The organism is Mycobacterium sp. IDUB_9 (assembly GCF_055419505.1).
Map to the genome: position 1 here is coordinate 1080734 of NZ_JBVAXU010000001.1, position 227835 is coordinate 1308568.

At 66.8% G+C, this 227835-nt stretch carries 219 protein-coding genes and 3 pseudogenes (2 of these 222 only partly in view); 110 read left to right on the forward strand and 112 right to left on the reverse strand.

The window, feature by feature from the left end; translation table 11 throughout:
• From ACZY08_RS05245 to ACZY08_RS05295, 11 genes and pseudogenes are all read left to right on the forward strand, one after another.
• Positions 1 to 830, forward strand: the 3' portion of a protein-coding gene (locus tag ACZY08_RS05245; protein ID WP_463743502.1) for a DUF58 domain-containing protein. The gene continues 37 nt to the left of window position 1, outside the view; only the last 830 of its 867 coding nucleotides appear in the window; its start codon lies beyond the left edge, outside the window; its stop codon occupies positions 828 to 830.
• Entirely contained in the window at positions 820 to 1293 is a 474-nt protein-coding gene (locus ACZY08_RS05250) for a hypothetical protein (RefSeq protein WP_463743503.1), read from the forward strand. The genes ACZY08_RS05245 and ACZY08_RS05250 overlap by 11 nt, the downstream gene beginning before the upstream one ends.
• A complete protein-coding gene (locus tag ACZY08_RS05255; RefSeq protein ID WP_463743504.1) occupies positions 1284 to 2246 on the forward strand; it encodes a hypothetical protein in 963 nt (320 codons plus the stop codon). Before ACZY08_RS05250 ends, ACZY08_RS05255 begins: the two co-directional genes overlap by 10 nt.
• Positions 2243 to 3160: a VWA domain-containing protein gene (locus tag ACZY08_RS05260; RefSeq protein WP_463743505.1), complete on the forward strand. Its 918-nt coding sequence runs from the start codon at positions 2243 to 2245 to the stop codon at positions 3158 to 3160. The genes ACZY08_RS05255 and ACZY08_RS05260 overlap by 4 nt, the downstream gene beginning before the upstream one ends.
• A complete protein-coding gene (locus ACZY08_RS05265) occupies positions 3157 to 3843 on the forward strand; it encodes a hypothetical protein (RefSeq protein WP_463743506.1) in 687 nt (228 codons plus the stop codon). Before ACZY08_RS05260 ends, ACZY08_RS05265 begins: the two co-directional genes overlap by 4 nt.
• A gap of 48 nt (positions 3844 to 3891) precedes the next feature.
• A complete protein-coding gene (locus tag ACZY08_RS05270; RefSeq protein ID WP_463743507.1) occupies positions 3892 to 4491 on the forward strand; it encodes a TetR/AcrR family transcriptional regulator in 600 nt (199 codons plus the stop codon).
• A 192-nt stretch (positions 4492 to 4683) separates the two neighbouring features.
• Positions 4684 to 5403, forward strand: a complete 720-nt coding sequence (locus ACZY08_RS05275) for a hypothetical protein (RefSeq protein WP_463743508.1) — start codon at positions 4684 to 4686, stop codon at positions 5401 to 5403.
• A 97-nt stretch (positions 5404 to 5500) separates the two neighbouring features.
• Complete coding sequence (locus ACZY08_RS05280) at positions 5501 to 5842, forward strand: hypothetical protein (protein WP_463744157.1); 342 nt, start codon at positions 5501 to 5503, stop codon at positions 5840 to 5842.
• A pseudogene (locus ACZY08_RS05285) lies at positions 5843 to 7104 on the forward strand (cytochrome P450).
• Between the two features lie 40 nt (positions 7105 to 7144).
• Positions 7145 to 7684: a hypothetical protein gene (locus tag ACZY08_RS05290; protein ID WP_463743509.1), complete on the forward strand. Its 540-nt coding sequence runs from the start codon at positions 7145 to 7147 to the stop codon at positions 7682 to 7684.
• 66 nt (positions 7685 to 7750) lie between these two features.
• A complete protein-coding gene (locus ACZY08_RS05295) occupies positions 7751 to 8194 on the forward strand; it encodes a hypothetical protein (RefSeq protein WP_463743510.1) in 444 nt (147 codons plus the stop codon).
• Here the strand turns inward: ACZY08_RS05295 and ACZY08_RS05300 are convergent.
• Complete coding sequence (locus ACZY08_RS05300; RefSeq protein ID WP_463743511.1) at positions 8173 to 8811, reverse strand: TetR/AcrR family transcriptional regulator; 639 nt, start codon at positions 8809 to 8811, stop codon at positions 8173 to 8175. The genes ACZY08_RS05295 and ACZY08_RS05300 overlap by 22 nt on opposite strands.
• A gap of 106 nt (positions 8812 to 8917) precedes the next feature.
• On the opposite strand from ACZY08_RS05300, the gene ACZY08_RS05305 reads away from it, so the two are divergent.
• Both ACZY08_RS05305 and ACZY08_RS05310 read left to right on the forward strand, forming a co-directional pair.
• Entirely contained in the window at positions 8918 to 9823 is a 906-nt protein-coding gene (locus ACZY08_RS05305) for an alpha/beta hydrolase (RefSeq protein ID WP_463743512.1), read from the forward strand.
• A 78-nt stretch (positions 9824 to 9901) separates the two neighbouring features.
• Complete coding sequence (locus ACZY08_RS05310) at positions 9902 to 11263, forward strand: FAD-dependent oxidoreductase (protein ID WP_463743513.1); 1362 nt, start codon at positions 9902 to 9904, stop codon at positions 11261 to 11263.
• Between the two features lie 21 nt (positions 11264 to 11284).
• Here the strand turns inward: ACZY08_RS05310 and ACZY08_RS05315 are convergent, their stop codons facing one another.
• Together ACZY08_RS05315 and ACZY08_RS05320 are read right to left on the reverse strand one after the other, a co-directional pair.
• Positions 11285 to 11737, reverse strand: coding sequence for a 6,7-dimethyl-8-ribityllumazine synthase (locus ACZY08_RS05315; protein ID WP_463743514.1), 453 nt, complete (start codon positions 11735 to 11737; stop codon positions 11285 to 11287).
• 9 nt (positions 11738 to 11746) lie between these two features.
• Positions 11747 to 12508, reverse strand: a complete 762-nt coding sequence (locus ACZY08_RS05320) for an alpha/beta hydrolase family protein (RefSeq protein ID WP_463743515.1) — start codon at positions 12506 to 12508, stop codon at positions 11747 to 11749.
• Positions 12509 to 12650: 142 nt separating this feature from the next.
• Here ACZY08_RS05320 and ACZY08_RS05325 point away from each other — a divergent pair, with 142 nt between their 5' ends.
• On the forward strand, positions 12651 to 13562 hold the full coding sequence (locus ACZY08_RS05325) for a mycobacterial-type methylenetetrahydrofolate reductase (protein ID WP_463743516.1): 912 nt from the start codon (positions 12651 to 12653) through the stop codon (positions 13560 to 13562).
• Between the two features lie 34 nt (positions 13563 to 13596).
• Positions 13597 to 15117, forward strand: a pseudogene (locus ACZY08_RS05330) (HNH endonuclease signature motif containing protein); the annotation flags it as partial.
• A gap of 516 nt (positions 15118 to 15633) precedes the next feature.
• Here the strand turns inward: ACZY08_RS05330 and ACZY08_RS05335 are convergent.
• The 6 genes from ACZY08_RS05335 to ACZY08_RS05360 are packed head-to-tail and all read right to left on the reverse strand — an operon-like array spanning position 15634 to position 19058.
• Positions 15634 to 16071, reverse strand: coding sequence for an SRPBCC family protein (locus ACZY08_RS05335; protein ID WP_463743517.1), 438 nt, complete (start codon positions 16069 to 16071; stop codon positions 15634 to 15636).
• A 50-nt stretch (positions 16072 to 16121) separates the two neighbouring features.
• A complete protein-coding gene (locus ACZY08_RS05340; RefSeq protein WP_463743518.1) occupies positions 16122 to 16379 on the reverse strand; it encodes a hypothetical protein in 258 nt (85 codons plus the stop codon).
• A gap of 58 nt (positions 16380 to 16437) precedes the next feature.
• Positions 16438 to 16773, reverse strand: coding sequence for a barstar family protein (locus tag ACZY08_RS05345; protein ID WP_463743519.1), 336 nt, complete (start codon positions 16771 to 16773; stop codon positions 16438 to 16440).
• A gap of 7 nt (positions 16774 to 16780) precedes the next feature.
• On the reverse strand, positions 16781 to 17599 hold the full coding sequence (locus ACZY08_RS05350) for an SDR family NAD(P)-dependent oxidoreductase (protein ID WP_463743520.1): 819 nt from the start codon (positions 17597 to 17599) through the stop codon (positions 16781 to 16783).
• A 5-nt stretch (positions 17600 to 17604) separates the two neighbouring features.
• Positions 17605 to 18009, reverse strand: a complete 405-nt coding sequence (locus ACZY08_RS05355) for a nuclear transport factor 2 family protein (RefSeq protein WP_463743521.1) — start codon at positions 18007 to 18009, stop codon at positions 17605 to 17607.
• Complete coding sequence (locus tag ACZY08_RS05360; RefSeq protein ID WP_463743522.1) at positions 18006 to 19058, reverse strand: alcohol dehydrogenase catalytic domain-containing protein; 1053 nt, start codon at positions 19056 to 19058, stop codon at positions 18006 to 18008. Before ACZY08_RS05360 ends, ACZY08_RS05355 begins: the two co-directional genes overlap by 4 nt.
• 116 nt (positions 19059 to 19174) lie before the next feature.
• Between ACZY08_RS05360 and ACZY08_RS05365 the strand changes: the two genes are divergently transcribed.
• Positions 19175 to 20005 carry an IclR family transcriptional regulator gene (locus tag ACZY08_RS05365; protein WP_463744158.1) on the forward strand — a complete coding sequence of 277 codons (831 nt, stop codon included), beginning with the start codon at positions 19175 to 19177 and terminating at the stop codon, positions 20003 to 20005.
• On the opposite strand, the gene ACZY08_RS05370 is transcribed toward ACZY08_RS05365, so the two are convergent.
• Positions 19971 to 20681, reverse strand: coding sequence for a fumarylacetoacetate hydrolase family protein (locus ACZY08_RS05370; RefSeq protein ID WP_463743523.1), 711 nt, complete (start codon positions 20679 to 20681; stop codon positions 19971 to 19973). The genes ACZY08_RS05365 and ACZY08_RS05370 overlap by 35 nt on opposite strands.
• 23 nt (positions 20682 to 20704) lie before the next feature.
• Positions 20705 to 20929, reverse strand: coding sequence for an acyl-CoA dehydrogenase C-terminal domain-containing protein (locus tag ACZY08_RS05375; RefSeq protein ID WP_463743524.1), 225 nt, complete (start codon positions 20927 to 20929; stop codon positions 20705 to 20707).
• 24 nt (positions 20930 to 20953) lie between these two features.
• Here ACZY08_RS05375 and hrpA point away from each other — a divergent pair, with 24 nt between their 5' ends.
• Positions 20954 to 24895 (forward strand): ATP-dependent RNA helicase HrpA, encoded by a 3942-nt coding sequence (gene hrpA, locus ACZY08_RS05380; RefSeq protein ID WP_463743525.1) that lies wholly within the window; start codon positions 20954 to 20956, stop codon positions 24893 to 24895.
• Here hrpA and ACZY08_RS05385 read toward each other — a convergent pair whose 3' ends face one another.
• The 4 genes from ACZY08_RS05385 to ACZY08_RS05400 are packed head-to-tail and all read right to left on the reverse strand — an operon-like array spanning position 24896 to position 29044.
• Entirely contained in the window at positions 24896 to 25801 is a 906-nt protein-coding gene (locus ACZY08_RS05385) for a fumarylacetoacetate hydrolase family protein (RefSeq protein ID WP_463743526.1), read from the reverse strand.
• The gene (locus ACZY08_RS05390; RefSeq protein ID WP_463743527.1) at positions 25798 to 26640 is read right to left on the reverse strand and encodes an alpha/beta fold hydrolase; all 843 of its coding nucleotides are present in this window, start codon (positions 26638 to 26640) and stop codon (positions 25798 to 25800) included. The genes ACZY08_RS05385 and ACZY08_RS05390 overlap by 4 nt, the downstream gene beginning before the upstream one ends.
• Positions 26641 to 26688: 48 nt before the next feature.
• The gene (locus tag ACZY08_RS05395; protein WP_463743528.1) at positions 26689 to 27849 is read right to left on the reverse strand and encodes an acyl-CoA dehydrogenase family protein; all 1161 of its coding nucleotides are present in this window, start codon (positions 27847 to 27849) and stop codon (positions 26689 to 26691) included.
• Positions 27842 to 29044 carry an acyl-CoA dehydrogenase family protein gene (locus ACZY08_RS05400; protein ID WP_463743529.1) on the reverse strand — a complete coding sequence of 401 codons (1203 nt, stop codon included), beginning with the start codon at positions 29042 to 29044 and terminating at the stop codon, positions 27842 to 27844. The genes ACZY08_RS05395 and ACZY08_RS05400 overlap by 8 nt, the downstream gene beginning before the upstream one ends.
• Before the next feature lie 59 nt (positions 29045 to 29103).
• On the opposite strand from ACZY08_RS05400, the gene ACZY08_RS05405 reads away from it, so the two are divergent.
• The gene (locus tag ACZY08_RS05405) at positions 29104 to 30240 is read left to right on the forward strand and encodes an FAD-dependent oxidoreductase (RefSeq protein WP_463743530.1); all 1137 of its coding nucleotides are present in this window, start codon (positions 29104 to 29106) and stop codon (positions 30238 to 30240) included.
• Here ACZY08_RS05405 and ACZY08_RS05410 read toward each other — a convergent pair.
• The 3 genes from ACZY08_RS05410 to ACZY08_RS05420 form a co-directional block, all read right to left on the reverse strand.
• Positions 30216 to 30629, reverse strand: a complete 414-nt coding sequence (locus tag ACZY08_RS05410) for a cupin domain-containing protein (RefSeq protein ID WP_463743531.1) — start codon at positions 30627 to 30629, stop codon at positions 30216 to 30218. The two genes, ACZY08_RS05405 and ACZY08_RS05410, sit on opposite strands and share 25 nt — an antisense overlap.
• A gap of 97 nt (positions 30630 to 30726) precedes the next feature.
• Positions 30727 to 31986: an esterase family protein gene (locus ACZY08_RS05415; RefSeq protein WP_463744159.1), complete on the reverse strand. Its 1260-nt coding sequence runs from the start codon at positions 31984 to 31986 to the stop codon at positions 30727 to 30729.
• Positions 31987 to 32075: 89 nt separating this feature from the next.
• Entirely contained in the window at positions 32076 to 32954 is an 879-nt protein-coding gene (locus tag ACZY08_RS05420) for a helix-turn-helix transcriptional regulator (RefSeq protein WP_463743532.1), read from the reverse strand.
• Positions 32955 to 33028: 74 nt separating this feature from the next.
• Between ACZY08_RS05420 and ACZY08_RS05425 the strand changes: the two genes are divergently transcribed.
• Complete coding sequence (locus ACZY08_RS05425) at positions 33029 to 33622, forward strand: class I SAM-dependent methyltransferase (RefSeq protein WP_463743533.1); 594 nt, start codon at positions 33029 to 33031, stop codon at positions 33620 to 33622.
• On the opposite strand, the gene ACZY08_RS05430 is transcribed toward ACZY08_RS05425, so the two are convergent.
• The 4 genes from ACZY08_RS05430 to ACZY08_RS05445 form a co-directional block, all read right to left on the reverse strand.
• Positions 33591 to 35540, reverse strand: a complete 1950-nt coding sequence (locus tag ACZY08_RS05430) for a CocE/NonD family hydrolase (RefSeq protein WP_463743534.1) — start codon at positions 35538 to 35540, stop codon at positions 33591 to 33593. The genes ACZY08_RS05425 and ACZY08_RS05430 overlap by 32 nt on opposite strands.
• 45 nt (positions 35541 to 35585) lie before the next feature.
• Positions 35586 to 35984 (reverse strand): heme-binding protein, encoded by a 399-nt coding sequence (locus ACZY08_RS05435; RefSeq protein WP_463743535.1) that lies wholly within the window; start codon positions 35982 to 35984, stop codon positions 35586 to 35588.
• 303 nt (positions 35985 to 36287) lie between these two features.
• Entirely contained in the window at positions 36288 to 36725 is a 438-nt protein-coding gene (locus ACZY08_RS05440; RefSeq protein ID WP_463743536.1) for a DUF4383 domain-containing protein, read from the reverse strand.
• A 39-nt stretch (positions 36726 to 36764) separates the two neighbouring features.
• On the reverse strand, positions 36765 to 38312 hold the full coding sequence (locus ACZY08_RS05445) for an acyl-CoA carboxylase subunit beta (RefSeq protein WP_463743537.1): 1548 nt from the start codon (positions 38310 to 38312) through the stop codon (positions 36765 to 36767).
• A 49-nt stretch (positions 38313 to 38361) separates the two neighbouring features.
• On the opposite strand from ACZY08_RS05445, the gene ACZY08_RS05450 reads away from it, so the two are divergent.
• Positions 38362 to 38808: a PPOX class F420-dependent oxidoreductase gene (locus tag ACZY08_RS05450; protein ID WP_463743538.1), complete on the forward strand. Its 447-nt coding sequence runs from the start codon at positions 38362 to 38364 to the stop codon at positions 38806 to 38808.
• A 6-nt stretch (positions 38809 to 38814) separates the two neighbouring features.
• On the opposite strand, the gene lipE is transcribed toward ACZY08_RS05450, so the two are convergent.
• Genes lipE through ACZY08_RS05475 form a run of 5 tightly spaced genes read right to left on the reverse strand, consistent with a single transcriptional unit; the run spans position 38815 to position 42249 of the window.
• Positions 38815 to 40050, reverse strand: coding sequence for a lipase LipE (lipE, locus tag ACZY08_RS05455; protein WP_463743539.1), 1236 nt, complete (start codon positions 40048 to 40050; stop codon positions 38815 to 38817).
• Entirely contained in the window at positions 40047 to 40532 is a 486-nt protein-coding gene (locus tag ACZY08_RS05460; protein ID WP_463743540.1) for a peroxynitrite isomerase, read from the reverse strand. Before ACZY08_RS05460 ends, lipE begins: the two co-directional genes overlap by 4 nt.
• A 57-nt stretch (positions 40533 to 40589) precedes the next feature.
• Complete coding sequence (locus ACZY08_RS05465) at positions 40590 to 41225, reverse strand: SRPBCC domain-containing protein (RefSeq protein ID WP_463743541.1); 636 nt, start codon at positions 41223 to 41225, stop codon at positions 40590 to 40592.
• Positions 41222 to 41575, reverse strand: a complete 354-nt coding sequence (locus tag ACZY08_RS05470; protein ID WP_463743542.1) for an ArsR/SmtB family transcription factor — start codon at positions 41573 to 41575, stop codon at positions 41222 to 41224. Before ACZY08_RS05470 ends, ACZY08_RS05465 begins: the two co-directional genes overlap by 4 nt.
• Positions 41576 to 41607: 32 nt before the next feature.
• Entirely contained in the window at positions 41608 to 42249 is a 642-nt protein-coding gene (locus ACZY08_RS05475) for a class I SAM-dependent methyltransferase (RefSeq protein WP_463743543.1), read from the reverse strand.
• A gap of 62 nt (positions 42250 to 42311) precedes the next feature.
• On the opposite strand from ACZY08_RS05475, the gene ACZY08_RS05480 reads away from it, so the two are divergent.
• Positions 42312 to 42854 carry a hypothetical protein gene (locus ACZY08_RS05480; RefSeq protein ID WP_463743544.1) on the forward strand — a complete coding sequence of 181 codons (543 nt, stop codon included), beginning with the start codon at positions 42312 to 42314 and terminating at the stop codon, positions 42852 to 42854.
• A gap of 107 nt (positions 42855 to 42961) precedes the next feature.
• A complete protein-coding gene (locus ACZY08_RS05485; protein WP_463743545.1) occupies positions 42962 to 44368 on the forward strand; it encodes a PepSY-associated TM helix domain-containing protein in 1407 nt (468 codons plus the stop codon).
• A gap of 2 nt (positions 44369 to 44370) precedes the next feature.
• On the opposite strand, the gene ACZY08_RS05490 is transcribed toward ACZY08_RS05485, so the two are convergent.
• The gene (locus tag ACZY08_RS05490; protein ID WP_463743546.1) at positions 44371 to 45471 is read right to left on the reverse strand and encodes a helix-turn-helix transcriptional regulator; all 1101 of its coding nucleotides are present in this window, start codon (positions 45469 to 45471) and stop codon (positions 44371 to 44373) included.
• Positions 45472 to 45701: 230 nt separating this feature from the next.
• Between ACZY08_RS05490 and ACZY08_RS05495 the strand changes: the two genes are divergently transcribed.
• Both ACZY08_RS05495 and ACZY08_RS05500 read left to right on the forward strand, forming a co-directional pair.
• Positions 45702 to 45860 (forward strand): hypothetical protein, encoded by a 159-nt coding sequence (locus tag ACZY08_RS05495; RefSeq protein WP_463743547.1) that lies wholly within the window; start codon positions 45702 to 45704, stop codon positions 45858 to 45860.
• Between the two features lie 50 nt (positions 45861 to 45910).
• Positions 45911 to 46579: a GNAT family N-acetyltransferase gene (locus ACZY08_RS05500; RefSeq protein WP_463743548.1), complete on the forward strand. Its 669-nt coding sequence runs from the start codon at positions 45911 to 45913 to the stop codon at positions 46577 to 46579.
• 9 nt (positions 46580 to 46588) lie between these two features.
• Here the strand turns inward: ACZY08_RS05500 and ACZY08_RS05505 are convergent, their stop codons facing one another.
• Positions 46589 to 47203 (reverse strand): TetR/AcrR family transcriptional regulator, encoded by a 615-nt coding sequence (locus ACZY08_RS05505; protein WP_463743549.1) that lies wholly within the window; start codon positions 47201 to 47203, stop codon positions 46589 to 46591.
• A 110-nt stretch (positions 47204 to 47313) separates the two neighbouring features.
• Here ACZY08_RS05505 and ACZY08_RS05510 point away from each other — a divergent pair, with 110 nt between their 5' ends.
• The 5 genes from ACZY08_RS05510 to ACZY08_RS05530 all read left to right on the forward strand — a co-directional run bounded on the left by ACZY08_RS05510 (position 47314) and on the right by ACZY08_RS05530 (position 52541).
• Positions 47314 to 48306, forward strand: coding sequence for an NAD-dependent epimerase/dehydratase family protein (locus ACZY08_RS05510; RefSeq protein ID WP_463743550.1), 993 nt, complete (start codon positions 47314 to 47316; stop codon positions 48304 to 48306).
• Positions 48307 to 48311: 5 nt separating this feature from the next.
• Positions 48312 to 50531 carry an acyl-CoA dehydrogenase family protein gene (locus ACZY08_RS05515; protein ID WP_463744160.1) on the forward strand — a complete coding sequence of 740 codons (2220 nt, stop codon included), beginning with the start codon at positions 48312 to 48314 and terminating at the stop codon, positions 50529 to 50531.
• A 79-nt stretch (positions 50532 to 50610) separates the two neighbouring features.
• Positions 50611 to 51762: a thiolase family protein gene (locus ACZY08_RS05520; RefSeq protein ID WP_463744161.1), complete on the forward strand. Its 1152-nt coding sequence runs from the start codon at positions 50611 to 50613 to the stop codon at positions 51760 to 51762.
• A gap of 5 nt (positions 51763 to 51767) precedes the next feature.
• Positions 51768 to 52178 carry a Zn-ribbon domain-containing OB-fold protein gene (locus ACZY08_RS05525; protein WP_463743551.1) on the forward strand — a complete coding sequence of 137 codons (411 nt, stop codon included), beginning with the start codon at positions 51768 to 51770 and terminating at the stop codon, positions 52176 to 52178.
• Positions 52179 to 52256: 78 nt separating this feature from the next.
• Positions 52257 to 52541, forward strand: a complete 285-nt coding sequence (locus ACZY08_RS05530) for a hypothetical protein (protein ID WP_463743552.1) — start codon at positions 52257 to 52259, stop codon at positions 52539 to 52541.
• Here ACZY08_RS05530 and mhpA read toward each other — a convergent pair.
• From mhpA to ACZY08_RS05545, 3 genes are read right to left on the reverse strand one after another with little or no spacing between them, the layout of a single operon-like run.
• Complete coding sequence (gene mhpA / locus ACZY08_RS05535) at positions 52492 to 54033, reverse strand: bifunctional 3-(3-hydroxy-phenyl)propionate/3-hydroxycinnamic acid hydroxylase MhpA (protein WP_463743553.1); 1542 nt, start codon at positions 54031 to 54033, stop codon at positions 52492 to 52494. The two genes, ACZY08_RS05530 and mhpA, sit on opposite strands and share 50 nt — an antisense overlap.
• On the reverse strand, positions 54003 to 54941 hold the full coding sequence (locus ACZY08_RS05540; RefSeq protein WP_463743554.1) for a fumarylacetoacetate hydrolase family protein: 939 nt from the start codon (positions 54939 to 54941) through the stop codon (positions 54003 to 54005). The genes mhpA and ACZY08_RS05540 overlap by 31 nt, the downstream gene beginning before the upstream one ends.
• Entirely contained in the window at positions 54938 to 56014 is a 1077-nt protein-coding gene (locus ACZY08_RS05545; protein ID WP_463743555.1) for a VOC family protein, read from the reverse strand. Before ACZY08_RS05545 ends, ACZY08_RS05540 begins: the two co-directional genes overlap by 4 nt.
• Before the next feature lie 100 nt (positions 56015 to 56114).
• On the opposite strand from ACZY08_RS05545, the gene ACZY08_RS05550 reads away from it, so the two are divergent.
• Together ACZY08_RS05550 and ACZY08_RS05555 are read left to right on the forward strand one after the other, a co-directional pair.
• Positions 56115 to 56771 carry a TetR/AcrR family transcriptional regulator gene (locus tag ACZY08_RS05550; RefSeq protein ID WP_463743556.1) on the forward strand — a complete coding sequence of 219 codons (657 nt, stop codon included), beginning with the start codon at positions 56115 to 56117 and terminating at the stop codon, positions 56769 to 56771.
• Positions 56768 to 57670 carry an SDR family NAD(P)-dependent oxidoreductase gene (locus ACZY08_RS05555; protein ID WP_463743557.1) on the forward strand — a complete coding sequence of 301 codons (903 nt, stop codon included), beginning with the start codon at positions 56768 to 56770 and terminating at the stop codon, positions 57668 to 57670. Before ACZY08_RS05550 ends, ACZY08_RS05555 begins: the two co-directional genes overlap by 4 nt.
• On the opposite strand, the gene ACZY08_RS05560 is transcribed toward ACZY08_RS05555, so the two are convergent.
• Both ACZY08_RS05560 and ACZY08_RS05565 read right to left on the reverse strand, forming a co-directional pair.
• A complete protein-coding gene (locus tag ACZY08_RS05560; RefSeq protein ID WP_463743558.1) occupies positions 57667 to 58332 on the reverse strand; it encodes an enoyl-CoA hydratase-related protein in 666 nt (221 codons plus the stop codon). The two genes, ACZY08_RS05555 and ACZY08_RS05560, sit on opposite strands and share 4 nt — an antisense overlap.
• Entirely contained in the window at positions 58329 to 58961 is a 633-nt protein-coding gene (locus ACZY08_RS05565) for a TetR/AcrR family transcriptional regulator (protein ID WP_463743559.1), read from the reverse strand. Before ACZY08_RS05565 ends, ACZY08_RS05560 begins: the two co-directional genes overlap by 4 nt.
• Before the next feature lie 102 nt (positions 58962 to 59063).
• Between ACZY08_RS05565 and ACZY08_RS05570 the strand changes: the two genes are divergently transcribed.
• The 6 genes from ACZY08_RS05570 (at position 59064) to ACZY08_RS05595 (ending at position 67402) form a co-directional block, all read left to right on the forward strand.
• Positions 59064 to 59777, forward strand: coding sequence for a TetR/AcrR family transcriptional regulator (locus ACZY08_RS05570; RefSeq protein ID WP_463743560.1), 714 nt, complete (start codon positions 59064 to 59066; stop codon positions 59775 to 59777).
• On the forward strand, positions 59777 to 62350 hold the full coding sequence (locus ACZY08_RS05575; RefSeq protein ID WP_463743561.1) for an ABC transporter ATP-binding protein/permease: 2574 nt from the start codon (positions 59777 to 59779) through the stop codon (positions 62348 to 62350). Before ACZY08_RS05570 ends, ACZY08_RS05575 begins: the two co-directional genes overlap by 1 nt.
• The gene (locus ACZY08_RS05580) at positions 62347 to 64092 is read left to right on the forward strand and encodes an ABC transporter ATP-binding protein (protein ID WP_463743562.1); all 1746 of its coding nucleotides are present in this window, start codon (positions 62347 to 62349) and stop codon (positions 64090 to 64092) included. The genes ACZY08_RS05575 and ACZY08_RS05580 overlap by 4 nt, the downstream gene beginning before the upstream one ends.
• 101 nt (positions 64093 to 64193) lie before the next feature.
• Positions 64194 to 65576, forward strand: coding sequence for a hypothetical protein (locus tag ACZY08_RS05585; RefSeq protein ID WP_463743563.1), 1383 nt, complete (start codon positions 64194 to 64196; stop codon positions 65574 to 65576).
• Positions 65577 to 65705: 129 nt separating this feature from the next.
• Entirely contained in the window at positions 65706 to 66914 is a 1209-nt protein-coding gene (locus ACZY08_RS05590) for a cytochrome P450 (protein ID WP_463743564.1), read from the forward strand.
• A gap of 65 nt (positions 66915 to 66979) precedes the next feature.
• Entirely contained in the window at positions 66980 to 67402 is a 423-nt protein-coding gene (locus ACZY08_RS05595; RefSeq protein WP_463743565.1) for a hypothetical protein, read from the forward strand.
• 38 nt (positions 67403 to 67440) lie between these two features.
• Here the strand turns inward: ACZY08_RS05595 and ACZY08_RS05600 are convergent, their stop codons facing one another.
• Positions 67441 to 68703, reverse strand: a complete 1263-nt coding sequence (locus tag ACZY08_RS05600) for an amidohydrolase family protein (RefSeq protein ID WP_463744162.1) — start codon at positions 68701 to 68703, stop codon at positions 67441 to 67443.
• A gap of 25 nt (positions 68704 to 68728) precedes the next feature.
• On the opposite strand from ACZY08_RS05600, the gene ACZY08_RS05605 reads away from it, so the two are divergent.
• Positions 68729 to 69601, forward strand: coding sequence for an AraC family transcriptional regulator (locus tag ACZY08_RS05605; protein WP_463743566.1), 873 nt, complete (start codon positions 68729 to 68731; stop codon positions 69599 to 69601).
• Here the strand turns inward: ACZY08_RS05605 and ACZY08_RS05610 are convergent.
• Both ACZY08_RS05610 and ACZY08_RS05615 read right to left on the reverse strand, forming a co-directional pair.
• Positions 69510 to 70328, reverse strand: a complete 819-nt coding sequence (locus ACZY08_RS05610) for a DUF2127 domain-containing protein (RefSeq protein WP_463743567.1) — start codon at positions 70326 to 70328, stop codon at positions 69510 to 69512. The two genes, ACZY08_RS05605 and ACZY08_RS05610, sit on opposite strands and share 92 nt — an antisense overlap.
• Positions 70329 to 70355: 27 nt before the next feature.
• Entirely contained in the window at positions 70356 to 70937 is a 582-nt protein-coding gene (locus tag ACZY08_RS05615) for an O-methyltransferase (RefSeq protein WP_463744163.1), read from the reverse strand.
• A gap of 107 nt (positions 70938 to 71044) precedes the next feature.
• Here ACZY08_RS05615 and ACZY08_RS05620 point away from each other — a divergent pair, with 107 nt between their 5' ends.
• From ACZY08_RS05620 to ACZY08_RS05630, 3 genes are all read left to right on the forward strand, one after another.
• Positions 71045 to 71752 (forward strand): histidine phosphatase family protein, encoded by a 708-nt coding sequence (locus ACZY08_RS05620; RefSeq protein WP_463743568.1) that lies wholly within the window; start codon positions 71045 to 71047, stop codon positions 71750 to 71752.
• A 129-nt stretch (positions 71753 to 71881) separates the two neighbouring features.
• Positions 71882 to 72190, forward strand: a complete 309-nt coding sequence (locus tag ACZY08_RS05625; protein ID WP_463743569.1) for a hypothetical protein — start codon at positions 71882 to 71884, stop codon at positions 72188 to 72190.
• 113 nt (positions 72191 to 72303) lie between these two features.
• The gene (locus ACZY08_RS05630) at positions 72304 to 73230 is read left to right on the forward strand and encodes a DMT family transporter (protein ID WP_463743570.1); all 927 of its coding nucleotides are present in this window, start codon (positions 72304 to 72306) and stop codon (positions 73228 to 73230) included.
• Here ACZY08_RS05630 and ACZY08_RS05635 read toward each other — a convergent pair.
• Positions 73227 to 73877 (reverse strand): winged helix-turn-helix transcriptional regulator, encoded by a 651-nt coding sequence (locus tag ACZY08_RS05635; protein WP_463743571.1) that lies wholly within the window; start codon positions 73875 to 73877, stop codon positions 73227 to 73229. The two genes, ACZY08_RS05630 and ACZY08_RS05635, sit on opposite strands and share 4 nt — an antisense overlap.
• 76 nt (positions 73878 to 73953) lie before the next feature.
• Here ACZY08_RS05635 and ACZY08_RS05640 point away from each other — a divergent pair, with 76 nt between their 5' ends.
• Positions 73954 to 74358, forward strand: coding sequence for a DUF1761 domain-containing protein (locus ACZY08_RS05640; RefSeq protein WP_463743572.1), 405 nt, complete (start codon positions 73954 to 73956; stop codon positions 74356 to 74358).
• A gap of 6 nt (positions 74359 to 74364) precedes the next feature.
• Here the strand turns inward: ACZY08_RS05640 and ACZY08_RS05645 are convergent, their stop codons facing one another.
• The 3 genes from ACZY08_RS05645 to ACZY08_RS05655 form a co-directional block, all read right to left on the reverse strand.
• On the reverse strand, positions 74365 to 75516 hold the full coding sequence (locus tag ACZY08_RS05645; protein ID WP_463744164.1) for an MCE family protein: 1152 nt from the start codon (positions 75514 to 75516) through the stop codon (positions 74365 to 74367).
• 240 nt (positions 75517 to 75756) lie between these two features.
• Entirely contained in the window at positions 75757 to 76473 is a 717-nt protein-coding gene (locus ACZY08_RS05650) for an SDR family NAD(P)-dependent oxidoreductase (RefSeq protein ID WP_463743573.1), read from the reverse strand.
• Between the two features lie 42 nt (positions 76474 to 76515).
• Positions 76516 to 77094, reverse strand: a complete 579-nt coding sequence (locus tag ACZY08_RS05655; RefSeq protein WP_463743574.1) for a TetR/AcrR family transcriptional regulator — start codon at positions 77092 to 77094, stop codon at positions 76516 to 76518.
• 88 nt (positions 77095 to 77182) lie between these two features.
• On the opposite strand from ACZY08_RS05655, the gene ACZY08_RS05660 reads away from it, so the two are divergent.
• On the forward strand, positions 77183 to 77743 hold the full coding sequence (locus ACZY08_RS05660; RefSeq protein ID WP_463743575.1) for a carboxymuconolactone decarboxylase family protein: 561 nt from the start codon (positions 77183 to 77185) through the stop codon (positions 77741 to 77743).
• Positions 77744 to 77750: 7 nt separating this feature from the next.
• Here the strand turns inward: ACZY08_RS05660 and ACZY08_RS05665 are convergent, their stop codons facing one another.
• On the reverse strand, positions 77751 to 79913 hold the full coding sequence (locus ACZY08_RS05665) for an elongation factor G-like protein EF-G2 (protein WP_463743576.1): 2163 nt from the start codon (positions 79911 to 79913) through the stop codon (positions 77751 to 77753).
• 118 nt (positions 79914 to 80031) lie between these two features.
• On the opposite strand from ACZY08_RS05665, the gene ACZY08_RS05670 reads away from it, so the two are divergent.
• The gene (locus tag ACZY08_RS05670; protein WP_463743577.1) at positions 80032 to 80853 is read left to right on the forward strand and encodes a hypothetical protein; all 822 of its coding nucleotides are present in this window, start codon (positions 80032 to 80034) and stop codon (positions 80851 to 80853) included.
• On the opposite strand, the gene ACZY08_RS05675 is transcribed toward ACZY08_RS05670, so the two are convergent.
• The 6 genes from ACZY08_RS05675 to ACZY08_RS05700 all read right to left on the reverse strand — a co-directional run bounded on the left by ACZY08_RS05675 (position 80833) and on the right by ACZY08_RS05700 (position 85499).
• Positions 80833 to 82176 (reverse strand): hypothetical protein, encoded by a 1344-nt coding sequence (locus tag ACZY08_RS05675; RefSeq protein ID WP_463743578.1) that lies wholly within the window; start codon positions 82174 to 82176, stop codon positions 80833 to 80835. The genes ACZY08_RS05670 and ACZY08_RS05675 overlap by 21 nt on opposite strands.
• Positions 82177 to 82190: 14 nt before the next feature.
• Complete coding sequence (locus ACZY08_RS05680) at positions 82191 to 82940, reverse strand: hypothetical protein (protein WP_463743579.1); 750 nt, start codon at positions 82938 to 82940, stop codon at positions 82191 to 82193.
• Positions 82937 to 84124 (reverse strand): hypothetical protein, encoded by a 1188-nt coding sequence (locus tag ACZY08_RS05685; protein ID WP_463743580.1) that lies wholly within the window; start codon positions 84122 to 84124, stop codon positions 82937 to 82939. Before ACZY08_RS05685 ends, ACZY08_RS05680 begins: the two co-directional genes overlap by 4 nt.
• Positions 84125 to 84226: 102 nt before the next feature.
• Positions 84227 to 84511 (reverse strand): WXG100 family type VII secretion target, encoded by a 285-nt coding sequence (locus tag ACZY08_RS05690; RefSeq protein WP_463743581.1) that lies wholly within the window; start codon positions 84509 to 84511, stop codon positions 84227 to 84229.
• A gap of 96 nt (positions 84512 to 84607) precedes the next feature.
• Positions 84608 to 85051 (reverse strand): TIGR03668 family PPOX class F420-dependent oxidoreductase, encoded by a 444-nt coding sequence (locus ACZY08_RS05695; RefSeq protein WP_463743582.1) that lies wholly within the window; start codon positions 85049 to 85051, stop codon positions 84608 to 84610.
• A gap of 34 nt (positions 85052 to 85085) precedes the next feature.
• The gene (locus ACZY08_RS05700; RefSeq protein WP_463743583.1) at positions 85086 to 85499 is read right to left on the reverse strand and encodes a hypothetical protein; all 414 of its coding nucleotides are present in this window, start codon (positions 85497 to 85499) and stop codon (positions 85086 to 85088) included.
• Between the two features lie 151 nt (positions 85500 to 85650).
• Here ACZY08_RS05700 and ACZY08_RS05705 point away from each other — a divergent pair, with 151 nt between their 5' ends.
• Genes ACZY08_RS05705 through ACZY08_RS05720 form a run of 4 tightly spaced genes read left to right on the forward strand, consistent with a single transcriptional unit; the run spans position 85651 to position 89479 of the window.
• Positions 85651 to 86790: an ABC transporter substrate-binding protein gene (locus tag ACZY08_RS05705; RefSeq protein WP_463743584.1), complete on the forward strand. Its 1140-nt coding sequence runs from the start codon at positions 85651 to 85653 to the stop codon at positions 86788 to 86790.
• Between the two features lie 9 nt (positions 86791 to 86799).
• Positions 86800 to 87672 carry an ABC transporter permease gene (locus ACZY08_RS05710; protein ID WP_463743585.1) on the forward strand — a complete coding sequence of 291 codons (873 nt, stop codon included), beginning with the start codon at positions 86800 to 86802 and terminating at the stop codon, positions 87670 to 87672.
• Entirely contained in the window at positions 87669 to 88442 is a 774-nt protein-coding gene (locus ACZY08_RS05715; protein ID WP_463743586.1) for an ABC transporter permease, read from the forward strand. Before ACZY08_RS05710 ends, ACZY08_RS05715 begins: the two co-directional genes overlap by 4 nt.
• Positions 88439 to 89479 (forward strand): ABC transporter ATP-binding protein, encoded by a 1041-nt coding sequence (locus ACZY08_RS05720; RefSeq protein ID WP_463743587.1) that lies wholly within the window; start codon positions 88439 to 88441, stop codon positions 89477 to 89479. Before ACZY08_RS05715 ends, ACZY08_RS05720 begins: the two co-directional genes overlap by 4 nt.
• A 14-nt stretch (positions 89480 to 89493) precedes the next feature.
• Here the strand turns inward: ACZY08_RS05720 and pyrE are convergent, their stop codons facing one another.
• From pyrE to ACZY08_RS05735, 3 genes are read right to left on the reverse strand one after another with little or no spacing between them, the layout of a single operon-like run.
• On the reverse strand, positions 89494 to 90063 hold the full coding sequence (gene pyrE / locus ACZY08_RS05725) for an orotate phosphoribosyltransferase (RefSeq protein WP_463743588.1): 570 nt from the start codon (positions 90061 to 90063) through the stop codon (positions 89494 to 89496).
• Between the two features lie 60 nt (positions 90064 to 90123).
• Positions 90124 to 90918 (reverse strand): HugZ family pyridoxamine 5'-phosphate oxidase, encoded by a 795-nt coding sequence (locus ACZY08_RS05730; RefSeq protein WP_463743589.1) that lies wholly within the window; start codon positions 90916 to 90918, stop codon positions 90124 to 90126.
• A 21-nt stretch (positions 90919 to 90939) separates the two neighbouring features.
• Positions 90940 to 91329, reverse strand: a complete 390-nt coding sequence (locus tag ACZY08_RS05735; protein WP_463744165.1) for a hypothetical protein — start codon at positions 91327 to 91329, stop codon at positions 90940 to 90942.
• 294 nt (positions 91330 to 91623) lie between these two features.
• Here ACZY08_RS05735 and treS point away from each other — a divergent pair, with 294 nt between their 5' ends.
• From treS to ACZY08_RS05750, 3 genes are read left to right on the forward strand one after another with little or no spacing between them, the layout of a single operon-like run.
• On the forward strand, positions 91624 to 93372 hold the full coding sequence (treS, locus tag ACZY08_RS05740) for a maltose alpha-D-glucosyltransferase (RefSeq protein WP_463743590.1): 1749 nt from the start codon (positions 91624 to 91626) through the stop codon (positions 93370 to 93372).
• Positions 93369 to 94691 (forward strand): maltokinase N-terminal cap-like domain-containing protein, encoded by a 1323-nt coding sequence (locus ACZY08_RS05745; RefSeq protein WP_463743591.1) that lies wholly within the window; start codon positions 93369 to 93371, stop codon positions 94689 to 94691. The genes treS and ACZY08_RS05745 overlap by 4 nt, the downstream gene beginning before the upstream one ends.
• A gap of 13 nt (positions 94692 to 94704) precedes the next feature.
• Positions 94705 to 96159 carry an MFS transporter gene (locus ACZY08_RS05750; protein WP_463743592.1) on the forward strand — a complete coding sequence of 485 codons (1455 nt, stop codon included), beginning with the start codon at positions 94705 to 94707 and terminating at the stop codon, positions 96157 to 96159.
• Here the strand turns inward: ACZY08_RS05750 and ACZY08_RS05755 are convergent.
• The 6 genes from ACZY08_RS05755 to glgX form a co-directional block, all read right to left on the reverse strand.
• Positions 96109 to 97209, reverse strand: a complete 1101-nt coding sequence (locus tag ACZY08_RS05755; RefSeq protein ID WP_463743593.1) for an acyl-CoA dehydrogenase family protein — start codon at positions 97207 to 97209, stop codon at positions 96109 to 96111. The genes ACZY08_RS05750 and ACZY08_RS05755 overlap by 51 nt on opposite strands.
• Before the next feature lie 8 nt (positions 97210 to 97217).
• Positions 97218 to 98375: an acyl-CoA dehydrogenase family protein gene (locus ACZY08_RS05760; protein WP_463743594.1), complete on the reverse strand. Its 1158-nt coding sequence runs from the start codon at positions 98373 to 98375 to the stop codon at positions 97218 to 97220.
• A gap of 71 nt (positions 98376 to 98446) precedes the next feature.
• Positions 98447 to 99199 (reverse strand): ABC transporter permease, encoded by a 753-nt coding sequence (locus ACZY08_RS05765; RefSeq protein WP_463744166.1) that lies wholly within the window; start codon positions 99197 to 99199, stop codon positions 98447 to 98449.
• A gap of 43 nt (positions 99200 to 99242) precedes the next feature.
• The gene (locus ACZY08_RS05770) at positions 99243 to 100070 is read right to left on the reverse strand and encodes an ATP-binding cassette domain-containing protein (RefSeq protein WP_463743595.1); all 828 of its coding nucleotides are present in this window, start codon (positions 100068 to 100070) and stop codon (positions 99243 to 99245) included.
• The gene (locus ACZY08_RS05775) at positions 100067 to 100519 is read right to left on the reverse strand and encodes a MarR family winged helix-turn-helix transcriptional regulator (RefSeq protein ID WP_463743596.1); all 453 of its coding nucleotides are present in this window, start codon (positions 100517 to 100519) and stop codon (positions 100067 to 100069) included. The genes ACZY08_RS05770 and ACZY08_RS05775 overlap by 4 nt, the downstream gene beginning before the upstream one ends.
• A gap of 298 nt (positions 100520 to 100817) precedes the next feature.
• Positions 100818 to 102941, reverse strand: a complete 2124-nt coding sequence (glgX, locus tag ACZY08_RS05780) for a glycogen debranching protein GlgX (RefSeq protein ID WP_463743597.1) — start codon at positions 102939 to 102941, stop codon at positions 100818 to 100820.
• Positions 102942 to 103003: 62 nt separating this feature from the next.
• On the opposite strand from glgX, the gene ACZY08_RS05785 reads away from it, so the two are divergent.
• Positions 103004 to 103819 carry an enoyl-CoA hydratase/isomerase family protein gene (locus ACZY08_RS05785; protein WP_463743598.1) on the forward strand — a complete coding sequence of 272 codons (816 nt, stop codon included), beginning with the start codon at positions 103004 to 103006 and terminating at the stop codon, positions 103817 to 103819.
• Here the strand turns inward: ACZY08_RS05785 and ACZY08_RS05790 are convergent.
• The 7 genes from ACZY08_RS05790 to ACZY08_RS05820 all read right to left on the reverse strand — a co-directional run bounded on the left by ACZY08_RS05790 (position 103812) and on the right by ACZY08_RS05820 (position 109315).
• Positions 103812 to 104363: an isochorismatase family protein gene (locus ACZY08_RS05790; protein WP_463744167.1), complete on the reverse strand. Its 552-nt coding sequence runs from the start codon at positions 104361 to 104363 to the stop codon at positions 103812 to 103814. The two genes, ACZY08_RS05785 and ACZY08_RS05790, sit on opposite strands and share 8 nt — an antisense overlap.
• Positions 104364 to 104388: 25 nt before the next feature.
• Positions 104389 to 105672 carry a hypothetical protein gene (locus ACZY08_RS05795; protein ID WP_463743599.1) on the reverse strand — a complete coding sequence of 428 codons (1284 nt, stop codon included), beginning with the start codon at positions 105670 to 105672 and terminating at the stop codon, positions 104389 to 104391.
• Positions 105669 to 106094, reverse strand: a complete 426-nt coding sequence (locus ACZY08_RS05800) for a hypothetical protein (RefSeq protein ID WP_463743600.1) — start codon at positions 106092 to 106094, stop codon at positions 105669 to 105671. The genes ACZY08_RS05795 and ACZY08_RS05800 overlap by 4 nt, the downstream gene beginning before the upstream one ends.
• Positions 106091 to 106282 carry a hypothetical protein gene (locus ACZY08_RS05805; protein WP_463743601.1) on the reverse strand — a complete coding sequence of 64 codons (192 nt, stop codon included), beginning with the start codon at positions 106280 to 106282 and terminating at the stop codon, positions 106091 to 106093. The genes ACZY08_RS05800 and ACZY08_RS05805 overlap by 4 nt, the downstream gene beginning before the upstream one ends.
• Positions 106279 to 108105 carry a hypothetical protein gene (locus ACZY08_RS05810; protein ID WP_463743602.1) on the reverse strand — a complete coding sequence of 609 codons (1827 nt, stop codon included), beginning with the start codon at positions 108103 to 108105 and terminating at the stop codon, positions 106279 to 106281. The genes ACZY08_RS05805 and ACZY08_RS05810 overlap by 4 nt, the downstream gene beginning before the upstream one ends.
• Positions 108106 to 108181: 76 nt before the next feature.
• Positions 108182 to 108985 (reverse strand): DUF427 domain-containing protein, encoded by an 804-nt coding sequence (locus ACZY08_RS05815; RefSeq protein ID WP_463743603.1) that lies wholly within the window; start codon positions 108983 to 108985, stop codon positions 108182 to 108184.
• Positions 108986 to 109021: 36 nt separating this feature from the next.
• Complete coding sequence (locus tag ACZY08_RS05820; RefSeq protein WP_463743604.1) at positions 109022 to 109315, reverse strand: hypothetical protein; 294 nt, start codon at positions 109313 to 109315, stop codon at positions 109022 to 109024.
• A 123-nt stretch (positions 109316 to 109438) separates the two neighbouring features.
• Between ACZY08_RS05820 and ACZY08_RS05825 the strand changes: the two genes are divergently transcribed.
• The 5 genes from ACZY08_RS05825 to ACZY08_RS05845 all read left to right on the forward strand — a co-directional run bounded on the left by ACZY08_RS05825 (position 109439) and on the right by ACZY08_RS05845 (position 113609).
• On the forward strand, positions 109439 to 109996 hold the full coding sequence (locus ACZY08_RS05825; protein WP_463743605.1) for a cysteine peptidase family C39 domain-containing protein: 558 nt from the start codon (positions 109439 to 109441) through the stop codon (positions 109994 to 109996).
• Positions 109971 to 110426, forward strand: a complete 456-nt coding sequence (locus ACZY08_RS05830) for a PPOX class F420-dependent oxidoreductase (protein ID WP_463743606.1) — start codon at positions 109971 to 109973, stop codon at positions 110424 to 110426. Before ACZY08_RS05825 ends, ACZY08_RS05830 begins: the two co-directional genes overlap by 26 nt.
• A 130-nt stretch (positions 110427 to 110556) precedes the next feature.
• Positions 110557 to 111804, forward strand: a complete 1248-nt coding sequence (locus ACZY08_RS05835; RefSeq protein ID WP_463743607.1) for a glycosyltransferase family 4 protein — start codon at positions 110557 to 110559, stop codon at positions 111802 to 111804.
• Entirely contained in the window at positions 111798 to 112520 is a 723-nt protein-coding gene (locus ACZY08_RS05840; RefSeq protein WP_463743608.1) for a class I SAM-dependent methyltransferase, read from the forward strand. Before ACZY08_RS05835 ends, ACZY08_RS05840 begins: the two co-directional genes overlap by 7 nt.
• Before the next feature lie 9 nt (positions 112521 to 112529).
• Entirely contained in the window at positions 112530 to 113609 is a 1080-nt protein-coding gene (locus ACZY08_RS05845) for a prenyltransferase (protein ID WP_463743609.1), read from the forward strand.
• On the opposite strand, the gene ACZY08_RS05850 is transcribed toward ACZY08_RS05845, so the two are convergent.
• The gene (locus ACZY08_RS05850; RefSeq protein WP_463743610.1) at positions 113606 to 114277 is read right to left on the reverse strand and encodes a class I SAM-dependent methyltransferase; all 672 of its coding nucleotides are present in this window, start codon (positions 114275 to 114277) and stop codon (positions 113606 to 113608) included. The genes ACZY08_RS05845 and ACZY08_RS05850 overlap by 4 nt on opposite strands.
• A gap of 54 nt (positions 114278 to 114331) precedes the next feature.
• Between ACZY08_RS05850 and ACZY08_RS05855 the strand changes: the two genes are divergently transcribed.
• Positions 114332 to 114901 (forward strand): TetR/AcrR family transcriptional regulator, encoded by a 570-nt coding sequence (locus tag ACZY08_RS05855; protein ID WP_463743611.1) that lies wholly within the window; start codon positions 114332 to 114334, stop codon positions 114899 to 114901.
• Here the strand turns inward: ACZY08_RS05855 and ACZY08_RS05860 are convergent.
• Positions 114878 to 115462: a TetR/AcrR family transcriptional regulator gene (locus tag ACZY08_RS05860; RefSeq protein ID WP_463743612.1), complete on the reverse strand. Its 585-nt coding sequence runs from the start codon at positions 115460 to 115462 to the stop codon at positions 114878 to 114880. The genes ACZY08_RS05855 and ACZY08_RS05860 overlap by 24 nt on opposite strands.
• A gap of 79 nt (positions 115463 to 115541) precedes the next feature.
• Here ACZY08_RS05860 and ACZY08_RS05865 point away from each other — a divergent pair, with 79 nt between their 5' ends.
• Entirely contained in the window at positions 115542 to 116918 is a 1377-nt protein-coding gene (locus tag ACZY08_RS05865) for a cytochrome P450 (protein ID WP_463744168.1), read from the forward strand.
• 4 nt (positions 116919 to 116922) lie between these two features.
• On the opposite strand, the gene msrA is transcribed toward ACZY08_RS05865, so the two are convergent.
• Positions 116923 to 117435, reverse strand: coding sequence for a peptide-methionine (S)-S-oxide reductase MsrA (gene msrA / locus ACZY08_RS05870; protein ID WP_463743613.1), 513 nt, complete (start codon positions 117433 to 117435; stop codon positions 116923 to 116925).
• On the opposite strand from msrA, the gene ACZY08_RS05875 reads away from it, so the two are divergent.
• The 4 genes from ACZY08_RS05875 (at position 117434) to ACZY08_RS05890 (ending at position 120221) form a co-directional block, all read left to right on the forward strand.
• Entirely contained in the window at positions 117434 to 117766 is a 333-nt protein-coding gene (locus tag ACZY08_RS05875; RefSeq protein WP_463743614.1) for a hypothetical protein, read from the forward strand. The two genes, msrA and ACZY08_RS05875, sit on opposite strands and share 2 nt — an antisense overlap.
• Before the next feature lie 42 nt (positions 117767 to 117808).
• The gene (locus ACZY08_RS05880) at positions 117809 to 118315 is read left to right on the forward strand and encodes a nuclear transport factor 2-like protein (protein ID WP_463743615.1); all 507 of its coding nucleotides are present in this window, start codon (positions 117809 to 117811) and stop codon (positions 118313 to 118315) included.
• Positions 118312 to 119340, forward strand: coding sequence for an NAD-dependent epimerase/dehydratase family protein (locus ACZY08_RS05885; protein ID WP_463743616.1), 1029 nt, complete (start codon positions 118312 to 118314; stop codon positions 119338 to 119340). Before ACZY08_RS05880 ends, ACZY08_RS05885 begins: the two co-directional genes overlap by 4 nt.
• Before the next feature lie 62 nt (positions 119341 to 119402).
• Positions 119403 to 120221 (forward strand): class I SAM-dependent methyltransferase, encoded by an 819-nt coding sequence (locus ACZY08_RS05890; RefSeq protein WP_463743617.1) that lies wholly within the window; start codon positions 119403 to 119405, stop codon positions 120219 to 120221.
• A gap of 9 nt (positions 120222 to 120230) precedes the next feature.
• On the opposite strand, the gene ACZY08_RS05895 is transcribed toward ACZY08_RS05890, so the two are convergent.
• The gene (locus ACZY08_RS05895; protein WP_463743618.1) at positions 120231 to 120452 is read right to left on the reverse strand and encodes a hypothetical protein; all 222 of its coding nucleotides are present in this window, start codon (positions 120450 to 120452) and stop codon (positions 120231 to 120233) included.
• Positions 120453 to 120587: 135 nt separating this feature from the next.
• Here ACZY08_RS05895 and ACZY08_RS05900 point away from each other — a divergent pair, with 135 nt between their 5' ends.
• The gene (locus tag ACZY08_RS05900; RefSeq protein ID WP_463743619.1) at positions 120588 to 121961 is read left to right on the forward strand and encodes an NAD(P)/FAD-dependent oxidoreductase; all 1374 of its coding nucleotides are present in this window, start codon (positions 120588 to 120590) and stop codon (positions 121959 to 121961) included.
• A gap of 131 nt (positions 121962 to 122092) precedes the next feature.
• Positions 122093 to 123598, forward strand: a complete 1506-nt coding sequence (locus tag ACZY08_RS05905; protein ID WP_463743620.1) for an HNH endonuclease signature motif containing protein — start codon at positions 122093 to 122095, stop codon at positions 123596 to 123598.
• Positions 123599 to 123611: 13 nt separating this feature from the next.
• On the opposite strand, the gene ACZY08_RS05910 is transcribed toward ACZY08_RS05905, so the two are convergent.
• Positions 123612 to 124067: an SRPBCC family protein gene (locus ACZY08_RS05910; RefSeq protein WP_463743621.1), complete on the reverse strand. Its 456-nt coding sequence runs from the start codon at positions 124065 to 124067 to the stop codon at positions 123612 to 123614.
• Between the two features lie 21 nt (positions 124068 to 124088).
• Positions 124089 to 125060: an aldo/keto reductase gene (locus tag ACZY08_RS05915; RefSeq protein ID WP_463744169.1), complete on the reverse strand. Its 972-nt coding sequence runs from the start codon at positions 125058 to 125060 to the stop codon at positions 124089 to 124091.
• Positions 125061 to 125121: 61 nt separating this feature from the next.
• Between ACZY08_RS05915 and ACZY08_RS05920 the strand changes: the two genes are divergently transcribed.
• From ACZY08_RS05920 to ACZY08_RS05935, 4 genes are all read left to right on the forward strand, one after another.
• Positions 125122 to 125481, forward strand: coding sequence for a DUF427 domain-containing protein (locus ACZY08_RS05920; RefSeq protein ID WP_463743622.1), 360 nt, complete (start codon positions 125122 to 125124; stop codon positions 125479 to 125481).
• 9 nt (positions 125482 to 125490) lie between these two features.
• On the forward strand, positions 125491 to 126390 hold the full coding sequence (locus ACZY08_RS05925) for a DNA-3-methyladenine glycosylase family protein (protein WP_463743623.1): 900 nt from the start codon (positions 125491 to 125493) through the stop codon (positions 126388 to 126390).
• A 71-nt stretch (positions 126391 to 126461) separates the two neighbouring features.
• A complete protein-coding gene (locus ACZY08_RS05930) occupies positions 126462 to 127013 on the forward strand; it encodes a Dps family protein (RefSeq protein ID WP_463743624.1) in 552 nt (183 codons plus the stop codon).
• 33 nt (positions 127014 to 127046) lie between these two features.
• On the forward strand, positions 127047 to 127877 hold the full coding sequence (locus tag ACZY08_RS05935) for an MBL fold metallo-hydrolase (protein WP_463743625.1): 831 nt from the start codon (positions 127047 to 127049) through the stop codon (positions 127875 to 127877).
• A 1-nt stretch (position 127878) separates the two neighbouring features.
• Here the strand turns inward: ACZY08_RS05935 and aqpZ are convergent, their stop codons facing one another.
• The gene (gene aqpZ / locus ACZY08_RS05940; RefSeq protein ID WP_463743626.1) at positions 127879 to 128652 is read right to left on the reverse strand and encodes an aquaporin Z; all 774 of its coding nucleotides are present in this window, start codon (positions 128650 to 128652) and stop codon (positions 127879 to 127881) included.
• 113 nt (positions 128653 to 128765) lie between these two features.
• Complete coding sequence (locus tag ACZY08_RS05945; RefSeq protein WP_463743627.1) at positions 128766 to 129566, reverse strand: PaaI family thioesterase; 801 nt, start codon at positions 129564 to 129566, stop codon at positions 128766 to 128768.
• 62 nt (positions 129567 to 129628) lie between these two features.
• Between ACZY08_RS05945 and ACZY08_RS05950 the strand changes: the two genes are divergently transcribed.
• From ACZY08_RS05950 to ACZY08_RS05965, 4 genes are all read left to right on the forward strand, one after another.
• On the forward strand, positions 129629 to 131686 hold the full coding sequence (locus ACZY08_RS05950) for a heavy metal translocating P-type ATPase (RefSeq protein ID WP_463743628.1): 2058 nt from the start codon (positions 129629 to 129631) through the stop codon (positions 131684 to 131686).
• Between the two features lie 395 nt (positions 131687 to 132081).
• A complete protein-coding gene (gltB, locus tag ACZY08_RS05955) occupies positions 132082 to 136680 on the forward strand; it encodes a glutamate synthase large subunit (RefSeq protein WP_463743629.1) in 4599 nt (1532 codons plus the stop codon).
• Positions 136673 to 138139 (forward strand): glutamate synthase subunit beta, encoded by a 1467-nt coding sequence (locus tag ACZY08_RS05960; RefSeq protein WP_463743630.1) that lies wholly within the window; start codon positions 136673 to 136675, stop codon positions 138137 to 138139. Before gltB ends, ACZY08_RS05960 begins: the two co-directional genes overlap by 8 nt.
• A gap of 2 nt (positions 138140 to 138141) precedes the next feature.
• Entirely contained in the window at positions 138142 to 139452 is a 1311-nt protein-coding gene (locus ACZY08_RS05965) for a glycosyltransferase family 87 protein (protein ID WP_463743631.1), read from the forward strand.
• A 551-nt stretch (positions 139453 to 140003) separates the two neighbouring features.
• Here the strand turns inward: ACZY08_RS05965 and ACZY08_RS05970 are convergent.
• Positions 140004 to 140855 carry an LLM class F420-dependent oxidoreductase gene (locus ACZY08_RS05970; protein WP_463744170.1) on the reverse strand — a complete coding sequence of 284 codons (852 nt, stop codon included), beginning with the start codon at positions 140853 to 140855 and terminating at the stop codon, positions 140004 to 140006.
• A gap of 150 nt (positions 140856 to 141005) precedes the next feature.
• Here ACZY08_RS05970 and ACZY08_RS05975 point away from each other — a divergent pair, with 150 nt between their 5' ends.
• Entirely contained in the window at positions 141006 to 142352 is a 1347-nt protein-coding gene (locus ACZY08_RS05975; RefSeq protein WP_463743632.1) for an NAD-dependent succinate-semialdehyde dehydrogenase, read from the forward strand.
• On the opposite strand, the gene ACZY08_RS05980 is transcribed toward ACZY08_RS05975, so the two are convergent.
• Entirely contained in the window at positions 142345 to 143979 is a 1635-nt protein-coding gene (locus ACZY08_RS05980; RefSeq protein ID WP_463743633.1) for a SulP family inorganic anion transporter, read from the reverse strand. The genes ACZY08_RS05975 and ACZY08_RS05980 overlap by 8 nt on opposite strands.
• A 79-nt stretch (positions 143980 to 144058) precedes the next feature.
• On the opposite strand from ACZY08_RS05980, the gene ACZY08_RS05985 reads away from it, so the two are divergent.
• Positions 144059 to 144436, forward strand: coding sequence for a thiol-disulfide oxidoreductase DCC family protein (locus ACZY08_RS05985; protein ID WP_463743634.1), 378 nt, complete (start codon positions 144059 to 144061; stop codon positions 144434 to 144436).
• Between the two features lie 8 nt (positions 144437 to 144444).
• On the forward strand, positions 144445 to 145452 hold the full coding sequence (locus ACZY08_RS05990) for a PHP domain-containing protein (protein WP_463743635.1): 1008 nt from the start codon (positions 144445 to 144447) through the stop codon (positions 145450 to 145452).
• On the opposite strand, the pseudogene ACZY08_RS05995 reads toward ACZY08_RS05990, so the two are convergent.
• Positions 145441 to 145710, reverse strand: a pseudogene (locus ACZY08_RS05995) (YiaA/YiaB family inner membrane protein); the annotation flags it as partial. The gene ACZY08_RS05990 and the pseudogene ACZY08_RS05995 overlap by 12 nt on opposite strands.
• A 14-nt stretch (positions 145711 to 145724) precedes the next feature.
• On the opposite strand from ACZY08_RS05995, the gene ACZY08_RS06000 reads away from it, so the two are divergent.
• The gene (locus ACZY08_RS06000; protein WP_463743636.1) at positions 145725 to 146156 is read left to right on the forward strand and encodes a hypothetical protein; all 432 of its coding nucleotides are present in this window, start codon (positions 145725 to 145727) and stop codon (positions 146154 to 146156) included.
• A 12-nt stretch (positions 146157 to 146168) separates the two neighbouring features.
• Here ACZY08_RS06000 and dinB read toward each other — a convergent pair whose 3' ends face one another.
• Together dinB and ACZY08_RS06010 are read right to left on the reverse strand one after the other, a co-directional pair.
• On the reverse strand, positions 146169 to 147377 hold the full coding sequence (gene dinB / locus ACZY08_RS06005; RefSeq protein WP_463743637.1) for a DNA polymerase IV: 1209 nt from the start codon (positions 147375 to 147377) through the stop codon (positions 146169 to 146171).
• A 24-nt stretch (positions 147378 to 147401) separates the two neighbouring features.
• Positions 147402 to 148043, reverse strand: a complete 642-nt coding sequence (locus ACZY08_RS06010; RefSeq protein ID WP_463743638.1) for a TetR/AcrR family transcriptional regulator — start codon at positions 148041 to 148043, stop codon at positions 147402 to 147404.
• Between the two features lie 78 nt (positions 148044 to 148121).
• On the opposite strand from ACZY08_RS06010, the gene ACZY08_RS06015 reads away from it, so the two are divergent.
• The gene (locus ACZY08_RS06015; protein ID WP_463743639.1) at positions 148122 to 149591 is read left to right on the forward strand and encodes a flavin-containing monooxygenase; all 1470 of its coding nucleotides are present in this window, start codon (positions 148122 to 148124) and stop codon (positions 149589 to 149591) included.
• Between the two features lie 80 nt (positions 149592 to 149671).
• Here the strand turns inward: ACZY08_RS06015 and rraA are convergent, their stop codons facing one another.
• The 8 genes from rraA to ACZY08_RS06055 form a co-directional block, all read right to left on the reverse strand.
• Positions 149672 to 150151, reverse strand: coding sequence for a ribonuclease E activity regulator RraA (rraA, locus tag ACZY08_RS06020; protein ID WP_463743640.1), 480 nt, complete (start codon positions 150149 to 150151; stop codon positions 149672 to 149674).
• Positions 150152 to 150171: 20 nt separating this feature from the next.
• On the reverse strand, positions 150172 to 150936 hold the full coding sequence (locus ACZY08_RS06025; protein WP_463743641.1) for a MerR family transcriptional regulator: 765 nt from the start codon (positions 150934 to 150936) through the stop codon (positions 150172 to 150174).
• A 44-nt stretch (positions 150937 to 150980) separates the two neighbouring features.
• On the reverse strand, positions 150981 to 151487 hold the full coding sequence (locus tag ACZY08_RS06030; RefSeq protein ID WP_463743642.1) for a hypothetical protein: 507 nt from the start codon (positions 151485 to 151487) through the stop codon (positions 150981 to 150983).
• Positions 151488 to 151573: 86 nt separating this feature from the next.
• On the reverse strand, positions 151574 to 152464 hold the full coding sequence (locus ACZY08_RS06035; protein ID WP_463744171.1) for a CopD family protein: 891 nt from the start codon (positions 152462 to 152464) through the stop codon (positions 151574 to 151576).
• A complete protein-coding gene (locus ACZY08_RS06040; RefSeq protein WP_463743643.1) occupies positions 152404 to 152910 on the reverse strand; it encodes a copper resistance CopC family protein in 507 nt (168 codons plus the stop codon). Before ACZY08_RS06040 ends, ACZY08_RS06035 begins: the two co-directional genes overlap by 61 nt.
• Positions 152907 to 153593 carry a YcnI family copper-binding membrane protein gene (locus ACZY08_RS06045; RefSeq protein WP_463743644.1) on the reverse strand — a complete coding sequence of 229 codons (687 nt, stop codon included), beginning with the start codon at positions 153591 to 153593 and terminating at the stop codon, positions 152907 to 152909. Before ACZY08_RS06045 ends, ACZY08_RS06040 begins: the two co-directional genes overlap by 4 nt.
• A gap of 37 nt (positions 153594 to 153630) precedes the next feature.
• Positions 153631 to 154155, reverse strand: a complete 525-nt coding sequence (locus ACZY08_RS06050) for a hypothetical protein (protein WP_463743645.1) — start codon at positions 154153 to 154155, stop codon at positions 153631 to 153633.
• Positions 154156 to 154164: 9 nt separating this feature from the next.
• Positions 154165 to 154821 (reverse strand): DUF6474 family protein, encoded by a 657-nt coding sequence (locus tag ACZY08_RS06055; protein ID WP_463744172.1) that lies wholly within the window; start codon positions 154819 to 154821, stop codon positions 154165 to 154167.
• 212 nt (positions 154822 to 155033) lie between these two features.
• Here ACZY08_RS06055 and ACZY08_RS06060 point away from each other — a divergent pair, with 212 nt between their 5' ends.
• From ACZY08_RS06060 to ACZY08_RS06070, 3 genes are all read left to right on the forward strand, one after another.
• On the forward strand, positions 155034 to 156227 hold the full coding sequence (locus tag ACZY08_RS06060; RefSeq protein WP_463743646.1) for a hypothetical protein: 1194 nt from the start codon (positions 155034 to 155036) through the stop codon (positions 156225 to 156227).
• Between the two features lie 69 nt (positions 156228 to 156296).
• Positions 156297 to 156788, forward strand: coding sequence for an ImmA/IrrE family metallo-endopeptidase (locus tag ACZY08_RS06065; protein WP_463743647.1), 492 nt, complete (start codon positions 156297 to 156299; stop codon positions 156786 to 156788).
• Complete coding sequence (locus ACZY08_RS06070) at positions 156785 to 157891, forward strand: hypothetical protein (RefSeq protein WP_463743648.1); 1107 nt, start codon at positions 156785 to 156787, stop codon at positions 157889 to 157891. The genes ACZY08_RS06065 and ACZY08_RS06070 overlap by 4 nt, the downstream gene beginning before the upstream one ends.
• Positions 157892 to 157943: 52 nt before the next feature.
• Here the strand turns inward: ACZY08_RS06070 and ACZY08_RS06075 are convergent, their stop codons facing one another.
• The 4 genes from ACZY08_RS06075 to ACZY08_RS06090 all read right to left on the reverse strand — a co-directional run bounded on the left by ACZY08_RS06075 (position 157944) and on the right by ACZY08_RS06090 (position 160926).
• The gene (locus ACZY08_RS06075) at positions 157944 to 158342 is read right to left on the reverse strand and encodes a transcriptional regulator (protein WP_166907040.1); all 399 of its coding nucleotides are present in this window, start codon (positions 158340 to 158342) and stop codon (positions 157944 to 157946) included.
• 891 nt (positions 158343 to 159233) lie between these two features.
• A complete protein-coding gene (locus ACZY08_RS06080) occupies positions 159234 to 159770 on the reverse strand; it encodes a peptidase (protein ID WP_463743649.1) in 537 nt (178 codons plus the stop codon).
• 231 nt (positions 159771 to 160001) lie between these two features.
• Positions 160002 to 160625: a superoxide dismutase gene (locus ACZY08_RS06085; protein ID WP_463743650.1), complete on the reverse strand. Its 624-nt coding sequence runs from the start codon at positions 160623 to 160625 to the stop codon at positions 160002 to 160004.
• A gap of 142 nt (positions 160626 to 160767) precedes the next feature.
• Entirely contained in the window at positions 160768 to 160926 is a 159-nt protein-coding gene (locus ACZY08_RS06090) for a hypothetical protein (protein ID WP_463743651.1), read from the reverse strand.
• Between the two features lie 435 nt (positions 160927 to 161361).
• Between ACZY08_RS06090 and ACZY08_RS06095 the strand changes: the two genes are divergently transcribed.
• The 3 genes from ACZY08_RS06095 (at position 161362) to ACZY08_RS06105 (ending at position 163772) form a co-directional block, all read left to right on the forward strand.
• Positions 161362 to 161703 (forward strand): rhodanese-like domain-containing protein, encoded by a 342-nt coding sequence (locus tag ACZY08_RS06095; RefSeq protein ID WP_463743652.1) that lies wholly within the window; start codon positions 161362 to 161364, stop codon positions 161701 to 161703.
• 126 nt (positions 161704 to 161829) lie between these two features.
• Complete coding sequence (locus tag ACZY08_RS06100; protein ID WP_463743653.1) at positions 161830 to 162873, forward strand: DUF4328 domain-containing protein; 1044 nt, start codon at positions 161830 to 161832, stop codon at positions 162871 to 162873.
• A gap of 5 nt (positions 162874 to 162878) precedes the next feature.
• Positions 162879 to 163772 carry a glycerophosphodiester phosphodiesterase gene (locus tag ACZY08_RS06105; RefSeq protein WP_463743654.1) on the forward strand — a complete coding sequence of 298 codons (894 nt, stop codon included), beginning with the start codon at positions 162879 to 162881 and terminating at the stop codon, positions 163770 to 163772.
• A 28-nt stretch (positions 163773 to 163800) separates the two neighbouring features.
• Here the strand turns inward: ACZY08_RS06105 and ACZY08_RS06110 are convergent, their stop codons facing one another.
• The 4 genes from ACZY08_RS06110 to ACZY08_RS06125 all read right to left on the reverse strand — a co-directional run bounded on the left by ACZY08_RS06110 (position 163801) and on the right by ACZY08_RS06125 (position 167381).
• Positions 163801 to 164349 carry a ferritin gene (locus ACZY08_RS06110; RefSeq protein WP_463743655.1) on the reverse strand — a complete coding sequence of 183 codons (549 nt, stop codon included), beginning with the start codon at positions 164347 to 164349 and terminating at the stop codon, positions 163801 to 163803.
• A 138-nt stretch (positions 164350 to 164487) separates the two neighbouring features.
• Positions 164488 to 165750 carry an LCP family protein gene (locus tag ACZY08_RS06115; RefSeq protein WP_463743656.1) on the reverse strand — a complete coding sequence of 421 codons (1263 nt, stop codon included), beginning with the start codon at positions 165748 to 165750 and terminating at the stop codon, positions 164488 to 164490.
• A gap of 25 nt (positions 165751 to 165775) precedes the next feature.
• Complete coding sequence (locus ACZY08_RS06120) at positions 165776 to 166540, reverse strand: CPBP family intramembrane glutamic endopeptidase (RefSeq protein WP_463743657.1); 765 nt, start codon at positions 166538 to 166540, stop codon at positions 165776 to 165778.
• A gap of 46 nt (positions 166541 to 166586) precedes the next feature.
• Complete coding sequence (locus ACZY08_RS06125) at positions 166587 to 167381, reverse strand: DUF2470 domain-containing protein (RefSeq protein WP_463743658.1); 795 nt, start codon at positions 167379 to 167381, stop codon at positions 166587 to 166589.
• 142 nt (positions 167382 to 167523) lie between these two features.
• Here ACZY08_RS06125 and pheA point away from each other — a divergent pair, with 142 nt between their 5' ends.
• A complete protein-coding gene (gene pheA, locus ACZY08_RS06130) occupies positions 167524 to 168468 on the forward strand; it encodes a prephenate dehydratase (protein ID WP_463743659.1) in 945 nt (314 codons plus the stop codon).
• Complete coding sequence (locus ACZY08_RS06135; RefSeq protein WP_463743660.1) at positions 168465 to 169154, forward strand: histidine phosphatase family protein; 690 nt, start codon at positions 168465 to 168467, stop codon at positions 169152 to 169154. Before pheA ends, ACZY08_RS06135 begins: the two co-directional genes overlap by 4 nt.
• Here ACZY08_RS06135 and ACZY08_RS06140 read toward each other — a convergent pair.
• The 3 genes from ACZY08_RS06140 to ACZY08_RS06150 all read right to left on the reverse strand — a co-directional run bounded on the left by ACZY08_RS06140 (position 169151) and on the right by ACZY08_RS06150 (position 171247).
• On the reverse strand, positions 169151 to 169351 hold the full coding sequence (locus ACZY08_RS06140; RefSeq protein WP_463743661.1) for a hypothetical protein: 201 nt from the start codon (positions 169349 to 169351) through the stop codon (positions 169151 to 169153). The two genes, ACZY08_RS06135 and ACZY08_RS06140, sit on opposite strands and share 4 nt — an antisense overlap.
• A gap of 115 nt (positions 169352 to 169466) precedes the next feature.
• Positions 169467 to 169817: a metallopeptidase family protein gene (locus ACZY08_RS06145; protein WP_463743662.1), complete on the reverse strand. Its 351-nt coding sequence runs from the start codon at positions 169815 to 169817 to the stop codon at positions 169467 to 169469.
• Between the two features lie 2 nt (positions 169818 to 169819).
• Positions 169820 to 171247: a septum formation family protein gene (locus ACZY08_RS06150; RefSeq protein WP_463743663.1), complete on the reverse strand. Its 1428-nt coding sequence runs from the start codon at positions 171245 to 171247 to the stop codon at positions 169820 to 169822.
• A gap of 167 nt (positions 171248 to 171414) precedes the next feature.
• On the opposite strand from ACZY08_RS06150, the gene serS reads away from it, so the two are divergent.
• Together serS and ACZY08_RS06160 are read left to right on the forward strand one after the other, a co-directional pair.
• Positions 171415 to 172674 (forward strand): serine--tRNA ligase, encoded by a 1260-nt coding sequence (gene serS / locus ACZY08_RS06155; protein WP_463743664.1) that lies wholly within the window; start codon positions 171415 to 171417, stop codon positions 172672 to 172674.
• A gap of 24 nt (positions 172675 to 172698) precedes the next feature.
• The gene (locus tag ACZY08_RS06160) at positions 172699 to 176022 is read left to right on the forward strand and encodes a BTAD domain-containing putative transcriptional regulator (RefSeq protein ID WP_463743665.1); all 3324 of its coding nucleotides are present in this window, start codon (positions 172699 to 172701) and stop codon (positions 176020 to 176022) included.
• On the opposite strand, the gene ACZY08_RS06165 is transcribed toward ACZY08_RS06160, so the two are convergent.
• Positions 176012 to 176716 carry a hemerythrin domain-containing protein gene (locus tag ACZY08_RS06165; RefSeq protein ID WP_463743666.1) on the reverse strand — a complete coding sequence of 235 codons (705 nt, stop codon included), beginning with the start codon at positions 176714 to 176716 and terminating at the stop codon, positions 176012 to 176014. The two genes, ACZY08_RS06160 and ACZY08_RS06165, sit on opposite strands and share 11 nt — an antisense overlap.
• 134 nt (positions 176717 to 176850) lie before the next feature.
• Here ACZY08_RS06165 and ACZY08_RS06170 point away from each other — a divergent pair, with 134 nt between their 5' ends.
• Positions 176851 to 177666 (forward strand): DUF5718 family protein, encoded by an 816-nt coding sequence (locus ACZY08_RS06170; RefSeq protein WP_463743667.1) that lies wholly within the window; start codon positions 176851 to 176853, stop codon positions 177664 to 177666.
• Here the strand turns inward: ACZY08_RS06170 and ACZY08_RS06175 are convergent.
• Both ACZY08_RS06175 and ACZY08_RS06180 read right to left on the reverse strand, forming a co-directional pair.
• The gene (locus ACZY08_RS06175; protein WP_463743668.1) at positions 177663 to 177998 is read right to left on the reverse strand and encodes a hypothetical protein; all 336 of its coding nucleotides are present in this window, start codon (positions 177996 to 177998) and stop codon (positions 177663 to 177665) included. The two genes, ACZY08_RS06170 and ACZY08_RS06175, sit on opposite strands and share 4 nt — an antisense overlap.
• Positions 177995 to 179551: a Rieske 2Fe-2S domain-containing protein gene (locus tag ACZY08_RS06180; protein WP_463743669.1), complete on the reverse strand. Its 1557-nt coding sequence runs from the start codon at positions 179549 to 179551 to the stop codon at positions 177995 to 177997. Before ACZY08_RS06180 ends, ACZY08_RS06175 begins: the two co-directional genes overlap by 4 nt.
• Positions 179552 to 179641: 90 nt before the next feature.
• On the opposite strand from ACZY08_RS06180, the gene ACZY08_RS06185 reads away from it, so the two are divergent.
• Genes ACZY08_RS06185 through ACZY08_RS06195 form a run of 3 tightly spaced genes read left to right on the forward strand, consistent with a single transcriptional unit; the run spans position 179642 to position 182026 of the window.
• Positions 179642 to 180433 (forward strand): lysophospholipid acyltransferase family protein, encoded by a 792-nt coding sequence (locus ACZY08_RS06185; RefSeq protein WP_463743670.1) that lies wholly within the window; start codon positions 179642 to 179644, stop codon positions 180431 to 180433.
• Between the two features lie 7 nt (positions 180434 to 180440).
• On the forward strand, positions 180441 to 181202 hold the full coding sequence (locus ACZY08_RS06190; protein ID WP_463743671.1) for a lysophospholipid acyltransferase family protein: 762 nt from the start codon (positions 180441 to 180443) through the stop codon (positions 181200 to 181202).
• Positions 181199 to 182026, forward strand: a complete 828-nt coding sequence (locus ACZY08_RS06195; protein ID WP_463743672.1) for an HAD family hydrolase — start codon at positions 181199 to 181201, stop codon at positions 182024 to 182026. The genes ACZY08_RS06190 and ACZY08_RS06195 overlap by 4 nt, the downstream gene beginning before the upstream one ends.
• Positions 182027 to 182030: 4 nt before the next feature.
• Here ACZY08_RS06195 and ACZY08_RS06200 read toward each other — a convergent pair whose 3' ends face one another.
• Positions 182031 to 183635 carry an N-acetylmuramoyl-L-alanine amidase gene (locus ACZY08_RS06200; protein WP_463743673.1) on the reverse strand — a complete coding sequence of 535 codons (1605 nt, stop codon included), beginning with the start codon at positions 183633 to 183635 and terminating at the stop codon, positions 182031 to 182033.
• A gap of 125 nt (positions 183636 to 183760) precedes the next feature.
• Complete coding sequence (locus ACZY08_RS06205; RefSeq protein ID WP_463743674.1) at positions 183761 to 184708, reverse strand: hypothetical protein; 948 nt, start codon at positions 184706 to 184708, stop codon at positions 183761 to 183763.
• Positions 184709 to 184948: 240 nt separating this feature from the next.
• Between ACZY08_RS06205 and glf the strand changes: the two genes are divergently transcribed.
• From glf to ACZY08_RS06270, 13 genes are all read left to right on the forward strand, one after another.
• The gene (gene glf / locus ACZY08_RS06210) at positions 184949 to 186199 is read left to right on the forward strand and encodes a UDP-galactopyranose mutase (protein WP_463743675.1); all 1251 of its coding nucleotides are present in this window, start codon (positions 184949 to 184951) and stop codon (positions 186197 to 186199) included.
• The gene (locus tag ACZY08_RS06215) at positions 186196 to 188133 is read left to right on the forward strand and encodes a glycosyltransferase (protein WP_463743676.1); all 1938 of its coding nucleotides are present in this window, start codon (positions 186196 to 186198) and stop codon (positions 188131 to 188133) included. Before glf ends, ACZY08_RS06215 begins: the two co-directional genes overlap by 4 nt.
• A gap of 1 nt (position 188134) precedes the next feature.
• A complete protein-coding gene (locus tag ACZY08_RS06220; RefSeq protein ID WP_463743677.1) occupies positions 188135 to 188668 on the forward strand; it encodes a phosphatase PAP2 family protein in 534 nt (177 codons plus the stop codon).
• Positions 188665 to 189606, forward strand: a complete 942-nt coding sequence (locus ACZY08_RS06225) for a decaprenyl-phosphate phosphoribosyltransferase (protein WP_463743678.1) — start codon at positions 188665 to 188667, stop codon at positions 189604 to 189606. The genes ACZY08_RS06220 and ACZY08_RS06225 overlap by 4 nt, the downstream gene beginning before the upstream one ends.
• On the forward strand, positions 189584 to 191626 hold the full coding sequence (zomB, locus tag ACZY08_RS06230; RefSeq protein WP_463743679.1) for a flagellar motor control protein ZomB: 2043 nt from the start codon (positions 189584 to 189586) through the stop codon (positions 191624 to 191626). The genes ACZY08_RS06225 and zomB overlap by 23 nt, the downstream gene beginning before the upstream one ends.
• Before the next feature lie 461 nt (positions 191627 to 192087).
• Positions 192088 to 193083 carry an esterase family protein gene (locus ACZY08_RS06235; RefSeq protein WP_463743680.1) on the forward strand — a complete coding sequence of 332 codons (996 nt, stop codon included), beginning with the start codon at positions 192088 to 192090 and terminating at the stop codon, positions 193081 to 193083.
• A gap of 213 nt (positions 193084 to 193296) precedes the next feature.
• A complete protein-coding gene (locus tag ACZY08_RS06240; RefSeq protein ID WP_463744173.1) occupies positions 193297 to 194208 on the forward strand; it encodes an alpha/beta hydrolase-fold protein in 912 nt (303 codons plus the stop codon).
• Positions 194209 to 194283: 75 nt separating this feature from the next.
• Positions 194284 to 194730 (forward strand): hypothetical protein, encoded by a 447-nt coding sequence (locus ACZY08_RS06245; protein ID WP_463743681.1) that lies wholly within the window; start codon positions 194284 to 194286, stop codon positions 194728 to 194730.
• Between the two features lie 42 nt (positions 194731 to 194772).
• A complete protein-coding gene (gene culp6, locus ACZY08_RS06250) occupies positions 194773 to 195786 on the forward strand; it encodes a carboxylesterase Culp6 (protein WP_463743682.1) in 1014 nt (337 codons plus the stop codon).
• Positions 195787 to 196037: 251 nt separating this feature from the next.
• A complete protein-coding gene (fadD32, locus tag ACZY08_RS06255) occupies positions 196038 to 197927 on the forward strand; it encodes a long-chain-fatty-acid--AMP ligase FadD32 (protein ID WP_463743683.1) in 1890 nt (629 codons plus the stop codon).
• A gap of 61 nt (positions 197928 to 197988) precedes the next feature.
• On the forward strand, positions 197989 to 203391 hold the full coding sequence (gene pks13 / locus ACZY08_RS06260) for a polyketide synthase Pks13 (protein ID WP_463743684.1): 5403 nt from the start codon (positions 197989 to 197991) through the stop codon (positions 203389 to 203391).
• Positions 203388 to 204941 (forward strand): acyl-CoA carboxylase subunit beta, encoded by a 1554-nt coding sequence (locus tag ACZY08_RS06265; protein ID WP_463743685.1) that lies wholly within the window; start codon positions 203388 to 203390, stop codon positions 204939 to 204941. The genes pks13 and ACZY08_RS06265 overlap by 4 nt, the downstream gene beginning before the upstream one ends.
• 10 nt (positions 204942 to 204951) lie before the next feature.
• Positions 204952 to 206367 carry a phytoene desaturase family protein gene (locus tag ACZY08_RS06270; RefSeq protein WP_463743686.1) on the forward strand — a complete coding sequence of 472 codons (1416 nt, stop codon included), beginning with the start codon at positions 204952 to 204954 and terminating at the stop codon, positions 206365 to 206367.
• A gap of 154 nt (positions 206368 to 206521) precedes the next feature.
• On the opposite strand, the gene ACZY08_RS06275 is transcribed toward ACZY08_RS06270, so the two are convergent.
• On the reverse strand, positions 206522 to 207130 hold the full coding sequence (locus ACZY08_RS06275; protein WP_463743687.1) for a TetR/AcrR family transcriptional regulator: 609 nt from the start codon (positions 207128 to 207130) through the stop codon (positions 206522 to 206524).
• A 36-nt stretch (positions 207131 to 207166) separates the two neighbouring features.
• Between ACZY08_RS06275 and ACZY08_RS06280 the strand changes: the two genes are divergently transcribed.
• Positions 207167 to 207619: an SRPBCC family protein gene (locus ACZY08_RS06280; RefSeq protein ID WP_463743688.1), complete on the forward strand. Its 453-nt coding sequence runs from the start codon at positions 207167 to 207169 to the stop codon at positions 207617 to 207619.
• Here ACZY08_RS06280 and ACZY08_RS06285 read toward each other — a convergent pair.
• The 5 genes from ACZY08_RS06285 to ACZY08_RS06305 form a co-directional block, all read right to left on the reverse strand.
• Complete coding sequence (locus ACZY08_RS06285) at positions 207609 to 210809, reverse strand: arabinosyltransferase domain-containing protein (RefSeq protein ID WP_463743689.1); 3201 nt, start codon at positions 210807 to 210809, stop codon at positions 207609 to 207611. The two genes, ACZY08_RS06280 and ACZY08_RS06285, sit on opposite strands and share 11 nt — an antisense overlap.
• Positions 210806 to 214117, reverse strand: a complete 3312-nt coding sequence (locus ACZY08_RS06290; protein ID WP_463743690.1) for an arabinosyltransferase domain-containing protein — start codon at positions 214115 to 214117, stop codon at positions 210806 to 210808. Before ACZY08_RS06290 ends, ACZY08_RS06285 begins: the two co-directional genes overlap by 4 nt.
• Positions 214118 to 214227: 110 nt before the next feature.
• A complete protein-coding gene (locus ACZY08_RS06295; RefSeq protein WP_463743691.1) occupies positions 214228 to 217506 on the reverse strand; it encodes an arabinosyltransferase domain-containing protein in 3279 nt (1092 codons plus the stop codon).
• Positions 217496 to 219394: a galactan 5-O-arabinofuranosyltransferase gene (locus ACZY08_RS06300; RefSeq protein ID WP_463743692.1), complete on the reverse strand. Its 1899-nt coding sequence runs from the start codon at positions 219392 to 219394 to the stop codon at positions 217496 to 217498. The genes ACZY08_RS06295 and ACZY08_RS06300 overlap by 11 nt, the downstream gene beginning before the upstream one ends.
• The gene (locus tag ACZY08_RS06305) at positions 219394 to 220158 is read right to left on the reverse strand and encodes a decaprenylphospho-beta-D-erythro-pentofuranosid-2-ulose 2-reductase (protein WP_463743693.1); all 765 of its coding nucleotides are present in this window, start codon (positions 220156 to 220158) and stop codon (positions 219394 to 219396) included. Before ACZY08_RS06305 ends, ACZY08_RS06300 begins: the two co-directional genes overlap by 1 nt.
• Positions 220159 to 220285: 127 nt before the next feature.
• Between ACZY08_RS06305 and ACZY08_RS06310 the strand changes: the two genes are divergently transcribed.
• From ACZY08_RS06310 to ACZY08_RS06320, 3 genes are read left to right on the forward strand one after another with little or no spacing between them, the layout of a single operon-like run.
• On the forward strand, positions 220286 to 221368 hold the full coding sequence (locus ACZY08_RS06310) for an oxygenase MpaB family protein (protein ID WP_463743694.1): 1083 nt from the start codon (positions 220286 to 220288) through the stop codon (positions 221366 to 221368).
• 3 nt (positions 221369 to 221371) lie between these two features.
• Positions 221372 to 221587 carry a hypothetical protein gene (locus ACZY08_RS06315; protein WP_463743695.1) on the forward strand — a complete coding sequence of 72 codons (216 nt, stop codon included), beginning with the start codon at positions 221372 to 221374 and terminating at the stop codon, positions 221585 to 221587.
• 10 nt (positions 221588 to 221597) lie between these two features.
• Positions 221598 to 222230, forward strand: coding sequence for a TetR/AcrR family transcriptional regulator (locus ACZY08_RS06320; protein ID WP_463743696.1), 633 nt, complete (start codon positions 221598 to 221600; stop codon positions 222228 to 222230).
• Between the two features lie 60 nt (positions 222231 to 222290).
• Here the strand turns inward: ACZY08_RS06320 and katG are convergent, their stop codons facing one another.
• From katG to ACZY08_RS06340, 4 genes are all read right to left on the reverse strand, one after another.
• Positions 222291 to 224498 carry a catalase/peroxidase HPI gene (gene katG, locus ACZY08_RS06325; RefSeq protein WP_463743697.1) on the reverse strand — a complete coding sequence of 736 codons (2208 nt, stop codon included), beginning with the start codon at positions 224496 to 224498 and terminating at the stop codon, positions 222291 to 222293.
• Positions 224499 to 224530: 32 nt separating this feature from the next.
• On the reverse strand, positions 224531 to 224935 hold the full coding sequence (locus tag ACZY08_RS06330) for a Fur family transcriptional regulator (RefSeq protein WP_463744174.1): 405 nt from the start codon (positions 224933 to 224935) through the stop codon (positions 224531 to 224533).
• Positions 224936 to 225037: 102 nt separating this feature from the next.
• Positions 225038 to 226420 carry an FAD-binding oxidoreductase gene (locus tag ACZY08_RS06335; RefSeq protein WP_463743698.1) on the reverse strand — a complete coding sequence of 461 codons (1383 nt, stop codon included), beginning with the start codon at positions 226418 to 226420 and terminating at the stop codon, positions 225038 to 225040.
• A 37-nt stretch (positions 226421 to 226457) separates the two neighbouring features.
• Complete coding sequence (locus ACZY08_RS06340; protein ID WP_463744175.1) at positions 226458 to 226856, reverse strand: GtrA family protein; 399 nt, start codon at positions 226854 to 226856, stop codon at positions 226458 to 226460.
• 48 nt (positions 226857 to 226904) lie between these two features.
• Here ACZY08_RS06340 and ACZY08_RS06345 point away from each other — a divergent pair, with 48 nt between their 5' ends.
• Positions 226905 to 227531: a trimeric intracellular cation channel family protein gene (locus ACZY08_RS06345; RefSeq protein ID WP_463743699.1), complete on the forward strand. Its 627-nt coding sequence runs from the start codon at positions 226905 to 226907 to the stop codon at positions 227529 to 227531.
• On the opposite strand, the gene pdxR is transcribed toward ACZY08_RS06345, so the two are convergent.
• Positions 227528 to 227835, reverse strand: the end of a protein-coding gene (gene pdxR, locus ACZY08_RS06350) for a MocR-like pyridoxine biosynthesis transcription factor PdxR (RefSeq protein ID WP_463743700.1). Its footprint extends 1105 nt past the window's final position; only the last 308 of its 1413 coding nucleotides appear in the window; its start codon lies beyond the right edge, outside the window — the gene reads right to left on this strand; it ends in the stop codon at positions 227528 to 227530. The genes ACZY08_RS06345 and pdxR overlap by 4 nt on opposite strands.

Sequence of the window (227835 nt, forward strand, 5' to 3'; positions counted from 1 at the left end):
GCCGCGACGCCGGCGGTCTGCTCGAAGGTGGCCGCTACGCCCTGGTACACACCCGCAGCCTGGAGTTCGACGAGCTGCGGCCCTACGTTCCCGGTGACGATGTCCGCGACATCGACTGGAAGGCCACGGCGCGCTCCGGGCACACCCTGATCAAACGGTTCGTCTCGGAGAAGCACCACAAGGTGCTCGTGGTCGCCGACGCCGGCCGGAACAGTTGCGCACTGGCCCCGTCCGGCGAGCTGAAAAGAACTGTGGCACTGAACATCATCGGCGGCGTCGGATTGATGACGCTGCCCCGGTCCGACGAGATCGCGATGGTGCTCGGTGACCACCGCGGCACCGTGGACATCCGGCTGCGCCGCGGCGAGACCCATATCGAGAGCATGCTGCACCGCTTCCACCACCACGCCGCAGATCACCCCGGCCCGAGCGACATCCTGGTTCAGCTCGAATGGGTGGCCCGCCACTACCGGCAGCGGCTGTTGATCTTCGTGGTGTCCGACGAACCGGAGGTCACCGACCGACTGGCCGATGTGCTGCGCCCGCTCACCGCCCGACACGACGTGCTGTGGGCACTGGTCGGCGACATGCCCGCGGTGAGCGGGCACCGGGACAACGGCCGCAGTTACGAGATCGCGGACGGCCGCCCGATCCTGGCCGATCTGGACCGCGAGGTCATCGCGGCCTACCTGGACGCCGAAGCACAACGGCGCGAGCAGCTTTCCGAGTTCCTGATCAGGCAGCGGATACCGCACGCCCGGATTCCCGGCAGCCTGCGGATCAGGGCGGCCTTGACGGCGATGACCGGGATGTACGCCCGTGCCGGATGACCTGCTGCGCCATGTGATCGGTCCGACGCCCTACTCGCCGGTGTGGCTGTGGACCGCGATCGGCCTGATCCTGCTGCTCTGCGCCTGGTATGCGGCAGTCTTGGTACTGACATCGCGGCGCCGTGCGGTGCGCGACCTGCCCGTCGTCGGCGCCGCACGGGCGGAACTGCTGCGCCGCCGATCGGTCCGGGCGGTCCGTCGCATCGGGAATCGTTATCGCGCAGGTGATTTGAGCGCAGCGGGCACCGGCGCCGCGCTGAGCCGGGAACTCCGTGCTTTCCTGCGGGCGGCCACCGGCCTGCAGGCCCAGTACATGCAGGTCGATGCCATCGCGGAAAGCTCGGCTGCACCGGCCGCGCCGATTCTGGCCGAGCTCACCGACATTCAGTTCAACCATCGTTCGGCGCTCGATGCCGGTACGGCTAGCGACGCCGCCGAGGAGTTGATCCGCGGATGGACCTGATCTGGTGGGTAGTGGTGATCGCCGGTTGCCTCGCACTCGCCGGGTGCGTGGCCCTGGCCCTGCTGCTGAGACAACCCACGGACCCGGACCGGCTCAGACCACTGGCCAACACCGGGCGGCTCACCCGGCTGCCCTCCTACGTGCGGAGCGCGCGGCTGCGGACCATCGCCGCCGTGGTTGCCATGGTGCTGTTGACGGCCGCTTTCGCAGGTTCTGTTCTGGCTGCCGCGCGTCCCACCGGGCTTCCGTCGTGGCCCCGCACCACCCAGGTGGCGACACCGGAGGACATCATGGTGTGCATCGGCGGCCCGGTGGCCGACCCTGCGGTCACCGCCACATTGAATTACTTCGCCGGTCGGGCCGGCTCCTTCGGGACCGATCGGATCGGGCTGACCTCGGCCAACCGTCGCGTCATCCCGCTCACTCGGGACTATCAGTACGCCGCAGCGCAATTCGCGGAAGTCGGCCGGCAGGAAGGTGCCCGGCCGTTGGTCGCAGCGGTGTCCTATGTCGATTACACCGCCGGCGTCCAGGACGTGCTGGCAATGTGTCTGACCGGCTTCCCGTCCTTCGAGGAGAAGTCCGCACAGCGACGTTCGCTGATCTACGTAGGTCCCGAGTCCCTGCCCGGATCGACCGGATCCGCCCCGCTGTTCACCGAGGACAGGCTCCGTGACCTCGCGGTGACGGCAGGTGTTCAGGTCAACGCGATCACGTCCGGATCCGGCGAGGGGGCGGTAGCGGAGCTGACTCGCAGCACCGGCGGGCGATGGTTTTCTGATTCAGCCGATGCCGCCGCACATCTGACGCAGATCCGGGACCATCCGCCGCAGGCCGGGACGACCGGCGACACCGCGGACGTCATCTCCGCCGAAACCCCGGCGGTGCCCGTGTTGCTGGCATTGCTGGCGTTGGCAGTCCTGTGGTGGTGGCCTGTGGTGGTGCGCCGATGAGCCTTCATCCGGTTCTGCCGGCGTTGCTGTTCGCAGTGCTCGCGGTGGTGCTCGTCGCGGCGCGGGCGATGACCTTCGGGCGGGTCAGGGCGCGAGGTGGTGGCTGGGCGGCGGTGTGGCGCTGGTCGTCGGTGACGGCGGCCGGGGTGCTCCTGATGGTGGCCGCGCTCGGACCCACTGTGGGTGGGAGCCGCGACACCGTGCCTCGGCCGGCCGGTGACCGGGACCCCAACGTCTTTGTGCTCCTGGACCGTTCGCCGGAGATGTCGCAATCTGGTGCCGACGGCCGCTCTCGGATGGCGGCGGCCCGCGACGATGTCGCGGCGCTGATCGAACGGTATCCCGACGCCCGTTTCGCCGTGATCGGGTTCGCCCAACGTCCGTCTGTGGTGTGGCCGCTGTCCGCCGATACCTGGAGCTTGCGGCCCGTGGTGGCCGCCACCGATGTGTACCCGGCGACACCGGATTCCAACGTCGGTGCGGCCGCCAGCGTGCTGCGCTACCAGCTGATCAGTGCGGTGCAGCAGTTCCCGAGAGCCCAGAACCTGGTGTTCTATCTCGGCGCCGGCGCGCCCGAATCACAAGCACCGCAACGGCAATTCGAGCTGCCCGAGGACGCCGTGGACGGCGGCGCGGTCCTGGGTTACGGAAACGCCGGTACCCCGGCGCTGCGGGGCGTCGCAGAACAGATGGGGGTGCCGTTCGTGCCGCGTACCGGCGCGACGCCGCTGGAGGTTGCACTGCCCGCCGACAAGACGCCGAGCCGGAGCCCCGTCGCTGCCCCGGACCGCGCTGCCATCGAGCTGTACTGGGTTTTCGCCGGGTCTGCAGCGCTGCTCATCCTGAGCGAGCTCTATGTGGTCCTGCGGGGATTCCGCCGCATGAAGTCGATCGATCTGGGGTCCGGGCCATGAACCGGTTGCGTCGCAGGCTGCTGCTGTACTCGGCCCCAGTGGTGCTCATAGTCCTGATCGCCGTCGTCAAACTGCTGTCGGTCGTGGTGATCGGCCACTCGGCGGCAGCCGATTTCGCCGACCGCGACACCGAGGCGATGGCAGGCGACGTGGCCAGGCTGCAGGTACTGAACATCGTCGAACCGGGCAAGGCGGACTATGCCGCGGGCGCTCTGGCTGTCCTCGAGAACCGGCTCGATGACGCCGACCGCCATTTCAGCGTGGCGATGGATAGGCATGAGGCCGGTGAAACATGTTCGGCCAGGGTGAACCTCGAACTCGTACGCGAGACTCTCGGTGATCGCGCCATCGCGGCGATGGATCCCGAAGGGGCACTGACCCGCTATCTGGCAGCGCGCGATGTGGTGGAGAAGGCTCCGGTGGGGTGCTTCGCGGGTAACACCGACCCGGACCCGGATCGGCGAACCATCCGCAACGAGGCGCTGGGACGGTTGAACAGCAAGATCGACGCCGCCGCCGCAATCTCGCCGCCACCGGTGTCCTCTCCACCCCCGGCCGCCCAGACACCGCCCCCGGCGATGGGGGGTACGTCCACCACGCAGCCGCGGAATCGGCTCGACCCGACCGTCGGCGATCCGGTGGACCGGCTGCAACAGATCCTGCGCGATGCCGCCACGGGTTAGATTCGGGTGAGTCGGGCTCGTTGAGCCCGGTCGACACGAAGGAATGAAATGGCTGTGGCGGACGGGCTGTCGGCGCGTGAGGCGAAGCGCCTGCAGACGCGTGAGCGGTTGATGGGCGCGGCGATCGCCGAGTTCAAGCGTGCCGGGATGGCGGAAGCGGACGTGGGCACGATCGTGACGGCGGCCGGCGTCGCGCACGGCACGTTCTTCTTCCATTTCCCCACCAAGGAGCATGTGCTGCTGGAACTCGAGCAGCGCGAAGAAGTCCGCATCGCCAAGCAGTACGCCCAGTTCCTCAAGAAACCGCACAGCTTGGAGGATGGGCTGCGCGAGTCGATGCGGCTGGTTGTCGGCCTGGAACGGCGGCTCGGCGGCGTCCTGTTCAAAGACTTTCTCGCCCTGCACTTCTCGCAGACGCGGCCCCCTGCGCCGGACAGTCAGGAGCACCCGGTGATCTCCGGGGTGGCGCGGGAGATCGAGTCGGCCCAGCAACAAGGTGAGGTCGCCGCCGACGTCAACCCGTGGAACAGCGCGGTCTTCTTCCTGCTCGGCTTCTACGCCCTGCTGATCACCACCAACGACTGGCCCACGCGCGATGCCCTGCTGGACGACTATGTGGTCAGGACCATGCGCAGCCTGATGCCTTAGTGGTCCTGGGCGGAATTGTGATGCGACGAGGTCGTTCCCGCCGCGGATTTCCACGTCCGGGTCGCGCCGGCGGCCGATCGGCAACCCAGCTGTAGAAACCGGCGCGAATACGCATACCCCGGGCCCCTGTCGAGCCGGCGAATCGTTGACTATAGCCAGTCAACAGTTCGAGACCGGCCTACAGGAGGACCCTTGAATCTGCCGACGATCAGATCGCGCGGCGCGGCTGCGGCCGGCCCGCGCGAGCAGTCGGTGGCCGACCACGACGAGCAGTCCCGGACTGCACAACGGCAGGCCGACAAGTGGCTGATCGTCGGATCGCTACTGATCGGCAGCGCCGTCCTCGGCATCATCGGGCTTCCTATTTTCCTGCGTGGCGTGTGGTTGCTCCGGCGTGCGCAGCGTGACGGACTCTCGGTGCGGCCGATGATGGTCACCCTGCTCGGCTACCTCGTCATCATCGACGCCGCGATCAATGCGATGGGTTGGTCGCTGGACCTGATCGGGAACCACTCCTTGCTGGCACGAGTGCTTCTGACCGGCTGGGGCAACATGTTTGACGCCGGCTACTTCTGGCACTTCAACGAGCTGTGGGTGGGCGGCGCCGGCGGGCCGGGGGAGAAGGCCTGGGAGGTCGCCCTCATCCTCACCGTCTTCACGATGCGGATTGCTACGGGCATCGGCTTCCTGCAGATGAAGCGCTGGGGGCAGCAGTGGATGATCGTCACCTGCTGGATGGGCGTGGTGATCTGGTGTGTCTATGTCTTCAACATGACGATGTTCGCCGATGTCCGCTATGCCGGGGTGATCTTCCCGGTGATCGGCTGGTGGCTCTACGACATCTTCTACATCACACCATTCCTGGCGATCCCGTACCTGCACACGGTCAACCGCGAAATCTTCACCGACTGAACAACTTCGAATGGAGCGCATTGTGTCGACATCTACCGAGACCGATCAGGACGCGGGCGAGGACCTACCCCCGGGCACCACCCCGTACTACGCGAACATGCACAAATGGATCAAGCGGGCGGTGTTGGTGTGCCTGGTCGCCCTGGTGGTGGAGGGCGCCTTCACGTTGCCGTTCATGGCCGTCTACTACGGCTATCCGACGCTGAGCATGACCCAAATCTGCAGCGAGCTGCTGAAGGTGCGCTACTCCGATGACACGCTGGAGTGCAAGCACCCCTACCCGATGTTCGGACCTCCCGAAGGTGCCGAGGGTAAGGACACCGCCCGCGATGAGTGGGGTGTGCAGCCGACACCGAAGTACGACCGGTTGGGGTTCCGCGAGTTGGTGCGCCGCTACGAGGAACGTCAGGCCCGTCAGGCCCAAGAGCCGGGCAAATAGATGCCCAAATCGCCTGCGTCCAAGTCAACTGAAGAGCACGCCCTCAACTGGGATCTGCGCCACGAGGACTTCAACGATCACGATCTGCTGTACGAAGTGTATTCGGTGATGCGTCAGCGGGCGCCGATCGCGCATACCGAGGCGCCCTTCTTTCCCACCGATGGTGCGTGGGTCGCGCTCGGCTATGACGAGTGCTATCGGATTGCGCAGGATTGGGAGCACTTCTCCAGCAACCCCACACCCGAGGGTGCCCGGCAGGCCGGCGGTGATCTGGTGATCACCCTCGACCCGCCGCGGCAACAAAAGTTCCGCAAGGTACTCAACCCGTATTTCTCCCCGGCGCGGATGAAGGCGCTGACGCCGCAGATCCGGGCCGAAACCGATCTGCTGATCGACGCGTGCATCGAACAGGGGCGGGGGGATCTTGCCAAGATCGCTTGGCAGCAACCCGGCATCGTGTTCTTCAAATATCTGCTCGGCATGCCCGTCGGTGACGTCCCGTTGTGCCTCGAGTTGGTCGACACCGCCCTCAACGGTGCCGTCGAGCAGGACCGGATGCTGGCCTGGGGCCGGCTGTATCAGCATCTGCACGATGCGGTATCGGCCCGCAGCGCCGAACCTCCGCGCGATGACATGATCGACGTGCTGCTGCGCGCCGAGATCGACGGTGAACCGTTGCCGTTCAATGACATTGTCGCCAACGCCATCCTGCTGGTCCAGGCCGGTCTCGAAACAACGGCCGGCGCAATGTCTTTCGCATTCCACTACCTGGCCACCCACCCTGGCGAGCGTGACCGGCTGATCTCCGAACCGGAGATCCTGCCGAAGGCCGTCGAGGAGTTCGTCCGGTTCGCCGGATCGATCCACGGCCTGCCCCGCACGGTGGCGAAGGACGTGGAACTGAGCGGGCAGCGGTTCTGCCCGGGCGAGGCCGTTGTCCTCAACTACGCCGCGGCGAACCGGGACGCCACCCAGTTCCCGAGCCGGACCGCTGCGTGCTGGACCGCTCGGCCAACCGCCACCTCGGTTTCGGGGCCGGAGTGCACCGGTGCCTCGGTTCCAACCTCGCTCGTCTGGAGTTCGCCGTCGGCCTCGAGCAGGTACTGACCCGGATGCCCGATGTCGCCGTGGATCCCAGCGCCACCGTGGTGTTCCACGGTAATTCCGTGACGCGGGGCTACCGTCGGGTCCCGGTCGTGTTCTCCCCGGGAGAACCGGTTGTATTGCGGGGACCTAACGATTCGGCGCTGTCTCGGGGCTGACGCCCCCGTAAGCAGCAAAGCCGTGGTTCAGTGGTAACCGATGTCTGGTGCCTTGTCCCCGCGTCGCTGTCTCACCGCTGCGGTGACGGCGGGTGTCACGTTGCTCGCGGTGGGTAGTCCGTCGGCTTCGGCCGCCCCGGCCAGTGATGGCCGTGGGTATGTCGACTCCACGGCGCGGTGTGCCAGTGCGGAGGCGACCGTGTTGTTCGGCAGCACCGACGCCTCCAGGGTGGCGATCTGTTCGGTGTCGGGCGGCACGTACGAGTACCGCGGTGTCCGACTGCGCGACGGCGCCAAACTGATCGTGCCCGCGAAGCGCAACGACGACGGTGCGTTCCGGGTGGAGAACGCGGGGATCGAATACCTGGTGACGGCGAAGTCGCTGGTGCTCAGTGCGGGGGAAAAAGTGATCCGCGAGGAGGCGATGATCGACTTCCACCGCCCGGGTTCGCCGGCGGCGCAGGATTCGGCGAAGTCTCCCGGTGCGGCGCCCGCTCCGGCAACCGCGTCGCCCACGCCCACGACGCCGTTGCCGCCGCCGCTGGCTGCCGAAGTCGGTGGCGGCAGCACTCGTCGCTGAACCGCTGAGCAGCGCACTTGCCCGCAGAGTTGAGGGCAACTGATGAAAATGATAATCATTAACGGTATGCGTGCGTGTTCGTCGTCCCTACCGCCATCTGATCTGGACCGGCTGCTGGACCAACTCAGGCCGGGAACAATCTGTCTGACCGTCCCGCTCGTCGACGATGTCGTCCAGGTCGGCATCGGCGGTGACTTCGAAACCACTACGGTCGCGGTCACCGTCACGGCCACATCGCTGCGGGTCCGGCGGGTCGACGGCAGGCGCCTGCAGGTACACCTGGTCGAGGGCTGGTCCGAGACGAGCGCACCAGGGGTGGCGGTCCCGGTGTTCGACGAGCCGGTGGACGCCGTCATCCTCGAACGCTGCGACAGACGATGGGCCGCCGGCGCCGGCCTGCGCGCTGTCCGACTCGCCGACCTCGATCGGTTCGTCGGCACGCTGACCCGGTTCGCCCTGGCCAAGCAGTTCCGCGACGGGGGCTTTGATCAGGCGGTAGGTGCGGCGTAGGTCTGCAGGTACTGCGTCAGCGCCCGTTGGCCCTCGGTGAGGATCGCCCGGTCCTTCTCGGGACCGGCGTGAAAAGCCATCTCCAGCAAGCGATCACCCATCTCGACAGCGACCATCGTCACCAGCGGATCGGTGCCCTCGCGCAGCAGCCCCCAATGCAGCAGCCCGGCATGCAGCGCGTTGGCGAACTCGGCCCGGCGCATGCGGGGATCGGCGAGCTGCCCGGTGGCCAGGCTGGTGTAGTGCAGGTTGACCAGATGTGGATGGTTCCGCAGGTGTTCGTAGTGGAACTCGAAGATGCCGTGGGCCACCTCGGCCAGGCTGGTCGGTGCCAGTGCGGCCAGGACCGCTGCGCCTTCGGCGTCGCGCCGGTCGAGGTGGTCGGTGACGATCTCCTGCAGGATCGCGTCGCGATTGGGGAAGAACTGGTACACCGTCGCGACCGGTACGTCGGCGCGATGGGCGATGGCACGGGTGGTGACAGCGTCGACACCCTGGGTCTCGAGCAGCTCGAGCGCTGCGGACCGGATTCGCTCGACGCGTCGTCTGCTGCGCTCCTGTACTGGTTGGCGGCGCCGTAGGGGCTTGTGGGTGACCACCCGCAAATCGTCGCACATGGCTAACGTGATCCCAATTCATGTTGTCTTGTGGTCCAGGGCGGGGGTCGATGCTCGCGCGGGTACGGTCGATGTCGCTTATCGCGACGAGCCCCAGAAGGAAACCGTGTCGATACTGTCCACGCCGATGTTGGCCGATGCTCTTGCCCGGTTGTTCTCCGTGGGGGTGAGACCGGGGCCCATGCGTGGCGTTCGGTTCCCCGACATACCCGGCCGCACAACGCTCATCGAGATCCCGACCCGTCACGGCGACGTTGCCGCCACGGTGTATCACCCGGAGGCCGGCGAGGAGAAGCCCGCGGTGTACGTAAACGTGCATGGCGGTGGATTCGTCGTCGGGCACCGAGAGCAGGACGATCCATGGTGCCGTTTCCTCGCCGCGCACGCGAATGTGATTGTGGTCAACGTCGATTACCTGTTGGCCCCCGGGCATCGGTTCCCGACGCCGGTCGAGCAGATCTATGACGTGCTCACCTGGGCCTCGGAACCCGAGCGGGACTGGGACGGCACCCGGCTGTGCGTCGGAGGCCAGAGCGCGGGCGGCAGCCTGTCCGCTGCTGCCGCGCGGTTGGCGTTGGAGAGTGGCGGGCCGCGGATCGCACTACAGGTCTTGCACTATCCACCGCTGGACCTGGTCACCGCCACCAAGGACAAGCATTCCCCGGCCGGCGCCAAGGCGGTGTTGAAGCCGTGGATGGGGGAGGTGTTCGACACCGCCTACATCCCCGATCGTGCCCGGCGCAGCGACCGCCTGGCGTCCCCGGCCTGGGGCACCAACGCCGACGGACTCGACGGGATCGCTCCGGCGCTGATCGTCACAGCCGAATACGACCGCCTGCGCGACGAGGCGTGGCAGTACGCGCAGAAGCTCGATGCGGTGGGCGCCCTGGCCGAGTATCACGAAGTGCCCGACGTCGATCACGGTTACAACATCATGAGCAATGCGGCCGAGGTCACGAGGAAGGTCTACGAGCGGATCGCCGGGCACGTCCGCCGCGTCACGGCACCGTGACGCGGATCTCGTCGGGGAGCTCTTGCGGGATCTCCGGCTCTATTTAGGCTTGCCTTACCTAAATGTGTAAGGGCGGTCATGAGGAAGATCCAGGTAGCAGTCATCGGCGCGGGCCCGGCGGGCATCTATGCCGCCGACATTCTCACCAAGGAGTACGAGCACGCCCGTGTCGACGTCTTCGACCGGCTCCCAGCGCCGTATGGGCTGGTGCGCTACGGCGTCGCCCCAGATCATCCGCGGATCAAGGAGATCATCAAGGCGCTGCGCCGGGTGCTGTCCCGTGACCAGAACAGCGTGCGATTCATCGGCAATGTCCACTACGGCACGGATCTGAGGCTGGCCGATCTGCGGCGCCACTACGACGCGGTGATCTTCTCCACCGGGGCGCGGGCCGACCGGGCGCTCGACATCCCCGGCATCGACCTGGAGGGAAGCTACGGCGCCGCCGACTTCGTGTCCTGGTACGACGGACATCCCGACGTGCCGCGCACCTGGCCGCTGACCGCCAAGCACGTCGCGGTGCTCGGCGCGGGCAACGTGGCCCTCGATATCGCCCGGATGCTCGCCAAGCCGGCCGACGAGCAGCTCGTCACCGAGATTCCGGGCAACGTCTATCAGGGCCTTGCCGCCAATCGGGCCACCGACGTCCACGTGTTCGCCCGACGCGGGCCCGCGCAGATCAAGTTCAGCCCGATGGAGTTTCGCGAGCTGTCGCATTCGCCGAGCGTGGACGTCATCGTGCATCCCGAGGGGTTCGAGATCGACGAGGCCAGCCAGCACGCCATCAACACGACCAAGTCGACCCGGCTCGTGGTGGACACCATGATGAAGTACCTGCAGCGCGAGCCGACGGGCGCACCGCACCGTATCCACCTTCATCTGTGCCAGGCGCCCGTGGCCGTGCTGGGCACCGACCGGGTCCAAGGCCTGCGCACCGAGCACATGGAACTGTGTGGGGACGGAAATGTCCGTGGGACAGGAGAATTCACCGATTGGCCGGTCGAAGCTGTGTACCGCGCCGTCGGCTACCTGTCCACCCATCTGGCGGATCTACCGTTCGATCATCACGCCGGTGTGGTGCCCAACGATGCAGGCCGGGTGCTGGATATCGACGGTGGGTTGATCGACGCGGCGTACGTGACGGGCTGGGTCAAGCGCGGCCCGATCGGGTTGATCGGGCATACCAAGTCCGACGCGGCCGAAACCGTCACGAGCCTGCTCAACGACCTGTCAGGCCTGCGGGCGCCCGAAACCGGCGATCCCGATGCGATCCTCGAGCATTTGTCGGCCAACGGCGTCGACTACACCACGTGGGCGGAGTGGGAGCGCCTTGATGCCCACGAGATGTCCCTGGGCGAGGTGCAGGGACGCGAACGTGTGAAAGTGGTGGCGCGGCAGGACATGCTGCGGGCCGGACGCGACGCCTTGGTGCGCGACTGAAATGCGATCGTGCCGCGGTCGTCAACCCAGCGAACTGTGCACGGCCAGGGTGGCCGCGACGGCGTTGGCCGCTTCGGCGCCCTTCTTGACGAAGTGCTTCGTGAAGTAATCGATGTGCTCATCGTGCTCGTGGAAATGGTGCGGGGTGAGCACGACAGAGAACACCGGCACGTCGGTGTCGAGTTGCACGCGCATCAGCCCGTCGATCACCGCGGTGGCCACGAAGTCGTGGCGGTAGATTCCGCCGTCGACGACGAGTCCCGCCGCGACGATCGCCCGGTACCGCCCGGTCAGTGCCAGACGCTTTGCGGTGAGCGGAATTTCGAACGCACCGGGCACTTCGAAGAACTCCAGCGCGCCGCCGGCGATCCCGTGGCTGCCGATCTGTTCGGTGAACCCCTCGCGGGCCTTGTCGACGATGTTGCGATGCCAGGTGGCTTGCACGAACGCGATCTGAGTGGCTGCGTCAGACATGTAGTGACGCTATCGCACGTCGAGGTAGGCGTCGGCCCAGGCGCCGATGATTCGTCCGGCGCGTTTGGCCTGCCCGGGTCCGGTCAGAAGGTGTTCGGAACCTTCCAGTGAGACGAAACTGCGCGGGTGGCGCGCGGCCCAGAAGATGTCGCTCGCGTTCTTGATGCCGACGGTGTTGTCGGTCGGGGAGTGCAGGATGAGCAGCGGCATTTTCAGCGCCGTGATCTTGTCGCGTAGGTCGGCGGCCCGGACGTCCTCGACGAATGCGCGCTTGAGGGTCAGGGTCTTCCCGCCGACCATCCACTCACCGCTGCCCTCGGCGCAGACCTGCTCGATCACCGCGTCGTATTGACGTTCCACGTGTGTGGGGTCGAACGGGGCACCTACGGTCACCACGGCCCGCACGCCGGGGGACTGCCGGGCTGCGGCGATCACCGCGGCGCCGCCGAACGAGTGGCCGATCAGAATGTCGGCCGGCGTCCCGCGCTCGGCCATGAAGGTGCAGGCGGCGATCACGTCGTTGACCTTCACGGTGAACGAGCCGTCACCCCAGTCACCCTCGGACGCGCCGAGACCCAGTGCGTCAAAGCGCAGCATGCCGATCCCGTCGCCGGCGAGCTGTTTGCAGATGCGGGACGCGGCCGGGGAGTCCTTGCCCAACGTGAAACCGTGCGAGAAGACGCCCCATCCCCGGATCGGACCCTCGGGCCGGTCGATCACACCCGCCAGCGTCGGGCCGGTCGAACTCGGGAATGTGACGCGCTCAGCCATGACGGTGGTTTACCACGTGACCCGCGACGGGGCGGCGAATAGCCGGAGGTACCTGCGAGGTTGCCGGCCCAGCTCCGTAATGTGGAGATCATGGCTGCTGCTGGTCAGTGTTGCCCGGCAAGCTGCGACTGAATGTATTGAGATGTGGAGCAAGTTCGTGCCCCTGAACACCATCGCGCTGGAACTCGTCCCGCCGACCCTGGAACGCGGCCTGCAGTACCCCGTCGAAGAGGCGCGGAAAGTGCTCGCACTGGCGGCTGAAACCGGCATCGAAGGCCGGATCCGCCACGTCATGATCCCCGGAATGATCGACGAGGACGACGACCGTCCGATCGAGATGAAGCCGCGGATGGATGTCCTGGACTACTGGAACATCCTGCGGCCCGAACTTCCCGAGATGCGGGGTCTGTGCACGCAGGTCACGTCCTTTCTGGGCCAGGAGGCGTTGGGCAAGCGCCTGAACGACCTCAGCGGGGCAGCTTTCGACGGCATCGCGTTCGTCGGCGTGCCCCGGACCATGAAGGACGGCGAGGGTGAGGGCGTCGCCCCCACCGATGCCTTGTCGATCTATGAGGATCTGGTCCCCAACCGCGGTGCCATCCTGATCCCCACCCGCGACGGTGAGCAGGGCCGGTTCAATTTCAAATGTGAGCAGGGCGCGACGTACGGCATGACGCAGCTGCTGTACTCCGACGCCATTGTCGAGTTCCTGACTGAGCTCGCCAAGACCACCGAACACCGGCCCGAGATCCTGCTGTCGTTCGGCTTCGTGCCGAAGATGGAGACCAAGGTCGGCCTGATCAACTGGCTCATCCAAGACCCCGGCAATCCTGCCGTCGCTGCCGAGCAGGAGTTCGTGAGCCACCTTGCCGCGATCGACCCTGCCGAAAAGCGCAAGCTCATGCTCGACCTCTACAAGCGGGTGATCGACGGGGTCGCCGATCTCGGCTTCCCGCTGAGCGTCCACTTCGAGGCGGCCTACGGGGTGTCCAAGCCCGCCTTCGAGACGTTCGCCGAGATGCTGGAGTACTGGGCGCCGGACCGCGCGGGCTAGCCGTTGCCAGGCGGCCGTTCTTGTCGGTGGTCGAATGTATGTTCGAGTCATGCAGGCGGGTGCGGTCCAAGCGGTAGCGGGGTTGCGGGCCGCCTTCGACGCGTTCGCCGCCTGCGACTTCGGATCGTTGTCCCGGCCTGAACTGGTCGCGGTGCTCGACGAGTACGAGACATTGGCGTGTCAGTTGCCCGGCCCGCTGCATCGGTTGCTGGCCCAGCTCCAAGTTGAGGCCGCGCCACGTGAGTTGGGTGCCAAATCGTGGAACGAGGTGCTACGGATCCGGTGGCGGTTGTCGAGCGCTGAGGCCGGCCGCCGCCTGGCCGAGACCGCCGAGTTGGGGCCCCGGCGCACCCTGACCGGGGAACCCTTGCCGCCGGTGCTGCCCGTGGTCACCGCCGCCCAGTCGGCGGGGTTGCTCACCGGTGATCACGTCAAAGTGCTGCGTGAGGCCGTGGGGGATCTGCCCGGCTTCGTCGACCAGACCACCCGCGAACAGTTCGAAGCCGACCTGGTCCGCGTCGCCGTCAGCGTGGGCCCCAAAGAACTCAAAGAAACAGCCGGACTGCGCCTGTTCCTGCTCGATCAGGACGGACCCGAACCCGACGAGACCGAACGGGCCCGCAAGCGCGGGGTCACCATGGCCAAGCAGGGCCGCGATGCGATGACCGCCCTGATGGCCAACCTGAACCCCGAAGCCGCCGCGGTGTTCGAGGTCTTGTTCGCCAAGTTCGCCGTCCCGGGTATGTGCAACCCCGACGATGACCCACCGTGCACCACCGGCACACCCACCCAAGCTCAGATCGACAGCGATCACCGCAGCCTGGCCCAACGCCAACACGACGCGCTGCTGGTCATCGGGCGGATCGCGTTGATGAGCGGGGACCTCGGACAGCTCAACGGGCTACCGGTGTCGGTGATCATCCGCACCACCCTGCAAGACCTCGAATCGCGCGCCGGGATCGGGGTGACCGGAGGCGGCCGCAAAATCCCCATCAAAGACGTCATCCGGATGGGCGCCCATGCCCACCATCACCTGGCGATCTTCGATCAGGCCACCGGCGCGGCGTTGAATTATTTCCGGGCCCGCCGTGTCGCCAGCCCGGCCCAACGCATCATGCTCATCGCCCGCGACGGCGGGTGCACCAAACCGGGCTGCACCGTCGGGGCCTACGGCTGCCAGATCCATCACGCGGTGGCGGATTGGGCGGACGGGGGCAACACCAACGTCGACGACATGACCCTGGCCTGTGGGCCGGACAATCGGATGGTCGGCGCCGGCGGCGGCTACACCACCCTCATCAATCCCGACGGTGAAGTGGAATGGCATCCACCTCCGGGACTGGATCACGGTCAACACCGCATCAACTACCACCACCGCCCCGAACTACTCCTGACCCCACCCGAGGACCAGCACCCCGACCCGCAACCGGGCCCCGTGCCGGAAGCGAAGCCAGAGCCTGCGCCGGAGCCAGACCCCGAACTCAAGGCAAACGCCGCGCCGGCCCCCGAACCAGACCCTGCACCGGAGCCAGCCCCGCCGGCCTGGCAGCTAGCGCCAAACCCCGAGTTGGCCCCGGACCTCACCGCAGATGACCACCCAGGCCTCGAATGGACCGCGCACCGCGATCCCGACCCCGACTGGGCTTTGGTACCCGTCCGTGTACCCGAACCGCACTGCGACGAATGGGACCAGGACTGGAACCCGCAGTGGGACCTACAACGCGACGCAGCTTTCGGCGAGACCACACCGGTCTCGCCCAATGTCGAACACCTCTGCAACCCAGACTCGTCCGACACAGACACGACCACCCCAAAGCCGTTCAACCCAGCCATCCCGCCCGGCTGGGAACTGCTGCCCGACGACGCACCACCAGCCGAATCCCACCACGACACATACACATACGACGACCCCGACCCATGGTCACCCATCGACCACCACGCCCTCAGCAGCAAGCCAGCACGCGGTCCCTAAGCATCCGAGCAAGCCCGGCGCTTGCCCGCGCCATCTCGCCAGTGACTGCCTGCGTTTATCTGCAACCGCGGCCTTTGGGGCGGGATACTAGTCATGGATTCAATCCGTCCGGGGGCATCGGCGGGCCATGCGAACAACGCCCGCGCCAGCCAGACGCATGGCAATCGCGACGAAAATCTGCGTGCCCGGGATGATCGTCCGAAACGTGATTGTCGTCGACATCACGCTGCCGCTTTCCGCGGGCTCGACGGTGATCTGGCCGGTGTAGTCGCGAAAGGGTAGTCCCGACACCAGGCTGTACCGCAGTATTGTCGGCGGCTCGAACCACGTGATTCGTTCGCGGATAACCGGTCCGAACATATGGAGAGCCCGGACCGCGCCCACACCGTTTGGATCGGGGCTGCCGGGATTTTCCAGAACCACCGTGTGAGACGGCGTCCACTCGGACATCCGTTCGTGGTTCGAGATGATATTCCAAACGACTTGTGGGTCTGCGGCGACCCGACGAACATCGGTGTAGCGGTACGACCGTCCCATCAGATCAGACAATCACTGCCGAAGTGTGCTGTCGAGGTCCGTCGCGGTAGTCAGCCGAGCGATTGGACCCGCGCTGCGAGGGTGGCCGTCCACTCCTTCAGGTACTCGTCATCGGTCGAGGGCGTTGTTGAACGACGGAATAGGTTGGAGGAGAAGCGTTCTCCGAGCAGGCTGTTGATTCCGAGTGTTGCCAGAACTCGCGTCTGCTCGGGCGACTTGTTCGGCGCCCAGACGCTGATCCATCCATTCAGTTCTTCGCACAGCCCGTCGACGAGCGCAGCGTACGCGGTATCGAGGCGGTCGGACAATCCCGCGGGCGTGCGGGCGGCGATTTGGGGCGATCGTCTCCCCGTGAGCTGATGAGAATCAACGAGATTCGTTCAGAACCAGCACGATCAGTTCTTCCAGGCTGTTCAGTCGGGCCCTGTGGTTGACTGCCTCGACTGCCGAAATGACAGTGCGCACGACACTTTCCGGGCACGAGGCCAAGTTCTTGACATGAAGCTCGAGGCGATCTTCCGGGTTGTCGAGGACAACGCTGCTCATGCCGTCGTCGGGATACCGCAGGCTCGACCAGCAATCGACCAAGGCCGGGTAGTTGCCGCCGTAGAAATCCTGGAATCCGAACGTCTTCTTCAGAACGGCATGTAGTTGCTCGGTTGTCTTCGTTCCACTCAGGTCAATTGAGATCGTCTTGTCCATAGACGAGTCAGTTTCCCTCGCCCATCGCCGTGCCGACCGCTTGGGCGATGAAGCGCACGGCGTCATTGCGGCTCACCGAGGCCATCAACTGTGCGGCGGCTTGGATCTCTGGGCCCACCAGACAGGTGGGGCCCTCGGTGAGATGGGCGAATGCCGTCGCGACCACGTCATCGACCGCAGCCGCACCCGGCGGGGTTTGATCCGGCGAGTCGATCTGGCCCCGTTCATGTTCGAGTCTGCGCAGCGCGGGAGTGTCGGTCTTGCCGAGGATCAGCCCGAGCACGTCAACGCCCTTGTCGTGCAACTCAGTCCACAACGCTTCGGCGAACACCATGTCGAAGGCCTTGCTCGCACCGTAGGCCACCATGTTCGGACCACCGGCGAATCCGGCACCCGATCCGAAAACGATGATGCCGCCGCGGGCTCGATCCACCATCGGCTGTGCGTAGTGGTGGCACAGCTGCATCGGCACCATGCAGTTGCGCTGCACGAGCGATTCGGCATCCGAGAGCGGCCCTGACAAGAACGGGGTGAACTTCGGATCGGCACCTGCGCAGTACACCAGGAAACCGACGTCCAGATCCGAGGTGGCTGAGATCACCTCGGCAGCGGCCCCGGCCGTGGCCAGGTCGATTGCCAGCGTGCGGGTTTGCACGCCAGTCTGCTGCCGGATCTTCGCGGCGACGTCATCGAGTACCTCTTGGCGCCGGGCCAGCAGCACCACGTTGAGGCCGCGCCGGGCCAGTTCCTCGGCCATGGCCGAGCCGACCCCGTCGGAGGCGCCCGCCACCAGTGCCCACGGCCCGTACTTGTCTGCGAATTCCATTGCCCCTAGACCTCGACCACTCGAATCGGGGTGAAGCGTCGGCGTGCAACGCGCCACCCCTCGTCAGTCCGCACCAGCTCGTCGTCGTAGAAGCCGACGGCGTTGACACCGGAGTTGTTGTCCTGAGCCATGATCAGCGCGTCGACATAGGTGCGTGCCGTCGCGCTGGCGCCATCGCTGGCGATTGCATGGTTGCTCAGTCGATGCATGGTGTGCCCGGCCATCGCATGGGATCGCTCCATGAACTCGGTGACCGCGTCCGCCCCGTTCCATTGCCCGATCTCGCCGTAGTCGAGCACGCAGTCACCGGTGAACACGGTGCGGAACAGCGGCCAGTCCCGCCGGTCGATCCCGGTGGCGTAGCGAACCAGCACATCGACGATGTCCAGGTGGTCTTCGTGGTAGGTCACGCGTGTTCTCCGTTCGGATGCACAATGATTCGGGCCGGTCCCGCCGACCGGCGAGCCAAGTCGAGGGCGTCGGGAACCCCGTCGAGCGGCACCACCATGCCGATACTGGGTGTCGGGTCCAGGTCTCCGGACGCGATCGCGTCCAGCGTCCCGTACCAGTCCTGCGGCCACGGCCCGCCGCCGAACTGCAGGGTCACTCCCTGTCGGGTGGCAGTGGTGATGTCGAGGGTGTCTCCGGTGTACCAGCCGCCGGCGCAGTAGATGCGGGTGCACATATCGGATTCCTCGACGATCTTCTGGATCAGCCCCGACGCGCCGACGCATTCGAACACGACGGCCGGGCCCCACAGGTTGCGTTCGGCGCGCACCTCGCGCCAGACCTCCATCGGTGAGCGCTCAGCCGGGTCGACGGCGATGTGGGCGCCGAACTCCTTGCAGGCCAGCGCCCGTCGATCCGCTTGGTAGTCCGAGACGATGATCGGTTCGACGCCGCGGCGGGCCAGGGCCGCCGCGGCGGACAGCCCGATCGCACCGGCACCGACCACGATGGGGATCTCGCCGGGTTCGAGTCGAGCACTGCGGACGTAGAACTCGCCGACTGCGAAGGCATCCGTCAGCGCGACGGCATCGTCGGAGGCGTCGCCCGTGACGGCACGGGCGATCGCTTCGGTGACCACCACCATCTCGGCGAAACTTCCCTGCGAATCAGGGTGCTGGCCGATGATGTGCCCGCCGTCGGCGCCGCCGTTGATCAGGCGCAGTGGAATCGAGGTGACCCGGGTGCCGACGGGGAACTGATCGGTGCAGCCGGGACCGTGACCGATGACCTCGCCGACGAACTCGTGGCCCAGCACCACATCCTGTCCGGTGTCGTAGAGCGATCGGCCCGTCGGATCGTTGAGTCCGAGTTCCGGGTGGTCCATGAAGTGGACATCGGACGCACAGATCGCGGTACTGAGTACCCGCAACAGAAGCTCACCTGGACCCGGTACGGGATCGGGGATCTCGCGCACACTGAGTGCGCCTTCCCGTAAGACGACTGCGCGCATCGCACCTACCAATTCTCGAATAATCGAGATAGTCTCTCGAATTGACAAGACGACTGTAGGAATCGCCAAGAACGGAGTCAAGGGTGCGTGGTGCGGGCTCGGCGCCGACAGGCCGGGTGCTCGATGTGGTCGAGTTGCTGGCGAGTTCCGGTGACGCGCGGTTGCGGTTCTCCGATGTGGTCAGCGCACTGGACCTGACTCAGGCCACCGCACACGCGATCCTCAAGACCTTGTGCGACCGGGGCTGGCTGATCCGTGATCCCGTGGACAAGACGTTCGCCCTCGGGCCGGGTCTGGCCGTGGTGGCCGCCCGAACCGAGTCGGTGCGTCCGCTGGCACATGCGGCCCGCCTTGCCGCGCAGGAACTTTCACAGCAGCTTGGGTACGCCGCCTCGGTGGTCGAGCGAGCCGCGGAGGAGCTGGTGATCACCGCCTTCGAAGGCGCTGGGCCCCGGCCCGCGGGCACACCGGGCGATCGCATCCGGTACGCACCACCGTTCGGCGTCGCCTTCGCAGCCTGGGACTCGCCTGCGCAGCAGCGGGCCTGGATCGACCGAGCGCCCACGACGGGCGACGCTCTCACCGAAAGGCTCATCGAGGTTCTGGCCCAGACCCGGGAGCGGGGTTTCGACGTCGACTGGACGACACCGGAGCTGACCCGGGCGGCGCAGATGGTCGGCTCGCTACCGAGTGACGGACTGCCCGAGCACGTCCGCGGCATCACCGATCAACTGCTCGCCGAATTCACCACGATCGGCCTGGCCCCGGGCGGCGCCGCGGGAGGCAAATCGCAGCCGGTGGCTACGATCGCCGCACCCGTGTTCGACGCTCACGGCCGGGTCGCGCTGATCCTGTCCGTACACCCGCTGCGGTCCATGACCATCCGCCAGGTGGACACTGCAGGACAGCGGGTCAGGCGGGCGGCCGATCGGCTGCCCCGACCGTAAAGGTGAAGTCCGCGACTCCTCCGACGCCACCGGAGACCACGTCGCCGGGTTGCATCGGACCGACCCCGGCCGGGGTTCCGCTGTAGATCAGGTCGCCGGGTGCGAGGTCCACGGCCGCCGAGATCGCGCCGATGACTTCCGGCACCGACCAGATCAGGTCCTTGAGGTCGCCGTGCTGCTTGAGTTCGCCGTTGACGCGCAGCCAGATCTCGCCGTTGTCCGGGTGACCGACTTCGTCGACCGGATGGATCGGGGTGCATGGGGCGGACGCATCGAAGCCCTTGGCCCAGTCCCAGGGCCGGCTGAGTTTCTTCGCCTCGTCCTGCAGGTCGCGCCGGGTCAGATCGACACCGACGCCGTAGCCCCAGATCAGGTCCAGCGCGTCGTCCGGTGCCACGTCGCGGCCGCCGGCACCCAGCGCCACCACGAGCTCGATCTCGTGGTGAAACGACGAGGTCAGCGACGGATAGGGCACTGTTCCTGCCGCATCGATCACGGCGTCGGCCGGCTTCATGAAGAAGAATGGCGGCTCCCGGTCGGGGTCTTTGCCCATCTCACGCGCATGGGCCGCGTAATTGCGTCCGACGCAGAACACCCGCCGCACCGGAAAGCGGCCGGGCCCGGTACTGACCGGGAGCGACACCTGCGGTGGGGGTGGGATCACGAAGTCGGCCATGGGAACCATCTTCCCCGACCGTGTCAGAACGCGTCGGTATCCAGTGGCATGACGTCGCCGTCGATCGATTCCACAACCTCACGAACCGCCGTCAGCAGCGGCAACATGTTGTGCGCGAAGAACTTCGCCACCGCGATCTTGCCTTCGAAGAATGCCCGGTCGCGGTCGGTGGCCGGCCCGGTCAGACCAGCCAGGGCAGACTGAGCGACCTGCGCACCGACCAGCAGGCGCTGATCTACATCACGCACGGTCCAGCCCCTATCCTTGACCGAGTGTCCGAACCGTCAGTCGCCGAGCTGCGCTCCCGCCTCGACGGGCTGACCATTCGCGACGCAGACCGGTTACGCCGCCGGCTCCGGAATCTCCGAGGCGGTGAGCCCGCCAAGATCGGGCAGCTCGCCGAACAGATCGCCACCGCCGAAGGTCTTGTCCTCACCCGCCAAGCTGCCGTCCCGGCCATCAGCTATCCCGACCTGCCGGTCAGCCAGCACCGCGACGAGCTGGCCAAGGCCATCCGCGAGAACCAGGTGGTGGTGGTCGCCGGCGCGACCGGCTCGGGCAAGACCACGCAGCTGCCCAAGATCTGTCTGGAGTTGGGCCGCGGCATCCGGGGGACCATCGGCCACACCCAGCCCCGCCGGCTGGCCGCACGTACCGTGGCCCAGCGCATCGCCGACGAACTCGGCACCCCACTGGGCGAAGCCGTCGGCTACACCGTACGTTTCACCGACCAGGCCAGCGATTCGACGCTGATCAAACTGATGACCGACGGCATTCTGCTCGCCGAGATTCAAAGGGACCGCCGCTTACTGCGCTACGACACCCTGATCCTCGACGAGGCCCACGAGCGCAGTCTCAACATCGACTTCCTTCTCGGGTATCTGCGCGAGCTGTTGCCGCGCCGCCCTGACCTCAAGGTCATCGTCACGTCGGCCACCATCGAGCCGGAGCGCTTCGCGGCGCACTTCGGCGGTGCCGAAAATGGGCTCAGCGGCGGTGCCGAAAATGGGCTCAGTGGCGGTGCGCCCATCGTCGAGGTATCAGGGCGGACCTACCCTGTCGAGATCCGTTATAGGCCTTTGGAAGTGACTGTCGGCGCCGACGATGACTCCGAGGACCCCGATGATCCCGACCACGAAATCGTGCGCACTGAACTACGCGATCCGACCGAGGCCATCGTCGAGGCGGTCCGCGAGCTGGAAGCCGAACCGCCCGGCGACGTGCTGGTGTTCCTATCGGGCGAACGTGAAATCCGGGACACGGCAGAGGCGTTGAAGGATCTGCGGAACACCGAGGTGCTGCCGCTGTATGCGCGCTTGCCCACCGCCGACCAGCAGAAGGTGTTCCAGCCGAGTCGCACCGGCCGACGAATCGTATTGGCCACCAACGTGGCCGAGACATCGCTCACCGTGCCCGGTATCCGGTATGTCGTCGATCCCGGCACCGCGCGGATCTCCCGCTACAGCCGTCGCACCAAGGTACAGCGGTTGCCGATCGAGCCGATCTCCCAGGCCTCGGCGGCCCAGCGGGCCGGTCGTTCCGGACGTACCGCGCCCGGCGTCTGCATCCGGCTCTACTCGGAGCAGGACTTCGAATCCCGGCCCCGCTACACCGATCCGGAAATCCTGCGGACCAACTTGGCCGCGGTCATCCTGCAGATGGCTGCCCTGCAGCTGGGTGACATCGCGGAGTTCCCGTTTCTCGATCCGCCGGATGCCCGCAGCATCCGCGACGGTGTGCAGTTGCTGCAGGAGCTCGGCGCGTTCGATGCGGCGGGTGCGCTGACCGACGTCGGACGACGGCTGGCCAGGTTGCCGCTCGATCCGCGGGTCGGGCGGATGATCCTGCAGGCCGACACCGAGGGCTGCGTGCGTGAGGTGCTGGTGCTGGCGGCGGCGCTGTCGATCCCCGACCCGCGCGAGCGTCCGTCTGACCGGGAGGAAGCGGCGCGTCAGAAGCACGCCCGGTTTGCTGACGAGCATTCAGACTTCATCTCCTACCTCAACCTGTGGAACTATCTGCGTGAGCAACGAAACGAGCTTTCCGGCAATGCCTTCCGGCGGATGTGCCGCGAGGAATTCCTGCACTACCTGCGGATCCGGGAGTGGCAGGACCTGACCGGACAGTTGCGTAGCATCGCCCGCGACATCGGGATCCGCGAGAGTGATGAGCCCGCCGAGCCGGCCGCCATTCACGCTGCATTGACGGCGGGCCTGCTGTCCCATGTCGGGCTGCGTGAGGGCGAGGGGCGTGACTATCAAGGTGCCCGCAACTCCAGGTTCGTGCTGGCGCCGGGGTCGGTGCTGACCAAGAAGCCCCCACGCTGGATCGTGGTGGCAGATCTGGTCGAGACCAGCCGGCTGTTCGGTCGCGTCGCTGCCAAGGCCGAACCCGAGGCGATCGAGCGCGTGGCGGGACATCTGGTGCATCGCAACTACAGCGAGCCGCACTGGGAGGCCAAGCGCGGCGCGGTGGTGGCGTTCGAGCGGGTCACGCTGTACGGGCTGCCGCTCGTTCCGCGCCGGAAGATCGGGTACACCCAGATCGATCCGGAGCTGTGTCGTGAGTTGTTCATCCGACATGCCTTGGTCGAAGGGGACTGGCAGACCAGGCACCACTTCTTCCGCGACAACGCGCGGTTGCGCGCCGAACTGGAAGAGATCGAGGAACGGGCCCGCCGGCGCGATCTGCTGGTCGGCGACGACGACATCTTCGCGCTTTACGACGCCCGCATCCCGGCCGACGTCGTGTCTGCCCGTCATTTCGACGCCTGGTGGAAGAAGCAGCGACACAAGACGCCTGACCTGCTCACCTTCACCCGTGACGATCTCCTGCGTTCCGAGGACGGTGCGGACAATCCCGATACCTGGCAAGCCGGCGATCTCGAACTGCCGCTGACCTACCGGTTCGAGCCCGGGGCTGCCGACGACGGCGTCACCGTACATGTCCCGGTGGGCGTACTGGCCCGGCTCGGCGGCGACGGCTTCGCTTGGCAGGTACCGGCCTTACGGGAGGAACTGGTCACCGCGCTGATCAAGTCGCTGCCCAAGGACCTGCGACGTAACTTCGTCCCCGCCCCCGACACCGCACGGGCCATCCTCGGCGACATCGATCCGTCCGCCGGGTCACTGCTGGACGAGGTGCAGCGCGAACTACGTAGGCGCAGTGGCATTCTGGTGCCGATCGATGCGTTCGACCTGAGCAAGATCCCCGACCACCTGCGAATGACCTTCGCCGTGGAATCGGCCGAGGGCAAAGAGGTGGCACGGGGTAAGGACATCGACGCACTGCGTGAACAGTTGGCCGTGCCCGTCGCCCAGGCCGTGGCCGCGGCGCTGGGCGGGGACCTGGAACGCGCAGGGCTGCAGGCCTGGCCCGAGGACCTCGACGAGCTGCCGCGCACCGTGGAAAATGTGAGCGGCGGTCACACGGTCCGCGGATATCCGGCCTTCGTGGACACCGGGAAGGCCGTCGACATCAAGGTGTTCGCCAATCCGGCCGACCAGTCCGCGGCCATGCGGCTGGGCCTTCGCCGCCTGCTGCGGCTGACCGCACCGTCACCGGTCAAGGCGATCGAGCGGGGCCTGAGTACCCGCACCCGCCTGGCGCTCAACGCCAACCCCGACGGCACTCTGGCTGCGCTGCTCGACGATTGCGCCGACGCGGCCGCTGATGTGCTGCTTCCCAAGCCGGTGTGGACGAAGGCCGAGTTTGCCGGAGTCCTGGCCCGGGCCGGTAAGGAACTCGGCCCCACCACACAGGCCGGAGTGAATCGGGTGGAGAAGGTTCTGGCCGCCACGCATGACGTGCAGGTCGCGCTACCCGACAAGCCGTCAGCCGCCCAGGCCGATGCCGTTGCCGATATCCGATCTCAACTGGATCGCCTGTTGCCCAAGGGGTTTGTCGCGGCGGCCGGTATCGCGCGCCTGAACGATCTGGCCCGATATGTCACCGCGATCACCCGCCGGTTGGAGCGGATGCCTCAGGCGCTCGGCGCCGATCGGGACCGGATGTCGCGTGTGCACGCCGTCGAGGACGCTTATGACGAACTGATTCAGGCACTTTCTCCGGGCCGTGCGGCGGCCACTGACATCCGTGACATCGCGTGGCAGATCGAGGAGTTGCGCGTCAGCCTGTGGGCCCAGCAGCTCGGCACACCGCGACCGGTCAGCGAGCAGCGCATCTACAAGGCGATCGACGCCGCTGCCCGGTAGTCAGGCGATCCGGTGCTCGATGTGGCCGATGCCGTCCAGGGTCAGCGTGAGGGTGTCCCCGGGTCGCAGCCAATGTCCGGTCTCCATTCCGCTTCCGCCAGGCAGCGTTCCGGTCCCGAAAAGCTCGCCGGGACAAAGTGGTTCGCTGCGTGAGGCGTGCGCCAGCACCTCTCCGAGGCTGTGCTGCATCCCGGCGCTGCTGACCGTGCTGACCACTACCCCGTTGAGCGCGACGGAACCGGTGAGGGAATCGATCCGGGGCAGGATCTCATCGGCGGTGACCGCGGTATCCGACATCGAACTGGCGAAGTGCTTGGACTTCTGCGGTCCGAAACCGCTGAGCATCTCCGGGCGCTGCACGTCACGGGCGCTGAAGTCGTTGAGGACGACGAACGCCCCGATGGCCTTGGCCGCTGCCTCCGGTGTCGCGTTGAACAACGGTGCGGCGAGGACGAATCCGATCTCCAGTTCGAAGTCGAGCGCCTGTGAATAGTCCGGTATCGCCACGGGGGTGCCGGTCGGGACGAAGGTCTGCGCGTTGGACATGTAGTAGATCGGCTGCTGATAGAACAGCGGCTTGGGTTTGAACTGCGGCACCGGCCGGCCGGTCACACGTTCGTACAGGGACGTCACCCGGTACAGACCGGGATGGAAGCGCCGGATAAGCCCGCGGGCGGCGTCGATGTTGTGCTGTTCGTACAGCATGAAGTCGCGGAAGGACACCGGCTGGAACGGCAGCAGGTGATCGCTGTGCTGTAGCTGGCGCTCGGCCGACGCCGCCAACCAGGCGTCGTCGAAGACGCGGCCGCCCAGCGGTGTGAGGTCCGACTGCACAGCCCAATTACCCTCGGAATCAAGCGATTGCACGGCCAGGCCGGTGGCCGTGCGGATGCGGCGCAGCTTCACCGGGCGGCCTTCCCGAGTTGCCGTCGCAGGAACGCGGTGACGTGTCCGGCCACCACATCGGGCTGCTCGAGCCATGGCCAGTGACCCGTTCCGGGCACCGGCTGCACTTCGCAGCTCCGGAATATCCGGCGGTAGTCGTCGGTTTGTGCGAATGGCACGTAGTGGTCATCGGCGCCCCACACCACCAAGACGTCGCCGCCGAACGCTCCGAGCCGATCGATATACGGCGCAAGGGCATTCGGTCCGGTGGACCGGTACAGCTTCAGCACGGCATCGGGCGTTCCACGGGCGAACATATGCTCGGCGATCGATTCCAGTGCGTCGGCCGGAAGGCCTGGGTCTCGCATGGCGAGCACGCGGCGCAGGACCGCCGGGTTGCCGATTCGGGACAGCGCCTCAGCCAGCACAGGTGTGCGCCACAGCTTGGCGGCGAAGTGGTTGATCACCACGGGGGCGTTGATCAGCGTGATGCTGGCGACGGAGTCGAGATGGTCCACCGCCCACGCGAGTGCCCAGGGCCCGCCGAAGTCGTGGGCGACCAGGTGCGCGCGTTCGACACCGAGTTGGTTCAGGATCGCGTCGAGGTGGGCCGCGTAGGCACTCACCGTGTACGGCCACTGGGGTGGCTTGTCTGCCGCGCCGAAGCCGGGCATCTCCGGAGCGATCACCCTGGCGAAACCGGCGACCGGCAGCAGCAATCGATCCCATTTCGCGCCGGCGTTGTTGCCGTGCACGAACACCACTGCCTCGCCGGTGTCCAGCCCGGCCGCCCCGCCGACGAGCACCGGTGACCGCACCCCGTCGACAGCCAGCGTGCGGAGTTCGGCAGCGCTGTCCATCAGCGGGATTTTACGGTCGCGCAACCTTTACCGCGCGCTTTCAGCCGATCATCGGGTGCCCGTCGCCACCCACGGGGCACGCTCGGCCGCCACGTCGTCGAGCACCAGTTCGGCGACCCGCGACCGGTGGGCCTCCGCACTGCCCAGTAGCGCGGCGTCGGTGGTGGCTCGTTTGAAGTAGAGATGGGCCTGGTGCTCCCAGGTGAACCCGATCCCACCGTGCACCTGAATGGCGTCCGCCGCGATCTTGGCAAACGCCGCCGACGCGGTGGCCTGCGCGATGCTGGCTGCCAACGCGGGGTCGTCGGTGCCGTCGGTCAGTGCCCACGCGGCGTGATAGGCCGCCGAGCGGGCATGCTCGAGATCGACCAGACAATCGGCCAACCGGTGCTTGACGGCCTGGAACGAGCCGATCTGCCTGCCGAACTGCAGCCTCGATTTCGCGTACTCCACCGACAGATCCAGCAGATGCTGTGCGGCACCGACCTGTTCGGCGGCCAGCAGCGCCGAGGCCACCTGGAATGCGTGCGTGATGACGCGGTCAGCCTCGTCGGTGCCGGCCACCAATTGCGCGGGGGCAGCGGTCAAGAGGATGTCGGCCTGGGGCCGGGTCAGATCGAGGGTGACCAGAGGAGTGCGTTGCACTCCTGGGCCTGACGCCTCGACGGCGTACAGAGCCACGCCATCGCGCCCCGTCGCGGCGACCAGCAACACGTCACCGGCCGCACCGTCTACGACCCGCTCGACGGTGCCGGTAAGCGTCCCATCTTCGGCGACAGTGACATTCACCGCGGCGGGGTCGAATGCGCCCGCCTCATCCGCGATCGCGAACGCCGCGGTGCGGGCGCCTTCGGTGAGTGCGCTGAGCAGTTCGTCGCGCGCCGGGCCGGCCGAGGCGGCGACGAGCGCCGGGATCGACAGCAACACGGTGCCGAACACCGGACCGCATGCCAGTGCCGCTCCGAGTTCCTCGACCGCGATGGCCTGGTCGACGAGCGTGCCGCCGGCGCCGCCGTCGGCCTCGGGAACCGCCAGGCCGAGCACGCCGAGTTCGGCGCCCAACCGGGCCCACACCGACGGGTCGAACCGAGGCTCGGACTCCATGAGCGTGCGCACCGTCTGCTCGTCGAAGTTCTCGGCACAGAACTTTCGGACCGCCGTCCGCAGCTGAGCCTGTTCTTCGGTGAAGGTGTATTCAGCTTCAGCCACGGGGAACCTCCTTCCACGGCATACCGGCATCAGCCCGCAGATCGCCGGGCAACCCGAGGATCCGTTCGCCGAGAATGTTGCGCATCACCTCTGAGGTACCGCCTTCGATGGTGTTGGCCTTGCTGCGCAGGAAGCGCTGCTGGATGGGGCCGCGCCAGTCCTTGCCGTCCTGGTCGTCGTCCCGGTCCCCGGTACCGTACCCGTGATACAGGATCCCTTCGGGGCCAAGCAGATCCATGCACCACTGATAGATGTGCTGATTGAGTTCGGCGCCGACGAGCTTGCCGATGGACCCTTCCGGACCTGGTCCGCCGACGGTGGCGGCCGCGCGGGAACGTTCGGCGGTCAGCCGTTGACCCTCCGAACGCAGCCAGAGCTGAGTCAGCCGATCGCGCAGCACCGGGGTACGCAGATCGGAGCGAGATGCCCACAGTGCCACGGCATCCGAGATCGTCCCGGCTCCGCGCCGGTTGCCGCTGCCACCGAGCGCGCTGCGCTCGTTCATGAGCGTCGTCATCGCGACGTTCCAGCCGTTGCCCACCGCGCCGAGCCGGTGCGCATCTGGGATACGCGCGTCGGTGATGTAAACCTCGTTGAATTCGGCCTGGCCGGTCATCTGTCGCAGCGGCCTGGTCTCGACGCCCGGACCGTGCATGTCCAGCACGAAGTACGTCAGGCCCTTGTGTTTGGGCACATCGGGATTCGAGCGGGCCAGCAGGAGGCCCCAGCGCGCCCGGTGGGCCAGGCTGGTCCACACCTTCTGCCCGTTCAGCACCCACTCGTCCCCGTCGAGGACCGCGGACGTGGCCAGTCCGGCCAGATCCGATCCGGCGCCCGGCTCGGAGAAGAGCTGGCACCAGATGTGTTCGGTACTGGCCAGCGGCCGCAGCCAGGACTTCTTGAGTTCGTCGGACTGGGCGTGCTCGCGCACCGTCGGCGCGGCCATGCCGTAGCCCATCGGATTGAGGCTCAACGGTATGGGGCCGCCGGCGCCCTGCAGAATGCGGTCGGCGACGGCTTGCAGACCGCGCGACACCCCGAGACCGCCGAGGCCCTCCGGGAAGTGCACCCAGGACAGGCCCGCGTCGTAACAGGCGGCCAGGTACTCGGGGATCGGAACTTTCGTGGGGTCGTGGTCGGCCACGACCCGGCGGGCGAGGTCGGCGACCCGGTCCGCATCAGCGACGCTGCTCATCCAGCCACGATAGGGAAAGGGACCTGATGGCCTGCAGGCGGGCGGTAGCGTCCACGAGCATGGACCGAAAGCGCGTGGTGATCGCTGGACTCGGCGACACCGGCGTGCTCACCGCGATCCGCCTGGCGCGCCGCTTCGACGTGGTCGGCATCTCGGTGAATCCTGGCCTGGTCAGCGGTCAGGAACTGGGCACGCGGCTGGCCCGGCCCGATGCCTGGGCGCGCGACTACTGGATCGGCTTCGACCGGTTTCGCGAACTCGACCGGGTCCGCACCGTGCACGGCACCTTGATCGGGGCCGATCTGTCGGCCCGCACCGTCAGCGTGCGCGATGCCGACGGGAACCCTCGGGTCGAACACTACGACGCACTCGTCATCTCCACCGGTGTGACGAACGGCTTTTGGCGCCAAGCGGTTCTGCAGTCAGCCGGTGATGTCGATGCCGGGCTGCAGACTGCGCACGAGCGGTTGGGGTCGGCCCAGTCAGTGGCCGTCATCGGCGGCGGCGCTGCGGCGGCCAGCAGCGCAGCCAACATCGCCCTTCGGTGGCCGGATATCAGGGTGGGGCTGTACTACCCGGGCGAACGCCCTCTGCCGCAGCATCATTGGCGTGCCCGCCGGCGCGTCGAAAGCAGGCTGACTGAGGCAGGGGTGGCGCTGCACCCCGGGCATCGAGCAGTGGTGCCCGAAGGCTTCGACTGCGCGGCCATCACGTCCGACCCCGTCCGCTGGAGCACCGGCCAGCCGCCCGCGAAGTCCGACGCGGTGTTGTGGGCTGTCGGCCGGGTTCGGCCGAACACGGCCTGGCTGCCGGCAGACGTGCTCGATGAGGATGGTTTCGTGCGGGTGACTCCCGAACTGAGGGTGCCGGGCCTTGACAGCGTGTTCGCCGTCGGCGACGTGGCCGCTACCGACCCGCTGCGCTCCTCGGCGCGCAATCGGGCCGATGGGTTGCTCGCCCGCAATGTCACCGCCTACTTCTCCGGAGGACGGATGCGCAGTTACCGGCCACCGGCCAGCCGTTGGGGATCGGTGCTCGGCGTGCAACCGGACGGGTTGGAAGTCTTCGCGCCCAACGGGTTTGCATTTCGATTTCCAGCCTGGTCCATCGATCGGATTCTGCAGCCGTGGATCGTCCGGCGCGGCATCTACCGTGGCGTGCGGTCCGGGGATCAATACATGGTCACCAACGGTTGATCGACGGGCACCACGTAGGTGGACAACATCAGTGTCCGCACGGTGCCGACGTTGTGGGCGTCGTGGATGACCCCGGCCGGGATGAGGAACGGGTCGCCCGAATGCAGGTGCTGGGTGGGCCGATCGTCGAAGACCATGTCGACGTCGCCCTGGACGATGTAACCCACTTCCGGTCCGGGGTGGCTGTGGCGGCCCGACTCCTTGCCCACCGGGATCTCGAAGCGGGTCTGGATGATCTCGAACCCGGGGGTCGGGGCGGCCGAGCGCTGAAGCTCGGTGCGGGAGACACCCGCTGTCGGGTCGTCGGCGAGAGCCGTGGGAGCGCTGAAGGTCGCGGCTGCCGCGGCGATCGACGCGAATGCGGCCAGGGCGAGACGTGTGCGTGTCATGCCTCCATGACAGTCGCCTCGGCCAATCAAGTCCAACGATGCTTTTAGATGGAAGTCATCTCTGTTGGTGATGCTGCTTTCGCGTTACGCATGTGGCTCACGCCCGCGGCAGTGCTACCGGAACCGTCTGCAGGCCGGGGCTCAGCGGAGCGACCGGAGCGGCCGGAGCGACCGGAGCCATGCCCGGCACCCCGGCTACCCGAGGCGCGGCGGCTAGACCCGGCACCTGGCCGGGCACCTGGCCCGGTATGACCGGTGCAGCGGGTGCTGCCGCGACGCCCGGCACCTGAGCCACTTGACCTGGCACCGGAGCGACCTGACCGGGCACGGCCGGCGCCGGAGCGACCTGACCGGGCACGGCCGGTGCCGGAGCCGCGGGCGGGGGCGCGGCGGCCGCGGCCGCGTTCTGGTCCAGGACCCGCAGCATGTCGGGCTTCATCTGCTGCAGCTGCGATCCCCAGTAGTTCCAGCCGTGGGTGCCGTTCGGCGGGAACTCGAACCGCGCGTTGCGCCCGCCCGCGGCCACATACTTCTGCTGAAAATCCTTGTTGGAGGCGATCGTGATGTTCTCCAGGAACTGTGCGCTGTACATCGTGCCGAAGTTCCCGCCAGGACCGTCGAGTTCGGAGGGAACGCCGTTGCCGCAGTAGACCCATACCGCGGTGTTGTTGGCCACCAGCCGGTTGATGTTCACCGTCGGGTCGTTGCGCCGCCAAGCCGGATCGTTCGTGGTGCCCCACATGTCGCTGGCGTTGTAGCCGCCGGCATCCTTCATCGCGAAACCGATCATGGTTGGCCACAGGCCTTGCGACGGATTCAGGAAGCCGGACAGGGCGCCGGCGAAGATGAACTGGGCGGGGTGCCAGATGGCCAGGTTGAGGGCCGCACCGCCGGACATCGACAGCCCGACAACGGCGTTGCCGGTCGGCGCCACGTCGCGCTTGGCAGCCAGGTAGGCCGGGAGCTCTTGAGTCAGGAACGTCTCCCACTTGTAGGTGGTGGTCCCGGCGCTGCCGGCCGCGGGGCGGTACCAGTCGCTGTAGAAGCTGGATTGCCCACCCACCGGCATGACCACCGATATGCCCGACTTGTAGAACCACTCGAACGCCGCGGTGTTGATGTCCCAACCGTTGTCGTCGTCCTGCGCGCGCAACCCGTCGAGCAGGAACAAAGCGTGCGGGCCGCCGCCCTGGAACTGAACCGTGATGTCGCGGCCCATCGCGGCCGACGGCACTTGTAGGCGTTCCACCGGCAGGCCATCGCGCGAATACGCAGCGGCGGTCGGTGCCGGTCCGGCGATGGCCAGCCACGGCAGCATCAGCCCTGAAATTGCCACTGCCGCCACGCGGCGCGACATCCGACCGAAATTTCTCAGTCTCACACCGGCACGCTAACAACGCCTGAGCTGTGGCTACTGTGGCCGCGCCCGGCGTAACCCCTCTGTTATCAAGGTGATTCGGTTCTGATGCCGGCCGAGTTTGGTCGGCGCCACTCCCGCGGCGACATACCGTGCGTCCGGCGGAACTGGCGGCTGAAGTATCCAGGGTCGGCCAAGCCCACCCGCCTGGCGACCTGGGCGACGGATAGGTCCGTATCGCCGAGCAGTGCCCGCGCCCGACTCATCCTGCGCTCGTTGATCCACTCACCCACGGTGCGTCCGGTCCGCCGGCGCACCAACGTGGTGAGGTGACCCGCTGTCATCCCGATCTCGTCGGCGACGTCGCTCAGCGAGAGGGGATCCGACAACCTACGGTCGATCACCGAGAACACCTCGGCCAGCAACGGCTCGCCGCTACGCCGCAGATCGCTCACCACGTCGTCGGCCAGGCGGGCCAGGTCGATGAGTAGCAGGGTCAGATGGGCCAGCACCGCTTGGCGGTAGCCCTCACACCGGGCGGCGAGCTCCTCCTCGATCGATCGGATGGTGTTGTCCCACAGCGGCTGTCGATAAGCGGGCACGTGCAGTTGCAGCAGTCCGCCCGTCCTGCCGTGGAGGAACGGGAACAGTAGGGGGTGGGCCTGCCAGGTGGGCCAGGGCGACGCCGGGTCGTGCCCCAGCGCGGTGGGGTCGAAGTACACGCCGATCCCATCGGCGTCGGTGGTCAGCGGCCGTGGGTCGATCACCTCGCCTGCTGCCACCACATGGATTACCCCGTCGGTCGGTACGTACCAGAGCACCGGGAAATCATGGATGTGCGGCCGGTGCTCGGGGAGTTCCGCACGCCGGCCCCGGGTCACGGACACCGGCGGCGCGTCACGTTCGGTCCAGTACCGGTAGACCGGTACGCCGTCGCGGTGGCGAACCAAGCGTGACATGTCGGGCACGATGCCAAAGATAATCCTGATATTGCCGATCGTCACCCAACTATCGGGGTATCAGCCGCAGGACCATGGAGGTCATGACCGAACATCGTCCACATCTTCTGACAAACCGGCACGACTACCTGCCCGCCGCGGGCCACGACGTGTTCCTGCCCGGCTACGACCTGCTGACCCGGGTATTGGGGATGAACCCCGCCTATCGCGAGTTGGTCGCGCAGGCCGGACTCTCGGCCGGCCAGCGGGTCATCGAAATAGGTTGTGGAACCGGTAATCTCACCGTCCGGGTCAAGAGGGCCTGTCCGGGTGCCGAGATCATCGGGACCGATCCTGATCTGCGCGCGCTGCACCGGGCGGAGCGAAAAGCGAAGGGCATGACGGGCATCGGGTTCACCCGGGCCTATGCCCAGGAACTCCCGTTCGGCGACGGCGAGTTCGACCGGGCGCTGTCATCGATGATGATGCATCACCTCGACGAGGTGACCAAGGTGGCCGCCGTCGGTGAACTGTTCCGGGTCTTGCGCCCGGGCGGTCGGTTGCACATCGTCGATGTACGTGGCGACGCCTTGCCGCGGATGCTCGAGAGCGCCGGATTCGATTGCGCGGTAGTGGGATCCGGACATATCCGGCTGGCCGGAAGTCTCACGTACCTCCGCGCGACGCGTCCGGTGTGAACGCTGCGGGCGTGGCCAACGGGATGAGCAGACTCGACGGCGAATCCCCGCCCTGACGGATACGGTATGTGCCCGCGTTCAGTGCCGCCCGTGCCGGCGCTGTGGGAACCAGATGCGGAAAGTCGTAGGTGGTCAGGGTCAGCCGTAGCCGGTGGCCCGGTTCGAGCACGGCGGCGGTGGGGAAGATTTCCAGGTCGTATCGGGTCAGTTCACCGCGCACGACCGGTTGGGCCGCGGCGCGGGTACTGAAGTGATGCGGCCGTAGCACTTCTCCTTCTGGCCCGTCCGGCGTAAACCACGTCTTCTCCGGATCCAGGGCCCGGTGCGAACCCAGCAGCGCTCCCTGGGTCAGCGGCCGGCTGGCCCCGTCCGGGGCGACGTCGTCGAGGTGGGCCACCCACAGGGTCTCGGTCGTGTCGGCCGTCGCCTGCACGGTGAGGGTGACCGGGCCTGCGATGAGCCGCGCTTCGGTGAACTCGGCCGTGGTGTAGGTCAGGGCCTCGCGCTGGAGGCGGCGGTTGTCCAGGTCGTAACGGATGCGCCGTCCCGTCTGGGCGGCCATGAAACTGCCCATTCCCAGGGTCCACTGCTCCAGGCTGCGACCCGACACCGGACCGCGCACCGTGTAGCGCAACGTGGCCTCGGTTTGGTCGGCGGCCGGTTGGGAGACAAGGTGCCCGCCCTCGGTCAGGTACATCCGGGTCGGTGTGGGCTCGGGGAACGGATAATCCTGCGCCTGGAACCATGCCGAGCTGCCGATGGCCTGGAAGCGGATGGGCGAGCCGGTCACCCCGGCATCGGTGTCGTCCTTGAGCCAGCGATCGAACCAGCGCAATTGCAGCGCATGCAGATGCAGGCCGTCCAGGTCGGACACGTGGTACCAGGGGCCCATGATCAACTGCACCCGGTCCGTCACCGGTTGGCCGGGCTGCATCGGACTGTTCGGCGGCCGACCGGTGTAGGCGTTCTGCAGTGCGGCGTAGTTCAGCGGTGCACCGCGCTGGAAGGCATCGTGCCAGCCGCCGACCAGGAAGACGGCAACGTTGTTGTCGGCGATCTGAGGCAGCACGTCCGAAGCCCGCATGGTGTCCCAGAACGGCCCGTCGAAAGCGGTGTCGCCGCCGGCGGTCGCGTCCCCGATCATGGTCCGGAAGTACTGGCGCTGGTCACGTCCGCGCCGGCGCACCGCGGCCAGGCCCCCGGCCCGGGGCCGTTCATGAGTGCCGCGTTTGGCGAACTCCAGCACCGGGTTGACCACATTGAGCAGTGAATAGACCGCGCCATAGGCGCGCACGGTGCGCATGTGCGGCACCCCGCCCATGGTGACCACATCGCGGTAGAAGTCATTGGCCGCCATCACCGGAAAAATCGCCTTCAACGGTGAGCCGGGGCCGACGGCCGCGGCAGTGAGAAGTTGGTTGATGGCCAGATAGGAGATGCCGAACATCCCGACCTTGCCATTCGAATTCGGCAGCCGTGCAGCCCAATTCACCAAGTCGACACCGTCATGGGCCTGGACCGCACCCAACATCTCGAACGATCCGCCCGAGGCACCGGTGCCCCGCACATCGGCCATCACCTCGATGTAGCCGCGCCGGATCAGGTACGGGGTGGCCCCGCCACCGATCTGGGCGGCCGGCGGCGGGGCCTTCTTGCCGTAGGGCGTGATGGACAACAGCACCGGGAACGGCCCCGGTGCCGGTGCCCCCGTCTCGGGGACCGTCGGATAGTGGATGTCGGCCCGGAGAACGGTGCCGTCGGAGGCGCGGACGGCCACATTGTGGTGGATCCCGACGCCGTAGCGGGCCGGCTCAGGCGTCCAGGCCGGTTCCAGCGGTGACGGGGTGCGTTTGCGGACGCGGGTGGCCGACTGTCCGGCCACCTTCCTACCTCGGACCATCTGCCACGGGTTCGCCATCCGTCCTCCTTGACGTGTCGGCCTGGCTCCACGGTATCCAGTGGACTACCCGGCCATGAACTCCGAGTAGGCCGAGGCCAGTTCGGGCGACAGTCCCGTGACGTTGCACGTGCGCTGGGTGTCCCCGATCGGGGCCAGGATGCCACGCAGGTCGTTGTACTCCTGCGGGTTGGCGGTGAAGTAACCACGCAGCGTCGCCGCGGCCTGCGGACGCGGCTGGGTGAACGCGGTGCTCACGGCCTGGTTGGCACCCGGGTGACTGTCGAGGTACGCACGTGCGGCGCCGGTGGTGCTGCTGACGGTGCCGGCCACGCCGCTGGCACTGCAGTCGGGTGCGGCGGCTGCGGTCGGTGCGCCGATCATCGTTGCGGCGACCCCGCCGAGCAGGCCCGCAGCACAAGCGCCGGCAATTCCACGACGCGCGGTGATTCCAGTGAATTTCATGATCATTTCCTTCGGGATTCTGGGATTCTCATTGGGTCGCGATCAGTGATCGCTCATGTCCCCGGCCCGAATTCGAAAGTAACCGCAGCGCAGACGAGCAAATCTTCTGCCGCGTGAAACAGCTGTGGCGGGTGTGGTGGTGTTACAGCGGACGCCGTGAACTGCGCCTCAATACCGCCGAAAAGTGGCCGATGATCTTGAAATGTCTCAAAGACCGGAGACCATTCTTAATTGATCGTGATCTGTGCCGCCGGCTGCGGTGACCGAATTGTTATCCGCAGGCCGCTCAGCTAACTGATTTGTTCACCGCTTCAGGGTTAGCCCGGACAGCGAGTTACCTAGACCACCATCGCGGTAGATCTGCACACCCGCCACGGCCAGCATCACCGCGGCGGTTGCCAGGTGCACGACCGCGTCGGTGGTGTTGTTGGGGAAGGCGAATATGTAGGCCACCTGGTTGGAGAAGAACGCCCAGATTCCCGGCAGCGCCCCGGCCACCGCGGCCAGCAGCAGATAGAGCACGGCCCAGGATTTTCTCCAGCACAGCACCAGGCCCGGACCGAACAAAGCCAGGCCGGCCACCGCATGCCAACCGTTGTAATCCATGCCGAGAATCGGGGTCGTCGGCGCGTCCGGGCCGATGGCGAAACTCGGCTCGGCAATGAATCCGATGATTGCCTGCACCACGTGGAACAGCGAGATGATCAGCAGTCCCCATTGAGCGAAACTCCACCGCCGCATGCCCGGACGTTACGTCTACTACAGCGTGTAGTCAACGGTTCACCAGGTGTCGACGAACCTCGCGCGTGGTGCGGGCCGTTCGTGCTGCGCGGCCGCGGCGAGTGTTGCGGCGATCAGCTTCCGGGTCTCCGCCGGGTCGATGACGTCGTCGATCTCGAACAACGATGCGGAGTTGAGCGCCCGCGCGTTTTCTTCGGCGGCTGCCGTGGCAGCCCGAACGGCCTGCTCGCGCTCGTCGTCGTCGGCGATGGCCTCCAGTTCCTTCCGCAGACCGAGTCGGACGGCGCCCTCCAGGCCCATCGGACCCAGGTGGGCGCCCGGCCACGCCACCGTGAGCAGCGGCTCGTGGAGGCTTCCACCGCACATCGCCTGTGCCCCAAGACCGTAACCGCGCCGCAGGATCACCGCCACCAGCGGCACCGTCAGTGCTGCACCGGCCACCAGCATTCGGGACCCGCGGCGCACCAGGGCTTCGGCTTCGGCAGCCGGACCGACCATGAATCCGGGGCAGTCCACCAGCGACACCACCGGCAGACCGAATGCGTTGCACAACTGCAGGAACCGGGCAGCCTTGTCGGATGCCGCGGCGGTGATGGCGCCGGCCATCACCATGGTGTTGTTGGCGATGACACCGACGGGCCTACCGTCGATGTGCGCCAGGGCCGTCACCATCTCCGGGGCGAACTTCTGACGCAAGAAGGTGACCGAGCCGGCATCGGAGAGGGTCTCGATGATCGGTGCCACCGGATAGGCACGCCGCGCCCGTTCGGGAATCATTGTGCGCAGGGCTGTTTGATCGGAAGCTGGGCCTGATTCCGTCGACCCGGTGAAGTACCCCATCAGCTTCCTGGTGGTCGCGACCGCCTCCTGTTCGTCCGCCACGACGATGTCGACGACGCCGTTGGGTGCCTGCACCGAGATCGGGCCGACCTCATCGGGGGCGACCTCGCCGAGGCCACCGCCGGCGATCATCGCCGGTCCGCCCATCCCGATCGAGCTGTCCTCGGTCGCGACGATCAGATCGGCCGCACCGGCGATCACCGCGTTGCCGGCGAAACACCGGCCCTTGACCACGGCAATGCGCGGAACCAGGCCGGACAGCCCGGCCCACAACGCGAATGCCCGGATCTCCAGGGACGACACCGTCGGGATGTCGGTGTCACCCGGGCGGCCACCGCCGCCCTCGGCGAAGAACACCGTCGGCAATTTCAGCCGCTCGATGATCTCGAACAACCGGTCCTTCTTGCGGTGGCCGATGGCGCCCTGGGTTCCGGCCAACACGGTGTAGTCGTACGAGAGCACCGCACACGCGGCGCCGTCGATCCGTGCCGTTCCGGCCAGGAGACCGTCGGTCGGGGTGCGTTCGATCAGGTCGTCGAGGCTGCGACGCTGTCGCTGAGCCGCGATCGCGAACCGCCCGTACTCGACGAACGATCCGTCATCGATCAGGTCGGTGATGTTCTCCCGGGCGGTGCGGCCTCCCGCGGTGTGGCGGCGGGCAACCGCCTCGGGTCTGCCGGCGTCTTCCGTGAGCGCCTTTCGGCGCAGCAGTTCGGCGAGATCCTCGCGGAGGGCATCGTCGGGCATTCGGCAGCTCCTGGAATAGCGGGCGTGCGGTCGGAGGTTGCGCACAGATGTGACCGCCAACACCTCATCTAACCCGCCGTTCGATCCGCGCGATGTACTGGCCGAGGCCCGGTTGGGCGTGCTGGCCACCATCAAGGTCTCCGGCGTCCCGCAACTCTCGCCGGTGACGCCCTATTTCGACCGAGCCGCCGGCGTCATCTACGTGTCGATGACGGAGGGACGCGCGAAGACGGTCAACTTGCGTCGAGATCCGCGTGCCGCGCTCGAAGTGACCAGCACCGACGGCTGGTCCTGGGCCACTGCCGAAGGTGCGGTGGCGCTCACCGGGCCGGGAACCGACCCGTATGGACCCGAGGTCGAGGCGCTGGTCGACTACTACCGCCGCGCGGCCGGGGAGCATCCCGACTGGGATGAGTACCGGTCGGTGATGGTCTCCGATCGCCGGGTACTGATGACCCTGACTGTCGAGCGAGTGTACGGGGAGAAACTGCGCTGACTCGCCTCAGCCGAGCGGAATCTCGGCCGCGATCCGGTCCAGCACAGCGGGATAGCGGTTGGCCTCCCGGTGCGCCCCGGGCTTACCGCTGCTGACGATCGCGGCCGACAAGCTGCGCTGCGGGTCGGCCCAGACCGCGATGTCGACGAGGCCGGTGTGTCCGAACGCCGAGGGCGTGTTGCGGCCGAAGGGTCCGAAGCGTTTTCCGCCGAGCATGTACCCGGTACCCCAGCGCATCGGTTTGAGGCCGGTCGCCACATCCGGACGCATCCGGCGGCACGGCGCGGTCGCGGCCTGAAGCGTCTCGGGCTTCATGATCCGGACCCCGTCGAGTTCACCTCCGCGACGCAGGATCTCGGCGAACCGGGACAGCTCGTCGGCGTTGGACACGGTGGTCGACGAGGGGATGACGCTGGTGAGGAACAACGGCGTATTGCTGAGCGGGATGATCCGGTCCAGTGTCCCGCCCACCGCGGCCCGGAACGCCGCCGCGATCGGAGCCGGCAGCGGCTTGCCGGTCACGTGGCTGGGTGCCACCAGCGGAACCTCTTCTGGGGCAACACCGTAATTCGTCCACCGGAAGCCCAGCGGGTCGAGGATCTCGTCGGCCAGGATGTCGCGGATGTTGCGACCGGTGGCCGCCGAGACGATCTCGCGGATCAGCGGACCCCAGGTCAGGCCGTGGTAGATGTGCACCAGGCCCGGCCGGTACACCGGTTTGAGGAGGGCCAGTTGCTCACGGGTGTACTCGCTGTCGTCGACGCGGGTGACGTCGGGACGTGGTCCGGTATGGATCGGGACTCCGGCACTGTGGGTCACCACATGCCGGATGGTGGTGCGATCCTTGCCGTGGCTGGTGTAGCTGGGCAGGTAGTCGCAGACCCGGTCGTCGAGGGAGAAATGCCCCTGCTCGACGAGCATGTGTACGACGGTCGTGCTGATGGCCTTGGCCGCCGAGTAGACGCAGAACGGGGTCTGGGTCGTGACGGGGACCTTCTCGGCATCCGGCGGGTCAGTGGGGCCGTTGCCCCAGCCGTGGCCGATCGCGCGGTTGAGCACCGTTTTTCCGTTGCGCCGCAAGCACACCTGGATGGCGGGGTGCATACCCGACCCGTACCAGTAGCGGACCGATTCCCAGATGCGTTCGACGGCTCCCGGGTCGATCTCCGAGTGGTCCTCGTCGCCGATGTCGGTGACGGTGTCGAGGTCGGAGGGGAGGGCGATCTTGCCGTCTTGGCTCATGCGGTCTTCCTGGTCAGCGTGGCGGAAAGATGGTGCTGCAGTGGCTTTCCGACCGCGCCCATCTGCAGGGTGTACGTCAGTAGGTCGCCGTCGACATGGACGGAACGTGACAGTGCCGCAACATTTTTGGCCGAGGCGGTCAATCCGATCGTGGTCGCGGACAGCTCCATGTCGATGCGTCCGTCGACGACACGCACGGTGCCTTCCTGGATCTCGGTGATGCCCGTCGGGTGTGCCAGCACCCATTCGACCCGGCCGGGTTCGGGGACCCGGAGGTATCCCGTCTCGGCGTGCAGCGGGCGGCCGTCGTCGGGGGCCGCGGTGCGCTGGCTGTAGGTCAGGAACGGCTTGCCGACGTGACCGAAGGTGATCTCTTCGAGGTACTCGAACGCCTCGATGGTCGGATACTCACCGGCGCCGGGCCCGGACCAGGTGCCGAGCAGGGGAGCCAGCGCGGTCAAGTTCGGGTGGAGGTCAGGCACACCGACAGGGTACGGCCGTGGTCCGGCAGCTCCCTGTCACGGGCGCGTCTGCCCAGGTCAGCCCCCGGTGTATGCCGCTGTGGTGCGATCCGCCGCGGCGCGTGCCTGAGCGGGATCCTCGCCGCCGGCCAACGCGGCCTGGTACCAGAGTTCGCTCGCGGACGTCATGAACTCGCGGCCCTCGTCGCCGGCCGCCCAGGCCGCACCCTCCTCCGGTGTGATGCGATCACCGCTGCCGAGGTATCCGGCGAGACCGAGAAGCCCAGAGTCCCAACCGACTCCGACCGCTCCCGGCCCGAACTGAAGCCAGAACTCGTCGTCGTCCTCGGCGTGCATGATGTGGTCGAGGGTGAAGGTGGCGCGGTTCTCGCCCGCTGCGGTGATGGTGACCTCTACCCAGCTGGTGGCCCCCATGGACTTCCACGTGGTCGTGAAGGAGCGCGGCGGTTCGCAGGTCAGCACCTCACCGGAAGCGTTTCCTTCCAGTTGGAAACGGCCGCCCACCTGTAGATCACCCGTGATCGGCAGGAACCAGCGCGGGATCCGCTCCAGGCTGGTGCAGGCATCCCAGAGATCGGCGGCGTCGGTGTCGTAGGTCTGGCTGACGCTCACGACGCGCGCCGCTCGGGCTTCGAACGTCTGGCGGCCCACACTGCGGCGGACAGCGTTGAGCTGGTGTTGGACGTCGATCACGGGGAAGCCTCCTTGTTCGTGGTTCTTCTTCGTTCACGTTTGCCGCGCGCGATCTCGGTCGCCAACGCATCCAGATGCGGTGTCCAATTACGCCGGAAGCGCTCAAGCCACTGGTCGACCTCGCGTAGCGGCGTGGCGTCGACGCGGTACAACCGCCGCGTGCCCTCCGCCCGCACGCTGGCGAAACCGTTGTCCCGCAACACCTTGAGGTGTTGTGATACCGCGGGCTGGCTGATCTCGAACTCGGCTCGGATCACCTCGGTGATGGCACCGGATGACAGCTCGCCGGCCTGGATGAGCTCCAAGATCCGCCTGCGCACCGGGTCTCCGAGAATGTCGAAGGCGTGCACAGCTTCAGAATAGAAGCAGGGGCTTATATAAGTCAACAGTTATTCGTCTGCGCGATCACCATGGCCTGGGCCGTGGGCTCATCCAGCTGCGCCTGACGGGCGCGCTTGGTTGTCGCGTACACCGTGAATCCCGACGCCTCCAGCGCGTCGCAGACCGCGGCGGTGTCGTGGCGCAGGAACGTCAGTTCCACGTCCCGGCCGAAGGCGTGGTCGTAGACCGCGGGTTCACCGTCGGTTTGGAAACCCAGCAGTACCCATCCGGCGTTGCTCAGGACCCGGCGGTACTCGGTGAACAGTTCCGGCAGAGCCACGGTTGGGGTGTGGATGATCGAGTACCAGGCACATACCGCATCGAAGGTCCCCGCCGTATACGGGAGATCGAACATGTCGGCGGTCTGAAACCGCAGCCGCGGCCACCGCTGGGCGGCCAGAGAAACCATCGCCGCCGAGCCGTCGATGCCTTCGACCCGAAGGCCGCAGTCGGCAAGCTCGGCGGTGGGCTCACCGGGCCCGCAGCCCACGTCGAGGGCGCTCGTGCCGCCGGACCGCACCACCAGGTCGGCGAAGGACCGCAGGACCGCGCGATCGAACGGCCGGTCGTCGAATTCGCCGGCAAAGGCCCGGGCGTACTCGGTGGCGATCAACTCATATTGCTCATAGGCCCCGCCGGTCACGCCGCCAACTCTAGGGCGCGACACGGGGAGCCCAGCTCAGGCTGGACGGTAAGGTTCCGCAGGTGAGCACCCCCGTCAAGCACGCCGCGTACTTGCGCGGTGGCCTGGTCGGTGGGTGCTCGGCGCTCACCGCAGCGGTCGCTCACACCGCGGCCGGCGGCATGGCCCCGACGAGTAGCCCGTTGATCGTGTTGCTGCTGTTGTGTGCCGCCCTCGGTGCCGCCGTCGGCGGGTTGAACACCCAGACCCGATGGGCCAGGACCGGCCTGCTGATCGCCGGCCTCGGCGCCGGACAACTCCTGGGCCACCTGGCACTCGCAATGTCCGGCGGCCACCATCACGCGGCATCGCTGCTCACCACCCCGATGATCGGGATGCATGCCGCTGCGGCGGTCGGCCTCGGCTTGGTGATCGGTATGGCCGAATACCTGTACGTGGTGTGCGCCTCGGTGCTGTCCTGGATGCGGATCTTCGCCGCCGCCCAGATCCACCCGTCGGTGCGCGAGCTCTGGCGGCCTTCGAATATCGTTGTGGCGCGGCCTGTTCTGCTGCGCACCGGCCTCGGAATGCGGGCACCGCCGGCAACGTCCGGCATCGGCTTCTAACCCCGCCTCCTTCATCTGAGCCCGTCGTCAGCGACGGGCTGTTACGCGTTGTGCCCTGTGCGCACCTCTCTGGTTCTCTCAAAATTCTTTTCCGCGAAGGCATTTCCATGACCATCACACCTGACGATCAACTCCGCGAGGAATCCCCTCCGCCCGTCAGCCGCCACTCCCTGCGTCCCCTTCTGGTGCGGCTGCACTTCTATGCCGGCATATTCGTCGGGCCGTTCATCCTGATCGCCGCCGTCACCGGCCTGCTCTATGCGCTGATCCCGCAGATCGACACGTACGTCTACCGGCACGAGCTGACGGTCGACCAGGTGGGCACCGAGCGGCTGCCGCTGGCAGACCAGCTTGCCGCGGCGCGGCACGCTCATCCGGAAGGCGTGGTCGAGAGCATCCGCCCGCCGGCTGCGCCTGACGAGACCACCCAGATCCGCCTGCTGGTGGGACCGGAATTCAAGGACATTCCGCCGGACTACTCGCGCACAGTGTTCGTCGATCCCTACACCGGTGAGGTGCGCGGGGCGCTGACCACCTACGGGCAGTGGATGCCGGTGCGGGCCTGGTTCGACGAGCTGCATCGCAACTTGCACCTCGGCGCGTTCGGACGCAACTACAGCGAGCTGGCGGCCAGTTGGATGTGGGTGATCGCACTGGCCGGGCTGGCCCTGTGGATCATGCGTCGCCGGGAGAACCGCACGATGCGCGACCTTGTCCTGCCGGACCGCACAGCTTCGGGGCGTCGACGCACGCTGTCCTGGCACGGTGCGGTGGGCGTGTGGATAGCGGCGGTCCTGCTCGCGTTGTCGGTCTCGGGTATCACCTGGTCCCGTTATGCGGGCGAGACGGTCAACGGGATCCAGGCACAGCTGAACACCACGGCACCTGCCGTCGACACCTCCCTGTCGGGTGGCCCGGTCGCTGAGGCCGCACACCACGGCCACCACGGCGGCCCGTCCGAGTTGCGCGGCGCCGACACCGTGTTGCGGACGGCTGAGCAGGCCGGGCTCCGCGGCCCGATGTGGATGTATCCGCCGGCTGAAGCCGGTCAAGCCTGGAAAGTGGCTGAACGCAAACGTGATTGGCCCACGCGTGCCGACGAGATCGCGGTCGACGCTGATTCCGGGAAGGTGACCGACCGGGTGAACTTCGCACAGTGGCCCATGCTCGCCAAGCTCACCGACTGGACGATCGATGCCCACATGGGCCTGCTGTTCGGTATTGCCAACCAGGCTGTGCTGGCGCTCACCATGGTCGGATTGATCACCGTCATCGTGCGGGGTTATCGGATGTGGTGGCTGCGCCGGCCCACGCGGGGGTCGGCCTGGGCGGTGGGCCGCCCACCGCTGCGCGGGGCGCTGCGCCAGTTGCCGCCGTGGGGCAGCGTGGCCGTGGTGGTCGTCGTCGCCGTCATCGGATGGTCCTTGCCGTTGTTCGGGTTGAGCCTGCTGGCCTTCCTGATCGTGGATGCGATCATCGCCATGCGGAAGCGCAGTGCCCACGGCCGGGGCTGAACTCAGGCCACCGGATGCAGGGTCAGGAGGAGCCGCACCAGTTCGACCTGGCGGTGGGTGTCGGTCTTGTCGAACACCCGGTGCAGGTGGGTGCGCACGGTGGTGATCGACACCGACAGGTCCTCGGCGATCTGCTTGGGATCAGCGCCGTGCGCCACCCGCAGCGCGATGTCGGCCTCGGTGCGCGTCAGGTGGTACAGGCGTTGCAGGAGGTCCGTGCCGGGTTCGGGATCATGGCCCGGATCGGCCAACACCACCAGCGCCCGCCGGCGGTCGGGCTCGTCAAAGCGGTGGAGCGGCAGCACGTGAATCACGAATGGCCTGGTACCCGAGGGTCTTTGGGCGGTGAACGAGTGACCTCCCCGCACGCTGTCGGAGGTGCCGGTCAGCGCCGAGCGCAGAGCACGGTGCAGGGTCCGATTGGTTGGGGCATTGGCCGCCGTGATGCGCCTGGACACCACCTGAAGACCGTCACCGTCACGCAGGACCTTTTCGGCCGCGGCGTTGAGGTTGAGTACCTGGCCGCCTGCCCCGATCACGACGATGCCGTGATCCACGGAATCCAGGGCGGCCTGCAGGTCTGCGTCCTCGCGGGCGAAGTCGTCGAGTGAGTGTTGCGCGCGTAGGGCCTGTTGCAGGTGCGGAACCAGGCTGCTGAACTGTTTGACCCGGTCTCTGGATCCGAACGACTCGGATGCCAACGGGGCGTGGACCAGGAAGCACGCCGGGCGCGGCCCTTGGGAGAGCCGGGCGAACAGGCCGTCCTCCAGTTCATTGGGGTGCAGCCAGTCGGTGTAGAACTCCGAATTGCGATGGGGGACGACCAGTTCTGTCCCGGTCCGGACGGTCCCCACCGCGCCCTTCTCGACGGTCGCCAGCGGCGCGTCGAGCCGGTGGTAATACTCGGCGTAGCTGGCGGCCGCGCCCGTGGGCAGAATCGAGTTCTGGATCGACCAGATCGACTGGTTGGCGGTGAGCAGCGCTCCGCCGTTGCCGCCGATCGCCCGGTGGATGTCGCGGATCGTGGACTCCCAGTGCTGGGGAGCGATCGCGGCGGCGTAGACGCCGGCTACAAGACGCGAGAATCCTTCGACCGTGAGCATGTCACGCGTCCCGATTCGTTCGTAGGCAGATGCATCGGCAGTTGGTGTGTCGGTACGTAGCTGGTGGACCTCGTTGGTGCCGACCGGTCCAGATGTCCGAGTAAACCACAGTCAATATCAACCGGATAGAGGATGTCCGGCTCCGATCGGGGTGGTTGTCTGCGGTGATGAACGGCGCCGGATGTTGATCACCGGGTCGCCGAGAATGAAGCCAGCAAAGGGGGCTCGGCATGTTTTCGTTCACCTCACCACGACCATCGGAGGTTGCCGGACAATTGTGGCGACGGCCGATCGACGGTCACGACCATGGGCGGCACGCCTACGAGTGCGCCTCGCGGTTGGTCTATTTCGAGTGGTCGGTGATGGCGCGGGAAATGGACCGGTTGTGACCTGACGGCTGCACTCCACAGAGCACAGACCGCTGATCTACGCTCGCGGTATGACCGATCACGACAAAGCCGCGGCGCGGCGCGAAATTGCCGACGCTCTGCTCAATGCCCTGAACCGGCGCCACGAGGTGCTCGACGTGATCGTGGACGCCGACGATCGCGCGGCCGCGGTCGAGGCGGTTGCCCAGCTTCTCGGCACCTCGCACGTGGCGTCGGAGGCCGTGGTGGGGTTGTCGTTCGCACAGATCACAAAGGATTCGCGACGGGCGATCGCGGCCGAACTCGATGACCTGAACAGCCAGCTCAGCTTCACGGTGTCCGAGCGTCCGGCGGCCTCGGGTGAATCGCTCGAGTTGCGGGCGTTCACCGCCGACACCGACCGCGACATCTTCGTCGCCCGCACCACTGATGTGGGTTCTTCCGGCGACGGGTCGGGTGCTCCGGCGGCCGATGTCGACGACGAGATCCGCGCCGCGCTGCGCCGGGTGGACGCCGAAGAGGCTGCCTGGTTCGTGGCGTTGGAGGGCGACCAGAAGGTCGGCATGGTGTTCGGTGAGCTGACCCACGGTGAGGTCAACGTCCGGATCTGGATCCACCCGGACTTCCGTAAACGCGGCTACGGCACCGCCGCGCTGCGCAAATGCCGTTCGGAGATGGCGACGTACTTCCCCGCCGTGCCGATGGTCGTGCGAGCGCCGGGGGCCGAACCCCGCGCGTAGCTGACAGCCTCAGCTGTCAGTCTGGCCCCGCAGGCTCGCGACGATGGTGCGCGCCACGGTTTCGGCTCGCTGCCGGGAGTAACTCTGACCCTCGGACAGCAGCGGGTAGACCACTCCGCCGAGCAGGGCATCGGCGGCCGCCGACGCCAGGTCGGGCTCGATCCGGTCGGCCAGCAGTCGGGTGCGTACCGAGTCGAGGAGTGGCCGGCTGAAGCCTGCCCGCAGCCGCGCTGCGGTGTCCTCGTGTTCCAGTGAGGCGGCGGTCAGGATGCGCAACATGGCGTTGCCGCGCTTGGTGGTCAGGGCTGAGGCGAGCGTGCCTGCCCACGAGACCAGGTCCGCGGTGACGTCGTCGGTGTGGGGCATGGTGGCCAGGATCTTGTCGGCGTCCTCCAGCAGCACGTCGGCGACCAGTGCGGGCCGGCTCGGCCACCACCGGTAGATGGTCTGCTTGCCCACCCCGGCCCGCGTGGCGACCGCCTCGATGCTCAGCCCGTCAAAGCCCCGGTCCAATAGCAGGGCGCGGGTGGCCTCGATGATGGCCACCCGCGATTTCTCGCTGCGCCGCCGGGTCGGCCCTGAGTTTGTCGGCACTGTTGCGTCGCTGGTCGGGGTCGTCGGCATGCCCTTCTCGGTCCTTTGCAGGGATCTTTACACGGAAAGCTACCCACCGTAGTCTCCCACAAGACGAGACGTAGCGTCTCGTAAAACTGGAGAGACGAACGCAAGGGCACATGGCAAAAAAGAAACTGGTCATCGGGGCCAGCGGATTCCTCGGCTCGCATGTTGCCCGACGACTCGTCGAGCGCGGCGAGGATGTTCGCGTGCTCATCCGTAGCACCAGTTCCACCCGCGGTATCGACGATCTCGACGTGGAGCGGGTCTACGGCGACATCTTCGACCTCGAGTCGGTGCGCGCCGCGATGGACGACTGCGACGTGGTGTACTACTGCGTCGTCGACGCCCGCGCCTGGCTGAGTGATCCGGCTCCACTGAGGCGGACCAATGTCGAAGGGCTGCAAGGGGTATTGGACGTCGCGGTGGAAGCGGGCCTACGAAAATTCGTTTTCACCAGCTCGATCGCCACGATCGGTATCGCCGAATCCGGGCCGGCCACCGAGGATCTGGCGCACAACTGGCTCGACATCGGCGGCGACTACGTGCACACCAGGGTGCTCGCCGAACAGATGGTGCTGCGCTACGCCCGCGAGCGCGGCCTGCCCGCCGTCGCGATGTGTGTGTCGAACACCTACGGCCCGGGGGACTGGCTGCCGACGCCGCATGGCGGTCTGGTCGCCGCCGCCGTCCGGGGCAAGATGCCGTTCTACGTCAAGGGCGCCGCGGCCGAGACCGTCGGCATCGCCGATGCGGCCGAGGCGCTGGTCCTGGCCGGTGAACGGGGCCGGGTCGGCGAACGTTACATCGTATCCGAACGATTCCTGAGCGCCCGCGAGATCTACCGAACCGCCTGCGCAGCAGTGGATGTCGAGCCACCACGGCGCGGTGTTCCGATCCGCCTGCTGGCGGGGGTGGGTGCAGTGGTCGATCCGCTGGCGCGACTGCGCAAGAAAGAGAACAAGCTCAGCCCGCTGACCGTGCGACTCATGCACGTGATGTCGCCGATGGATCACGGCAAGGCGGTCCGTGAACTCGGATGGAAGCCCAGGCCGACGACGGAATCCATCGCCGAGGGTGCCCGCTTCTTCGCCGCCAGGAGGCGCTCGTGACCCATGTGTCCATCGCTCTGACCCCGGAGCAGCAACAGCTCAGCGAGGCCGTCGAGCAGTTCGCGGCCCGCCACGCACCGATCGACGCGACCCGGTCCGGGTTGGACGATCTGGCTGCGGGCCGGTTGCCAAGCTGGTGGGACGCACTGGTGGACAACGGCTTCCACGCTGTACATCTACCGGAATCAGTGGGCGGTCAGGGTGGTGGACTGGAAGACATGGCCTGCGTGCTCGAGGCCGCTGGATCGACGCTCCTGCCGGGTCCCCTGCTCACCACGGCGATCACCGGGGCCGCGGCGGCCTCGCAGCCGAGCCCCGCCGCCGATGCGTTGCTCAAGGAGATCGCCGCCGGCACCCCCGCCGTCGTGGTGTCCGGAGACCACTCGGACTTCACGGCCCGGCGCGACGGCGACGAGTGGCGCCTCACCGGTTCAACGGGCCTCACCCTGGGAATGTGCTCGGCCCAGCGCGTCGTGGTGCCGTTCACCGACGAGACGGGCGCCCTGCTCTGGTTGGTGCTGAACCCGGTCGAGGGGCAGGTCGAGCCGCGTCGCGGCACCGACCTGACCACCGATCTGGGAATCCTGCGCCTATGCGATCACGCGGTGCCGGCCGGTGCGGTTCTGACCGGGTTGGACGCCGGCCGGGTCAGCGATCTGACCGTCGCGTTCACCGCCGCGGCGGCGGCCGGCATCACCCAGTGGTGTGTCGACACCGTCACCGAACATCTACGCACCCGTGAGCAATTCGGCAAGCCGATCGGCACATTCCAGGCGTTACAGCACAAGGCGGCAATGCTGCTGGTGAACAGCGCGCTGGCGACAGCAGCGGCCTGGGATGCGGTGCGGGCACTCAATGGGTCCACCGACACCGACCAGCACCGGCTGACCGCCTGCTCGGCCGCGGTGATGGCGGTCATGCCGGTTCCCGGCCTGGTGCTCGAGGCACTCACCATGCTCGGAGCGATCGGGTTCACCTGGGAACACGACCTGCACCTGTACTGGCGGCGGGCCACCAGCCTGGCTGCCTCGATCGGTCCGGTGTCGCGCTGGACCCGTAACCTCGGCGAGTTGTCGGCCAGCGCCACCCGCGATGTCACGGTGAACCTCGGCGAGTCAGATGCCGAATTCCGGGCCCGGGTTGCCGAGGTGCTCGACCGCGCACTCACATTGTCCGACAACGGCTTCGGGCGGCAAGGCGACTACCCGGAGTTCGCGGTGGGGGCACGGCGTGACCTGCTGGCCGACGCGGGGTTGATCGCCCCGCACTGGCCCGCGCCGTGGGGCCGTGACGCCAGCGTGCGCCAGCAGCTCATCGTGGACGAGGAGTTCGGCAAGCGCGCCGACCTGGGGCGACCTTCGGTGGGTATCGCCGAATGGATCCTGCCGAGTGTCATCGCGGCCGGAACTCCTGAATTGCAAGAACGTTTCGTGCCCGCGACGCTGCGCGGCGACCTGTCCTGGTGCCAGCTGTTCAGTGAGCCGGGCGCGGGCTCCGACCTGGCCTCGCTGAACACCCGGGCGGTGCGGGTAGAGGGTGGTTGGCAGATCAACGGGCACAAGATCTGGACCTCACTGGCTCATCGGGCCGATTACGGTGCGCTGCTGGCCCGAACCGATCCCGACGCCCCCAAGCACCGCGGTATCGGCTACTTCATCCTCGACATGCACTCCCCCGGAGTGGAATTCCGTCAGATCACCCAGTCCAGCGGGCGGGCCGAGTTCAACGAGGTGTTCCTGACCGACGTATTCGTGCCCGACGAGATGCTGCTCGGCGACCCGGCTTCGGGCTGGCAGTTGGCCATCAGCACCATGGCCCACGAACGGGTGGCGATCAGCGGCTACGTCAACATCGACCGGATGGGCGCTCTGCGCGAACTTGTCACCGTCAGCATCGATCCCGATCCGGTGCTGCACGCCATCGGTGAGATCGACGCCTACACCAACGCACTCAAGGCGCTGGGGGTGCGTGAGACGTTGCGTCTGCTCGACGGGCAGGCGCCGGGTCCGGCGTCGAGCATCGCGAAGGTGGCCACCAATGTGATGTTGCGCCGCGCAGCCGAACTCACCCTGGGACTGACCGGACCGCTTGCCCTGGAACAGGACAGCCAACCGGCAGTGGTGGCGCCCTACCTGGACCTTCCCGCCGAGCTCATCGGCGGCGGAACCACCGAGATTCAGCTCAACATCATCGCCCAGCTGATCCTGGGTCTACCCCGCAAATAAGGAGACGATATTGGGATCGCGTAGGGGACTACGGTGCGAGGCCGCGATCGTCGGCTACGTCGAGCTTCCGCCCGAGCGGATGGCCAAGGCTGCGCCGGCCCCGTTCACCCTGGAACAGTGGGCGCTGTTGGCGGCCGCGGCTCTGGAGGACGCCGGTCTGTCGGCTGAACAGGTCGACGGCATCGTCACCTCGCACCTGGGTGAGTCGGAGATCTTCGTACCGTCCACGGTGGCCGAATATCTGGGCGTGCGAGCGAACTTCGCGGAGTTGCTGGACCTCGGCGGGGCCAGCGCTGCGGGCATGGTGTGGCGGGCAGCCGCCGCGATCGAACTCGGCCTGTGCGACGTGGTGCTGTGCGCCCTGCCTGCGCGTTACATCACCGCGACCTCCGAGCGGAAACCGAAGGTGCTGACCGACGCGGTGTTCTTCGGTTCGTCCAGCAACCAGTTCGGCTCGCCGCAGGCCGAATTCGACATTCCTTACGGCAACCTCGGCCAGAACGGCCCCTATGGCCAGGTCGCTCAGCGCTATGCCTATGAGTACGGCTATGACGAGCGGGCGATGGCCAAGATCGTGGTGGACCAGCGGGTCAATGCCAACCACACCGACGGCGCCATCTGGAAAGACAAGCCGCTGACCATCGAGGACGTCCTGGCCAGTCCGGTGATCGCCGACCCCCTGCACATGCTGGAGATCGTGATGCCCTGCGTCGGTGGGGCCGCAGTCGTCGTGGCCAGCGCCGAGGTGGCGGCACGCGCCCGCAACCGGCCGGTGTGGGTCAAGGGGTTTGGCGAGCATGTGCCGTTCAAGACACCCACCTACGCGGAGAACCTGCTGGACACCCCGATCCGTAAGGCCGCCGACACCGCGTTCGGGATGACCGGGCTAACGCGCGACCAGATGGACATGGTGTCGATCTACGACTGCTACACCATCACGGTGTTGCTCAGCCTGGAAGACGCGGGGTTCTGTGAGAAGGGCAAGGGCATGTCCTTCGTGTCCGATCACGACCTCACCTTCCGCGGCGATTTCCCACTCAACACCGCCGGCGGCCAACTCGGGTTCGGACAAGCAGGATTGGCCGGCGGTATGCACCACGTGTGTGATGCCACCCGCCAGATCATGGGCCGAGCGGGTGCGGCCCAGGTCGACGATTGCAACCGGGCGTTCGTCTCCGGCAACGGCGGCATCCTGTCTGAGCAAACCACCCTGATCCTGGAAGGCGACTGAGATCGATGACCGGATTCGCCCGGCCCATGCCGGTGAAAACCCCTACCAGCGAACCCTTCTGGGATGCGTTGGCGCAGCATCGCATCGTCATCCAGTATTCACCGTCGACGCAGGCCTGGGTGTTCTACCCCCGGGTGCTGGCACCCCGCACCCTGGCCGATGACCTGCAATGGCAGGAAATATCCGGGATGGGCACGTTGTACTCGTATACGGTGGCGCGCAGGCCCGTCGGGCCGCATTTCGCCGATGCCGTTCCGCAAATTCTGGCGATCGTCGAATGGGACGAAGGGCCGCGGTTCTCCACCGAGCTGGTCGATGTCGCGCCCGAAGATGTCAGCGTCGGGATGCGGGTGCGTCCGGTGTTCTGTGACTACCCGGAGTACGACGTGACAATGCTTCGCTACACACGCGCCTGACCTCTGCGTTTCTCCAAAGATGGTGTCCGCCCTCACAAATTACTTGGCAGCGGGCTCACAGGAGAGGAGTATGGAGTCATGCTAACCATACGAAAACTCATGGGGTCAGTGTTCGTAGCGGGAGCCGCGGTGGCGATTGCAGCAGGACCGACCGCCGCAATGCTTACAGACGCGCCCACTACGACGACAACGATCAGTGCTCAGCCGAGCGGTGGCGGTGACGCCGGTGGCGGCGGTGGCTGCGACAGCGGACCGGGCTGGAACGGCTGCGGCGGCTGGAACCCGGCCCAGGGTGGCTTTGGCCACGGCTGCATCAACGGCGTCTGCGGTGGCTGGGACGGCCAGCGCGGCTGGGGCGGCTGACCAACCCCGCTGACGACGGCACCCACCGGCAGAGCGCTGCGGCATCTGTCCCCGATCGCATCACGGTGCCGTCGGGCCGGATGACCGCGGCCGTGGCTCGGCCGGTGCGTAACCACCGACCCAGACCGCTGTCGGCTCCGACCACGAGGACCGTCGTTCCCCGTGCGGTCAGTGCGTCGTGGGCAGCGGGGGGCACTTGTGTCGTCGAGACGAACGCAAAGCCTTTCGACTGCACTGTGATAGGGCACACCGTGCCCGCGAGCGACCGCTGACACCACGATCGGTGTACGAGCGCGGACCGTCGCAATGGCGGGGTGACTCCATCGAGCAGCCGGAGACGCAGCGCGGGAAGCTGGCTCAGTCCGGGCAGCAGCACGCGGCGCACGGCGTTGCCGAACCCACCGCCGGCGGTCATCGCCCACCCCATGGCCAATGCGAGCCGGATCAGGGCGCGGGCATGGGGCATTCGTTCCTGCGGGTAACTGTCCAGGATGTGCTCGGACAGGTCGCCCGCGATCACCGCAGCCAGTTTCCAGCACAGGTTCACCGCATCCCGCACACCTGCACCCATGCCCTGGCCGATGAACGGCGGTGTGAGATGCGCGGCATCCCCGAGCAGGAACACATTTCCGGCGCGCCAGCGCTCGGCGATCGCCGCCCGGAACGTGTACTCGGCTACCCGTACCAACTCGATGTCGCCGGCGGCACCCACCCATGGCGCTATCAGCGGCCGAAGCGTGTCGAGTGTCGCGTAATCTGCGGTCGATTCGTTCGGCAGGAGCCGGAACTCCCAGCGATAGCGGTCGTCCCCGATTCGCATGTAGGTCGCGGCACGATCCGGGTTGCACACCTGGTGCACCCCGTCCCACTGCCTGAGGTCGACGGTGCTCCGTAGGTCGGCAACCAACCAGCGTTGCTCGAAGTGCATGTCGGTCATCGCCACACCGAGCGTCCGACGGATCACACTGTTGGCCCCGTCGCAGCCGAGCAGGTAGTCGGCCTCGACATGTTCGATGGCCGTGGTGGTGCGGTCGACGAATGTCACCTGAATGCGGTCCTGGCCCAGCCGGGTGAAACCGGTGACCTCGACGTTGCCCCGCAACCGAACCTGGGGATACTGCGCCAGATTCGTGCGAAGCAGGTCCTCGAGCTGGGGTTGGTCGAACATGTTGGCTTGAGGGAAACCGTGCCTGCCGACGGGCTCACGAGTGAATCGGGCCAGCACCTGCAGGTCAGCGTCGAGCAGCTGCAACCCAGCTGCGGGTCGGGAGATCGCCGCGAACTGTTCGGAGAGACCGAGATCAGCCAGGACGCGGTAGATCTCATCGTCGAGGTGTACGGCACGTGGCTGCCGGTAAACCCCGGGCCAGCGATCGAGCACCAGGCAGTCGACTCCGTATCGGGCCAACAGTGTTGCGGCGATGACGCCGGTCGGTCCGGCACCGACGATGACGACCGAGGTCACTCGAACCGCACGGTGTTGCGTTGGCATCCGAGGTCGATCACGCCGTCGTCGGTGGAGATCGAAGCCTCGACCACGTCACCCTGGTGCAGGTAGCGCGGGTTGTTGGCCTGGCGTTTGAAGAATGCCTTCCACTTCACCGCCGGCGGAAGCAGCGCGCCGATCATCTCGATCGGCTTGGGAGGCGCGCTCAACGCCGTGCCCGCCGGGGTGCCGGTGAGGATGAGATCGCCGACGGCCAGGTCCTGGAACCGGGCCAGGGACTGCAATGCCTGCGCGGGTCGGTACAGCATGTCGCCGTCGACCAGCATGTCCTGACGGACTTCACCGTTGACCCGAAGCCGCAGCCTCAGCTCGCCGAACCGGGCGAGCTCGTCGCCGTCGAGCAGGACAAGCGCGGGTCCGGTCGGAGTGAAGCTCGGGTAGGACTTGGCTTCGTAGAACTGTGTCTGCGGCAACTGGACGTCGCGGGCTGACACGTCGTTGGTGACCACCAGCCCGGCGATGTAATCCGCGAGACGGTCTGCGGAAACGACGGTGCCGGCCGGGATCTCCCGCCCGATCACCAGTCCGATCTCCACCTCGTAGTCGAGCAGCCGCACGTGAGCCGGTTTGACGATGTCGCCGTGCGGGCCCGTGATCGAGGCCGACGACTTGCGAAAGAACGTCAGCGGAACGTTGTCCGGGTCCATCCCGGAATCCCGGACATGTGAGGCGTAATTGGTCATCTGAGCCACGACCCGGCAGGGCCTGGTGATCGGAGACACCAGGTCCAACGAGTCCACGGGGACGGTCTCGGTGCCGGACGCCGCCGCGCGCACGGCTTCGCGGTCGGCCAGCAGCCCGGCTGTGGTGGTGGCCGGCGTGGCGATCCTGGCCGCACCCGAAGATGTATGCAGCCACCAGGATTCAGCGGTGCGAAGGACGGAAAGTGTCATGACTGGGCAACTTTCATCAGGCCGAGCAGGCGGTTGAGGTCGAACTCGTTGGCGGAACGCAGCGCGCTGAACATCGAACGCGCTTCGCCGGGAATCGATCTGGGGCCGATACCGAGGAAGTCCCGGGTGACCGGCGGGCCCCACTGGGCCAGCCCGGACGCGGTGAACGGGGTCCATTCGGGTGTTGCCGTGCAATCGAACATGTCGCCGTCCGTGAAGTGTTCGACGAGGAATCCGTCCGGATCGCGCCAGTAGTCGAACAGCTGACTGCCCTGGATGTGGCGACCGATACCCCATGACCGCCGGTAGCCGCGGTCCGTAAGGTGCTGACCGCCCGCGGCGAGTGCGTCGAGGTCGCACACCTGAAAGGCTGAGTGCACGTAGCGGTTTGCGGGTCCGAGCGCGAGCGCCAGGGTGTGATGGTCGGTGGGCGTCGTGCCGCGGTCACAACGGATGAAGCTCATCGTGGGGCCCCGCTCGCGTTGTCCGGGGAAGTACAGGAAATCGCTGACGATCAGTCCGAGATGTTCCAGATACCAGTCAAGAGTTTCGCGGTAGCGCGTGCTCTGGAGTACCAGATGTCCGAGGCGCTGCACTGTGGCGGGGACCCGAGGCGGGCGCTGGGTGGCGTTGATGCGCGGGACGTCGTGACCGAAGTTGAGCGGCAGCGGTTCCTGGGTTCCCAACCGTCCGAGTTGGTGGGTTCCGGTCACCACGCGCACCGGAAGGCCGGTTGGATCGGACAGCTCGACCGCGATGCCGCCGAGCGATTCGGGCAGTGGCCGGACCGGAGCGCCCGTGTGCTGTGCCAGCGTGTGCACGTCGCGTTCGTCGGCCGCGGTGAATGCCACCGCGGTGAAGCGTGAGCGGGAACCCGGCCGAGCAAGAACACAGGGCGGACCCGGGTCGGTGCCGCGCAACTGCAGTTCGGTCGGTGCGCGTGCGGCGATGCCGAACCCGAAGGCACGGGCGAAAGCCTCGGCCTTGACCAGATCGGGCTTCTCGAATTCGAGCCAGGCGAGGTCGTGGACTTTGATCACCGGGTTGGGTGCCCGGCCGGGGTGCTCCTGCATCGCTCTCTCCTTTAGCTGACGAAATCGTCACATACGACGCAACCATCAGTCAATAAGATTTGACGAAACCATCAGAACTGAATGTGGCCTGTTAGCCTGGGTGACCGTGAGTGGCGAGGAACAACCGAGCCGACTTGAGCGGCGCAAGCAGCGCACCCGAGCGGCATTGATCGGCGCCGCGCAGTCGTTCATCGCAGCCGGGAAGCTGAATGCACCGGTGCTGGAGATCACCCAGGCGGCAGATGTCGGAATGGGCTCGTTCTACAACCACTTCGACAGCAAGGAACAGCTGTTCGATGCGGCCGTCGCCGACGTGCTCGATGCCCACGGCGCACTGATGGACCGGCTCACCGAAGAAATCGACGACCCGGCCGAAGTCTTTGCCGGCAGTTTCCGGCTGACCGGACGGATGTTCCGCCGGCGTCCGCAGGAAAGCCAGATCATGCTCGCCAACGGGCTGCAATTGCTGGCATCCGATCGGGGCCTGGCGCCGAGGGCCCGGCGCGACATCGAGGCCGGCGCGCGCGCCGGGCGGTTCGCGGTGGACGACCCCGACCTGGCGCTGGCAGTCGCGGCGGGCGCGCTGATGGGTCTGGGCCGGCTGCTTCGCGATCAACCCGACCGCGACGACGCCGCGGCTGCCGACAAGGTCACCGAGGATGTGCTGCGGATGCTCGGCATGGATGCCTCGGAAGCGAAGGAGATCTGCGGCAGGCCGCTGCCCGATCTCGACGCGTCACTACTGTCACCGATGTGACGACTCAAGGAAACCTCAGGTGGACGCCCAGCCGGCTCGGCGATCTCACCGGCAAACGCATCATCGTGACCGGGGCGACCAACGGTGTCGGCCTCGGTACGGCCAAGGCGCTGGCGCGCGCTGGCGCCCACGTGATCCTTGCTGTACGCAACACCGCGCTGGGCGCGCAACGTTCGGCGGAGATCGGCGGATCCACCGAGGTGATCGAACTCGACCTTGCCGACCTCTCATCGGTGCGCGCCTTTCCGGGGCGGCTGGACGGTGACGTCGACGTCCTGATCAACAACGCCGGCGCGCTCACGCAGCATCGGACCGACACGGTCGACGGTTTCGAGATGACCATCGGCACAAACCTGCTCGGCCCGTTTGCGTTGACGAATCTGTTGTTCGACCGGATTGGCTCGCAGATCATCAACGTCGGCTCGGACGCGCACCGGTCCGCCACACTGCAGCTGGACGATCTGCACCTGCGCCGCAACAAGTGGACGGTGATGGGCGCCTACGCTCGGTCCAAGCTCGCGGTGATGCTGTGGGGACTCGAGCTGGACCGGAGACTGCGAGTAGCCAAGTCGCCCATCATCACTCAACTGACCCACCCGGGTTGGGTTGCTTCCAACCTGCCGAACGTCTCTGACAAGCCACTGATGTCGGTGGTACAGCGCGGGGTCAAGGCGGTGGCCGACGTGTTCGCCAACGACATCGACGCGGGAGCCGCCCCCACGCTGTACTGCCTGAGCGAGCCGATTCCACCCGGCAGCTACGTCGGCGTCGACGGCAGATTCGGATTGCGCGGCGGGCCGGTGCTGATCGGGCGGTCTGCGGTGGCCTGTGACTACGAAATCGCTGCAGGTGTCGTCGAATTCGCCGAGCGGGAGACGGGGACGACGGTCCCCGTCTAGCCCGCGGAGGGGGCGGTCAGGGCCTGCACCGCAGGGCCGAACATGCCCTGCTTGATGGCGCCGAGGGTGCCAGAGTCCTTGCCGCTCAACGGGCGCAGCAGGTCGGTGGCCGCCGTGGTCACCGAACCCTCGGGCGCGGTGGCGTCGACCAGTGCGTAGGCCTTGGCATCGACCCCGCCGAACCGGCGGCCCGTGGTCATGGACGCCATCGCTGCCTGCGGGGTCAGCTTGGCCTGGATCAGCGCGGCCATTCCCGGAGTGAACGGGATCCGGATGTCGACCTCGGGGAAACAGAAGAAGCCGCGGTCGTCACGCATCACCCGGAAGTCGTGGGCGATGGCGAGCATCGCGCCGGCACCGAACGCGTGTCCCACGACCGCGGCAGCCGTCGGGATCGGCAGCGTCAGCATCCGCGCCAACAGGCCTTGCACCCGGCCGACGTACCAATCGCCTTGATCGCTGTGGGCGCCGAGCCAATCCAGATCGAGGCCGTTGGAATAGAACTTGCTGTCGGCGGTGGTGACCAGGCCGTGCGCGCCCTTGGCCAGGACGGCGTCGAGGTGTGCGTCGACCGTATCGAGGAACTCGGGGGAGAACCGGTTCTCGTCGTCGCCCAGGTCGAGGATGGCGATGTCGCCGTCGTAATCCAGGGTGGGGGTCATGAGATTCCTTTCTTGAGGGGCTGTTTCGGGATGTGCTTCGGGGCGGGGCCCACCGCCAGTACGGCCGCCACGGCTGCATTGAGATGGGCCCGGGCGGTCGGGTCGGCGAGGCGGTTGCGGTGCAGCAGGATGGCGGTCGGCAGGTCGACGATGCACGTCGTCACGGTGTCCACCGCGGCCCGGTCACGCCGGTCCCAGGTAGCCATGGCGAGTTCGATCATCAAGTCCACCAACTGTTTTTCCAACTCCTGCGCCTGCTCGGCCAACTCTGCGGGTAGGTCGTCGCCGAGTACCTGCTCGCGTCGGACCTGTAGCAGGAGTCGCGCCGAGGCCGGGTGCCGTTCGGCGAAGATCACCGGTGCGTAGGCGGCGGCAGCGATCGCGTCGGCACCGCGATGCGCCGCCTCGACCAGTTCACGTTGCAGCATCAGGAACCGCCGTCCGGCACGGAGCCAGACCTGGCCGAGCAGGCCGGCCCGCGAGCCGAAGGAGTGGTACAGCGCGCCATTGGACAGCCCGACCGCGTCGCTGATGGCGCGGATGGTCACCGATGCCGGTCCCGAGCGCACCGCGAGGGCTTCGGTGGCATCGAGGACCGCATCTGGGTCGTAGACGCGAGGGCGTGGCACAGCGCAACAATAACAGAGCAGATGCTCTGTTATTGAGCGGGCGGTTGACGATCACTAAGGTGACCCTTAGTTTGTGGGGGTAACTTTCCTGTGGAGGTGGTCGTGGCCGGATCCGGTGTCCCCGCGCGAGTAGGCGGACGTCCGCCGCTCATCGCGGTGCCCGACATCGTCTCCGCGGGCCGCGACCTCGGCATGCGCAACCTGAGCATCAACGCGGTGGCCGCCCGCCTGGGGGTGTCCGCGACCGCGCTGTATCGCCACATCAGCGGCCGCTGGGAGTTGGAACGCCTGGTCGGGGAGAGCCTGCTCGCCGAGCTTGAGCTCGCCGATGATCCAACCCGATCCGCTCAAGACCATCTCCTGGCCTTCGGGGTGAACCTGCACCGCTACGCACTCGGTCACCCCGGCCTGGCTGCTTACATGCAGGTGCTGTTCCCGCGCGGCGAAGCCGGCGCCCGGTTGCTCTCCGACGAGATCGCCGCGTTGGGCCGGCGCGGCTATACCGCCGAGGGCGCAGCGCTGCTGAGCAGTTCGGTGGCCGTGCTGGCCATCGGGCTGGCCGCCCAGCACGAGCTCAAGGCCGAGGCCAGCGGCGGCGACGACGGGTTCGTCCTGGAACGGGACGCCGCCGCCGAGCGGCTGGCAGGCGACGCCGCGCTGGGTCCGGTGCACACCGCGGGCATGCAACTGAGTAGCCCGCAATACCTGGAACTTCTGATGAATGCGCTGATCCGGGGACTGCTGACGTCCGTTGTCCCAGGCAGGCCGATCACCGACATCGTGGCGGAGCTGACCGCCACAGGAGAGGACCGCTGATGGCACGCGGATTTCAAGGAGTGATGATGCGCGGCTTCGGCGCGCGCGATCACCAGGCCACCGTGGTCGAGACCACCTACCTGACGCCGAACTTGCTGCGCCTGCGCATGGTGTCACCGACCGTGTTCGAGGACGCCGTCGCCGAGCCGACGTCGTACCTGAGATTCTGGGTTCCAGACCCTGACGGCTCGAAAACCGAGTTCCAGCGGGGCTACACCATGTCCGAAATGGATCCCGCCACCGGGCATTTCGCGGTCGACGTGGTGCTGCACGAACCGTCTGGCCCGGCGTCGAAGTGGGCCAGGACCGCCAAGCCGGGTGACACCATCCCGGTGATGGCCCTGGGCTCGACGGGATTCACCGTGCCCGAGGATCTGCCTGCCGGATACCTGTTGATCGGTGATGCGGCGGCTACGCCGGCCATCAACGGCATCATCGGCGTTCTGCCGCATGACATTCCGATCGAGGTCTATCTAGAGGAGCACGACGAGAACGACCTGCTCATCCCGATCGCCGAGCATCCGCGACGGCGGGTCCACTGGGTCAAGCGTCACGATACGACGTCACTGGCCGCCGCCATCGAGGCCCGGGACTGGTCGGACTGGTACTGCTGGGTGACGCCGGAAGCCGGCTCGCTCAAGCATCTACGCACCAGGCTGCGGGACGAGTTCGGCTTTCCCAAGTCCGAACTGCATCCCCAGGCCTACTGGACCGAGGGCCGGGCGATGGGCACCGATCGCACCGAAGCCGAGCCCGGCACCGCGACCGATTCCGAAGCCGCGGTGGCCGAGCCCGCCCCCGCGCCCGCAGCGCCCGCACGCGGCACCTGGCGGGCACAGGGCGCCGGGCGCCTGCTGTCCCCGCTGAAAACCCCGTTGATCGTGTCGGGTGTCTTGCAGGCGCTCATCACCCTGATCCAGCTCGCCCCGTTTGTCCTGTTGGTCGAATTGGCTCGGCTGTTACTGGCCGGGGCCGAGGAATCCCGGTTGTGGACACTGGGTTTGACCGCGGTCTGGCTGCTGGGACTGGGCGCGCTGCTGGGTGCCGGCCTGACCCTGTGGCTGCACCGCCTCGACGCCCGGTTCGCCCGTGAACTGCGGACCCGATTGTTGACCAAGATGGCGCGGCTGCCGCTGGGCTGGTTCACTGCGCGCGGGTCGGGTTCCATCAAGCAACTGGTGCAGGACGACACCCTGTCGCTGCACTACCTGGTCACCCACGCCATTCCCGATGCCGTCGCCGCGGTGATCGCGCCGGTGGCCGTGCTGGTGTACCTGTTCACCGTCGACTGGCGGCTGGCGCTGGTGCTGTTCATCCCGGTGCTCACCTATCTGGTGCTGATGTCGGTGATGACCATCCAGTCCGGAGCCAAGATCGGCCAGGCACAACGCTGGGCCGACCGCATGAGCGGCGAGGCCGGCGCCTACCTGGAAGGCCAGCCCGTGGTCCGGGTGTTCGGCGGTGCGGCATCGTCGAGCTTCCGGCGCCGACTGGACGAGTACATCGGCTTCCTGGTCGGCTGGCAGCGTCCCTTCACCGGCAAGAAGTCGTTGATGGACCTGGTGACGCGGCCCAGCACCTTCCTGTGGTTGATCGCCGCCGTTGGCACCCCGATGATCATCGGCGGCTCGATGGACCCCGTCGACCTGCTGCCGTTCCTGTTGCTGGGCACCACATTCGGGGTTCGGCTGCTGGGAGTGGGCTACGGGCTGGGCGGAATCCGCGGCGGCATGCTGGCCGCCCGGCGCATCCAGAACGCGCTCGACGAGGCGGACCTCGCGGTCCAGGAGGACGCAGGTGGGGCAGGTCAGCGGGGCGCCGTGATGTTCGACCGCGTGACCTTCGGCTACCGGCCGAGCGTCCCGGTGATCCAGGACGTGTCGCTGACCTTGCGCCAGGGCACGGTGACCGCACTGGTCGGCCCGTCGGGCTCCGGTAAATCCACCCTCGCCGCTCTGCTGGCCCGCTTCCACGACGTCGACTCGGGTTCGATCATGCTGGACGGCAGGGATATTCGATCATTCGCGGCTGACGAGCTGTACCGGCAGGTCGGATTCGTGCTGCAGGAGACCCAGCTGGTGGCCGGCACCGTCGCCGAGAACATCGCCCTGGCCGACCCCGAAGCCGATCAAGAACGGATCGAACAGGCCGCGCGCGACGCTCAGATCCACGAACGCATACTGCGGTTGCCCGACGGCTACCAGACGGTGCTTGGCGCCGCGTCGGCCTTGTCCGGCGGTGAACGGCAGCGGCTCACCATCGCCAGGGCCATCCTGGCCGACACCCCGGTGCTGATCCTCGACGAGGCCACGGCCTTCGCCGACCCCGAGTCGGAATACCTTGTGCAGCAGGCACTCAACCGGCTCACCAAGGACCGCACGGTCCTGGTGATCGCGCACCGGCTGCACACCATCACCCACGCCGACCAGATCGTGGTGCTCGACGGCGGGCGCATCGCCGAAACCGGGACCCACGGAGAACTGCTGGCCGCCGGTGGGCGCTACCACCAGCTCTGGCAGACCGGCCAGTCGTTGCGCCCCGGCGATGCCGTCACCGCAGGAGAGGCACGATGATCCGCACCCTGATCAACCTCATCCCGACGGACCGCCGGGCCCGAGTAGGCATCTACGCCACGCTCACCCTGGCCTCGGTGGTGATCCGCGCGGCAGGCACGGTCCTGCTGATCCCATTGGTGGCAGCATTGTTCAGCGATGCGCCGCGTGAGGCGTTGCCCTGGCTGGGCTGGCTGACTGCCGCGACCGTCGTCGGCTGGATCATCGACACCGCGACCTCGCGGCTGGGATTCGACCTCGGATTCGCGCTGCTCGACCACACGCAGCACGATGTGGCCGACCGGCTGCCCAGCATTCGGATGGACTGGCTGAGTGGCCAGAGCGCGCAAGGCGGAGCGAACACCGCCAATGCGCGCCAGGCCATCGCGGCCACCGGACCGGAGCTGGTCGGAATGGTGGTCAACCTCCTGACCCCGTTGATCGGGGCGATCCTGCTGCCCGCAGCCATTGCGCTTGCGCTGCTGTTGATCTCGGTCCCGTTGGGACTGGCCGCACTGGCCGGTGTCGTGGTCCTGCTCGGCGCCTTCTGGGCCTCGGGCCGGCTGAGCCGCAAGGCCGATGCGGTGGCCGACGAGACCAACCGGGCGTTCACCGAGCGCATCATCGAATTCGCCCGTACCCAGCAGGCGCTGCGCGCCGCCCGGCGCGTGGAGCCGGCCCGCAGCATGGTCGGCGATGCGCTGGCCGCCCAGCACGGGGCGAGCATGCGGCTGCTGCTGATGCAGGTGCCCGGGCAGCTGCTGTTCAGCCTGGCCAGCCAGCTCGCCCTGCTGATCCTGGCCGGGATGGCCACCGCCCTGACGGTGCGCGGCTCACTCGGCGTGCCCGAGGCGATCGCGATGATCGTCGTCGCCGCCCGCTACCTCGAGCCGTTCACCTCACTGTCGGAGCTCGCCCCGGCGATCGAATCCACCCGGGCCACGCTCGGCCGGATCCGCGCCGTGCTCGACGCCCCGGTGATGGCCACCGGCACCGCCACACTGTCCGGGAACGCCGCGCCCCGCATCGAATTTGACGGCGTCACCTTCGGCTACGGGAGCACCCCGGTGTTGCAGGATGTCAGCTTCGTGCTGGAGCCCGGCGGCACCACCGCGATCGTCGGCCCGTCCGGGTCGGGAAAGAGCACCATCCTGTCCCTCATCGCCGGGCTGCACCACCCGAGCTCGGGACGGGTCTTGATCGACGGTGTCGGCACCGCCCAGATGGATGCCGAAACCCGCAGGGCAGCAACGAGTGTGGTGTTCCAGCATCCCTATCTTTTCGACGGGTCCATCCGGGACAACATCCTGGTCGGTGATCCTGGTGCCGACCCCGTGCAGCTCGCCACCGCGGCACGGTTGGCCCGCGTGGACGAGTTGACGGCGCGGTTGCCAGATGGCGACGACGCCAAGGTCGGTGAAGCCGGAAGTGCACTGTCGGGCGGCGAGCGTCAGCGCGTGAGCATCGCTCGCGCCCTGGTCAAACCGGCGCCGGTGCTGCTGGTGGACGAGGCGACGAGTGCGCTGGACACCGAGAACGAGGCCGCGGTGGTCGACGCTCTGACCGCCGATGAGCGGTCCCGGACCCGGGTGATCGTCGCGCACCGGCTGGCCAGCATCCGGCACGCGGACCGCGTGCTGTTCCTCGACGGCGGAAAGGTTGTCGAGGACGGCAGCATCGACGAACTGCTGGCCGTGCGCGGCCGGTTTGACGAGTTCTGGAATCAGCAGCGCGAGGCTGCCGACTGGCAGCTCACCCACTGACCGAACTGCGCTGTCCCTGAGCTCAAATTGGTGTCCGGGCTGCCCTCCCACCATTGCTAATGTCGCCGTTGTCCGGGCCGACGAAATTTGGGGGGTATCGCGTGCGTGAATCGGAAGCGGAATCCGGTGGGCGCTGCCGGAAGTGGTGGCCCGCGACGTTCGTCGGCATCGCAGGCCTCCTCAGCGGCTGTTGGTTCCCTTTTCCGTCCGCGGTTGAACTCGATCCGGTCACGTACCCCGGCAAGGTCGGTGTGCCAGGCCAGAGGTTGTTGCCCTCGCTGCAATCGGAGCCGGTGCCAGGGTGGCGGGTGGACCTCAACAAGCACCTTTCGGAACCGGTCAGGATGAATGCCGAATACATCGGCAACGACGGCGACCGCGCTTACTTCACTGTGGAGTACCTTGTCCGCACAAAGGGACTGAGGAAAACTGCGGTGCTGGGCATCGATGTCTCCAACGGTACGACGCTCTTTCCTCCGGTGGAGATCCCCGATGCCCGATCAGCGGACTGCTTTCTCAACGGCCCGCGACGGCTCGTGTGTGTGAACGATCAGTTGAGCGATGACCGCGACGATGTGTGGGTGGTCGACAGTGACGCAGGTGCAATCATCGCGCACGTTCCGACCGGACTGCGTTCACCACAGGAAGGCGCGGAAGCGCTCGAAGTCAAGCAGGTGGGCAACTATGCGGTCGCGTTGGAAGGTGGTGTGGGCGCGCACGGTATCGGCGACCAGGGACAGCTGACGTGGTCGGTGGCGGGCGACGGTGACCTGCTGTCCACGTTTGACCAGAGCCGATTCCCCGGCGACCCACCGGCATCGGTCGCGGCGACCATGAACGCTGACGGTCCGGAGACCGTGTTCTCCGTCGCCGACGGGGCGGTGCTGGCCGAAAACGTCGACCGGCACGTCGAACCCGTCATCGGCGGCTTCATGGTGGACGAGCAACGCGGCCGTGGTCCCCAGGTGTTCGGGTTCTACGACGAGCAGGGCACCAAGGTCGGCGAATATCGCCCACCTCAGGGGGCATCAGCTGTGCCCACCGGTGAAGGTGAGTTGCCGGTGTTGGCGATCAATCTCGACGACGCGCAGCTCGTGCTCGACAATCACGGCACCCCGATGTCAGTGGTCAAGACGGAGAATGCCGTAGCGACCCGATTCATCGGCGAACACCTCTTCATCAACCACGATCTCGGGGTCCACGGCAGTGACGTGGTGTGGAAGAAGTTCGACTTGGCGACCGGAGACCAAGTCTCGACGTGTTCCGGGGTACCGCTGGATTCGATGGACTTCGTCGGCTCCGACGGCACGGTGGTGGTCGGGCGTTTCGAACGTGACTGGGCGTTGCTGGCAGTCGACACCAATACCTGCGAGACGCGGTGGCAGATCGCCGATCCGCCCGATATGTGGGCGGCCGGTTCAACGCTTGTGCAGCTGCTGCCGCAGAGCGCCGAGTTCACCGCGCTGGTGCCGCCGACCAGGTGACGACGTCGTACCGGTGTGTGGGGGCATTCCCACGGTAGCCGATCGGATACTTGAACTGAACCTACTGTAACTATTACAGTTGGGCGTCCCGGAATGATGTCGGGTTTATTGCCTATCCGGCGGGAGATCATGTTGACGACGTCGCAGGTGGTGTTCGATCCGTTTTCGGCGGATTTCTTCAACGGCCCGTACGAGACGTATCGGCGCATGCGGGAGGAAGCTCCGGTCTACTACAGCGCCGAGTACGACTTCTACGCGCTGACGAGGCACGTCGATGTGGCGGCGGCGTTCAAGGACTTCGAGACCTACTCGTCGGCGTACGGCGTCGATCTGGCCATGGTCCGGACCGGGCAGAAGGCGCCGGCGAAGATGATCATCTCGCTGGATCCGCCCGAGCACCGGCACATGCGCAGCCTGGTGAACAAGGTCTTCACCCCCAGGGCGATCGGCGCGCTGCAGGACATGGTCGCCCAGCAGATCGACCGCTACCTCGCGGCCGTCGATCCGGTGGAATTCGACGTGGTGTCCGACTTCTCGGCGTACTTCCCGGTCGAGGTGATCACCACGATGCTCGGGGTTCCCGCGGAATCACGCCAACAGGTGCGGCTGTGGATCGATGCTTCGTTGCATCGCGAGCCGGGTCAGATCGAGATGTCGGAATCCGGGATGGAGGCGATGGCTCAATCGTGGCTGTTGTACTACGACCTGATCGGCAAGCGCCAGGCTGAACCGCGCGATGACATGATCAGCCGGCTGATCGCCGCCGAGGTCGAACGCGAGGACGGTGAGGTAACCCGCCTGCGGAATTCCGAAATCGCCGGCTTTGCCACACTTCTCGGTGGTGCCGGCGCGGAGACGGTGACAAAGCTGGTGGGTGCGGCCGTGGTGATGTTCGCCCGCCATCCCGATCAGTGGCAGCGACTCGTCGCGGACCGCAGCAAGATCCCCGCCGCGATCGAGGAACTGCTGCGCTACGAAGCTCCGGCCCAGTACAACGTGCGGCGCTCGCAACGTGAGATCCACCTGCACGGTGTGACGATTCCCGAGGGTAAGCCCGTGTTCCTGGTCGGTGGCTCGGCCAACCGTGACCCCGACGCGTGGACAGACCCCGACGCCTTCGACATCGACCGGGACCGCACCCAGGCCCAGAACCTCGGATTCGGATACGGGATCCACAGTTGCCTCGGCGCCGCGCTGGCCAGACTGGAATGCAACATCGCTCTGGACAAGCTCCTGGACTTCATGCCCCGCTACGAGGTGGCCTGGGACCGCTGCGAGCGAGTGAGTATGCAGAACGTCGCGGGATGGGCCCACGTCCCGGTGCGGGTACTGCGATGAAGGGCGAAAAGCCCTGCGGCACCGTGACTTACCGCATGCATGTGGTGGCTCGAGATGTGGCTGAAATGGCCGTCAATGCCGGCGGACTGATGGTCGACCGGATGATGAGTGGTTGGCGGGTGAGCGTGCAGCTTTCGCACGAAGGCGACGTACGGCCGGTGCAGATCCTCGGCGCGGAGTTGGTCGATGCGGTGACGTCACCGGACCTCGGGGACGAGGAACGGTGTGTCCTGGTCATGGCCGCCGATGCGTATGCCCGCGCGATGTCCGGCGATGATCGACAACTCCCGGCCGGTTGGGTAGAGGCCCTGGTCTGGGGTGAATCCCCCGACCAGGGCCACATATTCGGCCACAACCTGAGTGCAGCCGCGCGGGCGTTCAAGGCCCAGGCGTTTGCCGCCGCTCACCTCGCTGTCGAAGAGGTGGCCGCCGCCGAGGCGTTCACGTCGATGAACGCCGGAGTCAGCGGCGTCACCCTGCGCGCCTGAGTCAACGGCGTCACCCTGCGCGCCTGAGCCAACGGCGGTCAGGCCTTGGAGAGCTGCTTCTGCTCGTAGATGCGTGCCCACTCTGCGCGCGGGCGGATCGAGGTGTCGACATCGGTGGCCTGGGCGCGCAGTGCACCGACGGTCGCCTGATTTCGGGGGGTCAACTTGAACGGGTCCCAGCCGAAGAAGCGCGCCGAGTTCTCCCAGGTGATCTTGTTGATGTCGGAATCGCTTGCGCCGGCGGCATTCAACTCGGCCAGCACCTGCTCCGGAGCATCGGGCCAGAAGCAGTCGCTGTGCGGGTAGTCGCACTCCCAGGCGATGTTGTCGATGCCGATCTCGTGGCGCAGCTTCAGCGAGGTCTTGTCGGTCACGTAGCAGGCCAGTGAATGCTCGCGGAACACATCCGAGGGCAGCTTGTTGCCGAAGTCGCGGCGCAGCCACTTCTGGTTCGTGTAGTGCCGGTCGCTGCGATCGAGATAGAAGGGGATCCAACCGATTCCGCCCTCGGAGAAGGCGAACTTGAGGTCGGGGTAGTTACGCATCGCCGGTCCCCACAGCAGGTCCTGGGCGCACATCGCCGAGACCTGGGTGGCCAGGATGATGAGGTTGTCGATGGGGGCGTTGGGCGCCATGCTGATCGCGCCGAAGCCAGTGCCGATGTGCAGGCACATCACCACGTTCTCCTCCGAGAGCGTCCGGAAGACCGGGCCCCAGTAGTCCTCGTCGTGGTAACTCGGCAGACCCTCGAGGTGTGGCAGTTCGGGCATCGTGACCGCGCGGCAGCCCTTGGCGGCCACGCGGCGGATCTCGGCGCACATCCCGTCGGGAGTCCACGTCGGCAGGATCGCGATGGGGATGAACCGGTCCGGATAGCTGCCCGCCCACTCGTCGATGTGCCAGTCGTTGTAGGCCGACACCATCACGAGTGTGACGTCTTCACGCGTCATGTTGAGGTGCCGGGCGGAGAACCCGGTGAAGGTCGGGAAGCACATCGAGGCCAGGATGCCGTTGCGGTTCATGTCGCGGACCCGCTCATGCACGTCGTACACGCCCGGGCGCATCTCGGCGAATCCCGCCGGATCGCGGCCCCATTCCTCGGCCGGCCAGGACACCACGGCGTTGAGTCCGGACACCCCCTGCGGGCGTCCCTGATACATCCACTGGTCGACGCCCTTGTCATCGGTCACCACGATGGGCGCCTCGGGCTTGAACTTGGCCGGCACGTGGTTGAGGAACATGTCGGGCGGCTCGACGACGTGGTCGTCGATGCTGATGAGGATCAGGTCGTCGGTCTGCATCATTCAACTAGTACTCTCGGACAGCGTGACCGTCTCTGCACTTTCGGACAGAGGTTTAGCCGAATCGGCCAAACCTCGGCATATCGATCTGCGCCGAGGCGGACGAGCAACGGCAGGGAGCTATCTCTACGAGGGCGAAGGGCTCATCACCGGCTGGCACTTCCACGACGTGCATCAGATCGAGTACGCCCTGCACGGGGTGGTCGAGGTGGAAACCGAGACCGCGCACTACCTGCTCCCACCGCAGCAGGCCGCCTGGATCCCGGCCGGACTTCGCCACCAGGCGGTCATGAATCCCGACGTCAAGACCATTGCGGTGATGTTCGACCCCCAACTCCTCCCCGACGGTGGTGACCGGGCACGGATCATCGCGGTGTCTCCGTTGATCCGCGAGATGATGGTCTACGCGCTGCGCTGGTCGATCGAGCGGCCCCCCGGCGACGAGGGCGACGGTCACGTATCCGACACGTTCTTCGGGACCCTTGCCAACCTGGTCGCCGATGCGCTCGATCACGAAGCTCCGCTGAGCCTTCCGACCACCGAGCACCCGATCGTGGCGGCCGCGCTGGCCTACACCAAGGAGCACCTCGCCTCGGTGACAGCAGAGGACGTCAGCCGGGCCGTAGCGGTGTCCGAGCGGACGCTGCGCCGATTGTTCGCCGAGACGATCGGAATCTCTTGGCGCACATACCTTCTACATGCACGGATGCTGCGGGCGATGGCGCTGCTGGCCGGGCCTGACCAGTCGGTCCAGGCGACCGCCACGGCCGTGGGATTCGAGAACCTCAGCTCGTTCACCCGTTGCTTCAGTCAGTTCTGTGGTGAGACTCCGTCGGCGTATCGGTACCGCGCACGTGAGGAGCATCTGGAGCAGCCAGCCCGGCCCGCTCGACACTGAGCAGGCTCTCGGTGTGATGCTCGGCGCGGTAGGCCTCGCCGCCGCCGTTGATTCCGAAAAGCCTTTTGCTCCAGAGCAACCAGATCACCGCGGCCAGGTTGATCGTCAGCGCGCCGACGCGTAGTACGGTCACCTTCTCGGTGAGCTCATAGATTTCCAGCGGCAGGAAGACGCCGGTGGCGATGACCGCGAAGTACTCGCCCCACCGTTTCATGAGCCACAGCCCCACGGCTTCGGTGAACTCGATGAGGGCATAGGCGGCCACCCCGGCGGCGATCCACAGCAGGGTGGTCGACGACAAGGTGAACGCCTCGCCGATGTGCCGCACGATCTTGGAATCGTCTATGTTCCAACCGATTTGATCGGCCAGCGGCCGCATCAGCGGGATGTCCTTCTCGAACGCGTCCTGTAGCTGACTGCGTGACGCACGGACTTTCAGGATGCCCACCGCCAGCAGCACGAAGACGATGCCGCGGACCGCACGCTCGGCGGCGAGCAGTCGCATGATGGTGCGGTCTCGCAGGAGCCGGCCGCGGGGGATCTCCGGTGCGGTGTCGGCAGGCCCGTGACCGCGAGGAGGCCCGACGACAAACGTCTCGCACCGCAGGCAACGCCACGCCTCACCGACGGGGGTGTCTACGCGCAACCGGACGCGCAGTTCCGGTTCATCGGGGGCGAATGTCGCGTGCCCGCGCAGCCCGCACGACCGCAGGGCGAAATCCACCATGCCAGCACCGTAGCGCTGCCGAACCGGCTAGGTGCGGCAGCTGAGCTCCATGCTGTCGCTGTCGCGGGCCAGGAAGTTCACGCTGACATACCCGTTGGCGGGCTCGCGGACATGGTCGAGATAGGGCTCGGTGTCGGCCATCGACGTGTTGTCCGCGACCAGCAGCGCGCCCGTCGTGAGCTGCGGCTCCAGGAGTTCGACCACCGGCAGGTAGAGCTCCTTCCAGCCGTCGAGCAGGACGAAGCCGATGTCGCCCGTCACCGACTTCAGCGTCTCCAACGCATCGCCGTCGAGCACGGTGATCACATCGTCGAGACCGGTTTCGGCGAACGTCTTCTTGGCCGCGGCGATCTTCGTGGCACTCAGTTCGGTGGTGAACACCTGCCCAGATCCGTTGTCGCGCACCGCCGATGCCAGGTGCAGCGCCGAGAGCCCGAACGACATCCCGAACTCGACTACGATCGCGGGCCGGGTGGCCCGAACCAGGGAGTACAACAACCGGCCGGCCTCCCGGGTCACCGGCATGTATATGTCGCTGAGCGCATCCGCACGTTCCTGTGCGCTGGCATTCGACAGATCGGCGAACCGGCGCGACCCGTCCTCGCGCATCTTCTTGAACTGCTCGTCGGCCGCGGCGTACATCCGGTCCAGCGCGCCGGCGACCTTGTCATCGTTGAGGGTAGTCACGCTAACGAAGCTACGCCCGAGGGTGAATTATGGCCGGTGTGCGAAAACTACGAGCACTCCCGCTGTCCGCCGCAATCGTCCTCGTCCTCGCCACACTGGTGGCGCCGGTGGCGGCCGCAGGTGGCTACCGCTCCATCACCCTGACCTTCGTCCGTCACGCCCAGTCCGCGGGCAATGCCTCAGGCCTGATCGACAGCTCCACACCGGGGCCGCCGCTCACCGATCTGGGTCGGCAACAAGCCGTCGCCAGTGCGCAGCGCCTGGCGCCGCACCATTACGACGGAATCTTCGCCTCCACGATGATCCGGACCCAGCAGACCGCCCAGCCCATGGCCGACACGCTTCACGAGCCGGTCACCGTGCTGCCCGGACTCCACGAGATCGAGGCCGGCATCTATGAGGGGCAACCTGAGGCGAGCGCCGTGGAGACCTATTTCGCCGCGCCGGAACAGTGGTTGCGTGGCGACCGGAACGCCCGGATACCCGGATCGACCGACGGCAACGAGTTCGACGCCCGCTTCGACGAGGCGGTGCAACAGATCTACGACAGCGGCGACGACGATCCCGTCGCGTACTCGCACGGTGCCGCGATCATGTTGTGGGTCCAGATGAACGTCCGCAATCCCGATCCTCAACTGCTGATGCAGCACCCGCTCGACAACACCGGCTACGTCGTCATCAAAGGCAACCCGACCGACGGTTGGACGCTGACCGACTGGGACGGGGCCGGAAGCTAGCTGCCGGCCAGGAGCAAAAGTGATCCGCCGGCCATAAACTGGCGGAATGCGGCGCCGGTCACGTCTGGGTGGCACCACGCCCGGGCGCGGATACTGTGAGCCAAGGCAAGCGGAGATGGGAGCGGGGCTATGAGGTTTCGGTTGTTGCCATACGTGACCGTCGAGGTCGACGACCGGGTCCGACTGCGGGCGCGCAGGGCCGGCGAGCGGCTCCGGGTCAACCTCAGGGCCTACCTGCGTAGTGCTGCCGACGAGGTCGAGACTGCCAGCGGCCGGGTCCGCGACCTGTGCGACACCGCGGTTGACCGCGTCGACCACGCGGTGGCCAGCGTCAACGACAAGATCGCCCCCGAACCGCAGTCCGCCCCCGACGCCCCGTTCACCGGATCCGTCGGCACCTCCGACGAGCCCCCGAAACGGCATCTGCAGGTCGTCTAGCTCCCGGTCCAACCCCGGGCGGCGCGACAACCGTCGGCGCTCTACGGTTGGAGGGCACTGGCCTTCTCCCTCTGGAGGGGTCGACACATCGGCCCGGGAGGGGTTGACGAGGCTTGCTCGGCAACAGTCTTGCGGTGCTGTTCGCCCTGTGCGCAGCAGTTTTCGCGGCTGTCGGCATCGTGGTGCGACAGCGCGCCACCATGGACGTTCCGCCAGGGAAGGGCGTCAGCACGGTCATGCTGCGCACCCTGCTGCGCCGCAGGTTGTGGTGGGCGGGAACCGCGTCGGCTGTGGCCGGGTACGTGTTCCAGGCGTTGGCGCTCGGGTTCGGCTCGCTGCTACTCGTCCAGCCGGTGCTCGTGTCGGCGTTGTTGTTCGCGCTCCCCTTGAGCGCCCGACTGGCCCACCGGAAGGTCAGCCGCGCCGAATGGGCCTGGGCCCTGCTACTGACCGGGGCGTTGACCGTGTTCGTCGCGCTGGCCAGGGCCAGCACCGGGACTTATGGGGTATCTGTGGCCACCACGGTCACCGTCGTCATCGTGTGCGCAGCGGCCGTCGGCCTGTGCGTCCTGGCAGCCACGCGGAGCACCAATTGGCGCCGCGCGGTGCTCTTGGCACTTGCGGTGGGCGTGATGTTCGGCGTGGTCGCCGTGCTGACCAAGATCGTGATGCACACGATCGCCGTGGACGGCGTGCTCGCCGTGCTGACCACGCCGGCCCTGTACCTGGTGGTGGCGCTCGGAGTGGTCGCGACGCTGCTTCAGCAGTCGGCATTTCACGCCGGATCGCTGCAGACCTCGGTGCCGACCATGCTGGTGCTCGAGCCCGTGGTGGCAGTCGTGCTCGGCTCAGTCGTCCTGGGCGAGCACCTGTCGATCACGGGCTGGGAACCGGTGGCCCTGTCCGTGGCGGTCGGAGCGATGGCCGCAGCCACCATCGCACTGGGCCGTGACGAGGGCGCCTACGAGGAGAAGCTCGAGGCCGAACTCGAAGGCAAGGCTGCCGTGCCGCGCATCCAGACGGCCGGCGAGGACCGCTAGGTTTTCGGCGCGTTTCGCCGGAACACTTTGCGCAGGTCTGTGGCACGGCCCTGCAGGTGCCCCGTGTTGATCGCCTGATCGACTGTGATTGTGCCGGCTGCGAGAGTGACCACGGTGTCTGCCGATGCGCTCAAGATCGTGTGCGGACGCGGATCGGGTGCGGCGCTGGCGTGAGGACCGGTTTGATCGATGCGGAGATTGATGAGGTAACCATCGACCTCGAGGCCGATGGAAACAGGCGGATTCGCCGTCGCGCCCTGGAGCAGCGCGGGGATCGCGAGGACGAGCCAGCGGGGATGGAAAGAATCGTCGCCGCGGCCTGACGCCACGAGCGGGGCGCCCCACCGGCCCAGTGCCTCCATCGGTTCGCGTAGTTCGGAGCCCCATCGCGTGAGCGCATAGACGACCCCCGACTCTTCCAGGCGGCGTTCAAGAATCCCGTTGCCTTCGAGGCTCCTCAGCCGCTCGGCGAGCAGGTTCGTGGCGATTCCTGCGAGCGAGCTTCTCAGTTCGCCGTATCGCAGGGGGCCGGGCAGCAGTTCTCGCACGATCAGCAGGTTCCAGCGGTCGCCGACGACGTCGAGCGCCCTTGCCAGCGCGCAGAACTGGCCGTAAGAACGTGAAGTAGAACGCTTGACTTCATCCATCGCGATTGATTTTATAAACTACCAGCGTTTCGCCGCAAGGTGTACTTCAGTCAACCGACAGTCAGGATGCCTTGACATGCAAATCAATTGGCTCAGCGTCGTGCTCGCCCTGATGGCGGGCATGGTGGTTGCCGGTGTCTGGTACGGGAAGCTGTTCGTCGAGGTCTGGTGGAATCTGACCGGCATCACCCCGGAGCAGTCCAAGGCGGCAAGCAAGCGGAACATGGTCCAGCTGTTGATTGCCAACGCAGTCACTGCGGTAGGGCTCGCTGCCGCGATCGCGGTGACGGTTTCGGCAACCGGGATCCACTCGGTCTGGCTGGCACTCGTCGTCGGGTTCGCAGCATGGCTGGCGTTCTCGGCGACGACGCTTTTTCAGCACAACGCATTCGAACTCAAGCCGCCGAAGTTGACGGCGATCAATACCGCGTATCAGCTCACGCTCTTTCTCGCGATGAGCTTGGTGATCGGTCTTTTCTAGCGACGGCTAGGGGTTGATCGTGTGCTCGCCGATCTGGCGTCCCCACACGTACTCGGACACCAGCGGCTGGCCGAGTTCGAAGTGGTTGTAGGGCGCGATCGAGGCACCGATGTCCATCACCAGATACGGGGCCGGCCACAGGTCCTTGGTGACCGGCTGCCAGCAGCCGGGCCGGCCTTCGGGCCCACCGGTGGCATTCACCCGCGGCAGGTTGTCCGGATACACCCACGCATTGGGCGCACCGACGAGGAAGTCCTGTAGCTCGAATCCATAGCCGTTTCGGGTCTGCTGGGCGAACTTGGGGGCGGCCAGGGCGTAGTTGTGGATCATGCAATACAGCGCCGGGCTGTTGCGGTCGAGCATCGCACTGACCGGCAGGAGGTCCTGTGCGCCGCGGACCAGGTAGGGGCCGCCGCGCTCGAAGATGTCGCCGCCGGTGTTGCCGAAGCCGACCGCGGCCACGAGGGCCTGGTCGAGGTTGCCGCGCTGCTCGTTGAGGGTGCGGGCGGTGGTGACGGCGTTGGTCAGGCCGTCGAACAGGTCCGGGGCGGCGTTGGCGTAGACCTCGCCCAGATCGGCCAGACCCGAGATGTCGCGCCGGATCTGGGGCATGCGCGGGTTGAGGTCGGACAGGATGTCGTTGCCGTTGACGATCGACTGGCCGAACTTGTCACCCAGACCGTCGAGCGCCTGCGCGGTCGCGGTCAGGGTTTCGTTGAGTTTGATCGGGTCGATCTGCTCGGAGATCGCGGTGATCGTCTCGAACAGTGTGTTGAACTCCGTCGTCACGCCCTCGGCCCGGATCGGCGTGTCCGGGGAAATCCGCTGTGGCGACGGATTGTCGGGCGCGACGAACGAGATGTACTTGTTGCCGAACACCGTGGTGGCCTTGAGTTCGGCGGTCACATTCTCGGGGATCAGCCTGAGGTATTTGGGCTTGACGTCCACGGTCAGTCGGGCCTGCTGGTCGCCGTCGACCTCCGCTACGTCCACGGCGGTCAACCGGCCGATGGGCACCCCGTTGAAGGTGACCTTCGAGCCCGGGTCCATCGACAGGCCAGACCGGTTGGACAACACCGTGAGCTGCGTTTTTTCCTCGAAAACCCCGCGGAACTGCATCCACGTCAGCACCAACACCGCGACCACGAGGATGACCATGCCCGCGCACGCGGACTTATACGGTGGGTCGTACCGCCAGTGCTTGAACCGCTGTTGGAAGCGGTCCCGCACCGTCGCGGTGGATGAGGCCACGGCAAACCTCCGACGTATTGACGCAGCCAGCTAGTAAGTGAGCAAACTTTCGCAAACAACTAGAGACAACTGCAACTACAAGCCGCCCAGTGCGGCGAACATCAAATTGCCAACTCTGGGAGACCCCCGTCACAGCGTAAGCGCTGATCAGGTATTTCTGCCGCCATTCACCCCGACGACCTGGCCGGTGATGTAGCCGGCCTCCTCCGAGATGAGGAATGAACACGTTGCTGCAATGTCCTCCGGTCGCCCTATCCGCCGGACCGGGGTGGCGTCGATGGTGTTCTGGATGTCGCCTAGCTCGCCACGGGATTCGGCGGCGCGCAGCATCGGCGTGTCGATGAAACCCGGCGGGACGGCGTTCACCGTGACCCCGGCCGGACCGAATTCCAGTGCCAGAGACTTGGTCAGCCCGTTGACGGCGGACTTGGCGGCCACATAATCGGACATGTACGGGACACCGGAGTGCGTGCTCGACGAGGAGATGTTGACGATGCGGCCCCAGCCCGCGGCGATCATGTCGGGCAACGCGGCCTGCACGACGTGGAAGACGCCGTTGAGATTGACGTCGACGACCTTCTGCCAACGCTCGAAGGTGAGGTCGGTGAACGGCGTGAAATCGCTGAGACCGGCCGAGTTCACCAGGATCGTGACGGGGCCCAGCTGCTCACGGACCGCCTTGAACACCGCGTCGACCTGGGCCCGGTCGGTGACATCGGCGGCGTAGGAGTGCTCGTCGTCAGTCGAGTTGAGGTCGAGGGTGGCGACCCGGTATCCGTCGGCGGCGAGGCGGTCGGCGATCGCCTTGCCGATTCCGGATGCGCCTCCGGTCACCAGTGCTGTTTTCTGTTGCGGGGTGGTCATGCCTCGTCCTTTCGACAATTCGTTGAATATCAAGCGTTTTCGTCAACGCCGCGGAGTCCGCAGGCCGAGCGTGCGGCGCGCCGCGTCGACCAGGTAGCGCGAGAGGTCCTCATCGGAGGCATCCGCTCCGGCGACGCCGGCCGCCCCGGCGATCCCGGCGAACACCATTGCTGCCTTGACCGTCCCGGCCGGGCCCGGATCGACATCGGCCAGCAGAGCCATCTGCCGGTTGATCACGCCGTCCCATTCCGGTCGGTTCCGCAGCGCCTCGTTCACACTGGGATCGTTGGCCAGAGCGGACACCAGCGCCCGGTTGCGGACCGCCAGTTCGGCGTAGCCGCACACCATCTGATCCGCGCGGGCCGCCGCGCTGCGCTGAAGCTCGGCATCCTCGATCACGGTCAGCATCCGAGCCAGGAATGGCTCGACGACCGCGGTCAACAGCTGTTCGCGGGTGCGGAAGTGGTAGTAGATGGCAGCTTTCGTGAAGTCCAATTCATCGGCGATCATCTGCAGGGACGTGCCGGCGAAGCCGTGTCGGGTGAACAACCGGACGGCAGCCTCGACGAGGCGTTCGCGGGTGGTGTTGGAGCCGGCCGGTTCGGCCGTGCCGGTGTCCATCGGTGCATCCCCTCGTGTGCGCTGCAGCTGAACTTCCTTTACGATCGTAAAGGAAGTTACTAGTCGATCGTAAAGTAGGGCTATTCGCATGTTGACGCCATTGCCGGCCGAGGACTGGGACGATGAGGCACGCGAGGCGTTGGCCTCCACGGTGCCACCGGAGCGCCGCCGCCCGGACAAGGTGGGCAACGCGTTGTCGACGCTGGTTCGCCACCCCGCGCTGGCCGCGACCTTCCTGCCGTTCAGCGCATACCTGCAGAAGGACTCCACGCTGCCCGAGCGCATTCGCGAGTTCGTCATCCTGCGGACCTCTTTCCATCATGGCTGTGCGTACGAGTGGGCACATCACAACGCGATGGCGCGCCAGGTGGGGTTGACCGATTCCGATATCGAAGCAGCTCAAAGTGGTTCGGCGGCGGATGAATTCGACCAGGCCGTGCTGGACGCAGTCGATGAACTGCATTCCGGATCCCGGATATCCGCCGCAGTCTGGGAGCGCCTGGGGCAGCGACTCGACGACCGGCAGCGGATGGACCTGATGTTCACCTTCGGCGGCTACAGCACACTTGCCTTCGCCCTCAACACCTTTGACGTCCAGCCTGAGGAAGGCGCAGGCAGCGAGGAGTTCTACGCCACACAGGCGAACTGAAGAACCGCTATGCCGAGCGGCGCACCCGAGCCGCAGCCGATTCGGGCATCGGCTCGTAGCGGGCGAACTGCCGGGTGAACGCTCCGGACCCGTGCGACAGGGACCGCAGGTCGATCGCGTAACGGGTCAGCTCCACCTCGGGAATTTCCGCCTTCACCACGGTCCGGTCCTCGTCGGCCTTGTCGGTGCCCAGTACGCGGCCGCGCCGGCTGGCCAGATCGCTCATCACCGCACCCACCAGATCGTCGGGAACCACCACGGTCACGTCGTCGATCGGCTCGAGCAGGTTCACACCGGCGGCCGCAGCGGCTTCCCGCAAGGCCAGCCCGCCGGCCATCTGGAAGGCGAAATCCGAAGAGTCGACACTGTGAGCCTTGCCGTCGACCAGCGTGACCCGGATATCGACGACGGGGTAGCCGGCCTCCCCGTGATCGACGGCCATTCCCTTCTCCATCTGGGCCCGCACGCCTTTCTCGACGCTCGGAATGAACTGGCGCGGGACGGATCCGCCGACGACCTTGTCGACGAACTCAAATCCGGTGCCCTCCGGTAGCGGCTCGACCTCGATATCGCAGACCGCGTACTGTCCGTGCCCACCGGACTGTTTGACGTGCCTGCCGTGTCCTTTTGCCTTGCCGCCGAGCGTTTCCCGCAGTGGTACCCGCAGCTCGACGGTGTCCACCGTGACTCCGTAGCGCCGGGACAACGCGTCGAGCACCACCCCGGCGTGCGCCTCACCCATGCACCACAGCACGATCTGGTGGGTTTCGGGATTCTGCTCGATGCGCAGCGTGGGGTCCTCGGCGGCCAGCCGCTGCAACCCGACGGAAAGCTTGTCCTCGTCGGTCTTGGCGCGGGGCTGCACCGCGATCGGCAGCAACGGGTCGGGCATCGTCCACGGGCGCAACACCAGGGGATCGGCCTTGTCGCTGAGGGTGTCGCCGGTCTCGGCCCGGCTGAGCCGCCCGATCGCGCAGATATCGCCCGCCACCACCGACGGTGCGGGGCGCTGCTGCTTACCCAGGGGGAACGACAGAGTGCCGATGCGCTCGTCCTCATCGTGATCGGCATGTCCGTGTGACCCCTTGGCAGCCACAGAGTCGTTGAAGGCAGAAAAATGGCCCGACACATGCACGGTGGCGTCGGGCCTGATGGTGCCGGAGAAAACCCGGACCAGGCTGACCCTGCCGACGTAGGGATCCGACGTCGTCTTCACCACCTCGGCCAGAAGCGGCCCGGACGGATCGCAGGCCATCGGCTTGCGGGAGGCACCGCTGGCGGCGAACACCTCGGGCAGACGGTGCTCGGGCGGTGACGGGAAGCCACGGGTGGCGATCTCGAGCAGTTCGAGCGTGCCGACCCCGGATCCGCTGCACACCGGGATCACCGGGAAGAACGAGCCGCGGGCCACGGCCTTCTCCAGGTCGGCGATCAACACCGCCTCGTCGATCTCCTCGCCGCCGAGGTAGCGCTCCATCAGCGTCTCGTCCTCGGACTCCTCGATGATTCCCTCGATCAGGGAGCCGCGGAGTTCGGCGATCTCGTCGTCATAGGCGCCGTCGGGCGGCTGGGTGGTCCTGGTGCCGCCGCTGTAGCAGTAGTAGGTGCGGGTGAGCAGACCGATCACTCCGTCCTGGGCCGGGAAGTAGAGCGGCGCGACCTTGTCACCGAAAGCCTGCTGGGCGCCGGCCAGCGCATTGGCGTAGTTGGCGCGCGCGTGATCGAGCTTGGTGATCACCACCGCCCGCGGCATGCCCACTGTCGCGCATTCCTGCCACAACGCCTTCGTCGGTTCATCGATGTCCTCGTTCGCCGCGATGACGAACAGCGCGCAATCGGCGGCGCGCAAGCCGGCACGGAGTTCCCCGATGAAATCCGCGTATCCGGGAGTGTCGATGAGATTGACCTTGATCCCGTTGTGCTGCAACGGGGCCAGCGACAGCCCGACCGAGCGCTGCTGACCGATCTCGGCCTCGTCGAAATCGCAGACCGTCGACCCGTCGACCACCGAACCCGCGCGGGTCAGCACACCGGCGGCGACCAGCAGTGCCTCCACGAGGGTGGTCTTGCCCGCACCCGAGGGGCCGACGAGCGCGACGTTGCGAATGGCGGCGGGGCTGTCCGCGGTGGGAACAGCCCCGTTGCCGGCCGAATGGGATTTGTCCGCCATGGCACTCCTCCTGGTGTCCCCGGGGCGCCCCGCTGCGGCCCGCCGGACCTGCTCTCCACAATTCCCCGATGTGACCTGGAGCACAAGATCTGCCCGATCAGGCTGTCAGAATATGTCCATGACGCATGCGCCCAGCCTCGGTACGACAGAGCCTCTGCACGCGGTGGGCGCTGTGGCGGTGGTCGATCTGGAGGCGGCCTGCGAACTGTATGGCCGCGACACACTGCCGTTTCCGTTGGGCCGCAGTCGACCGGTGGGGTCGGTGTGGCTTCTCACCAGACAAGTGGGGCCGATCGAAGATCGCCTCAACGGTGGCGATCTTGCCGGAGTCCGGGCGTGGGTGGAAGCCTTTGTGCGGGCTGATGATTGCGTGGGATGCCGGGTGAGCTTCTCCGATCAGGGCACCCCCGATCTTCGTCTGAACGGCCTGCTGGCGGATGAGTCGGGGTTTGTCGCGGTGCAGCGTACTGACCATGACGGTGTGGACACCGTTGACATCTACGCGGTCGCACCGGGGGACGTGAGCGCGGTGATCGCTGAATCTGTCGGCCTGCTCGGTGCCGGTTCACATGCGCGTATCACGGTTGCAGGCTTGGGCGATCGACTTCCGGCGCCACCACGTGAGGCGGTCGAAATGTATGACGACCTCGGCTTCCCGATCCCCCACGCTGAGCCGGAAGGCCCGCCAGTGCGCGTTGTGGATGGGAGTGAAGTCGTGGCGATCGGGACAGTGCAGTCGATGTCCGGCCCGATTCGGTACTGGGTCAACGTCGACGATGATGGCGACTACCTGTACGCGCCTGATGATGCCGGCTATGCCGAACCGCTTGACGCCGAGACCCTGCGGGCTTGCATCGATGGATCTGTCGCCGACGACGTTGCTGATTTGGGCAGCGAGATATCAGGCGGGTGGGACGAGTCAGCCGGGTGGGACGAGTGACGAAAGCTCGTTGTTGACGCGTAGGACGAGTGACGTGTTCACCCGCCAGATGTCTTTGGCTTCGTCGGTGGTAGCTCCGGGTAGCGTCCACAGGATTTCACACGTATTCAGATCCATGGCCTGAGCCAGAGCCGGCGTCCGACCACCGCTCATCACGACCACGTCGCCGCTGGAACCCAGGTAGGAATACCAGAGCGCTTCGTTGTCGCAGGTTTTGCCTTCTTTGCCGGTCCGCAGGTCGAACTGCCTCCAGACCCTCCGGTCCTCATCAGTCGAGACCAGCAGTGTCGTGCCGGCCAGGCGGGTGTAGGGCATCAGTTTCGGTTGCGGCAGCTCCAGGAGGGGCTTGCCGGCCATGGTGAGGAATCGGTCCGCGGTATCGGTTCGTGCCACCGGAATGACTTCAGAGCCGGAGAGCAGCTTTGCCTCACCGTCGAGTCGGCCCTGTTCGCGGCCGGCTTTGTCGAAGAATGTGATGCCGGCATCTCTGTATCCGCGCTCGCGCTGGTAAGCAAAGCCATTCGGGTAGACGACAGCTCCGCGAGCTTCTTCACCGGCGGGCACCGTCGGTGGGAGCACCTTGCCATCGGCGAGAGAGAACACCGCGTCGGGTTCACGGAGGCGGGACGCCACGGCCAGGGACGGCGCGGGGACATCGCTGGCGTCGTCTTTCGGGAAGTCCACGAACCCGGTGCCGGGCACGTGCCAGGTCAGTTCGGCGTGCGGGCCGACACCGTAGACGCCCCGATTGTCGACGGTGGCCACCAGGTAATCGCCGAGTTGCTGGACGGCCGGATCTTCCTTGCGCATGGACCATTTCAGGTCGGTCGGCCCGTCATACAGCAATCCACCGGTGTCGGTGTCGATGACCCAGGCATGTGCCGGGACACCCGTCCCACCTCGAAGGCACACGACCATCTTCGGGCCATTGCCAAAACAGGCCGAGGCAAGCATGTCTTCGGCGCTTCCGTGACGGCCCAATTTGATTGGCTCGAACAGTTTGTGCCCGTTGCTCACATCGATGCCGGTCACCCACCAGTCCCGAACGGTCATCGCCAGAAAGATCGCCCGGTCCCCGATGTTGCGGATGGGTGAGTAGCGGATATGGGCTTTGGCATCCAACCCGAGAGTGGCTGCGCCGATCCTCCAGCCTCGTACCGGTTGGCGGTGCATCGGCATCGCGAACAGAGATTGCCGGGGTAATCCCAATTCCGTTGCGGTCGGCAGTTCGTCGCGCACCGGCTGCCCGTCGACCACGCACCCGGTGGTCATCAGCAGCACAACCGTGCACAACGCCGCCGCCACTCGAGACTGGATATGCATGCGGTGGTTCCTAGCTAGACAGTGAACTTCTGCTCATCAAGCCGCCGTAGGGCATGACCATCGGTCAGTTCGTCACGGCATTCGGGATGCTGCCAGTAGAACCGCACCCACTCGCGCAGTGCGTCGCTATTGGCGGTGATGGTGCCGGAGCCCAGCTTTGCGCTGCGACCTTTGGGGAGGACGAAGACGATCAGATCGGTGAATGACGTCTTGCCCTTGAGGGGGTGGTCCAGGATCTCTTCGACATTTTCCCACGTTCCACGTGCGAATGAATTCCACTGACTTTCCCACATTTCGAAACCTTGTGGACCCAAGTGCAGATGCTTTCCGTCCCGGTATTTGAAAATTCGATAAAGTACCGGCGCGCCGTAGATGACATAGAAAATGCAACCAGCGGGCATTATCAGCCGGTTGGTGCCGGATGGAATGAAATCGACCATATCGAACTGCGCGAATATGAGAAACGCACCCGCAGACAAGACCCCCAACAAGAGGCCGATGCTGAATATCAGATCGGCATGTCTCTGCGGACGGACTTTGGTGCCTTCGGGACCGCACTCGACCCTCGGATGGGCTGTCCCTGACAGTGGGTAAGCGAGGTGGAACAGCAAGCTGAAGAGCAACAGCGATGCGCCGAGGCAGAGGGCTGCCGTCAAATAACTGCCGCGGGTGAACCAGATGACGGCCCAAGCGGCGACGAAGCCGCCGCCGGCTGTCAATATGCCGAGGATGAATGCCAAACGTAGGTAACCGGAGGTCTTCATCGGGGACAAAAGGTGTTGCCGATCCAGTTGCCGAGGGCTTCGCCGCCCAGGGCCGCGGTCAGACCGATCGGTATGGCGAGCGGGCCTGTCTCTGACGCCGCGATGCCCGCGAGCGTACCGGCGGTAACCGAGGTGACGCCCTCAGCTGTGGCGACGCATTTCTGGAAGCTCGTCTCTGCCACGGCGATGTCCCACAATGAGGTGGCAATACTTACGCCCGGCCCGAAGTATTTGCCGGTAGCGCCCAGCGGGCTCAAAATAGGATGGTCGATGAGGTTGATGGGAACGTCTGCCTGACGACCATCCGGTGTGCGGACGTAGGCGGTTTCCTTGCCATCCGGCCACTTCGTCACCTCGGCGATCGTGCCATTTGCGTATTGGGTCGTGCTGATGGTCTTGCCGGCCATCCCGTACTGAGCCCAATCCGCAAAAGTGACAGTCGTTGTCCTGGAAACCTCGTTCCCGTTTTTATCGATATGCACGTTGGTGGTGAGCGGCCCTCGATCTGAGAAATTCGGTTTGGCATCGACGGTCTCGATGTGCTTGCTGCCGTCCATCATGTATCTGGTCGTGGTTGTCGAGACCGCTTCTCCGGTGGCGGGGTTGTACTGCGTCTCCACTTTTGTTTCCCGGACAGTTTGCGACATGTCAGTGTCGCGCAGCATGCCCTGCTGCAGCATTCCGATCGTTGACAACGGGTTCGGTACCTCGTCGCCGGGCTTCTGGATGCCGGGCAACAGACTGCCCAGGCCGCCTGGGTTGGGCACCTCGAATCCGTGCTGTTGCGCCGCACTCGTCACTTTCCCGGCTGCATCCTCGTCGGCCGCACCCACCTTCGCCAGCAGCAAGTTGACATTGACTTGCTCGGACTGAGCGCGCTTCTCCAGCGCGGCAGCCTGTTCGACGGTCATCTGACCGCCGTGGACCAACACCACCCACTGATCGCTGACATGCAATTGGCCGGTTGCGTCGATCTCATCGGCTTTGTTCAGCAGCGCGGTGCGGGCACTACCGATCGGGCCGGCGGCGCCGCTGAGCGCATCACCCACGGCCGTGGTGTATTTCGAGAATTCATCGGTCTGCTTTTTGGCCCGGTCGAACATGCCCGTCGCGGCGTTGTGCGCATCGCCTGACCATGCCTTGGTCTCCGGCATGGCCTTGAGGTTGCTGTTGATCCGGGACACGGCTTCACCGACGGCCGTACCGGAACTCTTGATGGCTTGTCCAGCGGGCGTCAGCGAGTCTGGATTCCAGCGTTCCAGTCTGGGGCGTGAGGGCAACACCGGTCAGAAGATCCCTTTGAAGCTGCCTGCCAGGTCGGCGTCGCTCACCTCATAAGTGTCGCCCGCACCACGCACCGCGGTACCCATCGCGTTCACACTGGTGGCGATTTTCTCGGCCACCTGTTTGACGTGCGCGCCGACGAGGCGTGCCGCCCATTGCGTGGTCGATCCGTCCAAGCCGTCCGCAGCGGTGGCGACCTTGTTGCCGACATCAGCCTCGCGGATCAGCCCCGACGCGATATCCACCTGACCGGCAAAGGCGCGCAGGACCTCCGGGTCAACCTCCATGACGGCCTCCGTTCAGCTGTTGGCTCGTTGCATCATCAATGATGTTAGGGCAGGTCGGTGGCCCCGCTGATCACCAATTTGGCTGCTCGGAGACGTTCACACCTGCCAGGACGACCAGCGCGTGACCTCGACGGTGACAACGGGGCCGTTGAGCGCAATCCGCTCGTACTGGGGGTATTTCGCGCGCAAAAGTCCATAACCGGTGGCCATCGCATCACCGCTGTGATGGACTGCGGCCCGCCCATCGGCACGTACCCACCACAGGTGCGCCCACTCGCCGGCGTAGTGGTCGACCAGCAGGCTCACCCGGGAATCGCCTTCGATGTTGGCCAGCCTGCGCAACCGCTGGGTGGACTTGGGCTTGGCGTCCACCGCGGTGTAGATGGTGGCCGGTGTGGGTCCGTCACCGGATAGCAACACCGCGAACACCACCGGCACCAGATGCGGTGCCCCGTCGGCACCCAGCGTCGCGAGTACCGCACAGGGTGCCGCGGCGAACCGCGCTGCGGCATCGAGAGCTGCGGCATCGAGATCGGCCATCACTCCAGACTATGTGGATGACGCCGGCAAAGTCTCAGGGCGGCGGTAGGTCGCCGGGCAGCTCACCGTCATCCGGCAGCGGCGGCAGCTTCATCAGCTCGTCGTAGGTCAGGTCGTCGCCCTCACCCGGTGGCGTGGGCCGGCTCGGCATGACGATGGTGGGCCGGTAGTCCTCCGGCGGATTCTCGACGGGCGCGACGCAGCCTACGCCGTAGGTGGTGTTGGCAGGCACTCCGGCGTTGTCGACGCAGCAGGTTGTGGCGACGGCGTCGAAGTTCTGGTCGGGACCGGGTGCCGTCGTAGAGGTACATGCCTCGTATCCCTGCACGTCGAAGGCCGCCGAGGCGGTTGCGATCGTCGATTGACCTGCGGCGCAGACGGCCACGAAGATGGCAGCTGTGGCGAGCGGACGCCGCCGACGTGTGAGGCTGGTGCGGATGGGCGTCATGGGCGCCAACCCTAATCAGCCGGTATCGCCACCGTCCACTGTCGGGCCCGCGGTGCGATTCGGGTCCAGCGGATTTCGATGAGTCTCGCGTTCGGTGACGTCGCGATAGGGTGCCGGTGCGCGCGCTTGGTGACCGACGGAGGGTTTCGTAATGATCACGTCCCGGATCGTGACAGCATCGGCGGCTCTGGCCGCCTCGGCCCTCGTCGCGGCGGGTCTGGCGGCGTGCGCGCCGCCGCAGAAAGGCGCGGCGGGCGGCGATACCGATACCGGCGTCAAGATCGCCGAGGCCACGTCTGCGGCCGACTTCGGGGGGATGGAGAAGCTCGTCGCGGCGGCCAAGGCCGAAGGCGAACTCAATGTGATTGCGCTGCCCCCGGATTGGGCGAACTACGGCGCCATCATCAAGGCCTTCGAGGAGAAGTACGGCATCGAGGTGAACTCGGCGCAGCCCGACGGTTCCAGCCAGGAAGAGATCAACGCGGCCAACCAGCAGAAGGGCAAGAGCACCGCGCCCGACGTGTTCGATCTGGGACAGTCGGTAGCACTCGCGAACACCTCGATGTTCGCTCCGTACAAGGTGGCCACGTTCGACGACATCCAGGAGAACCTCAAGGACCCCGACGGCACCTGGGTCAACGACTACGGCGGCTTCATGTCGATCGGCTTCGATTCGACGAAGGTCCCGCCGATCACCTCTGTCGAAGACCTGCTCAAGCCGGAGTACCACGGCAAGGTTGCGCTCAACGGGGACCCGACCCAAGCCGGCGCAGCCTTCGCCGGGGTGTTGATGGCGGCGGTGGCGCAGGGTGGGTCGGCCGATGACATCGCTCCCGGAGTCACGTTCTTCGAAAAGCTCAACGAGGCAGGCAACTTCCTGCCACTCGACCCGACCCCGGCCACGATCGAATCGGGGCAGACCCCGGTGGTGATCGACTGGAATTACCTCAACGGCACCGAGAGCCAGAAGGTCCCGGGCTGGCAGGTGGTGGTTCCCCACGAGGCCCTGGTCGCGGGGTACTACTACCAGGCGATCAACAAAGACGCACCGCATCCCGCCGCAGCCCGGCTGTGGCAGGAATTCCTGTTCAGCGACGAAGGCCAGAATCTGTATGCCAAGGGTGGGGTTCGCCCGGTGCGCGCGGACAAGATGATCTTGGCGGGCACTGCGGACCGCGCAGCATTCGGTCAGTTGCCACCCATCGACGGTCCGGTGACGGTTGCGACCCAGGCCCAAACCGACACCGCCAACAAGTATCTGGCCGACAACTGGGCCAAGGCGATCGGCTGAGGTACGCCAATGCCGGGTAGTACTGCTCGCCGGGATCTACGCGCGGATATCCGGGACGCGCTGCCGTTGCTGCCGTTCGTCGCGGTGGTGACGGTGTTCCTGATCGTGCCGACGGTGACGGTGATCGTCATGGCGTTCTTCGCCGACGGATCCTTCTCTTTTGACCGCATCGCCGCGCTGTTCTCCGGTACCGCACTGGCCGCGCTCGCCAAAAGTATTGCGCTGTCGGCCAGTACCGCACTGATCGGGGCGGTGCTGGGCGCCGCGCTGGCGTGGTTGATCGTCAGCAGTCCGCCGGCGTCGATGCTTCGCCGCACGGTGCTGGCCCTGTGCAGTGTGCTGGCCCAGTTCGGCGGTGTGGCGCTGGCTTTCGCTTTTCTGGCCACCATCGGGCTCAACGGCGTACTGACGCTGTGGGTTAGAGAGAACCTCGGCTGGGACCTGGCCGGCTCGGGCTGGTTGTACGGGTTGGGCGGGCTGATCCTGGTTTACAGCTACTTCCAGATCCCGTTGATGGTGATCGTCTTCCTGCCCGCCCTCGAGGGGTTGCGTGCGCAGTGGCGCGAGGCCGCGGTGAGCCTCGGCGCGTCACGGTGGCAGTACCTGCGGGAGGTCGCGGTGCCGCTGCTGACCCCGGCGTTCCTGGGATCGGCGTTGTTGTTGTTCGCCAACGCGTTTGCCGCGTATGCCACCGCGGCCGCTCTCGTCAGTCAGGGCAGTCCGATCGTGCCGCTGTTGATCCGGGCCGCCCTCACCAGCGAGGTCGTGCTGGGTCAGTCCGGCTTCGCCTATGCGCTGGCGTGCGAGATGATCGTGGTGGTGGCCGTGGTGATGATCGCCTACAACGCGCTGGTGCGCCGCACGGCGAGGTGGCTCAAATGAACCGGGCTGCCCGCGTGGCGCTCTGGGGGGCGTTCGGCCTGTTCTTCCTGTTTCCCCTGTACGCGATGGCCGACTTCTCCACCCGCAACCTGCTGGCCGGCGGCCGCACCGGTGCGGCATGGCGCAACCTGGTGGCCGATGAGGCGTTGTATCAGGCCATTCTGATCTCGCTGCTGCTTGCGGTGTTCACCGTCATCGCGATGTTGGCGCTGCTGGTGCCGACGATGATCTGGGTGCGCGTGCGGGCCCGCTGGGCCGCACCGATGGTGGAGTTCCTGTGCCTGCTGCCGTTGACCATCCCGGCCCTGGTGATCGTGGTGGGCCTGCGCAATGTGTACCTGTGGGTCACTTACCTTCTCGGCGAATCGGCGCTGACCCTGACTTTCGTCTACGTGGTGCTGGTGCTGCCGTTCGCCTACCGGGCAATCGATTCCGCACTGTCGGCGATCGACCTGCAGACGTTGTCGGAGGCCGCCCGATCGCTGGGGGCCGGTTGGTTGTCGACGATCACCCGGGTGATCGTGCCCAACATCTGGTCCGGGATCCTGTCTGCAGCCTTCATTTCCATTGCCGTGGTGCTCGGTGAATACACGGTCGCTTCGTTGAGCGGTTTCGAGACGCTCCCGGTCCAGATCGTGGCGATCGGTAAGAGCGACGGTGCGACATCGGTGGCGGCTTCGCTGGCCACCCTGCTGCTGGGGTTCGCCCTGTTGTTGGTCTTGGCAGCGCTCACGCGGGGCCGCCGTCGGACGTTGGGAGTTCAGACATGAGTCTCGGGGCCGGTGTGCGCGTTGAACTTCGTGACCTCACCCGCACTTACGGCAACGTCCACGCACTCGACGGGCTGAGCCTGTCCATCGAGCCGGGGGAGTTGGTGGCGCTGCTCGGGCCGTCGGGCTGTGGCAAGACCACTGCGCTGCGAATCCTGGCCGGACTGGAGGAGGCCACCTCCGGAACCGTGCTCGTCGGTGGTCGTGACATCAGCTCGATGCCGGCGAACAAACGAGATATGGGCATGGTGTTCCAGGCCTACAGCCTGTTCCCGCACCTGACCGTGTTGGACAACGTCGCCTTCGGTTTGAAGATGCGCGGAAAGTCCAAGCAGGACAGGCTGTTTCGCGCCGCAGATATGCTCGATCTGGTGGGCCTGGCCGCGCACAAGGGCAAGTATGCCGGCGAGTTGTCCGGCGGCGAACAGCAGCGGGTGGCGCTGGCCCGGGCCCTGGCCATCGAGCCGAGGGTGCTGCTGCTCGACGAGCCGCTGTCGGCGCTCGATGCCAAGGTGCGTTCCCAATTGCGCGACGAGATCCGGCGGGTGCAGCTCGAGGTCGGCACCACGACGTTGTTCGTCACGCACGACCAGGAGGAGGCCCTGGCGGTTGCGGACCGGGTCGGCGTGATGAGTCATGGCAAACTCGAGCAGCTCGACGCTCCGGCCGTGCTCTACGCCCGCCCGTCGACGCCGTTCGTCGCCGAATTCGTCGGCTTGCACAACAAGGTGCGCGCTCGGGTGTCGGGCGGACGGGCCAGACTGCTGGGCGCCGAGTTGCCGACGCTGCCCGGATCGATCAGCTCGGGGGCGGGTACTGCGATGGTGCGGCCGGAGTCGATCCGGGTGCGCGCCGATCCGGACGGGCCGGCGGTGGTGGAATCCGTGGCGTTCCTCGGCCCCACATCGCACGTGTACATGTCACTGCCCGACGGCTCGCTGATTCACGCGCAGCTGCCCAGCTCACGCGCTCGTGCCTTCCGGTCCGGCGTGGTGGTCAGCCTCGCCCTGGAGCGGACGCCGGTGCTGGTGATCTAGCTCAGACGCCTGCCCTAAACATCCTTGACCGGTTCGATTCCCAGATCGCGGTAGGTGACCAGCGCTGCGAACGGCACACCGCGCTTGGCGAACCTTCCGGTGGCCACGTCGCCACGGTCGACCATCGGGATGACGCCGGTGACGACGGCGCCGACAGCGGTGACCCGCTCGTAGGCGATCTCGGTGGACCCGCCGGTGCTGATCACGTCGTCCACCAGAAGCACCCGGGTGCCTTGCTCGAGCCGGGTGCCTTCGATCCACTGCTCGCGACCGCGTGACTTCTGTTCCTTGCGCACCGAGAACCACGCCTTGCCTGTCACCATCGCGACACCGTGGGCCAGCGGGTCGGCGCCCATTGTCAGCCCGCCGACGGCATCGAATTCGATACCGGTCGCGGCCGCGAGATCGGCGACCGCGCGACTGACGATGGCCATCCGCTCGCCGGTGTCGATGGCGAACTTGCCGTCGATGTAGTCGTGGCTCAGCTGTCCGCTCGCCAGCCGGAACGGTTCCTCACGGTGTTCGTAGCCGCGGGTGCGGATCAGATCGAAGGCGGCTTGCCAGGTCTCGGGGCGCTCAGGCATACCCGCGATCGTATTGCACGCCCCCGACGGGTCGCGGGCCCAGCCGGCGCGGTGCGCCGATCAAGCCTGAGCGCGCTGAGCCAACTCGACGGTGGCCGCCCGCAACTCGCCGTACGAGCTGATCGGTGCGGCGTAGCCGACGCGGGTGTAGGCGATCCCGCGCTCGGTGGTGACCCGCAGATCCAGGCCATAGCGATCGGCCCCGGCGCATACCGCCGCGTCGGCGTCGGGATAGCCGCCGAGGGTGCGCGCCATGTCGGCCAGCGAATCGGCGTGATCGGCGTTGAGATGCTCGATCGCGCCGGCGGCGTGCGGTGCGACGGGGTCGGGTTGGGCGGCGGCATAGGCCTCGCCGGTGGTCGAGTCCATCCGGCCGTATCCGCCGACCCAGCGCACGCGCCGTACGCGCAGCACCCAGAGCGAGAAGTCGCTGAAATCGATGTAGTAGCGCGCGGCGGCCACCGCGTCCAGGTGGGCCTGGCGGGCTGCGGCGAGCTCGTCGCCGGTGGGCCGCTCGACGATCCCGGCCAGGGTGATGCGGCTGCCGGCCAACGGATCTGACCCGGTGTCGGGGGCGACGACGGAGATGCTGGCCCGGGGATCACCGATCAGGTTGCGGCCGTGCTCGGCCATGTTGGACACGCACAGCACCGGTGCGCCGGCCAGCAACCCGTAGGTGATGAAGGACGCCCACGGGTCACCGTCGGCGGTGAGCGAGGCCAATGTGCCTGCGTTGGTCGACGCGGCGACCGTGCGGGCTTCCTCGGCCGCAGACGGGCGTGCCCCCTCGATTACCTCCGTAAGCGGGGGAGGAACCGAGGGGGCATCACCGGGGTCACCATGATCTCGAGTCACGCAGCGACCCTATCGGGCGGCTCAGCCGCCGAGTGCGGCGATCAGATCCTTGATCTGAGCGGTTTCGGCTTCGGTCGCGGGCTCCTCGGCCTCGACGGCCTCGATGAGATCCTTGCGCAGTCCGACGCCGTTGGCGGCTTCCGCGGTGGACAGCTTCGCGCGGCCGCGCGCAACGTAGAGACGCTGACCGAGCGTGGCACCGGGGCCCTCCGACGCCGTCGTCATCAACTCGTCGTAACGGTGCCGTACGCCGCTGAGTGCGACGATCACCGACGGGGTGACCCGGCTGCGGCCGGCCGCCTCCGACAGCGACGTCTGCAGCTTGCGCAGACCGCTGAGGACCACGGACGCCCGGTCGGCGTACTCCGGGTCGCCGGTCGGCGGTAGCGCGTCGATCGCGGCGATGTACATGTGCATCGCCGCATCAGACAGACCAACGATTACTGGTGCTTCACCGTCATTTGGTGCGGACTCACCCACAGGCCATCCCTCGTCGAATGTGTTATCGCCGGCCCATAGCCGACGAGGAGATCAAATGCGGGAGAAACGTAACCCGTCGCCGTCTCTTATTCAACCGTTAGTTTTTCCGCAAACACGTCCTTGGCGGTGAATTACGTTGCTGCAGGATCGTTTCGGATCGTCATGCTCCGGGCGAGGTTCCGTGCAGGTGTCGAGGACGGATGAAGTGGGTACGTTGGGAAGCTGATGGACAACGTTCACGATGATCACTGCATGGTCGAGCACCCGACCGCCGAGGACTTCGACCATGCCAGAACGCTGCCCACCGACCGAGACTGGTTCAAGCGGGCGGTGTTCTATGAGGTGCTGGTCCGGGCGTTCTACGACTCGAACGCCGACGGTGTCGGTGATCTGCAGGGTCTGACCCAACAACTCGACTACCTCAAATGGCTGGGTGTGGACTGCCTCTGGCTGCCGCCCTTCTACGATTCGCCGCTGCGTGATGGTGGCTACGACATCCGGGACTTCTACAAGGTGCTGCCCGAGTTCGGCACCGTGGAGGATTTCGTCACGCTGCTCGACGGGGCGCACCGCCGGGGCATCCGCGTCATCACCGACCTCGTGATGAACCACACCTCCGACTCACACGCCTGGTTCCAGGAGTCGCGGCACAACCCCGACGGTCCCTACGGGGACTTCTACGTCTGGAGCGATACCAGCGACCGGTACGCCGATGCGCGCATCATCTTCGTCGACACCGAGGAGTCGAACTGGACCTTCGACCCGGTGCGCCGGCAGTTTTACTGGCATCGGTTCTTCTCGCACCAGCCCGATCTGAACTACGACAATCCGGCCGTGCAGGAGGCGATGATCGACGTCCTGCGGTTCTGGCTGGATCTCGGTATCGACGGCTTCCGGTTGGACGCGGTGCCCTACCTGTTCGAGCGCGAGGGCACCAATTGCGAGAACTTGCCCGAGACGCACGCCTTCCTCAAGCGCTGCCGCAAGGTGGTCGACGACGAGTTCCCCGGCCGGGTGCTGCTGGCCGAGGCCAATCAGTGGCCGGCCGATGTGGTCGAGTACTTCGGCGATCCGGGTACCGGTGGCGACGAATGCCACATGGCCTTCCATTTCCCGTTGATGCCGCGGATCTTCATGGCCGTGCGGCGCGAGTCGAGGTTCCCGATCTCGGAGATCCTGGCCCAGACACCGGAGATCCCGGATACGGCGCACTGGGCGATCTTCCTGCGCAACCACGACGAGCTGACCTTGGAGATGGTCACCGACGACGAGCGCGACTACATGTACGCCGAGTACGCCAAGGATCCGCGGATGAAGGCCAACGTGGGTATCCGCCGCCGGCTGGCTCCGCTGTTGGAGAATGACCGCAACCAGATCGAGCTGTTCACCGCGCTGCTGCTGTCTCTGCCCGGATCCCCGATGCTCTACTACGGTGACGAGATCGGCATGGGCGACATCATCTGGCTCGGCGACCGCGACAGCGTGCGCACCCCGATGCAGTGGACACCGGACCGCAACACCGGGTTTTCCACCGCCAACCCCGGCCGGCTGTACCTGCCGCCGAACCAGGACGCGGTTTACGGGTATCAGTCGGTGAATGTCGAAGCCCAGCGGGACAGTTCGACGTCGCTGCTGAATTGGACCCGCAGCATGCTGGCCGTCCGTGGCCGCCACGACGCGTTCGCACTCGGCACGTTCCGCGAGCTCGGTGGCTCCAATCCGTCGGTGCTGGCCTACGTCCGCCAGATCGAGAGCGACGGCGATGCGGTGCTGTGCGTGAACAACCTGTCGCGGTTTCCACAGCCGATCGAGCTGAATCTGCAGGAGTGGAGCGGATATACGCCCATCGAGATGTCCGGCCAAGTCGAGTTCCCCAGTGTCGGTCAGTTGCCTTACCTGCTGACCCTTCCCGGCCACGGGTTCTACTGGTTTGAGCTTCGCGGGCCCGAGCGAGATCCCGGAGTGCAGCAATGAGCCTCGAATTCGGTGATTGGCTGAGCCAGCAGCGCTGGTACGCCGGCCGTGGCCGCGAGTTGGCCGCCGTCACACCAGGTCTGGTGCTTGAGTTGGCCGACGGTCTCGATCTGGTGCTGCTGCTGGTGTCCTATGCCGACGGCGGCGCCGAGCGCTACCAGGTGCTGGTGAAGTGGGATGCCGACCCGATCGACGAGTACAGCTCCGTGGCCACGATCGGCAGCGACGCCGGGCGGACCGGCTATGACGCCCTCTATGACCAGGACGCCGCGCGATACCTGCTGGAGATGGTCGACCGGTCGGCCACGGTGGGCACGCTGAGGTGCACCAAGGAGCCGGGGGCCACGCTGCCCTTGGATGCGCTGCCCCGGGTTTCGGCGGCCGAGCAGAGCAACACCAGTGTGGTGTTCGGTCAGGATGCGGTGCTCAAGGCGTTCCGCCGGATCACTCCTGGCATCAACCCCGACATCGAACTCAACCGCGTGCTGGCCCGCGTTGGCAATCCGCATGTGGCCAAGTTGCTCGGATCGATCGATATTGACTGGGACGGCGAGTCTTTCGCCTTGGGTATGGTGACCGAGTTCGCCGCCAACTCGGCCGAGGGCTGGGACATGGCCAACGCCAGCACCCGCGACCTGTTCGCCGAGGGCGATCTGTATGCCGACGAGGTCGGCGGTGACTTCGCCGCCGAGTCCTACCGGCTGGGGGAGGCCGTCGCCTCGGTGCACGCCTGCCTGGCCGAAGAGCTCGGCACCGAGTCGGTACCCTTCCCTGCCGAGCTGATGTCCGCGCGCCTGGCCACTGCCGCAGCGGCGGTACCCGAACTGCGCGAACATGTCTCGTTGATCGAGGACCGTTACCGCAAGCTGGCCGACGAGCAGGTGAGTGTGCAACGGGTGCACGGCGACCTGCATCTCGGGCAGGTGCTGCGCACCCCGGAGCGCTGGCTGCTGATCGACTTCGAGGGTGAGCCCGGCCAGCCGTTGCAGCTCAGGCGCAGCCCGGACTCCCCGCTGCGCGACGTCGCGGGGATGTTGAGGTCCTTCGACTACGCGGCGTACGCCCGCCTGGTGGACCTGGCCGGAGACGATGACCGGGCCCGGCAGTTGGCTGCCCGGGCCCGGGAGTGGGCCGACCGCAACAGCACGGCGTTCTGCGACGGCTATGCCGCGGTGGCCGGCGCCGACCCGCGCGAGCACGCCGCGTTGCTGGCGGCCTACGAGCTGGACAAGGCGGTGTATGAGGCCGCCTACGAGGCCCGCTTCCGGCCCAGTTGGCTGCCCGTTCCCCTGGGGTCGGTGGCACGGCTGATCGGCTGATACCTTCCTTAGCGTGCCTAATCAGCCTGTGCGCCGATCGGCGCCCGACGGGCTGCTGATCGCCGTTCTCGCGGCGGCCGGGATCAGCGTCTCGCTGATGCAGACCCTGATCATCCCGTTGATCCCGCAGTTGCCTGCGCTGCTCGACACCACCGGAGCCAACGCATCGTGGGCGATCACCGCGACCCTGCTGACCGGCGCCGTCGCCACCCCGATGTTGGGCCGGCTCGGAGACATGTACGGTCCCAAGTGGATTCTCGTGCTGTGCGCGGCACTGCTGTTCATCGGATCGGTGATCGCGGCCCTGACCACCTCGCTGATCCCTTTGATCATCGGGCGTGGGCTGCAAGGGTTCGGCGTCCCGGTGATCCCGCTCGGCATCAGCGTGCTGCGTGCTGCCCTGCCGCCTGAGCGGGTGGCCTCGGCCATGGGATTGATGAGTGCGTCATTGGGCGTCGGCGGCGCGCTGGGCCTGCCGTTGTCGGCGGTGATCGCCGAACAGTTCAACTGGCATGCACTGTTCTGGTGTGCGGCCGCACTGGGCCTCGGCTCGGGAGTCCTGTTCGTCCTGCTGGTGCCTGACCTCGAACCGGTGTCCGCCGATCACCGCTTCGACCCGATCGGCGCCATCGCGCTGGGCACCGGCCTTGTGTTGCTGCTGCTGCCGATCTCCAAGGGCGGGATGTGGGGCTGGACCAGTACCACCACGGTCGGCATGTTCGCCGCCGCGGTGGTGACCTTCGGGGTCTTCACCTGGTGGCAGTACCGGGTGCCCTCGCCCATCGTGGACATGCGGACCACGTTGAAACGACCTGTGCTGCTGACGAATCTGGCTTCCATTGCGGTGGGCTTCGGCATGTTCGCGCTGTCGCTGGTGGGCCCGCAGTTGCTGGAGATGCCCCGCGAAACCGGATTCGGCCTGGGCCAGAGCATGATCGCCACCGGTCTGTGGATGGCGCCCGGCGGCCTGGCGATGATGGCCGCGGCTCCGGTCGCCGCGCGGGTGGTGTCGTCGCACGGGCCGAAGATCGTGCTGGTGATCGGCAGCACGATCATCGCCACGGGCTACCTGGCCGGCACCCTGATGCTCGGCAGCCCCGTCGGCCTGTTGGTGCTCGGCCTGATCGTCAGCTTCGGCGTCGGGTTCGCCTTCGCCGCACTGCCCGCCTTGATCAACGCCGCGGTGCCGGTGTCGGAAACCGCATCGGCCAACAGCATCAACTCACTGGCCCGTTCGCTGGGTACCTCGACGTCGAGTGCGGTGATGACCGCGGTGCTGGCCCAGATGACCATCAACTTCGCAGGGCACGCGCTGCCCTCGTTGCCGGGATTCCGTGTCGCACTGTTGATTGCCGCGGCTGCGGCCGCCGGTGCCGCCCTGGTCGCGATGGCGATCCCGAAAGCGCCCGAGATTCCCTCAGAGCGTGGCGATCTCGTAGCTGTCGAGCTGACCGACCAGCGTCCGTAGCTGATCGGCGGACGAGCCCAGGGTGTGCTCGATCGCGGTCAGCCGGGCGGCGTAGTGCCCGATCGGGTACTCCGCGGTGACACCGATACCGCCGTGTAACTGGATCGACTCCTGCGAGATGTGCCGTCCCGAGCGGCCGATCTGCAGCTTGGCCCGCGCCGCGATCACCGGGTCGAGTTCGCCGTCGGCAATGGACATCGCGGCGTAGGTGCCCATGCTCCGCGCCAGCTCGAGCGACATGTACATGTCGGCAGCGCGCTGGGTCAGGGTCTGGAACTTGCTCAGCGTGACCCCGAACTGCTTGCGCTGCTTGAGGTAATCGGCGGTCAGGCGCAGCGACTCGTCCATCACTCCGACGGCCTCGGCACACAGTCCGGCCGAGATCCGTACCAGCGCACGGGTGATCGCGGCACCGGCATCGGCGGCCTCGCCCAGCGGCTCGGCGGGCGTGGCATCCAGCGTGACCTGGGCGCCGCGCTGGCCGTCGAACGTGCGGTAGCCCTGACGCGCGACGTCGGCTGCGTCGACCAGGAACAGTCCGGTCCCGCCATCGGGCAGCGCTGCGGTCACGATCAACGTGTCCGCGACGTCGCCGGCCAGCACCGGGTTCTTGGTGCCGCTCAGCGTCCACCCGTCCCCGGTGCGCGTCGCGGTGGTCGTCACACCGGCCGATCCGCGCACGCCCGGTTCGGAGTGGGCGAAGGCCAGAATCCGCTCGCCGGAAGCGACTTCGTCGAGAAGTGCGCGCTGGGCGTCGGTGCCCACCTCGGCGATGATCGCGCCGGGACCGATCGCCCCGTGCAGCACCGGCTCGGGCGCCAACCGGCGCCCGATCTCGCCCAGCACCACCATGATCTCGATCTGGCCACCGGAGTCCTCGTCGAAACCCAGTCCCAGAACGCCGATCTCGGCGAGCTGTCCCCAGACCTGGCGGTCGAATCCGGGCTCGGACTCCACCACCTTGTTGCGCTTTTCGGTGTCGTAACCCGACAGCAGGTCACGGGTGGTGTCGGCCAGCAGGGCCTGTTCATCAGTTAGCTGAAAGTCCATGGCTCAACTCACAATCCGAGAATGGTGGACGCGATGATGGTGCGCTGCACCTCGTTGCTACCGCCGTAGATCGAGGTCTTGCGGTAGTTGAGGTAGTGCGGAGCGGCCTGCTGGGCCCATTCCGGCGAGGCGATGTCGCCGGCCTCATACGGCAGCGCGTCGGCGCCGGCGACCTCGACGAGCAGTTCGGTGGCGGTCTGCTGCAGCTGGCTGCCGCGCAGCTTCAGCACCGAGGACGCCGGGCTGGGCTTGCCGTCGGCCGAATCGGAGGTCACGCGCATCTGGGTGACCTCCAGTGCCAGCACGTCATTTTCAGCCTCGGCCAGGCGCGCGGCGAACAGTGGATCGGCCAGCAGGCCATTGGCCGCGGCGCGTTCCTTCACCTCGGCGAGACGTACCTTGGTCCGGGCCACCTGGGCGATCCCGGTGCGCTCGTTGCCGAGCAGGAACTTCGCGTAGGTCCAGCCCTGGTTCTCCTCGCCGACGAGCTGGTTGGCGGGCACCCGGACGTCCTCGAAGAACACCTCGTTGACCTCGTAGCTGCCGTCGATCAGCTTGATCGGACGCAGCGTCACACCGGGGGTGTCCATTTCGAACAGCAGGAACGAGATACCCGCCTGCTTCTTGGGCGCCTGCGGGTCGGTGCGGACCAGGCAGAAGATCCAGTCGGCGTGCTGACCCAGCGTGGTCCAGGTCTTCTGGCCGTTGACCACGTAGGTGTCCCCGTCGCGGATCGCGGTGGTGCGCAGGGAGGCCAGGTCCGAGCCGGCCTCGGGCTCGGAGAAGCCCTGGCACCACCAGATGTCCAGCGCCGCGGTCGGCGGCAGGAAGCGTTCCTTGACCTCCTGCGAGCCGAACTCGGCGATCACCGGGCCGACCATCCTGGCGTTGAAGGTGAGCGGCTCGGGGACGCTCGCCAACTGCATCTCGTCGAGCCAGATCTGATGCTGGTTGGGCGTCCAGTCCTTGCCGCCCCACTCGACCGGCCAGTTGGGCACGGCGAGGCCGTGCTCGTGCAGGATCTTGTGCGCAGTGACGATGCCCTCTTTGCCGAGGGGTAACCCGAGCCGATTCTGTTCGCGAAGCTCGGCGGGGATTTTCGTCGTATAGAAGGTGCGCAGCTCATCGCGGAAAGCTGCTTCCTCCGGTGTGAGCGCCAGTTGCATGACCGTCTCCCTGTCGGTGGATCTGACTGCACACTAAACCACCCGGTTGGTTGGGGACGCCAGGGTTCGGTCTACCGGACCAGCCGGCGCAACAACAACGAGGCGACGGCGACGCCGAGCACCGCGGCCGCGATCAGCACGCTGATGTCGAGCGCCCAGTTGGTCGGGGTGCCGATCAGCAGCCCGCGCAGCGCGTTGACCTCGTAACTGAGCGGGTTGACCGTGGACAACCAGCGCAGCCAGGTCGGCATGATGTCGACGGGGTAGAGCGCGTTGGACGCGAAGAACAAGGGCATGGTGATCGCCTGGCCGATACCCATCAGCCGGTCCCGCTTGCGCACCAGCCCGGCCAGCGTCATCGACAGGCACGCGAAGAAGGCCGCCCCGAGCGCCACCACGGCCATCGCGGCCAGGATGCGCAGCGGATTGACCGTCATCGCGATCCCCATCAGATATGCCAGGAGCACGACGCCGACCACCTGCACCACCGAGCGCACCCCGGCCGCGAATGCTTTGCCCGCCACCAGCGCCGAAGCCGGCGCGGGAGTGACCATGAGCTTGGCCAGGATGCCGGCGTCGCGATCCCAGATGATCTGGATGCCGTAGAAGATCGAGATGAACAGTGCCGACTGGGCGATGATCCCCGGTGCCAGGAAGGCCAGGTAGCCCACACCGCCGGTGTCGACGAGGTGCAGGCGGCTGAAGGTCTGGCCGAAGATCAACAACCACAGCGCGGGCTGGACCATCCGGGTGAACAACTCGGTGCGGTCGTGGCGCAGCTTCTGCAGTTCGACCAGGGCGAAGGCCGACATCCGCCGTGCCATCGCGCGGACCCGGCGCATCCCGCGCGGGGCCAGGACCAGTGCTTCAGCTGACACGGCGGGCCGTCCTACGGGTCGCCCGAACCTCACGCATGCCGCCGGGTTGATGCCCGGCATCGGTCAGGTCCGACCCGGCGTAGTGGCGGAAGACGTCCTCGAGAGTGGCGTTCTCGGACTCCTCGGCCGTCGACACTCTGGCCTTGAGTTCGGCCGGCGTCCCGAGCGCCTGCAACCGACCATGGTGCATCAGTGCCACCCGGTCGCAGAGGGCGTCGGCCTCGCCCATGTAGTGCGTGGTGAGTAGCACTGTCATCCCGAACTCGGCCTGCATCCGGCCGACCTGTGCCCAGACGCTGTCGCGCGCGATGGGATCCAGCCCGACCGTGGGCTCGTCGAGGATCAGCAGCTGCGGACGGTTGACCAGTGCCTGAGCCAGCTCGAGGCGGCGCACCATGCCACCGGAGTACGTGCCCGCCACGGCACCGGCGACATCGAGCAGTTGCATCGACTCCAACGCCTGGTTCACCCGATCGGCGCGTTCGGCCCGCGGCACGTCGTACAGGCGCGCGAACAACTCGACGTTCTGTCGGCCCGTGAGCGCTGCTTCGATCGAGAGTTGTTGCGGGACATAGCCGATGTTGTGCCGGATGTCCATGGTGTGCCGGTCCGCGTCGAGACCGAATATCCGGACCTCGCCCTCCTGTACCGGCGTCAGGGTGGTCAGCACCCGCACTGCCGTGGTTTTGCCCGCGCCGTTGGGACCGAGCAGCCCCAGGGTCTCCCCGCGATGGACCTGCAGGGTCAGGTCGTCGACCGCGGTGAAGGCGCCGTAACGATGGGTCAGGTGCCGGCAGTCGATGGCCGGGGCGCTCATGTTTCGCTCTCGTGCAGGAGCCGGGTCAGTTCGTCCATGACATCCAATCCGTTTGCCAGATCGTTGATCTGGCCGTCGTCAAGTTGTGCCAGCACAGCCGACAGTGCGGCCCGGCGGGCCGCCCTGGACTCGTCGGCGATCGCCTGCGCGGGCGGGGTGAGCCGCAGGCGGCCGACGCGCCGGTCCGCGTCGTCGGCGGTTCTGGTGAGCATCCCGTCGGCGACCAGGCGTGACACCAGCGTGGACGCGGAGTTGGGCACCAGGCTGAGTTCGGCGGCCGCTTCCCGCACCGAGATGCCGGGCCTCCGGCCGACCAGGCGTAACAGTTCGCCCTGCGACTGGGTCAACCCGGTGCCGTCGAATCCGCCACCGGTGGACCGGCGCAGCTGTCTGCGGAACCGGCCGACGACGGAGAACAACTCGCTGACGAGATCGTGTCGGGCCTCCATGCATCCACAATAGCTCTGTTACAGAGGTATTGTGGATGAGAGAACTTTGGGGACTCGATGAGAAACCGATTTGAATGAGTTCGGAAGTGTTGCGGCAAACCCGAGGAGACGCCGCAGCCGTGGCCGCAGGGTAGTTGCCGCCGCTCTTCGGCTCGTACCCCCCAGCCCGCCCGGCCGGTGACATCAAGCAAGCGCTCGACGTCTACTTAGGCGGCCACGGCTGCTACATGTTCAAGGTACCAGACTTCCTGGTTAGGGCAGGGACTTCGGGCTGATGAGCAACGCTTTGAATTGACGCTCAATCTGATTCGGCCTGCAGCACCAGGACGGCGCGCGCATCCACGAGGACGGTGTTGCCGGCAGCGACTGCATCGCGTGTGGAGTTTGCCGAAGTGCTGATCGCCGGAATCCAGCGGGCGCCGAATTGTGCCGGTGGTAACGCGAACTCGATCGGTTCATAGTGCGCGTTGAAGCACAGCAGGAACGAGTCGTCGACCACCCGCTGACCCCTGACATCCGGATCGGCGATGCCCTGTCCGTTCAGGTACACGGCCACCGACTTGGCATACCCGGTCTCCCAGTCCTCGGCCGTCATGTCGGACCCATCGGGTGCGAGCCAGGCGATGTCGGGCAATCCGGCGGCGCCCGCCTCGCGTACCGGCCGGCCGTCGAAGAACCTGCGGCGCCGGAACACCGGATGCGCGGCGCGTAGGGCCGACACCGAGCGGGTGAACTCGATCAGATCGAGATCCGCTGTGGTCCAGTCGATCCAGGAGATTTCGTTGTCCTGGCAGTAGACGTTGTTGTTTCCGCGCTGGGTGCGGCCCAACTCATCGCCGTGCGAGATCATCGGAACGCCCTGGGAGAGCAGCAGAGTGGCCAGGAAGTTGCGTTGCTGGCGGCCGCGCAACGTGTTGACCGCAGGATCATCGGACGGACCTTCGGCACCGCAGTTCCACGATTTGTTGTTGCTCTCCCCGTCGCGGTTGTCCTCGCCGTTCGCCTCGTTGTGTTTTTCGTTGTAGGACACCAGGTCCCGGAGGGTGAATCCGTCATGGGCGGTGACGAAGTTGATCGAGGCGAACGGGCGACGGCCGGTCTGCTCATAGAGATCGGCCGAACCCGTCAGCCGGTAGGCGAACTCGTCGAGCGTGGCCGGCTCGCCACGCCAGTAGTCGCGCACGGTGTCGCGGAACTTGCCGTTCCATTCGGTCCACTGCGGCGGGAAGTTACCCACCTGGTAACCGCCGGGCCCGACATCCCATGGCTCGGCGATCAACTTGACCTGGCTGACAATCGGATCCTGTTGCACCAGTTCGAAAAAGGCGCTCAACCGGTCCACGTCGTAGAACTCGCGGGCCAGCGTGGCGGCCAGGTCGAAACGGAATCCGTCGACACGCATCTCGGTGACCCAGTACCGCAACGAGTCCATGATCAGCTGCAACGAGTGCGGATGGCCGACGTTGAGACTGTTACCGGTACCGGTGTAGTCCATGTAGTACTGCTTGTCGTCGTCGACCAGCCGGTAGTAGGCGGCATTGTCGATCCCGCGCATCGACAGCGTCGGCCCCAGGTGGTTGCCCTCGGCCGTGTGGTTGTAGACGACATCGAGGATCACCTCGATGTCGTTGGCGTGCAGTTCACGCACCATGGCCTTGAACTCCTGGACGTGACCGCCGGGGGTGCCCGCCGAGCTGTAGCGGGGGTCGGGCGCCAGGAACCCGATCGTGTTGTAGCCCCAGTAGTTCGACAAGCCTTTGTCGACCAGGGTGGAGTCATCCACGAAGTGGTGTACCGGCATCAGTTCGATGGCATTGACCCGCAGTGCTTTCAGATGCTCGATGATCGCCGGATGTGCGACGGCGGCGTAGGTTCCGCGCAGCTGCTCGGGGATGTCCGGGTGGGTTTGGGTGAGCCCCTTGACATGGGCCTCGTAGATGACGGTGTCCGCGTACTCGTGACTCGGCGGGTGGTCGACGCCCCAGTCGAAGTACGGATTGATCACCACGGCCTTGGGCATGTGGGCCGCCGAATCGTCGTCATTGCGGCTGTCCGGGTCGTCGAAGTTGTAGGAGAACAACGGCTGGCCCCAGTCGAAGGAGCCTTCGATGGCCTTGGCGTACGGGTCCAGCACGAGCTTGTTCGGGTTGCAGCGCCGGCCGGACCCCGGATCGTACGGGCCGTGCACCCGGTAGCCGTAGCGTTGGCCGGGCTCGATCCCGGGAATGAAACCGTGCCAGACGAATCCGTCGACCTCGGGCAGCGTCACCCGCGTCTCATGCAGCGCCCCCGACTCGTCGGGATCGAACAGACACAGTTCGACTCGCTCGGCCACCTCGCTGAACAACGCGAAATTGGTACCCGAGCCGTCATAGGTCGCGCCGAGCGGGTAGGGCTTGCCGCGCCACGTTTCGGAGGTCACTAATCGACGATACGGCGCCCGGGGACCTGCGGCCGGATGAATGTTCGGCGGTACAGTCAGCCGTGACCATCAGCTCTGACCCGCCGGAATACCAGACGGTGCGGGTCACCCTCGACAACGCGGTCGCGATCATCACGCTGGACCGTCCGCAGCAGCGCAACGCCTTCGGCGGCGGGATGCGCGAGGAGTTGGCCGACGCCTACCTGCGTTGCGACGCCGACGACGCGATCCGGGCGATCGTGCTGACCGGCACTCCACCGGCGTTCTGCGCCGGCGCGGACCTCGGCGCGGGGGAGCAGACCTTCACCGAACCGGGGCAGGAATTCAGCGCCGCCGGCCTGGCCGTGCCGGCCTGGACCCTGGACAAACCGGTGATCGCGGCGGTCAACGGACACGCCATCGGCATCGGGCTGACCCTGGCGTTGCAGTGCGACATCCGGCTTTTCGCCGCCGATGCCCGGTACGGCGTGGTGCAGGCCCGGCGCGGCATGGTCGGCGACGCCTACTCGCATTGGGTGCTGCCCCGGCTGGTGGGCCTGGCCAATTCCGCGGAGATCCTTTTGACCGGAGCCACGTTCGACGGATATCGCGCGGTCGAACTCGGCCTTGGCAGCCGCGTGCTCCCGGCCGAGCAGGTTCTGCCTGCCGCACTGGAAATCGCACACGACATCGCGGTCAACACCGCGCCGATGTCGGTCGCGGCCAGCAAACGGCTGCTGTGGGATTCCTATGATCTCGACCGCGCGGGAGTCGGTGCCCGGGAGACCCGGATACACCTGGAGTTGATGGCACACGACGACGCCCGTGAAGGCGTGCGTGCCCACGTCGAGCGTCGGGACCCGCGCTGGACCGGTCGGCCCGTCGACCCGACTAAGTGATTTCCACCCCGGTGGAACGCAATTCGGCCAGTGCCGCAGTGCTGCTCTCCGGCGCGACACCGGCGGTCAGGCCGGTCAGCACACGGGTGCGCAGCCCCGCCTTCACCGCATCGGCCGCGGTGGCCGCGACACAGTAATCGGTGGCGATGCCCACCACGTCGACCGCATCGACGCCGCGCTCGGCCAGCCAATCCGCCAGGGGTGTCCCGGAAGCGTCGACGCCTTCGAACCCGCTGTAGGCCGCCGAATGGTGGCCTTTCTCGAACACCGCCTCCACGGTGGTCGAGTCGAGATCGGGATGGAATGCCGCACCCGGGGTATCGGCCACGCAGTGCCGCGGCCACGACGTCCGGTAGTCAGGGCTGTCGGAGAAATGCTCACCCGGGTCGATGTGGAAATCCTTGGTGGCCACCACATGGTCGTACCCGTGGTCGGAGGCCAGTAGTGCGGTGATGCCCCGCGCCACCGCTGAACCACCCGCGACCGCCAGCGAACCACCCTCGCAGAAATCGTTCTGCACGTCGACGACGATCAGTGCCCGAATCTGCCTGGAGGACATGGTTCCGACGCTACCCGCCGAACAGCAGGTACAGCCCGGTGAAGGTATAGCCGACCATCACCAGCATCGTCGCCAATTGGCCGGTGAGCTGGTGTTGTTTCGGCAGCAGGCGCAGGGCTCGGTCGTGTGCGGCGATCACCCCGGCGACGTGACCGGCCAACACGAACCCGACCTTGAGACTGGCCAAGAGCGTGGGGTGAGCGGAGAGGAAGTAGCTGACCTGCACGTCGTGGAGCCCGAAGAGCAGGATCACTGTCTGCTGGCCGCGCTCGACCAGATAGGACAGGTAATGCGCGAACACATAGCCGATGACGATCGGGATCAGCGAATGCGCCATCAGCCCAGGCAACTTCCGCCGCAGCTCGCGATCCACCCCGCCCGTGGTGCGGGTAGCCGCCCAGAACGTGACCGCCACCGTGGACGCGAACACCAGCAGGCCCGCGGTACGGATCAGGCTGGAGCCCAGCGGCGAGCCCGCATGCGCGTCGACGAAGTTACGCCACTGCGGCATCGCCGAGAAGCTGTCGAACGCGGTCGATCCCAGCAGCACGGCAAGCACGGCGACCAGCCCCGGCCGCACCGGCAGCGAGGGCAGGTGATCGAACGGGTTACCGATCACGATCCGGCCATCGTGGCGGCGCAGCGGTGAGAGCCTCGATGCGACCGTGCTGTACACCTCGAACGGGTCCGCGCTCTCCAACCAGCGCTGACCGCAACACAGTGCACCGGCGAGCGTCACCACGAGGTAGATCAGCAGCCAGTTACGAATGGCCACAACCGATCCCGGGTCGGGGCTCGCCAGCTCCAACCACACGAACGCGAACAGCCCCGCGGCAGCCGGCCAGTAGCCGAGCCGTTCGGGATAGCTTCGGCCACCAGTCGGTAGGAACCGGGACAACGTACGGACCGGCGAGATCAGCCGCCACACCGGGCCGAACAGCACCGAGGCGGCGACCAACCCCACCCACAGCAGCACATAGAAGACCCCCGGCAGCGGATTGGCACCAGGCGGCCGGGCGAACGCGGTGTACGCCACCCACCCGGTGAACACGAGCGCGAGCAGGCCCACACCCCAGCGGGTCACGGGAGAGTCGAACGCCGTCGTCACCCAGCGCGGCAGCCCCAGACCTGGCTTGTCAGGATCGAACCGGGGCCGCCGCCAGGCCAGCGCCACCACCGCAAAGGTGAACGTCAGCGTCCAAGCCGCACCGATCAGGGCGTACGTGTAGGGGATCGGGAGGTCGGTCGAACCGCCCAGACCGTGGGCCAGTACCGCGGTCGCCCCGGGCGTCACTGCTGCACTTGCACGCCGGCGATCGTGCGGTTCAGGTGGTGCAGCTCGATGTCGACGGTGCCGGGCACGTCGACGGTGAACTGGAACTGCTGACCGTTACGTGCCTCGATCTTGAAGCTGTGTTCGGGATTCGAGTGCACGTGCAACTCATCGGCGGCGTCGCTGTTGACCCGCACCACGATCGGCTCGCCGACCTTGCCCGTCAGCCGCTCGTTGGTCGGAGTCACCTGACCGGCCTTGATGGTGACGTCGATCAGCAGCCGGGCGGGGGCCTGCTGCTGGTTGGTCATGTCCGACGGACTGACGGTGGTCGCCGAGGGAGCGGCAGACTCGGCGGACTCGCCGGAGCCGCCGCCACAACCGGCCGTCACCAGGGCGAGGGCGGACGTCAGGACGATGACACTGCTTTTGAGGTTGATCACGGTGAACCATCTTCGCCGCAGGAGTGCGTACCTTCATCTTGAGCGTCGCCGCTGTCGTCATCACGCGGCCTGCGCCGGTCGCGCATGGCGACGTACACCACGACACCGACCACGACCAGCGCCGGCGCGAAGGCCGGCAAGGCCAGCAGCAGCGTGTGGTCGGCCTGATACTCGATCGGATACGTCATGTGAGCCCGGCGGGTTCACGGCCGGCGGCCAGCTCCCTGGCGTTGATGCGGCCGGCACCCCAGGTCAGCCCGGCGATCAGGAGCAGCGTGCACACCAACACCACCAGCGACGCCACGTTGTACAGCCAGGACGGGTGATCGAGGTTGCGTTCACGCTGCAGAATCGTGATCTCCTGCACGAACTCTCGGCTGCTCGAGGTCAGCGCCGGGGTTTCGGGCGCTCCGATACCCGGGTCGGCGGGCAGGAAGATCGGGACACCGGCCATGGTGTTTCCGTCCTGCACGCGCAGCAGGGTCTTCCAGCTTCCGGACACCGGGATGGGCTGCGTCGAGCGGTAATGCCCCGGGCCCACCTTCTCCAACGGGTCGACGATCAGGCCACGGTCGTTGGGCAGGCCTCCCTGCCACGCCAGGATCGACACCCACTCCGGATTGTCGCTGACCACGTCGGCCGGGCTGATCTGCACATCGGCCGAGGCCATGCGATGCCCGTTGTGGGCCGGAAGATCCGTCAGAGTGATGGTGGCACTGGCATTTTGCGGAACTTCGGTGCGTAGCCCGTTGGCCACGGCGCCGCCGATCACCAGCACGGTGGCCACCACGATCGAGATGCCCACCGCGGGCCGGGGCAACGCCTGGCCGGTGAGCACCAGGGCCAGCAGTGCGCCACAAAGGCCCATTCCGACGGCGACCGGTATCGCCATGCCCAGCGCCTCACCCCACATGCTGGTCGGCCAGGGGTAGTGGTAGACCGCGCCGATCCACAACGATTCCAGCCACAGCCCCACGGTGCCGACGCCCAGCCCGCCTACCGCGCCAAACAGGATGGGTCGCTTCACAAGTGGGGTCAGGGCAATGAGCTCGACCACCAGTGCCGGCCCCAGGTACAGCGCGAACCAACTTGTTGGCGCACCCAGAACCGGGCCCACGATCAAGGCGACCGCTCCACGCAGCGCGATCGCGAACCCGGCGGCGATCAGCGCGGCACCGGGGCCGAGGACCAACCGTGCCGCGACTGCGGCGAATGCGGCCGCGGCGGCGATCATCATCGGTTGCAGCACCAACCGGAACTGCTCGACGCCGAAGTCGTATTCGATCTGGAACACCGACAGGCCGATGAACAGACCGCCGAAGGACAGGAAGTAGAGGAACTTGTTGAACTTACTGTCCTCACCTGCGTCCGGGCCAATCGCCACCCGTCCCTCGTGCTCGAGCAGCAGCACGGCGATCAGCGACAACCCGGCGCCGCCGATGAGCATCAAATGCGTTGGGCCCCAAAGGGTGACATCCTGGCCGAAGATCCGGTGCCAGATGTCGTCGAGCGGAAAACCGATGAGCGCATAGAGGCCGCAGAGCGCCATCAACACACCACCCACCGGGGCGTACCAGCTGCGGGTGATCCGGATGGCTGCCGGGCCGGGCTTGTCGTAGGGCAGGACGATGGCCATCGAACCGGCGATGAACAGCAGGAACAGCCCGAACAGGATGAAGTAGTGCGCAGGGTTGGCCAGGGGGCCCGGATCCCGGCCCTTGCCGATGTGCAGGCTGACATCCCAGATGAAGCCGAACAGCGCGCAGATGATGGTCGCGGTGAACAGGAACACCTGCAGCGCCACCCACGGCGGCCGGTGGAATTTGCGGCCCAACCATTCGGCGAAATCGTTGAGCCAGGTGATGCGCCGGTTGCGGTGCAGGTAACCGATCCACAGCAGGGCGACGGTGACGATGAGGGCGACCACCGACATGCCGACCACCTGGTCGAGTGCGGCGCCACCGCCCTCCGTCCCGGTGGCCGCGGTGAGCGTGACGTCCGGTGAGCTCATCATGACCTCCGGTCAACTGACAGTGGTGTCGGTGACAGATGTTGCCAGAAGCGGGCGGCCGCAAACAGGCGTTCCGTTAGCTCCGTCGGCTCCACGGTGTGACGGGACGGTCCACCCGCTCGCCGTCGACGAACACATCGACGTGCTCGTCGAAGAAGCAGACGCGGTCGCCGACCGGCACCGCGTCGTTCAGCGGTTCGTGATAGGCCCAGGCCAGATCGGTGGCCCCGCCGGGCACCGAGTAGTACGTGGCCCGGCCCTTGTATGCGCAGTATGTGACGGTGTTGCTCACGGCGAGTGCGGTGGTGACGTCTTCGCGGGGCAGGTAGTGCCGGGTGGGGAGCCCGGTCTCGAATAACAGCATGGGATCGCAGGATTCGGCCAGCACCCGTCCGTCGAGTTCGACGCGGATGCGTCGCCGGCTGCGCCGGATGTCGATCCGGTGGAACGGGTCGTGCGGGTGCGCGACGATCGCCTCGTCTTCCTCCCGCCATTCGAACGTCGAGAAGTCCAGGATCAGGTAGTCGGCCAGGTCCGCGTCGTCGGGCTGAAATGCCGCGGCAGCACCGGCTTCGTCACCGGCGATGACGTCGAACGTTGTGCCCGGGCAGGTGTGTGCGGTGAACGGCACCGACGGATCCAGGAAGCCGGGGATCTCGTCGTCACCCACCTCCCCGCCGGCCGGAACCAGTTGTGCCGTCAATGCCGAACGCGGCACCGCATACGTCGGGACCACCCGGCGCGGTTCCCAGACCAGGACCGCCGCATCGGTGTCGGCCACCGGTTCACCGCCCAGACAAATCCGAATTCGCTTGGTAGTGGGCTGGTATCGCAGAGCACCCGACTCGCTACCCAGTAGGTCGGCCATCTTCACTGCCATCGGATCATTATCGACGGCAATGGCGGTGGCTGTCTGCTACTTGACGTCGACGTACACCGTGCGGGTGGTCACGGCGCTCAGCGTGTCGGTGCGGCTGAAGTTCGGTCCGGGCCGGACCGCGACGACGGTCGCCTTGTCCAGCGGTGCCGAACCCAGGCGGTTGACGATCACCGTGTAACCCTGGGATTGCAGTTCTTCGATGGTCTGTTGAGCGTTGCTGGGCCCGTTGGGCGCGGCTGTCGCGAGCGCGACGGCAGGCCCGATGACTGCAGCTGCCAGCCCGCTGACGGCCGCGGCGACGAATCGCGACTTTCCGATTGTGTTTCGCACGGGACTGTCCCTCCTGTTCCGGTTCGCGGCGTTTCGATACGCTGCCCGTTGTCAGGTAAAACCGGCAGCTCAGAAGCTTTAGTTCCGATGGCAGGAATTGATCGATCAGATGACCGGATCTGTGTGAAGCCAGGCAGACTGGCGGCCTTGCGGCTACGGCAACGTGACGGGATCACTTGTGGCCCTACGGTCGCCGTGGTGGCCGGCGCCTTGCTGGATCACACCTATCGCGCGGAGTTGCTGAACCCCGACGGCCATACCTGGTTCGCCGAGGAGCAGGGCCGAATTCACGCTGCGGTCAACCGGATCTGGCCGCGACAGCTCGGGACCACGCCGGTGGGAATGGCCCGCGCGCTGTCCGACCACAGCGCGAAGCGTGGAGTCGGGTACCGGTGGCGGCGCTTCCGCGGCGCCCGCGACACGTTGTCGGATGTGCGTGGTGCTGTCGCGGAGGGCTGGCCCGTGGCAATGCTGATCGGTGAGCGCGGTATTCCACGGCACTGGGTGCTGATCGTCGATGCGGATGGCGATGTGCTGCAGTGCTACGAACCGTCGTCGGGCAAGGTGCTGCCGATCGACGTCGCGGCGGTGACCGGCGCGCGGCTGACGGGGTTGGGCTTTCCCCGGCCGTTCGCCTTTGTCCTACCGTCGAGGCATGGCCCGAAAGTATGCGACCGCTGACAACGTAGGAATCGACGAACTCCTGGACTTCGTGCGCCCACGTCACCACATGGTGCTCACCACATTCCGGGCCGACGGTTCGCTGCAGACCTCGCCGGTGACCGGCGGGGTCGACGAGCAGGGGCGCATCGTGATCGCGAGTTACCCGCAGCGGGCGAAGGCAGCCAACCTCCGCCGCACGCCCCGGGCCAGCGTGACGGTGCTGTCCGAGGAGTTCAACGGTCCGTATGTGCAAGTCGACGGTAATGCCGAGGTGATCGAACTGCCGGACGCGGTGGAGCCACTGGTCGACTACTTCCGCGCGGTCGCCGGCGAACATCCGGACTGGGACGAATACCGGCAAGCGATGGTGGACCAGGGCAAGTGCCTGATCAGGATCACTCCGACGCACTGGGGCCCCGTTGCCACCGGTGGCTTCCCTCCGGCCTGAGCGTCGGCCGACGCGTTGCGTTGGCTAGCAGGTCAAACTATAGTCTGGACACATGTCCAGAGGGTTCGGAGTCGACGCGTGAGCGTGTATTCCCAGCTCAGCAGTATTCCGGCCGTCGGGTGATCTCATTATGCGTATCGCGTTGCTGTCCTATCGGAGCAAGACTCACTGCGGTGGCCAGGGCGTCTATGTGCGCTACCTGAGCCGCGGGCTCGCCGAACTCGGCCATGACGTCGAGGTGTTCTCCGGCCAGCCGTATCCCGAGGGTCTGGACCCGCGGGTGACGCTGACCAAGGTTCCCAGCCTCGATCTCTACCGCGAACCGGACCCGTTCCGGGTGCCCAGGCCCAGTGAGATCCGCGACCACATCGACGCCCTGGAACTGGGGACGATGTGGAGCGCCGGGTTCCCGGAGCCCCGGACGTTCACCATGCGCGTCGCGCGGATCCTGGCAGCGCGCCGCGACGAGTTCGACGTGGTCCACGACAACCAGAGCCTGGGCTCGGCATTGTTGAAGATCGCCGCCCTCGGCCTGCCGGTCGTCGCGACCGTGCACCACCCGATCACCCGCGACCGGGTGGTCGAGATCGCCGCCGCCAAGTGGTGGCGCAAGCCGCTGGTGCGGCGCTGGTACGGGTTCGCCGAGATGCAGAAGAAGGTGGCCCGCAGGATCCCCGAGTTGCTCACCGTGTCGTCGTCCTCGGCCGCCGACATCGCCGAGGACTTCGGGGTGACGCCGAATCAGCTGCACATCGTGCCGCTCGGTGTGGACACCGAACTGTTCAAGCCCAGCGACCACCGGGTGAGCGGGCGCATCATCGCGATCGCCAGCGCCGACGTCCCCCTCAAAGGGGTCAGCCATCTACTGCATGCAGTGGCCCGGCTGCGGGTGGCACGCGACCTCGACGTCCAGTTGGTCTCCAAGCTCGAACCTAACGGGCCGACCGAGAAACTCATTGCCGAGCTTGGTATCTCGGACATCGTGCACAGCTCCAGTGGGCTGAGTGACGGGGAACTCGCCGCGCTGCTGGCCTCCGCCGAGGTGGCCTGCATCCCGTCGCTCTACGAGGGCTTCTCGTTGCCTGCCGTGGAAGCCATGGCCAGCGGCACCCCGATCGTGGCCAGCCGCGCGGGCGCACTGCCCGAAGTGGTCGGTGACGACGGCGCCTGCGCCCGGCTGGTGCGCCCCGCCGATGTCGACGAGCTCACCGAGGTGCTGGGTGAACTGCTCGACTCGCCGTTGGAACGCCGCAAGCTCGGCGCCGCCGGGCGGCAGCGGGCGCTTGACGTCTTCAGTTGGGAATCGGTGGCCGCACAGACGGTATCGGTATACGAGATGGCCCGTGAGCGGGTAGAAGCGAAGGAGGGCTCATGCTGACCGTCGATTTCGACCGTCTCGGTGTCGGACCGGGCACGACGGTGATCGACGTGGGCTGCGGTGCGGGCCGGCACACGTTCGAGGCCTATCGGCGCGGGGCCTCTGTCGTCGGCTTCGACCAGAGCGTGTCCGACCTCAACGACGTCGACACGATGCTGCAGGCGATGCGGGAAGCGGGCGAGGTTCCGCTGTCGGCCAAGGGTGAGGCCGTCAAAGGTGACGCTCTCGACCTGCCCTACCCCGACGCCAGCTTCGACTGCGTGATCGCATCGGAGATCCTGGAGCATGTACCGCAGGACGACCGCGCCATCGCTGAACTCGTGCGGGTCCTCAAACCCGGTGGCTCGCTTGCCATCACGGTGCCACGCTGGCTCCCGGAGAAGGTCTGTTGGCTCCTGTCGGACGAGTACCACGCCAACGAGGGTGGCCACATCCGCATATACAAGGCCGACGAGTTGCGGGACAAGGTCCTTGCGCACGGGCTGACGCTCACCCAGACGCACCATGAGCACGCGCTGCACGCACCGTACTGGTGGCTCAAATGCCTTGTCGGCACCGAGAAGAACGACCACCCCGCGGTCAAGGCCTACCACCGGCTGCTGGTGTGGGACATGATGGGCCGGCCCTGGCTCACCCGCACCGCCGAGTCGGTGCTGAACCCGGTGATCGGCAAGAGCGTCGCGCTGTACTTCCGCAAGCCCGAAATCGACGGGTAGGCCCGGGCGGTGCTAGTTCCTGAGATCCCCGGTGTGCCCGGAGTTTTGACGCCAGATGAGTGCCTGCAGACGGCACGTTCGATTGCCGAGACCCAGGAATCGTCAGGGGCTCTGCCGTGGTTCGACGGCGGTCACACGGACCCGTGGGATCACGTGGAGAATGCCATGGCGCTGACCGTGGCCGGATTGATCGAACCGGCCCGGGCGGGCTTCGACTGGTGCCGCAGCATGCAGCGTGCCGACGGCTCCTGGCCGATCCAACTGCGCAACGGGGTCATCGAGGACGCCAACAGCGACAGCAACTTCTGTGCCTACGTGGCCACCGGCGTCTGGCATCACGTGCTGATCACCGGGGACCGGGCCTTCGCCGAGTTGATGTGGCCGGTGGTGACCCGAGCGCTCGACTTCGTGCTGGGTCTGCAGGCCTCCGGAGGCGAGATCTACTGGGCCGCAAGTCCGTCCGGTCCGGTTGAGGAGGCGCTGCTGACAGGTTGCGCCAGCGTGTACCACAGCATCCGGTGCGGGCTGGCGCTTGCCGACTACCTCGACGATCCCCAACCCGAATGGGAGGTCGCCGTCGGACGTCTCGGCCACGCCATCGCCGCTCATCCGGAGGCGTTCTCCGCCAAGGACACCCACGCGATGGAGTGGTACTACCCCGTGCTCGGCGGTGCGTTGCGCGGGTCGGCTGCCCGAACTCGGATCGACGACCGTTGGAACGATTTCGTGGTGCCCGGACTGGGCATCCGCTGCGTCGATCACCGTCCCTGGGTCACCGGTGCGGAGACCTGCGAACTGGTCATGGCCCTTGACGCGATCGGTGACACCCGGCGGGCCCGCGAGCAGTTCGCGGCCATGCAGCACCTGCGCGAGGCCGACGGATCCTATTGGACCGGGCTGGTTTTCGCCGACGGCAAGCGCTGGCCCGAGGAGCGCACCACCTGGACCGGTGCGGCCATGATCCTGGCTGCCGACGCGCTGTCGCAGACCACCCCGGCCAATGGCATCTTCCGGGGCGTCGGGCTTCCGCGCGGCCTTGAGGGCGAGTACGACTGTGAGTGCGTCGGCGGGAAGGCCGGCGACCGCTAGCCCAACTGGCCCGGCTCGCCCGAGGTCCGCTCCAGCACCCGCATCGACCCCATCACCACGACTTCGTCGAACGCGCCCGTCGCCAGCGCGCGCTGGTAGATGTGGAACGGCGCCTGGCCGCCGTCATCGGGATTCGGGAACACATCGTGGATGATCAACGCGCCGCCCACCTCGACCCAGCGGGCCCAGCCGTCGAAGTCCCGCTGCGCCGCCTCTTCGGTGTGGCCACCGTCGATGAACAACAGCTGCAACGGCATTCGCCAGCCGCGGGACACCACGGGTGACCGGCCGACGACGGCGACCACATGTTCGTCCAAGCCGGCGGCGTCCAGGGTGTGGCGCATCGTGGGCAGGGTGTCGAACAGTCCGGTGACCGGATCCACCATGGTGGTGTCGTGGTACTCCCAGCCGGCCTGATGCTCTTCCGAGCCGTGGTGGTGGTCGACGGTGTAGAGCACCGAGTTGGTCTCCTGCGCGGCCGCGCCCAGCATGACGGTCGACTTACCGCAGTACGTGCCGATCTCGACGCCGACCCCGCCGCCGAGGTATCGGAGGCCGGCGTCGTAGAGGGCGCGGCCCTCGTCGGCGGGCATGAAGCCGGTGACCTGCTCGGCAAGGGCGAACAGGCGCTCGGCGCGGGCGGGCAGGGCGGTGTCAGCGGTGCTCATGAATGCCCAACCTACCGTTGCTGGCCATCGGCTGTTGTAGTAGCGTCCGGACACGTGTCCGAGACGGCTCTGGAGTCGACGCGCCGCCGTCTGAGTGCACGGCAGGCCGATACTGTCGAGCGCCTGGGTAAGGCCGCATTACAGCTGATCACCCGGGACGGATTCGCCGGACTGACGGTGCGCCGGGTGGCCGCCGAGGCGGGGGTCGGGGCGGCCACGGCCTACACCTACTTCTCCTCCAAAGAGCACCTCGTCGCCGAGGTGTTCTGGCGCAGGCTTTCCGCTGCTCCGCCGGCCGCTCATGAATCGCCCGACCCGGCCACCCGGGTGGTCGAGGTGCTGCAGCACATCGCCTCGCTGGTGGCAGACGAACCAGAGTTCGCCGGCGCGGTCACCAATGCTCTGCTCGGCAAGGACCCCGACGTGGACGCACTGCGGCAGCGCATCGGTGCGGATGTGCGGGGCCGGCTGGTCGCCGCACTCGGGCCTGACGTGGACCTCGATGTGATCGAAGCACTCGAATTGCTCTACACCGGCACGCTGGTGTGGGCCGGGATGGGATACGAGACCTACGCCGCCATCTCGCAGCGGTTGGAGAAGTCAGCGCGGTTGGTGCTGAGCTGAATTCGCAGTCATGATCGCCGTCGATGCGGCGACCGCGGGCCCGTAGATCTCCTGGATGTCCCCGCCGTCCTCGACGATCAGCGCGGTCAATTCGCGAAGCCCGCCCAGCAGGATGATGGCCATCGGCTCGGTGAGCCGGGGCAGGCCGGCGCGTTGGAAGCCTGCGCTGCCGCTGAGTTCGATCAGCAGATCGGTCAGTTCGCGTAGGGCTGCGCGCTGCAGCGGGCGCGCCCTGCTGCCCAGCGCCGGCAGTTCGCGGATCCAGCTCAGGGTGATGGCCGGGGCGGACGCGATGTGGTCGACATAGGCGCCCACGGCCTGTGCGATCTGGTCCGGCCACGACTCCTCGGGGTCGACGGCGGCCTGGATGCGGTCGACGAGTGCGGCGTTGTTGGCCCGCAACAGCTCGAGGAAGCCGTCCTCCTTGGTGCCGAACTGGTCGTAGAACGTGCGCTTGGATGTGCGCGCGTGGCGGACGATGTCGGCCACGGTGGTCTCGCGATAGCCCTTGTCGTTGATCGCCGCGGCGAGTCCGTCGAGCAGGCGCAACCGGTAGGTCATCGAGTCCAACCCCCCTTGCGCTGCCTGGTACCTGGTAGTACCGTACCTCACAACCGATTGGTACCACGCGGTACCAGGACTGGCTGGAGATGGTATGACCGAGCTTGCAGCTGCTGAGAAGACCACCGGCAACCCAGCCGCGGGCGCCGCGCCAGGCCGGATGCCGCCTCCGGCGCGATTTCCGAAGCCTTTGCAGGCCATCGGCTTCGCCCTGGCCAGGCGCCGGGTCGTCAAACAGCTCGCCCGCCGTCAAGGGGACGTCTTCAAGCTCAAACTCCCCATCTTCGGGCCCACTGTGATCGTCGCCGACGCTCAGCTGGCCAAGCAGCTCTTCACCGCCAACACCGACGACGTCGGCAACATTCAGCCCAACTTGAGCCGCATCCTGGGATCGGGATCGGTGTTCGCGCTCGACGGCACCGATCACCGTCGCCGTCGCAAGCTGCTGACCCCGCCGTTCCACGGCAAGAGCATCAAGAATTACGAGGAGATCTTCGAAGAAGAGACCCTGCGCGAATCGGCGAACTGGCCGCAGGGGAAAGAGTTCGAGACGCTCGAGCCGATGATGCGGATCACTCTCAACGTGATCCTGCGTGCGGTCTTCGGCGCCGACGGCGAACAGCTCGACGAGCTACGCCGCATCATCCCGCCGTGGGTCACCCTGGGTTCGCGGCTGGTGGTGGTGCCCACTCCGGCCCACACCTACGGCCGGTTCAGTCCGTGGGGCCGGCTGGCCAGATACCGCCAGGAGTACGACGCTGTCATCGATCGATTGATCGACAAGGTCGAAGCCGATCCGGACTTCGGCCGGCGCGACGACATCCTGTCCTTGCTGCTGCGTAGCACGTATGAGGACGGATCGGCCATGTCCCGCAAGGACATCGGCGATGAGCTACTGACCCTGCTGGCCGCCGGGCACGAAACCACGGCCTCGACCCTGGGCTGGGCCTTCGAGCGCATCACCCGCCACCCCCAGGTGCTGGCTGAGTTGGTGGACGAGGCGGCCACCGACCGCAACGAATACCGCCAGGCCACCATCCTGGAGGTCCAGCGCAATCGCACCGTCATCGACTTCTCCGGCCGCCACGTCTATGCGCCGTCGATCCGGCTGGGAGAGTGGGAGATTCCGCGCGGACACTCCATCATCGTGGCGATCTCGCAGATCCAGGAGTCCGAAAAGGAATTCCCCGATCCGGACCGGTTCGATCCGCAGCGATTCGTCGGTAGCCGCCCCGGCCTGGGCTGGCTGCCATACGGCGGTGGCACCCGGCGGTGTGTCGGTGCCGTGTTCGCGAACGTGGAAATGGACGTGGTGCTGCGAACGGTGTTGCGGCATTTCGTCATCGAGACCACCACCGCACCGGGCGAAAAGGTGCACTCCCGCGGTGTGGCCTACACCCCCGCGGCGGGCGGGCGCATCGTCGTGCATCGGCGCGCCACGCCGCTGGGGAACTGAGCAGCTATCCCGCGGTCTGACGTTTGGGCAGCGTCCAGCCCGCGCGCGGGAAATGGCAGGTGTACCCGTTCGGGTAGTGCTGCAGGTAATCCTGATGCTCGGGCTCGGCCTCCCAGAAATCGCCCGCCGCGGTCACCTCGGTGACCACCTTGCCCGGCCACAATCCCGAGGCATCCACGTCGGCGATGGTGTCCAGCGCAATGCGCTTCTGCTCGTCGTCGAGGTAGAAGATCGCCGACCGGTAGCTGCTGCCGACGTCGTTGCCCTGCCGGTCCTTTGTCGACGGATCGTGGATCTGGAAGAAGAACTCCAGCAGCGCCCGGTAATTGGTGCGAGTCGGATCGAATTCGATCTCCACCGCCTCGGCGTGACCGGGATGGTTCCGATACGTCGGATGGTCGTTGCGTCCGCCGGTGTACCCCACCCGGGTGGAGACCACGCCGGGTTGCTTGCGGATGAGGTCCTGCATACCCCAGAAGCAGCCGCCCGCCAGGATCGCTGTCGAATAGTTACCCATGTGCCCCATTGTGCTCCGTGGTTACCGTGGTGATCCCGCACGGACCCTCTTCACCGACAACCCCGCCATCGTCGATCCGCACATCACCCGGATCGAATCCTTCAGCCGTGATCAGGAACGCCTGCTGGTCAACTTCACTGCAGGTACCCCGGACTGCTTCGGCGTCCACGTGATCGCGCAGGAAACCGCCGATGCCGTCACGATCGACCTTCGCGGCGGGACACCGCCGGAATCCGTCGGCCGCATGTGCATCGCCCTTGCCGTGCACGGCACCGCGGAGGTGGCTCTGCAGGCCCCGCTGGGATCCCGTCACGTGCTGGCTGCGCAGTGACGGGTCTCGACAAAGGTCGATAGAACGTGTTCTAGTTTTGAGGTGACGAGCAGGTCTTTCAGCCGCGATGAACTCGCCGCTGCCTTTGAAACCTTCGAGCAGACCGTGGACCGGGCCGCGCAGACCAAGAACTGGGACGTGTGGGCGGACCACTACACCGTCGACGTCGACTACATCGAGCACGCCGTGGGCACCATGAAGGGCCGCGAGCAGGTCCGGCCCTGGATCTGGAAGACCATGACCACCTTCCCGGGCAGCTACATGACCTCGTTCCCGTCGCTGTGGTCGGTGATCGACGAACCCACCGGCCGCATCATCTGCGAACTGGACAACCCCATGCGCGACCCCGGTGACGGCACCATCATCAGCGCCACCAACATCTCGATCCTGACCTACGCGGGCGACGGCTTGTGGTCACGTCAGGAAGATGTCTACAACCCGCTGCGGTTCGCCTCCGCGGCCCGCAAGTGGTGCCGCAAGGCCGCTGAGCTCGGCACCCTGACAGACGAGGCCGAGGCGTGGCTCAAGAAATTCGGTGGCGGTAAATGAGCGCCAAGCTGGTCATCGGGGCCAACGGGTTCCTGGGCTCGCATGTGCTGCGGCAATTGGTCGCCGCAGACGAATGCGACGAAAACAACACTGAGATCCGGGCCATGGTTCGGCCGGGCGCCAACACCATCTCCATCGATGACCTCGACGTCCGGCGTTTCGAGGGCGACGTCTTCGACACCGAGGCCCTGCGAGAGGCGATGACCGGCTGCGACGTCGTCTACCACTGCGTCGTCGACGCCCGCGGATGGCTGCGGGACCCGGCACCGCTGTTCCGTACCAACGTCGAGGGCACCCGCAACGTGCTCGACGTCGCCGCTGGGATCGACGGTTTACGGAAGTTCGTCTTCACCAGCAGCTACGTCACCGTCGGACGCAAGCGGGGAAAGCGGTCCACCGAGGCGGACATCGCCGACGTGTCGAAGGTGACGCCCTACGTGCGTTCGCGGGTTCAGGCCGAGGAGCTCGTATTGAGGTACGCCCGCGAACGCGGGCTGCCCGCCGTCGCGATGTGCGTGTCCACCACCTACGGCAGCGGCGACTGGGGCCGGACCCCGCACGGGGCGATCATCGCCGGAGCCGCGTTCGGCAAGCTGCCGTTCGTGATGAGCGGCATCGACCTGGAGGCCGTCGGCATCGATGATGCGGCGAACGCCATGCTGCTTGCCGCCGAACGCGGCACCCCCGGTGAGCGCTACCTGATCTCCGAGAAGATGATCAGCAACGCCGAGGTGGCCAGGCTTGCCGCCGAGGCCGCCGGCGTCGCACCCCCACAGCGGTCGCTCCCGCTGCCGATGTCCTACGCGCTGGCCGCGGCAGGCACGCTCAAGGGCAAGCTACGCGGCACCGATGAACGGTTGTCGCTGGAATCCCTGCGGCTCATGCGGGCCGAAGCCGAGCTCGACCACTCCAAGGCCGTGCGTGAACTCGGTTGGCAGCCAAGGCCGGTCGAGGAATCGATCGCCGAGGCAGCGAAGTTCTGGGTGGGCCTGCGAGCGGCCAAACGCGCACAGAAGAGCAGCTGAACACCACGCCGTGCCGCGTTAAGCCACTGGGCGGCAAGCGTATTGCGGCCTAACCTGGCGATATGACCGACAAGCTGAAAGTCGACCTCTCCGGGGCACCGCAGACCATGCTGGCGACGTTCTATGCCAAAGCGCTCGATGCCGGCATGCCCAACCCGGTCCTCGGCGACAAGTTGGCGAAAGACATCGCCGACCGCATCGACTACGACTGGAGCCGCACCTCGATCACCGAGGCGACCTCACCGTCGGTGACCACCCGCAGCGCGCATTTCGACCGGTGGACCCGCCAGTTCCTGGCCGTGCATCCCGACGCCGTGGTGCTGCACCTGGGGTGCGGTCTCGACGGCCGATTCTTCCGGGTTGAGCCCGGCCCCGGCGTGGAGTGGTACGACATCGACTACCCCGACGTCGCACACCTGCGTGAGCAGCTCTACCCGTCCGCCGAGCACTATCACGTCATCGCCGCCTCGGTGACCGACCCGGCCTGGCTGCGCGACGTGCCCGCCGACCGGCCGACCCTGATGGTCGGTGAAGGATTGACGATGTACCTCACCGAACACGACGGGGTCGCGCTGCTGCGGCGCATCGTCGACGGATTTCCTTCCGGGGAAATACAATTCGACGCGTTCAACACCCTCGGAATCAGATCGCAGTGGGTCAACACCGTGGTGCGCCGATCCGGGGCCAAACTGCACTGGGCCATCAACAGTCCCGAAGACATCCTGCGTGCGGTGCCCGGCACCCGCTTGCTGATCAGGGAATCGCCCTTCGACGATCCCATATTCACGACGCTGCCCTGGTACTACCGATTGATGCTGGCCGTCATGAAGCCGGTGCCGGTGCTGCGGTACATGGCGCAGTATCACCGCTACGCGTTCTGAGCTTCGGTGTCAGCGGGCGCCGCTGTGCCGAACAGTGGTGTCCACCTTCGGAACCACCGGCTTGGGGTGTAGCCGATCGAGCCAGTCGAGGCGGTCGACGCCTGCGGAGAAAGTGATGCTGCTGGGGGCCGCGGTGTGAGCGGGCTTGGCGGCCTGGGCAGGTCCGGCCAGACCCAGGACGGCGACGCTCAGCCCGCTGGCCGCGATGACTGCGAATCCGAACTTCTTCATTTCTCTGCTCTCCCTGTCTCACGGTTGTTATGCCTGTGTAAACCGAGAGGTCAGCCGGACAATTTCCAGTGGCAGAAACTTATCGGCGCATGGCAGAAAGAAGTATGTTCAGCCATCTCCTGGCAGAATCCAGCAGTGCCCAACACGCTAAACGGCCAGGTCTCCCACTGGTTCGACGAACTGCCTGCGCCCCGGCCCGCTCTCCCCGGGGACCGTGACGCCGACGTGTGCATCGTCGGCGCCGGATACACCGGGCTGTGGACCGCCTACTACCTCGCCCAGGCCGACCCGTCATTGCGAATCACTGTGCTGGAGACGCGATTCGCAGGTTACGGGGCCTCCGGCCGCAACGGCGGCTGGCTGTCCGGACTGGCGCCCGGTGACCGGCACCGGATGGCCGAGCAGCACGGCCGTGAGCGCGTGTTGGCCTGGCAACAAGCACTCAACGAGGCTGTCGACGAGGTCATCGCAGTGGCGGACCGCGAGGGCATCGACGCCGGAGCGGTAAAGGGCGGGACCCTGGAGATCGCCCGCAATCCCGCCCAGGCGGCCCGCCTGGCTGCTGCTGTCGCAGAGGAGCGGTCGTGGGGTATCGATGTGGCGGAGCTGTCGAAAGACCAAGCTGCCGAACGCATTCGCTTCGACGGTGTGCTATCCGCCTATCACACCCCGCATTGCGCCCGGATCCAGCCGGCGCGGCTGACCCGTGGACTGGCCGAGGCCGTCGAACGCCGCGGTGTGACGATCTACGAGGACACCCCCGTCAGCGAAATCGCTCCGGCACGGGCGGTCACCGCCCGCGGCACAGTGCGAGCCCCGATCATCCTGCGCGCCACTGAGGGCTTCACCCCGGCGCTGCCCGGATTGCGGCGCAACTGGCTGCCCATGAACAGTTCGATGATCGCGACCGCTCCCATCCCGGCCGCGTTATGGGACGAAATTGGTTGGGAGGGACGCGAAACCGTCGGTGACAGCGCCCACGGCTTCTTCTACGCCCAGCGCACTGTCGACGACCGAATCGCGATCGGCGGACGCAGCGTCCCTTACCGCTTCGCGTCACGTACCGACGACGACGGGCAGGTACCTGCGCGCACGATCCGGCTGCTCACCGACGTGCTCCACTCGATCCTGCCGCAGGTGCGTGACGTGCCGATCGCTCACGGCTGGTGCGGCGTGCTGGGAGTCCCACGCGACTGGCAGGCCGGGGTGGTCCTCGACAAGGCCAGCGGACTGGGCTGGGCCGGCGGCTATGTCGGGCACGGAGTCACCGCGACCAATCTGGCCGGGCGGACGCTCGCCGATCTGGTGCTGGACCGCGACACCCCGATCACCGGGCTGCCGTGGGTCGGGCACCGATCGCGCAATTGGGAACCCGAGCCACTGCGCTGGCTCGGGGTGCGCGGCCTCTACGTCGCCTACAAGCTGGCAGACCGGCATGAGGCCGGCGGAAGTGCCCAGACCTCGCCGATCGCGCGCGTCGCCGACATCATCACCCGCAAGCCGCACTAGGCCTGTGCGGACGCGCAAGTGTCACCACCAAGACCGCCGGAACTGTCACCGATGTCCTGATGCAGAACTGTCACCGATGTCTTGATAGATAACACCTCCGCGTGTCGTGGGCGCATGGCATAATCGAACACATGTTCGACACCGATTCTGCTGCTGACCTGATCGACCGGGTCAGTGTCGGGGCGCGGGCCGAATCGGCGGCGATCGCGGGCCGCCTGGCTGCGATCGGGGAACTCGACACCCGCCGCGCACACGAACTGGCCGAATCGATCTTTTGGACCACCGACCCCTTCGCCGAGGTGGCCGCCGAAATCTCGGCTGCCCTGCGGATCAGCCGGCACCGGGCCGGCACCCAGATCCACCACGCCCGCGTCCTGCGCGACAAACTGCCCCTGGTCGCAGCCAGGTTCGCGGCCGGGGACATCGACTATCGGGTGGTGCAGATGATCATCGCCCGCACCGGCATCGTCGATCCCTCGGTGTGGGCAGGGTTGGATGAGGAACTGGCCACCCGCGCACACCGGTGGATGCGACTGTCCGAAAACCAGCTCCGCGACCGGATCGATCAGTGGATCGCCAAACTCGACCCCAACGGGGTACGGGTGCCACCCAATGTGGCCGAGGAACGGTTTGTTCAGGTCGAGGTGGGCAGCCCGGGCAAGGCCACCGTGTGGGCCAATCTGGACGTCACCGACGGGGCCGCCCTGGATCAACGTCTGGACGCTTTGGCCGACACCGTGTGTGAGCACGATCCCCGCACCCATGCCCAACGCCGCGCCGATGCGATCGGTCCGCTGGCCCGCCTGCAGTCCCAACTGCAATGCCTGTGCGGGTTACCGGACTGCCCGGCCAGCCAGCAGCGGGCCGCGGCCACTGCCGCAATGGTCCATGTGTTGGCCACCGAATCGACCCTAGACGGCACCTCTGATGATCCGGGCTATCTGCCCGGCTACGGGATCCTGCCCGCCGAGACGGTGCGTGACCTGGCCGCCAACGCCAAACACAAACCGGTGGTGGTACCCGCCGCCCACACCAGCACCCACACCGACACACACACCGAGAACACTGCGCTGACGGCCCACACCGAGAACGCTGACGCCGGCGCGGGCGAGCCGCAGTACCGCCCGTCAGCAGCATTGTCGAAGTTCATCCGGTTCCGCGATCTCACCTGCCGCTTCCCCGGCTGTGACGCCCCGGCGGTGGTTTCCGATATCGACCACACCGTGCCCTACCCCCTGGGCCCGACACACCCCTCCAACACCAAGCTCTATTGCCGCGCACACCACCTGGTCAAAACGTTCTGCCCCGGCTGGTCGGACCGCCAATTTCCTGACGGCACCATCGAATTCAGCTCACCCACCGGACACACCTACACCACCGAACCCCACGGCGCCGCCCTGTTCCCCACCCTGGCCCAACCCACCGGGAACCTGAACCTCCCCGAACCCGAACCGCACGCCCCAGAGACCAACCGCGGCGCGAAGATGCCGACCCGCCGCCAAACCCGCGAACAAGACCGCCAAGACCGCATCGCCGAAGAACGACGGCTACGCGCCGAACTCAACGGCGACCTCAAATTCGAACGCGACTTCCAAGCCTGGATCGCCGAAGAATACGGACCGCCACCACCCTTCTGAGTGGGATGGGGAATCAACCTTCGGCGTGTTCCTTGAGCCGCTGCAAGGTGAGTTGGATGTGCTCGGCATTGGCGCTATCGCGGTCGGGAACCCCGGTGGCCAGGCCAGCGACCTTCTTGAACCAACCCGCACGACGATCCCAGGTGGATTCGGTCACCGTGCAGCCACTGTCGGTGGCAGTGATGTCGTAGCGCCAGTGCGCGACCGGGAAAACCAGGGACTTCACGTCGAAGGCGAACGTCTTACCCGGCTCGGCGTCGGTGACGGTGCACGTCGTGCTCCAGGCCTTCGATCCATTGCGGTTGCGGCCCTTGAAAACCGACCCGGGAGTGGCCGAATCGCCTTTCTGCCACTCCATCGCATCGGCTTCTTCGGCCAACGACGCCAGAGTGGGCAGGTCGGTGATGAGTGCGTACACGGCTGCGGGATCGGCGGCGATCGACACAGTGGCTTTCACAGGCGCGGTCATGGGCCGATCGTAGTTGGGGGGCTACCGGTCGATCATCCGCATCTGAGCCTCGGTGTGATGGTCGCCTGCAGCCGGTGCGAGATTGTCGAGGGTGGACAACTGGTCGGCGGTGAGTGTCACGGCATCGGCGGCGACGTTCTCCTCCAAACGCTCGACGCGTTTGGTACCGGGGATGGGCACGATGTCGGGGCCGCGGGACAGCAGCCAGGCGAGCGCGACCTGCCCTGGCGTCACGCCCGACGCGTCGGCGATGGCCCGCACCTCATCGGCGAGGCGCAGATTCGCGGCGAAGTTCTCACCGGCGAACCGGGGATTGGCCCGGCGGGTGTCGTCGTCGGCCAGATCGTCGACGGACCGGATCTGGCCCGTCAGAAACCCGCGGCCCAGCGGCGAGTACGCGACGAAGCCGATCCCGAGCTCACGCAGGGTATCGAGGATCCCGTCCTCGGGATCGCGGGTGAACAACGAGTACTCCGACTGCAGCGCGGTGACCGGATGAACAGCATGAGCCCGTCGGATCGTCTCGACCCCCACCTCGGACAAACCGATATGGCCCACCTTGCCCTCGGCGACGAACGCGGCGAGCACCCCGATGGTCTCCTCGATCGGCGTGGAGCGGTCCAGGCGATGCTGGTAGTAGAGATCGATGTGATCGGTGCCCAGGCGCCTCAGCGAACCATCGACCGCGGTGCGGATGTTGGCCGGGCTGCTGTCCGTCCCGTCGCGGCCGGTGTGGGAGATCATCCCGAACTTGGTGGCGAGCACGACCTTGTCGCGCCGGCCCTGCAATGCCCGGCCGACCAATTCCTCGTTGACGTACGGGCCGTACACCTCGGCGGTGTCGATGAGGTTGACACCGAGGTCGATGGCCCGGTGGATCGTGCGGATGGATTCCGCGTCGTCGAGACCGGCGCTGCCGTAGGCGAACGACATGCCCATGGTGCCCAGCCCGAGCCGTGTCACCTCGAGCTCACCCAACCGCGCCTTCTGCATAGTTGCCATCGCCCCAGTCTGCCCGGGAATCCGCGGCCGTGCCTGAGACGTTGTGCCGATCATGACCGAGCGCCAGGTGCTGCAGCCAAACGCAGCCCACCCCATCACGATCGCCCCGACCGGACGCCGGGTGACCGTCACCGTCGGCGGTGCGATCATCGCGCAGACCGACGATGCCCTGACTCTGCAGGAGTCGACTTACCCAGCGGTGCAATATATTCCGCGCGCCGACGTCGTGTGGGAGACGCTGGCACGCAGCGCCACCACCACGTACTGCCCCTACAAGGGCGAGGCGAACTACTACCACGTCGGGGGGATCGAGGACGCAGTCTGGACCTATGAGCAGCCCTACCCGGCTGTCGCTGAAATAGCCGATCACCTGGCCTTCTACTCGCAGAAGGCCGACATCGCGCTGGCCTAGTCTGGAGCGGTGCCCTCAACCAGCGTCAGGTTCGACAGCCCGGCCAGTCCCGGACTGACGCTGGCTCCGTGGCGGCGCGGTGGGCACGACCCGGCCAACCGGATCAATGTCGACGGCGCGGTCTGGCGCACCAGCGCGATGAAAACCGGACCGGTGACCGCGCGCATCACCAAGTCGGCCCCCGACAACGTGGACTGCGAGGCGTGGGGTCCGGGTAGCGCGGAGTTCCTGGACGGATTCGGTGCGCTGGTGGGTGCCGACGACGACGCCGACCGCTTTGACCCCGTGGAGCCGACCATCGCAGAGGCACACCGCCGGGTGCCGCATCTGCGTCTCGGGCGTAGTGGCTTGGTACTTGAGGCGCTGGTCCCCGCGATCATCGAGCAGCGGGTCTCGGGCATGGACGCCTGGCGGGCCTGGCGGCGGTTGGTGACGAAGTACGGGGCCCCCGCTCCGGGGCCGGCACCCGACGGTATGCGCGTGCCGCCCACCGCGGAGGTATGGCGACGCATCCCGTCATGGGAATTCCACCGGGCCAACGTGGATCCGGGCCGGGCCCGCACCATCGTCGGCTGCGCGCAGCGCGCCGATGCCCTCGAAAGGCTGACTGCCGATCGAGCTGTGCGGGCGCTGCGCTCGCTGCCCGGTATCGGGGAATGGACGGCGGCAGAAACCGTGCAACGCGCTTTCGGTGATGCCGACGCGATCTCGGTCGGGGACTATCACCTGTCCACGATGGTCGGACGCAGCCTGCTCGGCCGGCCGATAGACGACGAGGCCATGGTGGAACTGCTGGAGCCGCTGCGCCCGCACCGGCAGCGCGCGGTGCGGCTACTGGAAGCCAGTGGGCTGGCTCAGAATCCGCGATTCGGTGCGCGTTCGGCCATTCCGAACCTGCGCGCGCTGTAGCCGCGCTGATTGCCGGGCGCGGTTGTCGGGTACCCGGGGACGGAACCGATCGTGAACCGAAAGGAGCCCCGATGACATCGTTCACAATTCCCGGACTGACCGACAAGCAGGGCCGTGACGTGGCCGAGCTGTTGCAGAAGCAGCTCAGCACGTACAACGACCTACATCTGACGCTCAAGCACATCCACTGGAACGTCGTCGGTCCGAACTTCATCGGCGTACACGAGATGATCGATCCGCAGGTAGCGCTGGTGCGGGCATACGCCGACGAGGTCGCCGAACGGATCGCTGCCCTGGGCGAATCGCCGAAGGGCACTCCCGGCGCCATCGTCGCTGACCGCACCTGGGATGACTACTCCGTCGGACGTGACAACGTGCAGGCCCACCTCGCGGCACTCGACCTCGTCTACAACGGGGTGATCGAGGACATCCGCAAGGCTATCGACCGTCTGGAGAAACTCGACCTGGTGTCCCAGGACGTCCTGATCGATCACGCCGCCGAACTCGAGAAGTTCCAGTGGTTCGTTCGGGCGCATCTGGAGAGCGCCGGAGGCACGCTGGCCCATGAAGGTGCACCCACCGAACGTGGGGCGGCCGGCAAGGCGCGGCGCAAGAGCGCTTGACCTGAACCTTCGTTGAGGTGCCAGGGTCGGTGTATGCCTACCTGGATTTGCACGGGATGCGGTGTGGAACACCCGGATTCCGCTACCGCACCCGCTGAGAGCTGTGTGTTGACGTCGGAGACGGTGTCGATCGAGGAACGTGGAGACCTGCCCCCGCATGGCACCTGGATCACGCTGGAAGAACTGGCGGCGCAACCACATCACACCGAACACGTCGACCACGGTCGCGGAGTGCACAGTCTGCGGCGCGCGCCCAAGTTCGCCATCGGACACCGGTCGTTCCTGGTGCAGACCGCGGACGGGAACCTTTTGTGGGATGCGCCGAGCTACCTTGACGACGAGATCATCGGCCTTGTTCACGGCCTCGGCGGCGTCGATGCAGTCGCCGCCAGCCATCCCCACATGTTCGGTGCGCAACTCAGTTGGAGCAGGGCATTCGGCGACGTGCCGGTGTATGTGAATGGCCTTGACGAAGAATGGCTTCCGGGTCCGGGTCCGGATCCGCTCACCCAGCTCTGGACCGACGAGCTGCAACCGTTGGCCGGAGTGCGGCTGATTCACGTCGGCGGCCACATGCGGGGCAGTTCGGTGGCGCTGACGGCCGACGGCACGCTCCTGGTCGGGGACACCATCTCCGGTGGGCTGGCCCGGAACTGGGTGTCGTTCCAACGGAACTTCCCCAAGCATGTCCCGCTGTCGGCCGCGGTGGTGCGGCGGATCGTGGACCGGCTCGATGAATACGAATACGACCGGCTCTACACCCTTGGCGGCGATGAGATAGACAGCGCCGCCAAGGATGTAGTGCACCGGTCAGCCGACACCCATATTCGTTGGGTCAGTGGTGAATTCGACCACCTGACCTGACCTATTGGCCTCGCGGCTGGTCAAGGGCGTCCTCGCGCACCGGGCGTTCGGCCAGCTTCTCGGGTGAACCGAACAGCAGCGGGTATGCCACACCGGCGATGGCCGCACCGACCAGTGGCGCCAGCCAGAAGGCCCAGAGTTGCGCGGGCGCGCCATTGCCGTTGAAGAATGCGACCGCCGTGGAACGGGCCGGGTTGACCGAGGTGTTGGAGATCGGAATCGAGATCAGGTGGATCAGCGTCAGGGTGAGCCCGATGGACAAGCCGGCGAAACCCTTCGGTGCGCGATCATCGGTGGAACCGAGGATGACCAGCAGGAACACGGCCGTAAGGATCACCTCGGCCAGCAGTACGGCCGTGAGCGAATATCCGCCGGGGGAGTGCTCGCCGTAACCGTTGGCCGCCATGTTCCCGGTGGCCGACCAACCGTCCTTGCCGCTGGCGATCACATAGATCACCAGTCCGGCCACCAGACCGCCCACGATCTGTGAAATCCAGTACGGCACCACGGCTGCCCACTCGACGCGGCGCGCGAGTGCAGCGCCCAGGGTGACCGCCGGGTTGAAATGCCCGCCCGAGATGGTGCCGAAGGCGTACACGCCGGTCAGAACCGTCAGGCCGAACGCGAGGGCGACCCCGAGGAACCCGATCCCCACGGAGAAGCCGTCGGAGAGAAACTTCGCGGCGAACACCGCGCTACCGCAACCGCCCAGGACCAGCCAGAACGTCCCGATGAACTCGGCTGCCAATCGATGTGACATTGTCGGCGTACTCATGGCGAACTCCTCCGTAGATGTGGTTCATCCGGAGGGTTTCACGCCAGTAGCTGATGGCAGAGTCGTTGTTGCCGAATTGAGCGCACAGTGAAATTTACGTTTCCGTAATCCAATCAGCGGTAGGCGGTCAGCCGGGCCATCAACGCCACCGCGCCGTCGTCGCCGATAGCCTGTGCGTCGGCTACCCCGGAACTTCGCCCGGTACGCAATGCCTTTGCCTCATAACGAGATTCGTTGCCGCCGCGGAACTGGCGCAGGTAATTGACCCGGAGGGATGCGGTTCGCCAGGGCTCGCCGGCGTCGTCACCGAGCGCCGCGGAACCGACGAGTTCCAGTGCAGCCGCCGACACCCCGCCGTGCACGATGCCGATGCTGTTGTTGATGACGGGATCCGGCAGCTGCCGCAATACCGCGATGCGACCGCCGGTCTCGGCGACCTCGACCGACATGCGGTCTTCCAAGGTGGCAGGCGGCGTGCCCTCGGCGGAGTCGGCAGGCCACGCGACGACGTGCCCCGGCGCGTGGATGTGGAAGGACCGCACCGTCGCTGTCCCCAGCAGTTGGTCGCCATGGGTCAACTCGCACAGGCTCAGTGAGCCGGTGCCCTTGGGGCCGAACGGGCGGGCGGTCGCCACGACGGGCACATCGAGTGCGGCAGTCACGAGCTCCATCGCGTGCGGGGTGAGTTCGATGGCCAGCTCGCTGGACACCGTCCACTCGTCGTCATTGCGGCGACAGTGGTTGACCAGGCCGCCGACGTGATCGACCAGCATGGCCAGCGGAGCGACGGTCGGCAGTTGCGTCAGGGGATTGCGTAGGCCGCCCACGGGTATGGAGGCCACGCAGCGGTCCGGGCTCTCCTCAAGGGTTTGTACGCCCATGCGGCCCAACGGGGTGTTCAGCGGATAGTGCATCGCCGTCAACAGTTACGCCCATCACGGTGGCCAGATACCCCCTAGGGGTATACAGTGGCGATATGACCACGACCGAACATGCGATGCACGAGCACGAACACACCGGTCACGCGGGGCATGCGGGCCACGGCGACCATGTCGCCCAGTTCCGGAGGCTGTTCTGGGTCATGGCGGCGCTGGCGGTGCCGACAGTCGCACTCTCACCGATGTTCGCGATGCTCCTCGGTTACGACCTTCCGGGCTTTCCCGGCGCGCGCTGGATCTCGCCGGCGCTCGGCACGGTCATGTACGTGTGGGGCGGCCGCCCGTTCCTGACCGGCGCCGCCAGCGAAATACGTTCGCGTGCACCGGGAATGATGCTGTTGATCGGATTGGCGATCACCGTGGCCTTTGTGGCGTCCTGGGGCGCGAGCCTCGGCGTGCTCCACCACGAACTGGACTTCTGGTGGGAGCTCGCGCTGCTCATCGTGATCATGCTGTTGGGGCACTGGATCGAGATGCGGTCACTGGCCCAGACCACCTCTGCCCTGGATTCGCTGGCCGCGCTGCTGCCCGACGAGGCCGAGCGGGTGGAGGGCGACGGCGACGGCGAGCAGGTGGTGACCGTGGCCCCGTCGGATCTTCGGGTCGGCGATCTGGTGATCGTCCGGCCGGGTGGCAGCGTCCCCGTGGACGGCGCGATCACCGACGGTGCAGCCGACATGGACGAGTCGATGGTCACCGGAGAGTCGCGGACAGTGCGCCGGGGCGTGGGCGACGACGTGGTCGCGGGCACCGTCGCCACCGACTCCGGGCTACGGATCCGGGTGACGGCTGTCGGCGACGACACCGCCTTGGCGGGTATCCAGCGGTTGGTCGGCGAGGCGATGAACTCCTCATCGCGGGCGCAGCGCCTGGCCGACCGAGCCGCGGGCTGGCTGTTCTGGTTCGCCCTGGGATCGGCGGTGCTGACGGCGCTGGCTTGGACACTGCTCGGCGAACCCGATCAGGCGGTGGTTCGCACGATCACGGTGCTGGTCATCGCATGCCCGCATGCCCTGGGCCTGGCCATCCCGCTGGTGGTGTCCATTGCGACCGAACGGGCGGCGCGGGGCGGCGTCCTGATCAAGGACCGGCTGGCGCTGGAAACCATGCGCACGGTCGGGGCAGTGCTGTTCGACAAGACCGGCACCCTGACCAAGGGCGAGCCGGCCGTCACCGCGGTGGCGGCCACAAGCCGTCCGGAGAACGACGTGCTGGCGTTGGCGGCCGCCGCTGAGGCGGATTCCGAGCACCCACTGGCCCGCGCCATCGTTGCTGCGGCGAAGCATCGCGGGCTCGACATTCCGGCGGCGAGCGACTTCAGTTCCTCACCTGCGGTCGGGGTCAGCGCCCTGGTCGGTGGGCGCCGGGTGCAGGTCGGTGGGCCCGCATTGCTCGAGCAGGCCGGGAAACCGCCCCTCCCGGACAGCGCACGGTGGGACGGCGCCACCGTGTTGCACGTCCTGGTCGACGGGGAAGTGGCCGGAGCGCTGGCGCTGGCCGACGAGGTCCGCCCGGAATCCCGGCAGGCCGTCGATGCGCTGCACGATCTGGGTGTCGAAGTGGTGATGATCACTGGCGACGCCGCTCCGGTGGCCGCCGCGGTGGCCTCGGAGCTGGGTATCGACCGGGTATTCGCTGGTGTGCGGCCCGAAGACAAGGCTGCCAAGGTCGCCGAGCTTCAGGGCGAGGGCCTGACCGTGGCCATGGTCGGTGACGGTGTCAACGATGCGCCGGCGCTGGCTGCGGCCGATGTCGGCATCGCCATCGGCGCGGGCACCGACGTCGCCATCGCCTCGGCAGGCGTCATCTTGGCCAGCTCCGATCCGCGATCGGTGCTCTCGGTGATCGAGCTGTCCCGGCAGTCCTATCGGAAGATGAAGCAGAACCTTTGGTGGGCAGCGGGTTACAACCTGATCTCGGTGCCGCTGGCGGCCGGGGTGGCCGCTCCGCTGGGCTTTGTAATGCCGATGTCGGTCGGCGCGATATTGATGTCAGCGTCGACGGTTGTCGTGGCACTCAATGCGCAGTCGCTACGGCGCCTCGATCTACGACCCGAGGCCGGTGTGCGCAGCGTCGCGCAGGTCTCGGGACGTTGACGACCCAAATCTAAGAATCTGACTAAGCTTTCCTGCAAATGTCGAATATCGATATAACAGCACTATAACGGGCTAATGTGATTTTTGTGGCAAACTAAATTGACGTATGGGGTGGCTGTCGGCCCCGTCGGGGGATGGTTCACCCTCGCTCGGGTCAAATTGAAATGGCAAGGGCTGCAAGTATATTCGCGATTTCGATGACTGGGTGGCGAGTGGGTTCCAAAGTTGCCGAACGAGCATAGTTAGGCTTGGCTAAGTTGGCATCTGCCACGGTAGTTGCCTTATCGTTTTCTCCACTTATGGCGTGTGGGACATCGCCGTCGTCCAGTGCTGCACGGAGGCCACCCACGCCGAGCCGGCTTCTTCGTAGAAGCGTGTTGAAGGGCAAGGTGGGAATGGCGCCCAGCAAGGTCGGGCTGTACAACCCCGCGTACGAACATGATGCGTGCGGTGTGGCAATGGTGGCAGACATCCACGGTCGCCAGAGCCGCGACATCGTGGACAAGGCGATCACAGCACTGGTGAACCTGGAGCACCGCGGTGCCCAGGGCGCGGAGCCGAACACCGGCGACGGCGCAGGCATCCTGCTGCAGGTCCCCGATTCGTTCCTGCGCGCAGTTGTCGACTTCGAACTCCCGGAGGCCGGTAGCTACGCCACCGGCATCGCCTTCCTACCGCAGTCGTCGCGCGACGCCTCCACGGCCGCCGAGGCAGTGGAGAAGATCGTCGAGGCCGAGGGCCTGAAGGTGCTGGGCTGGCGTCCGGTGCCGACCGACGACTCCTCACTGGGCGCCCTCGCACGCGACGCCATGCCGACGTTCCGGCAGCTGTTCATCGGCGGCGCGTCCGGCATGGACCTGGAGCGCAAGGCGTACGTCGTGCGCAAGCGCGCCGAGCACGAGTTGGGCACCAAGGGACCGGGCCAGGACGGCCCCGGCCGCGAGACCGTGTACTTCCCGAGCCTGTCCGGTCAGACCTTCGTCTACAAGGGCATGCTGACCACCCCGCAGCTCAAGGCCTTCTACCTGGACCTGCAGGACGACCGGATGGAAAGTGCGCTGGGCATCGTGCACTCCCGCTTCTCCACCAACACGTTCCCGTCCTGGCCGCTGGCCCACCCGTTCCGGCGGATCGCCCACAACGGCGAGATCAACACCGTCACCGGCAACGAGAACTGGATGCGCGCACGTGAGGCGCTGATCCGCACCGAGGTGTTCGGCACCGACGGCCTCGACAAGATCGTCCCGGTCTGTACTCCCGGCGCATCGGACACCGCGCGCTTCGACGAGGTGCTCGAGCTCCTGCACCTCGGCGGCCGCAGCCTGCCGCACGCCGTGCTGATGATGATCCCGGAAGCGTGGGAACGCCACGAGTCGATGGATCCCGCCCGTCGTGCCTTTTACGAGTTCCACGATTCGCTGATGGAGCCGTGGGACGGACCGGCCTCGGTCTGCTTCACCGACGGCACCGTGATCGGTGCCGTGCTGGACCGCAACGGCCTGCGCCCCTCCCGTATCTGGGTGACCGACGACGGCCTCGTCGTGATGGCGTCCGAAGCCGGCGTGCTGCCGCTGGACCCGTCCACCGTCGTCCAGAAGCTGCGCCTGCAGCCCGGGCGGATGTTCCTGGTGGATACCGCCCAGGGCCGCATCGTCTCCGACGAGGAGATCAAGGCTCAGCTCGCCAGCGAACAGCCCTACCAGGAATGGATCGAGGCGGGCCTGTTCCCGCTCGACGAGCTGCCGCCGGGCGACTACGTCCGGATGCCCCACCACCGCGTGGTGCTGCGCCAGCAGATCTTCGGCTACACCTACGAGGAGCTGAACCTGCTGGTGGCGCCCATGGCGCGCACCGGCGCCGAGGCCCTCGGCTCGATGGGCACCGACACCCCGGTCGCAATCCTCTCGGCCCGGCCGCGGATGCTTTTCGACTACTTCCAGCAGCTGTTCGCCCAGGTCACCAACCCGCCGCTGGACGCCATCCGCGAAGAGGTGGTCACCAGCCTGCAGGGCGTGATCGGCCCCGAAGGCGACCTGCTCAACCCCGGTCCCGAATCGTGCCGGCAGATCGTGCTCTCGCAGCCGATCCTGCGCAACGCCGACCTGTCCAAGCTGATCTGTGTTGACCCCGACCACGAGGTGCGGGGCCACAAGCACGGCATGCGTGCCGCAGTGATCCGCTGCCTGTACCCGGTCAACCGGGGCGGCCAGGGCCTCAAAGAGGCGCTCGACAACGTCCGCGCCAAGGTCTCGGAGGCGATCCGCGAGGGCGCCCGCATCATCGTGCTGTCCGACCGTGAATCCAACGAGACCATGGCGCCGATCCCATCGCTGCTCTCGGTGTCCGCGGTGCATCACCATCTGGTCCGCGAGCGCACCCGCACCAAGGTCGGCCTGGTGGTCGAGGCCGGTGACGCCCGCGAGGTGCACCACATGGCCATGCTGTGCGGCTTCGGTGCCGCCGCGGTCAACCCGTACATGGCCTTCGAGTCGATCGAGGACATGGTCGACCGTGGTGTGATCGCCGGAATCAGCAGTGATCAAGCCAAGGCCAACTACGTCAAGGCCGCCGGCAAGGGTGTGCTGAAGGTGATGTCCAAGATGGGCATCTCCACCCTGGCCTCCTACACCGGTGCCCAGCTGTTCCAGGCGATCGGCATCTCCCAAGGCGTGCTCGACCAGTACTTCACCGGGCTGCACTGCCCGGTGGGCGGCATCGACCTCGACGACATCGCCGGCGACGTCGCCACCCGCCACGCGCTGGCCTACCTGGACCGCCCCGACGAGCGTGCCCACCGTGAGCTCGAGGTGGGCGGCGAATACCAGTGGCGCCGCGAGGGCGAATACCACCTGTTCAACCCGGATACGGTTTTTAAACTCCAACATTCGACTCGGACCGGGCAGTACTCGATCTTCAAGGAGTACACCGCGCTGGTCGACGACCAGAGTGAGCGGATGGCCTCATTGCGCGGCCTGCTGAAGTTCCGCAGTGGTGACGACGCCGTGCGGCCGCCCATCTCGATCGACGAGGTGGAACCCGCCTCCGAGATCGTCAAGCGCTTCTCCACCGGTGCCATGAGCTACGGCTCGATCTCGGCCGAGGCGCACGAGACCCTGGCCATCGCGATGAACCGCCTTGGCGGGCGGTCGAACTCGGGTGAGGGCGGCGAGAGCGTCGACCGCTTCGACCCCGACGAGAACGGCGACTGGCGCCGCAGCGCCATCAAGCAGGTGGCGTCGGGCCGGTTCGGGGTCACCAGCCACTACCTGACCAACTGCACCGACATCCAGATCAAGATGGCCCAGGGTGCGAAACCTGGTGAGGGCGGCCAGCTTCCGGGGCACAAGGTGTACCCGTGGGTGGCCGAGGTGCGGCACTCGACCCCGGGTGTCGGCCTGATTTCGCCGCCGCCGCACCATGACATCTACTCGATCGAGGATCTGGCACAGCTGATCCACGACCTGAAGAACGCCAACCCGGCTGCCCGCGTGCACGTGAAGCTGGTTTCGGAGAACGGCGTGGGAACGGTCGCCGCGGGTGTCTCCAAGGCGCACGCCGACGTGGTGCTGATCTCCGGCCACGACGGCGGTACCGGTGCCACCCCGCTGACATCGCAGAAGCATGCCGGCGCCCCGTGGGAACTGGGGCTCGCCGAAACGCAGCAGACCCTGCTGCTCAACGGTCTGCGTGACCGCATCGTGGTCCAGGTCGACGGTCAGCTCAAGACCGGCCGCGACGTGGTGGTCGCCGCCCTGCTGGGCGCCGAGGAGTTCGGCTTCGCCACCGCACCACTGGTCGTGGCGGGCTGCATCATGATGCGCGTCTGCCACCTCGACACCTGCCCGGTGGGTGTGGCCACCCAGAACCCGGTGCTGCGGCAGCGGTTCAACGCCAAGCCCGAGTTCGTCGAGAACTTCTTCATGTTCATCGCCGAAGAAGTCCGTGAGCTCATGGCGCAACTGGGCTTCCGCACCGTCACCGAGATGGTCGGCCAGGTCGGCGCGCTGGACACCACCCAGGCCGCCGAGCACTGGAAGGCCCACAAGCTGGACCTGACGCCCGTGCTGCACGAGCCCGAGTCGGCGTTCATGAACCAGGATCTGTACTGCAGCTCGCGTCAGGACCACGGTCTGGACAAGGCGCTGGATCAGCAGTTGATCGCCCAGAGCCGCGACGCCCTGGACAAGGGCACCGCGGTCCGTTTCTCCACCAAGATCACCAACGTCAACCGCACGGTCGGCACCATGCTCGGCCATGAGGTGACCAAGGTCTATGGCGGACAGGGGCTTCCGGACGGCACGATCGACATCAACTTCGACGGGTCGGCCGGCAACAGCTTCGGCGCGTTCGTGCCCAAGGGCATCACGCTGCGGGTCTACGGCGATGCCAACGACTACGTCGGCAAGGGCCTGTCCGGTGGCCGGATCGTGGTCCGACCCGCCGAAGAGGCACCGGCGGGCTTTGCCGCCGAGGACAACATCATCGCCGGCAACGTGGTGCTCTTCGGCGCCACCAGCGGCGAGGCGTTTCTGCGCGGCCAGGTCGGCGAACGGTTCGCGGTCCGTAACTCCGGCGCCCACGCGGTCGTCGAAGGTGTCGGTGACCACGGCTGCGAATACATGACCGGCGGCAAAGTCGTCATCCTCGGACCCACCGGCCGCAACTTCGCGGCGGGCATGTCCGGCGGTGTCGCCTACGTCTACGACCCGGCCGGCGTGCTGGGCGAAAACCTGAACACCGAAATGGTGGAGCTGGAAGCCTTGGATGCTGAAGACACGGTGTGGCTGCGCGACTTCATTGCCGCCCATGTCGATGCGACCGATTCGGCTGTGGGACAACGGGTCCTGGACTCCTGGGATCGATCGGATGGAGCGTTGAAGCACTTTGTGAAGGTCATGCCGCGCGACTACAAGCGCGTGCTGGCCGCGATCGCCGAGGCTGAACAGCGCGGCGTGAACGTGGACGAGGCGATCATGGCGGCGGCCAATGGCTGATCCACGTGGTTTCCTCAAGCACACGTCCAAGGAGCTACCGACCCGCAGGCCGGTTCCGCTGCGCCTGAAGGACTGGAAAGAGGTCTACGAAGACTTCTCCCACGAGAAGCTGCAGGACCAGGCATCGCGATGCATGGACTGCGGTATCCCGTTCTGCCACAACGGGTGTCCGCTCGGGAACCTGATCCCCGAGTGGAACGACCTGGTGTACAAGGACCGGTGGCGCGACGGGATCGAGCGGCTACATGCCACCAACAACTTCCCGGAGTTCACCGGGCGGCTCTGCCCTGCCCCGTGTGAGGCATCCTGCGTCCTTGGCATCAACCAGGATCCGGTGACCATCAAGCAGGTCGAGGTCGAGCTCATCGATAACGCCTTCGACCAAGGCTGGGTGGTCCCGAAGATGCCCGACGTGCAGACCGGCAAGAAGGTCGCCGTCGTCGGGTCCGGACCGGCCGGACTGGCCGCGGCGCAACAGCTCACCCGGGCCGGCCACACCGTCACGGTGTTCGAACGCGCCGACCGCATCGGCGGCCTGCTGCGCTACGGCATTCCCGAGTTCAAGATGGAAAAGCGCCACATCGACCGGCGCCTGGAGCAGATGGCTGCCGAAGGCACGCAGTTCCGGCCCGGCGTCAACGTCGGCGTCGACATCACCGTGGCCCAGCTGCGGCTGAACTACGACGCCGTCGTGCTGGCGGGCGGTGCCACCGCGTGGCGCGATCTGCCCATCCCGGGCCGCGAGCTCGATGGCATCCACCAGGCCATGGAATTCCTGCCCTGGGCCAACCGGGTCCAGTTCGGCGACGACGTCCTCGACGAGAGCGGCCAGCCGCCGATCACCGCCAAGGACAAGCACGTCATCATCATCGGCGGTGGCGACACCGGCGCGGACTGCCTGGGCACCTCGCACCGTCAAGGCGCGGCCAGCATCCACCAGTTCGAGATCATGCCGCGCCCGCCCGAGACCCGCGCAGACTCGACACCGTGGCCGACCTATCCCTTGATGTTCCGGGTGTCCTCGGCCCACGAAGAGGGCGGCGAGCGCGTCTTCTCGGTCAACACCGAGGAATTCACCGGCGCCGACGGTCATGTGACCGGCCTGCGCGCGCACGAGGTCAAGATGAACGCCGGCAAGTTCGAGAAGGTCGAAGGGACCGACTTCGAGCTCAAGGCCGACCTGGTGCTGCTCGCCATGGGCTTCGTCGGACCGGAGAAGGAAGGCCTGCTGACCAAGCTCGGCGTCGAGCTGACCGACCGCGGCAACGTCTCCCGCGACGACAACTTCCAGACCACCGTGCCGGGTGTATTCGTCGCCGGCGACATGGGTCGTGGACAGTCGCTGATCGTGTGGGCGATCGCGGAGGGCCGGGCAGCCGCCGCCGGCGTCGACCGATACCTGATGGGCCAGACCGCCCTGCCGGTGGTGATCAAGCCGACCGCGGCGCCGCAGCGCTAGGTATGAGGCTGCGACGTCGCGTCGTCTCAGGTGCGGTACTTGCGGCTGTCCTGGCACTGCTGGTCCACAACCAGCTGGTGCCGTTCAGCACGCATTTCTTCGGATTGACCGGCAACAACTTCGACCTGGACACCTACCGCGCTGCGGTACATGCGTCCTGGGACGGTAGGAGCCTGTACCAGGAACCGGCGCTGCGCGGTGCCTGGTACGTCTATCCACCGTTCGCGACTTTCATCCTGGCCCCGTTCGCCTGGCTCGGCTTCGACGTCGCCAAATACGTTCTGCTGGCCGTCTCGATCTGCCTGCTGGCGCTCATCGCGTGGCGCATCCTGCGGCTGGCCGGAATCCGCGCAGATCTCCGGCTCGGCGTGATGAGCGCCGCACTCGCGGTGATCGTCATCGATGTCGAACCGGTGCAGGCCACGTTGTGGTGGGGACAGATCAACGTCCTGCTCATGGCGCTGGTGATGCTCGATCTGTTGCGGCCCGACCAGGCCCGGTGGCGGGGGATCGGGCTCGGACTGGCCGCGGGCATCAAGCTCACCCCGTTGGTGTTCCTCCCATACCTGTTGCTCACCCGGCAGTGGCGTGCCTCGGCCACTGCCGCAGTCACTTTCGTCGCGACCGCTGCACTCACCTGGCCGCTGCTGCCGCGAGACAGTGCCTGGTTCTGGAACCACCTCGGCGACACCGCCCACATCAGCTCCATCGAGCACCTCGCGAACCAGTCGATCAACGGATTTCTCGCCCGGTACTTCGCGCCGGATCCGCGCCCGGAATGGCTGTGGATCGTGTTGAGTCTGCTGGTACTTGTCGCCTGCCTCGCCGCGGCGACGTGGGCGCACCGACGAGGGGAGCGTGCGCTGGCAGTGGTGCTGGTGGGCCTGACCGGGTGCGCGGTCTCGCCGTTCAGCTGGGCGGCGCACTGGGTGTGGTTCGCCCCCGCGATCTTCTGGTTCGTCGCGAAAGCGTGCACGACGCAGGGTCAGTGGGCGCGCGGTTGGGCCTACCGGGCCGCCGGCCTGCTGGCGATGACTTTCATGTGGACGCTGCACCGGCCCGGCCGCAATCACACCACCATGTACTTCAGCGGGGTGTACTGGAACTATCTGGACCTGCGGCGGTTGTGGGTCGGACAGCTCGCCAGCGGGTGGTACCCGCTGACGTTCGTGTGTTTCGTGATCGCTGCGGTGAGTTGGTTGCGACTGAGCGCGACGGCAAAGCGAGACGATCCCGACGAGATCTCCATGACGTCCGACGATATCGACGACTATCCGCCGGAGTTCCTCGACGAGGAGCTGGCACGCGCCTGAGCGCGCCGTGCACCAACACCGAGAAAAGTTTGAGGGCTTTTCTTAATTAGCTAATGTGAGCTGTATCACGGTCCACGGGTGTGCTGACCAGCGAAGAAATGTGACACACATCTCGAATAGGCGAGATTTCACCGTCACACACGTCACATTAGTCTCATTAGAAACATCAGATGTTTCTGCGGCGTGGCTCACACTGTTTGCGGAACGTCCGGTATCTAATGACGGGGTGAGAGTGCTGCGGTAACGTAGAACTACGGAAACAGCTACCAGTAGTCGCAGGAGTGATCACCGTGTACATCAATCCGATCAGTCGGTCACGGATGGGTCGAATTGCCTGGTCATTGTTCCGTCATCCGATGAAGAGCCGTGAATTCCCGGCCAGGAACGAACGCCTGGTGACGGCCGACGAGCTACTTCGCTTCGGGGTCTGACGGGTATCCGTCACGGCACGCCGGTGTTAGCTGGGGTCCCCGTTGCTGTTCCCTGTAAAGCAGTGCACAACGCCCTCGAACCGACGCGATAGCGCCGATCCGAGGGCGTAGCCAAATCCGTCAGCTCGTCAGCTGACCCGAGTCCCTGATCGCCTCAGCCAACGGTTCCAGCACGGCCGGGTCGTACGGCGGCGGCAAGTAGATGATCGCCAGATCCAGGCCCTCGGCGCCCAGGGCGGCGGCCTCGTCGACCACCTTTGCGTAATCGCGGTCCTCGCCCAGGCGCACGTGCGCCGAGAGGCTGATCTCCTTGGGATCGCGGCCGAGATCGGCGCAGTGCGCGGCCAGCACATCGCGCTTGCGGGCGAACTCCTCGGGCGGACCGCCGACGAAGTTCCAGTGGTCGGCGTACTTGGCGGTGATGCGCAGCGTGCGCTTCTCGCCGCTGCCGCCGATACAGAACGGCGGATGCGGCTGCTGGGGTCCCTTGGGCTCGTTACGCGCATCCTTGAGTTGGTAGAACTTGCCGTCGAACGTCGTCGTCTCCTGCGTCAGCAGGCCTTTGAGAACTTCACACGCCTCCTCGAACCGGTCGAAGCGCTCCCTGATCGAGCCCAGTTCGATTCCGTACGCGCCCGATTCCTCCTCGTTCCAGCCGGCGCCGATGCCGAGCTCGAGGCGACCGTTGGAGACGATGTCGAGTGCCGAAGCCATATTCGCCAGCACGGCGGGATGGCGGTAGTGGATACCGGTGACGAGCACGCCGACACGTAGCCGCTCAGTGGCCTGCGCCAAAGCGGTCAGCGTGGTCCAGCCCTCGAGGCAGGGGCCGGACGAGTCGGAGAAGATCGGGTAGAAGTGGTCGAACGTCCAGCCGGATTCGAAGACGTCGATCGTGTCGGCCGCTTTCCAGATGGCAAGCATGTCGGCCCACGTCGTGTTCTGCGGGGATGTTTTGAAGGCGAAGCGCACGTCATCACAAACCAGTCCCGCTGCAGCATTCATTCCGGACAACCCGAGCTGTGCTGATTCCGTATCTTCGGTGCCATTTGGACGTCGCAATCGGTAGTCTCAGGCAGGGAAATATGCGGAATCCCGCGATCAGACCATCTGGGAGTGAACATGAGCGAGTACGCAGTCACCGATCCGGCGACCGCAAAGGTGGTCGCCACCTACCCGACCTCGACCGACGCCGAGATCCAGGCCGCGATCGAGGCTGCCGCCAAGACCGGCCGCACCTGGGCACGTACGACCACGGTGGCCGAGCGGGCCGCGCTCATCGGCAAGGTCGCCGCCCTGCACGAGCAGCGCCGCGAACAGCTCGCCGACGTCATCGTCCGTGAAATGGGCAAGCCGCGCGACCAGGCCTTGGGCGAGGTCGACTTCAGCGCCGCGATCTACCAGTACTACGCCGACAACGCCGAGAAGTTCCTCGCCGACGAGGAGATCACCCTGCTCGAGGGCGAAGGCAAAGCGGTCGTGAAGCGTGGCCCTGTCGGCGTGCTGCTCGGCATCATGCCCTGGAACTACCCCTACTACCAGGTGGCCCGCTTCGCCGGTCCAAACCTGATCGTGGGCAACACAATTCTGCTCAAGCACGCCCCGCAGTGCCCCGAATCCGCCGAGCTGCTGCAGCTGATCTTCCTGGAGGCCGGGCTCCCGCAAGGCGCCTACGTCGACATCCGTGCCACCAACGACCAGGTCGCCGAGATCATCGCCGACCCCCGGGTGGCCGCGGTCTCGCTGACGGGTTCCGAACGGGCGGGTGCCGCAGTGGCCGAGATCGCCGGCCGCAACCTCAAGAAGTGCGTGCTCGAGCTCGGCGGCTCCGATCCGTTCATCCTGCTGTCCACCGATGATCTCGACGCGACCGTGCAGGCCGCGGTCGAGGGACGGATGGAGAACACCGGGCAGGCCTGCAACGCCGCGAAGCGCTTCATCGTCGCCGAGGACATCTACGACGACTTCCTGACCAAGTTCACCGACAAGCTGCTGGCCGCCGCCGACGGGATCGCACCACTGTCCTCGGAGCCGGCCGCCGAGAGGCTCGAGCAACAGGTCAAGGCCGCCGTCGCGCAGGGTGCCGAGCTGAAGTCGGCAGGGGAGCGCCGCGGTGCCTTCTACCCACCGGCCGTGCTGACCGGCGTCACCGAGGACAACGACGCCTACCGCCAGGAGCTGTTCGGCCCGGTGGCCGTGGTGTACAAGGCAAGTTCGGAAGACGAGGCAGTCGAGATCGCCAACGACACGCCGTTCGGATTGGGCTCCTACGTCTTCACTACCGACGCCGATCAGGCTGCCCGGGTGGCCGATCGGATCGACGCGGGCATGGTGTTCGTCAACGCCGTCGGTGCAGAGGGGGCCGAGTTGCCGTTCGGTGGCATCAAGCGGTCCGGTTTCGGGCGCGAGCTGGGCAAGTTCGGCATGGACGAGTTCGTGAACAAGAAGTTGATCCGCACCGTCAGCTGACGTGGGTGCGGGCATGCTCGATCGCATCGTCGAGCGAATCGAGCAGGTGGTTCTCGTGTCGCAGTGACTCGAACACGCCGACGTTGGTCAGCAACTCGGCGTGTTCGGGGCGAACGCCCTTGATGATCACCGTGATACCGCGCGATTCCAGTTCGGTGGCGATCTCGGCGAGGGTGTGTGCTCCGGTGGCATCGAGCATGCCCAGTTGCGACATCCGGATGATGACGACCGATGTCTGCGGATGCTCGGCGTCCACGATTGCACTCGAAATGCGTTCGGCTGCACCGAAGAACATTGCGCCATCGAGACGCAGCAACGCAATCTGATCGTCGCCGGGCTGCGGTGGACCGGGGAGCTCCTCGCGAACGACGCTGCTGCGCCGCGCTACCGAACGCAACGCGAAGAACGCCGCGACGACGACGCCGATCTCTACGGCTTCGATCAGATCGAAGCACACGGTCACCGCGGCCGTCAGGCTAAACGTCAACGCGTCGGATCGCGTGGAGCGCAGGATCTTCCGGATCGTGACCGCCGAGATCATGCGGAACGACGTGACCATCAGTACCCCGGCCAGCGCGGCCAGCGGAATGGTGGACACCGGGCCGGTGGCCAGATAGACCACTCCGAGCAGGACAAGCGAGTGCACGATTGCCGCCACCCGCGTCCTGGCGCCGGACCGGACGTTGACCGCGGTGCGGGCGATCGCGCCGGTGGCGGGCATGCCACCGAAGACTCCGGAGGCGACCGATGCCAGACCCTGCCCCACCAGCTCACGGTCGGGGTCGTACGGCCCGGTGGGCGACATGGTTGCGGCCACCCGCGCCGACAACAGCGATTCGATGGCCGCCAGTGCGGCGATGGCCAGTGCCGCACCCAGCAGGGTGCGCAATGCGCCGAGGTCGGCATGGGGCAGCACCGGGGTGGGCAGGTGTGACGGCAACTCACCGATCGCCGCGACCGGAAAGTGGAGCACAGAAACCAGGACGGTAACCACGATCACCGCAGTCAGCGATTCGGGAATGGCGCGGTGCAGCCGGGGCAGGGCGACCATGAGGAGCGCGACAACAGCCACTACCGCAAGTGTTTTCGCCGCGGTTGTCCAGTCCGCCTGGGTGACCACCGCGATCGCGGCAGGGAGTGTGCGCTCACCGGCTGGAGCCTGCTGCGCGAAGGCGGCCGGGACCTGTTGCAGGAAGATGATCATCGCAATGCCCAGCGTGAACCCCTCGATCACCGGCCACGGGATGAATGTCACGGCCCGGCCGAGGCCGGTGGCCCCGGCCGCCAGCACCACAAGGCCGGCCGCGACGGTCACCAACGCGATGCTGCCGAGCCCATGTAGCGCGACGATCGGCGCGAGGACCACCGCCATCGCCCCCGTCGGGCCGGACACCTGCACATGGGAACCGCCGAACACGGCGGCGACCAGGCCGGCCACCACCGCCGTGACCAGCCCTGCGGCCGCTCCCACGCCGGAACTGATCCCGAACGCCAGCGCCAACGGCAGCGCTACCACGCCGACGGTCACCCCGGCGAGGACGTCGCGCCGCCACGAGCGTGGCACCTCGGCGTAATCGTCGCGATGGGGCAGCAGCTGACCTAATCTGCCGACGGCGGTCCTGATCACGGTATGCCTGACGGATTGATGGATTGAGCAATTTCGCAATCCAATGTACGGTATCGCGAATGCTGGGCACACTGAAGGTATGAGCGGTGTCCTGTACTTCGACGGCAACTGCGGGATGTGCACCCGCAGTGTCAACGCGCTGACCGATCGACAACGGACCGGAGACCTCCACATCGCGCCGTTCCAGCGACCGGGCACGGCGGACCGACTCGGTGTGCCGGCCGACGAGATGCTGGAAGCGGCGTGGTGGCAGGACTCGTCGGGAGTGGTCTACCGCGGTGCCGAAGCGATCAACGCCGCGGTATCCGCCGGGTTTGGGACACGAATTCCGTTGCGGCTCTACCACGTACCAGGTGTGCGACACCTGCAGAACGCGATCTACCGCTGGATCGCCACCCACCGCTACCGGTTCCCGGGCACCACGCCGCACTGCGAGGCGCGCCCGGGGGACTGCTGAGTATGCCGATGGATCCGGTGACCGCGCTGCGCCAGATCGCGTATTACAAGGACCGCGCGCGGGAAGACCCGCGACGGGTGATGGCCTACCGCAATGCCGCCGATGCCGTCGAGTCGCTGACCGACGAGCAGCGCGAGCGTCTGGGCGCGTCGAACAATTGGCAGTCACTGCCCGGGGTGGGGCCCAAGACCGCGAAGGTGATCGCCCAGGCCTGGGCCGGCCGTGAGCCGGATACCCTCGTCGAATTACGTTCGGCCGCGGTAGATCTCGGAGGTGGCGATATTCGCGCCGCGCTGCGCGGTGACCTGCATGTGCACTCGAACTGGTCGGACGGATCGGCTCCCATCGAAGAGATGATGCTGGCCGCGCGCGACCTGGGCCATGAGTACTGCGCGTTGACCGATCACTCGCCGCGGCTCAAGATCGCCAACGGGCTGTCGCCCGACCGGTTGCGCGAGCAACTCGACGTCATCGAGGAAATCCGTGAACTCGTGGCGCCGATGCGCATCCTCACCGGAATCGAGGTCGACATCCTCGAAGACGGGTCGTTGGACCAGGAGCCCGAACTGCTGCAACGCCTCGATGTGGTGGTGGCCAGTGTCCACTCCAAGCTCGCCATGGACTCGGCATCCATGACCCGGCGCATGGTCAAAGCGGTGTCGAACCCACACACCGATGTTCTCGGGCACTGCACCGGGCGCCTGGTCACCGGCGGACGCGGCGTGCGGCCGGAGTCGAAGTTCGACGCCGAGAAGGTGTTCACCGCCTGCCTCGACCACGGCACGGCCGTCGAGATCAACTCCCGGCCGGAACGGCGTGACCCGCCGACCCGGCTGCTGAAGCAGGCGCTCGACATCGGATGCCTGTTCAGCATCGACACCGATTCCCATGCGCCCGGCCAGCTTGAGTTCCTCGGCTACGGGGCCCAGCGCGCCGTGGATGCCGAGGTCCCGGTCGAGCGCATCGTCAACACCTGGCCCGCCGAACAGCTCCTGGAGTGGGTCTCAGGCCGCTGAGGTGAACGGATTGTGTTCGGCGATCAGCTTTTCCATGCGTGCCTCGTCGAGCCGGACCCGGATCGTCGTGGCTTCCTGCTGGTCCCGGATCACCTTGGCGAGGGTGAACGAGCTTGTCACGAGGAACAGGACCGTCATCGCCAGGAACAGCCGCTGCCACAGATCCAGCGGTAGGAACAAGACCCCGCCGAGCAGACCGATGAAGCTTGCCCCGAAGGCGATTGCGGCCTGGAGGGAGAAAGCGGCGGTGACCCTCGGTCTAAGCTCACGCGATGCACGCGGATCTCGGGATCGACACCGTCATCACCCTGCTGGCCGCCGGCCTGATCTTCCTGCTGGCGCTGGTGCTCGGGGTGTGGAAATACCGGCAGATGGCCACCAGCGAGAACCATCTGGCCCATCCGTATGTCGACATCGCACACCGGGCGGCCCTGCTGTATTCGTTCGCGACACTGCTCGTTGCCGTATTCGTCGAACTCAGCGCCTGGCCCACCTGGGTGAACCTCACCGCGGCGATGGTGCTCGTGGCGTTCTTCGTCATTGCCATTGCGGCCTACATCGAGCACGGCGCAAAACGGGACACCACCAACCAATTCGAAAAGCCCACCGCGGGCCTGCATGCCGGGATGCTGGCCCTCATCGGCGGCGAAATCGGCGGATTCGCCGTGCTGCTGGCCGGATTCATTGCCGCGCAGTTCTTCTAGGACCGCATCTGTTCAGTACGGCAGCGTCGGCATCTCCAAGCCGGGATCACGTCCGACCAGCACCCCGCGGGTCAACATGGCGTTGCCGAACCGCTGCCGTACCTCGTCGATCGCGCCGTCGATGGCCACCGGATCCGGTTCTGATTCAAAGGGCAATTCCAACTGTTGACTGCCCTGGTGGTCGATGTTGGACACCGCGAACCCGATCAGGGTCAGGCCCCGCTCGGCGATCACCGGCGCGGCGGCGGTGACCAGCGCGCGGGCCGCGCCCAGGACCGCATCTGTCGAGGCGGTGGCCCGAGGCATGGTGTGCGACCGGGTCGCCCGCCCGAAATCATCGAAGCGCAGGCGCAACACGACGGTCCGACCAGTACGCCCGGCACTCCGCATGCGGCGGGTGATGCGGTCGACGAGGTTGACCACCACGACATCCACCTCCGCGGCCGACATGGTGTTCCCGCGCCGCCCGAGAGCGCGTTGGGCACCGACCGAACTGCGCCGCACCCCCGTCGTCACCCGGCGTCGATCGATGTTGCGCGACAACGCATACAGCTGTCGCGCCATCGCGCCGCCGACCATGGGGCGCAGGGCCGACTCGGGCAACTCGGCCACATCGGCGACCGTCTCGATCCCGTGGGCATGGAGCTTTTCGGCAGTCTTGGCACCTACGCCCCACAGTCGGCGCACGGGCAGTGGATGCAGGAACGCCAGCTCCCGATCGGGCGGCACCAGCAGCAGACCGTCCGGCTTGGCCACCTGACTGGCCACCTTGGCCAGGAACTTGGTGCGGGCGATGCCGACGGTGATCGGCAGGCCAACCTGCTCGCTGACCTGCTCGCGCAGCCGTCGGGCGATCTCCACCGGGGTGCCGGACACCCGGCCCAACCCGGACACGTCGAGAAACGCCTCGTCCACCGACAGTGGCTCCACCACCGGCGTCGTGTCGTGGAACACCTCGAACACGTGCGCGCTGGCCTCGGAGTATGCCGACATGCGCGGCGGCACCACGATGGCCTGCGGGCAGAGCGCCCGGGCCTGGCCACCACTCATCGCCGTGCGGACCCCGAACGCCTTGGCTTCATAACTGGCTGCCAGCACCACGCCACCGCCGACGATCACCGGGCGGCCACGCAGGGCCGGATCGTCGCGCTGCTCGACCGATGCGTAGAACGAATCGAGATCAGCGTGCAGGATGGCCGCCTGCGCAAGGGACACGAACATATGTTCGCATAGGTGGCGGACTGGTTACGACGTGTCGCCGTAGATGCTGGTCAGCCAGATGTGGGCGAGGGTGTCGACCACCTTGTCGTAGTCCACCGCGGGCTGTTCGGCGCCCAGGGCAGACATGATGGTCCGCTCGTTCATCAGGTTGAGCGAGGTCGCCAGGTCCAGCGCGGGAATGGTGTGCGGGGCGGCACCCCGTTGGCGTTCGGCGCTGATCAGGGCCGCGGTCAGGTTGATCCACTTCTGCATGAGCCCGGCCCAGAAAGTCCGGAACTCCGGGCTGCTGTTCAGTGCCTCGGTGCCGGCGCGCGCTGTCGCGGGATGTGACGCGAACGAGTCGAAAAAGATCTCGATGCCGCGCCGGATCGCCCGCTTCGGATCGGCCGGCATGTCCTCCAGTGCGCTGTCGAAACCGGTGTCGGCGCGTTTGATCAGCGGATCGATCAGCGACAGCAGGACGGTTTCCTTCGACGGGAAGTAGAAGTAGAACGTGGGCCGGGAGATCCCGGCGCCTTTGGCCAGGTCATCGACCGAAATGTCGGCGAATTTCTTGGTCTCCAGCAGTTGCCGTGCCGTCTCGAGGATGGCGGCCTCACGATCGTCGCCCGACGGCCGGGCGGCTCGTCGACCGCGGGGGGCGCGGGTCGTGCTGGAGGTGGTCACAATGAGCACCCTAACACCGCGTTGAATTTATCAACACACTGTTGACCACATCAACACCATGTTGATACCGTCGGTCCCATGACCGAACATTTCGATGTTGTGATCGTCGGCGCCGGCATCTCCGGCATCAGCACCGCCTGGCATCTGCAGGACCGCTGCCCGACCAAGAGCTACGTACTCCTGGAGCGTCGGGAGAACATCGGCGGCACCTGGGACCTGTTCAAGTACCCGGGCATCCGTTCCGACTCGGACATGTTCACCCTCGGGTTCCGGTTCAAGCCGTGGGAGTCGGCCCGCTCCATCGCCGACGGCCAGTCGATCTGGAATTACATCAACGAGGCCGCCGACGAGAACGGCATCAGGAACCACATCCGCACCGGCCATCGCGTCCTCTCGGTGGACTGGTCGGATGCCGACAACCGCTGGACCATCGACGTCGAGCAAAACGGCGAAGCCAAGCAGATCACCGCGTCGTTCCTGTCGGTGTGCAGTGGCTACTACAACTACGACGAGGGCTACTCACCCGAATTCCCGGGCGCCGAGAACTTCAAGGGCCAGATCATCCATCCCCAGCACTGGCCCGAGGACCTGGACTACACCGGCAAGAACGTCGTGGTGATCGGCTCCGGTGCCACCGCCATCACCCTCATCCCGTCGCTGGTCGACGGCGGCGTCGGACACGTCACGATGCTGCAGCGGTCACCCACCTACGTCGGATCCCTCCCGCTGGTCGATCCGGTGGCCGTGAAGACCAACAAGTACCTGCCGAAGGATCTCGCGCACTTCGTCAACCGGTGGAAGCAGATCGGCTACAGCACCGGCCAGTACCAGGTCGCACGCCGCTTCCCGTCGATCTTCAAGCAGTTCTTGCGCAAGATGGGGACCCGCCGCCTGCCCCAGGACTTCGACTACGACAAGCACTTCAGCCCGCGCTACGCCCCGTGGGACGAGCGAGTCTGCCTGGCGCCCAACGGGGATCTGTTCAAGGCCATCCGCTCGGGCAAGGCCGGCGTCGTCACCGACACGATCGAGACCTTCACCGAGACCGGCATCAAGCTGGCTTCCGGCGAGGAGTTGCAGGCCGACATCATCGTCACTGCAACGGGTCTGAACATGCAGTTGTTCGGTGGTGCGACGGCGAATCGCAACGGCGAACCGATCGACCTGACCGGGTCCATGACCTACAAGGGTCTGATGCTCTCGGGCGTGCCGAACATGGCCATCACCTTCGGGTATACCAACGCATCGTGGACGCTGAAGGCGGACCTGGTGTCCGAGTTCATCTGCCGCGTGCTGAACTACATGGACGCCAACGGTTTCGACCGGGTCGAGCCGCAGCACCCCGGCGACGCGGTCGACGAGCTGCCCTTCATGGACTTCACCCCGGGCTACTTCCGGCGGGCCATGGACACCCTGCCGAAGTCGGGTTCGGAAGCGCCGTGGAAGCTCAAGCAGAACTACTTCTTCGACATGCGGACCATCCGGTACGGCAAGGTCGACGAGGAGTCGCTGCTGTTCACCAAACACCGTGCCGCAGTGAAGGTTTAGTTCCCCGCCGAGCAGACACAAAACTGCCCATTTCCACGTGGAAAAGGGCAGGTTTGTGTCTGCTCGCGTTGAGGGGTGACCTACGGGGCGACGACGACGATGCCGTCCTCGTCGCAGTAGGCGACCTCGCCCGGGACGAACGTCACGCCGCCGAACTCCACCGGCACGTCGCGTTCGCCCTCGCCCGTCTTGGTGCCCTTGCGCGGGTTGGTCCCCAGGGCTTTGATCCCGACGTCGATGGTGCGCAGGGTCGCCGCATCGCGCACCGGCCCGTTGACCACGACGCCCGACCAGCCGTTGTCGTGGGCCAGTCCGGCGATGATGTCGCCGACCAGCGCGGTGTGCAGTGACCCGCCGCCGTCGACCACCAGCACGCCGCCGTTACCCGGGGTGGACAGGATCGACTTGAGCAGAGCGTTGTCCTGGAAGCAGCGCACCGTGGTGATCGGCCCGGCGAACATGGTCCTGCCGCCGTAGTTGCCCAGCTGCAGATCGCAGCTACGGACGTCGGGGTAGATCTCGTCGACCAGATCAGCGGTGGCGCGCGGTTCGATACTCACCCGGCGATTATCGCAGCCGGCTATCCGGCGACGCTTTGCACGATGATGTCGTGCACGAACTGGGCCAGCCCGGGCTCGGCATCGTCGTAGTAGCGGGCGAACCGCTCATCCTCCACATAGATGTTGGCCAGACAGACGTGCATGTCGTCGCTGCAGTCGTAGAACCGGGAAATGTTGGCGCGATGCCGGGCCGCCAGCTCGTCGGCCCGCGCCGACCCGGGACGTACCCCGGCGCGCTTCCCCTCGGCCAGCGCTTCCAGCAGCGCATCGTTCTCGGCCTTGAACTCGATCCAGTCCTGCTTGGTCATCTGTGCGGTGCGTTGCCGCGATTGCCGCCATTCCTCGGTCTCACCCCAGCGCTCGCGGGCCTCGTCGTCGTGCTCGTCGAAAACCGCACTGCCGAAGATCTCCACCTGCTCCTCGGCGGTGAGCTGAATTCCTTGGTCGTGGGCGCTCATCAATTCCTCCACTGCCTTGATGGTCTGCTGTAACTGCTCGGCCTGATCGCACAGCAGGCTGTGCTGGCGTTGCAGGTGGGCGAGGACGTCGGCATCGGGATCGTCGAGCAGGGACCGGATCGCCTCCAGCGCCAGCCCGGCCGACCGGTACACCAGCACCAGGTGCAAACGCTCCACATCGGCATCGGTGTAGCCGCGGTAACCCGCCGCAGTACGCACGCTGGGCACCACCAGACCGATGTGGTCGTAGTGATGCAGGGTCCGCACCGAGATTTCCGTCAGCGCGGCGACCGCGCCGATGGATCTCACCTGCGGATCTGCGTGCATGAGGCCACTATTGGCCCTGACGTCGCGTCAGGGTCAAGCCACAATCAGTCTTCCTCGGCATTTCGTCGGCTGAGCAACACCAGCACCAGGGCCAACAGGCCGACGGCTGCCGCCGCGATCAGCGGCAGCTTGGACGACGGACTCTCGCTCAGCGGAACCGGGACGGGGCCGGACACCGGGTTGGCGGCCGAGGTCACAGTTGACTTAGCTTGCGCCGCAGCCTCTTTGGCGGCCTTGGCGACATCGGGCAACGGAATGACGGGAGCGGGCTTCGGCTCTGCCGGAGGCGGGGCGGCCGGCGGGGCCGGCTGAGCCTTCTTGACCGGGGCATTCTTCGGCGGGGCCTTCTTGGCGGCCTTGGCGGGAGCCTTCTTCGCCGCTGCCTTCTTCGCCGGAGCCTTTTTGGCGGGAGCTTTCTTGGCCGGCGGCGGACCAGGCTTGGGCGCCGGGGTGGGCGGAGCAGGATCCGCGCCGGACGCCGACGCATCAGCCGCACCGGACTGCGCTGCGGTTTCGGGCTTCTCGGCGGGTTGATCCTGCTGCTCTGCCATCTGGCTGCTCCTTTGCAGTAGCTGGTGTTCCGCGCCAGCGCGGTCGGGGGCCGGCAGTGTTTCCATCATGCCAGGCGCCGCAGCGGTCAGCCTGTGACGGCCAGAGCCGCCGCAAGGGTGACCGCAAGAGCCATGATGCCCAATTCCACCAACGAGCGGTTCTGCGACAACGCGGCGCTGCTGCGATGCGCCCGCGCCGCGGGCAGCCACCGTGACCGGTTTCGCCAGGCCAGCACCAACAGGACCACGGTCACGACCACCTTGGCCGCCAGCACCCGGCCATAGCCGGTGGCCCACAACTCGGCGGGCGAGGTCAACTTGATCGCCGCCCCGGTGACGCCGGCGACCAGCAGCACCCCCACGCACGACAGTGACAACTGCGAGAACCGGGGCAACACCCTGGCCCACTGACCCCGGTGCGTCACGGTGAGCACCAACGCGGCCAGCAGGCCGCACCACACGGCGGCGGCCAGTGCGTGCACCGCCACGGCTATGCCGCCGACCGGGCTCTCCGCGAGATGCCCGGCCAGCGTTCTGGCGGCCATCCCGACCGCAGCGAGTCCGACCGACGCGACCGTCGCGGTAGCACCCCGCGGGGCCAGGATGGCCACACCGGCGACGATCAGCGCAGCCGCAATGCCGACCAGCCCCGATCGGCCCGCAGTCGTGTAGAGGCCGAAGTCGGCCAGGGTGCGGACGCCGATCTGCCAGAACCCGACGCCCGCGGTCTGCGCCGCCTCCACCGTCAACCGCACGATCTCGGTCAGCAGCCAGATCGCCGCGACCAACGCGAGCGGTCCCGCGGCTCTGCGACCCAATTCGGCGCGGTACCGGTCGGATTCGAGCAGTGGCACCGCTGCCAGGCCCAGGGTCACGATGGCGGCGCCGTCAGCCAGCGCCCGGATCAGCGCGCCGGTCACCGCTGACGCCGGACCGCCCACCAGGCTCCACCACCGATGAGCACCACCGCGACCAATACGAACGGCCACACCACGATGCCGCCGTCGGACTGCGCAGGCGACGACGCGGCAGCCCCCGGCGTACCGGACCCGGCGACCGTCAGGTCGAACGACCAGGAACCCGACACCACATGCCCGTCTGCCGAGGTCACCCGGTAGTTGACCGTGTACGTACCGGCTGGGCCGAGCGGACGGACCCCGACGCTGAGCACTGCGCCGGCCACCTTCGGATCGCCCTCGGACCACAGGTTCTTGTCCGGCCCGACGACCGTCATGTTGGCGAAGGCAGGCTGCAGTGCCTCGTTGAACGTGGCGCTCACGCGCGGCGGTGAGCTGGTCAACGCGGAATGTTCGGCGGGGTCGGCGGCGATCCGGGCCGCATGCGCCGATGCCGCGGGGGCTCCGAGCAAGGCAGAGGACGCCAAGATCAGCCCGGTCAGAGTGGCAGCCAGCAGCCGGCTCATGGCCGGCGCCGGTTCAGCAGGCTGGCGACCACGGCGGCGGCCGCCACGATCAACGCTCCGCCGGCCAGCCAGCGGGCCGAGTTGTCGACGGTGCCCGCGGGCTGCGCGACCGGCGAGGGCGCAGTGCTGGGTGCCGCAGGCACCTCGGTGCCGTGCTCGGGGTGGCCCGCCGCGGGAGGTGCGCCGGTCAGCGTCAACTGCGGGGCCGGATGCTCGGGCTCGCTGCCATCGGGCAGGGGCGGCTGATCCCAGCGGACCACAGAGCCGTCGGAGTAGGTCTGGGTGACCGGAAAGGTCGCCGTCGCCGCGTCGGGGAGCTTGACCGACACCCGGAACAGGGCGAACTGCTCGGGTGAGATACCCACCCCGGGCGCCGCGGTCCACGTCACCGTCCGGACCGTGCCCGCCGAGGTGTCACGGTCCAGCTTGGCGGTCCAGCCCGGCATCACCTCGGTGCGGGCCGACGCCACGTCCGGCAGGTCGACCGTCAATCGTGTTGTCAGCGCGCCGGTATCGGACTCGCCGGGGACGCGGAAGGTGAGCACCGAGGTGGTCCCCGGAGTCGGATTCTCGGCATCGACGTGGACATGGGCCCAGGCCGGTGCGGCGGTGAGCAGACCGGTGACGGCTACCGCGGCGGTCGTGAGGAGGGCGCGCGAGGACGCCCCGGTGAAGGGTTGCATTCGGGGTGGTCTTTCTGGAGTTGATCGGGTCGGATGGTCAGGCTGCGACGCCGACCGGCGGACCCCGATGAGACACCGAAGCGGCGAGAAGCAAGGCTGAGTGCAACGGCTGATCTGCGCTGCGTGCCGCGACGCAGACCGTCGATCCCGGGGTCAGGCGGCCAGCCCTCACCACCGCGCGCGCCACCCGCGAAACCGCTGTCGACAAGCGGGCGCCGCAGGCGATCAGACCCGCGCCGAGCGATACCGCTGCCACGTGCGCGCCGCACATCGCCGGGCCGGACGGCGCGGCGTGTGCGTGACCGGCCGTGGCCAACAACCCGTGGGCCACCAGCTGGCCGGTACCGAGTAGACCCCACAACACCGCGGTGCGGTTTGCACCGGCCAGGGTCGCGGCCACCGACCCCAACGTCACCGCAAGGACCACGAGTTGGGCGGCCACGGCTCCGCCCGGCACGGCACCACCGGCCGCGCCATGAGCGGCGATGGCCAGCGCGGCAGTGAGTGAGCCGACGGCCGTACCGCGCAGCGTGGCTGCGGAGTCGATACGGGCGCCGGTCATGGAAGTGCGCTAGACCAGCCCGAGCCGAGCCATCAGATCGGCATCGATGCCGTCGAGTTGGGCAGCGATCGCCGCATGGGCGCCACGGCGACGTGCGGTCGGCATGTTCTCGGCGGCGGTCACCGCTGCGGCCAGATCTGTCAGCCGCTCGTTGATCGCTGTGACGAACTGTTTGGTCTCGGCGTCCTTGGGCTTCTTCTCGGCGACCTGTCGGAGGGTCTGCTCGGCGCCGGAAATCCGCGCGGACAGCTCGGCGCCGTGCCCGGAGAACTGACCGAGCTGGGCCAGCGGGATACCGAGGCGATCGGCGCGACGCTCGTCCAGAGCGCCCCGGGCGGCCGTGGCGGCCCGGTAGATCAACGGCACAAGCACCGGCGCCAGCAAACGTGTGACGGTGAGTAGGCGGCGAATCCGGACGGGGGAGAGCAGGCGTCCCTCGCGGGCCGCCTTCAACTCGGTTTCGGCTACCTTGAGGGCATTGCGGTCACTGTCCCGCTGCGCTTTGACCTGAGCATTGAGGGCCCGCCGCGCAGATTTTTGATCGGACTTGATGCGACGGGCGTCGTTCTTTGCGGTGAGCCGAGCTTCCAGCTTGGCCTTGGCCTTGATGGCGCGGGCTTCGGCGCGGCGGGTGGCGCGGCTTTTTCGTCGCGTGAACAGGCCCATTCCGGTTGCCTCCCGGTCAATTCGTCGTGTGTTCATGGTCACCGCAGAAGTGCTGCAGACCCACAGTATCGTCCGGTGGATTTGCTCCGCTGCGGCTCCCCGCCCAGGGCGGGGGCAATCGCCTCAGCTAGCAAATTTGAACTGCCCGGTTGTGCAAGAATCAGATTCATCAATCGAAGCTGTTGGGCGGTGCGCGAAAGGGTGGTGAGAACGTGCGTTCGCGGTTGCGCGTCGCCGCCTCGACCGGTCTGGTGCTAACGGGCCTGATCATCGCCGGTGTCGGAGGGGCATTGGCATTTGCCGACCCCAATCGGGGTCGGTCTGATGGTGGGCAGGAATCGTCGAACAGCGCCGGCAACGGCCACGACGGGCACGACGGCAAGGACCACGGCCACGGCCATGCCCAGGACGGCGACGACCAGGGCGAAAATGACGGGGGCACCGGGTCCATGGGCACCCGCACGTCCCACAAGCCCACCAAAACGAGCGGCAAGCCCACCAAGACGACGGGCAAACCGACCAAGACCGGGGAACCTACGGACACTGCGCAACCCTCCGGAACACAGACGCCTCCGCAAACTGGAACCGACACCAAGACACCGACCAAGACCGACACGGCCCCACCGAGCACGAAGCCGTCCGAGACTGAGACGGAGACGGAGACGCCACCCACCTCGCAGCCCTCGGAGACGGAGACGCCGACGACCTCGGCCTCGGTCGAGACAACGACAGCGGTGACCTCCACCGAGGCCACGGTGACAACCTCACGAACCACCTCGGCCACCACCGAGACGACCACCGGGACGACGTCGGAAACCACCTCGGCGACGACCACGAAATCGACCTCGGAGACCACCTCTGCGACCACCCTCATCGGAGGTTCCGCGGGCGGTGGAGGCGGCGTTGGTTGGGGTGGTGTCCCGGCGCCGTTCAACTACCCGCGCCCACCGGACATGCTCATGCCGGCAGTGCAGGCGCAGGCTCCCGACGTGGCCGTGGCACCCCCGCCAGGTCTGGCCGCAGCGGCCGGGGTGCCGCCGATCGTCGTTCCGGTCATCGCCCTGCCGGTCATCGTGCCGCCGCTCGCGCTGCCGTTGGACGCTTCGGGCTCTGACCACGGGCCGCAGTCCGGGCCGCGATCGGGACCCGAGGTGCAACCCAACATCAAGATGCGCACCGAGTCGCTGCCTCCCGCCGCTGTCGGGTTGGACGCCGTGATGCCGGTGGCCTTCCGGGCCGGGTACGCGGATTACCTGCGCACCGCGAACACGAGGGAACTCGCGGCGGTTGCACTGCCCGGGGTGACCGGAATGATGGCCCTGACCGGCCTCGGTGGACTCCTGGGTTACCGGCAGGCCAAAGCAGGCCGGACGGTCCCGATCGATGCCCGCCGGTTCATGAGCTAGGTATGACTTGGAAGAATCCAGGTAATCGGACTTCTCCGGGCGTGCTACGAAAGGGTGGAAAGGGGGATCATGTCCGCCAGTCGAAGCGTCACGCGCGCTGTGAACGAGGTGCTCGACCTCGCCCCGCGACAGGGTGAAGTCACATTGACCCGCCTGGTCGACGCGGTGGCCGCGGACCGCGGCAGGCCGATCGAGTTGACCATGGCCGAGCTTCCGACCGGTGTCTGTGGGCAGTGGCGGCAATACACCGACCGCGATGTGTTCCTCATCCAGCAGGGTCTGCCGGCCTGGGACCGCACCCTGGCTCACGAACTCGGGCACCTGGTCCTCGGGCACGAAGGCATATCGATCGTGGACGCTGCCGCGGCCTCGGCCGAGGTGGCGACCTCGGATCTGATCAGTTACATGCTCAACCAGCGGACCGGCTGCATGGGCCCCAACGGTGAGGACATCGAGCAGGAGGCCGAGGACTTCGCCGCGCTCCTGCTCTACCGCCTCGGCCGGTTGCCGTCCGACCGGTCATCGATCGTGCAGGTCCGCCTCGGAGAGGCGTTTGGTTGATCGTCTGGGTGATCGCCGGCCTACTTGGCCTGGCCACCGGCCTGCGCATCGGCTGGGCTCTGGTCAACAAACAATCCCTGGTGAGCTCTGCGATGATCCTGTCGCTGGGCAGCCTGGGCGTGGTAGCCGCGCTGAACTGGGAGCCGCTCGCCCTGCTGATCGACACGGTGGTGCACTGGCCCAACATCGCCGCCGGTCTGAGTCAGGTCGCGCTGATCGCGTGTGCGGCAGGCAGTTGCGTCATGATCACGACTGCGTCCTCGGGCCATTCGGCCACGCTCACCCGTCGTATCGCGTTGATCCAGTACGGCATCGCCGGCGTCGTCGTCGTCATCAGCCTGGCGATCTTCTTCCGCGCCGGTCGGCAACCGGAGATGTCCCCCGCCGAGTATCTGAGGCGAGACCTCGGATCGCACGGCGCCTCGTGGCTGCTGCCACTGCTCTACGTGTTTCTGGCGCTCACCCTGGTGGTCTGGGCCGGTCTGCGCTACTCGAACCGCAGCCGGCGTGGGCGGGCGCTGTTCCTGTTCACCATCGGCATGGTGCTGATCGTGGGAGCCATCGGCTTCGTCCTGCTCCGGGCCGCGGGCCGAACCGAACCCGTTGGAGTCGGCGCCGCGGCCACCCTCCTCGGTTGCGCGATGATCGTTGTCGCCGCCGGATCGCTGCTGCCGAGTGTCGAAGACTGGTTCGGGGCACGCCAGGAATTGCGGACCATCAAACCGCTGCTGAGCGAGTTGGCCCGGCGTCAGCCCGATGTGGGCATCGGGGTGCGCCCGCGTGGACCGTTGGTGTTCCGCGTCGCCGAGCGGATGTCGCTGATCTCCGATGCGCTCTATCTTGAGGCCACCGCCGCCGACGCACAGCAGCATGAAGCAAGCGACACAACACAATTGGGGGATGACGAGCGCCCTCAGGTACCACCCCGGGATCAGGCCGAGGTCATCGCCCAGTGGATCTACGAAACCCGCGACGACGACAAGGATTCGGCGTTCCCGGGGCTGGCCTGGTTGAGCCAGCCCGCATCGTATTCCGACCGGGAATGGATTCTGGCGATTGCCGAGCAGTACCGGGAATTGGACCGCACGGCGTCGCACAGCTGAAACCCGCGCGAGCGGAGTTCAGCTGTGCGAAAGTGCCGGCCGAACCGACGGATCAGCCGTCGAGGTGTTCCCGGCGGCGCAGTTCATCGACCTTCTGCACCAGATCCTGCTGAGCCTCGTTGGACAGCCCGACGGTCCGGGCGGCGATCCGGCGGATCCCCTCGTCACGCATGCTGGCCAGCCAGGTCAGCTCCTTGTCGAGCTTCTCGTAGTACTCGTCGTCGGTGAAGTAAGCCGGTTTGATCCGGAAGAAGTTGGCAAGTGCGGCCATGGTTGCCACCGACGGGTTGGTCCGGTTGCCCGAACGGAGTTGCGACAGGTACGGGGCCGACATGGTTACGCCCTCGGACTTGAGTGCGGCGATCACCTCGGCAGACGTATGGGGTCCGCGCCCAGGTGGATAAACCGTATCGAACAGGCGGTTTAGGCGGGCGGCGAACGTCTTGCTCATCGATTTGACCTCCACATGCTTCACGAGCGGTACGAATTAGGCGGCGTATTTGCTGACCATCGTAGCGAGTGTTGTGACGACAACCAAGTGCAAACGCCACAAAAGTTAAACGGGCTTTGTGTTTGGGCGGCCTCTGCTGCGGATACCGGCGCCTTCGCCGTAGGGGTGCGGCGGGATTGTGCCGTCTGACAATGCAAAAGGTGACGGCTGCGTTGCATTGGCCGCGATGAGCTGCGAGCACAGGGGTGCCCGATCATGATCAACCTCTTGACCGGCAACCGAAGCGGTGCCGTGACTGACAGAAACGAATATTTGCTAGAGTGCAGGTCCAGGGTCGCGTCGGATTCCGCGCGGCGCCGTTGTAGGACGACGTGGAACACGTTACAGGTTGGGCGGTGGAATGCCCGTCAGCCCCGTCGCGCGCGATAGCCAGACAGGCCTGGGCGGATTCCGGTACCGATTCTGGAAGGCTGTTGCCAGGCGGAAGCGGGCGGAGGTTTCCGCCGTGGCCGGACAATCGACGGTACAAATGCGCCGACGTTGACGGTTGCGGCGGGTCATCACGGCTATCTGAAACACATACTGGGTCGCCGATATCGGCGACCCTGTTAAGACGCTGACGTCTGCGTCTGCGGACATGGCGACCTTTCGACACACCGCCGATACCTGCCGCTCACGCGGCTTACCCCACCTACGGTCGAAGGTGTCGCCCACCGCACCGCAAGCTGTCGACCGGGCTCATGGCCGGCATGTCGACGCGACGATTGCGGGCTTCCGCCCTTCGCTGATTTAGAGGACCCTAGCTGTTGTCCGCCGAGCCCGCTAGGGTTCCTATCCTTTTCGGGCAGCTGGATTCTCTTTGTTGGAGAAGCTGTCCCACATCTGGCGCGCCTACGCCGCCAACAGCATCGCCAGGATCGCAGTATCGGGATGGCTGATCGGATCGACACCCACCCTGCTGACCATCGACGTGACCGTGCCGTCGGATTCGGCTTCGACCCAGGCCGCGCGGTGTTCCAGTCCGAGATGCGGAAGGCCGGGTAGCAACACGCAGCCCGAAGCGGCGCCGGTGCACTCGGGAAGCGACGGCGTTGTCTCCGACGGCGGATGCAACATCAGGAGTGCCGGCGGTTGATGGTCGGCGAAATACCCGGGCGGAACCGCGGATTCGCCGACCACCGGTCCCTCGGCGATGACAATGCCGACAGTGCCGGGGCGCGGCGCCTCGGGTAATTCTTCGCGAACGCCGAAAATCGTTGTGGTGGAGAGCAATCCGGGCAGCGAGGCCACCCGGACAGTGACCATGAGAAGTTGCGCCCACTCTTTGGTGGAGTCGGGCCATCGGCCCAGCACCACAAACCCTTTGAGCGCACCACCGGAATGAAAAGGGGCGATCTCAATCGCCCGGCCGGACCCCGTCGTATCCATATCGCCTCCGGGACATCGGTGTTGGCTCGCCGGCTGGCCGGTGCTCCGACACGTCGGTGGGTCGATCACATCAGGATGCGGCAGCAACCGGCACGGTGCAAGGCGACACGGGATCCGGCCCGATAACGAGTCGGCCAAAAACGAGGGCGGGGCGTCACGCAGTTCGCGCGACGCCCCTTGGTGAGAGATCAGAAAACCGATCAAGCCCTCAAAATCGGACCGAGACCGGAACTAGCCGAAGATCAGGCCGTTGGTCTTGGAGGTAGCCGCTGCATAGCGGTTCTGCACGTCCTCCCAGTTCACGACGTTCCAGAAGGCCTTGACGTAATCGGCCTTGACATTCTTGTACTGCAGGTAGAAAGCGTGCTCCCACATGTCGACCTGCAGCAGCGGGATGATGCCCAGCGGCACGTTGGCCTGCTGGTCGTAGAGCTGGAACGTCAGCAGCCGGTCGCCGAGGCTGTCGTAGCCGAGCACTGCCCAACCCGAGCCCTGCAGCCCGTTGGCGGCGGCAGTGAACTGCGCCTGGAACTTGTCGAACGAACCGAACTGATCATCGATAGCCGAAGCGAGGTCGCCCGTCGGCTTGTCGCCACCGTTGGGAGACAGGTTCTTCCACCAGATCGAGTGGTTCACGTGGCCGCCGAGGTGGAAGGCCAGGTTCTTCTCGTTGAGGAAGATCGCAGCGTGGTCACTGTTGGCCCGTGCCTCGTCAAGCTTGGCGACGGCATCGTTGACGCCCTTGACGTACGCCGCATGGTGCTTGCTGTGGTGGAGTTCGTTGATCTGCCCGGAGATGTGGGGCTCCAGAGCTCCGTAGTCGTAATCCAGGTCTGGCAGGGTGTATTCAGCCACGAGATTCCTTCCTCATTATCGATCGATTGAGCCAGGCTTCAGATCGTCAAGATCGTCGTCAACATTGCTCCATCGCAAGGCGCACCGCAAGGACGCGCGCGCCGACCACACGTATACCCGATCGGGCGTCGGTCAGAACAAGTCAGAGCAAGACGATCACGGCGAGTACGCCGAGCAGCAGCAGGGCGATCACGCTGGCCCGAAGAAAGGACATCAACTGGTTACGGGTGTGCAGATGTCCGGATGAATGCCATTCGGGCTGCGGAAACGCTGATCCCGATCCGATCGGATGTGACGCCATCAAACACTCCTGACCTGCACGATCAATGCTTGCCCTCCAGTGAGTTCTGTCACAACAGCTGGTGTGACGCCGATCATAGCCCGTGTAATGGCCAGGGGAAAATCGGCCTCCGCGTAACTGGTATGAGGCGGGTTCAGCGCCTGGAATCAGGCTGATCCCAACCCGGCCCGCTCGGCGCCGATGACCGCGGTTTAGCCGAGTGCTTAATTTCGCTCCGCACCGGTGGTGGCTGTTGATCGCTGCCGTGAACAGCCCAGGTTTATCCACAGTGTTGGACAGCTACCGCACAGTAATGCCCATTTCGGGGGCTTTTCTCCAGGTGGTGGGCCTGTGGATGAACCTGTGGAAACTGTGGATAGCTTTGCGTTGCTAACACCGCGGTGAGCCATCAGGGGCGGGTGCGCTCAGCACCGTGGGCATGCGAGCATTGAGGGCATGGACGATGTGGAAGTCGGGCAGGCAGATATCGCTGCGGTACCCACCACGTTCGGCGGGGCCGTGGTACTTCTCGACGTCCGTGAAGACGACGAATGGCAACGCGGTCACGCCGAAGGAGCCCAGCACATCCCGATGGGTGATGTGCCGGCGCGAATCGCCGAGATCGACCCGGACGCCGAGCTGTACGTGGTCTGCCACGCGGGTGGACGTTCCCTGCGTGTGGCGAACTATCTGGCCCGTAACGGTTACACCGCGACCAATGTCGAGGGCGGAATGTTGGCCTGGGCCGGGGCTGGGCGTCCCGTCATCACCGACGCCGGCGGCCCGGGAACCGTCTGACCGCGGGGGCTGTCCGGAGATCGTGACTAGGCTGGTCGGATGATCCAGGTGTGTTCGCAGTGCGGGACGCGCTGGAACGTGCGTGACCGGCAACGGTCGTGGTGTCCCCGGTGTGGCGGTTCGTTGTTGGCGCCTTCTGCGCCGTTGTTGTCGCAGTCCCAATCCCAGTCCCAATGGGGACCCGCTGCCCGGCCTCCGGCGCCGTCATCGCCGACCGCAGGGCGCACTCCACCGCATCTCGCTCCCGGCTATCGCTGGGTCGCCCTGCGCCCGGGGCCTCCCCCGCACCAGCGCCGGCAGCGGCGCTCGCTCGGCCCGACGCCGCACTACCGCGCGATTCCGAGTTGGGGCCTGCACCAACAGTTCGACCTCGAGGAACAGCCTCAGAAAACCGAGGCCGAGACCGATGCCGGCAATGTGCGTCTCATGCTCGTCGTGGCCATGGTGGTGCTGGGAATTGCGGCCTTCGCCCATGTGATTCGTTACGTGTTGCTGCTGATCAACCGCAGCGTGCTTCTGCATCCGCTGATCGCGGTCGGCGGCGTGGTCATCGGGCTGCTGGCCAGCGTGGTGGCGATGGGCGTCGTGGTCGTCGCGGTGGTGACGTTGGTGCGTTGGCTGATCACGCGGCGCGCCGCCGGGTATGCCGCGCACGGCGAGGTGGATCCGCGCAGCACCAGGACACTGTGGCTGTGCTGTCTGCTGCCCGGTGTGAATCTAGTGATGGCGCCGGTGTTCGTGTGGGAGCTGGCCGCGCTCGAAGCGCGCCTCTCACACCTGCGTCGCCAGATCGTGGTGTGGTGGATCGTCTGGGTGTTCAGCGCAGTGGTCGCGTTCGCGTCGATGGTGAGCACCGTGTATGTGACGTTCTTCAACGACACACCACAGAACATCGCGAACAACACCATGACCGCGATTGTCGGGTACCTGCTGGCGCTGGCGGCATTCCTGTTGACCGCCAAGGTGTTCGTCGGGTTCGAGGGCAGCGGTACGACGGCTGAGCGCAGCGTCCGGCGCTGGGTGGTGATCGAGCCCGAGTCCTCTGGTCCCGGCTCGGCGCCTGACCCGTCCCCGGACCACGCCGACGCGGACGACACTTCGCAGAATGGTGAAGATTCCGCTGAATCCGCCGTTCCGGTTGAGGCCCAAGGGCAGAACCCGGCAGCATAGGCCGTATGGAAACGGGCGACGGCGGAGCCGCTGCGCAAGCGACACCGGGGCCTGGGCATCCGTTCGTGGTGGCCCACCGGGGAGCATCCGCCGCGAAACCCGAACACACGCTCGCCGCATACGACCTGGCACTGCGTGAAGGTGCCGACGGTGTCGAATGCGATGTGCGGCTGACCCGCGACGGTCACCTGGTGTGCGTACATGATCGTCGGGTCGACCGCACCTCCACGGGCACCGGTCTGGTCAGTGAGATGACGCTGGCCGAGTTGCGCAGGCTGGACTACGGATCGTGGCATGCCGGCGGACGGTCCGACGATGGTGAGGGCGGTGACGGCGGTGACGAAACCGACGGAGACCTCGAGGGCGCCCTCGGCGATACCGGGCTGCTGACCCTCGACGACCTCGTGTCGCTGGTGCTGGATTGGAACCGGCCGGTCAAGTTGTTCATCGAGACCAAACATCCCGTGCGCTACGGCGCGCTGGTCGAGAACAAGGTGCTGGCACTGCTGCACCGCTACGGAATCGCCGCTCCGGCCTCGGCCGATCTCTCCCGCGCGGTGGTGATGTCCTTCTCCGCGGCAGCCGTGTGGCGGATTCGCCGGGCCGCTCCGATGCTGCCGACGGTGCTGCTCGGTGAGACGTCGCGGTACCTGGGCGGCAGTGCCGCCACGACGGTCGGGGCCACCGCGGTCGGTCCGTCCATCGCGACGCTGCGTGAACACCCGGAGCTGGTGGATCGGGCCGCCGCCCAGGGACGGGCACTGTACTGCTGGACCGTCGACCATTACGAAGACGTGCAGTTCTGCCGCGACATCGGCGTGGGATGGGTGGCCACGAATCATCCCGGCCGCACCAAGAGTTGGCTGCAGAACGGCCTGACCGGTGCCGGCCGGGACTGAGTGTTAGCAGCTGGCGGCCCAGATCGGATCAGAGATTGCCGCCGGCGGCCCTGGGGGCTGCCGCGTCGACCCCGGCGCCGCCGGTGAGTTCCCGGGCGACGAAGTCCTCGATGTGGAAGAGGTTGGCGCCGGCGCGGTCGGCGATGCGCACCAGCGTCGCCATCGACGCGACCTCTTCGATCTGCTCCTTGAGGAACCATTGCATGAACTGCTCGCCGAGGTAGTCACCCTCCTCGCGGGCCACGCTGGCGAGCCGGCTGATCTGTTCGGTGACCGTGCGCTCCTGGCTCAGCGCCAGCGCGAGCGCATCACGGGGCGCATCGAAACGGTTGCACACCGCGTCGACTCCAGGGATCTCGGCGTCGATATCCCGATCGAGCAGGTATTGGACCAGCATCATGGCGTGGTTGCGCTCTTCGACTGCCTGCGCATAGAAGTGCTTGGCGAGCTGCGGAAGGTCGGCACCATCGAAATAAACCGCAATTGCGATGTATTGCTGTGACGCGGTGAACTCGCTGCGGATCTGGTCCTGAACAAGTGCGTGGAATTTCGTGTCATGCTCACCGGTCGTCGTCATGATCGCGAGAATATCCCAGGTCAGGACGTGTTGTCATCGAAGGTTGACCTCATTGAGGTCAGCTTTACCTTAGTTGTGTGGCGCGGATTACATTTGCTACGAGGAATTTGCTATTGCCTTATTTAGCTTTGCCTAAGCTCAAGGTTGGGGCTTTTCGATGACGTCGTCCGGGACAGCCGTGTCGTTGGCCAGCGCGGTGAACAACCGGCCTGCCGCGTCGCTGTCCCACACCACGACCGCACCCGAATCGCTCCCGGTGAACTCGCCGATCGGCACCGTCGTGGTCACCATGTCGCCGTGCATCGCCCAGGCCAGCCGGCCCAGATCCCAGACGTGGGCGTCCTGGTCGACGGCCACCGAGTCGGTGGCCGCGTGGGCCATCGGCTGCCACCGCAGGGGGTTGATCAGTACCTCCGGGCTGGTGGCCCGATGCAGCAGTGCGGACATGAACGCCCGCTGGTGTGTCATCCGGTCCAGGTCGGCGCGCGGGGTGGCGCGGCTGCGGACGTAGCCGAGCGAGTTGCGGCCGTCGAACTCCTGGCAACCCGCCGGGAGGTCGATCCCGGCCAGCGGGTCGCTGATCGGTTCGGTCGGGCACATCGTCACCCCGCCGACGGCGTCGACGAGCGCCGCGAAACCGTCGAAACCGATCTCGGCGTAATGGTTGAGGCGCAGGCCGGTCGCCTGCTCGACGGTCTGCGCCAGCAGCGGCGCCCCGCCCAGTGAGAACGCGGCGTTGATCTTGTCCTCGCCGTAGCCCGGAATCGGCAGGTAGGAATCCCGGGGAATCGAGACCATGGTGGCCGGTGTGCCCGAGCCGATCCCGGGAATGTGCACCAACAGGATGGTGTCGGTGCGGCCGTTGCCGATGTCCCCGCCGGTGGCCAGCTCGGCCTGCTGCTCGGGGCTGAGGTTCTGGCGACTGTCCGACCCGACCAGCAGCCAGGTGGTGCCGTGCGCCACGGCGGGCCGCTCGGGATAGTCGGCCAGAGCCGGAATGCGGTGCAGCGACGAGTCGATCCAGAATCCGCCGCCGATCACGGCCAGCACCGCCGCCAAGACGACCACCAGCGACACGGTCATCACCAGGCGGCCCCAGCGCCGCCGTCGCCGCGGCTTGCGCGCGGGTGCGGGTGCGGGCGGACGGGGCGCGGCGGGCCGGGGCGGGTGCGACCCCCGGGGCGGACGCGGTGGAGGTGGAGGTGGCTGCCTCGGTGGCAGGGGCTGCCTGGGTGGTTGTCGTGGTGGTTGTCGTGGGGGCGTGGGCGGATTCGGCGGCCAGGCCGGGCGGTAGTTCGGGTCGCGCCGGATCACCTGGGACGGCTCGTTGCCATGGCGGCGCGGTCCCGGACGCCGCGAGCGCCGATCGGGTGGTCCGCCTGAAGCCGGGAAGTCGCCCACAGCAGAAATGTACGTGGCGGACGCGTTATTGCAGCCAACTGAGATGATCGGCCACCAGCGCGTAGCCGACGAACGCCACCGCGTCGATCAGGGTGTGGGCGATGATCAGCGGCCACAACCGGCCGGTGCGCTGCCATGCGTAGCCGAATACCAGGCCCATCACGATGTTGCCCAGGCCCGCGCTGTAGCCCTGGTACAGGTGATACGCGCCGCGCAGCAGGCTGGAGATCACCAGCGCCCGCCCGGGGCTGACGTCGAGTTGACGTAGTCGGGTCAGCAGGAACCCCACCACGATGATCTCTTCGGCCCAGCCGTTGGCGAACGCCACGCCGAGCAGCATCGGGATGCGCCACCACGTGTCGTACAACTCGGCCGGTTCCACGTCCGCACTCAGGCCCAGCACCCGGGCCAGCACGTAGAACCCCAACCCCGGCAGGCCGATGAGCAGGGCCAGGCCGACCCCACCCAGACCGTCGGTGCGCCACTGCGGACGGGACAGTCCGATCGTTGACGGTCCGAAACCGCTGCGCCACAACAGGTACAGGGCCAGTGCGCCCCAGGCCAGCAGTTGCAGGACGACGGCCAGGTGCAGGCCCAGGTCGATCAGGTCGAACGGGGAGCGCTTCGGGTTGAGCGCGACGGTCTGCCCCGAAAGGCCGAGCAGCACCGCTTCGATGAGCCGCAGGGCTGCGGTGTAGGCGCTGAGCCCGAAGGTCACCGCGAGCACGACGGCGATCTCGATCTTCAGCGTGCGGCGCTGCGGCTCGAGTTGCTCGTGGGGCTCGGTCACCGAAGCTACGGTAGCGGCGCCCGGCCGGCGTGGCCGATCGTGCGGGTCAGATCTTGCGCGCGCGCAGGCCGTTGAGGAAGGGGCAGCCCATCAATATGCGGATGGCCTGGCTCAGGCCGGTGACGTCGTCGACGGGGTTCGGGAACGGCAACCGTACGTCGTGGTCGCCGTGTTCGTTCTCCACCCGCAGCTGCACGCCGTAGCGGTCGAGGCCCAGCGGGCGTACCCGCCCTTGGCGCAGCGTCATCGGCAATCGGGTGGCGAGGCGTTCCACCACGTCGCGGTGCGAGGACTCCATGTGCTGCAGCCATCCGGATTCCATCGCGCAGAACGGATCAGGGCGCGCCTGCAACAGCGCTCCGAGGCCGACCGACTCGGCGCCGGTGGCGTCGGCCACCACGACGGATTCGATCTCCAGACGCATCAGGGTGTGGTTGTCGTCGTCCTGGTGGGCGTTCGGCTGAGCCCCGGAATTCACCTGCAGCAGAGCGGGATCGGGGTTCTCGGCAGCGATCAGGTCGAGCAGGGCCGGAACCTCGGCGCTCGGCACGTGCTGTAGGCGGCCCCGGATCCACACCAGGGAGCGCACCGGTTCGCGTAGTGGGAGCGGCGCGTAGTCGGTCATCTCGAGCACGGCCTGCACCCCGGCCGAACCTGCGGACATCGCCATTCCGGCCAACGGGCCGGCGTCGGGGACGGTGATCGCGAACGACCCGTCGTCGAGCAGGTGATGAACGGGGGAGGCGACGGGTTCGATGCCCTCGACCGCAACCACCGCACCGCCGCCTCGTGCGCACGCGCTGCGGATCCGCTCGGCTGTCGTCGGTGTCGCTATGGCCATCTCGCCGCCTTAAAAGCTAGGTCAGGATTAAGTGAGGTAAGCCTAACTTAACTGGGCGGTTCCCGGTGGGCAAGACCTCCGGTGAAACACCGGCGCGCCCGTCATCAACCGCCGGTGGACAGCGGACCGATAGTGTTGGCTTGTGCCGCGCATCGCCTACCTCGGGCCTGAGGGAACCTTTACCGAAGTGGCGTTACTGCAGATGGTGGCCCATGAGCTGGTGCCCGGATTGTCGTCGGCACCCGGCGACGGCCGGGCTCGATTCACCCCGGTTCTGACCGATAGCACCCCCGGCGCGCTCGGCGCGGTGCGTGACGGCCGGGCCGATTACGCGTGCGTGCCGATCGAGAACTCGATCGAGGGGTCGGTGCTGCCCACCCTGGATAGCCTGGCCGTGGGGGAGCCACTGCAGATCTATGCCGAGCTGACTCTCGACGTCGCCTTCACCATCGTGACCCGACCCCGCCACGCCGGGCCCGTGCGCACCGTCGCCGCCTTCCCGGTGGCCCTCGCGCAGGTGCGTCAGTGGCTGGCCGCCAACCTGCCCGACGCGGACATCGTCCCGGCTACTTCCAATGCCGCCGCCGCCCACGAGGTGGCCGAGGGCCGGGCCGACGCCGGGGTGAGCACCCGACTGGCCGCCGAGCGTTGCGGCCTGGACGTCCTTGCCGCCGACGTGGTCGACGAGGCCAATGCCCGCACCCGCTTCGTCCTGGCCGGGCCGCCCGGCGCGCCGCCGGCCGCCACCGGTGCCGATCGCACCTCGGTGGTCCTGCGGTTGGACAACACCCCGGGCGCCCTGGTCACGGCGATGACCGAATTCTCGATCCGCGACATCGACCTCACCCGGATCGAATCCCGGCCCACCCGAACCGAGCTGGGCACCTACATGTTCTTCCTGGACTGCGTCGGACACATCGACGACGATTCGGTGGCCGAGGCACTCAAAGCGCTCCACAGACGTTGTACCGATGTGCGATATCTCGGTTCATGGCCTACCGGAGCGACCGCGGGTGCACCTCCGCCGCGCCTCGACGAGGCCTCACGATGGTTGGCGGGCCTGCGCGCGGGAACGGACGACTCATGAGTGGCCGGCTGATCCTGGTCCGTCACGGACAGTCCTACGGCAACGTCGACCGGCGGCTGGACACTCTGCCTCCCGGTGCCGAGCTGACCGACCTCGGTCACGACCAGGCCCGGAGATTCGGTGGGACGCTGACTGCGCGTCCCTCGATCCTGGCCCACTCGGTCGCCCGCCGCGCAGCGCAGACCGCTGCGGGTATCGGTGTCGAAACCGGCCTTGTCCCTTTCGAATTCGAAGGGGTCCACGAAGTCCAGGTCGGTGAACTCGAAGACCGTAGCGACGATGACGCCGTGGCCGAGTTCAACCGGATTTACGAGCGCTGGCACCGGGGCGAACTGGACGTGCCCATGCCTGGCGGCGAAAGTGCCGAGGCGGTGCTGGCCCGGTACGTGCCGGTGCTCACCGAGCTGCGGGTGCGCTACCTCGACGACCACGACTTCGACAGCGACATCGTGCTGGTGAGCCATGGTGCGGCGATCCGGCTGGTGGGCGCCGTGCTGGCTGGCGTCGACGGCAGTTTCGCCCTCGATCACCACTTGGGCAACACCGAATCGGTGGTGTTGGCGCCGATCACCGACGGGCGCTGGAGCTGTGTGCAGTGGGCCGCGGTGACGCCGCCCTTCTACCCGGAGCCCGGCGCCACACCGATCACGGACGCGGTGCAGTCCGAAACCGACCCGATGGGCTAACCGGTCCGCCGGATCGAGAGCGCACTCTCATGCGCACACGGGCAGCCCACCGCCTCACAATCGAGGCTGAATGTATGCGCTGCTTCCGGGGTGGTGCAGGTGTCGTCGGTGCATTCCGCGCGGTACCGCACGTGGTGGATCACGGTGCCGTGGCAATGCTCCAGACCGGCTGCGCACTCCCGGCACTGGATGGTCATAGCCCGTTGATAGCACTGCGGGCCGACAAACCCTGGTTGCCGCGCGGCTCATCCCCAGCAATTTTGTCTTCGCGCAAGCGGCTCATCCCCAGCAGTTTGTCTTCGCGCAAGCGGCTCATCCCCAGCCGAGTTCGTGGAGCCGCTCATCATCTATCCCGAAATGGTGCGCGATCTCGTGGATCACCGTGATCGCCACCTCGTCGACCACGTCGGCCTCGCTGTCACAGAAATCCAGCAGGGCGCCGCGGTAGATCGTGATGGTGTCCGGTAACGAGCCGGCGTACCAGGAATCCCGCTCGGTCAGCGCGACCCCCCGGTACAGGCCCAGGATCTCGGGCTCTTCGGGATCACGGTCCTCCACCAAGATCACGACGTTGTCGATCGCGGCCGCCAACCGCGGCGGGATCAGGTCGAGCGCGTCGGACACCAGCTCGTCGAACCGCTGCGAGCTCATCCGCACCGGCACGGCTACGGCGCCGGCGGTACGGGGGCAGGCTCACCCGGAGGTGGACCGGCGGGGGGTGCCGCGCCATCAGGAGCAGGAGCGGGCGCCGGGGCCGGGCCCTGCTCGGGTGCCGGGGCCGGTGCCTGCTCGGGCGGCGGCGGGTTGAAGGTGTTGGCCTGCGTCGGAGCCGGCGCCGCGGTGGTCGAGGCCTGCGGCATGTGCTGACCGCTCGACGAGGATCCCGACGAACCCGAGGACCCGGACGATCCGGATCCCGACGACGAGGACGAACCGGACGACGACGAACCGGACGACGACGAACCGGACGACGAAGACGAACCCGAGGAGGATGTCTCGTCCACATCGGGCATCGGGACGGGCGGCAGATTGAGCCGCTCCTCCGGGATGTCGGGCGGTGCGACCGGCGGTTGCCCGTTGATCATCAGTGGGCCCTTGGCGCTGTTGATCAGTGTCGACCAGCCTCCGTTGCCCAGCGTGGCGCCGATGCTGCACGAGACCTGGTGGCTGCCGGCCGACCAGCTGGGCAGTGAGATCGTGCTGTAGCTCAGTGCCAGCGTGGTGGTGCGCAACTGGACCGGGGCCAGGTAGGCATCGGTCTGCGCGGTGCAGGCGTCCTTGATGAAGTTGTCCTGGTCGCCCTCCGCAGGCAGCCCGCCCGGGAACTTCTCGACGAGGTTGACCGCGCCGGTGACCTCCATGGCGTGCGGTGCCGCGCAATCGACCGGGACGTCGGTGGGCTGGTTGGTGGCGGCGTCGATACCGAGGCAGGTGCCTGCGGCCCAGACCTTCGATTGATCGACGTCGGCCACCTTGCCTGCCGACTCCAACTGGCCGTCGCCGGGGCCGAGGAGTTGCAGCCCGCACAGCATGCGCCGCTCACCGGACTGCTTCCAGGCCTTCTCGCCCGACCACAGCAGGCCGATGGTGTACTTGCCGTTCGGGTCGTACTTGGGGCCCAGGTAGCCACGGACCGACGGGGTGCACTGCTCCTGGCTGATCTGCTTGATCCGGTCCACCGACGGTGGCGGCGCGCCCGGCCCGTACTCGCTGCCGGGGAAGGTGCGCATGTCGACGGCCTGGGCGACCTCGAAGCGATGGTTGTCCTTGCAGTCCACGATGTGTGCGGCGTCGGGGTTGCGCCCGGGCCAGTTCAGGCAGTCACCCCGCTTGACGTGATTGAAGGTGTCGTTGCCGCGGGGCCCGAGGGCGATCGCGCCCGGCGCGGTGCTCGTTCCCTCGCTCCGGGGCAACGCGGTGATCAGGCCGGCGATGAGCAGCGCGCCGAGTGCGGTCAACAGCAGTGCCCGTCGCGTCGACGCGGCCGCCAGACTCTGCCACCACCGTTCCTTGGCGGGTTGTTCGTCCGGAACAGGTTCGGCGAGCAGGGCCCCGTGCTCGGGGTGCTCGGGGTGCTCGGATGCTTCCAACATTGCCCTCCATTGTGACAGGCGTGTCAGCCCCTGTGGCAAGTGATGCAGTTGTAATGTTGCGAGGTTGTGCCCGGTGGCTGTGGGAATCTGGTCGCCATCGCTGCGCCACACTTCGATCGACCACCTCAGATGTACGTCGACGCACTTCAAAAAGTAGGGTTGCGCCCGTGATCGACCTCAAGCTGCTGCGCGAGAATCCCGACTCCGTCCGTGCGTCGCAACGCGCCCGCGGGGAGGACCCGGCGCGCGTCGACGCGCTGCTTCAGGCCGATACGGCGCGGCGGGCCGCGATCTCGACGGCCGACAACTTGCGTGCCGATCAGAAGGCCGCCAGCAAGCTCGTGGGCAAGGCGACCCCCGAGGAACGGCCGGCCCTGCTGCAACAGGCCAAGGACCTCGCCGAACAGGTCAAGGCGGCCGAGGTGGCCCAGGCCGAGGCCGAGACGGCCTTCACCGCTGCCCACATGGCGATAGGCAACGTGATCATCGACGGTGTGCCGGCCGGCGGCGAGGACGACTTCGCGCTGCTCGACACCGTCGGTGAGCCGCGGGCGATCGATAACCCCAAGGACCACCTCGAGCTGGGCGAGACGCTCGGGCTGATCGACATGGAACGCGGCGCCAAGGTGTCGGGTTCGCGGTTCTACTTCCTCACCGGTGCCGGTGCCCTGCTGCAACTGGGCCTGCTGCAACTGGCCACCCAGGTGGCCGTGCAGAACGGGTTCACGCTGATGATCCCGCCGGTGCTGGTGCGCCCGGAAGTCATGGCGGGCACCGGATTCCTCGGCTCACATGCCGACGAGATCTACCGGTTGGAGGCCGACGACCTGTACCTGGTCGGTACCTCGGAGGTACCGCTGGCGGGCTACCACTCAGGCGAGATCCTGGATCTGTCCGCGGGGCCGAAGCGGTATGCCGGCTGGTCGTCGTGCTTCCGACGTGAGGCCGGGAGCTACGGCAAGGACACCCGCGGCATCATCCGGGTGCATCAGTTCGACAAGGTCGAGGGATTCGTCTACTGCAAGCCCGAGGATGCCGAGTCCGAGCATCAGAAGCTGCTGGGCTGGCAGCGCCAGATGCTGGCGGCCATCGAGGTGCCGTACCGGGTGATCGATGTCGCGGCAGGCGATCTCGGCTCCTCGGCCGCACGCAAGTACGACTGCGAGGCGTGGGTGCCCACCCAGCAGACATACCGGGAGCTCACCTCGACCTCGAACTGCACGACGTTCCAGGCGAGACGATTGGCCACGCGTTACCGCGACGAGAACGGCAAGCCGCAGGTTGCCGCCACGCTCAACGGCACGTTGGCCACGACCCGATGGCTGGTGGCCATCCTGGAAAACCATCAGCAATCCGATGGCAGTGTGAGGGTTCCCGACGCGCTGGTGCCGTTCGTCGGCACCGCCGTCCTGGAGCCCGGTAAGTAACACACCGCGGCCCGGCACAGGGAAATGACTGCGGACGCCCCGGTGCGGGTGAGGGTGCTCGGGCCCGTACAGGCCTGGGTCGGCGACGATCCGGTGGATCTGGGCGCGCGCCTGCAGCGGGCGCTGTTGGCGCGTTTGGTCGCCGCGCACGGCCACACGGTATCCGTCGACCGGCTCATCGATGATTTGTGGGAGGGCGAGCCGCCGCCCAAGGCGTTGTCGGCGCTGCAGGTCTACGTCTCGCATCTGCGGCGGGCGCTGGAGCCGGGGCGGCAGCGTCGGGCCCCGGCCCGCATCCTGGTCAGCGCTGCACCCGGTTATTGCCTGCGACTGCCGGTGGATGCCGTCGACTCCTGGCGGTTCGAAGCGAAAGTCACTGCGGCATATGAGGAATCGGACGCACAGCAACGGGTGTGTCTGCTCGACGAGGCGCTGGCCGACTGGTCGGGAGATCCGTTCGCCGGGGCGGGCGATGTGCTGTGGGCGGCCCCCGAGATCGCCCGGCTGACCGAGCTCCGCCTGGCCGCGGTGGAAGCGCAGGCCGCTGCCCAGGTGGAACTGGGCCGGTACGGCACCGCCATCGCGGCGCTGGAACGACACGTCGGCGAGCGTCCGGGCCGGGAAGGCGCCGCGGCCGTGTTGGCGACGGCGCTGTATCGGACCGCACGCCAGACCGACGCGCTGGAGGTGTTGCGGCGCACCCGGGACCACCTCGTCGACGAGCTCGGTTTGGAACCGGGCCGGACGCTACGCGACCTCGAGCGCGACATCCTGCGTCAGGCCGACCATCTGGAGCCGTCCCGACCGTTGCAGCCGGCGATACCGGAGATCGTCGCGCCCGAGGGCGCTGAACTGGCCGCCCGCGGCCGTACCGAGGAACTCGCCGAAATCGACTCTGCCGCAAGCGCTGTCGCCGCCGGCCGCAGCGCGGTGCTGTGGATCGGGGGCGAAGCGGGATCGGGCAAGACCACCCTGGCGGCCGCCGCGACTGCCCGGTTGCGGGCGGCGGGCTGGCGCACCGTGCTCGGCCGTTGTCCGGAGGTTCACGGTGCGCCGGCGGGGTGGGCGTGGACCGAGGTGCTACGCGAATTGATTGACACCGCAGCGCAGGTGGACGACGCCAGGCAGGCGCTGGCTCCGCTGCTTCACGACGTCGCCGCGGTCGAGCCGGGCACCTTCTGGTTGGGGCATGCGGTGGCCGATGTGCTGAGCACGATCGCCGGCAGTCAACCGCTGGTGGTCGTCCTCGATGATCTGCACCGTACCGACGGTCTGACGTTGGAGCTCCTGCGGCTGGTGGCCGACCGGATCAGGGATCTGCCGGTGTTGGTGATAGGCACCTATCGCCCGTCGGAGGACCGCGGCGAACTCGAGGTGGCGCGGGCGGCACTGACGGTGCACACCGCCGCACATCTGATACTCGACGGTCTCGACGCCGCGGCCACGGCGGCGCTGGCAGCCGACCACGGACTGACCGCCGCCAGCGGCGAGGCGCTGCGCCTGCTGCGTGAGCGGACGGGCGGCAACCCGCTGTTCGTCCGCGAACTGGCCCGGCTGATGGTCGCCGAGGGGCCGGACGCAGTGTGGGCATCGGTGCCGGTTGGAGTTCGAGATGTGTTGCGCCGCAGGCTGGCCCGGCTACCCGGTCCGACCGTCACCGCATTGCGCCAAGCCGCGGTGCTGGGCCGCGACATCGACGTCGACCTGCTCGCCGAACTGGGACGCAACGACCCCGAGGATTTGCTCGACGCATTGGAACCGGCCGTCCTGCTCGGTCTGCTCGACGAGCCGGCGCCGGGCCGATTGCGGTTCGCCCACTCGCTGGTTCGCGACACCCTCTACGAGGACACCTCGAAGTTGCGGCGGTCGCGGTTGCACGGTGCCGCTCTGGAACTGTTGCGCGCACCCGGCCGGTCGGTCGATCCGGCTGCTCTCGCACACCACGCAGTCGCATCGGCGACAGCAGAAACTGCTTTGACCGCTACGGCTTTCGCAACAGCAGCGGCTCGCGAGGCCGATTCGGTGGGGGCACACGCCGAAGCGGCCAGACAATGGCGTGCCGCCGTGCAGATGCTGGAGTTGGCAGCCAGCCGCCGGTTGCGGCCCAGCGCCGACGGCCTGGAACACGAGATCGACGCCCGGTGCGGGCTGATCTCCGCACTGGCCCAGTCTGGAGACGCCGTCGCCGCCCGCATCGAGTTGAAGGCTGCGCTGCAGTTGCTGAAGGGGACGTCGCGCGACGACCTGATGGTGCGGGTGCTCACCGCATGGGACACCCCGTTGGTATGGCGGGACCGCGAGTACGACGAATCGGATGCCCAGATGATCGGCCTGCTGCGCCGGGTGCTAGACGGCGGGTCGACGAAAATCACTGCGGCCGACCGGATCAGACTCCTCAAGGCCCTCTACGTGGAGTCGGAGGGCACCGATCCCGACGGGGCACTGGCCGCCAGCACGGAGCTGCTCGAGTTGGCCCGACGCGCCTACGCCGAGGATCCGGCATCGTCGGGCCGGCTGCTGTGTACCGCGCTCAACGTCCGGGCATACTGCGCGCTGGGGCCGGATCTCGACGCCGAACGCGAAGCCACCGCCGCCGAATTGCTGCAGACCGCGGAGGCCACCGAGCAGGCCGACTATCAAGCTGTGGCGCACTGGATGCTGTCGCTGGCGGCCGGTCACCGGTCCGATCTGGCGACCGCGAAGCGGCATGTCGACATCGCGGTGGCCCGGGCCGGCACCGGGCAGCTCGTCCACCTTCTGGGGGTGCTGGGACTGTTCCGGGCCCGGATGTACCTGCTGGCGGCACGATTGGACGACGCGGTGGGCGCCTACACCGACCTGGCGGCCCGCATGGTCGAGAACGGGGCCGCCAACGGGGCGAAGCTGGCGATGGTGGGCCGGGTGACGGGCGAATTCTGTCTCGGCGACCTCGGTGTCCTGGCCGACGAGTTGGTGTTCTTCTACCGGGAGGTCTCGGTTGCCGCGCTGGACGCCGCGGTTCTCGCGCTGATCGCGCGGGGCCGGGAGGCCGAGGCTCGCGAGCTGTGGCGGGACCGGCAGCCGATCGAGCGGGCGTACTTCTGGCTGCCGTTCACCGTGCTGCGCGTCAACGCGGCCGTGGCGCTCGGGGATGTCGAGGAGGCCGAGGCCCGGGCAGCAGACCTCGAGCCGTATTCCGGGCGTATCGCCGGACTCGGTGTCGACGGGCTGATGGTGGGCCCGGTCGACGAGGCCCTGGCCGCCGCTGCCGATGTGCTGGGCCGGCCGGATCGGGCGCGCGCCTACCGGGAGGCCGCCTCGGTGCTACGGGACCGGCTGGCGGCCGAAGCGCAGCGCTTCATCGACTGACACCGGCGGTGCCGAAGACCGCCCGCTCCCGGCGCCGATGCAGCAGCATCAACCCGGCGAGTAGCACCCGCAGTCCGATCCCGACGTCCTGTGCCAACACTGCGCGCTCGTCGTCGGTCATCACCGCCACCGAGCGCGGACCGTCGAACGACATCCGGCTGCCGTCCCGAGCGGCTTTCTCCACCGTCGCCCAGTCCGCCACCGAGACGTGTTCGGTGACCAGGGGGAACACCTCGATCTCCTCGTCGTTGATGTGCTCGGTGAGGAGGACTGCCAGTTCGGCCAGTTCGATGGCCATGAGGCCGGCGACATGGCGGTCACCCATCGACAGCCGAAACGCCGCGGCGCGGGCCCGCAGCTGCTCCAACCGTGGTTCCAGAGCCGCGTGGTCCTCGATCAACTCGGTGAGGTCCACATGGTCGCCGACACTGGCCCGGATCACCGGCCACAGCACCGCGTCCTCGGTGGTGTGGTGATGGTGGATGGAATCACAGAGCAACTCGACGTATCGGGAGATCGCGCGGGCACGGCCGGGTGTGCAGATCACATCCCGGTCGCGCACCGCCGCAGCGAGGTCGCTCAGGCGGAGCAGGTCGGCCAGCATCGCGCGGTGGGCCACCGTGATACCCAGCAGGTCCGGTGCGGGATCGCCCGCGCGACGAGGTGAGCCGCTGGTGGTAGTTGTTGTCGGCACTGGGGTACTCCTCGGGTCCAGCCGATCCTGCGCGGATCGGCACTGTGGAGCACAGCCTGGTACCGGCCACTTAAGCGCGACTTGTTACCGGCTTGGCGCGGCCACAGCAGGGCGGCCACAGTAGGGTTGCAGCCATGATCGATATCGACCTTGCCGAATTGCGCAACTGGTTCGGCTTCGGCGTGGCCGGTAACTTCGCGGGGCACCTCGAACAGGCCGGAGAGGCCGGGGATTTCGTCAAGGTGGTTACCGAAGGGTATGCGCCCAAAGGTATCTTCCCGTGGTACGCACCAGGCCGGGACGACTTCCTGGGTGAGTTCCCGCTGTCCAGCGATGCCATCGTGCTGCCGGAGGCCGGTGAGGTTGACGGCCCGCTCAACCTTCAGATCGAGCCCGAGGTCGGAGTGGCCTGCCGCGTGGTGTGGAACGGCGATACCGTGGTGCGCCTCGAGCCGTTCGCCCTCGGCGCCTTCAACGACTGCTCGATCCGCCGGCCGGGCGCACCCAAGATCAGCTACAAGAAGAACTGGGGCCCGGCCTCCAAAGGCGTTGCACCGCAATTCTTCGAGATCAGTGACCTCACCCCGGACGGTCCGACCGCCACCATGCGGCTGGTCTGCTATCTGAGCGAGGACGGCGGCCAGCAGCACGCCTACGGTGTGGATTCACCCCTGGTGGGCTACTCGTATTACGGTGAGGTGCTGCTGGACTGGATCGTCGAACGGCTGGCCAACCAGAAGGGTTCGGCCGATACGCCGCTGGAGGATGTCGGCGCGTTGATGGTGGCCAGCGGTCACCCCGAGAACGTGCTGATCGGCATCGGTGCCACCCGTTACACCCCGCTGGGTGAGTCCACCTTCCTCAAGCCGGGGGATGAGGCCATCGTTCGGGTGTACGACAGTGCTTCCAGCGCGGCTTCCGAACTGCGGCAGGTGGTCTCGGCGCGCTAGTCGCCGAGCAATTCTTCCAGGCGGGCGACGAACTCGTCCGGACGGGCCGGAGTGAACGCCGGCTTCGGATAAGTGCCCGGCACGTCGAGGGTGATCAGCGTCGACCGCAGGGGACGGTGCACATCCAACGGCAGCCAGCGGCGCAGATCGGTGCTACCCCACAACCGGAAGCGTTGCATCCACAATCCCAGTGGGGTGGCCTCGTATCCGCTGATCGACCGCAGCGGGATCACCTTCGAGGTTCCCGATGGGAAGTGGTAGCGCCGCAACGTGATCGCCTCGCGATCCAGCTGGATCAGGCCGTCGTCGTAGTACTGGCGCGGGGCGGTCATGACTTGCTGCACCGCAACTCGTGACCCTTGGTGGTCAGGCACTTCCCGTTCTCCAGGTTCCACTGCCAGCCGTGCAGGTTGCAGGTGAGGGTGTTGCCTTCCACCACACCGAATTTCGACAGGTCGGCCTTCAGGTGCGGGCAGCGGCGCTGGATCTGGAAGCCGTCGAGGGTGATCGATGAGGTGTCGTCGTGGGCCTCGGCGAACCAGCCGTCTGCGTAGGCGATGCGCTCATCGGTGAGGCATTTGAAGAACGTGTACAGGTATTCGTTGTAGCCGCCCACACGCCAGGCTTTGAACCGGGTGGACAGAAAAATGGTGTTGACCCAGTCCGGTTCGTTGTCGCGTAGCACGGTGCGCACCAACTCGGGTGGGATCGCGAAGCCGTAGCGGAACTTCTCGTCGGCGATGGGTTCGCGGACAAGGCGTTTCGGGAAATCCAGGACCACGGTCTCGCTGTGGCCGGGGCCGGACAGCCGCAACTCCACCGGGTAGCCGATGCCGTCGCAGATCTGGTCGGTCTGGCTCATGATCGGCTCGAACAGCGCCCGCAGTCCGGGCAGCAGGGGTTCGCCGGCCGCCGGCGCCCACGAGGCCTTCTCCGCAGCCAGCACCGGGGCCATTCGTTGCGCGAAGTCCTCGATGTAGGCGGCCTTACCGGTGGTGAAGATCGTCTCGGGGTCCTCCACCGGGTGGGTCAGTGAATTGAGTTGGGACCCGGTGAAATCGGCGGTGCTGCCAGGGATCATCAGCAGGCCGCCGTCGTGACCGTGGCGACGCATCTGGTCGAGGAACACCACCTGGTCGGGGAAGATGTTCGCCGGGTCGTCGTGGTCGTCGTTGAGGTCGCGTAGTTCGGGATCCAGGAAGCACGGCGGGCCTGCCGACGGGATCACCCAGGTCGCTCCGACCTGGGCGATGTATTGGCGGCACCGGTCCATCTGGCGCTGCCGTTTCTGGATGCCGAAGGCTTCCTTGGCCCGCGCAGGCATGTCGTAGACCATCGGGTACCAGATGGCCCCGGAGTACTGCAGCATGTGCACGTCGACCTGCCCGAAGTCTGACTCCAGGACTTCAAGGTCAACGGGTCGCGCGTCGTTCATGTTGAAGGCGACGGTGTCGCCGTCGTCGACCACGAGCCCTGAGTCGCCGATCGGGCCGTCTGCGGGTGCGCGCAGCGCGATGATCATCACGTCGAGGTCACCCTTGGGGCCGCTGACGGTGTGCTTGACCGAATCGGTGGTCTCGAAGAACCGGTGAAAGCCCAGGGCGGCCAGTTCGCGTTGCAGGTCGGGCACCGGGAAATCGGGCAGCAGCACCACGGCGTCCTTGTTGACGTGGCGGCGCAGGTTCTCCGGGTCGAAGTGGTCCTTGTGCAGGTGTGAGACGTAGAGGTAATCGACATTTCCGAGAGCCGCCCAGTCCAACTGCGTGTTGTCGGGGAACGGGAACCAGGAGGCGAAGTACGCGGGGTTGACCCACGGGTCGCACAAAATGCTGCCAGCCTTGGTCTCGATCAGGAAGCCGGCATGCCCGACGCTGGTGACCTGCACAAACGGCCTTTCGATGGAGTGCTTTGATGCCCGACCAGCCTAGCCCGAGTTGGGTGACGGGCCGATACGGGCTGGGATTAGGCTGGCTACGTGGAACCGGTGTACGGGACTGTCATACAACTCGCTCGGCTGACCTGGCGTATGCAGGGGCTGAAGTTCAACGTGACCGGGGTGGAGAACATCCCGGTGACCGGCGGTGCGGTGGTGGCAATCAACCACACCAGCTACTTCGACTTCACCTTCGCCGGCTTGCCTGCCTACCTGCAGAAGCGGGGCCGCAAGGTGCGGTTCATGGCAAAGAAGGAAGTTTTCGACAACAAGATCACCGGACCGATCATGCGCAGCCTGCGTCACATCGAGGTGGATCGTGACAGTGGGGCCGCCTCGTTCGAGGCGGCTGTCGACAACCTCAAGGCCGGTGAACTGGTCGGGGTGTACCCCGAGGCGACGATCAGTCGCAGCTTCGAGATCAAGGAATTCAAGTCCGGCGCGGCGCGGATGGCGATCGAGGCCGGGGTTCCGATCGTGCCGCACATCGTGTGGGGCGCACAGCGGATCTGGACCAAGGGGCACCCCAAGACGCTGTACCGGCCCAAGGTGCCGATCTCGATCGCGGTGGGCGAGCCGATCCAGCCCACCCTGCCGGCGGCAGAGCTGACCGGACTGCTCCATTCGCGCATGCAACATCTGCTTGCCCAGGTGCAAGACGCCTACGGGCCACATCCGTCCGGCGAGTTCTGGGTGCCGCACCGGCTGGGCGGCTCGGCGCCGACGCTGGCCGAGGCCAACCGGATGGATGCCGAGGAGGCTGCGGCGAAGGCCGCCAAACGTGCACTGGACGGACCTTCTGGATCTTCTGGACCCGCCGGGGTCTCGGGGTAAATCGCGTATGGAACCGGTCTTCCGAAGTCTGGAGATTGCCGCCCGGCTCGCGGTCAGGGCCACCGGAACCCGGATCACCTTTCGTGGGTTGGACAACCTGCCCGCCACGGGTGGCGCCGTCATCGCGATCAACCACACCGGCTACGTCGACTTCCTACCTGCGGCGCTGGCCGCCACCGCACGTGGCCGCCGGATGCGCTTCATGATCAAGGCGGAGATGGAGCAGGTGAAGGCGGTGAACTTCCTGATCAAGCACACCGGGACGATCCCGGTGGACCGCCGGGCGGGAGCCGGCGCCTATGCCGCGGCGGTGGAGGCGCTGCGTCGCGGCGAGCTCGTCGGGGTGTACCCGGAGGCGACGATCAGTCGCAGTTTCGAGCTCAAGGATTTCAAGACCGGCGCTGCGCGCATGGCCGTGGAGGCCGGTGTCCCGATCATTCCGCTGATCGTCTGGGGCGCCCAGCGCATCTGGACCAAGGACCATCCGAAGTCGCTGGGGCGCAAGAAAATTCCGGTCACCGTCGTGGTCGGTGAACCGATGCGGGTGGCAGGTTCGGTCGACCAGATCGACGGCACCCTGCGGGCAGCGATGTCGTCACTGCTGGATCGGGCCCAGCAGTACTACCCCGAGCCGGCCGGGGCGTACTGGGTTCCGAACCGGCTCGGAGGAAGTGCGCCGACGCCTGCCGAAGCCAAGTCGCTCGACGAGGCGGAACTGGCCGAACGCGCACGCAAGCGCGCCGAACGTGAAGCGACGGGGAAAAAGTGACGGGTGCCGAGCGGACGCCGGGGTTGATCGCCACCGACGTGGACGGAACGCTGCTCGACGAGGACGAGAAGGTCACGCCACGCACCCGCGCGGCGGTCCGGGCCGCGGTCGAGGCGGGAACGACGTTCATCTTGGCGACCGGACGGCCGCCGCGCTGGATCGCGCCGGTGGTCGACGGGCTCGGCCTGGCGCCGATGGCGGTGTGCGCCAACGGCGCCGTGATCTACGACCCGGCCACCGACCGCATCATCTCGGCGCACACGCTCTCGACCGACGTGCTCGGCGAGCTCGCCGAGATCGCCACCCGGGTGATTCCGGGCGTGGGGCTGGCCGTGGAACGGGTGGGGCGTTCGGCGCACGATGCGGCGACCCCGCAGTTCGTCAGTTCCCCCGGATACGAGCACGCCTGGCTCAACCCGGACAACACCGAGGTATCGGTCGAGGATCTGCTCAGTGCCCCTGCGGTCAAGCTGCTCATCCGCAAGGCAGGCGCGCGCAGTGCCGACATGGCCGCTGAACTTCTCAAACACATTGGGTTACAAGGCGATATCACCTATTCGACCAACAACGGTCTGATTGAGGTGGTGCCGCTGGGCATCAGCAAGGCCACCGGTGTCGCGGAGTTGGCCGCTCCGTTGGGGCTCACCGCCGCCGACGTCGTGACTTTCGGCGACATGCCCAATGACGTGCCGATGCTGAGTTGGGCCGGGCGGGGTGTGGCGATGGGCAATGCCCACCCCGACGCGGTGGACGCGGCCGACGAGGTCACTGTGACCAACACCGAGGACGGCGTGGCCCGGGTACTCGAACGCTGGTGGTCCTGAGCGGTCAGGTGATCGGGGTGAAACGCTCCAGTTGCACCGGCTGCTGATCGGGTGAGGGTGGGGGCAGTTCCACCGGCACACCGTCGACGACGCGGGTGACGCTGCCCTTCTCCCGGTCGAAGTTCAGGGTGCCGTGCTGGAAGTTCTGCACGATCCACTGCGGCTCGGGGATCTCCGCGCTGGTCGGCAGGCCCAGGACGCCGCGCTCGAAGCCCAGCGAGCCCCAGGCCTCATAGATGGCACCGGACACCGGTTGGGCGCCGCTGTCCGGCGACCAGTACACCGCGCCGCGCTCGAACGTGGCGTAGCGGGCGGCCCCTTCGCCGGTGGTCTCGGGCGAGGTCGGATTACCCAGCAGGCCCGCCGGCCCACCTGCCGCCTGCCAGCGGTTGTAGATGGCGCCGCCGCGCATCTGGTCGGCCAGATCCTCGGGGCCCGGCGGCCGGTTGAAGCGGGCGGCGATGTCCCGGATGTGGCCCATCTGGGCGTAGGCCGCGTTACCGGGGCAGTCGGTGATGCCGACATCGCGATGGGTGAAGATCGTCGGCAGTGTCGGGGTGGCTCCGCGGGGGAAATGGGTGAACGATCCGCCGGCGGAGGTCAGCACGACGGTGCCGTGCGGGTCGATGCGATCGAGGCCCAGGCGCCAGCCCAGCAGACGCCCGGTGTTGCGCACCTGGATCTCGGTGGGCGGCACGACGTCGAAGTCGCCCAGCATCGCCACCCCCCAGGTGTCGATGTTGAAGCCACCGGTGTGGGAACCCTCGACGGGCTTGTCCATGCCGCCTGCGCGGCCCTCGAATACCTGGCCGTACTTGTCGACCATGGCGTTGTAGGCGATGTCGCACCAGCCCAGCTCACGGGTGTGGTACTCGTAGATCGACCGGATGATGCCTGCCGAATCTTCGGGTGCGTAGTCGTTGCTGCCCGCCGTGTGATGCACGATGCCCGCGCGGATGCCCTTGTCGTACACGGTGTTTCCGCAGCGCATCGACTCGTTGGCGCCCCACTGCGCACGGCTGATGATGGTGGGCGGCTGGCCGGGGTTGATGGCGGCGGTCGGCAGCGGGCCGACGTCGACGGGGGACTGGGGCGGGCTGATCAGCACCGCGGTGACGTTCTGGCCGATGGGTGCTTCGACGTTGGCCGGCACATAGCCCAGTGCGGGTTTCGCCGGTGTCTTTCCGGGGCGCGGGGCGGGCGCCTTGGGCGCGCGGGTGACAGCGATCTGGACGGTGGTGGTGCGGCCGACGAATACCGGTTCGGTGCCGCGTGGGCCGGGAGTGTCGGCGCCGACCCCGTCGAGGTTCTCGGCCTGGTACCAGGGGCCCCAGGTGCCGTCGTCCTCGCGGGCGCGGACCCGGGCGGAGGTGCCACGGAGGTCCGGAGAGGTGAGCGCGACCATCGAGAACGGGCTGTCCTGATGGACCTCGCGGATGCTCTCTCCGACCGCAAGATTTTCGAGTGGTTGCTGTGTGAGCTGCGGTGCAGCATTTGCCGGTTCGGGTTGTTCGCCGGAATCGGTTCCGGAGATGGCCCACGGCACGATCACGACCGTCGCCGCGAGTGCGGTGAAGAGAATCGACGGCGCGGAACGGCGGGACTGCACGGACTGATGTTACGTATGAGTCTGGTGTTACGAATGATTCGACACGGTCCGCGCGTCGTTTTAACCGGCAACGGCACCGCAGAGCCGATGGCTTCTGCGGTGCCGTTCTTCTAACCGGGCTTTCTCTACGGGGCGGGCGGTGCCGGGACCGGTGCGGGCACCGGCGGCTTCATCGCCGAGGTGATCGCCGGCATGACCATGCCCTTGAGCAGGTCGATGGCCTGACCGGCGCCGAGCTGCTGAGCCGCGCTGGACAGGTCGCCGAACAGACCGCCGCCGCCACCACCACCGGTGGCCGGCATCGCGGACAGCGACGGATCGGCACCCAGGAGCGGGTAGGTGCCCGCGCTGGGATCGAGCCCGATCGGAGCCGAGATCGGCACTTCGCCCGGAGCGCCCAGACCGCCGGACAGCGACGGGTCGAGGCCCGCCGGCGAGGTGGTCAGGCCCGTACCGCCCAGGGAAGTGGGGGACGTGGTCAGGCCACCCGGCGCGCCACCGGCCGGCGTCAGCGCCGGGTTGGTGAGCGAGCCGGTCGGCGGGGTCAGCGCCGGGTTGGTCAGCCCGCCGGGTGCGGCCGGAAGCCCGGCCGTCGGCGACGTCAAACTCGGCGTCGCACCATTGGGGCTGGTCAGTCCCGCGTCAGGGGACGTCAGACCGGGCGAGGCGAGCCCCGGCGAGGTCAGCCCCGGCGACGTGAGACCGGGCGAGGTGAGTCCGGGAGACGTGAGGCCCGGGTCGGTCAAGCCGGGCGCGGTCAGCCCTGGCGATGTCAGCCCCGGGGACGCCAATCCGGGAGAGGTCAGGCTCGGCGAGCCGAGTGTTGGGGTCGGAGAGGTGCCGCCCAGCATGGGCATCGGCGGCAGGTTGACGCCGAACTGGGACAAGCCCTGCGAGAGGGCGGACATCAGTTCACCGGGAAGGTCGGTGACCAGCGAGGCCTGGGTGAACTCCCGCTGCTGGGGCGCGGGGGACAGCTGGGACATGGCAACTAGGGCGACTGGACTTGCGACTGCCACTGCGGCGACTGCGCTCATGGCTGTCGAGAGCTTGCGTCGACGGCGGTTCGGCACGGAAGTCTCCTCAATATGTTTGCAGTTAAGGACTGCATTTCGGATTGCACGGGGTGCTCTCCGCTTGCTTGATCGGCGGTTCCGGACCAGTTGGTGTGAAGCCCATGAATGCCAACGAGATCGATGTTAAGGCTGTTACTCATGGGACTGAAGTGACGATATTGAATCGTGAGCGAATTGCGACCTGGGCCCTTCGTCGAATTCGGGGCACAGGGGCGCGGTCGGATACCCTGGCTGCCGATGACGTCCTTATCTCCCCGGGTCGCTACAGACCAGTCCAGCGCACATTTCGACTTATTCGTCGTCGGCTCCGGTTTCTTCGGTCTGACGATCGCTGAGCGCGCCGCGGCGCAGCTGGGCAAGCGTGTCCTTGTTATAGAACGCCGCCCGCACATCGGCGGCAACGCCTACTCGGAAGCCGAACCGCAGACCGGTATCGAAGTCCACAAGTACGGGGCCCACCTGTTCCACACCTCCAACCAGCGGGTGTGGGACTACGTGCGGCAGTTCACCGAGTTCACCGGCTACCAGCACCGCGTCTTCGCGATGCACGACGGCCAGGCCTACCAGTTCCCCATGGGGCTGGGCCTGGTCTCGCAGTTCTTCGGCCGGTACTTCACCCCCGACGAGGCCCGCGCCCTGATCAAGGAGCAGGCCAGCGAGATCGCCGGGCACGAGGCGGCCAACTTCGAGGAGAAGGCCATCTCGCTGATCGGGCGCCCGCTCTACGAGGCGTTCATGAAGCACTACACCGCCAAGCAGTGGCAGACCGACCCGCGCGAGCTGCCGGCGTCCAACATCACCCGGCTGCCGGTGCGCTACACGTTCGACAACCGCTACTTCAACGACACCTACGAGGGCCTGCCGGTCGACGGTTACACCGCCTGGCTGGAGAACATGGCCGCCGACGACCGCATCGAGGTGCGGTTGGACACCGACTGGTTCGACGTGCGCGATGAGCTCCGCGCGGCCAACCCCGACGCCCCGGTCGTGTACACCGGTCCGCTGGACCGCTACTTCGACTACTCCGAGGGCCGGCTGGGTTGGCGCACACTGGACTTCGATCTCGAGGTGTTGACGGACTGTGGTGATTTCCAAGGCACGCCCGTCATGAACTACAACGACGCCGACGTGGCGTACACCCGGATCCACGAGTTCCGGCATTTCCATCCCGAGCGGGACTACCCGGCCGACAAAACGGTCATCATGCGGGAGTTCTCGCGATTCGCCGAAGCGAACGACGAGCCGTACTACCCGATCAACACCGACGCCGACCGTGCCCTGCTGGCTTCTTACCGGGCCCGCGCCAAGGCCGAAACCGCCTCGGCGAAGGTGCTTTTCGGCGGCCGGCTGGGCACCTACCAGTACCTCGACATGCACATGGCCATCGCCAGTGCGCTGAACATGTACGACAACACCCTGGCCCCGCACCTGACTGACGGTGCACCGCTGGTGACCGAGCAGACCGACAAGGAAAGCAGCAACGCATGAGTGACATCCCTTCCGGCGCGCTGGACGCCGGGGAATCCCGGGCCGTCAGTCTGCTGGCCCGCGTGATCCTGCCGCGACCGGGCGAGCCGCTGGACGTCCGCAAGCTCTATCTCGACGAGGATCCGACCAATGCCCGTCGGGCCCATGCGCCGACGCGGACGACCCTCGAGATCGGTACCGAATCCGGTATCTCGTTCGCGACCTACTTCAACGCTTTCCCGGCCAGTTATTGGCGGCGCTGGTCCACCCTGAAATCGGTGGTGCTGCGAGTCGAGTTGACCGGCACCGCCCGGGTCGACGTCTACCGGTCCAAGGCCACCGGCGCCCGGATCACCGTGGGCGGCGCCCCAGTCTCCAGCGGCGACTCCGCCGAACCGGCGAGCGTCGAATTCGAGATCGACCTCACCCCCTTCGAGGACGGCGGGTGGATCTGGTTCGACATCACCAGCAACACCGCGGTGCGGGTCCACAGCGCCGGTTGGTACGCCCCGTCCCCCGCGCCGGGCCGGGCCAACATCGCCGTCGGCATCCCGACCTTCAACCGTCCCTCGGACTGCGTCAACGCGCTGGCCGCCCTGACCTCGGATCCGTTGGTGGACGAGGTGGTCAGCGCGGTCATCGTGTCCGACCAGGGCACCAGCAAGGCCAAGGACCATCCGGGATTCGAGGCCGCCGCAGCCGCACTCGGCAACCGGCTCACGATCCACAACCAGCCCAACCTCGGTGGCTCCGGCGGTTACAGCCGGGTGATGTACGAGGCGCTGAAGAACACCGACTGTGAACAGATCCTGTTCATGGACGACGACATCCGCATCGAGCCCGATTCGATCCTGCGGGCCCTGGCCATGAACCGGTTCGCCAAGGAACCCATTCTGGTCGGCGGGCAGATGCTCAACCTGCAGGAGCCGTCACACCTGCACATCATGGGCGAGATGGTCGACCGGGCGAACTTCATGTGGTCGGCGGCGCCCAACGCCGAATACGACCACGACTTCGCCAAGTATGCGCTGGACGACACCGACGCCGTCCGCAGCAAGCTGCTGCACCGCCGGATCGACGTGGACTTCAACGGCTGGTGGATGTGCATGATCCCCCGGCAGGTGGCCGAGGAGCTCGGGCAGCCGCTGCCGCTGTTCATCAAGTGGGACGACGTCGAGTACGGCTTGCGCGCCGCCGAACACGGCTACCGCACGGTCACCCTTCCCGGCGCGGCGATCTGGCACATGGCGTGGAGCGACAAGGACGACGCCATCGACTGGCAGGCCTACTTCCACCTGCGCAACCGGCTGGTGGTGTCGGCAATCCACTGGGATGGCGATGCGCGGGGGCTGCTGGCCAGCCACCTCAAGGCCACCTTCAAACACCTTCTGTGCCTTGAATATTCGACCGTCGCCATCCAGAACCGGGCCATGGAGGACTTCCTGGCCGGCCCGGAGCACATCTTCTCCATCCTGGAATCGGCCCTACCCGACATCCGCAAGATGCGCCAGGAGTACCCCGACGCCGTCGTCGTGGGCGGTGCCACCGAACTACCGCCGGCCTCGGATCTGCGGCGCAAGAAGATCGGCATCCCGGTCTCCAAGCCGGCGATCGCGGTGAACCTGGCCCGCGGCGTCGTCCACCAACTGCGCCAGCACGATCCGCAAACCCACATCCAGCCGCAGATCAACGTGGCCACCCAGGATGCCCGCTGGTTCTCCATGTGCCGGGTCGACGGGGTCACCGTCACGACCGCTGACGGGCGTGGTGTGGTGTACCGGCAGCGGGACCGCGCCAAGATGTTCGCGTTGCTCCGTGCCTCGCTGCGCCAGCAGTTGCGAGTGGTCCGTCAGTTCGACCGGATGCGCAAGGTCTATCGTGAGGCGCTGCCGGTGCTGACCAGCACCCAGAAGTGGGAGACGGTGTTGCTGACAGAGTCGGCGGAGAAAAACTGACATGACCGATGCCCCGCGCGGCGAAGACGCCGTGTTGGTCGCCGTGCAGTCTGCCCTGGCCACCAGGCCCGGCGTGCTGAGCGGCGCACGTGCGTTGTCGCATTTCGGCGAGCACAGTCTGGGTTGGCTCGCGCTCGCGGCCGGGGGTGCGCTGGCCCAGCCGGCCAAGCGCAGGTCATGGATCGCCGTGGGCGTCGGCGCCTTTGTCGCCCATGCCGCGGCGGTACTGATCAAGCGGGTGGTGCGCCGTGAGCGGCCACATCACCCCGATGTCGCCGTGAACGTCGGGACGCCGAGCCGGTTGAGTTTCCCCTCGGCACATGCCACCTCGACCACCGCGGCGGCGGTCCTGCTGGCCCGGACCACCGGTCTGCCGGTGCGCGCGGTGCTCGTGGTGCCCATGGCGCTGTCCCGTCTGGTGCTGGGCGTGCACTATCCCACCGATGTGCTGACCGGCGTGGCCGTCGGGGCAGCCGTGGGTTCGGTGGTCGGAAGAACTGCCGGTGTCGGGCCGAAGGAGACCGTGGCCAAATGAGTGAGGAAGTGTTGCCGGAGGTCGGCCCGCCGAAGAATCTGGCCGCCGGGCTGATCAAGGCCGTCCGTCCGCGCCAGTGGATCAAGAACCTGCTCGTCCTGGCCGCGCCGTTGGCCGCGGTCGGCAGCGGCATCCAATACGACTACGGCGACCTCGCCTACAAGGTGTCGATCGCGTTCGTGGTGTTCTGCCTGGCCGCGTCGTCGATCTATCTGATCAACGATGCCCGCGACGTCGAGGCCGACCGCGCCCATCCGACGAAGCGGTTCCGGCCGATCGCCGCCGGTGTGGTGCCGGAGTGGATGGCCTACGTGCTGGCCGTCGTTCTCGCGGTGGCCTCGCTGGGCATCTCGTGGCTGCTGACCCCGGCGCTGGCGCTGGTGATGGCGGTGTACATCGCCATCCAGCTTGCGTACTGCTTCGGGCTCAAGCACCAGGCCGTGCTCGACATCTGCATCGTGTCCTCGGGCTTCCTGATCCGCGCCATCGCCGGTGGTGTGGCTGCCGATATCCCACTGTCGCAATGGTTCCTGCTGGTGATGGCCTTCGGCTCGCTGTTCATGGCGGCGGGCAAGCGGTACGCCGAACTGCAGTTGGCCGAGCGCACCGGGGCCAAGATCCGCAAGTCGCTGGAGAGCTACACCAACACCTATCTACGGTTCGTCTGGACACTGTCGGCCACTGCGATGGTGCTCTGCTACGGCCTGTGGGCGTTCGGGCGCGACAGTGCCAACGACGCCTTGGGCCTCGACGGCCAGGACGCGTCGTGGTACGCGATCACGATGGTTCCGTTCACCGTCGCGATCCTGCGCTATGCGGTTGACATCGACGGTGGCATCGCCGGTGAGCCTGAGGAGATTGCGCTGAAAGACCGAGTGCTGCAGATCCTGTTCCTGGCCTGGATCGGAACCATCGGTGCAGCCATCTACTTCAGCTGACCGGATTACGTTGCGCCGCTTGGCAGGCGGCGTGGGTGCACGGTTGGCGCGGTGGCCGGTGTTTCCCTACGACGTCTCGGTGCGGGTCAGCCTGTGGGTGAGCGTGGTCGTGGTGGCCGGGCTGTTCGGCTGGGGTGCCTGGCAGCGCCGATGGATCGCCGACGACGGCCTGATCGTGCTGCGGACGGTGCGAAACCTGCTCGCGGGCAACGGCCCCGTCTTCAATGCGGGTGAACGGATCGAGGCCAACACCTCCACCGTGTGGACCTACCTGATGGCGCTGGGCGCATGGCTCGGCGGCTCGGTCCAGATGGAGTACGTGGCGCTGGCCCTTGCGTTGACGCTGAGCGTGCTCGGCGTCGTTCTGGCGATGCTCGGCACCGGCCGGTTGTACGCCCCGAGCCTGCAGGGCCGCCGGGCACTGCTGCTGCCCGCCGGCGCGCTGGTCTACATCGCCGTCCCGCCGGCCCGCGACTTCGCCACCTCAGGGCTCGAAAACGGTTTGGTCCTGGCCTATCTGGGTCTGCTGTGGTGGATGCTGGTGTGCTGGTCGCAAGCTCTGCGTGCGGCTCCGGCAACGAGGCGCGGGGTAGCCGCCGGTGCACCGAACCCGGTGTCCAGCAAGTACTTCGAGGGTGTGTTGGCCGCCCTGGCCGGGCTGAGCGTGCTGATCCGCCCCGAGCTGGCGTTGATCGGCGGCGGCGCACTGGTCATGATGCTGATCGCGGCGCGCGGCCGGCGGCGCCGGGTCCTGATCGTGGTGGCCGGTGGGCTGCTGCCGGTCGCCTATCAGATCTTCCGGATGGGTTACTACGGGCTGTTGGTGCCGGGTACCGCGGTGGCCAAGGACGCCTCTGGATCGAAGTGGTCCCAGGGCCTGACCTATCTGACCAATTTCAACCATCCGTACCTGCTGTGGGTGCCGGTGCTGCTGCTGGCCGCGCTCGGTGCGGTTCTGCTGACCACGAGGACCCGGCCGTGGTGGGTGCGTCATCAGGTGCCCCGCGGTTACGGCTGGCTGGCACGCACCGTCCAAAGTCCTGCCGCGGTAGTGCTTTTCATGTTCGTCAGCGGGTTGCTGCAGGGCATCTACTGGGTGCGGCAGGGCGGTGACTTCATGCACGGCCGGGTGTTGCTGACGCCGCTGTTCTGCCTGCTGATGCCCGTCGCGGTCATTCCGGTCGTGCTGCCCGACGGCACCAGGTTCACCCGGGAGACGGGTTACCTGCTGGCCGCGGCCACCAGCGTGTTGTGGGCCTCGGTGGTGGGCTGGTCGATCTGGGCCGCCAACTCGCCGGGCCTCGGTGCCGACGGTACCCGCGTCACCTACACCGGCATCGTCGACGAGCGTCGGTTCTACTCGCAGGCCACGGGCCATGCGCACCCGCTGACCGCCGCCGACTACCTGGACTATCCGCGCATGCGTGCGGTGCTGACCGCGATCAACAACACCCCCGACGGGGCGCTGCTGTTGCCGTCGGGCAACTACGACCAGTGGGACGTCGTCCCCGCCTATCCGCCGCCGCCCGATCTCACCCCGGAGGCCCGTCGGGCGCTGGAAACCCCGCACACCGTGTTCTTCACCAACATGGGCATGCTGGGCATGAACGTCGGGCTCGACGTACGGGTCATCGACCAGATCGGTCTGACGAATCCGCTGGCGATGCACACGCAGAGGCTGACCGACGGCCGCATCGGCCACGACAAGAATCTGTTCCCGGACTGGGCCGTCGCCGAAGGACCGTTCCTCAAGACCAGGCAGTACATCCCGCCCTACCTGGACGAGGATTGGATCGCGCAGGCACAGGCGGCGCTGGACTGCCCGGCCACCGAGTCGATGCTGAACTCGGTGCGCGGGGAGATGAGCCCGCGGCGGTTCCTGTCCAACCTGGCGCACGCGTACGAGTTCACCAAGTACCGGATCGACCGGGTGCCGCTCTATGACTTGAAGCGATGCGGCCTACCGGTCCCCGAACCGAAGAACCCGCCGTACACGGGAATGCCCGCCACCGGACCGTGACGGGGGCGGGATCGTAGGACTGAATTCTGTGTATTCGGTAACGCCCGGCCGGGTGGCGCCGATACCCAGACGAGCCCGCATGATCGATCTTGAACGGACGGTATGAGAAACCGATGCTGACCTCTGGTGTCTGTACCTGTGAACGGGAGACGTTCCTCACACCGGAGCACCCGGCGTATCGGACCGACACCAAGCAGGTCTGGGCGACCGGAAACGCTGTAGTGGGGTGGGCGAATTGCGTGCCGGGCGACGGTGCCCGGCCGTACCGGGCGGCTCGTTCGAAGGCCCCGAAACCAGACCTGATCGCGACCGTGAACGGCTGAGGGAGCGATCAGGGACGACAACTGCTGAAGAGAAGCATCACGCATTCGTGTGGTTGACTACACGGGCACGTGAGCCGCTTACGTCGGTCCTGACATCGATGTGCGGAATACGAAGAAAAGATTCAGATAGGGAGCGGTATGAAGTTCGTTGGGAAGATGCGCGGCTTGTCGCGCCGGCTGACGGTCGCGGTTGCGGCGGCGGCCGTGCTGCCTGGCCTGGTGGGCGTCGTGGGCGGCTCGGCGACCGCTGGAGCTTGGTCTCGACCCGGCCTGCCGGTCGAGTATCTCGAAGTTCCGTCGGCAGCGATGGGACGTGACATCAAGGTCGAGTTCCAGAGCGGTGGCGCGGGTGCACCTGCGCTCTATCTGCTCGACGGCATGCGTGCTCGTGAGGATCAGAACGGTTGGGACATCGAACTGCCTACGTTCGAGTGGTTCCTGAACTCGGGCATCTCGGTCGTGATGCCGGTCGGCGGTCAGTCCAGCTTCTACAGCGACTGGTACAAGCCGGCCTGTGGCAGCAAGGACGGCGGCTGCAAGACCTACAAGTGGGAGACCTTCCTGACCCAGGAGCTCCCCTCATGGCTGGCGGCCAACAAGGACGTGAAGTCGACCGGTAGCGCTGTGGTCGGTCTGTCGATGGCCGGTTCGTCGGCGCTGATGTTGTCGGCTCGCCACCCGGATCAGTTCGTCTACGCGTCCTCGCTGTCGGGCACCTTGAACCCGTCTGAGGGCTGGTGGCCGATGCTGATCGGTGTCTCGATGGGTGACGCCGGTGGCTACAAGGCCGACGACATGTGGGGCAAGACGGGCGATCCGGACAACGCCTGGAAGGCCAACGACCCGACCGAGAACGTCGCGACCCTGGCCAACAACGGCACTCGCCTCTGGGTCTACTGCGGTAACGGCAAGCCCGGCGAGCTGGGTGGCGCTGACATGCCCGCCAAGTTCCTGGAGGGCTTCGTGTGCCGCACCAACTCCACGTTCCAGGAGAAGTACATCGCGGCCGGTGGCAAGAACGCGGTGTTCAACTTCCCGCAGAGCGGTACGCACAACTGGGCCTACTGGGGCCAGCAGCTGCAGGCCATGAAGCCTGATCTGCAGCGGGTTCTGGGCGCCACCCCGACGGCCTGATCCGGCGGTAGGTAGCGACCTAACACGTACGACGCCTGACGGCGGCGACCCCCGACGGGGTCGCCGCCGTCAGCCGTTTCCGGGTCCTGTCACGGTCGGGCGTTTGACGCCCCGGCTGTGAGGTCGATGTGGTTCACTACAACGCGGGTGTGTGCGGTGGGCCCAGATGTGTAGTGCGCAGTCGAGTCCGGCAGGCAGCAGGAGAGGTTGATGATGAGACGTGCGTTGAGTCTGATGCGGACGATGCTGCTGGCCCTGCTGGCCCCAGTGCTCGGCACTGCCCTCTGGGCCGTGTCCGCGACGACGGGCGCGCCGGCCCGGGCCGAGGGTGTCGAGTATCTGATGGTCCCGTCGGCGGCGATGGGCCGCGACATCCCGGTGGCGTTCCAGGGCGGTGGCCCGCATGCGGTGTTTCTGCTCGACGCGTTCAACGCGGCCCCTGACGTGAGCAACTGGGTCAACGCCGGTCACGCGATGAGCACCCTGGCCGGTCGCGGAGTGTCGGTGGCCGCGCCGGCCGGTGGAGCGTTCAGCCTGTACACCAACTGGGAGCAGGACGGCAGCAAGCAGTGGGAGACCTTCCTGTCCGCCGAGCTGCCGGACTGGCTGGCCGCCAACAAGGGTCTGGCCCCGGGCGGGCACGGAGTCGTCGGAGCCTCACAGGGCGGCACCGCCGCGCTGACGCTGGCCGCGTTCCACCCCGACCGGTTCCGCTTCGCCGGATCCCTGTCGGGCTTCCTGACCCCGTCGGCCACCACTCTCAACGGCGCGATCACCGCGGGCATGGCGCAGTTCGGCGGCGTGGACAGCTATGGCATGTGGGGTGCCCCACAGCTGGGCCGCTGGAAGTGGCATGACCCCGACGTGCACGTGCAGTTGCTGGCTGACGCCAACACCCGGCTGTGGGTGTACAGCCCGGCCGTGCTCACATGCAGTGACCCCGCTGCGATGATCGGTGTCTGCGATCTGGCGCAGGGCAGCAACAGGTCCTTCTACCAGCACTACCGCTCCGTCGGCGGCAGCAACGGGCACTTCGACATGCCGGCCGGTGGCCAGCATGACTGGGGTAGCTGGGCTCCGCAGCTGGCGCAGATGTCGGGCGAACTGGTCGCGACCATCAAGTAAGCCGTCCGGGCGGCCGCCGTGGTGACCAGAATCAGCTGCGCCGGGACACTTTTCACCAGCCGGTACGGTGGAAGCGTGCAGCACACGGTACGGTCGGCCACCCTGGTGGTAGCGGTGTCCGCTGCGTCGTTGCTGACGGCATGCGATGCGAGCGGTGACATCATGGCGCCGCTGGCCCTGCCGACGTCACAGGTCAACGGTGCGCAGCCGCAGGCGGTGTCCGCGGAGCCTCTCCCACGCCGCTCCGGTGAGCTGGCCATCACGTCGCAGCAGCACACGTATCTCGATGAGCTCAAGGCCGCGGGGATCAGCCCGTCCAGTGAGCTGCTGGCGCTGTCGATCGGGTCGTATGTGTGCCAGGCCCACGCCGCCAAGCTGAACGACCAGGCCGTGCGGGATTTCGTCCTGCCGCTGGTGCGCAGCGACGTCCGGGCCGCCCACACCGCGGAAAGCCCGACCTCCGGCGAGATCGACGCCGCCGCCACCGATTACATCCGTATCGCCACCGAACATCTCTGCTGACAAGCAGATCACCGCACCGCACGCGAGGAGCCCGAGTAACCCATGGCAAAAAATGCCGGCCGCCGGAAGCGGCACCGCATCCTGGCCCTGATCGCCGCCGCGGCCATGGCACTCGTGGTGGTGCTGGTGGTGACGATCGTGGTGATCGTGATGCGTCGTCCCGAAACCCCGTCGGCACCGCCGTCGGCCCAGCCTCCGGCCGGGGTGCCGGGCCCGTCGGGGACGCGTAAGCCGCGCCCGGAGTTCCAGTCCGCCGACTGTCCCGACGTGATGTTGCTCTCGATCCCCGGTACCTGGGAGTCCTCGCCGCAGGACGACCCGATCAACCCGACACAGTTCCCGCTGTCGCTGATGACGAATGTCAGCCGGCCGATGGCCGAGCAGTTCGGGACAGACCGCCTCGAGGTCTACACGGTGCCCTACACCGCGCAGTTCCATAACCCGTTCTCCGCCGACAAGCAGATGTCCTACAACGACAGCCGTGCGGAGGGGAAGCGCACCGCGGTCAAGGCGCTCACGGACATGAACGACCGGTGCCCCCTCACCAGCTATGTGATCGCCGGGTTCTCGCAGGGCGCGGTGATCGGCGGGGACCTGGCCAGCGACATCGGCAACGGCCGTGGCCCGGTGGACGAGGACCTGGTGCTGGGCGTGACGTTGATCGCCGACGGCCGCCGCGAGCTCGGTGTCGGGCAGGACATCGGCCCCAACCCGCCCGGACAGGGTGCCGAGATCACGCTGCACGAGTTGCCGGTGCTGTCCGAGATGGGCCTGACCATGACGGGTCCACGGCAGGGCGGCTTCGGGGCGCTGAACGACCGGACGAATCAGATCTGCGGAAAGGGCGATCTGATCTGCTCGGCGCCGGAGGAGGCGTTCTCGATCTTCAATCTGCCCAAGACCCTGGAGACGCTGACCGGCAGCGCGGCCGGTCCGGTGCACGCCTTGTACAACACCCCGCAGTTCTGGGTGGAGAATGGACAAACCGCCACGCAGTGGGCGCTGAGCTGGGCCAAAGACCTGGTGGACAACGCGCCGCATCCAAAGCACGGGTAGCCGGGACGGGCCGGAGGCGTCAATCGTGCGTCGGATTTGGCCAGCACCGTCACAGTCCCTTAACATTAAGAGAAAAATAAGAGCTTCTTGCGCGAGTAGTGGGTTGGATAGAGCCGTCAGCTGATTCGTGGCATGGATCTGCGGGCCCGGTACGATCTTCGGGTTTGGGACGTATCGGCCGCCGAGTGGCTGCGACGCACCGGCAGTGACGTGCGACAACGCGACGAGTACGGCTCTGACAGGAGATTTAAATGCCGTTCATCAATCCGTTCATCAAGGACGGTCAGATCAAGTTCCCTGACGGCGCCAGCATCGTCGAGCACGTCGAGCGCTGGGCCAGGGTCCGTGCTGACAAGCTGGCATACCGCTTCCTGGACTTCTCGACCGAACGTGACGGTGTCGCCCGCGACCTGACCTGGTCCCAGTTCAGCGCCCGGAACAAGGCAGTGGCTGCCCGGCTTCAGCAGGTCACCCAACCCGGTGACCGTGTTGCCATCCTGTGCCCGCAGAACCTCGACTACCTCGTCGCCTTCTTCGGCGCGCTCTACGCCGGCCGCGTCGCGGTGCCCCTGTTCGACCCGTCCGAGCCCGGACACGTCGGCCGCCTGCACGCGGTGCTGGACGACTGCCACCCGTCGGCGATCCTGACCACCACCGATGCCGCCGAGGGCGTCCGCAAGTTCTTCCGCAGCCGGCCGGCCAACCAGCGTCCCCGCGTCATCGCGGTGGACGCGGTGCCCGACGACGTCGCCGCCACCTGGGTCCACTTCAAGGATGTCGACGAGTCCACCATCGCCTACCTCCAGTACACCTCCGGATCGACCCGGATCCCGACCGGTGTGCAGATCACCCACCTGAACATGGCCACCAACGTGGTGCAGATCGTCGAGGCGCTCGAAGGTGAGGAGGGCGACCGCGGCCTGTCCTGGCTGCCGTTCTTCCACGACATGGGTCTGGTCACCGGGCTGATCGCCCCGATGATCGGCCACTACTTCACCTTCATGACCCCGGCCGCCTTCGTGCGCCGGCCCGAGCGCTGGATCCGGGAGATGGCCCGCAAGGAAGGCGACACCGGTGGCGTCATCTCGGTGGCCCCGAACTTCGCGTTCGACCACGCCGCGGCCCGCGGCGTCCCCAAGGATGGCGCGCCGCTCGACCTGTCCAATGTGAAGGCCGTGCTCAACGGCAGTGAGCCGATCTCGGCGGCGACCGTGCGCCGGTTCAACGAGGCGTTCAGCCCGTTCGGCTTCCCGGCCAAGGCCATCAAACCGTCCTACGGTCTGGCCGAGGCAACGTTGATGGTGTCGACCACCCCGGCTGCCGAAGAGCCGAAGATCATCTCCGTCGACCGCGACGAGCTCAACAGCGGCCGCATCGTCGAGGTGGATGGCGATTCGATCAAGGCGGTTGCCCAGGCCTCGGCCGGCAGGGTCGGCGTCTCCGAGTGGGCCGTCATCGTGGACGCCGAGAGCGCGACCGAGCTGCCCGACGGACAGGTCGGCGAGATCTGGATGAGCGGCCAGAACATGGGCACCGGGTACTGGGGTAAGCCCGAAGAGACGATCGAGGTTTTCCAGAACACCCTCAAATCACGGACCAGCCCGTCACACGCCGAGGGTGCTGCAGACGACGCCACCTGGGTCCGCACCGGCGATTACGGCGCCTTCTACGACGGTGACCTCTATATCACCGGCCGCGTGAAGGACCTGGTCATCATCGACGGTCGTAACCACTACCCGCAGGACCTGGAGTACTCGGCGCAGGAAGCCAGCAAGGCGCTGCGTACCGGCTACGTGGCGGCCTTCTCGGTGCCGGCCAACCAGCTGCCCGACGAGGTGTTCGAGAACGCGCACGCGGGGCTGCACCGCGACGACGATGACAGCTCCGAGCAGCTGGTCATCGTCGCCGAGCGTGCCCCCGGCTCCCACAAGCTCGAAGTCGGCCCGATCACCGATGACATCCGCGCGGCGATCGCCGTGCGGCACGGTGTGACGGTGCGCGATGTGCTGCTGACCGCGGCCGGAGCGATCCCGCGTACCTCCAGCGGCAAGATCGGCCGCCGGGCCTGCCGCTCGGCCTACCTGGACGGCTCGCTGCGCAGCGGGAAGATCGCCAACGCGTTCCCCGACGAGACGGACTGACCGAACCCCCCACCGCTACGACGCCGACCAGCGCTCGTTCTGATGCAAGGTGACCTGAAATATGGATGAAGCACAAAGCAATTCGAATCTTCCAGAAGGCACCGAGCCTGCCGCGGCGCCGGCGGTGCGCCCAGACCTGACTGTCGCGGAGATGCGTGAGTGGCTGCGCAAGGCGGTGGCCACCGCCACGAGTCAGTCGCCCGACACGATCGACGAAACCACTCCGCTGATCGAGCTGGGGCTGTCCTCGCGTGACGCGGTGGCCATGGCCAGCGACATCGAGGACCTCACCGGTGTGACGCTGACGGCCACGGTGCTCTTCCGGCACCCGACCATCGAGTCGCTGGCCACGGTGATCATCGAGGGCGAGCCCGAGCCCGAGGACACCGGTGACGAGGACTGGACGCGTGCCTCCGATGTCGAGGACATCGCGATTGTCGGCGTCGCAACCCGCTTCCCGGGGGACATGAACTCCCCGGACGAAATGTGGGAGGCGCTGCTGGAGGGCCGCGACGCCATCACGGACCTGCCCGAGGGCCGCTGGGAAGAGTTCCTCGCGGAGCCGCGGATCGCCGAACGCGTCGGCAAGGCCAGCATTCGCGGCGGCTACCTATCGGACATCAAGGGTTTCGACTCCGAGTTCTTCGCGCTGTCGAAGATGGAGGCCGACAACATCGATCCGCAACAGCGGATGGCGCTCGAACTGACCTGGCAGGCCCTCGAGCATGCCCGTATCCCGGCGTCGAGCCTGCGCGGCACCAATGTCGCTGTGTACGTGGGTAGTTCCAACAACGACTACCAGTTCCTGGCCCTGATGGACCCGACGACGGCGCACCCGTATGCGATCACCGGTACCGCCACCTCGATCATCGCCAACCGGGTGTCCTACTTCTACGATTTCCGTGGGCCGTCGGTATCCGTCGACACCGCGTGCTCCAGCTCGCTGGTCGCCGCGCACCAGGGTGTGCAGGCGCTGCGCTCCGGCGAGGCCGATGTCGCCATCGTGGGCGGGGTCAATGCGATGATCACCCCGATCGTCACCATCGGTTTCGACGAGGTCGGCGGAGTGCTGGCCCCGGACGGCCGGATCAAGTCGTTCTCCTCCGACGCCAACGGATATGCCCGTTCCGAGGGCGGCGGCATGTTGGTGTTCAAGCGGGTCTCCGATGCCCGCCGCGACGGAGACACCATCCTCGCCGTCATCGCCGGCAGTGCGGTCAACCATGACGGCCGGTCCAACGGCATGCTCGCACCCAACCCGGATGCGCAGGAGGATGTGCTGCGCAAGGCCTACCGGGACGCCGGGATCAACCCGCGCGACGTCGACTACATCGAGGCGCACGGCACCGGCACCATCCTGGGCGACCCGATCGAGGCCGACGCACTGGGCCGGGTGGTCGGCCGCGGTCGCGACGCCGACAAGCCAGCTCTGCTGGGTGCGGTGAAATCCAATGTGGGACACCTGGAGTCGGCTGCCGGCGCGGCCAGCCTGGCGAAGATGACCCTGTCGCTGCAGCGCGACAAGCTGCCCCCGTCGATCAACTACGCGGGCCCCAACCCGTACATCGACTTCGACAAGGAACACCTCAAGGTCAACGACACCGTCTCGGAGTGGCCGCGCTACAGCGGGCACGCCATCACCGGTGTCTCGGGCTTCGGCTTCGGTGGGGCCAATGCGCACCTGGTGCTGCGCGAGGTCTTGCCGTCGGATCTGGTCGAGCCGCAGCCGGAACCCGAAGTCGAGGACAAGCCGGCCGCCGACGATGCGAACGCCGCCCTTGTCGGTGGTGTGCGGATGGACGAGTACGGCGAGTTTGTTCACGATGAGCCTTCTGAATACCCGGCCTACGAAGAGTCGAGCCTGGAGCTGCCCGGCCTGACCGACGAGGCGCTGCGCCTGATCGAGGCGGCCCGTGCGGAGTTGGCGGCGGCAGAAGCTGCTGAGCCCACCAAGAAGGTTGTCCCGCTTGCTGTCTCGGCGTTCCTGAGCTCACGCAAGAAGGTCGCCGCGGCGGAGCTGGCGGACTGGATCGACAGCGAAGAGGGTCGCGCGTCGTCGCTCGAGTCCATCGGACGCTCGCTGTCGCGCCGCAACCACGGCCGTTCCCGCGCCGTGGTGCTGGCCCATGACCACGACGAGGCGATCAAGGGCCTGCGGGCGATCGCCGATGGCAAGCAGCATCCGACGGTGATCTCGGCCGACGGCCCGGTGACCAACGGCCCGGTGTGGGTGCTCGCCGGTTTCGGTGCGCAGCACCGCAAGATGGGCAAGAGCCTGTACCTGCGCGAGCCGGTCTTCGCCGAGTGGATCAACAAGGTCGACGCTCACATCCAGGATGAGCGCGGGTACTCGATCGTCGAACTGATTCTCGATGACGCGATCGACTACACCAACGACACCTGCGAATACCCCATCGAAGTGGTCCAGACGGTGATCTTCGCCATCCAGATCGCGCTCGGGGAGTTCCTCAAGGCTCACGGAGCGAAACCCGGTGCGGTGGTGGGACAGTCGCTCGGTGAAGCGGCCGCCGCCTACTTCGCCGGCGGCCTGTCACTGGCCGACGCCACCAGGACCATCTGCTCGCGCGCGCACCTGATGGGTGAGGGCGAGGCGATGCTGTTCGGCGAGTACATCCGGTTGATGGCGTTGGTCGAGTACTCCGCCGACGAGATCAAGACCGTCTTCGCGGACTATCCGGGCCTCGAGGTGTGTGTCTACGCCGCCCCGACCCAGACCGTCATCGGGGGCCCGCCGGAGCAGATCGACGCGATCATCGCCCGTGCCGAATCCGAGGGCAAGTTCGCGCGCAAGCTCCAGACCAAGGGCGCCAGCCACACCCAGCAGATGGATCCGCTGATCGGTGAGCTTTCCGCCGAAATCCAAGGCATCGAAGCGCATCCGCTGACCACCGGTTACTTCTCGACCGTGCACGAGGGCAAGTTCATCCGGGCCGGCGCCGAGCCGATCCACGATGTGGACTACTGGAAGAAGGGGCTGCGCCACAGCGTCTACTTCACCCACGGCATCCGCAATGCGGTGGACAACGGCCACACCACCTTCCTGGAGTTGGCGCCGAACCCGGTGGCACTCATGCAGGTTGGATTGACGACGGCTTCGGCCGGGCTCCACGATGCGCAGCTGATCGCAACCCTGGCCCGCAAGCAGGACGAGGTCGAGTCGATGGTCACGGCCATGGCTCACTTGTTCGTGCACGGCCACAGCCTGGATTTCCGGACTCTGTTCCCGCGCAAGTCCAGCGGGCTGGCCGGCGCCCTGGACTTCGCCAACATCCCGCCCACCCGGTTCAAGCGCAAGCAGCACTGGCTGGAAGCAACGTTCACCGCGGACAGTTCGGCAGTGATGCCCGGCAACCACGTCGCGACACCGGACGGCAAGCATGTTTGGGAGTTCGTGTCGAAGGGCGCCGCTGACCTCGCCGCGCTGGTGAGAGCGGCTGCCGCGCAGGTGCTTCCGGATGCCAAGCTGACCGCCTCCGAGCAGCGTGCGGTGCCCGCCGAGGGCTCGCGTCTGGTCACCACGCTGACCCGGCACCCGGGCGGTGCCTCCGTGCAGGTGCACGCCCGGATCGAGGAGTCTTTCACCCTGGTCTACGACGCGATCGTGACCCGCGGCGGCGCCGCGGCCGCGCTGCCGACCGCGGTGGGCGCCGGCGTTGTCGCCGAGCAGGTTTCGGCCGCGCCGGCCGTGGCCGAACCCGAGGCCCAGGATGATGCCGAGATATTGCAGGACAACCTGACCAGGGGCGCCAATCTCGGTGCGGGCTTTGCCAAGTGGTCACCGGATTCGGGCGAGACCATCGCACAGCGACTCGGCACCATCGTCGGCGGCGCCATGGGCTACGAGCCAGAGGACCTGCCGTGGGAGGTGCCGCTGATCGAGCTGGGCCTGGATTCCCTGATGGCGGTACGGATCAAGAACCGGGTCGAGTACGACTTCGACCTGCCGCCGATTCAGCTGACCGCAGTGCGCGACGCCAACCTGTACAACGTCGAGGAGCTCATCAAGTACGCGATCGAGCACCGCGACGAGGTCGATCAGATCGCCGAGTCCCAGAAGGGCAAGACGGCCGAGGAGATCGCCGCGGAGCAGTCCGAACTGCTGGGCGGTGCCTCCACGGTCGCCGAGCTTGAGGCCAAGCTGGCCGAGACCGGACACCCATTGGCGGAGAACGACTCCGAGGAGAGCGCTGACGCTCCCGAAGCAAGTGGAATCCCGGCTGATCTTCCGGTTCCACCGGCGCCTTCGGACCCGTCGGGACCTGCCGTCCCCGCCCCGCCGAGTGATCCGTCCGGACCCGGCAAGGCCACCGCGGCTGCGGCGGCTGCCAAAGTACTGACCCAGGAGGCGGTCACCGAGGCATTGGGCGCCGACGTGCCCCCGCGTGACGCGGCCGAGCGGGTCACATTCGCCACCTGGGCGATCGTCACCGGCAAGTCGCCGAGCGGCATCTTCAACGAGCTGCCCTTCGTCGATGTCGAGACCGCGACGAAGCTCTCCGAGCGGCTCTCCGAGCGTGCCGAGGGCACCGTCACGGTTGAGCAGGTGCGTTCGGCCAAGACCATCGAAGAGCTGTCCACGATCGTGCGCGATCAGCTCGAAGAGGGTGTGGTGGACGGATTCGTCCGCACCCTGCGGCCTGGCAAAGAAGGCTCCTCGCACGTGCCGCTGTTCGTGTTTCACCCGGCCGGCGGATCGACCGTCGTCTACGAGCCGTTGATGAAGCGGCTGCCCGCCGACACCCCGGTGTACGGCATCGAACGGGTCGAGGGTGCCATCGAGGAGCGCGCGGCCGAGTACGTGCCCAAGCTCCTGGAGATGCACAAGGGCCCGTTCATCCTGGCCGGCTGGTCGCTGGGCGGGGCACTGGCCTACGCGTGTGCGATCGGGCTGAAGCGCGCAGGCGCCGATGTCCGGTTCGTCGGCCTGATCGACCTCGCGCTTCCCGGGGAGCCGATCGACCAGAGCAAGGAGGGTATGCGGGCCCGTTGGGATCGTTACGCCCTGTTCGCCCAACGCACCTTCAACGTCGAGATTCCGGCGATCCCGTACGAGGAGCTGGAGCAGCTCGACGACGAGGGCCAGGTGAAGTTTGTCCTGGACGCGATCAAGGACAGCGGTGTGCAGATCCCGGGCGGGATCATCGAGCATCAGCGCACGTCGTACCTGGACCAGCGCGCCCTGGCCACCATCGAGGTCCAGCCGTACGACGGCCACGTGACCCTGTACCTGGCCGACCGCTACCACGATGACGCCATCGTGTTCGAGCCCGCGTACGCGACCCGCAAGCCCGACGGTGGCTGGGGCGAGTACGTCAAGGATCTCGAGGTGGTGCCCATCGGGGGTGAGCACATTCAGGCCATCGATGAGCCGTACATTGCCAAGGTCGGTGCTCACATGAGCGAGGCGATCAACCGTATCGAAGCGGAGAGCGAGAGCAAGTGACCAACAAGACCACGGCCGAACTGCTGGCCGAGCTCCGCGAAAAGCTGGAACTGGCCAAGGAACCGGGCGACGCGAAAGCCATTGCGCGGCGGGACAAGAAGGGCATTCCCAGCGCCCGTGCCCGCATCCACGCACTGGTCGATCCGGGCAGCTTCCTGGAGATCGGCGCGCTGGCCAAGACCCCGGGTGACCCGAACGCGTTGTTCGGCGACGGCGTGGTCACCGGGCACGGCACGATCAACGGCCGCCCGGTGGGTGTGTTCAGCCACGACCAGACGGTGTTCCAGGGTTCGGTCGGTGAGATGTTCGGCCGCAAGGTCGCCAAGCTGATGGAGTGGGTGGCGATGGTCGGCTGCCCGATCATCGGGATCAACGACTCGGCCGGCGCCCGCATCCAGGACGCTGCGACCTCGCTGGCCTGGTACGCCGAGCTCGGCCGCCGCCACGAGATGCTGCGCGGCCTGGTCCCGGAGATCTCCATCATTCTGGGCAAATGCGCGGGCGGCGCGGTCTATTCGCCGATCCAGACCGATCTGCTGGTGGCGGTGCGCGATCAGGGCTACATGTTCATCACCGGTCCCGACGTGATCAAGGACGTCACCGGTGAGGATGTGACGTTCGACGAGCTCGGCGGTGCCGACGTGCAGGCCCAGCGCGGCAACATCCACAAGGTCGTAGAGGATGAGGCCGCGGCGTTCCAGTACGTCCGCGACTACCTTTCGTTCTTGCCCGCCAACCACTTCGACGACGCTCCGATCGTCAACCCGGGCCTTGAGCCCGAGATCACCCCGCACGATCTGGAGCTGGATTCGATCGTGCCGGATGCCGACAACACGGCGTACGACATGCACGAGATCCTGCTGCGGATCTTCGACGACGGTGACGTCTTCGAGATCGCCGAGCAGCGCGGCCCCGCGATGATCACCGCGTTCGCGCGGGTGGACGGCCGTCCGGTCGGCGTGATCGCCAACCAGCCGATGTTCCTGTCCGGAGTGGTGGACACCGATGCCTCCGACAAGGCGGCGAGCTTCATCCGGTTCTGCGACTCCTTCAACCTGCCTTTGGTTTTCGTCGTCGACACCCCCGGCGCCATGCCCGGTGTGGAGCAGGAGAAGGACGGCATCATCAAGCGCGGTGGCCGGTTCTTCAACGCCATCGTCGAGGCCGACGTGCCGAAGGTGACCATCGTCGTCCGCAAGGCCTACGGCGGCGGGTACGCGGTGATGGGCTCCAAGCAGCTCTCGGCGGACCTGAACTTCGCCTGGCCGACCGCACGTATCGCGGTGATCGGCGCCGAAGGTGCCGCGCAGCTGTTGGTGAAGCGCTTTCCGGATCCGACCGCACCCGAGGTGCAGAAGATCCGTGCCGACTTCATCGAGGGCTACAACCTGAACCTGGCCACGCCGTGGATCGCGGCCGAGCGCGGTTACATCGACGGCGTGATCCAGCCGCACGAGACCCGGCTGCTTCTCCGTAAGTCCCTGCACCTGTTGCGGGACAAGCAGAACATGCCCAAGGTCCAGCGTAAGCACGGGCTGACCCCGATCTGATCCGGCGCGCGTGAATACCGCGGTCGTCGTCGGTGCCGGGCCCAACGGGCTCGCGGCCGCCATCACTCTCGCCTCGGCGGGGCTGGACGTCACCGTGCTGGAGGCGGCCGGCGAGATCGGCGGCGGGGTGCGTTCCGGTGACGGCATCGTCCCCGGCCTGCTCCACGACCACTGCTCAGCGATCCACCCGATGGCCGTCGGCTCGGCGTTCCTGAACTCCCTCGAGCTCGAACGGCACGGGCTGCGGTGGAAATGGCCCGAGGTCGACTGCGCTCACCCACTCGACGGTGGCGACGCGGGCCTGCTGTACCGCAGTGTCGATGACACCGCTGCGGCGCTCGGCGCGGACGGTGGTCGGTGGCGGGCGGCGTTCGGCGGTCCGTCGGAAAAGTTCGACCTGCTCTCGCAGGACATCATGGGACCGCTGCTTCGGGTGCCCAAGCATCCGTTGGCGCTGGCCCGGTTCGGCGCACCCACGGTGCTGCCGGCCGCGGTGTTCGCCCGGCTGTTCCGCACTCCGCAGGCCCGTGCATTGTTCGGAGGCGTTGCCGCCCATACGTTTCAGCCGCTGCACCGCCCGCTGACCTCGGCGATCGGGATGGGCATCATCACGGCCGGGCACCGGCACGGCTGGCCCGTCGCCGAGGGTGGTTCGCGGGCCATCACCGATGCACTGGCAGCGGTGCTGGCGGAGTCGGGCGTCAAGGTGGAGACCGGTGTCCACGTCACGTCTGCAGCGCAGTTGCCGCCGGCGGACGTCACGATGTTCGACGTCGCTCCGACGGCGGTCGCCGACATCCTGGGCGACCGCCTGCCCAAGCGGGTGGCTCGGGGATTCCGTCGATTCCGATACGGTCCAGGCGCATTCAAGGTGGACTTCGCCATCGACGGCCCGGTGCCGTGGGCCAATCCGGAGGCGGGCCGGGCCGGAACCGTGCACCTCGGCGGCGATTTCGACGAGATCGCCGCGACCGAACGCGACATCCATGCCGGCAGGATGCCGCAGCGACCGTTCGTGCTCGTCGGTCAGCAGTACCTGGCCGACCCGAGCCGATCGGCAGGCGGCATCAACCCGGTGTACTCGTATGCCCATGTGCCCCACGGCTATACCGGCGATGCGACCGAGGCGATCATCGGTCAGTTCGAGCGGTTCGCTCCCGGGTTCCGAGAACGGATCGTGGGGATGGCGGTGCGTTCGACGACGGAGATGTCGGTGTACAACGCCAACTATGTCGGCGGTGACATCTGCACGGGCGCCAAGGACATCCGGCAGTTGGTGTTCGGCCCGCGGATTACACTGCAGCCCTATCGAATCGGTGTTCCAGGCATGTACCTGTGTTCGGCGGCCACCCCACCGGGGCCCGGAGCGCACGGCATGTGCGGCGCCAACGCGGCTGCGGTCGCCCTCGCGGCTCTGCGACGGTGAGTCGGCGCCTTTGCGGCGGGCTGTTGACGCACATCCTTACTCACAAGCGTGTAATTCGAAAATATGGGCCCTGAAGAGCGGTGACGCGGGGCCTGGTGAAATCCATCCACAAGTTGTCCACAGGGCACCCGTGTTGGCTGGAATCAAGCTGGAATCAAGATTGCAGGCCCGCGATGAAGATCTCGAGCAGCCGGCCCACGGTGGATTCGAAGTCGGTGACCATGGCGTTCCGCCCCCCTGTTTCCGGCGTGGTCCACGCCCAGGCTGTGCCGGTGAAGGCGTGAACGGCGGCAGTCAACGATCTCAGCTGTTCGTCGGACAACGGAAGTGATTGCCGCAGAGCCGCACCCAACCGCTGTTGCGCATCTGCCGCCTGCATCGCCAGGGCGCGCAGACTATCTGGGCCGAGCCGCCCGATGAGTACGGGTGAGGCGGCGATGAGATCGCACAGCACCGGTCGTGCGGCCAGGGTGTGCGCCAGCGCCGTGGCCGGGCCGGTGGTGGAGAGTTCGCCGGCCAACTCATCGATCCAGGTCAGATGCTCGTCGTACATCACCGCCAACAGCAGCGCCTCGCGTGACCCGAAATACCGCAGGATGCCCGACTTCGCGAGTCCGGCTGATGCGGCCACGTCGCCCAACGTCAATGCGGCCGCGCCGGTGTTCTCGAGGAGCCCGCGCGTTGCGGCCAGCACGTGGGATGACCGGTCCTGACGTTGCGCTTCGCTGCGTGCGCGGGTGAACGGTGGAGCGGATTCTGCCATTTCGCAATAGTAGAACACTGTTCTGTTATTGTCTCGATGGTGTACCGCCACTTCGAATGCACTGTCCGTCGCCGCACCACGGCGTCGCCCCAGACCTTGTTCGCCATCGTGTCCGACGGATCCCGGTGGTCCGAGTGGGCCAAACCGCTGATCCCGTATTCGGCATGGGAGACGCGGGGCCCGGCCGATGACGGTGGGGTCGGGGCGATCCGGGCCGTGGGCACCCGGAAGAAGCCGACCCGCGAGATGACCACCATCCATGAACCCGGCCGCCGGCATGGCTACACCATGCTCACCGACGGCCCGATCCGGGACTACCAGGCCGAGGTGTCTTTCACCGAGGCTCCCGGCGGGACGCAGGTGACGTGGCGGGGTAGATACGAGACCCGCCGGCGGGTGGTCGGGTTGGCGTACTGGCTCGTCTTGCGGGTAGTGCTCGGCACGCTGTCCCGCAAGCTGGTCACGGCTGCGGAGCGGGTTACGGCTTGATGCGGATCCGGCCCGGCTTGTAGAGCCCGGAGTGGGTCGCGGTACCGAGTTCGACCTCTGCGGGAACCGCGTCGACGATGGTGTCGAACTTGCGCAGCGAACCCCAGTCCCGGCCCCAGTCCTTGTTCAGGTAGGTGGCCATCACATGCTGGCGCAGCAGCAGATCGCTGATGCCCAGCAGGCCACCGTTGATGCCGTCCTCCCAGGTGTCGGTGTCCTTCATCTTGGCGTTGTAATCCGGGGTGATCCGGAACTTCGGCACCTCGGTGACACCGTTGGCGTGCAGCATCGGCTGCTGGCACGGGAAGGCCAGGCCCACAGCCCAGTCCATCAGCACCGGCTGCTGTGAGCCGATGTACTCCTGCACGGTCTTGACCTCGGGAACCCGGGGCGGGGTGACGGCGATCCAGTCTCCGAGAGACAACGACTTGTCCTCGGCGATGACGCGGACGAACGTCGCGTCGGCGGGGATCTCGCTGCGGTCGAAGCGCAGGTTGCGCCAGGACGGGATGGGCCCCAGGTCGTAGGGCTCGACCCGGCCGGCCGGTACTGCGGCGCCGTCGGGCCCAGGCCGTCCGTACTCCAGCTCGACCGCCTGGCCTTCGGTGCGACCGTTGAAAATGCTGTTGCCGGTGATGGTTCCGGCGGCGGTGACGACGACCAGCGGGTGGGCGGCGTCGGGAGCGGGCAGTTGGTACCAGGCCGAGGCCAGCTTGCTCTCCTGCTGAGCCGCGCCTTCGACGTAGCTGCCGGCCAGCGGTACCCGGGCCGGATCCAGCCCGTAGGGCAAAGGCACCCTGGAACCGTTTATGCCCGTTGTCGTCAATTCGGCGGCCGCATTCCAATCGGCATCGATGCCGGGCATCGGGACGGTGATCCGAATCGCCTCGGCGACAATGTGGTCTGGCACGCCGTTCGGGGTGAACCCGGTTGGTGCGGTGCCGCCCAGCGGCCCCAGCGGGCCGTAGTCTCCCGGTGCCGGGGTGAGGAACCCGTCGTTGGTGTCGGGTTCCACGAGCACGTCGTCGGCCAGGCCGCAGCCACCGGCGAAGGCCCGCAGGTTCGAGGACGCATTGGAGTAGGTGCCCTCCTGGCGCACCACGCCGTAGAGCATCGAACCGACGAATACCACGACCATGAACCCGGCCGCCAGCGGCACCGGTGCGGTGGTCAGTGCCCGCGCCAACCGGCCTTCGGCCGATGGTCTCAGGTGCAGCCAGTACGCCCACAGCGCGGCGATGGCGAACAGCGCAAAGAATATGGCGCTCACCGTGATTCCGCCGATGTTGGGCTTGTCGTTGTTGAACGGCACGCCGTAGCTGGACACGTACCACCAGCCATTGGTGGTGGCGAAACACAACGCCAGCACGAACAGCACCGCGGCGGTGAACGCCATGCGGTTACGGGCCGACCGCAGTACCACCGGCCCGGCCAGCACGGTGACCACCGCGGCCATTGCCGCACCGACGGCGGCGAACAGTCCGAAGTGGTGCACCCACTTGGTGGGGGTGAACATCAGGCAGAACATGGTCGCGAAGATGATGCCCATCAGCCGCCACACCGGCCCGCGGGCCACACCGGGAACCCGCTTGCGCCGCAACATGATGAAGAGCGAGGCGAACAGGCTCAGCGCGGTGATGATGAAGCCGAACCGGCGCGACAGCGAGCCGTCCACGGTCGGCAGGATCAGGTAGTAGTACCGCAGGTTCTCGGTGTACCACTCTTGACTCGGCCCGATGGCGGTGCGAATCCTGGTGGCCTCCAGCACTGTTGCCAGCGTCTGGTCGGCGAACACCACGGTCAGGATCACTGTTCCGGCGGCCAGCAGTGGCAGTACCAGCGGCCACACGCCCAGCACGCGGCGGCGGCGCACCAGGATGCGCAGGATGGGGCGCCCACCGGCGAGCAGCGCGGCGACCGCGATCAGACCGGTCGGCTGGATCCCGAGGGTGAACGCCGCCGAGATGATCGCCATGGCGGCCGGAGTCAGGCGTCCGGAGATGATGGCCCGCTCGATCAGCACGTAGGTGATCAGTGCGCCGGTGGCGATCTGGCCCTCGGGGCGCAGGCCGTTGTTGAACGGCATCCAGGCCGCCATCAGCACCAGGCCCGCGGCCCAGAGTGCCGGCTTGGAGGCGATGACCGCGGGTCCGAGGCGGGGCAGCACCTCGCGCGACAGAAGCAGCCAGCAGACCAGGGCACAGATCAGGTCGGGCAGTCGCATCCAGATGCTGGCGTCGCTGACATGGGTCATGAGGGCCAGCAGGTTGTAGAACCAGCCGAAGGGATCCTCCGGGCTGCCGAACCAGCGGAAGTAGTTCGACATGTAGCCGGCGTGGTCGGCCACGCGCGCCATCTGCAGGATGTACCCGTCGTCGGACGAGTTGGCGCCGATCACGTGCCAGCTCAGGAATCCGCCGACCACCACCACGTCGACGGCGCTGAAGGTGCGCCAGCGGGATGGGATCAGGTGGTGCATCCGGCGGCCGTCGAGGCGGTCCAGCCGCCACAGTGCCAGCAGCGCAACCACTGTGGCGGCGATCCCGAGCAGCATCGCCACCAGCTTGAGCGCGGTGGGTTTGGAGGTGAATCGGGTGTCGATCGTGGCTGACAACGAAAGACCTTGCGGCGCGGGTCCGGTCAGCTCGGTGAAGACGCCGACGATCTGGGGCCGCAGGTTCGGATCGGGGAAGCCGGTGCGCAGCTCCTTGCCGTCCGCGCCCGTGAGCCCGACGAACGTGGCGAACGTGCCCTTGTCGTTCGAGGTGATCTCGATGCGGTCGCAGGCGGCGGAACTCGCCTTCTCCCGGGACACGCTGGCGATCACCACGTTGCGGTCGGTGATGTCGACGCGCGTGGCGTTGACGTTGACGAACAACGCGTTGAGGGCGGCCTGCCTGCCCTCCTTGGGTGCGGTGCCCAGCACCATGCCGCCCTCCGGTGGCATGGACCGGATCACCTCGCACGGCACCGACACCGACATGGTGACGGGCGTCTGGGTGATCAGCGGGGCGGTGACATTCTGCAGTTGACCCTGTTGGGGCCAGTTGAGCGTCGCGGTGGTCTGCACCACCGGTAGCAGCGGTGTGGCCACTGCGCACAGGAAGCCGATGAGTCCGGCGATCATCGCCACCCAGCGGGTCACCTGAACGCCCTTGTCAGCGCTGTGTTCGCGCACCGTGGTGCTCATGGCAGGGCCCGGATCGGTCCGGGCCGGCTGAAGCCGAACACTCGTTGGGTTCCTTGATCAATCGTGGCGACGGGCGCCTGGTCGGCCGGCACCACCCGGTCGTATTTCTCGATCGAGCCCCAGTCCCGGTACCAGTCGTCACGCAGATACGTCGGAATGGTCGACGTGCGCAGCAGCGCCTGGATGAAGAGGAAGGGACCACCCTTTTGGGCGGACTGCCACATGTTCGACGACACCACCACTTGCTTGACGTTGGGAAGGATGCGGTACTCCGGCAGCTCGGCCACGCCGAGATGTTCGGAGAACGGGCGCTGGCACGGGAAATTCGCGGCGGTCGCGATATCCATCATCACCGGGGTCTGCGCGCCGAGGAACTGTTGCGCGGTCTGCAGGGTCGGCACCCGCGGCGGGGTGAAGCCGAACCACTGGTCGTCGGAGAGGTTGGGATCGTCGGCGACGATCCGCGCCACGTTGGCCTCCGGCGGTGCCCAGGCGAGCGGGAAACGCAGGTTGCGCCAGGCGTATTGGGCGAACACGTCGATGGGTTGCACGGCGTTCAGCGCCTGGAAGCTGCCGTCGGGCCGGTTCACGCCCCACTGCAGTTTCAGCGACTGGCCGTAGTGGAACTCGTGTTCCTCGTCGTAGTACCAGATGGCGCCCGCGGCGGCGACGGTCACCAGCGGCCGGTCCGCGGTGCGGGGCGGCAGTTGGTACCAGGCCGAGGTGGCCTTGGCCGCAACCCGTCCCTCTTTTGAGGCGGGCTCGTTGTAGCTGCCCATCACCGGCGTGCGGGCGGGGTCCAGGCCGAACGGCAGGTATACCCGGGAGCCGTTGGCGCCGACGGGTCCGTAGCCGCCCCCGGTGCCCGCGGCGTAGGCGATGCCGACGTTGGGTTTGTTGGGCGAGCCGTCGGAGTTCACCGTGCCGGGGTTGGCGACGACGGGTTTCGGCGGTTCCAGGGTGTCGCTGATTCCGTTGGGGGTGAAGCCAACCGGGTTCTCACCGCCTAGCGGTCCGTACTCGCCGTAGGTCTGGCCTTCCACCGGTTGCAGCATGCCCGCATTGGTGTCGGCCTCGACCAGGACATCGTCGGCCATGGCACAGCTGTCCGATGACAAACCGGAACTCAACGCACGCACGTTGGCCGCCGCGGTGGTGTAGACGGGGTAGCGCTGGACGAACCCCTTGGCCATCGAGCCGACTTCGAGCACCACCATGATGGTCGCGACCACCAGCAGCGGGGTCGACGCCAGCGCCCGGTTGCGCCGGGTGTCTGCCACCTCGGTGTGCCCGGCGTAGTCGATCCGGAAGTGCAGCCAGCCGGCCAGCACCGCGGTGACGATGGCCAGGGCCAGGAAGATGGTGGTCACCGGGAATCCGGCGATCACCGGCTGTCGGTCGAACCAGGGCACGCCGTAGTTGCCGACGTAGAACCAGCCGTTGGTGCCGGAGGTGGCCCAGGCGAGCACGAATAGCAGTGCGGTGACGTAGAGGGCGAGGTTGCGTCGGCTGTGCAGGCCCACCAGGGCGAACGCGAATGCCGTCACCGCCCCGAGAGCGGCTGCCAGCCCGGCGAACGCACCGAACTGCACGGCCCACTTGGTCGGGGTGAAGTGCAGCAGCAGCAGGCCGACGGCGGTGGTGCCGATCAGTCGCCAGACCGGGCCGCTGGTCAGCCCGGGTACCCGGCCCTTGCGAAGCAGGACGGTGATCATGCCGAACAGGCACAGCATCATCGCCAGCACCGCGAAGCGCCGGGTCAGGGAGCTGTCGACGGAATCCTCGACGGTCAGGAAGTAGTAGCGCAGGAATTCCTGGTACCAGGAGATGGTCGGCCCGACGGTGTATTTGATCCGGGCCGATTCGGCGACGCTGGCCAGGGTCTGGTCGCGGAACACCACGACGAAGATCAGTGCGGCCGAGCCCGCCAGCGCGGCCAGTGCGGGCAGCGCGATGCGTCGGGCCTTGATGATCTTGATGACGGTGCGTGCGCCGACCAGCAGCGGGGCCAGTGCGATGAGGCCCTGCGGGGCCAAAGTCACGCTGAGCGCCGCAACGATGATCGCCAGGCAGGCCGGCCACAGGCGGTGGGTGGCGATTGTTGTTTCGACGAGGGCCCACACCGCGAGCACGCCGAAGGCGATCAGCGGCTCGGGGCGCAGGCCGTTGTTGAACGGCATCCAGGCGGCCAGGAACACCGCGCCGGCGGTCCACATGGTGACGCGGTTGAGCGCGACGCGGCGGCCGATCCGGGGGAGCACCCAGCGGCTCAGCAGCAACCAGGTGCCGATGCCGGCCAGGGTGGCCGGCAGCCGCATCCACACGCCGGCGGTGCTGATCGTCGCGAAGTGGCCCAGCACCGACTGGTACCAGTCGAACGGGGCCTCGGTGGTGCCGAAGTAGCGGAAGTAGTTGGCGGTGTACCCGGCGTCGGCCGAGACCCGCGCGATGGTCAGGTTGTAGCCGTCATCGGAGGAGATGGCGCCGATGACGTGCCATACGAGCAGGCCGCCGATGACGCCGATGTCGGCGATCCAGGTGGCGAGCGGCACTTTCACGAAGCGCCGCCAGGCGCCGCGCACTCGATGACAGCCGCGGGCCTGAATGTCGCCGCCGGGGCGGCTCCGGCGGTCCAGCACGGCCAGCGCGGCGATCGACGCCACCACACACAGCACGCCGAGCGCCATCACCAGCAGTTTCAGCGGGGTCGGGGAGGTGATGAACCGGGTGTCGATGTCGACGCGGGCGCTCAGCCCGGGCTGGGGCGCCACCTTTAGATCGGTGAACAGGCCGGCGACCTGGGGCTTCTTCTCGACGGCCGCGGTGCCGGTGGCACCGGGGATGCCGACGAAGTCCGCGCCGACGCCGCCGAGGTTGGCCCACAGGTGCAGCGCGTTGCAGCCGCCGGCGTTGATCGCCGCGCGGGGAGCGACGGCGGCCACCGAGTCGCGGAACGCGACCACCACGGTCTCGGAGTTGGCCCGCACGAACAGCCCGTTGCGGCTGGCATCGATGCCTCCGGACGGGATGGTGGAGAACACCAAGCCGCCCTCGGCGGGCAGTGACGCCATCGCCGAGCAGGGAATGGATACGTCGAGGGATTGTGGGGCACCTGACACCAAGGGGGCGGTCACCGAGGTGACGTTGCCTCCGCCGTCGGTGCCCTGCGGCCACAGGATGGTCGCAGTGGTCTGTTTGACGGGCAGTAGCGGCACCAGCGCGCACAGCACCACACCCGCGATGCCCGCGACGATGGCGATCAGGCGTGCGATGCCCACAACACGGTCGGTTGGCTCATCGGAAGGCACGAGGCTCGATGTTATGCGACCCGGATGTGAGCCCCGGGTCACCGTCGCCCTTTTGGTGAGTGTGTGTGCGAACTTCTAATCAAGCAGCCTCGCCCGCAGGTACTCGTGCCCTAGCTGTGGCGCAGGGGCGCCGGGCTCCACAGTCCGCCGCGGATCGCGGTGCCCAGGTCCAGACGGGCAGGTTCGGCGTCGGGGTACCACGGTGTGAGCCGTTGCAGCGAGCCCCAGTCCCGGAACCAGTCGTCCTTCAGATACGTCGGCACGCTCGACGGCCGCAGCAGCAGTTCGGAGATGCCCAGCGGGCCGCCGCCCAGGTAGTCCATCACCGGCGAGTTGGCCTCGGCGCCGAAGCGGTCCGGCAAGATCCGCCACTTGGGCACCTCGGTGACGCCGTACTGATGGCCGAACGGCCGCTGGCACGGGAACGCCAGGCCCACCAGCCAGTCGAGCAGCACGGGATCCTGGGAACCGACGACGTCCTGCAGCGTGCGCAGCTGCGGGATGCGCGGCGGGGTCACCGCGATCCAGTGCTGCGGGGCCAGATCGTCGTCGGAGGCGACCAGCCGGATCTGCGTGGCTTCGCGCGGGATGGCGGCCATCGGGGCGCGTAGGTTGCGCCACGCCGGTGCAGCGCCCACGTCGGCAAATCCGATGCCGCCGCCGGGCTTGTTCTCTACCGCCTGTGCGTCGGTGGCCCACTGCACCACGACCTCGCCCGGGTCGAAGCGGCCCGCGGCCGAGACCACCAGCAGCGGTCCGGCCTTGTCGCGGTCGGGCAACCGGTACCAGGCCGAGCGCATGATCGCAGGCTGCTGCGTGCCGGCGCGCCAGCTGCCCAGCACCGGCGTGGTGGCCGGATCGAGCCCGTACGGCAGCCGGGCCCGGGAACCGTTGACCCCTGCGGCGGCGGTCGTGCCGCCTTCGGTACCCACTTCGCTGCCGGTCACGGTGCCCGAGTCGGTGTCGGCGAAATTGCCTGCACCGGGCTGTTCCATCACCGGGTCGGCCGAGACGTCCGACGGGATGCCGTTGGGGCCGAATCCCTGGGCGGTGACAGCGCCGAGGGCCTGTCCGGGTGGCTCGCTGATCGGTGCCAGCAGGCCGGCGTTCGTGTTCTCCTCGACCATTACGTCGCTGGCCAGTCCGCAGGTTTTACCGGTGAGCGCCTCGAGGTTGGAGCGCCCGACGGACCAGGCCGGGTACTGGTCTGTCATCGCCAGGGTCAGGGACACCACCTCGAACATCACCAGTACCCAGGCGGCGATGGCCAGCGGTGATTGCACGATCCGCTGCCAACGGCGCTGCGGGGCATCCGGGGATTTGTCGCGGCCGCTGAAGTGGAACCAGGCTGCGCCCAGCAGCGCCAGCACCGAGCAGCCCAGCAGGATCGTGGTGAAGCCGAAGTGCCACTCCGGGAAGGAGTTCGACCAGGGCACCCCGAAGTTGGAGACGTACCACCAGCCGTTGACGGTCGCGAACGACAGCGCCACGACGAACAGCACCAGCGCGGCGAACATCGACCGGTTGCGCCGCGACTTCATCGCCGCGGCGGTCACCGCGACAGCGGCCAGGGCGCCCAGGGATCCCGCGAGCCCGGCGAACACACCGAAGTGATGGGTCCACTTGGTGGGGGTGAACATCATCGCGAGGAACGAGATGATGGTGATGCCGATGATGCGCCGGCTCGGGCCGGCCGCGGTACCGGGGATGCGGCCCTTGCGCAGCGTCATCGCGATCGACACCGCCAGTGCCACCAGCAGCGTCAGCACCGCGAAGCGCCGCGCCACCGAGCCGTCCGGGCTGGAGGTGAACAACCGTGAGTACCGGATGTGTTCGTCGAACCAGGCCAGGCTGGGGCCGACGGCGGATTTGAAGCTGCTGGCCTGGATCTCGCTGGCCAGGGTCTGGTCGCGGAAGATCAGGATGATGGTCACGGTGCACGCGGCCAGGATCGGGGCCAGCAGCGCCAGATGGCCGAAGCGTGAGGTGTGCCGGGCGACAATGGTTTTCAGCGGTCCCACGGCGACCAGCAGGGCGCCGACAGCGGCGATGCCGGTGGGTCCGGAGAACAGGGTCAGCGCGCCGATGATGATCGCGATGGCCACCGGCAGCATGCGGTTGGTGGCCACCCCACGTTCCACCGAACACCAGGTCAGCAAGATGCCGAGGGCGATGATCGGTTCGGGACGCAGCCCGTTGTTGAGGGGCAGCCAGAACGCCAGGAACATGCCCGCGGCGGTCCAGGCGGCCGCCCGGTTGGTCTTGACCGCTCGGCCGAGACGCGGCAGCACTTCCCGGCTGATCACCCACCAGCACGCGAGTGCCATCAACAAGGTGGGCAGCCGCATCCACACGCTGTTGGTGGAGACGTGCGCCCACAGCGCCAGCAGGTCGTAGTACCAGCCGAATGGTGCCTCGGGGGTGCCGAACCAGCGGTAGTAGTTGGCCATGTAGCCGGCGTGTTCGGACACCCGGGCCATGGTCAGGATGTAGCCGTCGTCAGAGGTGTTGGCCCCGACGAAGTGCCACCACACCAGGACGGCGGTGACCAGTCCGTCCAACGGCGTCATCGACCACCAGCGGGGCGGCAGGAACCGCCGGTGCCGGACGCCGTCGGCGGTGTCGAGACGATGCAGCGCGGTGAGCGCGATGACGGTCATCGCGACGCCGATGATCATCGCCAGCAGCTTGAGCAGCGTCGGGGCACTGCTGTAGCGGGAGTCGATGGTGGCCGAGAACTTCAGGCCTTCGGGTGCCGGGCCGGACAGGTCGGTGAAGACGCCGACGATCTGCGGGCGGAAGTCGTAGCCGCCGCGTTCACCGCGCAGGGGCGCATCGGGGTGGTCGGCGGTGGCACTGGCATCGCGCTGGGTCAGCCCGACGAATTCCCCGGTCACCTTGTCGGCGTGGGCGGTGAATGTCAGGGTCTGGCAGGCCGGGCTTAGTACCGCAGCCAGTGGCGCGCTGACCACGGGGGTGTTGCGCACGATGACCAGCAGGTCGTCGTTGACCCGCTCGATCAGCAGGCCGCGGTCGATGGCCTTGGGCGCCTGCTTGGGCACGGTGGACAGTAGTACCGTCTTGCCCCGGTTGTCCGGCCCGGCCAGTCCGGCGGCGGCCTGGCAGGGCACGGTGATGGTCAGGTCGGTGGCGACGTAACCGATCAGCGGCGCGTTGATGCTCTGCCACGTGCCGTTCTGTGGCCAGTTCAGCTGGGCAGTCGTCTGTTTGACCGGTAGCAGCGGTGTCGCCACCGCCATCAATACGCCGAGCAACCCGGCGACGATCGCGATGAGCCGCACCGTCCGGTGGTTGCTGCCGGCGGTTCCCCGCGGTCCCGTCACGGGCTCTGATGCTATCGGCGTGTCAGCGCCTGAACTAATGGCCATCGGGAGTTGGCTTTCTGATCACCAGGACGAACGGGCCGATGTCGGTTACCTCGAAACGTGGATCTTTGAACAGTGCTGCGTCGAGCGCCACGTGATAGCGGCGCACATTGGGCTGGTTGGGGTAGACATCGGAGGCCAGGCGCAGCGTGTATGTGTCGTTCGCGCCGTGGCGCATCAGGAACACTGTGGGCGCTTTCCAGGGCATCTCGTCAAGGGCCTTCACGAACTGGTCGGCCTTGTCCATCGTGGCCCAGCCCTCGATGGCCTTGGCGCGTTTGTCGAATTCGGCCAGCGGGTTGGCGTAGTGCGAGGTCAGTCCCTGGAACCCGTAGTAGGGGTAATACGACAGGAAGCTGTAGTCGGCCGTCAGCACCACGGTCTGGTTGCGCGGCACCCCGGTGACCTCGGCGATCTTGGCGTCGATCTCGCGGTAGTAGCGCTCGGCCCCAGGGGGCCGGCGGTCGGCCCGCTGGCCGGTGCCGTCGGTGTCGGTGTAGGCCACGTTGATGTCGGGGCGCAGCACGTCGGGGATGTCCTGGCTGAACGTGATGGCGCCGATCGAACCTACGGCGGCTGCCGCGGCGACGACGCGGCGCGCGGTGTCCTGCTGATAGCGCCGGGCGATGGCCTGCGTCACCTCGATGAAGCCGAATGCCCCGGCGGTGGTGAGCAGCACGGTCAGCGTGGGTTGCAGCCGGAAGGACAGCAGCGTGGTGCCGGCCAGGGTGGTCAGCATCGACAACAGGGACCAGGCGTAGACGGCGAGCACGGCGACGGCAAGCGCACCGGCCCGGGTCGAAGTGCGGGCCCGGACCACCAGCCACAGTGTGCCGAGCATGCACAGCGCGCCGAGCAGGGTGAAACTCAGCATGGGGAAGGTCAGCTGGGCGCCGGCGTCGGGCAGGTAGTGCTGGGCGGTGCCCTTCTCGGCCGGTGTTCCACGCAGCGCGGCCAGCAGGTAGGGCGCCCAGGTGAACAGCGCGATCGCGCCCGCGATCACCGCGATGACGACGCCCCTGAGCAGTGGTTCGAACGTCCGGCGAGCGATCGCGAGCACCAGCCCCATGATCGTCAGCGTGAACGCGCAGTACAGGAACAGCAGGGTGTAGAGGAGCGCGGTGAACCCGAGGAAGATCCCGACGCCGATGACGGCAGCCCAGCCGCCGTTTCTGGTCTTACCTCGTAAACCGGACCAGGCCAGCACGAACACCGGCGGCAGCAGCACCGTGATGATCGCGGCGTAGGGCTCGGTCGAGGAGTAGGCCAGCATGGCGGCGGTGCTGGCGGTGGTGACGATCAGCGCGTACTCGAAGCGAATCATGGTCGCCCACAACACGAATGCCAGTGCGACGGCAATGGTGACGGAAACGATGGACCAGGGCTTGAACATCTCCCAGGCTGGGGTGTCGGTGGCTGCGGCGATGCGGCCGCCCATCCAGAACCAACCGGCCGGGTAATAGGGCGGCAGCCCGAAGTAGGTCATGTCGTGCAGGCCGGGGGTGTCGGCGAGCCGGGTCAGGTATTCGGTGCGGAACTGCTGGTCGACCGAGACCCCGAACAGATACAGCTTGGTGGCGCCCAGCGGCATCGCGAGCGTGACCACCGAGAACACTGACAGGAAGATCAGTGCGGCCAGCCGGGCCAGGGTGCGCCGGCCCCGGCGCCAGATCAGCCCGGCGGCGAAGATTCCGGCCAGTGCAGCGACCTGGCCCACCGTGGTGAGCGCATGCAGTTGGTTGGACGTGTTGTAGGCCGGCCATTGGACCTGGGCGATCGCGGCGATAGACACCCCGGCCACTGCCGAGGCGAGCATCAGGGCGATCACCAGGTGTCCGGCCACCCTGGCCGGACCGGCCACGCTCGTCGGCGTGCGGGGCCCGGCCTGCATCAGATGGGAAGCTTGCGGAAGATGGACCGCGGGACGTGCCGCAAAACCATCATCACGTAGCGGAACGCGCCCGGCGCCCAGACCAGCTCCTTGCCCTTGGCCGACGCGGTGACGGCAAGGTTGGCGACGTATTCCTTGTCGACGGTCAGCGGGGCTTCCTTGACGTGGGCGCTCATCCGGGTACGCACCTGGCCGGGGCGGATCACCAGTACCCGCGGGCCGTATTCGCGTAGTGCCTCACCGAGGCCGAGGTAGAACCCGTCGAGGCCGGCCTTCGTGGAGCCGTAGACGAAGTTGGACCGGCGGACCCGCTCGCCGGCGGCCGAGCTCATCGCGATGATCTGGCCGTAGCCCTGTGCCCGCATCTTCTCGCCGACCAGGACACCGACGGAAACCGCTGCGGTGTAATTGATTTCGGCAATCTGCACGGCTTTGCGCTGGTTCTGCCACAACTCCTCGGCGTCGCCGAGCAGGCCGAACGCGACGATCGCGACGTCCACATCGCCGGAGGCGAAGGCCTTGTCGATCACGGCGGGGTGGCTCGCGGTGTCGACCGCATCGAAGTCGATGACCTCTACTGAACTGGCGCCGGCCTTGCGCAGCTGGGCCACGGCGTCGTCGCGGCCCGGATCGCCGGGCAGGGCGGCCAGCACGATGCGGGCAGACGCGTCGCGCAGATAGCGCTCACAGATCGCCAGCCCGATCTCTGAGGTGCCGCCGAGCAGCAGAATCGTCTGGGGGTTACCTACGGCGTCGAACACCATCTAGCGCAGCTCCAAGCCTCGGGGGACATCGTGACGAGGGTACCGTGCGGTTTCTTTCGAAAATTCGAGCGCAGGGCCTTGACGCGATTTCCTACACGACGTAGCTTTTTTCTACATCGTGTAGGAAATGGGGGAGATCATGACGATCCGTGACTGGCTGACGTTGCCCGAGACGGAACCGGGGGAGGACTATGGGTTCTTCGGCCCGGATTCGGTGACGTGGAAGGTGTGGAGCTATCCCACCTCGCTGTCCATCGGGTTCCAGCGGGCCGTCGTCATCGAGGAGCTCGACCCTGCTCTCGTCGCGGCGGTCGACAAGACCCATGAGATCTACTCGCGCCCGCGCACTCGATATGACCGGACGCTGCGGTACTTCGCGATGGTGGCCTTCGACGACAGCCGCTCGACCACGAAGGCCGCCGACGTCCTGGTCAAGATCCACTCCAAAGCGATCGGCACCGACCCTGTCACCGGAAAGACCTACGACGCGAACGATCCCCGCTCGCAGTTGTGGATCCACCTGACCGCCTGGCATTCCATCCTGGTGGCCTACGAGAAGTACGGTCCCGGTCCGCTGCCACCCGAAGAGGAGTTGCAGTACTGGCGGGAATGCGCGATCGCCGCCGAACTTCAGACCTGCGATCCCTCTGACGTCCCACTGACCCGCGAGGGCATCCGGGAGTATTTCGAGCAGATGCGGCCCCAGTTGATCGGGTCGGACATCGCCCAGCAGGCCATGCATCACCTGCTGGGTGCCGAGGTGATGTTGCCCAAGATGCCACTGCTGTTGCGCCCGGGTACCACGGTCGTCACCGCTTTCCTGCGTCGCGGCACCCTGGCGACCATGCCGCGCTGGATGCGAGAGATGGCCGGGCTCAGCACATCCCGGATTCTCGACGCGTTGGTGGTACCGCCGCTGAGTGCCGCATTCACGGTGATCGCCATGAGCACGCGGCTCCAGCTGATCCTGCTGCGCATGCTCTCACCGGCGACCCTGCCCATCGGCGCGCGGGTCCTGCTGTCCGTTCCGCCGAAGCACCCCGTCACCACGACGCCGCGTGAGGCCCAGCGCCGCTACGGCTACGACGCGCCGAGCCAGGCGCACTTCGAGCTTCGCGACCGGCAGGCGGTCCGGGTGTTCGGTGAGGGTGGCGCACCGAGTGACGAGGGCATCGTGGAATCTCAGCCGATCCTGGGCCGGATCGGCTGACCCGTGATCTCGCGCCTTCTCGATTTCCGGCTGAGCATCCGTCAACTCGTCTATCTCGCGATAGTGGTGGGCGGGCCATACCTCGTTGTCGGGATGGTCTGGGCGCTCACCCACAGCGATCACATCGCTGCGCTCACGGGCCCGGACAGGCTGTTCTCGCTCTTGGGTGAGATCGTTGCGTGGCCCGTGCTGATCATCGCGAATGTCTCCCTGACATGAGGGAAGCGAAGTGAAAGGAGCAGCACTCGCCGGTCGCGGCCGCGCCGAGCATCTCGGCCCGGACCGGCGCCGGCCGCAAGTCCTCGACATCGCGTTGGACATCGCCGCGCACCAGGGCCTGGCCGACGTGACGATGGGGACCATCGCGCGCCGGCTGGGCGTCACCCGGCCGGTGGTCTACGCCTGCTACCCCGGCCGCGGGGAAGTGCTTGCCGCACTGTTGGATCGGGAAACCGACGTGGTGCTGTCGAGCCTGCTGGAACTGTTGCCGCCACAGCGCACGGGCTCCATCGAGCAACTGTTCGTCGACGGGTTTCATGCGCTTCGCAGTACTGTGCGTGAGCGGCCCGCATCCTGGCGCATCATCTTCGCCGCCGACCCCGACCCAGTGCTGACCGCGGCGATCGTGGCCGGCCGTGAACGCATCCGTGGCCAGCTCGCCACGGCGATGCGTCCGCTACTGCAGCGGTGGCAGGTCGCCGATGTCGACATCACGCTGCCCATGCTGGTCGAGGTGTTCCTGGCGATCTGTGAGGCGGCGGTCCGGAAGATGCTCGACTCGGACGATGATGACGATCAGGGTTTGCTTGCCGAAACCTTCGGCAAGGCGGCCTATCGGGCCGTGCGGGCAAAGCCCCAGTGAGACAACAACACCCCGCGGGCCCAAGCCCGCGGGGTGTTGTGTCAGTTGACGATCAGTCGATCAGGCGTTCAGATCGAACCGGTCGGCGTTCATCACCTTGTTCCAGGCCGCGACGAAGTCCTTGACGAACTTCTCCTTGGAATCGTCCTCGGCGTAGACCTCGGCAAGCGCACGCAGCTGCGAGTTCGAGCCGAACAGCAGGTCGACGCGGCTGGCCTTGTACTTCTGCGCTCCGCTGGCCCGGTCGGACCCGACGTACGTGCCGTCATCGGCCGGCGACGGGGCCCACTTGATGCCCATGTCGGTCAGGTTGACGAAGTAGTCGTTGGTCAGCTGGCCCTTCCTGTCCGTCAGGACACCGAGATCCGAGCCACCGTGGTTGGCGCCGATCACGCGCAGGCCGCCGATCAGCACGGCCAGCTCGGGGGCCGAAAGGCCCAGCAGGTTGGCCCGGTCGATCAGCCGGTACTCGGCCGGCAGGCTGTCGCCCTTGCCGACGTAATTGCGGAAACCGTCGCCCTTGGGCTCCAGGTAGGCGAACGAGTCGACGTCCGTCTGCTCCTGGGTGGCGTCGCCACGACCGGAGGTGAACGGCACCGCGACGTCGAAACCGGCGTCCTTGATTGCCTTTTCGACACCGACCACGCCGCCGAGGACCACCAGGTCGGCGAACGACACACCAGTGTCGGACGCGCCTTGGATCTCCTCGAGCTTGCGGATCACCTGGGCGAGCTCGTCGGGCTCGTTGACCTCCCACCCGAGCTGCGGCTGCAACCGGATGCGGCCGCCGTTGGCACCGCCACGCATGTCGCTGGAGCGGTACGAGGCCGCCGCCTTCCACGCGGTGTCCACCAGCTGCTGGACGGTCAGGCCCGAATCGGCGATGGCCGCCTTGAGCGTGGCGACATCGGCGTCGCTCAGTGCCTTACCGGCCGGAACGATGTCCTGCCACTGCCAGGTCTGCTTGGGCACCAGCGGTCCGAGGTAGCGGGCCACCGGACCCATGTCGCGGTGGATCAGCTTGAACCAGGCCTTGGCGTACTCGTCGGCCAGCTCCTCGGGGTGATCCAGCCAGCGGCGGGTGATCTCGCCGTAGATCGGGTCATACCGCATCGACAGGTCGGTGGTCAGCATTGCCGGGTGGGTCTTGCCGCTGCCCTGTGCCATCGGTACCGAGTTGGCCCAGCCGCCGTCCTTCGGCCGCCACTGGTTGGCGCCCTGCGGGCTCTTGAACAGCTCCCACTCGTTGCCGTAGAGGATCTCCAGGAACGAGTTGTCCCACTTGGTCGGGGTGTGGGTCCAGGTCACCTCGATGCCGCTGCTGACGGTCTCGTTGCCGACGCCGGGGTTGGCCCAGCCCAGGCCCATCTGCTCCAGCGGTGCCGCCTCGGGCTCCACGCCGTTCTCGATGTCGGTGGCGCCGTGGGTCTTTCCGAAGGTGTGTCCACCGACGATCAGCGCGGCGGTCTCGATGTCGTTCATCGCCATCCGGCCGAACGTCTCGCGGATGTCGATGGCTGCGGCCAGGTAATCCGGATTGCCTTCGGGGCCTTCAGGGTTGACGTAGATCAGGCCCATGTGGCTGGCGCCGAGGGGATTCTCCAGCTTGGTGCGGTCACCGCCGGAGCCCGCGTACCGCTCCTGGGAGCCGAGCCACTCGTGCTCGGCGCCCCAGTAGATGTCCTCCTCGGGCTCCCAGTAATCCGGGCGGCCGAAGGCGAAACCAGCCGTCTTGAAGCCCATGTGTTCCATGGCGCGGTTGCCCGCGTAGACGATCAGGTCGGACCAGGACAGCTGCTTGCCGTACTTCTTCTTGATCGGCCACAGCAGACGACGGGCCTTGTCCAGGCTGACGTTGTCGGGCCAGCTGTTCAGCGGGGCGAAGCGCTGCATGCCGCGCCCGCCACCACCACGGCCGTCCTCGACCCGGTAGGTTCCGGCAGCGTGCCACGCCATGCGGACGAAAAGCGGGCCGTAGTGGCCGAAGTCGGCGGGCCACCAGTCCTGCGAATCGGTCAGCAGTGCGTCGAAATCGCGGGCCAGGGCATCGACGTCGAGACTCTTGACGGCCTCGCGGTAGTCGTAGCCCTCGTCATTCGGATCGATGGCGGGCGGATTCTTCTGGAGGATCTTCAGGTTGACCGCGTTGGGCCACCAATCGCGGTTGCTGCCGCCCTCGACGGGAGGCTTGATCTGCATGGGACACCCGCTTTCTGCGGGTTCGGTTTGTGCCTCACCAATCGGGGGGTGAGTTTCGGCGTCGGCCATGACAAATCCTTTCCAGGGCTGGTGGTTAGGGGTTATCTAGTTGGGGCAGTGGAACATTCGGGGCAAGTGCCCCAGTAGATGACCTCGGCTTCATCGATCTCGAAACCGTGGTCTTCAGACGCGGTCAGGCATGGGGCCGACCCAGCCGCGCAGTCCACGTCGGCAATGGCGCCACACAATCGGCACACGACGTGGTGGTGGTTGTCGGCGACGCGAGATTCGTACCGAGCCACCGAGCCTGATGGCTGGATGCGGCGGACCAGTTGTGATGCGGTCAGCGCATGCAACGAGTCGTACACGGCTTGGTGGGAGACGTCGGGCAGTTCCAGGCGTACCGCACGGATGATCGTGTCGGTATCGGCGTGTGGATGCGCCTGGACCGCGTGCAACACCGCCACTCGCGGGCGGGTCACACGCATGTCGGCGCTTCGCAGCATCTGCTGGAAGTCCGCGGTTGTCGCCACGGGACCGAGTCTGTCCCCTTTTCTGGAATTAGTCAAGAATAAAATTCTCGCCAATTCGAGGGGAACGGTGAGGGGCTAGACGAGCTCCAGCCGGCGCGCCATGTCCGAGACGAACAGGCCGTCCGGGTCGACCTTGCGTCGCACGGCCAGCCACTCTTCGATGCGCGGGTACATGGCGTGGAACGTCTTGGCGGTGGTCCGCGAGTCCTTGGCGGTGTAGAGCCGCCCGCCGAATTCCATTACCCGGCGGTCGAGTTCGGTGAGGAACTCGCTCAGGCCGGGCTTGATCCGGAAGTCGACGCAGACGTTCCAGCCGGGAATGGGGAAGCTCAGCGGCGCCTGGTTGCCCGGGCCGAACAGCTTGAACACGTTGAGCCACGAGTAGTGCCCGGAGCGCTGGATGTCGACCATGATGCGCTTGAACTCATCGACGGCCTCGGTGGGCACGACGAACTGGTACTGAGCGAAGCCGGCCGAGCCGTAGGCCCGGTTCCACTCCCCGATCATGTCCAGCGGGTGGTAGAACTGCGTCAGGTTCTGGGCCTTGCCCCGGTAGGTCTTGCCCAGCCGGTACCAACCCTCGGTGAGGGTGCCGAAGATGTACTTGTTGCCCAGTCCGTTGGGGAAGATGTCCGGCGCCGTGAAGTACTGCGGTGCATCGAATTTCAGCGGATCACGCTGAAGTTTCGCGGGCAGTTGGTCCAGTTTTGCCAGGGAACCGCGGGAGATCACCGCGCGGCCCAGCTTTGGTGGTGCGCTGATCGCGTCGAACCAGGCCGATGAATAGGTGTAGTTGTCCTCGGTGCCGTCGCTGTGGAACTCGATGGTCTCGTCGAGGCTGTGCGTGACATCGCCGTCGGCGATGAAGTAGGCGGTCTCCGTGGGGGTCATTTCGATCGTGGCCCGCAAGACGATGCCGGTGAGGCCGTTGCCGCCGACCGTCGCCCAGAACAGTTCGGATTCGGTACCGTCCGGGGTGAGCTTACGAATCTCGCCGCTCGCGGTCAGCAGGTCAATCGAGCGGACGTGGTTGCCGAAACTGCCTGCGCTGTGGTGGTTCTTGCCGTGGATATCGCAGCCGATGGCGCCGCCGACGGTCACCTGCCGGGTGCCCGGCAGCACCGGTACCCACAGCCCGTGGGGCAGTGCGGCCCGCATCAGCTGGTCGAGGTTCACCCCGCCGTCCACGTCGACCAGCTTGGTGCCGGCATCGATCGAGTGGATCTGGTTCAGCGACGACATGTCGATGACGAGTCCGCCACCGTTCTGCGCGTTGTCGCCGTATGAGCGTCCCAGGCCGCGGGCGATCACACCGCGGCCCTTCTCCTCGGCGGCCCGCGTCACAGCCTTGACGATGACCTCGGGATCGCTGGTAGAGAGCACCTGTGCCACGGTCGGTGCGGTCCGGCCCCAGCCCGTCAGGCGCTTGGGATTGGTCGGCAAGTCAGTAGTCGACATCGCAGAGAATCGTACCCGGCAGTAGTCGGCGCCGACCTCAGTGGATTTTGAAGATCACTGCACGCTGCACGATGAAGTTGATCACCGTCGCCGTGCCCTGGGCGATCACGAAGGCCACCGGCACTGCCCACGACCGGTAATCGGCCAGGTGGAGCACGAGGTGGTTCAGCCCGACCTGGACGGCGAATGTCACCAGGTAGAGCGCCCATACCGCGATGAACCGGGCCGTGCTCGGAGGCGCCTGGAACGTCCAGCGCCGATTGATCAGGTAGGCCGTGGTGGTTCCGGCGATGAAGCCGATCGTCTTGGCCAGGTCGACCTGTAATCCGACGGTCTTGTAGAGCAGGACATACAGGCCGAAGTCCACGATCGCCGACAGCCCACCGGTCACGACGAACCGGAAAGCCTGGGTTTTGAGGTCAAGGGTCGGCGACATTACTGGCTCAGCCACCTAGGCAGCTTAGCGAGGCCGTACGGTTCATTCGTGTTGCAGACGGTCCTCAACGATCTCGGTATCGCGGTCTTCGCGTCGTCGGGGGCCATGGTTGCGATACGTAAGGGCTTCGACCTGTTCGGCATCGCGGCGCTCGGGGTACTGACCGGTGTGAGCGGCGGGGTGATCCGTGACGTCTTCCTCGGTGTCCACCCACCTACCTCTATTCAGCATTGGCCCAACATCACGGTCGCGGTCGCCGCGACGGCGGTGGCCACCCTCACAGCCAAGCACCTCATCCGGTTCAACCACATCGTGCTGCCGTTGGATGCCATCGGCATGGGCTTCTTCGCGACTTCGGGCGCGGCGTTCGCCGTCGACCACGGGGCCAGCTGGTTTGCGGCGGTGCTGATCGGCATGACCACTGCGATCGGCGGCGGCATCATCCGCGATGTGCTGGTCCGGGAGATCCCGATGTTGATGCGGCCGGACGATCTGTACGCCGTCCCGGCGTTGATGGGTGCGACGACGTACGCGGTCATCGATTACTTCGGCCCGCAGTGGATAGGTTTGGCGGTGGGCACGGTGCTGGCGACGACGCTGCGCCTGGCCGGGTTGATATTCGGCTGGCGGCTGCCGACCGGTCCGCGGGACCTGATCGTGGGCGAGGATTCCTAACGCAACGCGGCTGACAGCACGCCGTGCAGCGCGTCGACCGCAGGGCCGAAGGCGTGGTCCGCGGGCGCCCCGAATCCGATGATCACCCCGTCGGGGTCCGGGGTATCCGGTCCGGCCAGCGGGTGCCGCATGATCGACAGCCCGTTCAACGCGATGCCGGCCTCACCGGCCCGGCGCAGCACCTCGGGTTCGGCGCCGTCGGGCAGGGTCAGCAGCATATTCACCCCAGCCGACAGGCCGGCGATGCCGAGGCCGAATCCGGCCAGTGCGGTGACCAGCGCGTCACGTCGGCGGCGGTAGCGGT

Coding starts and splice junctions, on each gene's coding strand:
- ACZY08_RS05255 (WP_463743504.1), top strand. CDS start 1,284: ATGGACCTGATCTGGTGGGTAGTGGTGATCGCCGGTTGCCTCGCACTC.
- ACZY08_RS05260 (WP_463743505.1), top strand. CDS start 2,243: ATGAGCCTTCATCCGGTTCTGCCGGCGTTGCTGTTCGCAGTGCTCGCG.
- ACZY08_RS05265 (WP_463743506.1), top strand. CDS start 3,157: ATGAACCGGTTGCGTCGCAGGCTGCTGCTGTACTCGGCCCCAGTGGTG.
- ACZY08_RS05270 (WP_463743507.1), top strand. CDS start 3,892: ATGGCTGTGGCGGACGGGCTGTCGGCGCGTGAGGCGAAGCGCCTGCAG.
- ACZY08_RS05280 (WP_463744157.1), top strand. CDS start 5,501: ATGCACAAATGGATCAAGCGGGCGGTGTTGGTGTGCCTGGTCGCCCTG.
- ACZY08_RS05290 (WP_463743509.1), top strand. CDS start 7,145: ATGTCTGGTGCCTTGTCCCCGCGTCGCTGTCTCACCGCTGCGGTGACG.
- ACZY08_RS05295 (WP_463743510.1), top strand. CDS start 7,751: ATGCGTGCGTGTTCGTCGTCCCTACCGCCATCTGATCTGGACCGGCTG.
- ACZY08_RS05300 (WP_463743511.1), bottom strand. CDS start 8,811: ATGTGCGACGATTTGCGGGTGGTCACCCACAAGCCCCTACGGCGCCGC.
- ACZY08_RS05310 (WP_463743513.1), top strand. CDS start 9,902: ATGAGGAAGATCCAGGTAGCAGTCATCGGCGCGGGCCCGGCGGGCATC.
- ACZY08_RS05315 (WP_463743514.1), bottom strand. CDS start 11,737: ATGTCTGACGCAGCCACTCAGATCGCGTTCGTGCAAGCCACCTGGCAT.
- ACZY08_RS05320 (WP_463743515.1), bottom strand. CDS start 12,508: ATGGCTGAGCGCGTCACATTCCCGAGTTCGACCGGCCCGACGCTGGCG.
- ACZY08_RS05325 (WP_463743516.1), top strand. CDS start 12,651: ATGTGGAGCAAGTTCGTGCCCCTGAACACCATCGCGCTGGAACTCGTC.
- ACZY08_RS05335 (WP_463743517.1), bottom strand. CDS start 16,071: ATGGGACGGTCGTACCGCTACACCGATGTTCGTCGGGTCGCCGCAGAC.
- ACZY08_RS05345 (WP_463743519.1), bottom strand. CDS start 16,773: ATGGACAAGACGATCTCAATTGACCTGAGTGGAACGAAGACAACCGAG.
- ACZY08_RS05350 (WP_463743520.1), bottom strand. CDS start 17,599: ATGGAATTCGCAGACAAGTACGGGCCGTGGGCACTGGTGGCGGGCGCC.
- ACZY08_RS05360 (WP_463743522.1), bottom strand. CDS start 19,058: ATGCGCGCAGTCGTCTTACGGGAAGGCGCACTCAGTGTGCGCGAGATC.
- ACZY08_RS05370 (WP_463743523.1), bottom strand. CDS start 20,681: ATGGCCGACTTCGTGATCCCACCCCCACCGCAGGTGTCGCTCCCGGTC.
- ACZY08_RS05390 (WP_463743527.1), bottom strand. CDS start 26,640: ATGGACAGCGCTGCCGAACTCCGCACGCTGGCTGTCGACGGGGTGCGG.
- ACZY08_RS05400 (WP_463743529.1), bottom strand. CDS start 29,044: ATGAGCAGCGTCGCTGATGCGGACCGGGTCGCCGACCTCGCCCGCCGG.
- ACZY08_RS05405 (WP_463743530.1), top strand. CDS start 29,104: ATGGACCGAAAGCGCGTGGTGATCGCTGGACTCGGCGACACCGGCGTG.
- ACZY08_RS05410 (WP_463743531.1), bottom strand. CDS start 30,629: ATGACACGCACACGTCTCGCCCTGGCCGCATTCGCGTCGATCGCCGCG.
- ACZY08_RS05415 (WP_463744159.1), bottom strand. CDS start 31,986: ATGTCGCGCCGCGTGGCGGCAGTGGCAATTTCAGGGCTGATGCTGCCG.
- ACZY08_RS05425 (WP_463743533.1), top strand. CDS start 33,029: ATGACCGAACATCGTCCACATCTTCTGACAAACCGGCACGACTACCTG.
- ACZY08_RS05430 (WP_463743534.1), bottom strand. CDS start 35,540: ATGGCGAACCCGTGGCAGATGGTCCGAGGTAGGAAGGTGGCCGGACAG.
- ACZY08_RS05435 (WP_463743535.1), bottom strand. CDS start 35,984: ATGAAATTCACTGGAATCACCGCGCGTCGTGGAATTGCCGGCGCTTGT.
- ACZY08_RS05440 (WP_463743536.1), bottom strand. CDS start 36,725: ATGCGGCGGTGGAGTTTCGCTCAATGGGGACTGCTGATCATCTCGCTG.
- ACZY08_RS05445 (WP_463743537.1), bottom strand. CDS start 38,312: ATGCCCGACGATGCCCTCCGCGAGGATCTCGCCGAACTGCTGCGCCGA.
- lipE (WP_463743539.1), bottom strand. CDS start 40,050: ATGAGCCAAGACGGCAAGATCGCCCTCCCCTCCGACCTCGACACCGTC.
- ACZY08_RS05485 (WP_463743545.1), top strand. CDS start 42,962: ATGACCATCACACCTGACGATCAACTCCGCGAGGAATCCCCTCCGCCC.
- ACZY08_RS05490 (WP_463743546.1), bottom strand. CDS start 45,471: ATGCTCACGGTCGAAGGATTCTCGCGTCTTGTAGCCGGCGTCTACGCC.
- ACZY08_RS05495 (WP_463743547.1), top strand. CDS start 45,702: ATGTTTTCGTTCACCTCACCACGACCATCGGAGGTTGCCGGACAATTG.
- ACZY08_RS05500 (WP_463743548.1), top strand. CDS start 45,911: ATGACCGATCACGACAAAGCCGCGGCGCGGCGCGAAATTGCCGACGCT.
- ACZY08_RS05505 (WP_463743549.1), bottom strand. CDS start 47,203: ATGCCGACGACCCCGACCAGCGACGCAACAGTGCCGACAAACTCAGGG.
- ACZY08_RS05510 (WP_463743550.1), top strand. CDS start 47,314: ATGGCAAAAAAGAAACTGGTCATCGGGGCCAGCGGATTCCTCGGCTCG.
- ACZY08_RS05520 (WP_463744161.1), top strand. CDS start 50,611: ATGGCCAAGGCTGCGCCGGCCCCGTTCACCCTGGAACAGTGGGCGCTG.
- ACZY08_RS05525 (WP_463743551.1), top strand. CDS start 51,768: ATGACCGGATTCGCCCGGCCCATGCCGGTGAAAACCCCTACCAGCGAA.
- ACZY08_RS05530 (WP_463743552.1), top strand. CDS start 52,257: ATGCTAACCATACGAAAACTCATGGGGTCAGTGTTCGTAGCGGGAGCC.
- mhpA (WP_463743553.1), bottom strand. CDS start 54,033: ATGCCAACGCAACACCGTGCGGTTCGAGTGACCTCGGTCGTCATCGTC.
- ACZY08_RS05540 (WP_463743554.1), bottom strand. CDS start 54,941: ATGACACTTTCCGTCCTTCGCACCGCTGAATCCTGGTGGCTGCATACA.
- ACZY08_RS05545 (WP_463743555.1), bottom strand. CDS start 56,014: ATGCAGGAGCACCCCGGCCGGGCACCCAACCCGGTGATCAAAGTCCAC.
- ACZY08_RS05560 (WP_463743558.1), bottom strand. CDS start 58,332: ATGACCCCCACCCTGGATTACGACGGCGACATCGCCATCCTCGACCTG.
- ACZY08_RS05575 (WP_463743561.1), top strand. CDS start 59,777: ATGGCACGCGGATTTCAAGGAGTGATGATGCGCGGCTTCGGCGCGCGC.
- ACZY08_RS05580 (WP_463743562.1), top strand. CDS start 62,347: ATGATCCGCACCCTGATCAACCTCATCCCGACGGACCGCCGGGCCCGA.
- ACZY08_RS05590 (WP_463743564.1), top strand. CDS start 65,706: ATGTTGACGACGTCGCAGGTGGTGTTCGATCCGTTTTCGGCGGATTTC.
- ACZY08_RS05595 (WP_463743565.1), top strand. CDS start 66,980: ATGGCCGTCAATGCCGGCGGACTGATGGTCGACCGGATGATGAGTGGT.
- ACZY08_RS05600 (WP_463744162.1), bottom strand. CDS start 68,703: ATGCAGACCGACGACCTGATCCTCATCAGCATCGACGACCACGTCGTC.
- ACZY08_RS05610 (WP_463743567.1), bottom strand. CDS start 70,328: ATGGTGGATTTCGCCCTGCGGTCGTGCGGGCTGCGCGGGCACGCGACA.
- ACZY08_RS05615 (WP_463744163.1), bottom strand. CDS start 70,937: ATGCGCGAGGACGGGTCGCGCCGGTTCGCCGATCTGTCGAATGCCAGC.
- ACZY08_RS05620 (WP_463743568.1), top strand. CDS start 71,045: ATGGCCGGTGTGCGAAAACTACGAGCACTCCCGCTGTCCGCCGCAATC.
- ACZY08_RS05625 (WP_463743569.1), top strand. CDS start 71,882: ATGAGGTTTCGGTTGTTGCCATACGTGACCGTCGAGGTCGACGACCGG.
- ACZY08_RS05635 (WP_463743571.1), bottom strand. CDS start 73,877: ATGGATGAAGTCAAGCGTTCTACTTCACGTTCTTACGGCCAGTTCTGC.
- ACZY08_RS05640 (WP_463743572.1), top strand. CDS start 73,954: ATGCAAATCAATTGGCTCAGCGTCGTGCTCGCCCTGATGGCGGGCATG.
- ACZY08_RS05645 (WP_463744164.1), bottom strand. CDS start 75,516: ATGGTCATCCTCGTGGTCGCGGTGTTGGTGCTGACGTGGATGCAGTTC.
- ACZY08_RS05650 (WP_463743573.1), bottom strand. CDS start 76,473: ATGACCACCCCGCAACAGAAAACAGCACTGGTGACCGGAGGCGCATCC.
- ACZY08_RS05655 (WP_463743574.1), bottom strand. CDS start 77,094: ATGGACACCGGCACGGCCGAACCGGCCGGCTCCAACACCACCCGCGAA.
- ACZY08_RS05660 (WP_463743575.1), top strand. CDS start 77,183: ATGTTGACGCCATTGCCGGCCGAGGACTGGGACGATGAGGCACGCGAG.
- ACZY08_RS05665 (WP_463743576.1), bottom strand. CDS start 79,913: ATGGCGGACAAATCCCATTCGGCCGGCAACGGGGCTGTTCCCACCGCG.
- ACZY08_RS05670 (WP_463743577.1), top strand. CDS start 80,032: ATGACGCATGCGCCCAGCCTCGGTACGACAGAGCCTCTGCACGCGGTG.
- ACZY08_RS05675 (WP_463743578.1), bottom strand. CDS start 82,176: ATGCATATCCAGTCTCGAGTGGCGGCGGCGTTGTGCACGGTTGTGCTG.
- ACZY08_RS05680 (WP_463743579.1), bottom strand. CDS start 82,940: ATGAAGACCTCCGGTTACCTACGTTTGGCATTCATCCTCGGCATATTG.
- ACZY08_RS05690 (WP_463743581.1), bottom strand. CDS start 84,511: ATGGAGGTTGACCCGGAGGTCCTGCGCGCCTTTGCCGGTCAGGTGGAT.
- ACZY08_RS05695 (WP_463743582.1), bottom strand. CDS start 85,051: ATGGCCGATCTCGATGCCGCAGCTCTCGATGCCGCAGCGCGGTTCGCC.
- ACZY08_RS05700 (WP_463743583.1), bottom strand. CDS start 85,499: ATGACGCCCATCCGCACCAGCCTCACACGTCGGCGGCGTCCGCTCGCC.
- ACZY08_RS05705 (WP_463743584.1), top strand. CDS start 85,651: ATGATCACGTCCCGGATCGTGACAGCATCGGCGGCTCTGGCCGCCTCG.
- ACZY08_RS05710 (WP_463743585.1), top strand. CDS start 86,800: ATGCCGGGTAGTACTGCTCGCCGGGATCTACGCGCGGATATCCGGGAC.
- ACZY08_RS05715 (WP_463743586.1), top strand. CDS start 87,669: ATGAACCGGGCTGCCCGCGTGGCGCTCTGGGGGGCGTTCGGCCTGTTC.
- ACZY08_RS05720 (WP_463743587.1), top strand. CDS start 88,439: ATGAGTCTCGGGGCCGGTGTGCGCGTTGAACTTCGTGACCTCACCCGC.
- pyrE (WP_463743588.1), bottom strand. CDS start 90,063: ATGCCTGAGCGCCCCGAGACCTGGCAAGCCGCCTTCGATCTGATCCGC.
- ACZY08_RS05735 (WP_463744165.1), bottom strand. CDS start 91,329: ATGTACATCGCCGCGATCGACGCGCTACCGCCGACCGGCGACCCGGAG.
- treS (WP_463743590.1), top strand. CDS start 91,624: ATGGACAACGTTCACGATGATCACTGCATGGTCGAGCACCCGACCGCC.
- ACZY08_RS05745 (WP_463743591.1), top strand. CDS start 93,369: ATGAGCCTCGAATTCGGTGATTGGCTGAGCCAGCAGCGCTGGTACGCC.
- ACZY08_RS05755 (WP_463743593.1), bottom strand. CDS start 97,209: ATGGACTTTCAGCTAACTGATGAACAGGCCCTGCTGGCCGACACCACC.
- ACZY08_RS05760 (WP_463743594.1), bottom strand. CDS start 98,375: ATGCAACTGGCGCTCACACCGGAGGAAGCAGCTTTCCGCGATGAGCTG.
- ACZY08_RS05765 (WP_463744166.1), bottom strand. CDS start 99,199: ATGGCACGGCGGATGTCGGCCTTCGCCCTGGTCGAACTGCAGAAGCTG.
- ACZY08_RS05770 (WP_463743595.1), bottom strand. CDS start 100,070: ATGAGCGCCCCGGCCATCGACTGCCGGCACCTGACCCATCGTTACGGC.
- ACZY08_RS05775 (WP_463743596.1), bottom strand. CDS start 100,519: ATGGAGGCCCGACACGATCTCGTCAGCGAGTTGTTCTCCGTCGTCGGC.
- ACZY08_RS05805 (WP_463743601.1), bottom strand. CDS start 106,282: ATGACGTATCCGATCGAGTATCAGGCCGACCACACGCTGCTGCTGGCC.
- ACZY08_RS05810 (WP_463743602.1), bottom strand. CDS start 108,105: ATGAGCTCACCGGACGTCACGCTCACCGCGGCCACCGGGACGGAGGGC.
- ACZY08_RS05815 (WP_463743603.1), bottom strand. CDS start 108,985: ATGGCAGTGAAGATGGCCGACCTACTGGGTAGCGAGTCGGGTGCTCTG.
- ACZY08_RS05830 (WP_463743606.1), top strand. CDS start 109,971: ATGGCCCGAAAGTATGCGACCGCTGACAACGTAGGAATCGACGAACTC.
- ACZY08_RS05835 (WP_463743607.1), top strand. CDS start 110,557: ATGCGTATCGCGTTGCTGTCCTATCGGAGCAAGACTCACTGCGGTGGC.
- ACZY08_RS05840 (WP_463743608.1), top strand. CDS start 111,798: ATGCTGACCGTCGATTTCGACCGTCTCGGTGTCGGACCGGGCACGACG.
- ACZY08_RS05850 (WP_463743610.1), bottom strand. CDS start 114,277: ATGAGCACCGCTGACACCGCCCTGCCCGCCCGCGCCGAGCGCCTGTTC.
- ACZY08_RS05860 (WP_463743612.1), bottom strand. CDS start 115,462: ATGACCTACCGGTTGCGCCTGCTCGACGGACTCGCCGCGGCGATCAAC.
- ACZY08_RS05875 (WP_463743614.1), top strand. CDS start 117,434: ATGTGCCCCATTGTGCTCCGTGGTTACCGTGGTGATCCCGCACGGACC.
- msrA (WP_463743613.1), bottom strand. CDS start 117,435: ATGGGTAACTATTCGACAGCGATCCTGGCGGGCGGCTGCTTCTGGGGT.
- ACZY08_RS05885 (WP_463743616.1), top strand. CDS start 118,312: ATGAGCGCCAAGCTGGTCATCGGGGCCAACGGGTTCCTGGGCTCGCAT.
- ACZY08_RS05890 (WP_463743617.1), top strand. CDS start 119,403: ATGACCGACAAGCTGAAAGTCGACCTCTCCGGGGCACCGCAGACCATG.
- ACZY08_RS05895 (WP_463743618.1), bottom strand. CDS start 120,452: ATGAAGAAGTTCGGATTCGCAGTCATCGCGGCCAGCGGGCTGAGCGTC.
- ACZY08_RS05905 (WP_463743620.1), top strand. CDS start 122,093: ATGTTCGACACCGATTCTGCTGCTGACCTGATCGACCGGGTCAGTGTC.
- ACZY08_RS05910 (WP_463743621.1), bottom strand. CDS start 124,067: ATGACCGCGCCTGTGAAAGCCACTGTGTCGATCGCCGCCGATCCCGCA.
- ACZY08_RS05915 (WP_463744169.1), bottom strand. CDS start 125,060: ATGCAGAAGGCGCGGTTGGGTGAGCTCGAGGTGACACGGCTCGGGCTG.
- ACZY08_RS05920 (WP_463743622.1), top strand. CDS start 125,122: ATGACCGAGCGCCAGGTGCTGCAGCCAAACGCAGCCCACCCCATCACG.
- ACZY08_RS05930 (WP_463743624.1), top strand. CDS start 126,462: ATGACATCGTTCACAATTCCCGGACTGACCGACAAGCAGGGCCGTGAC.
- ACZY08_RS05935 (WP_463743625.1), top strand. CDS start 127,047: ATGCCTACCTGGATTTGCACGGGATGCGGTGTGGAACACCCGGATTCC.
- aqpZ (WP_463743626.1), bottom strand. CDS start 128,652: ATGAGTACGCCGACAATGTCACATCGATTGGCAGCCGAGTTCATCGGG.
- ACZY08_RS05945 (WP_463743627.1), bottom strand. CDS start 129,566: ATGCACTATCCGCTGAACACCCCGTTGGGCCGCATGGGCGTACAAACC.
- ACZY08_RS05950 (WP_463743628.1), top strand. CDS start 129,629: ATGACCACGACCGAACATGCGATGCACGAGCACGAACACACCGGTCAC.
- gltB (WP_463743629.1), top strand. CDS start 132,082: ATGGCGCCCAGCAAGGTCGGGCTGTACAACCCCGCGTACGAACATGAT.
- ACZY08_RS05960 (WP_463743630.1), top strand. CDS start 136,673: ATGGCTGATCCACGTGGTTTCCTCAAGCACACGTCCAAGGAGCTACCG.
- ACZY08_RS05965 (WP_463743631.1), top strand. CDS start 138,142: ATGAGGCTGCGACGTCGCGTCGTCTCAGGTGCGGTACTTGCGGCTGTC.
- ACZY08_RS05975 (WP_463743632.1), top strand. CDS start 141,006: ATGAGCGAGTACGCAGTCACCGATCCGGCGACCGCAAAGGTGGTCGCC.
- ACZY08_RS05985 (WP_463743634.1), top strand. CDS start 144,059: ATGAGCGGTGTCCTGTACTTCGACGGCAACTGCGGGATGTGCACCCGC.
- ACZY08_RS05990 (WP_463743635.1), top strand. CDS start 144,445: ATGGATCCGGTGACCGCGCTGCGCCAGATCGCGTATTACAAGGACCGC.
- ACZY08_RS06000 (WP_463743636.1), top strand. CDS start 145,725: ATGCACGCGGATCTCGGGATCGACACCGTCATCACCCTGCTGGCCGCC.
- dinB (WP_463743637.1), bottom strand. CDS start 147,377: ATGTTCGTGTCCCTTGCGCAGGCGGCCATCCTGCACGCTGATCTCGAT.
- ACZY08_RS06015 (WP_463743639.1), top strand. CDS start 148,122: ATGACCGAACATTTCGATGTTGTGATCGTCGGCGCCGGCATCTCCGGC.
- ACZY08_RS06025 (WP_463743641.1), bottom strand. CDS start 150,936: ATGCACGCAGATCCGCAGGTGAGATCCATCGGCGCGGTCGCCGCGCTG.
- ACZY08_RS06030 (WP_463743642.1), bottom strand. CDS start 151,487: ATGGCAGAGCAGCAGGATCAACCCGCCGAGAAGCCCGAAACCGCAGCG.
- ACZY08_RS06040 (WP_463743643.1), bottom strand. CDS start 152,910: ATGAGCCGGCTGCTGGCTGCCACTCTGACCGGGCTGATCTTGGCGTCC.
- ACZY08_RS06045 (WP_463743644.1), bottom strand. CDS start 153,593: ATGCAACCCTTCACCGGGGCGTCCTCGCGCGCCCTCCTCACGACCGCC.
- ACZY08_RS06050 (WP_463743645.1), bottom strand. CDS start 154,155: ATGACCGGCGCCCGTATCGACTCCGCAGCCACGCTGCGCGGTACGGCC.
- ACZY08_RS06055 (WP_463744172.1), bottom strand. CDS start 154,821: ATGGGCCTGTTCACGCGACGAAAAAGCCGCGCCACCCGCCGCGCCGAA.
- ACZY08_RS06065 (WP_463743647.1), top strand. CDS start 156,297: ATGTCCGCCAGTCGAAGCGTCACGCGCGCTGTGAACGAGGTGCTCGAC.
- ACZY08_RS06075 (WP_166907040.1), bottom strand. CDS start 158,342: ATGAGCAAGACGTTCGCCGCCCGCCTAAACCGCCTGTTCGATACGGTT.
- ACZY08_RS06080 (WP_463743649.1), bottom strand. CDS start 159,770: ATGGATACGACGGGGTCCGGCCGGGCGATTGAGATCGCCCCTTTTCAT.
- ACZY08_RS06090 (WP_463743651.1), bottom strand. CDS start 160,926: ATGGCGTCACATCCGATCGGATCGGGATCAGCGTTTCCGCAGCCCGAA.
- ACZY08_RS06095 (WP_463743652.1), top strand. CDS start 161,362: ATGGACGATGTGGAAGTCGGGCAGGCAGATATCGCTGCGGTACCCACC.
- ACZY08_RS06105 (WP_463743654.1), top strand. CDS start 162,879: ATGGAAACGGGCGACGGCGGAGCCGCTGCGCAAGCGACACCGGGGCCT.
- ACZY08_RS06110 (WP_463743655.1), bottom strand. CDS start 164,349: ATGACGACGACCGGTGAGCATGACACGAAATTCCACGCACTTGTTCAG.
- ACZY08_RS06125 (WP_463743658.1), bottom strand. CDS start 167,381: ATGGCCATAGCGACACCGACGACAGCCGAGCGGATCCGCAGCGCGTGC.
- ACZY08_RS06135 (WP_463743660.1), top strand. CDS start 168,465: ATGAGTGGCCGGCTGATCCTGGTCCGTCACGGACAGTCCTACGGCAAC.
- ACZY08_RS06140 (WP_463743661.1), bottom strand. CDS start 169,351: ATGACCATCCAGTGCCGGGAGTGCGCAGCCGGTCTGGAGCATTGCCAC.
- ACZY08_RS06150 (WP_463743663.1), bottom strand. CDS start 171,247: ATGTTGGAAGCATCCGAGCACCCCGAGCACCCCGAGCACGGGGCCCTG.
- ACZY08_RS06160 (WP_463743665.1), top strand. CDS start 172,699: ATGACTGCGGACGCCCCGGTGCGGGTGAGGGTGCTCGGGCCCGTACAG.
- ACZY08_RS06170 (WP_463743667.1), top strand. CDS start 176,851: ATGATCGATATCGACCTTGCCGAATTGCGCAACTGGTTCGGCTTCGGC.
- ACZY08_RS06175 (WP_463743668.1), bottom strand. CDS start 177,998: ATGACCGCCCCGCGCCAGTACTACGACGACGGCCTGATCCAGCTGGAT.
- ACZY08_RS06190 (WP_463743671.1), top strand. CDS start 180,441: ATGGAACCGGTCTTCCGAAGTCTGGAGATTGCCGCCCGGCTCGCGGTC.
- glf (WP_463743675.1), top strand. CDS start 184,949: ATGACGTCCTTATCTCCCCGGGTCGCTACAGACCAGTCCAGCGCACAT.
- ACZY08_RS06215 (WP_463743676.1), top strand. CDS start 186,196: ATGAGTGACATCCCTTCCGGCGCGCTGGACGCCGGGGAATCCCGGGCC.
- ACZY08_RS06220 (WP_463743677.1), top strand. CDS start 188,135: ATGACCGATGCCCCGCGCGGCGAAGACGCCGTGTTGGTCGCCGTGCAG.
- ACZY08_RS06225 (WP_463743678.1), top strand. CDS start 188,665: ATGAGTGAGGAAGTGTTGCCGGAGGTCGGCCCGCCGAAGAATCTGGCC.
- ACZY08_RS06235 (WP_463743680.1), top strand. CDS start 192,088: ATGAAGTTCGTTGGGAAGATGCGCGGCTTGTCGCGCCGGCTGACGGTC.
- ACZY08_RS06240 (WP_463744173.1), top strand. CDS start 193,297: ATGAGACGTGCGTTGAGTCTGATGCGGACGATGCTGCTGGCCCTGCTG.
- culp6 (WP_463743682.1), top strand. CDS start 194,773: ATGGCAAAAAATGCCGGCCGCCGGAAGCGGCACCGCATCCTGGCCCTG.
- fadD32 (WP_463743683.1), top strand. CDS start 196,038: ATGCCGTTCATCAATCCGTTCATCAAGGACGGTCAGATCAAGTTCCCT.
- pks13 (WP_463743684.1), top strand. CDS start 197,989: ATGGATGAAGCACAAAGCAATTCGAATCTTCCAGAAGGCACCGAGCCT.
- ACZY08_RS06275 (WP_463743687.1), bottom strand. CDS start 207,130: ATGGCAGAATCCGCTCCACCGTTCACCCGCGCACGCAGCGAAGCGCAA.
- ACZY08_RS06280 (WP_463743688.1), top strand. CDS start 207,167: ATGGTGTACCGCCACTTCGAATGCACTGTCCGTCGCCGCACCACGGCG.
- ACZY08_RS06285 (WP_463743689.1), bottom strand. CDS start 210,809: ATGAGCACCACGGTGCGCGAACACAGCGCTGACAAGGGCGTTCAGGTG.
- ACZY08_RS06295 (WP_463743691.1), bottom strand. CDS start 217,506: ATGGCCATTAGTTCAGGCGCTGACACGCCGATAGCATCAGAGCCCGTG.
- ACZY08_RS06300 (WP_463743692.1), bottom strand. CDS start 219,394: ATGCAGGCCGGGCCCCGCACGCCGACGAGCGTGGCCGGTCCGGCCAGG.
- ACZY08_RS06305 (WP_463743693.1), bottom strand. CDS start 220,158: ATGGTGTTCGACGCCGTAGGTAACCCCCAGACGATTCTGCTGCTCGGC.
- ACZY08_RS06310 (WP_463743694.1), top strand. CDS start 220,286: ATGGGGGAGATCATGACGATCCGTGACTGGCTGACGTTGCCCGAGACG.
- katG (WP_463743697.1), bottom strand. CDS start 224,498: ATGGCCGACGCCGAAACTCACCCCCCGATTGGTGAGGCACAAACCGAA.
- ACZY08_RS06330 (WP_463744174.1), bottom strand. CDS start 224,935: ATGCTGCGAAGCGCCGACATGCGTGTGACCCGCCCGCGAGTGGCGGTG.
- ACZY08_RS06335 (WP_463743698.1), bottom strand. CDS start 226,420: ATGTCGACTACTGACTTGCCGACCAATCCCAAGCGCCTGACGGGCTGG.
- ACZY08_RS06340 (WP_463744175.1), bottom strand. CDS start 226,856: ATGTCGCCGACCCTTGACCTCAAAACCCAGGCTTTCCGGTTCGTCGTG.